This window comes from Streptomyces sp. GbtcB6 (assembly GCF_019091475.1).
Classification (GTDB): Bacteria; Actinomycetota; Actinomycetes; order Streptomycetales; family Streptomycetaceae; genus Streptomyces; species Streptomyces hyaluromycini.
Genome location: NZ_JAGXJL010000011.1, coordinates 1 through 230,686, shown reverse-complemented (window position 1 = coordinate 230,686; position 230,686 = coordinate 1). Strand labels below are relative to the sequence as shown.

General features: G+C 70.8%; 193 protein-coding genes, 5 tRNA genes and 3 pseudogenes (1 of these 201 cut by a window edge). 67 read left to right on the top strand and 134 right to left on the bottom strand.

Translation table 11 applies throughout. The features are described 5' to 3' along the window. Nucleotides 1–2,306, bottom strand: partial view of a leucine--tRNA ligase gene (gene leuS / locus KVT45_RS20805; protein WP_217549563.1) — the 5' portion only. 574 nt of this gene lie to the left of the window's left edge; the window shows 2,306 of its 2,880 coding nt (coding positions 1–2,306); its start codon is at nt 2,304–2,306; its stop codon lies off the left edge, out of view. A 427-nt stretch (nt 2,307–2,733) separates the two neighbouring features. Between leuS and KVT45_RS20800 the strand changes: the two genes are divergently transcribed. Together KVT45_RS20800 and KVT45_RS20795 are read left to right on the top strand one after the other, a co-directional pair. Further along, entirely contained in the window at nt 2,734–3,999 is a 1,266-nt protein-coding gene (locus tag KVT45_RS20800; protein ID WP_217549561.1) for a cytochrome b/b6 domain-containing protein, read from the top strand. Then, nucleotides 3,996–5,609 (top strand): NADH-quinone oxidoreductase subunit NuoF family protein, encoded by a 1,614-nt coding sequence (locus KVT45_RS20795; protein WP_089106800.1) that lies wholly within the window; start codon nt 3,996–3,998, stop codon nt 5,607–5,609. The genes KVT45_RS20800 and KVT45_RS20795 overlap by 4 nt, the downstream gene beginning before the upstream one ends. A gap of 169 nt (nt 5,610–5,778) precedes the next feature. On the opposite strand, the gene KVT45_RS20790 is transcribed toward KVT45_RS20795, so the two are convergent. Further along, nucleotides 5,779–5,851 (bottom strand) — tRNA-Ala (locus tag KVT45_RS20790). 113 nt (nt 5,852–5,964) lie between these two features. Here KVT45_RS20790 and KVT45_RS20785 point away from each other — a divergent pair. Further along, a complete protein-coding gene (locus KVT45_RS20785) occupies nt 5,965–7,176 on the top strand; it encodes a glycosyltransferase 87 family protein (RefSeq protein ID WP_308310831.1) in 1,212 nt (403 codons plus the stop codon). Here KVT45_RS20785 and KVT45_RS20780 read toward each other — a convergent pair. The 3 genes from KVT45_RS20780 to KVT45_RS20770 form a co-directional block, all read right to left on the bottom strand. Next, on the bottom strand, nt 7,155–7,388 hold the full coding sequence (locus KVT45_RS20780) for a hypothetical protein (protein WP_006136074.1): 234 nt from the start codon (nt 7,386–7,388) through the stop codon (nt 7,155–7,157). The two genes, KVT45_RS20785 and KVT45_RS20780, sit on opposite strands and share 22 nt — an antisense overlap. 3 nt (nt 7,389–7,391) lie before the next feature. Next, entirely contained in the window at nt 7,392–7,565 is a 174-nt protein-coding gene (locus tag KVT45_RS20775) for a hypothetical protein (protein ID WP_107436402.1), read from the bottom strand. A gap of 68 nt (nt 7,566–7,633) precedes the next feature. After that, on the bottom strand, nt 7,634–8,980 hold the full coding sequence (locus KVT45_RS20770) for an MFS transporter (protein ID WP_254647115.1): 1,347 nt from the start codon (nt 8,978–8,980) through the stop codon (nt 7,634–7,636). Nucleotides 8,981–9,227: 247 nt separating this feature from the next. Here KVT45_RS20770 and KVT45_RS20765 point away from each other — a divergent pair, with 247 nt between their 5' ends. Further along, nucleotides 9,228–10,139, top strand: coding sequence for a helix-turn-helix transcriptional regulator (locus KVT45_RS20765; protein ID WP_217549557.1), 912 nt, complete (start codon nt 9,228–9,230; stop codon nt 10,137–10,139). 61 nt (nt 10,140–10,200) lie between these two features. On the opposite strand, the gene KVT45_RS20760 is transcribed toward KVT45_RS20765, so the two are convergent. From KVT45_RS20760 to KVT45_RS20730, 7 genes are all read right to left on the bottom strand, one after another. Then, nucleotides 10,201–10,273, bottom strand: a tRNA-Ala gene (locus KVT45_RS20760). Between the two features lie 154 nt (nt 10,274–10,427). Continuing rightward, on the bottom strand, nt 10,428–11,096 hold the full coding sequence (locus KVT45_RS20755) for a histidine phosphatase family protein (RefSeq protein WP_217549555.1): 669 nt from the start codon (nt 11,094–11,096) through the stop codon (nt 10,428–10,430). After that, nucleotides 11,096–11,539: a ribosome silencing factor gene (rsfS, locus tag KVT45_RS20750; protein ID WP_217549553.1), complete on the bottom strand. Its 444-nt coding sequence runs from the start codon at nt 11,537–11,539 to the stop codon at nt 11,096–11,098. Before rsfS ends, KVT45_RS20755 begins: the two co-directional genes overlap by 1 nt. Nucleotides 11,540–11,642: 103 nt before the next feature. Then, nucleotides 11,643–13,364: an LCP family protein gene (locus KVT45_RS20745; protein WP_217549552.1), complete on the bottom strand. Its 1,722-nt coding sequence runs from the start codon at nt 13,362–13,364 to the stop codon at nt 11,643–11,645. Nucleotides 13,365–13,380: 16 nt separating this feature from the next. Then, nucleotides 13,381–14,064 carry a nicotinate-nucleotide adenylyltransferase gene (gene nadD, locus KVT45_RS20740; protein WP_217549550.1) on the bottom strand — a complete coding sequence of 228 codons (684 nt, stop codon included), beginning with the start codon at nt 14,062–14,064 and terminating at the stop codon, nt 13,381–13,383. Nucleotides 14,065–14,157: 93 nt separating this feature from the next. After that, nucleotides 14,158–14,325 (bottom strand): hypothetical protein, encoded by a 168-nt coding sequence (locus KVT45_RS20735; RefSeq protein ID WP_177232770.1) that lies wholly within the window; start codon nt 14,323–14,325, stop codon nt 14,158–14,160. Nucleotides 14,326–14,515: 190 nt separating this feature from the next. Beyond that, nucleotides 14,516–14,677: a hypothetical protein gene (locus KVT45_RS20730; RefSeq protein ID WP_217549548.1), complete on the bottom strand. Its 162-nt coding sequence runs from the start codon at nt 14,675–14,677 to the stop codon at nt 14,516–14,518. Nucleotides 14,678–14,777: 100 nt separating this feature from the next. Between KVT45_RS20730 and KVT45_RS20725 the strand changes: the two genes are divergently transcribed. Beyond that, nucleotides 14,778–15,893 carry a M48 family metallopeptidase gene (locus KVT45_RS20725; RefSeq protein WP_217549546.1) on the top strand — a complete coding sequence of 372 codons (1,116 nt, stop codon included), beginning with the start codon at nt 14,778–14,780 and terminating at the stop codon, nt 15,891–15,893. A 67-nt stretch (nt 15,894–15,960) separates the two neighbouring features. Here KVT45_RS20725 and KVT45_RS20720 read toward each other — a convergent pair whose 3' ends face one another. The 5 genes from KVT45_RS20720 to proB all read right to left on the bottom strand — a co-directional run bounded on the left by KVT45_RS20720 (nt 15,961) and on the right by proB (nt 20,983). Continuing rightward, entirely contained in the window at nt 15,961–17,031 is a 1,071-nt protein-coding gene (locus KVT45_RS20720; protein ID WP_217549545.1) for a hypothetical protein, read from the bottom strand. Nucleotides 17,032–17,131: 100 nt separating this feature from the next. Continuing rightward, a complete protein-coding gene (locus KVT45_RS20715; protein WP_217549543.1) occupies nt 17,132–17,710 on the bottom strand; it encodes a hypothetical protein in 579 nt (192 codons plus the stop codon). A 206-nt stretch (nt 17,711–17,916) separates the two neighbouring features. Beyond that, on the bottom strand, nt 17,917–19,203 hold the full coding sequence (locus tag KVT45_RS20710; RefSeq protein WP_217549541.1) for a glutamate-5-semialdehyde dehydrogenase: 1,287 nt from the start codon (nt 19,201–19,203) through the stop codon (nt 17,917–17,919). Between the two features lie 100 nt (nt 19,204–19,303). Then, a complete protein-coding gene (locus KVT45_RS20705) occupies nt 19,304–19,732 on the bottom strand; it encodes a hypothetical protein (RefSeq protein ID WP_046733220.1) in 429 nt (142 codons plus the stop codon). Nucleotides 19,733–19,855: 123 nt separating this feature from the next. Then, complete coding sequence (gene proB / locus KVT45_RS20700) at nt 19,856–20,983, bottom strand: glutamate 5-kinase (RefSeq protein WP_217549539.1); 1,128 nt, start codon at nt 20,981–20,983, stop codon at nt 19,856–19,858. Between the two features lie 225 nt (nt 20,984–21,208). Here proB and KVT45_RS20695 point away from each other — a divergent pair, with 225 nt between their 5' ends. Then, complete coding sequence (locus tag KVT45_RS20695; RefSeq protein WP_217549537.1) at nt 21,209–22,609, top strand: polysaccharide pyruvyl transferase family protein; 1,401 nt, start codon at nt 21,209–21,211, stop codon at nt 22,607–22,609. Between the two features lie 15 nt (nt 22,610–22,624). On the opposite strand, the gene KVT45_RS20690 is transcribed toward KVT45_RS20695, so the two are convergent. The 11 genes from KVT45_RS20690 to KVT45_RS20640 form a co-directional block, all read right to left on the bottom strand. Next, a complete protein-coding gene (locus KVT45_RS20690; protein WP_254647112.1) occupies nt 22,625–23,785 on the bottom strand; it encodes a glycosyltransferase in 1,161 nt (386 codons plus the stop codon). A 382-nt stretch (nt 23,786–24,167) separates the two neighbouring features. Beyond that, nucleotides 24,168–26,282, bottom strand: coding sequence for a hypothetical protein (locus tag KVT45_RS20685; protein ID WP_308310830.1), 2,115 nt, complete (start codon nt 26,280–26,282; stop codon nt 24,168–24,170). 155 nt (nt 26,283–26,437) lie between these two features. Continuing rightward, nucleotides 26,438–27,937 carry a bifunctional cytidylyltransferase/SDR family oxidoreductase gene (locus KVT45_RS20680; RefSeq protein WP_217549535.1) on the bottom strand — a complete coding sequence of 500 codons (1,500 nt, stop codon included), beginning with the start codon at nt 27,935–27,937 and terminating at the stop codon, nt 26,438–26,440. Nucleotides 27,938–28,226: 289 nt separating this feature from the next. Continuing rightward, nucleotides 28,227–29,456, bottom strand: a complete 1,230-nt coding sequence (locus tag KVT45_RS20675; protein ID WP_217549533.1) for a hypothetical protein — start codon at nt 29,454–29,456, stop codon at nt 28,227–28,229. A gap of 114 nt (nt 29,457–29,570) precedes the next feature. Further along, nucleotides 29,571–31,121 (bottom strand): alkaline phosphatase, encoded by a 1,551-nt coding sequence (locus KVT45_RS20670; RefSeq protein ID WP_217549531.1) that lies wholly within the window; start codon nt 31,119–31,121, stop codon nt 29,571–29,573. Nucleotides 31,122–31,415: 294 nt separating this feature from the next. Continuing rightward, the gene (gene obgE, locus KVT45_RS20665; RefSeq protein WP_217549529.1) at nt 31,416–32,855 is read right to left on the bottom strand and encodes a GTPase ObgE; all 1,440 of its coding nucleotides are present in this window, start codon (nt 32,853–32,855) and stop codon (nt 31,416–31,418) included. A gap of 126 nt (nt 32,856–32,981) precedes the next feature. Beyond that, entirely contained in the window at nt 32,982–33,236 is a 255-nt protein-coding gene (rpmA, locus tag KVT45_RS20660; protein ID WP_010041940.1) for a 50S ribosomal protein L27, read from the bottom strand. Nucleotides 33,237–33,250: 14 nt separating this feature from the next. Continuing rightward, entirely contained in the window at nt 33,251–33,571 is a 321-nt protein-coding gene (gene rplU, locus KVT45_RS20655) for a 50S ribosomal protein L21 (protein ID WP_007381993.1), read from the bottom strand. A 270-nt stretch (nt 33,572–33,841) separates the two neighbouring features. Beyond that, complete coding sequence (locus KVT45_RS20650; RefSeq protein WP_217549528.1) at nt 33,842–37,804, bottom strand: Rne/Rng family ribonuclease; 3,963 nt, start codon at nt 37,802–37,804, stop codon at nt 33,842–33,844. 275 nt (nt 37,805–38,079) lie between these two features. Next, entirely contained in the window at nt 38,080–38,844 is a 765-nt protein-coding gene (locus KVT45_RS20645; RefSeq protein WP_217549526.1) for a TIGR03936 family radical SAM-associated protein, read from the bottom strand. 108 nt (nt 38,845–38,952) lie between these two features. Further along, nucleotides 38,953–39,786 (bottom strand): hypothetical protein, encoded by an 834-nt coding sequence (locus KVT45_RS20640; protein WP_217549524.1) that lies wholly within the window; start codon nt 39,784–39,786, stop codon nt 38,953–38,955. A 171-nt stretch (nt 39,787–39,957) separates the two neighbouring features. On the opposite strand from KVT45_RS20640, the gene KVT45_RS20635 reads away from it, so the two are divergent. Then, nucleotides 39,958–40,311: a DUF805 domain-containing protein gene (locus tag KVT45_RS20635; RefSeq protein WP_217549522.1), complete on the top strand. Its 354-nt coding sequence runs from the start codon at nt 39,958–39,960 to the stop codon at nt 40,309–40,311. 104 nt (nt 40,312–40,415) lie between these two features. Here KVT45_RS20635 and KVT45_RS20630 read toward each other — a convergent pair whose 3' ends face one another. The 9 genes from KVT45_RS20630 to KVT45_RS20590 form a co-directional block, all read right to left on the bottom strand. Next, complete coding sequence (locus tag KVT45_RS20630; RefSeq protein WP_217549520.1) at nt 40,416–40,883, bottom strand: hypothetical protein; 468 nt, start codon at nt 40,881–40,883, stop codon at nt 40,416–40,418. A 157-nt stretch (nt 40,884–41,040) separates the two neighbouring features. Beyond that, nucleotides 41,041–43,770 carry an HAD-IC family P-type ATPase gene (locus tag KVT45_RS20625; RefSeq protein ID WP_217549518.1) on the bottom strand — a complete coding sequence of 910 codons (2,730 nt, stop codon included), beginning with the start codon at nt 43,768–43,770 and terminating at the stop codon, nt 41,041–41,043. Then, nucleotides 43,767–44,768, bottom strand: a complete 1,002-nt coding sequence (locus KVT45_RS20620) for a polyphosphate kinase 2 family protein (protein WP_217549516.1) — start codon at nt 44,766–44,768, stop codon at nt 43,767–43,769. Before KVT45_RS20620 ends, KVT45_RS20625 begins: the two co-directional genes overlap by 4 nt. Nucleotides 44,769–44,897: 129 nt before the next feature. Then, nucleotides 44,898–45,182, bottom strand: a complete 285-nt coding sequence (locus tag KVT45_RS20615) for a DUF6400 family protein (RefSeq protein WP_217549514.1) — start codon at nt 45,180–45,182, stop codon at nt 44,898–44,900. A gap of 86 nt (nt 45,183–45,268) precedes the next feature. Continuing rightward, nucleotides 45,269–45,877: a VOC family protein gene (locus KVT45_RS20610; RefSeq protein ID WP_217549512.1), complete on the bottom strand. Its 609-nt coding sequence runs from the start codon at nt 45,875–45,877 to the stop codon at nt 45,269–45,271. A gap of 54 nt (nt 45,878–45,931) precedes the next feature. Beyond that, nucleotides 45,932–46,681: an SDR family oxidoreductase gene (locus KVT45_RS20605; protein WP_217549510.1), complete on the bottom strand. Its 750-nt coding sequence runs from the start codon at nt 46,679–46,681 to the stop codon at nt 45,932–45,934. Between the two features lie 302 nt (nt 46,682–46,983). Further along, complete coding sequence (locus tag KVT45_RS20600; protein WP_217549508.1) at nt 46,984–48,135, bottom strand: catalase family protein; 1,152 nt, start codon at nt 48,133–48,135, stop codon at nt 46,984–46,986. Between the two features lie 73 nt (nt 48,136–48,208). Continuing rightward, the gene (locus KVT45_RS20595) at nt 48,209–49,561 is read right to left on the bottom strand and encodes a Dyp-type peroxidase (protein WP_217549506.1); all 1,353 of its coding nucleotides are present in this window, start codon (nt 49,559–49,561) and stop codon (nt 48,209–48,211) included. A gap of 165 nt (nt 49,562–49,726) precedes the next feature. Further along, nucleotides 49,727–50,317 (bottom strand): hypothetical protein, encoded by a 591-nt coding sequence (locus KVT45_RS20590; RefSeq protein ID WP_254647066.1) that lies wholly within the window; start codon nt 50,315–50,317, stop codon nt 49,727–49,729. 466 nt (nt 50,318–50,783) lie between these two features. Here KVT45_RS20590 and KVT45_RS20585 point away from each other — a divergent pair, with 466 nt between their 5' ends. The 4 genes from KVT45_RS20585 (at nt 50,784) to KVT45_RS20570 (ending at nt 53,246) form a co-directional block, all read left to right on the top strand. Further along, nucleotides 50,784–51,461, top strand: coding sequence for a GAP family protein (locus tag KVT45_RS20585; protein WP_217549504.1), 678 nt, complete (start codon nt 50,784–50,786; stop codon nt 51,459–51,461). A 150-nt stretch (nt 51,462–51,611) separates the two neighbouring features. Further along, a complete protein-coding gene (locus KVT45_RS20580) occupies nt 51,612–52,103 on the top strand; it encodes a DUF2975 domain-containing protein (RefSeq protein WP_217549502.1) in 492 nt (163 codons plus the stop codon). Beyond that, complete coding sequence (locus KVT45_RS20575) at nt 52,103–52,324, top strand: helix-turn-helix transcriptional regulator (RefSeq protein ID WP_217549500.1); 222 nt, start codon at nt 52,103–52,105, stop codon at nt 52,322–52,324. The genes KVT45_RS20580 and KVT45_RS20575 overlap by 1 nt, the downstream gene beginning before the upstream one ends. A gap of 232 nt (nt 52,325–52,556) precedes the next feature. Next, complete coding sequence (locus tag KVT45_RS20570; RefSeq protein WP_217549498.1) at nt 52,557–53,246, top strand: DUF899 family protein; 690 nt, start codon at nt 52,557–52,559, stop codon at nt 53,244–53,246. Between the two features lie 566 nt (nt 53,247–53,812). On the opposite strand, the gene KVT45_RS20565 is transcribed toward KVT45_RS20570, so the two are convergent. Beyond that, nucleotides 53,813–54,739 carry a zinc-binding dehydrogenase gene (locus KVT45_RS20565; RefSeq protein ID WP_217549496.1) on the bottom strand — a complete coding sequence of 309 codons (927 nt, stop codon included), beginning with the start codon at nt 54,737–54,739 and terminating at the stop codon, nt 53,813–53,815. Between the two features lie 327 nt (nt 54,740–55,066). On the opposite strand from KVT45_RS20565, the gene KVT45_RS20560 reads away from it, so the two are divergent. Next, on the top strand, nt 55,067–55,618 hold the full coding sequence (locus KVT45_RS20560; RefSeq protein WP_217549494.1) for a TetR/AcrR family transcriptional regulator: 552 nt from the start codon (nt 55,067–55,069) through the stop codon (nt 55,616–55,618). A gap of 643 nt (nt 55,619–56,261) precedes the next feature. On the opposite strand, the gene KVT45_RS20555 is transcribed toward KVT45_RS20560, so the two are convergent. Further along, a complete protein-coding gene (locus KVT45_RS20555) occupies nt 56,262–58,796 on the bottom strand; it encodes an NB-ARC domain-containing protein (RefSeq protein ID WP_217549491.1) in 2,535 nt (844 codons plus the stop codon). 314 nt (nt 58,797–59,110) lie between these two features. On the opposite strand from KVT45_RS20555, the gene KVT45_RS20550 reads away from it, so the two are divergent. The 4 genes from KVT45_RS20550 (at nt 59,111) to KVT45_RS58445 (ending at nt 62,738) form a co-directional block, all read left to right on the top strand. Continuing rightward, entirely contained in the window at nt 59,111–59,311 is a 201-nt protein-coding gene (locus tag KVT45_RS20550; protein WP_217549490.1) for a hypothetical protein, read from the top strand. A 209-nt stretch (nt 59,312–59,520) separates the two neighbouring features. Beyond that, entirely contained in the window at nt 59,521–61,140 is a 1,620-nt protein-coding gene (locus KVT45_RS20545; RefSeq protein ID WP_217549489.1) for a recombinase family protein, read from the top strand. A gap of 793 nt (nt 61,141–61,933) precedes the next feature. Beyond that, nucleotides 61,934–62,179: a hypothetical protein gene (locus KVT45_RS20540; RefSeq protein WP_217549488.1), complete on the top strand. Its 246-nt coding sequence runs from the start codon at nt 61,934–61,936 to the stop codon at nt 62,177–62,179. A 1-nt stretch (nt 62,180) separates the two neighbouring features. Then, entirely contained in the window at nt 62,181–62,738 is a 558-nt protein-coding gene (locus KVT45_RS58445) for a VanZ family protein (protein WP_217549487.1), read from the top strand. Nucleotides 62,739–63,866: 1,128 nt separating this feature from the next. Here KVT45_RS58445 and KVT45_RS20530 read toward each other — a convergent pair. From KVT45_RS20530 to KVT45_RS20470, 13 genes and pseudogenes are all read right to left on the bottom strand, one after another. Then, nucleotides 63,867–63,959 (bottom strand): annotated as a pseudogene (locus KVT45_RS20530) (peptide-methionine (S)-S-oxide reductase); the annotation flags it as partial. Nucleotides 63,960–64,239: 280 nt separating this feature from the next. Beyond that, the gene (locus tag KVT45_RS20525) at nt 64,240–66,222 is read right to left on the bottom strand and encodes a TIGR03960 family B12-binding radical SAM protein (RefSeq protein WP_217549485.1); all 1,983 of its coding nucleotides are present in this window, start codon (nt 66,220–66,222) and stop codon (nt 64,240–64,242) included. Between the two features lie 130 nt (nt 66,223–66,352). Further along, a complete protein-coding gene (locus KVT45_RS20520; RefSeq protein WP_217549483.1) occupies nt 66,353–67,858 on the bottom strand; it encodes a CYTH and CHAD domain-containing protein in 1,506 nt (501 codons plus the stop codon). Between the two features lie 162 nt (nt 67,859–68,020). Next, nucleotides 68,021–69,220: a rod shape-determining protein RodA gene (gene rodA / locus KVT45_RS20515; RefSeq protein WP_217549481.1), complete on the bottom strand. Its 1,200-nt coding sequence runs from the start codon at nt 69,218–69,220 to the stop codon at nt 68,021–68,023. After that, nucleotides 69,217–71,472: a penicillin-binding protein 2 gene (mrdA, locus tag KVT45_RS20510; protein ID WP_217549479.1), complete on the bottom strand. Its 2,256-nt coding sequence runs from the start codon at nt 71,470–71,472 to the stop codon at nt 69,217–69,219. The genes rodA and mrdA overlap by 4 nt, the downstream gene beginning before the upstream one ends. 115 nt (nt 71,473–71,587) lie before the next feature. After that, entirely contained in the window at nt 71,588–72,265 is a 678-nt protein-coding gene (gene mreD / locus KVT45_RS20505) for a rod shape-determining protein MreD (protein WP_217549477.1), read from the bottom strand. Between the two features lie 14 nt (nt 72,266–72,279). Then, nucleotides 72,280–73,233 (bottom strand): rod shape-determining protein MreC, encoded by a 954-nt coding sequence (gene mreC, locus KVT45_RS20500; RefSeq protein ID WP_217549475.1) that lies wholly within the window; start codon nt 73,231–73,233, stop codon nt 72,280–72,282. Between the two features lie 198 nt (nt 73,234–73,431). Beyond that, complete coding sequence (locus KVT45_RS20495; protein WP_046734341.1) at nt 73,432–74,451, bottom strand: rod shape-determining protein; 1,020 nt, start codon at nt 74,449–74,451, stop codon at nt 73,432–73,434. Between the two features lie 330 nt (nt 74,452–74,781). Next, nucleotides 74,782–75,195 carry a nucleoside-diphosphate kinase gene (gene ndk, locus KVT45_RS20490; RefSeq protein ID WP_089107506.1) on the bottom strand — a complete coding sequence of 138 codons (414 nt, stop codon included), beginning with the start codon at nt 75,193–75,195 and terminating at the stop codon, nt 74,782–74,784. Between the two features lie 298 nt (nt 75,196–75,493). Continuing rightward, complete coding sequence (locus tag KVT45_RS20485) at nt 75,494–75,850, bottom strand: DUF4233 domain-containing protein (RefSeq protein ID WP_217549473.1); 357 nt, start codon at nt 75,848–75,850, stop codon at nt 75,494–75,496. 2 nt (nt 75,851–75,852) lie between these two features. Beyond that, a complete protein-coding gene (locus KVT45_RS20480) occupies nt 75,853–77,367 on the bottom strand; it encodes a folylpolyglutamate synthase/dihydrofolate synthase family protein (RefSeq protein ID WP_217549471.1) in 1,515 nt (504 codons plus the stop codon). Further along, complete coding sequence (locus KVT45_RS20475) at nt 77,360–79,858, bottom strand: SpoIIE family protein phosphatase (RefSeq protein WP_217549469.1); 2,499 nt, start codon at nt 79,856–79,858, stop codon at nt 77,360–77,362. The genes KVT45_RS20480 and KVT45_RS20475 overlap by 8 nt, the downstream gene beginning before the upstream one ends. Before the next feature lie 141 nt (nt 79,859–79,999). Beyond that, nucleotides 80,000–82,630, bottom strand: coding sequence for a valine--tRNA ligase (locus KVT45_RS20470; RefSeq protein WP_217549467.1), 2,631 nt, complete (start codon nt 82,628–82,630; stop codon nt 80,000–80,002). A gap of 456 nt (nt 82,631–83,086) precedes the next feature. Between KVT45_RS20470 and KVT45_RS20465 the strand changes: the two genes are divergently transcribed. After that, nucleotides 83,087–83,728: a hypothetical protein gene (locus KVT45_RS20465; protein WP_308310829.1), complete on the top strand. Its 642-nt coding sequence runs from the start codon at nt 83,087–83,089 to the stop codon at nt 83,726–83,728. A gap of 68 nt (nt 83,729–83,796) precedes the next feature. Here the strand turns inward: KVT45_RS20465 and clpX are convergent, their stop codons facing one another. The 5 genes from clpX to KVT45_RS20440 all read right to left on the bottom strand — a co-directional run bounded on the left by clpX (nt 83,797) and on the right by KVT45_RS20440 (nt 88,626). Continuing rightward, entirely contained in the window at nt 83,797–85,086 is a 1,290-nt protein-coding gene (clpX, locus tag KVT45_RS20460) for an ATP-dependent Clp protease ATP-binding subunit ClpX (RefSeq protein ID WP_089107500.1), read from the bottom strand. Nucleotides 85,087–85,275: 189 nt separating this feature from the next. Further along, entirely contained in the window at nt 85,276–85,941 is a 666-nt protein-coding gene (locus KVT45_RS20455; protein WP_217549465.1) for an ATP-dependent Clp protease proteolytic subunit, read from the bottom strand. Between the two features lie 67 nt (nt 85,942–86,008). Next, a complete protein-coding gene (locus KVT45_RS20450; protein WP_217549684.1) occupies nt 86,009–86,617 on the bottom strand; it encodes an ATP-dependent Clp protease proteolytic subunit in 609 nt (202 codons plus the stop codon). A 345-nt stretch (nt 86,618–86,962) separates the two neighbouring features. Next, nucleotides 86,963–88,363, bottom strand: coding sequence for a trigger factor (tig, locus tag KVT45_RS20445; RefSeq protein WP_217549463.1), 1,401 nt, complete (start codon nt 88,361–88,363; stop codon nt 86,963–86,965). Between the two features lie 186 nt (nt 88,364–88,549). Beyond that, nucleotides 88,550–88,626, bottom strand: a tRNA-Pro gene (locus KVT45_RS20440). A 163-nt stretch (nt 88,627–88,789) separates the two neighbouring features. On the opposite strand from KVT45_RS20440, the gene KVT45_RS20435 reads away from it, so the two are divergent. Then, nucleotides 88,790–88,860, top strand: a tRNA-Gly gene (locus tag KVT45_RS20435). 251 nt (nt 88,861–89,111) lie between these two features. Here the strand turns inward: KVT45_RS20435 and KVT45_RS20430 are convergent. Then, on the bottom strand, nt 89,112–89,306 hold the full coding sequence (locus tag KVT45_RS20430) for a hypothetical protein (protein ID WP_217549461.1): 195 nt from the start codon (nt 89,304–89,306) through the stop codon (nt 89,112–89,114). 460 nt (nt 89,307–89,766) lie between these two features. On the opposite strand from KVT45_RS20430, the gene KVT45_RS20425 reads away from it, so the two are divergent. Further along, nucleotides 89,767–90,909, top strand: coding sequence for an acyltransferase family protein (locus KVT45_RS20425; protein WP_217549459.1), 1,143 nt, complete (start codon nt 89,767–89,769; stop codon nt 90,907–90,909). 6 nt (nt 90,910–90,915) lie between these two features. On the opposite strand, the gene KVT45_RS20420 is transcribed toward KVT45_RS20425, so the two are convergent. Together KVT45_RS20420 and KVT45_RS20415 are read right to left on the bottom strand one after the other, a co-directional pair. Then, complete coding sequence (locus KVT45_RS20420) at nt 90,916–91,374, bottom strand: HD domain-containing protein (RefSeq protein WP_217549457.1); 459 nt, start codon at nt 91,372–91,374, stop codon at nt 90,916–90,918. A 212-nt stretch (nt 91,375–91,586) separates the two neighbouring features. Continuing rightward, nucleotides 91,587–92,750 carry a PP2C family protein-serine/threonine phosphatase gene (locus tag KVT45_RS20415; protein WP_217549455.1) on the bottom strand — a complete coding sequence of 388 codons (1,164 nt, stop codon included), beginning with the start codon at nt 92,748–92,750 and terminating at the stop codon, nt 91,587–91,589. A 174-nt stretch (nt 92,751–92,924) separates the two neighbouring features. Between KVT45_RS20415 and KVT45_RS20410 the strand changes: the two genes are divergently transcribed. Beyond that, nucleotides 92,925–94,166, top strand: a complete 1,242-nt coding sequence (locus KVT45_RS20410) for a GNAT family N-acetyltransferase (RefSeq protein WP_217549453.1) — start codon at nt 92,925–92,927, stop codon at nt 94,164–94,166. Between the two features lie 7 nt (nt 94,167–94,173). Here KVT45_RS20410 and KVT45_RS20405 read toward each other — a convergent pair whose 3' ends face one another. Together KVT45_RS20405 and KVT45_RS20400 are read right to left on the bottom strand one after the other, a co-directional pair. Next, nucleotides 94,174–94,977: an Fpg/Nei family DNA glycosylase gene (locus tag KVT45_RS20405; RefSeq protein WP_217549451.1), complete on the bottom strand. Its 804-nt coding sequence runs from the start codon at nt 94,975–94,977 to the stop codon at nt 94,174–94,176. Nucleotides 94,978–95,156: 179 nt separating this feature from the next. Continuing rightward, nucleotides 95,157–95,642 carry a ribose-5-phosphate isomerase gene (locus tag KVT45_RS20400; RefSeq protein WP_217549449.1) on the bottom strand — a complete coding sequence of 162 codons (486 nt, stop codon included), beginning with the start codon at nt 95,640–95,642 and terminating at the stop codon, nt 95,157–95,159. A gap of 205 nt (nt 95,643–95,847) precedes the next feature. Here KVT45_RS20400 and KVT45_RS20395 point away from each other — a divergent pair, with 205 nt between their 5' ends. Beyond that, on the top strand, nt 95,848–97,281 hold the full coding sequence (locus KVT45_RS20395; protein WP_217549447.1) for an amino acid permease: 1,434 nt from the start codon (nt 95,848–95,850) through the stop codon (nt 97,279–97,281). Nucleotides 97,282–97,284: 3 nt separating this feature from the next. Here KVT45_RS20395 and KVT45_RS20390 read toward each other — a convergent pair whose 3' ends face one another. Next, nucleotides 97,285–99,009 carry a serine/threonine-protein kinase gene (locus KVT45_RS20390; protein WP_217549445.1) on the bottom strand — a complete coding sequence of 575 codons (1,725 nt, stop codon included), beginning with the start codon at nt 99,007–99,009 and terminating at the stop codon, nt 97,285–97,287. 261 nt (nt 99,010–99,270) lie between these two features. Between KVT45_RS20390 and KVT45_RS20385 the strand changes: the two genes are divergently transcribed. After that, on the top strand, nt 99,271–100,002 hold the full coding sequence (locus tag KVT45_RS20385; protein ID WP_217549443.1) for an LPXTG cell wall anchor domain-containing protein: 732 nt from the start codon (nt 99,271–99,273) through the stop codon (nt 100,000–100,002). Nucleotides 100,003–100,067: 65 nt separating this feature from the next. Here the strand turns inward: KVT45_RS20385 and KVT45_RS20380 are convergent, their stop codons facing one another. Next, nucleotides 100,068–100,652: a biotin transporter BioY gene (locus KVT45_RS20380; protein ID WP_217549441.1), complete on the bottom strand. Its 585-nt coding sequence runs from the start codon at nt 100,650–100,652 to the stop codon at nt 100,068–100,070. Between the two features lie 440 nt (nt 100,653–101,092). On the opposite strand from KVT45_RS20380, the gene KVT45_RS20375 reads away from it, so the two are divergent. The 6 genes from KVT45_RS20375 (at nt 101,093) to KVT45_RS20350 (ending at nt 107,496) form a co-directional block, all read left to right on the top strand. Continuing rightward, entirely contained in the window at nt 101,093–102,325 is a 1,233-nt protein-coding gene (locus tag KVT45_RS20375; protein ID WP_217549439.1) for an ROK family protein, read from the top strand. A 195-nt stretch (nt 102,326–102,520) separates the two neighbouring features. After that, entirely contained in the window at nt 102,521–103,588 is a 1,068-nt protein-coding gene (locus KVT45_RS20370; protein WP_217549438.1) for an ABC transporter substrate-binding protein, read from the top strand. Beyond that, nucleotides 103,585–104,427: an ABC transporter permease gene (locus KVT45_RS20365; protein ID WP_217549436.1), complete on the top strand. Its 843-nt coding sequence runs from the start codon at nt 103,585–103,587 to the stop codon at nt 104,425–104,427. The genes KVT45_RS20370 and KVT45_RS20365 overlap by 4 nt, the downstream gene beginning before the upstream one ends. Beyond that, the gene (locus tag KVT45_RS20360; protein ID WP_217549434.1) at nt 104,403–105,116 is read left to right on the top strand and encodes an ABC transporter ATP-binding protein; all 714 of its coding nucleotides are present in this window, start codon (nt 104,403–104,405) and stop codon (nt 105,114–105,116) included. Before KVT45_RS20365 ends, KVT45_RS20360 begins: the two co-directional genes overlap by 25 nt. Before the next feature lie 125 nt (nt 105,117–105,241). Then, nucleotides 105,242–106,582: an LLM class flavin-dependent oxidoreductase gene (locus KVT45_RS20355; protein WP_217549432.1), complete on the top strand. Its 1,341-nt coding sequence runs from the start codon at nt 105,242–105,244 to the stop codon at nt 106,580–106,582. A gap of 14 nt (nt 106,583–106,596) precedes the next feature. Further along, a complete protein-coding gene (locus KVT45_RS20350) occupies nt 106,597–107,496 on the top strand; it encodes a TauD/TfdA family dioxygenase (protein ID WP_217549430.1) in 900 nt (299 codons plus the stop codon). Nucleotides 107,497–107,536: 40 nt separating this feature from the next. On the opposite strand, the gene KVT45_RS20345 is transcribed toward KVT45_RS20350, so the two are convergent. Together KVT45_RS20345 and KVT45_RS20340 are read right to left on the bottom strand one after the other, a co-directional pair. Further along, nucleotides 107,537–108,760 carry an RNA-guided endonuclease TnpB family protein gene (locus KVT45_RS20345; RefSeq protein WP_217549429.1) on the bottom strand — a complete coding sequence of 408 codons (1,224 nt, stop codon included), beginning with the start codon at nt 108,758–108,760 and terminating at the stop codon, nt 107,537–107,539. 394 nt (nt 108,761–109,154) lie between these two features. Continuing rightward, a complete protein-coding gene (locus KVT45_RS20340; RefSeq protein ID WP_217549427.1) occupies nt 109,155–109,817 on the bottom strand; it encodes a DsbA family protein in 663 nt (220 codons plus the stop codon). 137 nt (nt 109,818–109,954) lie between these two features. Here KVT45_RS20340 and pepN (KVT45_RS20335) point away from each other — a divergent pair, with 137 nt between their 5' ends. Both pepN (KVT45_RS20335) and KVT45_RS20330 read left to right on the top strand, forming a co-directional pair. After that, complete coding sequence (pepN, locus tag KVT45_RS20335) at nt 109,955–112,567, top strand: aminopeptidase N (protein WP_217549425.1); 2,613 nt, start codon at nt 109,955–109,957, stop codon at nt 112,565–112,567. 207 nt (nt 112,568–112,774) lie between these two features. Further along, complete coding sequence (locus KVT45_RS20330; protein ID WP_217549423.1) at nt 112,775–113,812, top strand: hypothetical protein; 1,038 nt, start codon at nt 112,775–112,777, stop codon at nt 113,810–113,812. 178 nt (nt 113,813–113,990) lie between these two features. Here the strand turns inward: KVT45_RS20330 and KVT45_RS20325 are convergent, their stop codons facing one another. Next, nucleotides 113,991–115,427 carry a DMT family transporter gene (locus KVT45_RS20325; protein WP_217549421.1) on the bottom strand — a complete coding sequence of 479 codons (1,437 nt, stop codon included), beginning with the start codon at nt 115,425–115,427 and terminating at the stop codon, nt 113,991–113,993. 139 nt (nt 115,428–115,566) lie between these two features. Here KVT45_RS20325 and KVT45_RS20320 point away from each other — a divergent pair, with 139 nt between their 5' ends. Continuing rightward, nucleotides 115,567–116,109, top strand: a complete 543-nt coding sequence (locus KVT45_RS20320) for a GNAT family N-acetyltransferase (RefSeq protein ID WP_217549419.1) — start codon at nt 115,567–115,569, stop codon at nt 116,107–116,109. A 57-nt stretch (nt 116,110–116,166) separates the two neighbouring features. Here KVT45_RS20320 and KVT45_RS20315 read toward each other — a convergent pair whose 3' ends face one another. From KVT45_RS20315 to KVT45_RS20290, 6 genes are all read right to left on the bottom strand, one after another. Beyond that, a complete protein-coding gene (locus KVT45_RS20315) occupies nt 116,167–117,381 on the bottom strand; it encodes a glycosyltransferase (protein WP_217549682.1) in 1,215 nt (404 codons plus the stop codon). A 310-nt stretch (nt 117,382–117,691) separates the two neighbouring features. Continuing rightward, nucleotides 117,692–118,837 carry an RNA polymerase sigma factor gene (locus tag KVT45_RS20310; protein ID WP_217549680.1) on the bottom strand — a complete coding sequence of 382 codons (1,146 nt, stop codon included), beginning with the start codon at nt 118,835–118,837 and terminating at the stop codon, nt 117,692–117,694. Beyond that, complete coding sequence (locus KVT45_RS20305; protein ID WP_217549417.1) at nt 118,837–119,250, bottom strand: YciI family protein; 414 nt, start codon at nt 119,248–119,250, stop codon at nt 118,837–118,839. The genes KVT45_RS20310 and KVT45_RS20305 overlap by 1 nt, the downstream gene beginning before the upstream one ends. Nucleotides 119,251–119,404: 154 nt before the next feature. Continuing rightward, complete coding sequence (locus KVT45_RS20300) at nt 119,405–120,562, bottom strand: serine hydrolase (protein WP_217549416.1); 1,158 nt, start codon at nt 120,560–120,562, stop codon at nt 119,405–119,407. Between the two features lie 93 nt (nt 120,563–120,655). After that, nucleotides 120,656–122,443 (bottom strand): TIGR03767 family metallophosphoesterase, encoded by a 1,788-nt coding sequence (locus KVT45_RS20295; protein WP_217549414.1) that lies wholly within the window; start codon nt 122,441–122,443, stop codon nt 120,656–120,658. Nucleotides 122,444–122,687: 244 nt separating this feature from the next. Further along, the gene (locus KVT45_RS20290; protein WP_308310828.1) at nt 122,688–123,152 is read right to left on the bottom strand and encodes an NUDIX hydrolase; all 465 of its coding nucleotides are present in this window, start codon (nt 123,150–123,152) and stop codon (nt 122,688–122,690) included. A gap of 252 nt (nt 123,153–123,404) precedes the next feature. On the opposite strand from KVT45_RS20290, the gene KVT45_RS20285 reads away from it, so the two are divergent. Further along, nucleotides 123,405–126,704 carry a S8 family serine peptidase gene (locus KVT45_RS20285; protein ID WP_217549412.1) on the top strand — a complete coding sequence of 1,100 codons (3,300 nt, stop codon included), beginning with the start codon at nt 123,405–123,407 and terminating at the stop codon, nt 126,702–126,704. A 61-nt stretch (nt 126,705–126,765) separates the two neighbouring features. Here the strand turns inward: KVT45_RS20285 and KVT45_RS20280 are convergent, their stop codons facing one another. Next, the gene (locus KVT45_RS20280; RefSeq protein ID WP_217549409.1) at nt 126,766–127,557 is read right to left on the bottom strand and encodes a hypothetical protein; all 792 of its coding nucleotides are present in this window, start codon (nt 127,555–127,557) and stop codon (nt 126,766–126,768) included. Nucleotides 127,558–127,559: 2 nt separating this feature from the next. Beyond that, nucleotides 127,560–128,087: an RNA polymerase sigma factor gene (locus KVT45_RS20275; protein WP_217549676.1), complete on the bottom strand. Its 528-nt coding sequence runs from the start codon at nt 128,085–128,087 to the stop codon at nt 127,560–127,562. A gap of 336 nt (nt 128,088–128,423) precedes the next feature. Here KVT45_RS20275 and KVT45_RS20270 point away from each other — a divergent pair, with 336 nt between their 5' ends. The 3 genes from KVT45_RS20270 to KVT45_RS20260 all read left to right on the top strand — a co-directional run bounded on the left by KVT45_RS20270 (nt 128,424) and on the right by KVT45_RS20260 (nt 132,903). Beyond that, the gene (locus tag KVT45_RS20270; protein ID WP_217549407.1) at nt 128,424–129,440 is read left to right on the top strand and encodes an aspartate-semialdehyde dehydrogenase; all 1,017 of its coding nucleotides are present in this window, start codon (nt 128,424–128,426) and stop codon (nt 129,438–129,440) included. A gap of 229 nt (nt 129,441–129,669) precedes the next feature. Continuing rightward, a complete protein-coding gene (gene pepN / locus KVT45_RS20265) occupies nt 129,670–132,243 on the top strand; it encodes an aminopeptidase N (protein ID WP_217549405.1) in 2,574 nt (857 codons plus the stop codon). A gap of 201 nt (nt 132,244–132,444) precedes the next feature. Further along, complete coding sequence (locus KVT45_RS20260) at nt 132,445–132,903, top strand: DUF5707 domain-containing protein (protein ID WP_217549403.1); 459 nt, start codon at nt 132,445–132,447, stop codon at nt 132,901–132,903. 5 nt (nt 132,904–132,908) lie between these two features. On the opposite strand, the gene KVT45_RS20255 is transcribed toward KVT45_RS20260, so the two are convergent. Then, the gene (locus KVT45_RS20255; RefSeq protein ID WP_217549401.1) at nt 132,909–134,408 is read right to left on the bottom strand and encodes an FAD-dependent monooxygenase; all 1,500 of its coding nucleotides are present in this window, start codon (nt 134,406–134,408) and stop codon (nt 132,909–132,911) included. Between the two features lie 162 nt (nt 134,409–134,570). On the opposite strand from KVT45_RS20255, the gene KVT45_RS20250 reads away from it, so the two are divergent. Beyond that, nucleotides 134,571–135,170, top strand: a complete 600-nt coding sequence (locus KVT45_RS20250) for a TetR family transcriptional regulator (protein WP_217549399.1) — start codon at nt 134,571–134,573, stop codon at nt 135,168–135,170. A gap of 114 nt (nt 135,171–135,284) precedes the next feature. Here the strand turns inward: KVT45_RS20250 and KVT45_RS20245 are convergent, their stop codons facing one another. The 3 genes from KVT45_RS20245 to KVT45_RS20235 all read right to left on the bottom strand — a co-directional run bounded on the left by KVT45_RS20245 (nt 135,285) and on the right by KVT45_RS20235 (nt 137,904). Continuing rightward, nucleotides 135,285–135,548, bottom strand: a complete 264-nt coding sequence (locus KVT45_RS20245) for a hypothetical protein (protein WP_217549397.1) — start codon at nt 135,546–135,548, stop codon at nt 135,285–135,287. 100 nt (nt 135,549–135,648) lie between these two features. Continuing rightward, complete coding sequence (malQ, locus tag KVT45_RS20240; protein WP_217549395.1) at nt 135,649–137,694, bottom strand: 4-alpha-glucanotransferase; 2,046 nt, start codon at nt 137,692–137,694, stop codon at nt 135,649–135,651. After that, complete coding sequence (locus KVT45_RS20235) at nt 137,695–137,904, bottom strand: hypothetical protein (RefSeq protein ID WP_217549393.1); 210 nt, start codon at nt 137,902–137,904, stop codon at nt 137,695–137,697. A 187-nt stretch (nt 137,905–138,091) separates the two neighbouring features. Here KVT45_RS20235 and KVT45_RS20230 point away from each other — a divergent pair, with 187 nt between their 5' ends. Genes KVT45_RS20230 through KVT45_RS20220 form a run of 3 tightly spaced genes read left to right on the top strand, consistent with a single transcriptional unit; the run spans nt 138,092 to nt 140,690 of the window. Next, a complete protein-coding gene (locus KVT45_RS20230) occupies nt 138,092–138,625 on the top strand; it encodes a PadR family transcriptional regulator (protein WP_217549391.1) in 534 nt (177 codons plus the stop codon). Then, complete coding sequence (locus tag KVT45_RS20225; RefSeq protein WP_217549389.1) at nt 138,622–139,320, top strand: ABC transporter ATP-binding protein; 699 nt, start codon at nt 138,622–138,624, stop codon at nt 139,318–139,320. Before KVT45_RS20230 ends, KVT45_RS20225 begins: the two co-directional genes overlap by 4 nt. Beyond that, nucleotides 139,317–140,690, top strand: coding sequence for an ABC transporter permease (locus KVT45_RS20220; RefSeq protein WP_217549387.1), 1,374 nt, complete (start codon nt 139,317–139,319; stop codon nt 140,688–140,690). Before KVT45_RS20225 ends, KVT45_RS20220 begins: the two co-directional genes overlap by 4 nt. Nucleotides 140,691–140,797: 107 nt before the next feature. Here the strand turns inward: KVT45_RS20220 and KVT45_RS20215 are convergent, their stop codons facing one another. After that, entirely contained in the window at nt 140,798–141,334 is a 537-nt protein-coding gene (locus tag KVT45_RS20215) for an HNH endonuclease (RefSeq protein ID WP_217549385.1), read from the bottom strand. 375 nt (nt 141,335–141,709) lie between these two features. On the opposite strand from KVT45_RS20215, the gene KVT45_RS20210 reads away from it, so the two are divergent. Together KVT45_RS20210 and KVT45_RS20205 are read left to right on the top strand one after the other, a co-directional pair. After that, a complete protein-coding gene (locus KVT45_RS20210) occupies nt 141,710–142,813 on the top strand; it encodes a mechanosensitive ion channel family protein (RefSeq protein WP_217549383.1) in 1,104 nt (367 codons plus the stop codon). A gap of 171 nt (nt 142,814–142,984) precedes the next feature. Next, a complete protein-coding gene (locus tag KVT45_RS20205) occupies nt 142,985–143,524 on the top strand; it encodes a Uma2 family endonuclease (RefSeq protein WP_217549381.1) in 540 nt (179 codons plus the stop codon). A 12-nt stretch (nt 143,525–143,536) separates the two neighbouring features. Here KVT45_RS20205 and KVT45_RS20200 read toward each other — a convergent pair whose 3' ends face one another. Continuing rightward, nucleotides 143,537–144,070: a hypothetical protein gene (locus KVT45_RS20200; RefSeq protein WP_217549380.1), complete on the bottom strand. Its 534-nt coding sequence runs from the start codon at nt 144,068–144,070 to the stop codon at nt 143,537–143,539. Nucleotides 144,071–144,320: 250 nt separating this feature from the next. Between KVT45_RS20200 and KVT45_RS20195 the strand changes: the two genes are divergently transcribed. The 14 genes from KVT45_RS20195 to KVT45_RS20130 all read left to right on the top strand — a co-directional run bounded on the left by KVT45_RS20195 (nt 144,321) and on the right by KVT45_RS20130 (nt 163,344). After that, nucleotides 144,321–145,163, top strand: coding sequence for a hypothetical protein (locus KVT45_RS20195; protein ID WP_217549378.1), 843 nt, complete (start codon nt 144,321–144,323; stop codon nt 145,161–145,163). Between the two features lie 253 nt (nt 145,164–145,416). After that, a complete protein-coding gene (locus KVT45_RS20190; protein WP_217549376.1) occupies nt 145,417–146,628 on the top strand; it encodes an ROK family transcriptional regulator in 1,212 nt (403 codons plus the stop codon). Nucleotides 146,629–146,729: 101 nt separating this feature from the next. Beyond that, on the top strand, nt 146,730–148,073 hold the full coding sequence (locus tag KVT45_RS20185) for an ABC transporter substrate-binding protein (protein WP_217549374.1): 1,344 nt from the start codon (nt 146,730–146,732) through the stop codon (nt 148,071–148,073). A 2-nt stretch (nt 148,074–148,075) separates the two neighbouring features. Further along, nucleotides 148,076–149,017, top strand: coding sequence for a carbohydrate ABC transporter permease (locus tag KVT45_RS20180; RefSeq protein WP_089107452.1), 942 nt, complete (start codon nt 148,076–148,078; stop codon nt 149,015–149,017). A gap of 2 nt (nt 149,018–149,019) precedes the next feature. Beyond that, on the top strand, nt 149,020–149,913 hold the full coding sequence (locus tag KVT45_RS20175; RefSeq protein WP_217549372.1) for a carbohydrate ABC transporter permease: 894 nt from the start codon (nt 149,020–149,022) through the stop codon (nt 149,911–149,913). Nucleotides 149,914–149,919: 6 nt separating this feature from the next. After that, nucleotides 149,920–151,188: a 6-phospho-beta-glucosidase gene (locus tag KVT45_RS20170; RefSeq protein ID WP_217549370.1), complete on the top strand. Its 1,269-nt coding sequence runs from the start codon at nt 149,920–149,922 to the stop codon at nt 151,186–151,188. Continuing rightward, nucleotides 151,179–152,150: a BadF/BadG/BcrA/BcrD ATPase family protein gene (locus tag KVT45_RS20165; protein ID WP_217549368.1), complete on the top strand. Its 972-nt coding sequence runs from the start codon at nt 151,179–151,181 to the stop codon at nt 152,148–152,150. The genes KVT45_RS20170 and KVT45_RS20165 overlap by 10 nt, the downstream gene beginning before the upstream one ends. Nucleotides 152,151–152,532: 382 nt before the next feature. Continuing rightward, nucleotides 152,533–153,897: a hypothetical protein gene (locus KVT45_RS20160; protein WP_217549674.1), complete on the top strand. Its 1,365-nt coding sequence runs from the start codon at nt 152,533–152,535 to the stop codon at nt 153,895–153,897. A 14-nt stretch (nt 153,898–153,911) separates the two neighbouring features. After that, on the top strand, nt 153,912–154,952 hold the full coding sequence (locus KVT45_RS20155) for a glutamate ABC transporter substrate-binding protein (RefSeq protein ID WP_217549672.1): 1,041 nt from the start codon (nt 153,912–153,914) through the stop codon (nt 154,950–154,952). Between the two features lie 47 nt (nt 154,953–154,999). Then, the gene (locus KVT45_RS20150) at nt 155,000–156,334 is read left to right on the top strand and encodes a hypothetical protein (RefSeq protein ID WP_217549366.1); all 1,335 of its coding nucleotides are present in this window, start codon (nt 155,000–155,002) and stop codon (nt 156,332–156,334) included. 2 nt (nt 156,335–156,336) lie between these two features. Continuing rightward, entirely contained in the window at nt 156,337–158,844 is a 2,508-nt protein-coding gene (locus tag KVT45_RS20145) for a serine/threonine-protein kinase (protein ID WP_217549364.1), read from the top strand. A 3-nt stretch (nt 158,845–158,847) separates the two neighbouring features. After that, the gene (locus KVT45_RS20140) at nt 158,848–160,197 is read left to right on the top strand and encodes a PP2C family serine/threonine-protein phosphatase (RefSeq protein WP_217549362.1); all 1,350 of its coding nucleotides are present in this window, start codon (nt 158,848–158,850) and stop codon (nt 160,195–160,197) included. Nucleotides 160,198–160,324: 127 nt separating this feature from the next. Further along, on the top strand, nt 160,325–161,665 hold the full coding sequence (locus tag KVT45_RS20135; protein WP_217549360.1) for a VWA domain-containing protein: 1,341 nt from the start codon (nt 160,325–160,327) through the stop codon (nt 161,663–161,665). A gap of 68 nt (nt 161,666–161,733) precedes the next feature. Next, complete coding sequence (locus tag KVT45_RS20130; protein WP_217549358.1) at nt 161,734–163,344, top strand: FHA domain-containing protein; 1,611 nt, start codon at nt 161,734–161,736, stop codon at nt 163,342–163,344. 99 nt (nt 163,345–163,443) lie between these two features. Here the strand turns inward: KVT45_RS20130 and KVT45_RS20125 are convergent, their stop codons facing one another. Continuing rightward, nucleotides 163,444–164,415, bottom strand: coding sequence for a methyltransferase domain-containing protein (locus KVT45_RS20125; protein WP_217549357.1), 972 nt, complete (start codon nt 164,413–164,415; stop codon nt 163,444–163,446). A 79-nt stretch (nt 164,416–164,494) separates the two neighbouring features. Here KVT45_RS20125 and KVT45_RS20120 point away from each other — a divergent pair, with 79 nt between their 5' ends. After that, nucleotides 164,495–164,899, top strand: coding sequence for a globin (locus KVT45_RS20120; protein WP_217549355.1), 405 nt, complete (start codon nt 164,495–164,497; stop codon nt 164,897–164,899). Between the two features lie 70 nt (nt 164,900–164,969). On the opposite strand, the gene KVT45_RS20115 is transcribed toward KVT45_RS20120, so the two are convergent. From KVT45_RS20115 to ettA, 4 genes are all read right to left on the bottom strand, one after another. Beyond that, complete coding sequence (locus tag KVT45_RS20115; RefSeq protein ID WP_217549353.1) at nt 164,970–165,731, bottom strand: hypothetical protein; 762 nt, start codon at nt 165,729–165,731, stop codon at nt 164,970–164,972. Between the two features lie 128 nt (nt 165,732–165,859). Continuing rightward, on the bottom strand, nt 165,860–166,528 hold the full coding sequence (locus KVT45_RS20110; RefSeq protein WP_217549351.1) for a hypothetical protein: 669 nt from the start codon (nt 166,526–166,528) through the stop codon (nt 165,860–165,862). Further along, complete coding sequence (locus KVT45_RS20105; RefSeq protein WP_217549349.1) at nt 166,525–166,938, bottom strand: thioesterase family protein; 414 nt, start codon at nt 166,936–166,938, stop codon at nt 166,525–166,527. The genes KVT45_RS20110 and KVT45_RS20105 overlap by 4 nt, the downstream gene beginning before the upstream one ends. Before the next feature lie 6 nt (nt 166,939–166,944). Then, nucleotides 166,945–168,609 carry an energy-dependent translational throttle protein EttA gene (gene ettA, locus KVT45_RS20100; protein WP_217549347.1) on the bottom strand — a complete coding sequence of 555 codons (1,665 nt, stop codon included), beginning with the start codon at nt 168,607–168,609 and terminating at the stop codon, nt 166,945–166,947. Nucleotides 168,610–169,355: 746 nt separating this feature from the next. Between ettA and KVT45_RS20095 the strand changes: the two genes are divergently transcribed. After that, on the top strand, nt 169,356–169,826 hold the full coding sequence (locus KVT45_RS20095) for a hypothetical protein (protein ID WP_217549346.1): 471 nt from the start codon (nt 169,356–169,358) through the stop codon (nt 169,824–169,826). A gap of 211 nt (nt 169,827–170,037) precedes the next feature. On the opposite strand, the gene KVT45_RS20090 is transcribed toward KVT45_RS20095, so the two are convergent. After that, nucleotides 170,038–170,394: a hypothetical protein gene (locus KVT45_RS20090; RefSeq protein ID WP_217549670.1), complete on the bottom strand. Its 357-nt coding sequence runs from the start codon at nt 170,392–170,394 to the stop codon at nt 170,038–170,040. Between the two features lie 205 nt (nt 170,395–170,599). Here KVT45_RS20090 and KVT45_RS20085 point away from each other — a divergent pair, with 205 nt between their 5' ends. Together KVT45_RS20085 and KVT45_RS20080 are read left to right on the top strand one after the other, a co-directional pair. Continuing rightward, nucleotides 170,600–171,223, top strand: coding sequence for a DUF6000 family protein (locus KVT45_RS20085; RefSeq protein ID WP_217549345.1), 624 nt, complete (start codon nt 170,600–170,602; stop codon nt 171,221–171,223). 376 nt (nt 171,224–171,599) lie between these two features. Further along, entirely contained in the window at nt 171,600–172,304 is a 705-nt protein-coding gene (locus tag KVT45_RS20080; protein WP_217549344.1) for a hypothetical protein, read from the top strand. Between the two features lie 589 nt (nt 172,305–172,893). Here the strand turns inward: KVT45_RS20080 and KVT45_RS20075 are convergent. Further along, complete coding sequence (locus tag KVT45_RS20075) at nt 172,894–173,115, bottom strand: CarD family transcriptional regulator (RefSeq protein ID WP_217549343.1); 222 nt, start codon at nt 173,113–173,115, stop codon at nt 172,894–172,896. A gap of 241 nt (nt 173,116–173,356) precedes the next feature. On the opposite strand from KVT45_RS20075, the gene KVT45_RS20070 reads away from it, so the two are divergent. From KVT45_RS20070 to KVT45_RS20050, 5 genes are all read left to right on the top strand, one after another. After that, on the top strand, nt 173,357–173,776 hold the full coding sequence (locus KVT45_RS20070; RefSeq protein WP_217549342.1) for a hypothetical protein: 420 nt from the start codon (nt 173,357–173,359) through the stop codon (nt 173,774–173,776). Between the two features lie 246 nt (nt 173,777–174,022). Then, nucleotides 174,023–174,754: a ferritin-like domain-containing protein gene (locus KVT45_RS20065; RefSeq protein ID WP_217549340.1), complete on the top strand. Its 732-nt coding sequence runs from the start codon at nt 174,023–174,025 to the stop codon at nt 174,752–174,754. Nucleotides 174,755–174,889: 135 nt separating this feature from the next. Continuing rightward, nucleotides 174,890–175,504 carry a DUF1326 domain-containing protein gene (locus KVT45_RS20060; RefSeq protein WP_217549338.1) on the top strand — a complete coding sequence of 205 codons (615 nt, stop codon included), beginning with the start codon at nt 174,890–174,892 and terminating at the stop codon, nt 175,502–175,504. Beyond that, on the top strand, nt 175,501–176,259 hold the full coding sequence (locus KVT45_RS20055; RefSeq protein WP_217549336.1) for a DUF2182 domain-containing protein: 759 nt from the start codon (nt 175,501–175,503) through the stop codon (nt 176,257–176,259). Before KVT45_RS20060 ends, KVT45_RS20055 begins: the two co-directional genes overlap by 4 nt. Nucleotides 176,260–176,412: 153 nt before the next feature. After that, nucleotides 176,413–177,477, top strand: a complete 1,065-nt coding sequence (locus KVT45_RS20050; RefSeq protein ID WP_217549334.1) for a zinc-dependent alcohol dehydrogenase family protein — start codon at nt 176,413–176,415, stop codon at nt 177,475–177,477. Here the strand turns inward: KVT45_RS20050 and KVT45_RS20045 are convergent. From KVT45_RS20045 to KVT45_RS20025, 5 genes are all read right to left on the bottom strand, one after another. Beyond that, the gene (locus KVT45_RS20045; RefSeq protein ID WP_217549332.1) at nt 177,474–177,815 is read right to left on the bottom strand and encodes a hypothetical protein; all 342 of its coding nucleotides are present in this window, start codon (nt 177,813–177,815) and stop codon (nt 177,474–177,476) included. The genes KVT45_RS20050 and KVT45_RS20045 overlap by 4 nt on opposite strands. Before the next feature lie 40 nt (nt 177,816–177,855). Further along, nucleotides 177,856–179,223 (bottom strand): Cys-Gln thioester bond-forming surface protein, encoded by a 1,368-nt coding sequence (locus tag KVT45_RS20040; RefSeq protein WP_217549669.1) that lies wholly within the window; start codon nt 179,221–179,223, stop codon nt 177,856–177,858. A gap of 428 nt (nt 179,224–179,651) precedes the next feature. After that, entirely contained in the window at nt 179,652–180,119 is a 468-nt protein-coding gene (locus KVT45_RS20035; RefSeq protein ID WP_217549330.1) for a single-stranded DNA-binding protein, read from the bottom strand. A gap of 337 nt (nt 180,120–180,456) precedes the next feature. Then, entirely contained in the window at nt 180,457–182,541 is a 2,085-nt protein-coding gene (locus KVT45_RS20030; protein ID WP_217549328.1) for a YfjP family GTPase, read from the bottom strand. Nucleotides 182,542–182,544: 3 nt separating this feature from the next. Continuing rightward, complete coding sequence (locus KVT45_RS20025) at nt 182,545–184,152, bottom strand: dynamin family protein (RefSeq protein ID WP_217549326.1); 1,608 nt, start codon at nt 184,150–184,152, stop codon at nt 182,545–182,547. 321 nt (nt 184,153–184,473) lie between these two features. Here KVT45_RS20025 and KVT45_RS20020 point away from each other — a divergent pair. After that, nucleotides 184,474–184,549: transfer RNA gene (locus tag KVT45_RS20020), tRNA-Arg, on the top strand. Between the two features lie 197 nt (nt 184,550–184,746). Here the strand turns inward: KVT45_RS20020 and KVT45_RS20015 are convergent. The 6 genes from KVT45_RS20015 to KVT45_RS19990 all read right to left on the bottom strand — a co-directional run bounded on the left by KVT45_RS20015 (nt 184,747) and on the right by KVT45_RS19990 (nt 193,947). Next, complete coding sequence (locus KVT45_RS20015) at nt 184,747–187,533, bottom strand: AAA family ATPase (RefSeq protein ID WP_217549324.1); 2,787 nt, start codon at nt 187,531–187,533, stop codon at nt 184,747–184,749. A 271-nt stretch (nt 187,534–187,804) separates the two neighbouring features. Then, on the bottom strand, nt 187,805–188,155 hold the full coding sequence (locus KVT45_RS20010) for a DoxX family protein (RefSeq protein WP_217549322.1): 351 nt from the start codon (nt 188,153–188,155) through the stop codon (nt 187,805–187,807). Beyond that, entirely contained in the window at nt 188,152–190,137 is a 1,986-nt protein-coding gene (locus tag KVT45_RS20005) for an acetoacetate--CoA ligase (protein ID WP_217549320.1), read from the bottom strand. Before KVT45_RS20005 ends, KVT45_RS20010 begins: the two co-directional genes overlap by 4 nt. Further along, complete coding sequence (locus KVT45_RS20000; protein WP_217549318.1) at nt 190,134–191,729, bottom strand: bifunctional 3-(3-hydroxy-phenyl)propionate/3-hydroxycinnamic acid hydroxylase; 1,596 nt, start codon at nt 191,727–191,729, stop codon at nt 190,134–190,136. The genes KVT45_RS20005 and KVT45_RS20000 overlap by 4 nt, the downstream gene beginning before the upstream one ends. A gap of 131 nt (nt 191,730–191,860) precedes the next feature. Next, nucleotides 191,861–192,796: a fumarylacetoacetate hydrolase family protein gene (locus tag KVT45_RS19995; protein ID WP_217549316.1), complete on the bottom strand. Its 936-nt coding sequence runs from the start codon at nt 192,794–192,796 to the stop codon at nt 191,861–191,863. Between the two features lie 23 nt (nt 192,797–192,819). Continuing rightward, nucleotides 192,820–193,947, bottom strand: a complete 1,128-nt coding sequence (locus KVT45_RS19990) for a VOC family protein (protein WP_217549314.1) — start codon at nt 193,945–193,947, stop codon at nt 192,820–192,822. Between the two features lie 136 nt (nt 193,948–194,083). Here KVT45_RS19990 and KVT45_RS19985 point away from each other — a divergent pair, with 136 nt between their 5' ends. After that, nucleotides 194,084–194,719 (top strand): TetR/AcrR family transcriptional regulator, encoded by a 636-nt coding sequence (locus KVT45_RS19985; protein ID WP_217549312.1) that lies wholly within the window; start codon nt 194,084–194,086, stop codon nt 194,717–194,719. A gap of 72 nt (nt 194,720–194,791) precedes the next feature. Here KVT45_RS19985 and KVT45_RS19980 read toward each other — a convergent pair whose 3' ends face one another. From KVT45_RS19980 to KVT45_RS19835, 29 genes and pseudogenes are all read right to left on the bottom strand, one after another. After that, on the bottom strand, nt 194,792–195,439 hold the full coding sequence (locus tag KVT45_RS19980; RefSeq protein ID WP_217549310.1) for a TetR/AcrR family transcriptional regulator: 648 nt from the start codon (nt 195,437–195,439) through the stop codon (nt 194,792–194,794). A gap of 176 nt (nt 195,440–195,615) precedes the next feature. Further along, nucleotides 195,616–195,924 (bottom strand): acyl carrier protein, encoded by a 309-nt coding sequence (locus tag KVT45_RS56415; RefSeq protein WP_217549308.1) that lies wholly within the window; start codon nt 195,922–195,924, stop codon nt 195,616–195,618. A 4-nt stretch (nt 195,925–195,928) separates the two neighbouring features. After that, a complete protein-coding gene (locus tag KVT45_RS19970; RefSeq protein WP_217549306.1) occupies nt 195,929–196,504 on the bottom strand; it encodes a nuclear transport factor 2 family protein in 576 nt (191 codons plus the stop codon). A 143-nt stretch (nt 196,505–196,647) separates the two neighbouring features. Then, complete coding sequence (locus KVT45_RS19965; RefSeq protein ID WP_217549304.1) at nt 196,648–196,884, bottom strand: acyl-CoA carboxylase epsilon subunit; 237 nt, start codon at nt 196,882–196,884, stop codon at nt 196,648–196,650. Then, entirely contained in the window at nt 196,881–198,392 is a 1,512-nt protein-coding gene (locus KVT45_RS19960) for an acyl-CoA carboxylase subunit beta (protein ID WP_254647079.1), read from the bottom strand. The genes KVT45_RS19965 and KVT45_RS19960 overlap by 4 nt, the downstream gene beginning before the upstream one ends. Before the next feature lie 115 nt (nt 198,393–198,507). Continuing rightward, nucleotides 198,508–199,338, bottom strand: a complete 831-nt coding sequence (locus KVT45_RS19955) for a 4'-phosphopantetheinyl transferase superfamily protein (protein WP_217549300.1) — start codon at nt 199,336–199,338, stop codon at nt 198,508–198,510. An 8-nt stretch (nt 199,339–199,346) separates the two neighbouring features. After that, nucleotides 199,347–199,802, bottom strand: coding sequence for an acyl carrier protein (locus KVT45_RS19950; protein WP_217549298.1), 456 nt, complete (start codon nt 199,800–199,802; stop codon nt 199,347–199,349). Between the two features lie 2 nt (nt 199,803–199,804). Then, complete coding sequence (locus KVT45_RS19945) at nt 199,805–201,604, bottom strand: MFS transporter (protein WP_308310827.1); 1,800 nt, start codon at nt 201,602–201,604, stop codon at nt 199,805–199,807. Between the two features lie 4 nt (nt 201,605–201,608). Beyond that, nucleotides 201,609–203,864: an SDR family oxidoreductase gene (locus KVT45_RS19940; RefSeq protein ID WP_217549296.1), complete on the bottom strand. Its 2,256-nt coding sequence runs from the start codon at nt 203,862–203,864 to the stop codon at nt 201,609–201,611. 3 nt (nt 203,865–203,867) lie between these two features. Continuing rightward, entirely contained in the window at nt 203,868–204,806 is a 939-nt protein-coding gene (locus KVT45_RS19935) for an aromatase/cyclase (RefSeq protein ID WP_217549294.1), read from the bottom strand. A gap of 29 nt (nt 204,807–204,835) precedes the next feature. Beyond that, entirely contained in the window at nt 204,836–205,621 is a 786-nt protein-coding gene (fabG, locus tag KVT45_RS19930) for a 3-oxoacyl-ACP reductase FabG (protein WP_217549292.1), read from the bottom strand. A gap of 84 nt (nt 205,622–205,705) precedes the next feature. Continuing rightward, on the bottom strand, nt 205,706–205,978 hold the full coding sequence (locus tag KVT45_RS19925; RefSeq protein ID WP_217549290.1) for an acyl carrier protein: 273 nt from the start codon (nt 205,976–205,978) through the stop codon (nt 205,706–205,708). Between the two features lie 346 nt (nt 205,979–206,324). Next, nucleotides 206,325–207,533 (bottom strand): ketosynthase chain-length factor, encoded by a 1,209-nt coding sequence (locus KVT45_RS19920; protein ID WP_217549288.1) that lies wholly within the window; start codon nt 207,531–207,533, stop codon nt 206,325–206,327. Then, entirely contained in the window at nt 207,530–208,804 is a 1,275-nt protein-coding gene (locus KVT45_RS19915) for a beta-ketoacyl synthase (RefSeq protein ID WP_217549286.1), read from the bottom strand. The genes KVT45_RS19920 and KVT45_RS19915 overlap by 4 nt, the downstream gene beginning before the upstream one ends. After that, complete coding sequence (locus tag KVT45_RS19910) at nt 208,801–209,130, bottom strand: TcmI family type II polyketide cyclase (protein WP_217549284.1); 330 nt, start codon at nt 209,128–209,130, stop codon at nt 208,801–208,803. The genes KVT45_RS19915 and KVT45_RS19910 overlap by 4 nt, the downstream gene beginning before the upstream one ends. Before the next feature lie 121 nt (nt 209,131–209,251). Next, on the bottom strand, nt 209,252–210,709 hold the full coding sequence (locus KVT45_RS19905) for an FAD-dependent monooxygenase (protein ID WP_217549282.1): 1,458 nt from the start codon (nt 210,707–210,709) through the stop codon (nt 209,252–209,254). 62 nt (nt 210,710–210,771) lie between these two features. Next, entirely contained in the window at nt 210,772–211,731 is a 960-nt protein-coding gene (locus KVT45_RS19900; protein ID WP_217549280.1) for a questin oxidase family protein, read from the bottom strand. 5 nt (nt 211,732–211,736) lie between these two features. Further along, complete coding sequence (locus tag KVT45_RS19895) at nt 211,737–213,530, bottom strand: biotin carboxylase N-terminal domain-containing protein (protein WP_217549278.1); 1,794 nt, start codon at nt 213,528–213,530, stop codon at nt 211,737–211,739. Between the two features lies 1 nt (nt 213,531). After that, the gene (locus tag KVT45_RS19890; RefSeq protein WP_217549276.1) at nt 213,532–214,110 is read right to left on the bottom strand and encodes a flavin reductase family protein; all 579 of its coding nucleotides are present in this window, start codon (nt 214,108–214,110) and stop codon (nt 213,532–213,534) included. 31 nt (nt 214,111–214,141) lie between these two features. Further along, nucleotides 214,142–215,857: an NAD(P)/FAD-dependent oxidoreductase gene (locus KVT45_RS19885; RefSeq protein WP_217549274.1), complete on the bottom strand. Its 1,716-nt coding sequence runs from the start codon at nt 215,855–215,857 to the stop codon at nt 214,142–214,144. Between the two features lie 172 nt (nt 215,858–216,029). Then, nucleotides 216,030–216,950: a MarR family transcriptional regulator gene (locus KVT45_RS19880; RefSeq protein WP_308310826.1), complete on the bottom strand. Its 921-nt coding sequence runs from the start codon at nt 216,948–216,950 to the stop codon at nt 216,030–216,032. Nucleotides 216,951–217,134: 184 nt separating this feature from the next. Continuing rightward, complete coding sequence (locus KVT45_RS19875) at nt 217,135–218,607, bottom strand: MFS transporter (RefSeq protein WP_217549270.1); 1,473 nt, start codon at nt 218,605–218,607, stop codon at nt 217,135–217,137. A 277-nt stretch (nt 218,608–218,884) separates the two neighbouring features. Continuing rightward, nucleotides 218,885–220,189 (bottom strand): cation:proton antiporter, encoded by a 1,305-nt coding sequence (locus KVT45_RS19870; RefSeq protein WP_217549268.1) that lies wholly within the window; start codon nt 220,187–220,189, stop codon nt 218,885–218,887. Between the two features lie 218 nt (nt 220,190–220,407). Further along, nucleotides 220,408–220,998: an NADPH-dependent FMN reductase gene (locus KVT45_RS19865; RefSeq protein ID WP_217549266.1), complete on the bottom strand. Its 591-nt coding sequence runs from the start codon at nt 220,996–220,998 to the stop codon at nt 220,408–220,410. A 134-nt stretch (nt 220,999–221,132) separates the two neighbouring features. After that, a pseudogene (locus KVT45_RS19860) lies at nt 221,133–221,399 on the bottom strand (nitroreductase family deazaflavin-dependent oxidoreductase); the annotation flags it as partial. Between the two features lie 88 nt (nt 221,400–221,487). Next, nucleotides 221,488–222,399, bottom strand: a pseudogene (locus KVT45_RS56410) (ester cyclase); the annotation flags it as partial. Beyond that, a complete protein-coding gene (locus KVT45_RS19845; RefSeq protein WP_254647062.1) occupies nt 222,396–222,767 on the bottom strand; it encodes a dehydrogenase in 372 nt (123 codons plus the stop codon). The pseudogene KVT45_RS56410 and the gene KVT45_RS19845, both read right to left, overlap by 4 nt. A gap of 298 nt (nt 222,768–223,065) precedes the next feature. After that, nucleotides 223,066–223,275, bottom strand: coding sequence for a hypothetical protein (locus KVT45_RS19840; protein WP_217549699.1), 210 nt, complete (start codon nt 223,273–223,275; stop codon nt 223,066–223,068). Further along, nucleotides 223,275–223,904 (bottom strand): OvmZ protein, encoded by a 630-nt coding sequence (locus tag KVT45_RS19835; RefSeq protein WP_217549262.1) that lies wholly within the window; start codon nt 223,902–223,904, stop codon nt 223,275–223,277. The genes KVT45_RS19840 and KVT45_RS19835 overlap by 1 nt, the downstream gene beginning before the upstream one ends. Nucleotides 223,905–224,304: 400 nt before the next feature. Between KVT45_RS19835 and KVT45_RS19830 the strand changes: the two genes are divergently transcribed. Then, the gene (locus tag KVT45_RS19830; RefSeq protein ID WP_217549260.1) at nt 224,305–224,886 is read left to right on the top strand and encodes a TetR/AcrR family transcriptional regulator; all 582 of its coding nucleotides are present in this window, start codon (nt 224,305–224,307) and stop codon (nt 224,884–224,886) included. A gap of 51 nt (nt 224,887–224,937) precedes the next feature. Here the strand turns inward: KVT45_RS19830 and KVT45_RS19825 are convergent, their stop codons facing one another. The 6 genes from KVT45_RS19825 to KVT45_RS19800 all read right to left on the bottom strand — a co-directional run. Continuing rightward, nucleotides 224,938–225,546 (bottom strand): ScbR family autoregulator-binding transcription factor, encoded by a 609-nt coding sequence (locus KVT45_RS19825; protein WP_217549258.1) that lies wholly within the window; start codon nt 225,544–225,546, stop codon nt 224,938–224,940. A gap of 286 nt (nt 225,547–225,832) precedes the next feature. Beyond that, entirely contained in the window at nt 225,833–226,660 is an 828-nt protein-coding gene (locus KVT45_RS19820; protein ID WP_217549256.1) for an SDR family oxidoreductase, read from the bottom strand. A gap of 108 nt (nt 226,661–226,768) precedes the next feature. After that, a complete protein-coding gene (locus KVT45_RS19815) occupies nt 226,769–227,749 on the bottom strand; it encodes an NAD(P)-dependent oxidoreductase (protein ID WP_217549254.1) in 981 nt (326 codons plus the stop codon). Beyond that, nucleotides 227,746–228,708, bottom strand: a complete 963-nt coding sequence (gene rfbB / locus KVT45_RS19810; RefSeq protein WP_217549252.1) for a dTDP-glucose 4,6-dehydratase — start codon at nt 228,706–228,708, stop codon at nt 227,746–227,748. The genes KVT45_RS19815 and rfbB overlap by 4 nt, the downstream gene beginning before the upstream one ends. Continuing rightward, a complete protein-coding gene (locus KVT45_RS19805) occupies nt 228,693–229,763 on the bottom strand; it encodes a glucose-1-phosphate thymidylyltransferase (protein ID WP_217549250.1) in 1,071 nt (356 codons plus the stop codon). The genes rfbB and KVT45_RS19805 overlap by 16 nt, the downstream gene beginning before the upstream one ends. A gap of 97 nt (nt 229,764–229,860) precedes the next feature. Continuing rightward, nucleotides 229,861–230,686 (bottom strand): BBE domain-containing protein (locus KVT45_RS19800; RefSeq protein ID WP_217549248.1); only part of this gene is annotated, 826 nt, incomplete at its 5' end.

Genomic DNA, 230,686 nt, shown 5'->3' with positions numbered 1-230,686 from the left:
CACGGCCGGGAGACGTCCAGCGGGCCCATCGCCATCTCGTACAGACGCAGCGTGTCGGCGCCGTACTCGGCACAGATCTCGTCGGGAGTCACCGCGTTCTTCAGGGACTTGCCCATCTTGCCCAGCAGGCGGGTGACCTTCTCGCCCTGGTAGTAGTACTCGCCGCCCAGCTCCTCGACCTCGGCGGCGGGCACCGGGAAGCCACGCGCGTCGCGGTAGACGTAGGCCTGGATCATGCCCTGGTTGAACAGCTTGTGGAACGGCTCGGCGGACGAGACGTGCCCCAGGTCGTACAGGACCTTCGACCAGAAACGGGCGTACAGCAGGTGCAGCACGGCGTGCTCGGCACCGCCGACGTACAGGTCGACACCGCCGTGCGGCATGCCCTCGCGCGGACCCATCCAGTACTGCTCGATCTGCGGGTCGACCAGCTGCTCGTTGTTGTGGGGGTCCAGGTAGCGCAGCTCGTACCAGCAGGAACCGGCCCAGTTGGGCATGGTGTTGGTCTCGCGGCGGTACTTCTTCGGCCCGTCGCCCAGGTCCAGGGTGACGTTGACCCAGTCCTCGTCGCGCGACAGCGGCGTCTCGGGCTGGGTGTCGGCGTCCTCCGGGTCGAAGGTGCGCGGCGAGTAGTCGTCGACCTCCGGCAGTTCCAGCGGCAGCATCGACTCGGGCAGCCCGTGGGCGACGCCGTCCTCGTCGTAGACGATCGGGAAGGGCTCGCCCCAGTAACGCTGGCGGCTGAACAGCCAGTCGCGCAGCCGGAAGTTGACGGTGCCCTCGCCGATGCCCTTGCGGGCCAGCCACTCGGTGATACGGGCCTTGGCCTCGGCCACCGGCAGACCGTCCAGCTTGATGTCGTCGTTGGAGGAGTTGACGATCTTCGCGTCGTACGAGGCGAAGGCGTCCTCCCACGTCGACGTGTCGGTGCCGCGTCCGTCGGTCGGCTCGACGATGCAGACGATCGGCAGCTCGAAGGCGCGCGCGAACTCGAAGTCGCGCTGGTCGCCGGCCGGTACGGCCATGATCGCGCCGGTGCCGTAGCCCATCAGCACGTAGTCGGCGATGAACACCGGGATCTTGTCGCCGTTGACCGGGTTGGTCGCGTACGCGCCGGTGAACACACCGGTCTTGTCCTTGGCCTCGGCCTGCCGCTCCACGTCGGACTTGGCGCCGGCCTGCGCACGGTACGCGGCGACGGCCTCGGCAGGGGTGGCGTGGCCGCCGGTCCACACGTCGTGGGTGGCCTCGGGCCAGGCCGCCGGGACGAACTGGTCGACCAGCGGGTGCTCGGGAGCCAGCACCATGTAGGTCGCGCCGAACAGGGTGTCGGGTCGCGTGGTGAAGACGGTGATCTTCTCGCCGTCGATCGGGAAGTCGACGCGGGCGCCCTCGCTGCGGCCGATCCAGTTGCGCTGCTGCAGCTTGATGGCCTCGGGCCAGTCCAGCTCGTTCAGATCGTCCAGCAGGCGGTCGGCGTAGGCGGTGATGCGCATGTTCCACTGGCGCAGCTTGGCCTTGAAGACGGGGAAGTTGCCGCGCTCGGAACGGCCGTCGGCGGTGACCTCCTCGTTGGCCAGCACGGTGCCCAGGCCGGGGCACCAGTTGACCGGTGCGTCGGAGGCGTAGGCCAGGCGGAACTCGCCCAGGACGTCGGCGCGCTCGGCGGCGGTCAGCTCGTTCCACGCGCGCGTGTGACCCGGTACGGCACGCTCACCGGACTCGAACTGGGCGATCAGCTCGGAGATCGGGCGGGCCTTCTTCGCCTCGTCGTCGTACCAGGAGTTGAAGATCTGCAGGAAGATCCACTGGGTCCACTTGTAGTAGTCCGGGTCGATCGTGGCGAACGACCGGCGCTTGTCGTGGCCCAGGCCCAGCCGGCGCAGCTGGACCTTCATGTTCTCGATGTTGGCCTCGGTGGACACGCGCGGGTGCGTGCCGGTCTGCACGGCGTACTGCTCGGCGGGCAGGCCGAAGGCATCGAAGCCCAGGGTGTGCAGGACGTTGTGGCCGTTCATCCGCTGGAAGCGGGCGAAGACGTCCGTGGCGATGTAGCCCAGGGGGTGTCCGACGTGCAGGCCCGCACCGGACGGGTACGGGAACATGTCCATGATGAACTTCTTGGGCCTGGCGACCAGCCCGGGGTCGCCGGCCAGGTCGCCCGTGGGGTTCGGTGCTGCGTAGGTGCCGTCGGCGTCCCAGAAGTCCTGCCAGCGTGCCTCGATCTCGGCCGCCAGGGCGGCCATGTAGCGGTGCGGCGCGGCCTCCGCCGACGTGGCGGCGGCAGCGGGGTTCGTCTCGCTCATGATCCTCAAAGCTCCATCGGTCGTCTCTGCCTGCGGCTGCGAACGTTCTAGAAACGAAAAATCCCCTCACACAGGAGGGGACGCCGCGCCGATGCCGACCAACCGTTTCGTCCGGCGGTCGGGACTGATCAGCGCGGCCCGCTAAGCAGAAGGCGTACGGCACGCATGGCGTCAGGGTACCGCAGCCCTTGAGCAAGCTGCGACGCGCTTGCGTATCAATGGTTGACACGTGTGTCTGAGGCGACCATCGGGACGAGAGTTGAACCAGGTTCAAAAATTACTTCGCGTAACGTCCGCTAAAGGACATCACAAGGGCTGCATGACTCTTTGATAACAACGCAATAACTCAAACCTCGTACTGATCGGTATGGCGCCACTTAGGCTGCGGCACCGGGACCGCTTTCCCGAACTGCTCGGAGTTGCCCCCATGAACCCTCGTCGTAGTAACAGCTCGCTTCCCAAGCCAGGCCGTTCGGCCTGGGGGGTGGCGTCCGCTGTCGTCCTGTTGCTCATACCCGTGGTCGTGCTGAGCGGAGGCAGCCAGTTCCAGTCGTTCCTGAACTTCGGCGCGGGCGTACTCTCGCTCGTCTCGCTGAGTTGCTCGGTGATCTGGGGTCTGATCGCACAGGACCGCATCTTCCTCAACACCCGCCAGCGAATCGTCGGCCAGGCGGTGCACCGGACGACCGCGGTCGCCTCGATCGCGTTCCTGCTGGTGCACATCGTCACGAAGATCGCCCTCGATCACACCGTGGTGATCGCCGCGATCATTCCGTTCTCGCTCGGCATCACCGGAAGCGCCGGCCTGATCGGGCTCGGCTCGCTGGCCGGACTGCTGATGATCTTCGTAGGCGTCACCGGCGCCCTGCGCAGCAACTTCGCCGCCCCGGCCGTCGTCGCGGCCCGCTGGCGTGCCATGCACATGCTGGCCTACCCGGCCTGGTGCGCCGCGCTGATCCACGGCCTGTACGCGGGCCGCGCCGCGAAGCCGTTCTTCATGATCTCGTACGACCTGTGCCTGGTCGGCGTGATGGCCGCACTGGCGCTGCGCGCCGCCCCGCGCCCGTTCAAGCGGAGGGTCGCCGACCGCCTCGTCTCCGTCCTGGGCAGTTCGGAGCGACCGGAGCTGGACGACCTGGACGCCAGCCGCGCCCGGGTGGGCGAGTCCGCGCTGCCGGGCTACGAGGCCATGCGCGAGCGCGAGCCGAGGGCGTCGCGCGCCGACACGGCGACCTCGCAGTCGAACCCGCTGTTCCCGTCCGCGGCGGCCGCCGCACCCGGCCCCGATCCGGCTTCCGGCTTCGCCGCCGCCTACCGGGCCACGTCCCCCGGCCAGCCCCAGTCGCCGTTCGCGGCCGGCCAGACCGCGCGCATGGAGCGCGTGGACGGCCCGTCCAGCACCTCGGGCAGCTGGCCGATCCCGTCCCCGCCGCCGGTCGGCGAGGCCCCCAGGTCGACGTACGACCCGCTCCAGGACACCGGATACAACATCCCCGCCTATGGCAATCCGGGCGCCGGTGGCACGGCCGGACGTGATGTGTACGACACGAGTGAGACGAACGCCCGGTACGGGACGTACAACTCGAATGACACGTACAACAGCGGTCCCGCCAACGAACCACCGCCCGGAGCGTCCTTCGACGCCCCGGGTTCGGGCGAACCTTGGAACACGCCTTCCGGAGGCTATAGGTGAACGAGGCCCTGCCCGACGTCCCAGAAGTCCGCGTGGTCGGCCTTCCGCAGCTCACGTCGGGCTTCGACCTTGTCGAAAGACTCGATCTGCCCATGCACCTCAAGGTGCACGGGCCGCTTGAACCCTTGGGCGGGGAGCAGCTCGCGCAGCTCTCCGAACGCATCAACCTGAAGGGCCGCGGCGGCGCGGGCTTCCCCTTCCACAAGAAGCTCCGCTCGGTCGCCGAGGCGGCGATCAAGCGCGGCGTACGACCGGTCGTCGTCGTCAACGGCAGTGAGGACGAACCGGCCTGCCGCAAGGACACGGTCCTGATCAACCGTGCCCCGCACCTGATCCTCGACGGTGCGCTGCTGTGCGCCGAGGCGCTGGGTGCCCGCACGCTCGTGGTGGGGGTCACCCGGGAGTCCACGCAGCGCTCCATGGAGCAGGCGCTCGCCGAGCGCGGTCTGAGCAACGGCCGGCGTTCGGCGCTGAAGGCGTTCGTCCAGCGCAACCCGGTCCGCATGGTCACCGGCGCCGCCGCGTCGCTGATCCGCTCGATCGACGGCGGTCCGGCGATCCCGCCCGGCCGCAAGACCAGTGCCTCGCAGAACGGTGTCGGCGGCGCGCCCACGCTGCTGTCGAACGCGGAGACGTTCGCGCAGCTGGCGATCGCCGCCCGTATCGGCCCGGAGCGTTACGGCAACACCGGCCTGTACGACGAGCCGGGCACCGTCATGCTGACGGTCTCCGGGGCGGTCGCCCGCCCCATGGTGATCGAGGTCCCCACGGGCGTGCCGCTGCGCTACGTCCTGCAGCTGGCCGGCGCCCCGCCGGTGCCGCAGGGTGTGCTGACCGGCGGCTACCACGGCAGGTGGATCGACGCGGCCACGGTCAACGAGGCGATCGTCTCCCGCAACTCGCTCGACGCGGTGGGCGGTGCGCTCGGCGCCGGCGCCATCCTGCCGATCACGCAGGAGACCTGCCCGCTGGGCGAGTCACTGCGGGTCGCCCAGTGGCTGGCGGAGGAGAGCGCGGGACAGTGCGGTCCCTGCTACCTGGGCCTGCCGGCGGCCGCGCGCGGCATGGAGGACATCCTCAACGGCGGCGGACCGGCCGCCCTGGAGGCGCTCAAGCAGGTCGCGAAGAACGTGAAGCGGCGCGGCGCGTGCTCGCACCCGGACGGCTCCGCGATGTTCCTCGAGTCGACGATCAAGGCGTTCACCGACGACCTGGCCGCGCACGTTCTCGGCAACGGCTGCGGACGGCCCGTGGAGGGCGTTCTGCCGCTCTTCGAGGACGGCAAGATGCCTTCGGGCATCCCGGGCGGCGGAGAGCCCGAGGACAACGGTGCCGGCAGCCGCCAGAAGATCTACGTCGACTGGACGCTGTGCCGGGGCCACGGTCTGTGCGCGGACATCCTCCCGGAGGTCTTCGAGCTGGGCGCGGACGGTTTCCCGACCGTCGCGCAGGCGAAGGTGCCCCGGTTCGCGGAGGCCAAGGCGCTGCGCGCGGTGCGCCGCTGCCCGGCGCTCGCCCTGCGCCTGGAGGAGGACACACGTTCGCAGGCACCGGCCAAGAACCTGCCGGTTCTCTCGCAGGGCCGCGGCCGCCGGGCGCTGGGACGCTGATCGCACACTTCACGGCACGCATGTGGGGCGGGTCACCCTGGTCGGGTGGCCCGCCCCACGCGTGCGGAGCGAATCCGCGAACGAAGTTCCCGCGAAAGAGGTTTCCGAGTGTTTTCGGAGCAACGCCAAAGGCGGACCATCCGTTCGGATGATCCGCCTTCGATTTCTGTGGAGCTAAGGAGAATTGAACTCCTGACCTCCTGCATGCCATGCAGGCGCTCTACCAACTGAGCTATAGCCCCTTGTCCCGTTCCGCCCGGTTTCCCCGGCGGCGACGCCAACATTACACGGTCGAAGGGGTGCACCACCAAATCGTTTCCGTTCTGTACGGATACGGACGCTAGTGTCGGCCTTCGTGACCGTGATCGCGTTCTCTGAGACCCGGCGCCGGGTGCCGGTGGCCCTGGGAGCGTGTCTCCTGTCGTTCACGGCGTTCTGGGTGGCCCAGCGGGCCGCGCACGTGTCGATGATCGACCTGATGGTCTACCGGGCGGAGGGGGCGACCGTCCGCGCGGGCGGCGATCTCTACGCTCTGCGTACGACGGCGGCTCATCTTCCGTCCACCTACCCCCCGTTCGCGGCGCTGCTGTTCACCCCGCTGACACTGCTGGACGTCACGGGCATGCGCACGCTGGCGACGGCCGCGAACCTCGTCCTGCTGCTGGTGTTCGTCGGGCTGTCGATGCGGCTCGTCGGGCACGCGCGCGTGGAGCGCGTGCTGTGGGTCGCGGCGGCGGCGGTGTGGTGCGAGCCGGTGTGGACGACCGTGCGCTACGGGCAGGTCAATCTGCTGCTGGCCGTACTGGTGCTGTGGGATCTGTCACGCCGTCCCGCCGAACGCCCGGACCGGTGGGCGGGGGTGGGTGTGGGGCTCGCGGCCGCGGTCAAGCTGACACCCGCCCTGTTCGCGGTGTTCCTGCTCGCCACGGGCCTGGCCGCACGCCTCGCAGGACGGGACGGGGGTCCGTGGCTGCGGCACGCGCGCGGGGCGGCCGCCGCCTTCGCGGGGGCGACCCTGCTGGCGGCGGCCGTCCTGCCGTACGACTCGTGGCGGTTCTGGACCGGGATGGTGTTCCGGACGGGGCGGGTGGGCCGGGCCGAGGAGACCGCGAATCAGGCCCTGCGCGGCGTTCTGGCGCGCTTGCTGCACACTCCCGACCCGGGAGCCCTCTGGGCCGCCACGGCGGCCCTGACGGCCGTCCTGGGGCTCGCGGTGGCGGTGACGGCGGAGTTGCGGGGCCGGCGGGCCTGGGCGGTGGCCGTCTGCGCGGTGACCGCGCTGCTGATCAGCCCGGTGTCCTGGTCGCACCACTGGGTGTGGTGCGTACCGGTGGTGCTGCTGCTGTGGACGCGTGGGCGGCGGACAGCTGCCGCGGCCACGCTGCTGGTCTTCTTCTCGTACGCCCTGTGGTGGGTGCCGCACGGCCACGGGCGGCCCGAACTGCACCAGGGCACTGTCGCCTTGACGCTGTCCGGGCTCTACACGGTCACCGGGGTGCTGTTCCTCGCGATCGCCCGGACATCGTTGCCGAAGCCGGGCCCCGCTCAGGCCGTGACGAACGAATAGAACCGCTTGAGCGTGCAGTGCTCTTCGAGAAGCCGGCCGTAGATCGGCTCGCCCTCCAGCTCACGGTAGGTCTCGATCGGGTCGCCTTTTATGATCAGCGCCCGCGCGCATTCCTCGCACCAGTACTGGTAGTCGGGGTTGATCGGCTCCATGTCGCGGACGATCGGTGTGCCGCTCCCGCACCAGTCGCACTTCCGCCTGTGTGCACCCATCGATCAGCTCCAGCTGTGGCCGCAGGCCGTGCACACGTAGGAGATCCCGCCGTTGTCGCCGAGTACTTGGGCGACATGCACGGAACCGCAGGAAGGGCAGAGCAGCCGGGTGGTCGTGTCCCGTATCAACGCCGCACCGAGGAGGTGGCCGCCCTCCTCAAGGATGCTCGCAGGCATCGCTACTCCTCCCGTCGGGCCGCGCCCCCTTCCGGCCGTTTGATTCTGCCACGGCCGGACCAATACGGTCAGCGACGCCTCAGTACCAGTCCGGACACGGCACCCGCGGCCGCCGTCGCGGCGAGCGCCCATGCGCAGGCTGACAGCGCCTCCGCAGAGGTATACGCCTGCGGGCCCCCAACTGACTCAAGCCGGTTCAAGAACAGTGTGCCGAACGCTGCGACCCCTATGAGCTGACCGAGCTGGGTGACGGTCGCGAGGAGTCCGCTGGCGTCCGCCGCGTCCTCGGGGCGCACGGTTGCGAGCGCGCCGGTGAGCGTGGGGCTGAACGCGAGCGCGAGCCCCGCGCCCAAGCCGGCGTACGCGACATAGAGCTGCGCGCCCCCGTCGCCGCCCCCGTGGAAGGCCAGCCCGACGCCGGTCACGCCCAGCGCGGTGAGCACGAACCCGGCCGGGGTCAGCGCCCGCTGCCAGGCGGCCGGCCACCTGCGCCAGGTGAGGGCGACCGCGCCGAAGACGACGGCGGTCGGCGCGAAGGTGAGACCGGCGCGCAGCGCGCTGTAGCCGAGGCCGCTCTGGACGTGCAGGGTGAGAGTGAAGAGGAATCCGGCGTTGACGGCCATGACGGCGAGGATGCGCAGGACGGCCAGGGCCATGCCGGGGTGGCGGAGCACCCGGAGAGCGATCAGCGGGGCGCCGCCGCGCCGGGCCAGCCTCGACTCGTAGCCGCAGAACAGCGCGAACAGGAGCACGGCGGCGGCCAGGGACAGCCAGGACCACAGCGGCCAGCCCTCCTCCTGGCCGAGCACCAGCGGAACCGTCAGCAGCGACACGGCGGCCCCCAGCAGGACCAGGCCGGGCAGGTCCAGGCCGCGTGCCCGCACGGGACCGGATCCGGCACCGAGCGGCAGGGCGCGCCGGCCGAGGACGAGGAGTACGGCGCCGACGGGCACGTTGACGAGGAACACCGGCCGCCAGCCGGTGCCGAACAGGTCGGCGCTGACCAGGACGCCGCCGATGATCTGGCCTGCGGCGGCGCCGACCGCGAGGACCGCGGAGTAGGCGCCGAGCGCCCGGATGCGGGCCTCGCCGGTGAAGGAGCGCTGGATGATGCTGAGGACCTGCGGGATCATCACCGCCGATCCGGCACCCTGCACCAGCCGGAACACGATCAGCTCGGTGGCCCCCTGGGCCAGGCCGCAGGCGAGCGACGCCGTCGTGAACAGGGCGAGGCCGGCCAGGTGGACCCGGCCGTGGCCGAACCGGTCGCCGAGTCGGGCGCCGGTGATCAGCAGTACCGAGTAGGTGATGGCGTAGCCGGCCACGACCAGTTGCAAGTCGGCGCCGGAGGCGTGGAGTTCGGAACCCATCGTGGGGGCCGCGACGTTCACGATGAAGACGTCCAGCACGGCCATGAACAGGGCCGCGAGGACGACCGCGAGGAGCAGCCGGGGCCGGTTGTCAGTGCCGGGTGCTTCACTTTTCGCAGGGGTCGGAGCCGGTGCGGGACCTGGTCCCGTCCGGGATGTCGTCGTCATGCGTCCGAGCGTGGCGGCGGGGCGGTACGGGTGCCGAGAGCCCGCCGATGCTGGTACTGGCAGCACCTGGCAGGGGACGGCGGCCGCGCCCACGATGGAGGACGTGACGACGGGGGACGTGACGATGGCAACGACAGCACACCGCCGCAGGCCGGAGCTGGCCGCGTTCCTGCGCAGCAGGCGGGCCCGGGTGCAGCCCGCGGACGTCGGGATGCCGCCGGGGCTGCGGCGGCGTACGCCAGGGCTGCGGCGGGAGGAGGTCGCCCAGCTCTCGGGCGTGGGTGTGACCTGGTACACGTGGCTGGAGCAGGGCCGGCCGATCAACGCGTCGGCGCAGGTGCTGGACGCGGTGGCGCGGACGCTGATGCTGGACCTGCCGGAGCGGGAGCATCTGTACCGGCTGGCGGAGGTGCCGTTCGCCCCGATGCCGGAGGGGCTGTCCCGGTCGGTCGGCGCGGAGGTGCAGGGCATCATCGACGCGCTCGACCCGCTGATGGCGGTGGTGTACACCTCGCGCTACGACGTGCTGGCCACCAACGCCGCCTACCGGGACCTGTTCCTGGTGCCGGAGACGGTGCGGATCGGCGTGCCGAACGTGCTGTGGACACTGTTCACGATCTCGGAGGACGCCTGCCCGGTGGTGCACCTGCAGCGTGAACTGCCGGTGATGGTGGCGACCCTGCGTTCCTGCTACGGCAGACATGTCGGCGAGCCGGCCTGGGAGGACTTCATACGGGCGCTGTCCCATGCCAGTCCGTACTTCGCCCGGTTGTGGGAGAGCGGGGCGGTGGCACAGCCGGGGCCGCGGGTGAAGACGTTCCGTCATGAGGCGGTGGGCGAGCTGCGGATGACGTCGCAGTCGCTGTCGATCGACGGGATGCCGGAGGCGCGGATCGTGGTCTACACACCGGAGGACGAACGGGCGCGGGAGCGGGTGGCGTTGCTGCGGGAGCGCAGGCAGCGGCTGTGGCCGGTGACGGAGGAGGAGGCCACTGAGATCGTCCGGGAGTGGAACACGAGAAATCCCGCCCTCTGAAGAGGACGGGATTCTCATCACCGATCTTTGACAACTCGACAGTGCATGGAGTGTCGATCTGTGGAGCTAAGGAGAATTGAACTCCTGACCTCCTGCATGCCATGCAGGCGCTCTACCAACTGAGCTATAGCCCCTTGCGTTCTTCCCGTCTTTCCGCTCGGCGGGGTGAACAAGAAGAACTTTAGCCTGCGACCTGCCGGAAAGTGAAATCCGGGTCTCGGCGCGGGCCGGGTGACCGGAGGATCCTCAGCCGTCGGCCCTCAGGCATCGGCCCTCAGCCGTCGGCTCTCAGTCGTCGTCGCCGAGGACGGGCTCCGGGAGGGTGCCGGCGTTGTGCTCCAGGAGCCGCCAGCCGCGGGCGCCTTCGCCGAGCACGGACCAGCAGCAGTTGGTGAGACCGCCAAGGCTCTCCCAGTGCTGGGACTCCAGGCCGAGGAGGCGGCCGATGGTGGTGCGGATGGTGCCGCCGTGGCTGACCACCACGAGGGTGCCGTCCTCGGGGAGCTTCTCGGCGTGCCGGAGCACGACGGGGGCGGCCCGGTCGGCGACCTCGGTCTCCAGTTCGCCGCCGCCGCGACGGACCGGCTCGCCGCGCTTCCAGGCGGCGTACTCGTCGCCGTGGCGGGCGATGATCTCCTCGTGGGTGAGGCCCTGCCAGACGCCCGCGTACGTCTCCCGCAGTCCCTCGTCGCGGATCACGTCGAGGCCGGTGAGGGCCGCGAGCTGGGCGGCCGTGTCGGCGGCCCGTCGCAGGTCGGAGGAGACGATCGAGTCCGGGCCGAGGGAGGCGAGCAGGCGGGCCGCGCGGCGGGCCTGGCCGACGCCGGTCTCGGTGAGCTCGACGTCGGTGGAGCCCTGGAAGCGGCGCTCCACGTTCCAGGCGGTCTGGCCGTGCCGCCACAGGATGATGCGGCGGCCGCGGCCCCTGCGGTCGGTCACCTCGGCCGTGGCGCTCATCACCACCCCCCGCCCGGCTCGACGGTGTCCTCGGCGGCCTGCAGCTCGGCGTGGGCCGCCGCCTTGCCGCGGGTGGCCTTGGCGTCGGCCGGCAGCTCGATCTCGGGGCAGTCCTTCCACAGCCGCTCCAGGGCGTAGAAGACGCGCTCCTCGCTGTGCTGGACGTGGACGACGATGTCGACGTAGTCGAGCAGGATCCAGCGGGCCTCGCGGTCGCCCTCGCGGCGCACCGGCTTGACGCCGAGTTCCTTCTGGAGGCGCTCCTCGATCTCGTCGACGATCGACTTGACCTGGCGGTCGTTGGGCGCGGAGGCCAGCAGGAAGGCGTCCGTGATCGACAGGACGTCGCTGACGTCGTAGGCGATGACGTCGTGGGCGAGCTTGTCGGCGGCCGCCTGGGCGGCGGCGGTGATGAGCTCGATGGAACGGTCGGTTGCGGTCACTGCGTGGCTTTCCTTCGGCGGGCGTTTGACACCAAGGGTCTCACGGACCGCCGGGCGCACCCCACGTGATTACCGCGTCACGTGGGGTGCGACGGGTCGCCGCTCAGGAGGAGGACGGCTTGTAGTCCTGGCCGAGGACCACCGAGACGTCGGCGCCCGAGCCGACCGTGCCCTTCTGGACCGCGCCGGTGCCCAGGCCGAGGGTCTTGGCGACCTCGGTGGCGTTCTCCTTGTCGGCGGCGTCGGAGTACAGCACCTTGGAGGCGGCCTGGGTACCGGAGGCCGTACCGCCTTCCAGGAAGGTGTAGCCGCCGTTGACGAGGACCACGCGGGCCTTCTCGGTGTCGTCCTTGACGCCGGTGGCGTTCTGGACGGAGACACGGACCGCGGAGCCGGCCGAGGGGCTCTTGGCGGTGCCGCCGAGGATGTCCTTGACGACGCTGGAGCTGGTCTCGGCGCTGAGGGTGCCGTCGCTCTGCACGGGCAGCAGGGCGGTCTTGTAGTCGCCGCCCTTGGCGAGGTCGGCGAGCTTGGCGAGGAAGGTGCCGAGGTCCTTGTCGGTGAGGGACGGGTCGAGGATCTGCGCGAGGGTCTGCACGGTGGTCGTCGCGGCGGAGGAGTCGGAGGACATCTTGCGCAGCACGCCCTGCATGACCTGGCCGAACCGCTCCAGCTGGGCGTTCTGGGCCTCGCCGGAGGCGCGGTAGGTGGCGTAGGCGACGGCGGCCTTGCCGCTGAGGGTCTGGTCCTTGCCCTGATGGACCAGGGGTGCCTCGCCCTTCTTCTTGGCGTCCGGGTCGGGGACGTCGGCGTTGGTGTCGATGTCGATGTTGCCGACGAGTTCGACGAGGTTCTGCAGGTAGGGGGTGTCGAGGCGCCAGGTGCCCTCGATGCTGGTGCCGAGGACGGTGTCGAGCTGGTCGCGGGTGCCCGAGGAGCCGTCGTCGTCGACGGACTTGGCGAGGGTCGTGGTGGTGCCGTCGTCGTCGGTGAGGGCGAGCGAGTTGGGCAGCAGGACGGTGCTGCCCTGCTTCGTGGTGGTGTTGTCGACGAGCAGCACGCTCGAGGTGCCGCCACCGCCGGTGTTGTGGAGGTGGACGACGATCACGTCGCGTTTCTGGGCGGCCGCGGAAGTCGTCGTACCGGCCTTGGTGCCGGAGGAGGACACGCCGGGGAGTTTTCCGGCGTACCAGAGGTAGCCGACGCCGCCGACGGCGACCAGGACGAGGACGACGACCAGGGCGATCATCCGGCTGCGGGCGCGGCGCTTGGCCTCCTCGCGGCGCTCGGTGCGGTTCTCGGTGAAGTTCAGCCAGTCGATGACGTCCTCGGAGTCACCGTCCGGCTGCTCGACGAATGCGAACTGCCCGGTGTGGTAGTCCCGTTCGTCGTCGGCCTGGCGGGGTTCGGCGGGTTCCCGGACCGGTCCTGCCTGCTGCGGGATGTGCGCGGTCTGCTCGGCGACCCGGGGCTGCCGACCGCTGGTGGCCGCCTGCCCGTAGGGGTCGTAGGCGGTCTGGCCGCCGGTGCCGTACGGGTCGTACCCGGGCGTGGGTGGCACGGACGGCTGTTGTCCGGTGTCGTAGACGGACGCCTGCTGCCCGGTGTCGTAGGACGGCCCGGCCTGCTGCCCGCCCCCGGCGTAGGGGTCGTAACCGTAGCCCTGACTCTGCCCTTGCCCCTGGCCCTGGCCCTGGCCCGCGTACGGGTCGTACGTCTGCTGCTGTTGCGCCGGGATCTGGCGGTACACCGGCTGTCCGTACTCGTCGTAGCCGACGAGTTCGTACTGGTCGCTTCCGTAGCCCGCGTCGTATCGGTCGTTCACCGGTGCCCCTCTCGGCTCACTCGCCGCGGTACAGGTCGCGCTTGTCGATGTAGCGCACGACTCCGTCCGGCACCATGTACCAGATGGGGTCGCCCTTGGCGACTCTCGCACGGCAGTCTGTGGAGGAGATGGCGAGCGCGGGAACCTCCACCAGCGAGACGCCGCCCTCGGGGAGACCGCGGTCGGTCAGATGGTGACCGGGCCGGGTGCAGCCGATGAAGTGGGCCAGGGAGAAGAGTTCCTCGGAGTCCCGCCAGGTGAGGATCTGGCCCAGGGCGTCGGCGCCGGTGATGAAGAACAGGTCGGTGTCGGGGTTGAGGGCGCGCAGGTCGCGCAGGGTGTCGACGGTGTAGGTGGGGCCGCCGCGGTCGATGTCGATGCGGCTGACGGAGAACTGCGGGTTCTCCGCGGTCGCGATGACCGTCATCAGATAGCGGTCCTCGGCCGGTGAGACGGCGCGGGCGGTCTTCTGCCACGGCTGCCCGGTGGGCACGAAGACCACCTCGTCGAGGTGGAACTGGGCGGCGACCTCGCTGGCCGCCACGAGGTGACCGTGGTGGATCGGGTCGAACGTTCCGCCCATGACGCCGAGACGGCGTTTGCCGGTGTGCCCGGGGCCCGCCGGCGTGTACCGCGGGGTCGTCACCATGTCGTCGGCCTCGTCGTTCACCGGACCGGTAGGCATGTCCTGCTCTCCCATGCGTGCAGACCCTACCGGCCCGGCCCGTGAGCCCCGTCCGGAGGCCCGGAGGCCCGGAGGACCGGCGGACCGGTGCCGGGCTCGGCGTCCGGCTCAGCGGTCGCGGTTGAAGCGGGTGGTGATCCACAGCAGGAGCAGCAGGATGACGAGGGCGCTGCCGCCGGTGACGGCCGGGTTGAGGCTGTTGTGGTTGCCTCCGTGCTCCTCGCCCTCGGCGGCGAGGGTGACCAACTGGGCAGCGGCGCTGTGAAGATTCATCATCTGCGGCAGGACCTATCGCGTGTGGACGGGATAAAGATGTCGGCTCATCGTAAGCGTGCGGCCCGGTGACGATCACGCCGACTCCTCCGTTGGGCCGACGCCTGAGCGCCGCCCGGCGGACGCCGGGCCCGGCTCCTGCGTTCTCCCGAGTCCTCGTGCGTCACAGCGGAAGGGGAACGATCCCGGCGGCTCAGTCGTCCTTCTGTTTGTACCCGCGCAGCAGGAACCAGGCGGTCAGTGCGCAGCCGACGAACATGACGACGATGACGACCCGGAGCAGGTCGCCCGAGCCCTGGTGCTGGGCGGCGCTCGCGGCCTGGGTGAGCCAGGCGGCCGGGGGGTGGTGCTCCATGAGGACTCCTTCGGCTGTACTGCCCGTCCACGGTATCTCCGCCTAGGCTGGGCCCTGCTTCGGGGGCACACAGTGGGCACTCACGCACCTGGGGGATGACATGTCCGACGACGGCCACGAGCAGAACGGGCACGAGCAGAACGGGCACGAGCGCGTGCCGAGCAGGCAGCGCAGGCGGTTCTCGGGGATCTCCTCACGTGCGTACGAACATCCGGCGGACCGTTCGGCACTGGTGGCGCTGCGCAGGCTGAGCGGCTTCGACACGGTCTTCAAGGCGCTCAGCGGGCTGCTTCCGGAGCGGAGCCTGAGGCTGCTGTTCCTGTCCGACTCGGTCCGGGTGTCCGACCAGCAGTTCGCACACCTGAACGACATGCTGCGGGACGCCTGTTACATCCTGGACCTGGAGAAGGTCCCGCCGATGTACGTGACGCAGGATCCGCAGCCGAACGCGATGTGTATCGGCCTGGACGAGCCGATCATCGTGGTGACCACGGGACTGGTGGATCTCCTCGACGAGGAGGAGATGCGGGCGGTCGTCGGCCACGAGGTGGGGCACGCCCTGTCCGGGCACTCGGTGTACCGCACGATTCTGCTGTTCCTGACGAACCTGGCACTGAAGGTCGCCTGGATCCCGCTGGGCAACCTCGCCATCCTGGCGATCGTGACGGCCCTGCGGGAGTGGTTCCGCAAGTCGGAGCTGTCCGCCGACCGGGCCGGGCTGCTGGTGGGCCAGGATCTGCGGGCCTCGATGCGCGGGCTGATGAAGATTGCGGGCGGTAACCACCTGCACGAGATGAACGTGGACGCGTTCCTCAAGCAGGCCGAGGAGTACGAGGCGGGCGGCGACCTGCGCGACTCCGTGCTGAAGATCCTGAACGTGCTGCCGCGCTCGCACCCCTTCACCACGGTCCGCGCGGCCGAGCTGAAGAAGTGGGCCGAGTCCCGTGACTACCAGCGGATCATGGACGGTCACTACCCGCGGCGCACCGAGGACAAGGACACCTCGGTCGGCGACTCGTTCAAGGAGTCCGCGGCGAGCTACGCCGACGATGTGAAGAGCTCCAAGGACCCGCTGATGAAGCTGGTCACGGACATCGCGGGCGGGGCGGGAGGCCTGGGTGGCCGGGTGAAGCGCGGTTTCGACGGGTTCACGAGCGCATCGCCGCCGAAGGACGCGCCGCCGCGGGACGCTCCCCCGCAGGGCGACGAGGCGTAGCGGACCCGGGACCCGCGCCCGGGCCGGGCTCCGTGCCGGGCGACGTCGGGACGCGCGGTTCGGTCGCTCAGACCTTCGGCTCGGCCGCGGCGGCCAGCGTCCCGCACAGGGCGGTGGCGCTGTCCGTGGCGAACGGGTTCGTGCCCGCCGGGCCGCCGGCCTTGGCCGTCTGGCCGGCCAGGAGGGGGTGCAGGTGGTCGGCGGAGTCCTCGGCGCAGGACAGGGGGCCCGCCTGGACGTAGGAGACGACCAGCTGGGTCTGGTGCAGGCGCAGGTCGTCGCGGTCGAAGCGGAAGGTCAGCTGGCGGCGGACGGTGAACAGGGAGACCTGGGCACCGGCCGGGGCGCCGGTGGGGCGCAGCGCGTAGACGAAGGTGTGGTCGGCGGTGACCTCAAGGGTGGCCGGGTCGGTCTCGGTGGCCTGCAGGTCGCCCTGGACGCGGATCCTCGGGTCGGCGAGTTCGGCGCGGGTGGGGTCGAAGCGGACCAGCCATCCGGTGGGAGCGTGCCGGCCGTCCGCCGTGGGGTGGTCGACGCTCTGGTCGAACTGGTCGAGCTGACCGGGGTCGAGCAGCGCCCGCGCGGGCCGCACCTGGCTGCTGTCGAGTACCTCGGGGTAGAGCGAGGAGCGGACGAGGTAGTCCTTGACCGTGGTCAGGGCGGCGACCACCTGGCTGTCGGAGAAGTGCGCGGTGCTCCGGGCGGCCGGCAGCGGTATCCCCTCGGCGCCGACCTCGTACAGCGCGGCCGGGCTGTGTGCGAACAGGGTCTCGGCGTCGGCGCCGCCGGGCACCTTGCCCTGAGGGGAGAGCGGGATGACGGTCATCCGCAGGGGTTCGACGGGCTGCTGGGCCTCGTCGGTGCCGTAGGGGTGGCGGACGCCCATGTAGATCGCGGTGCCGAAGGCGACGAGGATCAGGACGACGAGGATCAGGGCCTGCCGGGTGAGGCCCCGGCGCAGGGGCGGCCGACGGCGTACGGCGGGCGCATGGTCGGTCATGCGTTCGCGTGCGGAGGACTCCTGGAGGCGGGCAGCGCGAACAAACGATTCGTCGAAGACGACGGATCGGTACTCGTCCTCTCCACCCACGGGGCCGCCCTCGGGTGTCCCCTCAGGTGGGTCTACTGGCCCGCCCATACCTTCAGAGTAGGTCTCGGGAGCCTCAGGTAAACGCGCTGCTACACGACAACTTCTGACAGGTTCTCACCAGGACTGCCACCAGGGCGACCGAGGCCGCTCAGGGGGTGCGGGGGACCGCGGAGGCCGCCGGCTTGGCGGGTTGGGAGTAGTCGGCGGACACGGAGGGCGCCGCCGCGGTGCCCTGTTCCTGGCCGGTGGAGGGGGGCCTGGGCACCTGGTCGCGGCTGCCGCCCGAGGAGGCGCTGCGGTAGACCGCGGCGAAGGCGAGCGCGACCATGCCGATGCCCATGACGAGGGCGAGCACCCAGGCCACGGGACGGTGCCAGCGGACGTGTTTGCCGTACGTCCCGGCGGCGCCGTACCGGTCTTCGAGTACGTCGGTGTCGTCCAGGTCGTCGAGTTCGCCGCTGAGATCGGTGCCGTCCGGGCTGTAGCGGTCGTCGTAGCGCTCGCCTCTGGCGTGGGCGCGGCGGGCCTCGGCCTCGGAGGCCTCGGCTCTGGCCTGGGCGGCGGCTAGGAGGCGTTCGACGGCGGTCGGCTCGTGGACCACGGCCGCCTTCACGAAGGCCTCGTCGAAGACCACGGTGTCGAACTCTTCGTCCGACATTCCGTGGTCATGGTCGTCGTCGGGCTCCCAGCCGTCAGGGAACGGCGTGCCCCCCACGTCCTCCGGCACGGATCCAGAGTAGACCTGGGGGGTCAATTTGGGCAGACGGTATGGAAATTCATAGGTCCGGTGAGACGCCTCTCACGCCGCCCCCGGGGCCCGTACGCCCTTCCGCGCGCCCGTCGGCACGGATAGGCCGTTCCGTGCGCACGCACGCCGTACACCCGTACACCCGTACACCCGTACACACGCACAGGTGTACAGGTGTACGGGTGTCAGCGGCGGATGTGGCCGTCGCCCGTGACGATGTACTTGGTGCTGGTCAGCTCCGGCAGGCCCATGGGGCCGCGGGCGTGCAGCTTCTGGGTGGAGATGCCGATCTCGGCGCCGAAGCCGAACTGGCCGCCGTCGGTGAAGCGGGTGGAGGCGTTCACGGCGACGGTGGTGGAGTCGACCAGCTGGGTGAAGCGGCGGGCGGCCTGCTGGGAGGTGGTGACGATCGCCTCGGTGTGCCCGGAGGTCCACAGCCGGATGTGCTCGACGGCCTTGTCGAGGGAGTCGACGACGGCGGCGGCGATGTCGTACGACAGGTACTCGGTCTCCCAGTCCTCCGGGACCGCCTCGACGACGGTCGCCTTGGAGTCCTTGGCGTAGGCGAGGACGCGTTCGTCGGCGTGCACGGTGACGCCGGCCTCGGCGAGGGCGTCGAGGGCGCGCGGCAGGAACTCGGGGGCGATGTCCTGGTGGACGAGGAGGGTCTCGGCGGCGTTGCAGACGCTGACCCGCTGCGCCTTGGAGTTGATGAGGATGTCGATGGCCATGTCGATGTCGGCGTGGGCGTCGACGTAGACGTGGCAGTTGCCGGTGCCGGTCTCGATGACCGGGACCTTGGACTCCATGACGACGGTCTGGATGAGGGAGGCGCCGCCGCGCGGGATGAGGACGTCGACGAGGCCGCGGGCGCGCATCAGCTCGTGGACGGACTCGCGGCCCTCGCCGGGCACCAGCTGGACGGCGTCGGCGGGCAGCCCGGCACCGCCGACGGCGTCGCGCAGGACGCGGACGAGGGCGGTGTTGGACTCGTAGGCGGAGGCGGAGCCGCGCAGCAGGACCGCGTTGCCGGACTTCAGGCAGAGGGCGGCGGCGTCGACGGTGACGTTCGGGCGGGCCTCGTAGATGATGCCGACGACGCCGAGCGGGACGCGGACCTGGCGCAGGTCGATGCCGTTGGGGAGAGTGGAGCCGCGGACGACCTCGCCGACCGGGTCGGGCAGCTTCGCCACGTCGCGGACGTCGGAGGCGATGGCGCGGACCCGCTCCGGGGTGAGGGTGAGGCGGTCGATGATCGCCTCACTGGTGCCGTTCTCGCGCGCCTTGGCGATGTCCTTGGCGTTGGCCTCGACGATCTCGCTCGTACGGACCTCCAGGGCGTCCGCGACGGCGAGCAGCGCGTCGTCCTTCACAGCACGCGGCAGCGGCGCGAGGTCGGCGGCGGCGGCCTTGGCACGGTAGGCGGCCTGGGTGACCGGGGACATGGCGTCGTACGGCGAGAGCGTGGTCATGAGGGAAGGGTAGTGCGCGCCGGCGGGCCGTCCACGCGTCATCCCACACCGCGAGACGTGGATCAAAACGGGTGAATACCGGCCGGCGTCGGAGGCGGCGTCAGAACGGGTGGATGCCGACCGGTGTCGCGGGCGGCGGGCCGTAACCTTCGGCGATCCGCTGGTGGTAGGTGGCGCGGTCGATGACCTCAAGACCGACGATCTCCCACGCGGGCAGGCCGGCGGTCTGGCGGTGCTCGCCCCACAGGCGCAGGGCGACGGCGGCGGCGTCGTGGAGGTCGCGCGCCTCTTCCCAGTAGCGGATCTCGGCGTGGTCGCAGGCGTAGCGGCTGGTGAGGAGGAAGGGGTGGTCGTGGGCCAGCTGTTCGAGTCCGCGGCGCAGCTCCGGCAGGGGGACCTCGGCACCGCAGACGCTGAGGGTGACGTGCCACAGGCGGGGCAGGTCCTTCGGCTCCTCGTAGGTGTCCCCGGCCGCGACGCTCGTCAGAGCACCGCGGGAGGCCGCAGCCCCAGGGCGCACTCGTCTCACGACGGCCTCCTTCAGCTGTGCTCGTGCGGAACGTGGTCCTGAGACAAAGTTGAGCAGGCCGCAAGGGTTCGTGTGGCGGTTTTACGGAACGTCCCCCACCGGGGTCCGTCGTTACGCCCCGTTTTACGGGTGCAGGATCACCAGGTCGTCCCTGTGTACGACCTCGCGTTCGTACGCCGGGCCCAGCTCGCGTGCCAGCTCCCTGGTCGAACGCCCGATCAGCTGGGGGATCTCCTTGGCGTCGAAGCTGACGAGCCCGCGGGCCACCGCGCGGCCTTCGGTGTCGCGCAGCTCGACCGGATCTCCGGCAGCGAAATCGCCCTCCACGGCGGCGATCCCGGCCGGCAGCAGCGACTTGCGGCCCTCGACGACCGCGCGGACGGCGCCGTCGTCGAGGGTGAGCGAGCCCTGCGGGGTGGAGGCGTGCTGGAGCCACAGGAGGCGGTCTGCGGACCGTTTGCCGGTGGGGTGGAAGTAGGTGCCGGTGTCGCCGCCGGAGAGCGCGTCGGCGGCGTGCACGGCGCTCGTGAGGACCACCGGGATGCCCGCGGCGGCGGCGATCCGGGCGGCCTCCACCTTGGTGACCATTCCGCCGGTGCCGACGCCCGCCTTCCCGGCGCTGCCGATCTCGACGCCCGAGAGGTCCTCGGGTCCCTTCACCTCCGCTATCCGGGAGGTGCCGGGCCTGCTGGGGTCGCCGTCGTAGACGCCGTCGATGTCGGAGAGGAGGACCAGCAGGTCGGCGTGGACGAGGTGGGCGACGAGGGCGGCGAGGCGGTCGTTGTCGCCGAAGCGGATCTCGTCGGTGGCGACGGTGTCGTTCTCGTTGACGACCGGCAGGGCGCCCATCGCGAGCAGCTTGTCGAGGGTGCGGGAGGCGTTGCGGTGGTGGGCGCGGCGGCTCATGTCGTCCGAGGTGAGCAGGACCTGGCCGACGCGGACGGCGTAGCGGGCGAAGGAGGCGGTGTAGCGGGCGACGAGCAGGCCCTGGCCGACGCTGGCGGCGGCCTGCTGGCGGGCCAGGTCCCGGGGGCGGCGGCGCAGGCCGAGCGGGGCGAGTCCGGCGGCGATGGCACCGGAGGAGACGAGGACGATCTCCTTCTCCCCGCCGCTGCGGCTCTTGGCGAGGACGTCGACGAGCGCGTCGACACGGTCGGCGTCCAGGCCGCCGGAGGCGGTGGTCAGCGAGGAGGAGCCCACCTTGACGACGATCCTGCGGGCCTCGCCGACGGCCTGCCTAGCCCTTGCCACGTCTGTCCCCACTTCCTTGCGCGTGGCCAGCAATCTACGCGAAGGGGATGCACGAGGGACGCGTCCGTCCAGCCTCCGGACATCGGGACCGACCGCAACACCCACAGACAGCGAGTGATCGATTGACCACGCCCCGCTTATGGCAAAAAGGTTGCACTGACTGCTTATAGAAATTGAAGCAAACGCAAAGTTAACTTGAAGTTTGTGTCATCTAAAGTTCGCAGCGTGAAGCGCATCCTCCTCAGGTCAGGGAAGAGCCCCTACGACGTCGTCACCGTCGAGGAGGCTCTGCACCGGGACGTCATAGCCACCAATTCCGGCAACCTGATCTTCAGCGATGCCGCGCACAAGATCCTCGAGACGCCGGGCACCGAGGTCGTCTCGAACGGCATGCCCTCCGAGGCCTCCGCCGCCGCACGCATCAACGAGGAGTACGACGCCTTCGTCGTCCCGCTCGCCAACGCCTTCCGGCCCTCCTTCGAGAGCGCGTTGAAGCGGATGACCCGGCTGATCTCCAGGCTGAACATCCCGGTGGTCGTGCTCGGCGTCGGTGCACAGACCGGGGTGAGCTACAACCCGGAACGGCTCAAGCGGATGGAGCCGACCGTGCGGGAGTTCTGCTCGGCGGTGCTGGAGCGCAGTGCGTCGATCGGCGTGCGGGGCGAGTTCACCGAGCAGTACCTGAAGGCCATGGGCTTCAAGGACGTCGAGGTCATCGGCTGCCCCTCGCTGTTCATGTACGGCGAACAGCTCCCGGTGCACAAGAAGGCGCTGGAGTTGACGCCGGCATCGCGGATCGCGATCAACGGCTCGCACAGTGCCGTACGTGCGCAGGGCCTGGACCGGATCATCACGCGCACCCACGAGCGCTATCCGAATCTGCGTTTCGTCGGCCAGAACCTCAGTGACGCACGGCAGTTGCACTGGCGGGACCTGTCCGATCCCAACGCCGCGGTGACCGCGATGCCGACCCACCCGGACCATCCGATGTTCCGCGAGGACAAGGCGCGGGTGTACGTCGACCCGTTCACCTGGATCGACGATCTGCGCTCCTTCGACTTCTCCTTCGGTTCGCGCATCCACGGCAACATCGCGGCGCTGCTGGCCGGCACGCCGGCCACTGTGCTGTGCGGTGACTCGCGGACGCTGGAACTCTGCCGTTACTTCGAGATTCCGCACCGGCGGCTGGACCAGGCGGTGAAGGACCCCGAGTCGGCGGATCCGGCGAAGCTGTACGCGGAGGCCGACTTCGGCGGACTGGTCGGCGGTCACCGGGAGCGTTTCGAGCGGTTCACCGGGTTCCTCGACAGGAACGGGCTGGAGAACACCTTCACGCACGGCGACGGCGGAGCGGCCTTCGAGGAGCGGATGCGGACGCTGCCGTTCCCGGCGGGAATCCGCCCCTGGAACGACGCGGACGTCGCCTCGCTCACCTCGCGGTTCGGCTGGCTGCACAGCCGTATCGAGGAACTGTCGCTGGACAACGCCCGTCTGGAGAAGGAACTGGCGCGTGCCGGGGCACGCGCCGCCAAGACGGTCGCCGCGCCGGCGCCGGCCTCGGTCTACCGGCGGGCCCGGCGGGCCGTGGGCAAGCCGATCCGCCGGGCGCTGGGGTCGGGCGGATAACCGCGCGGGGCCGGGTCAGGCCGCCGCCGCCTTCACGTCCCGGGTCGGCAGCGACCGCCGCAGCTTGCGCAGCGCGCGCCGCAGGACGTTGTTGGCGGCCTCCTCCCGGTAGCCCTTGACGGCGCGGGCCTCTCGGGGTTCGGCGAGATAGATCCAGTCGGGGAGGCCGGCAGCCTTGGAACGGAAGTGCGGGTAGCCGAGGTAGACGCAGGTGCCACGCTTCTCCAGGACCGGGGTGGGCTTCTTCTTGGCCCGTACGAACTCCACGACGTCCGGGAGGAGCTCGGTGCGCCCGACGGCGACCAGGTGCAGCTGGAGTCGCTCGTGGACCTTGAGGCGGCGGGCCACCTCGGGGTTCCAGTGGGCGTCCATCAGCGGCTTGACGAGCTCCAGTTTGTGCTGCCGTACCTCGTCGGTGTCCTTGAGGAACTTGGGGCCGAACTGCGGGAGCAGCGTGACCTTGAACGGCCGGACCATGAGGCCGTCGCGCCGCGGCCCTGCCGGGACCATCTCGGCGATCAGGTTGATCAGGGCGCGCGCGGAGTCGAAGCGGAGGGTGTAGCTGCCGCTCTTGGTGACGTGTTTGCCGTCCTCGCGGCCGACGAGGTAGTAGCAGGGGTAGTCGGCGACCACAGAGACGCCGTCGGCGCGCAGATAGGCCTCCATGGTGAACAGCGCGTCCTCGCCGGTCCACAGGGACTCGTCGAACCGCATGCTGTGCCGTTCCAGCAGGGCGCGGCGGAAGAGTTTCTGGGCGCTGAGCGCGAACTTGATGTTGGAGGAGAAGACGTCGGTGCGGCCGAGGGTCTCGCCCCACATCGACTGCGGTGCTTTGCGGTTGATCCCCTCGACCTTGCCGAGGACGACGTCGGTGCTGTTCTTGTCGGCCATCGCGACCATGCGTTCCAGTGCCTCGGGGCCGAGCCGGTCGTCGGCGTCCAGGAAGAACACGTAGCGGCCGGCGGCCTTGGCGAGGCCGACGTTGCGCGGGCCGCTGGGGCCGCCGGAGTTCTCCTGGCGGATCACGGTCACCGGCATGGCGGCGCGGGCCGCGAACTCCTCCAGGTACTCCCCCGTGCCGTCGGTGGAGCCGTCGTCGACGGCGATGACCTCCATGCGGGCCGGGTCGAGGGTCTGGTGCTCAACGGAGGCCAGACATTCGACCAGGTACGGCATCGCTTCGTACGCCCCGATGATCACGGTCACATCAGGCTGCGCAACGACGGTCACGTTTCCCCCTAGTCAATGGTGCGTTCCCCCTGCGTCACCTCGATCGCAACGTCTTAGATGGCTGATCGACACGACAGGTTGCCTTGGAGTACGCACTCAGTGGCCCAGCTCACATGACGAACGGACAGCCGGGTGGTGTACAGCGGGTTACACCGGACAGTACGGGCACACGGTAAGAGCTGCTCAACACGAACGGCGAAGCATGGGTAAGAAGAAATCCGCGCATTACTAAGCAGAGGTAAGAGAACGCATCGCATCGGCACAACCGGAACGGGCCTGGTCCCGGGGAGATCCCCGGGACCAGGCCCGTTCGCGGTCTTTACGGGTGTCAGCCGGCGGTCGCGCCCTCCGCCTCGCCGGCGGTCGTCCGCGGCTTTCCGCCGGGCAGCGCCTCGGCGAGTTCGGCCGCCTCGGGGTCACCGGCCGCGATCCGGGCCTCCTGGCCCAGGTTGCGGGTCTCGGCCTTGCGGGCGAGCGCGGCCACCGCGTCGTTGAACTGCTCGATTGAGGTCGGCTCGTCCGGCCCGAGCAGGTAGTGCTTGAGCTCGTCCCGGTCCGCGGCCAGCGGATCGGCCGACGGGTCGCGTACGGCGTCCAGGAGGCCGCCGAGTTCCTTGGCGCTGTTGGAGAGGATCACGGCGGCGCGCACGGCGGTGTTCGCCCGCTTGAACTCCTCCACGCCGAGGCCGGCGGAGTCGGTGACGGCGTACGGCTTGCCGCTCGCGATGAAGTCGGAGACCACGCTGGAGATGTCGGAGACCATCGCGTCGGAGACGTTGAAGCAGTCGTAGAGGCGGGGTTCGGCGCCTGTGATGACGGCGTGCCGGTACGACGGCAGGGCCTGCCAGTAGAAGTCGTTCCAGTCGGCGCGCAGCCGGGCGATCTCCTCGTGCTTCTTCAGGTCGACGACATCGTCCCGGCTGGCCTCGGCCTCGTCGCGCTTGTCGTCGCCCGTGCCGGCCAGTTCGGTCAGACGGGTCTCGATGCGGGTCAGTTCGGCCCTCGCCGCCGTCTGGACGGCCGTGTCGGCGGCGAAGCGGGCATCGGTGTCGCGGGAGGCGGCGGCCTTCTCGACGAGGGCGGTGACGCGCCGGTGGGCGGTGCCGGCCTCGGCGCTGACGGTGCCGGTGAAGGGGTGCGGCTTGTACAGGACGCGGACCGGCGGGTCGGCCTTGACCAGCTTCTTCACGATGTTCTCGCCGGCGAGCACGAGCGAGGTGTTGCCGGGGTCGCCGTCCCAGCCCTCCCAGGTGGGCGCGTAGAGCACGGTGGGGATACGGCCGTCGGGGACGCCTTGCCAGCTCTGGATGGGGGCCAGCTGAGGGCGGCCGACCTCGACGATGTCGTCGTCGCGGACGCCGACGTCGGCGATGGCGTAGCGGTCGCGACCCGCGCGGCCCGCGGTCCACACCTCGTCGTACACCTTGCTGAACGGGTTGACGCTGGCCAGCTTGTCGCTGTCGCCGTGGCCGATGAAGACGTGCTTCATCGTGGGGACGCGCAGCAGGTGGATGTTCTTGCCGACGTTGGCCGCGTAGAGGGCGACACGGACCGTGGAGAGGTCCATGTTCATCAGGTGCACGCCGCCGGGCACGCAGATGACGGGGACGGTGGTCGGGGCGAGGCTCTGCAGGATGACCCGCTCGCGCAGCAGGATCAGCGGACGGGACTCCAGCTCTTCCATGGTCTCCAGCCACATGTTGACCTGGTAGGCGGAGTCCTTGGAGCCGGAGAAGTACAGCACGGTCCCGGGCCGGTACTCGGCCAGCCAGTCGTCGACGGCGGCCAGCACGGTGTCGGCGTCGGGCGGGGTCTTGCGGCCGCGCACGTACGGCATCAGCACCAGTACGTACAGGCACCCCAGGGCCAGGGTGATCCCGATGCCGACGAAACCGGCGAGCACGTTGTCCGTCATCGCCGAGATCAGCAGGCCGACGACGGCCGCGAGGTCGAGGTGGAGCATCTTCTCGGCGGAACGGTCGAGCAGGCCGCGCGGCGGGGCGTCCGGGATGCGGATGCGGGACTTCAGGTCGACGTTGCGGGTGGCGACCGGCATCCGGCGGCGGTTGCGGATCAGGGTGACCAGTGCGCCGTGCGGGGCCTGCAGGCCGTAGAAGGCGATGAAGCAGGCGATCGCGCCGTAGAAGACCAGGCCGTTCGAGAGGTCCATGCGGGCCAGCAGCAGGATCAGCAGCAGCTGCCGGATCAGGAAGCGGATCGACAGACCGGCCCGGACTTTGCTCAGGCGGTTGATGAGGTAGCTGCCCTTGCGGTGCAGGTAGTGGTCCGCCAGGTACGTGACGGCGGCCGCGGCCGCGAAGGCGTAGACGCTCGGGACGAGCGCGGCGACCATGAGGACCGGGAAGCCCAGCATCATGAGTGCCGCCGCGGCCAGCTCGGCCGCGCTGCCCACCCGGGCGACGCGAATAGCGGTGGATATCACGGAGAACCTTTTGCTGACAAAAAGGCCTGAATTTGACCTTGCGGACGATCTGGAAGGTTGTCGATCTGGGTTTTTACGGGTTCAGGCCCCTGTGAATGCTCAGCGAACGCGCGCAACCACAGAGGCCTGAATTACAGATGACTAATGGCTGTCGATTATGCCACGCCGTCCTGACGGTCCAGGACACTGGCCAGGGCCTGCTCGAAGCCGGAGGCCTGGCCGGCGGCCGCCGTCGGGTCCTGCTGGCGGACGTCGATGACATGGCCGGTGAGTTCGGACAGCAGCACGTCGAGGGAGGTGCGGGCGACGGCCTCGGAGGAGAGCAGGGAGCCCGACGGCTCCTGGCCGAACGCCTTGGTGCGCATCGGGGTGGCGGTGCGCTCGGGGTTGATGCAGTTGACGCGGACGGCGTCGCCGGCCCACTCGTCGGACAGGGCCTGGGTGAGGTTCACCATGGCGGCCTTGGTCGAGGAGTAGAGGCTGTACTCGGCGCGGCCGCGGGTGTAGCTGCTGGAGGTGTAGAGCAGCAGCTGGCCCTGGGTCTCGGCGAGGTACTTGTAGCTGGAGCGGGCGATCTGCACCGGGGCCAGGTAGTTGACCTTCAGTGCCTCTTCGATGGTGGCGTTGTCGGTCTCGGCGAGCTTGCCGATGCGCAGTACGCCCGCGGTGTTGACGACGTAGTCGATGCGGCCGGTCTCGGCGTACGCCTTGGAGAGCGCGTCGTCGACCTCTTCCGGGTTCTCCACGTGGGTGCCGGTGGTGGAGCGGCCGAGGGCGTAGACGTTGGCACCGTAGGACTCGGCGAGTTCGGCGATGTCCTTGCCGATGCCGTACGAACCGCCGAAGATCACCGCGGTCTTGCCGGTGAGCAGTTCGCGGTAGGCGTCCTCGCTCTTCTGCTCGGGGGCGGCGCTGGAGGCGAGCTGGAAGAGCTTGTCGGCGATGAAGACGTCGACGGGCTGGGTGACCTTCATGTTGTACTCGTCGCCGGCGACGACGTGGATCGGCACGTCCGGCAGGTACTTGAGGACGACGGAGCAGTCGTCGGTGGCCTGGAAGTTGGGGTCGCCGTCGGCGACCGCGTAGGCCCTCTTGATCGTGGACAGCTTGAACGCCTGCGGGGTCTGGCCGCGGCGCAGCCTGGAGCGGTCCGGGATCTCGGTGATGAATTCGCCGTCCCCGCCATGGGTGCGGGTGACGATGATGGTGTCGGCGGACGGGATGGCGACGTCGACGGCCTGGTAGCGCTCCAGCGCGGTCACGCAGTCGTCGATGACGCGCTGTGACAGCAGGGGGCGTACGGCGTCGTGGAAGAGGACGTTGAGGTCCTCGCCCTCGGCCAGGCCCTCGCCGAGGGCCTCGATGGCTCGCTCGGTGGTCTCGTTCCGCGTGTTGCCGCCTTCGATGACCTTCTTGACCTTGGTGAATCCGGCCTTGGCGACGATCTTCTCGACGTCCGCGACGTAACCCGGTGCCATCAGCACGATGATGTCGTCGATCGAGCCCGCCTTCTCGAAGGTGGCCAGGGTGTGCTCGATGACGGCCTTGCCTGCGATCTTCAGCAGCTGCTTGGGGATCGACAGACCCACCCGCTGGCCGGTGCCACCGGCCAGGATCACTGCGGTGGTTCGGGGCTTGGCTATGCGCTGGGACACAGGTGACCTACCTTGGGGCATCAGGGAACCAGGAAATGGTCCCACTTCCGGTAACCGCTGTGCAAGGTGAGCGCCGTCCACTGCATATGTGCCCGCAACCTTTCATTCACCTTGCACCGCTGGTGATGGGCGTCGCCCGCCGGACCACTGGAAGAGTTCCGTGAATTTGCTGTGAGTAACTACACAGCGCATTCCGATTGCTGTGCGTGACAGGACGCACGTCTCAGCAGTGCTACGCCGTGCTACAGGGACGGCTTAGCCGGGCTACGCCGTCCCTCCTTCCCGCATCTCACCGCCGTCGCAGCTTCTTCAGACATCGGTGCCCCAGGACCCGCACGAGTTCCTTGGACGACGTCTGGTGCACGGTGCGGGACTTCGGCTCGGCGGTGTGGCGTACCGGGGCCGAGGCCGCCGCGGCGAGCGCGCCGTAGAGCGCCTGAGCGGCGACCTCCGGGGCGATGCGGGCCTCGGCGGCGGGCGATCCCGGCTGTTTGGGGACAGCGGGCAGGGCGTAGAGCAGGGCGGGGTCGCCGATGACGCGCACGCCCATGGCACCGATGCGTTCCACGATCTCGGCGCCGATGCGGCCGGCGGCCTCGACGGCCCAGTCGGGGGTGGAGATCTTCACGTCGGCGGCGGTGGGGCTGCACGAGTTCTTCATATGCATGACGGCGCCGTTGCGGACGAGCTTGGAATACAGCTCGTCGGGGAGTCCATTGCCGCGGAATTCCACGTTGAGATTTCGCAGCATTTCGGTCTCGGCGAGGGTCAGCGAGCGGTTCGCCGTGTCCGGGACGGGCTGGAGGAGTTTTTCGGGAAGTCCGAGGAGGGCTTCGAAGGTGCGCATCAGGCCGTCGCGGTCCCGGTCGTCGACCACGACGACGGTGATCCGGTCGGCGCCGACCGCGCGGATCCAGCGTTCGACGAGCCGGTCATGCCGGTGCCGGCGCCAGAAGCTGGGGTTGGGCTTCTCGTAGGGGGCCTTGCGGAGCATGTGCTCCAGCCATTCCTCGTAGCCCATACGCAGTCCGTTCTGCACGTACTGCTGCCACTGTGAGGGCATGATCCTGGCGAGCGGACGGAGGGTGACGAGGACGTGGACGCGTTCGCCGCCGAGCTGCTCGACGATGCGGGCGACGGTCTCGTCGTCGGGGGCGTCGGCGAAGAACTCGCTGCTGATCACCGAGGTGCGGGAGCCGGTGGCCTCGACCTGCTTGAGCAGCCGCGCCCAGTGCTTCTCGGTGGGCACGGTGTCGCCCATCATCGCGGGCCGGGCGCAGGCGGCGAGGGCGGCCTCCATCGGGTGCCGGGTGGTCGCCGGGAACTCCACACCGTGTTCGGGCAGCTTGTCCTTCGCGGCGAACAGGGCGCCCTGGATGGCCGTGGTTCCCGTTTTGTGCGGGCCGATGTGCAGCAGGCGGGTGCCGGCGGGCAGGGCGGCAAGGGGACCGGTGGGACTCATGGGGCCTATGGGGGCGTTGTTCACCGGGGCTTCGCCTCTCGTACAGTCCGTCTCCATGGTTAACAGAAGGTAAGACGTTTACCTTAGGTTCACCTGAGAGGAGCCTGGGACACAGATGAGTCCCAGGCTCCCGTTACAAAGACTTGACGTTCGGTGTGCCCGGTTCGTGCATCAGACGACCTGTACGCCTGGTTCGTCCGTCTCGACGCGCAGGGTGGCGAGCGTGCTCGCGGTGGCCTGCGGCCCGACGACGGTGTCGACGACTCGCACGCGCGCGTCGATGCCGTCGCGGCGGATGTCGAAGAGGTGGTAGCCGCGGTGGGCGTCGATGACCTTCCAGTGCGGGTTGTCGGCCTTCAGCGGGTCCCACTGGGCGTGGAAGGCAGCCTGGTCCTGGTCGCCGTTGCTGGAGATGGAGGTGCCAACGAACTCGGCGCCGACGACGTCCGACGACGGGTCAGCGAAGTCCTTCTTCAGGTCGCTGATCATGGTGAGATGGCGGTCGCCACTGAGCACGACGGGGTTGCGAACGGAGGCGAACTCGTCGAGCAGGGCGTTGCGTTCGACCTGGTAGCCGTCCCAGGCGTCGTAGTACCAGAGTTTTCCGTCGCCGGGCAGGATGTCGGTCTCGGCCATCATGATCTGCGAGGCGATCAGGTTCCAGCGGGCCGGCGAGTCGTGCAGTCCGTCGAGCAGCCACTGTTTCTGTTCGGCGCCGAGCATGGTGAGCGAGGGGTCCTCGGCGGCCGCCTGGCTGGTGACCTGGTCGCTGCGGAACTGGCGGGTGTCGAGGACGTTGAGCCGGGCGAGGCGGCCGAACTCCAGGCGGCGGTACATCTGGATGTGCGGCCCGTCAGGGATCGCGGTGGCCCGGACCGGCATGTGCTCGTAATAGGCCTGGAAGGCGGCGGTGAGCCGGGCGACGAACGCGTCGTGGGACTGCTTGCCGGGGTCCTGGGGGACCTCGCCGGCCCAGTCGTTGTCGACCTCGTGGTCGTCGAAGGTGACCACCCAGGGCGCGTTCGCGTGCATGGCGGCAAGGTCGGGGTCGCTGCGGTACTGGGCGTAGCGGTTGCGGTACTGCACCAGGGTGTACGGCTCGCCGGTGCCCTCGTGGCGGCGGGGGCCCGCGGAGGACGGCGTGGACTCGTAGATGTAGTCGCCGACGAAGAGGACGACGTCGGGGTCCTGGGCGAGCATGTCGGCGTACGGGGTGAAGTAGCCGTGCTGCCAGTTCTGGCAGGAGGCCAGGGCCACGCGCAGGGTGCCGCCCCTGGCGTGCGGGTGGGGGGCGGTGCGGGTGCGGCCGGTCGGGGAGATCCGGCCGCCGGCGCGGAAGCGGTACCAGTAGGAGCGGCCGGGGTGCAGTCCTCGTACGTCCACGTGAACGCTGTGCCCGTACTCGGGCCGGGCGTGGGCGGTGCCGCGGCGGACGACCTTGCGGAGGCGCTCGTCCTCGGCGATCTCCCAGTCGACGGGGACGATCTCGTCCGGCATGCCGCCGCCGTTCAGGGGATCGGGGGCGAGCCGCGTCCAGAGCACGATGCCGTCGGGCAGCGGGTCGCCGGAGGCGATACCAAGACCGAACACTCCGTCGGGCAGCGGGGTTTCGGCGGCCCGGGCGGCGGACGGCAGCCAGAGCTGGGCGGATGCGGCGGCTCCGAGGACGGCGGCGCCGGCGGTCAGAAAGCGGCGACGGTCGGGCGATGGTGCTCCGGTCATGCGCGGACTCCCTTGCCACGGTGGCCTCTTGGAAGGTCTGGCCTTCGGAAGCTCCCACGGCCGGACGGTCCGTCCGCCGAACACGGGTATGCGTGCGCATGACAAACGGGTAGACAACAGAAAACCCGTTGCGGCCGGGAACGGGTCCCAGCCACAACGGGTCTGACGGGTCTGACGGGTCTGACGGGTCTGACGGGTCTGACGGGTCTGACGGGTCTGACGGCAGATCAACGACCCCGGAGACCGGGAAAGCCGGCGGCCTTACCGACCCCCGGCCTACCCGCCCTGCCGGTCCTACTCGAACGGGTCGAAGTCGCCGTACTCCCGCAGGGACTCGTCCCGTTCCGCCTCCCGGTCGCGGCGGCGCTGCGCGGCGGGCCGCGGCTCCTCGAAGCGGTGGTCCTCGCCCCGGCGGCCGAGCATCTCGGCGCCGGACATCATGGACGGCTCCCAGTCGAAGACGACGGCGTTGTCCTCGGGGCCGATGGCGACGCCGTCGCCCCCGCGGGCACCCGCCTTCATCAGCTCCTGCTCCACGCCGAGCCGGTTGAGGCGGTCGGCGAGGTAGCCGACGGCCTCGTCGTTGTTGAAGTCGGTCTGGCGGACCCAGCGTTCGGGCTTCTCGCCGCGCACCCGGAAGAGGCCGTCCTCCTCCTGGGTGACGGTGAAGCCGGCGTCGTCCACGGCCTTGGGCCGGATGACGATCCGGGTCGCCTCCTCCTTGGGCTTGGCCGCGCGGGCCTGGCCGACCAGCTCGCCGAGCGCGAACGTCAGCTCGCGCAGGCCCAGGTGGGCGACCGCGGACACCTCGAAGACGCGGTAGCCGCGGGCCTCCAGGTCGGGGCGGACCATCTCGGCGAGGTCCTTGCCGTCGGGGACGTCGATCTTGTTGAGGACGACGATCCGGGGCCGGTCGCCGAGGCCGCCGTACTGCTTGAGCTCCTCCTCGATGACGTCGAGGTCGGAGACGGGGTCGCGCTCGGACTCCAGGGTGGCGGTGTCGAGGACGTGGACGAGGACGCTGCACCGCTCGACATGGCGCAGGAACTCCAGGCCGAGGCCCCGGCCCTGGCTGGCGCCGGGGATGAGTCCGGGCACGTCGGCGATGGTGTAGACGGTGGAACCGGCGGTCACCACACCGAGGTTGGGGACCAGGGTGGTGAACGGGTAGTCGGCGATCTTCGGCTTGGCGGCCGAGAGTACGGAGATCAGCGAGGACTTGCCGGCGCTCGGGTAGCCGACCAGGGCCACGTCCGCGACGGTCTTCAGCTCCAGGACGATGTCCCCGAGGTCCCCGGGCACGCCGAGCAGCGCGAAGCCGGGCGCCTTGCGGCGGGCGCTGGCGAGGGCCGCGTTGCCGAGGCCGCCGCGGCCGCCCTGGGCGGCGACGTAGGAGGTGCCGTGGCCGACGAGGTCGGCGAGGACGTTGCCGGCCTTGTCCAGCACCACCGTGCCGTCGGGCACGGGCAGGATCAGGTCCTGGCCGTCCTTGCCGGCCCGGTTGCCGCCCTCGCCGGGCTTGCCGTTGGTGGCCTTGCGGTGCGGGGAGTGGTGGTAGTCGAGAAGAGTCGTCACGGATTGGTCGACGGTCAGGATGACGTCGCCGCCGCGGCCGCCGTTGCCGCCGTCGGGGCCGCCGAGCGGCTTGAACTTCTCCCGGTGTACGGAGGCGCAGCCGTGGCCTCCGTTACCCGCGGCGATGTGCAGCTCGACGCGGTCCACGAAGGTGGTCATGGTGCAGTGCCTCCAGATACTTACGGGGTATTACCTATGTCAACACGCGAAAGGCGGACCCGCCTTCCCGATCGGGAAGTGAGGTCCGCCTCGCGAAACGTTCGGTCTGGGCCTTGAAAATCAGGCTCAGGCGACCGGGACGATGTTCACGACCTTGCGGCCACGGTGGGTGCCGAACTGCACCGAACCGGCCTGCAGCGCGAACAGCGTGTCGTCGCCGCCACGGCCGACGCCCGCACCCGGGTGGAAGTGGGTGCCACGCTGGCGGACCAGGATCTCGCCCGCGTTGACGACCTGACCGCCGAAGCGCTTCACGCCGAGGCGCTGAGCGTTGGAGTCACGACCGTTACGGGTGGACGATGCGCCCTTCTTGTGTGCCATCTCTCCTCAGTCCCTTACTTCGCAGCCGCGGGGATCTCAGTGACCTTGATCGCCGTGTACTGCTGGCGGTGGCCCTGACGACGGCGGTAGCCGGTCTTGTTCTTGTAGCGAAGGATGTCGATCTTGACGCCCTTGTGGTGGTCCACGACCTCGGCCTGGACCTTGATGCCGGCCAGGACCCACGGGTCGCTGGTCACAGCGTCGCCGTCGACAACGAGCAGGGTCGAGAGCTCGACCGTGTCGCCAACCTTGGCGGTGGAAATCTTGTCAACCTCAACGATGTCGCCGACAGCAACCTTGTGCTGGCGACCACCGCTGCGCACGATGGCGTACACGCGGATCTCACTCTCTCGCTCGGGAACGGCACCCCCGCAGTCCAGCCACCCGGCGAACGCGGGCGGCCTCTCCGGAACACCGTGTGCTCCCGAGGAAAAGGTTTACGGGGATGTGGCGCGTCCTCATATCCATGGACACGCCGACGGTCAAGGTTACGGGGCGGTGGCCGAGGGGGTCAAACCGGGCCCCACGGGATGTGGGGCCGGTCACTCGGGCCGGGTCCCGAAAGGCGCGGGGCCGGTCACGTGGACCGGCCCCTCGCCCGGGCGTCAGCCCTCGTCGGAGGCGGTGGCGACCGTGGTGGTCTTCTTCGCCGTCGACTTGGCGGCGGCCGTCTTGGCGGTCTTGGCCGCCTTCTTGGCCGTCGTCGTCTTCTTCGCCGCGACCGTCTTCTTGGCAGCGGTCTTCTTGGCGGCCGTCTTCTTCGCCGCGGTCTTCTTGGCAGCCGTCTTGCGGGCCGTCTTCTTGGCCGGGGCGGCCTCCTCGACGGTCTCCTCGGCAGCCGGGGCCTCGGCAGCCGACGCCTCCGCCTGCTCGACGGCCTCAGCGGCCGGTACGACCACGACGGCCGCCTCCTCGGACGCGGTCGGCGCGGTGGCCTTGCGCACCGCACGGCGGCGCGGGCGGGCCGGAGCGGCGCTCTCGGCGGGCGCGGCCGCCTCGGGCTCCGCGACCGGTTCCGGTGCCGTCTCCGCCACCGTCACCGTCACCGCGGCCGTCTCCACCGCCGCTTCGGCCGCCGCTTCCGCCGCCGGGGCGGTCTCGGCGACGACCGTCACCACGGTCGCCTCGGCCCCGGCCGGGGAGCCGGCGGGCGCCGACACCTTCCGGGTGGCACGCCGGCGCGTACGGCCCTTGGGCGCGGTCTCCTCGACGGCCGGGGCCGCCTCGGCCACAGCGGCCTCCGGAGCCTCGACCACCGGAGCCTCGACGGCGACGGGCTCGGCGTGCGCCTCGGCGGGCACCTCTGCCGGCTCCGCCTCGGCTTCGGCCTCGGCCTCCCGCCGCGTCGCACGGCGTTCCCTGGGCGCGCCGGCCGGAGCCGAGGCCCGGCGGCTCGCCCGGCGGCGGGTACGGCCGCGGCCGGCCGCGGCCTCCGCCTCGGCGACGCTGCTGTACAGCTCCTCGTCCGGCGCGAAGTCGGGCGCGGGCAGCGCCACGGGCACGGCGGCCTCGGCCGCGACCTCCGCCGCCGTCTCGACCGCGTGGACGGCCTCGGCGTGCTCGACGGCTCCGTCGGCCACGACCTCGTGCGTCTCGTGCACGTCGTGGTCGTGCTCGTGCCCGTCGCCGCCGCGTCCGCGCTTCTTGCGCTTGCCGCCGCCACCGCCGCCGCCGGTGCTGGGCTGCTCCATGTGGACGATGACGCCACGGCCGTTGCAGTGCACGCAGGTCTCGGAGAAGGACTCCAGGAGGCCCTGTCCGACGCGCTTGCGGGTCATCTGGACGAGCCCCAGCGAGGTCACCTCGGCCACCTGGTGCTTCGTACGGTCCCGCCCGAGGCATTCGAGCAGGCGCCGCAGCACCAGGTCCCGGTTGGACTCCAGGACCATGTCGATGAAGTCGATGACGATGATGCCGCCGAGGTCGCGCAGCCGCAGCTGGCGGACGATCTCCTCGGCCGCCTCCAGGTTGTTCCTGGTGACGGTCTCCTCGAGGTTGCCGCCCTGGCCGGTGAACTTGCCGGTGTTGACGTCGACGACGACCATCGCCTCGGTCCGGTCGATGACCAGCGAACCGCCGCTCGGCAGCCAGACCTTGCGGTCCAGCGCCTTGGACAGCTGCTCGTCGATCCGGTACGTGGCGAAGACGTCGACCTCGGAGGTCCACTTCGACAGCCGGCCCGCGAGGTCGGGTGCGACGTGCGCGACGTAGCCGTAGACGGTCTCCCAGGCCTCGTCACCGCTGACGATGACCTTGGAGAAGTCCTCGTTGAAGATGTCGCGGACGACCCGGACGGTCATGTCCGGCTCGCCGTACAGCAGCGTCGGGGCGTTGCCGTTCTTCGACTTCTTCTGGATGTCCTCCCACTGCGCCTGGAGCCGTTCGACGTCGCGGCGCAGCTCGTCCTCGCTCGCGCCCTCGGCGGCGGTGCGCACGATGACGCCCGCGTCCTCGGGGACGATCTTCTTGAGGATGGTCTTCAGCCGGGCCCGCTCGGTGTCGGGCAGCTTGCGGCTGATGCCGGTCATCGAGCCCTCGGGGACGTACACGAGGTAACGGCCGGGGAGGGAGACCTGGCTGGTCAGACGGGCGCCCTTGTGGCCGATCGGGTCCTTGGTGACCTGGACGAGCACGGACTGGCCGGACTTGAGGGCGGCCTCGATGCGGCGCGGGCCGTTGGCCATGCCGAGTGCCTCGAAGTTGACCTCACCGGCGTAGAGCACGGCGTTGCGGCCCTTGCCGATGTCGATGAAGGCGGCCTCCATCGACGGCAGGACGTTCTGGACCTTGCCCAGGTAGACGTTGCCGACGTACGAGGTGGCCTGCTCCTTGTTGACGTAGTGCTCGACGAGCACGCCGTCCTCCAGGACGCCGATCTGCGTGCGGTCGCCGTGCTGGCGGACGACCATCACGCGCTCGACGGCCTCGCGGCGGGCGAGGAACTCGGCCTCGGTGATGATCGGAACGCGTCGGCGGCCCTGCTCGCGGCCCTCGCGGCGGCGCTGCTTCTTGGCCTCCAGGCGGGTCGAGCCCTTGATGGACTGCACCTCGTCGGACGGCTCGGAGGGCTTGCGGGGCTCACGGACCTTGACGACCGTGCGCTCCGGGTCGCCCTCGTCGGGCTCGGCGTCGGCGGAGGTGTCCCCGGCGCGCCGGCGGCGGCGCCGGCGACGGCGGCTGCTGGAGGAGGACAGGCCGGCCTCGTCGTGGGCCTCCTCGTCGTCCTCTTCCTCCTGCTCGGCGGTGTCCTCGGCGTCCTGCTCAGCCTGCTCGGCGGCGAGCTCGTCGGTCCCGTCGTCGGCGCCCTCGCCGTCGAAGGCGTCACCGCGGCGGCGGCGCCGGCCACCACGACGGCGGCGCCGGCGGGAGCCGGACTCCTCGGCCTCGTCCTCGCCGTCGGCGGCGTCCTCGACGGACTCCTCCGGCTCCTCGGTCTCGTCCTCGGCCGCGGCCCCAACGACCGGGGCCTCCTCCACGGCGCCCCGGCGGCGGCGCCGACGGCGCGAACCGGCCTCGGCCTGCTCGGCCGGCTCCGCGGCGAACGCCGTGGAAGCGGAGCCGGCAGAGGCCGCAGAGGCGGCGGAAGCGGTGGCGGCGGAGACCGGGGCAGCCCCGAACTCCTCGGGCTCCTCGGTGCCTGCGGCCACGGCGGCCGCTTCTGCGGCGGCGCGCTCGGGGGTCTGGAACTTCGGCTCGGCGAACACGGGCGCCTGGAAGACGGCGACGGCGGGGCGGGCCGGGCGGCGCTGCGGCTCCTCCTCGGCGGCGGCCGGGGCGGCGGGCTCGGAGAACCCGATGGCGGCCTGGCGCACGACGCGACGCCGGGACCGGCGCGGAGCCTCGGCCTCGACGGACTCGGTGGCCGGGGCCTCAGGGGCCGAGGTCTCGGCGACGGCGGCCTTGGGCTCCTCCTCGACGGCAGCGGCGGCCGTCTCGGCGGCAGCGGCCTCGGGCGCACCGACGGGCGCGGACACCCGGCGGGTCGCACGGCGACGGGCACGCGGAGCGGGCGCGGCCTCCTCAGGAACTTCGACAGCCTCAGGAGCTTCGACAGCCTCGGGCGCCTCGACCACCTCGGCGGCGACGGTCGCGGCCGCGGCCTCTTCGGCCGGCTCGGCGGGCGCGGACACCCGGCGGGTCGCACGGCGACGGGTACGCGGGGCGGGCGCGGCCTCCTCGACGGCCTCGGCCGCCTCAGGGGTCTCCTGCGGCTGTGCCTCCTCGGCCTCGGCCCCCGCCACGGCGGCCGGGGATCCGGCGGGCGCGGAGGCGCGGCGGGTCGCACGGCGCCGCGTACGCGGAGCGGGCGCGGCCTCCTCGACGGCCTCGACGGTCTCGACCGCCTCAGCGGTCTCATCGGCCTCTTCCGTCGCTTCGGCGGCGGAATCGAAGGTCTCGGCGGCCGGTATGGCCGGCGCCGTGGTCTCGGCCGTGGTCTCGTCCACGGCCTCGGTCCCGGCGGGCGGTCCCGCGGGGCGGGACGCGGCACGGCGACGCCTGCGCGGCGGCAGGGTGTCGCTGGGGGTGTTCAGTTCGGAGCCCTCGGTGGGCTCGGTCGGTTCGAGCATGCGGGCGTTTCTCCCGTCAGGCTCCCGGGCGCCGCGCCTGGTCCGGCGTCGATCTGTCGAGCGACCGCCGGTGACGTCCGCGGCTCGCGCGGTGCGCGGTGCCGCCGTGTGGGGCGCGGGCGCCGCACAGGAGCTCTCTGTGTCCTGTCTCGCCGGTTCCGTACGCCTTGTCGCGGACGGCCTGGCGAAAGTCTTCTGGTCAGTGCGCTGCCCGACCCAGGTGGCTCCCGAGTACGAGGGCGGCGCTACGACGTCCGTCCTTCGCGGGACCTTCCTTACGCCGGTGCCGTCGCGGCGGCAGTCGGTTCGGCCTTCGAGAGGGCCTGAGCTGCCTCGCGGTCGGGCGCGAGCGGGTCGGTCACCGTGCCGGTCTCTTCATCGAGCAGCCCCTGCGCCAGCCTGGTCACCGCTGCGGGGACCGGCGGCGCCAGGTCGGCCACGGCGCGGAGACCGGACAGGACGTCGTCGGGTCGTACGGCAGGCGTCACGTGCCGAACAACCAGCCGCAGTATCGCACAGGCCTGGTCGGTCGGCCTATCAGCCGTTTCACTCTGTGTTTCAAGTTGTACGACCGCGGGGCGGGCGTCGAAGGTGCGGACACCGTTCTTGGTCATGCGCTGGACCTCGACGGCCTCGGCGGTGTTGAACGCGGCGACGGCCTGTTCGGCCTGTGCCGGGTCCACGCCGGCCAGCCGCAGCTCCCACACGGAGGCGGTGAGCCGGTCGGCGAGTCCGGACGTGTGTACCTCGACCGCGTCGACGATGTCGAGCCCGGCGGGCAGCGACTCGTCGAGGAGGGCGCGCAGCCGCTCCGGGTCGCGGGGTGCGGTGAGCGCGATCTCCAGGAACTCCGCCTCGCTGCCCGTGCCGGTGGGTGCGGCATTGGCGTACGACACCTTCGGGTGCGGTGTGAACCCCGCCGAGTACGCCATCGGCACCTCGGCGCGGCGCAGCGCACGCTCGAAGGCGCGCTGGAAGTCACGGTGGCTGGTGAACCGGAGGCGGCCGCGCTTGGTGTAACGCAGTCGGATGCGCTGCACCGCGGGTGCGGGCGGCGGGCCTTCGGGCTGTCGCTTGCCCAGTGTCGTCAGTCCTTCGTGATGCTTGTGCGAGGGCCGTACCGCTGTCGGCCGTACGGCTGTGTAGTGCTATCCATCAAGAGTACGTGTGTCGCGGCTCCCGGGTTCCCGGCGGTCCACGGGCGCGGGCCGCCTCGGTTCGCCGAAGAGGGCGCGGCGGAGGTCGGCGCGGGCCTGGCGGACGGCGCGGCCGATCGCGCGTGCGGCCTCGGCCACCGGGTGCAGTACGAGGTCGCGTACGACGTGTCCGACCGGGGTGAGGACAGTCCGGTACACCCACCGCGCGGGCTCCAGGAAGATCCACCGGAAGAGGGTCCCGAGAACCCGTCCGACGGCACGTGCGACGTACCCGGCGGCCCGCCAGGCGTGGCCGAGAGCCTCCCCCACCTCGCGCACGACGATGCCGAGGACCCGGGCGACCGGGGCGAGGATCCAGCGCCACAGGGCGAGGGCGGGCAGCACGAGGAGCACGCGCGCGGTCCAGTACAGGGCGGTGCCGAGCATGTCGAACACCCAGGCCACGGCCTTCGCGGCGGGCGTGAGGAGCCACACGACCGCGTGACCGATCGGAGTGAGCACGCGCGCGTAGAGCCACACGAGGGCGTGCCCGAGCGGGGTGAGCAGGTAGCGGTAGAGCCAGATCAGGGGTACGACGAGGAGCCCGTGGAGAACCCAGCCGATCGCGCGTCCCACCGGGGCGAGGGCGTACCGCCACAGGAACCGTGCGACGGCGGCGCAGGCGTCCCAGAGCAGGCGTACCGGCAGCACCACCAGGAACACGAGGATCCGCACGGGGATTCTGATCGCGACGACCAGGCATCCCTCGGGGTGCTGCGCCTGCGACTGTGGCTGTGGCTGTGGCTGTGCACGTGACGGCTGCTGGGGCTGTTTCTGCATGTCCATGGCCGGAGAGACGTCAGCGCGCGCCGCGCGGATGCGATCGGCCGCCCTTGATCACCGATCGGCGGCGAGACGGTAACGGTTGACCCGCTCACGCCAATCTGGATGGAACCGGCCACGTCGGCTTGATTTGCTGTGCGCACAATCACGCCTTGATCCCCGGGGGGACGAGTAATGAACTGGTACGTGGACGTACTGAAGAAGTACGCGGTGTTCAGCGGACGCGCGCGCCGGAAGGAGTACTGGATGTTCACGTTGATCAACGTGATCATCGCGATCGTGCTCACCGTCGTCGGCAGCGCCATCCACTTCGCCGCCCTCGCCGCGATCTACAACCTCGCGGTCCTCCTGCCCAGCCTCGGTGTCGCGGTCCGCCGCCTGCACGACACCGGCCGCTCGGGCTGGTTGATCCTGGTCGGCATCATCCCGCTGGTCGGCTGGATCTTCGTGCTCGTCTGGCTGGCCTCCGACGGCAAGCCGGAGGAGAACCAGTACGGCGCCAACCCGAAGTACGCGGCCGCCGTCTGACCCGCCGACACCCCGAAGGCCCGCCGGAACCCTCCGGCGGGCCTTCGCATGTGTGCCTGCACTGCTGTGTGCCTGCACTGCTGTGTGCCTGCACTGCTGTGCGGCTATGCGGCGGAGGACGAGTTCCTCCTGTTGCGTTCGGTCTGCAGGTACAGGACCAGGAAGAGGACGCGCAGGAGGTCGTCGGGGAGGGCGTGCAGGCCGGCGGGCAGGACGACGCGGCGGGGCCGGCCGCCCAGCAGGTCGTACTCCACGGAGAGCGGGCCGATCCCGCGCACCCGGCCGCTGAGTTTGGGGTGGTCGATCGGGTACGGCCCGATGCGCCGCGGGATCCCCGACCAGGCGGTGCTGTCGACCTCCCAGGTCCCGAACGTTCTGGGAACCGTGCCCAGGCGGCCGTAGCCGATCTCGACGTCGCCGATCCGGCGCAGCCGGCTGCCGAGCATGTCGTACTCCAGCGGATGCGGCCCGAGCGCGCGGGGCCGGCCGCCCCAGCGGCCGTAGGTGAGCTCGACCTCCCCGATGCTGCGCAGCCGGCCGCCCAGCAGGTCGTACCCCAGTTCCAGTTCCATGTCCGCCAACTCCCCCGTCATACGCCCGCGTTCCGCTGTTCACCGGTGTCCGGTCCCCCTGATTGTGCGGCCGGTCCGAGGCGGCTTCCATGGCGGTCGTGTCACGGTTTCGTCGGCGCCCGGAAGATCCGGTCCGGCAGATCCGGTCCGCGGCGCGTCATGTCCGCGGGACCGGCCTGCCGTTCCAGCGGGCGAGGAACTTGCCGAGTTCCCACAGCGCCAGCAGCGCGAGCGCCGGGAGCAGCGTCCAGGCGAACTGGGCCGGGTTCAGTTCGGTCGTGCCGAGCAGCCTGCGGAAGGCGTCCATCTGGGTGACCAGGACCGCGAGGACGAACTCGATCAGCATGGCCCGGTTCATCTGCTTGCTGTCGAAACTGGCGGTGGTGAGCACGGTGTCGCGTTCGCTGCGGCACTCCAGGGCGGCCACGATCAGGCAGAGCGCGAAGGACGTGAACGCCATCGACTGGCCGATCGCGACACTGCCGTAGCGGGTGGTGCCGAGTTCGATCAGGCAGAGCAGGCCGATGGTGATCACCAGGCCGGACAGCCCGACGGTGAGCATGACGCCCCGGGTGAGCACGTGCGCGCCGCGCGGTCGCGGGCGGCGGGCCATCAGGCCGGGGCTCTGCAGGTCGAAGCCGAGCGCGAAGCCGAAGGCCGCGTTGACGAAGAAATGGATCCACAGCACCTGTGCCGGCGTGAACGGTTCCCCGGCGGCGATGTCGAACAGGGTCGCGCCGAGAAATGTCAGCACGAACACCACGAGCAGGACGAGGACGAAGCGGATGTACTTGGTGAGGTTGTCGTAGATCTTGCGGCCCTGTTCGACGGCGAAGACGATCGTGGCGAAGTTGTCGTCGGCGAGGACCATACGGCTGGCGTTCTTGGCGACCTCGGTGCCGGAGCCCATGGCGATGCCGACGTCGGCCGCCTTGATCGCGGGCGCGTCGTTGACGCCGTCACCGGTCATGGCGACGACGCCGCCTTTCTTCTTCAACGTCTCGGCGAGCAGCACCTTGTGTTCGGGGGCGACCCGGCCGACGACGCCGATGCCGTCGATCCGGGCGAGCCGTTCGCTCTCCGGGAGGGCGGCGAAGTCCGCTCCCAGCATGGCCTCGCCCTCGATGCCGAGCTGCCGGGCGATGGCGGCGCCGGTGACGACGTCGTCGCCGGTCACCATGCGGACCCTGATGTGCGCGGCCTGTGCGTCGGCGACCGCGGCCTTCGACTCTGCACGGGGCGGGTCGACCATGCCGACCAGGCTGGTCATCTGGAGGTCGGTTGCGTAGCCGAGGAGGTCGCTGTCCGGGTCGAACGCCGCCGGGTCGAGGTCGCGGCGCGCCGCGGCCATCACCCTCAGCCCTTCGCCTCCCATCCGTTCGACGTGTTCCTGGGCCCGCTGCCGCAGCCCCTCGTCCCACGGGACGGACGCGCCCTGCCGGAGTGCCGTGGCGGCCCGGTCCATCATGGCCGGCGCCGCGCCCTTCACGAAGCAGCGCACGACGGGGCGGCCGGTCTCGTCGGTGGCCCGGTTGAAGGTGGCCATCAGTTTGTAGGAGGGGTCGAAGGGCAGTACGGCGAGCCGGGGCAACCGTTCCCGGGTGGCGTCGACGTCCAGGCCGGCTTTGTGACCGAGGACCAGGAGGGCGCCCTCGGTAGGGTCGCCGACGACCTTGCCGTCCACCAGCCGGGCGTCGTTGGCGATCAGGTAGGGCAGGATCGCGTCCGCCATGTCCGGGGTGCTGCCCACCGGGTGCCGGATCCTGCCCTCCAGTCCGTAGCCGGTGCCGGAGACGGTGTAGCGGTCGCCGGCGTCGACGACCTCCACGGCCGTCATCTGGTTCATGGTGAGCGTGCCGGTCTTGTCGGAGTTGATCGCCGAGGTGAACCCCAGCGCCTCCACCGACGGCAGGTCCTTCACGATGGCCCGGCGCCGGGACAGGTCGACGGCGCCGATGGACAGGATCGTCTGGGACACGGTGGGCAGGGCCTCCGGGATGGCGGCGATCGCCAGCGAGACGGCGCTGATGAACAGCGCGTCCCACGCCGTACCCCGGCCGCGGCCGAGTACGAACATCAGGATCATCGTCACCCCGGCCGTCGCCGTGATCCACAGGGTGAGCCGGTCCATCTCCCGGGTCAGCGGCGAGGCCTCCCGGCGGGTGCTCGACAGCATGCCCGAGATACGGCCGAGTTCGGTGTCCGCGCCGGTGGCCGTGACCACCGCAGTGCCGCTGCCGTGGGTGACCGGGGTGTTCATGAACGCCATGTTCCGGCGCTCCCCCGGCGGCAGGTCGCCGTCGGCGAGCGTGGCCGCCTCCTTCGCGGCCGGTACGCTCTCCCCGGTCAGCGCCGACTCGTCGATCTGCAGGGCGTTCGCCGTGACGATACGGCCGTCCGCCGGCACCTCGTCGCCCGCCGCGAGCAGCACCACGTCTCCCGGTACGACCTCCTCGGCCGGGATCTTCGACTCGGTGCCGTCCCTGCGCACCCGCGCGGTGGCCTTCATCATCGATTTCAGCGCGTTCATGGCGCTGTCCGCCTTGCCCTCCTGGCGCATCCCGGCGACCGCGTTGACGACGGTCAGGACGAGCAGCAGGATTCCGGTGCTCCACTCCTTGATGACGAGCGAGACGACGGCGGCAGCCACCAGGACCAGTTGCATGTAGCTGCGGTACTGGGCGAGATAGCGGCGCCAGCCCGGCAGCGGCTTCTCCTCCGGCAGCGCGTTCGGGCCGTGTGTCCGCAGCAGCTCCGCGGCGCGGGCGCCGGACAGTCCGGCGGCCGGATCCACCTCGAAGGCGGCGGCCACCTGCTCCGGCGGCCGCGCGTACCACGGCCTGCCGCCGGCCGCCCGGCCCTGCGGGGCGTCTGTCCGCGCGGTCATGAAGACGCCTTCTTGTTTTTCTTGTTCTTGTTTTTCTTGTTGTTCTTCTCGTTGTTTTCCTTCTCCGCCGCCGCGTACGGGTCCAGGGCCGCTCCCGCGGGTGCCTGCGCCTCCAGTTCCTCCCTGACCTCGGCCAGTTCTCGCCGGGTCTGGTCGCTGACCTGCGGGTACTGCGGGTCGATGGCCATCAGGGCGTGTACCAGGACAGCGGCCGCGCACACCCTGGCGAACCACTTGTGGTCGGCGGGAACGACGTACCAGGGCGCCCATGGCGTACTGGTGGCGGACAACATCTGTGAAAACGCCCGCTGATAGTCGTCCCAGTAGGCCCGCTCGCGCACGTCGGCCGACGAGAACTTCCAGTTCCGCTCGGGTACGTCGATGCGTTTGAGGAAACGGGTGCGCTGTTCTTCCTTCGACAGGTTCAGGAAGATTTTCACGATCCTGAAGCCGTTGTCGGTCAGGTAGCGTTCCCAGTCGTTGATCTCGCGGTAGCGCCGCTTCCACACGTCCTCGCCGCGGGCCGCGTCGGGCAGCTTCTGGCGGCGCAGGTTGTCCGGGTGCACCCGGACCACGAGCACTTCCTCGTAGTGGGAGCGATTGAAGATGCCGATCTCACCGCGGCCGGGCAGGTTCCGGGAGTAGCGCCACAGGTAGTCGTGGTCGAGTTCCTCGTTCGAGGGGACCTTGAAGCCGACCACGCGCACGCCCTGCGGGTTGACTCCGCTCATGACGTGGCGGATGGTGCCGTCCTTGCCGCCGGCGTCCAAGGCCTGCAGGCACAGCAGCACTCCGTAGGTGTCCTGGGCGGCCAGCCGCCGCTGGTAGTCGGCCAGTTGCTCGATACCGCTGCGGAGCAGTTCGACGCCGTCCCTCTTCTTGCGGATGCCGGCCCGGAAACCGGGGTCGAAGTCCTCGGCCAGCCGTACCTTGCTGCCGGGCTCGACCCGCAGCGGCTCGATGAACTCCGCGATGCGGTCGGCTCTGTCGTCGCCCATGGCCCACCCGCCCTTCGCACCGGCCGGTCCGCCTGTCACAGCGGCCCGTCCAGGCTCCCGTCGGCCGCCCGGGCCGTCCTCACCCGTCGCGGGTGGTTCACGTCGTACGGCGGGGCCGGGGCACGCGGATCATGCAGTGGCGTCGCCGCCACCATCGCCGCCGCGGTCCGCGTCGTCCCCGCGTCGCGGAAGGACGCCGGCGGCGACGAGGGTGTCGTACAGCCGCTGCTGTTCCGGATCGAGGCCGGAGTACAGCATGTCGAAGGCCTCCTCCTCGCCCCGCACCATCTCGACGGGGTCCCAGCCGTCGCCGAGTGCCGCCATGACGTGCGCCCTGCGGGTCATCTCGTGACCCGTGAGGTCGACGGAGAACTCGACCGGCTCGGTGGGACGGGAGGCATCTTTGTCGGACATATAACCGAATTTAGGTACGCCGTACGGCTCACGACAAGAGCCCGTGGGGCACATCACAGCAGGTCGGGGGCGCGCCTGCGGCCGGCTCACGCGGGCGGTGCGGTCCCGGCCTGCTCGCTCACCAGATACCGCGCGTACCAGTCCGGCCAGTCCGGGTCCTCGCCGCCGGTGCGTGCCTCGTGCTCGCCGTGCGCCGCCGCGGCCCGGCGCAGGGCACTCGCCAGGTCGCCGGCCGAGGAGAACGTGGTGGCCGCGGGGTCGAGCCGCCCCGGGAGCCGGGTGGTGACCTCCTGGAGGAGCCAGCCGTTGCCGTCCGGGTCGCTGAACGACAGGAAGGAGCCGTAGCTGCCGTCGGGGCCGGCCACCCGGGCATCGGCGCCGGCGTGGTGGAAGACCCCGCCGGCGTCGTGGAACACGTCGCTCGGGCGGGCGCCGTGCCGGGCCAGGTCGTCGTGGGCGGCGCCGATGTCGTCGACGATCAGGTGCAGCCCCCGTGCCGAGCCCGGAGCCTGGTCGGTGACCGACGAGCCGAAGATGACCGACGCCGGGGAGCCGGGCGGCGTCACCTGTACGACCCGGAAGTCCCCGTCGCCCGCGACGTCCGCGTCGAGGCGCCAGCCCAGTGTGGTGTAGAAGTCCTTGGCCCGGTCGACGTCGGCCACCGGCACCACGACGACCTCCAGTTTCATGTCCATGACTTGCGCCTCCCGTCTCGTAGGGACGTAGGGGGTACCGGCGAGGGCGGGCGGTCAGTGTGCGAGCAGTTGCTGACCGCCGTCGATGTCGTAGGTGGCGCCGGTGAGGGCGTCGTTGACCATGATGTGCAGGGCGAGAGCGGCGACGTCCGCCGGGCCGACCACCCGGCCGATGGGCAGTGTCTTGCGCAACTCCTCGCGCCGCGCCTCCAGTTGGTCACCGAGGAGGGCGGCGGACAGGGGGGTGTCCACGAACCCGGCCGCGATGAGGTTGACCCGGACCGGGGCGACCTCCAGTGCCAGGTTGGCGGTGAGCGCCGGCAGCGCCGCGGTGACGGCTCCCGCCACGGCCATCCCGGGCGCGGGCCGCCGGCCGCCGGTGCCGCCGATGAACAGCAGCGTTCCCCCGGCCCTGACCTTCTCCCGGCCCGCCCGTGCCACCGCCAGCATCATCGCGACACGTCCGCCGAAGTCCCGGGCGGCACTGGTCAGATCGAGTTCGCTGAGGGGGGTGTACGACGGGCTGCCCGCCGTCACCATCACATGGTCGACCCGCCCGGGCAGCTCCCCGAGGAAGCGCTCCAGGTGTGCGGTGTCCTGGGCGTCGAGCACGGCCGTGGACAGCGGGCGCAGTTCGTCCGCGGCCCGCCGCAGACGTTCGGCGTTCCGTGCCACGAGCACCAGGTCACCGCCGGCGGCCCGTACCTGCCGCGCCGTCTCCAGACCGATGCCGGCGCTGCCGCCCACCACGACGACCGTCTGCCCGGCCAGTTCCCCGTTCGCTCGGCTCGGCTCACCAGCCATGACCACCTCCGCGTCCGCCGGCGCCGCCCGACTCGCCGGCCCTGGCGACCCTTTGCCGGAAGCCCCTACCGTCGCCCCCGTCGTCGCCGCAGTCGCCCACAAGGCCGACGAACCCGTCGGTGGTGAGCACGGCGTGGGCGTTCAGGGGCGCGTTGAGCAGGAAGGCCGTTGTACGGGTCGGTTCCCGACCGGCCGGCGAACGGACCGGATCGCTGCTCCGACGCACAGAGCGGGGATGCGGGGACGGCCGAGGCCGCCCCGAGCTCTCCGCCAGGGTCACCCGACTCCGGAACCTCAGTCTGTCACCCACCCGGCGGCACGGCATCCCGGGCCGGGCCGAGTACGTCGTCGGCGCTGCGGGGCTCGGTGCGCGGCTGTCGGTTGAGTCTGTGGCGGGCGACGGAGGATCGCCGGTAGACCTCCTTGCGGGCCCGCATGATGTTGCCCAGGGGCGCGTGTTCGGCGGTGACCCGCCAGGGGGTGAAGGAGAGCGCGTCCATCTTCTCCAGGTTCTCCGGGCCGGAGATGTCCTGCCGCGGCAGCCTCAGCTTCGCCACGGTGAAGGACGGCGAGAGCTGTTCGGGCCACTCCACGGTGGTGTCCTCCACCGGCATGCGTTGCAGGTCGGTGCAGAGCTGGACCTGGATGTCGAAGACGTAGGGCCGCTCCTGCAACTCGGCCTGCAGCGCCGGTCGGAAGACCTCCTGCGCGGAGGCCGGGTCGACGGTGCGCCGGACGACCGCGGCGGCGGAGGACGGCTCGGGGGTGATGCGCACCTTGGCGATGTAGTCACCGTGCCGGACCGCGCCCATCGTCCAGTAGCTCGACAGCAGCAGGTTCGCCGGAGGGGTCTTCGCCAGCCGCAGGAACGCCAGGAACTCGTCCCACGCCCAGTTCTCCTGGTCCAGCGTTCCCTTTCCGGTCACGAAATCGGCGTAGAAACGATGTGCGCCGGGGCGGCCCTGGGAGAAGTAGGCCGGCGCGTTCAGGAACAGTTCCTGGATGAACAGGTAGTGCTCGACCGTGTTACAGAAGAAGACCGGTCCGTTGATGTTGGCGTAGTCGAACGTGCCCGAGTCCGGTTCGTCGTCCAGCAGGGTCGGGCCGGGGATGTCGAACATCTTCAGCGCCAGTCCGGTGGCGGCACCCAGTCGTGCGTCGGCTCCGGCGTGGGGCGAGCCGTTGGAGAAGCGGATGAGCGCGTCGTGGATGCCGGGCGTCGCGTAGATTCCCTGGGCGTACTCGGGGGGCAGCCCGGCCAGGATCTCCACTTCCCCGCGGACCAGTCCGTAGCCCTTGGCGTGGGCGTCGCGAAGGGCCCGTCCGGTGCCGCCGGCCTCGACCGAGTCGGCGATGTAGCTCTCGGTTTTCTCGATCACCGTCTGCACGTCGCGGTCGAAGTCCGGGGCGTCGTCTTCGACATCAGGCGTGTAGCGGACGAACTGTGCTGCCATGACTTCGACCTCTCCTCGGAGAGCCTGAGCGGACGTCGGGGCGTGAGCGGACCTCAGGGGGCGGGCATCGCCGTCAGCCCTCCAGTTCGGCGAGCCAGCGCAGGGCGCGCAGACCCGGCAGGAAGCAGTACTCGCCGCCGCGGGTCACCACGAAGCTGGGCAGGTTCTGCAGGCGGCGCCGGACCGGCTTCTCCGGGATGGTGACGCTGCCGGTTCCGCCGTGATGCCCGGCCACCGGGTCCTTCTCGCCCGGGTAGCCGATGAAGTTGCCGTCGTTGACCCACTCGGCCTTGATGAACTCGAACTGCCGCTCCAGGTGGGCACCGATGAACACCCCGACCAGGCCCCGCTCGGCGCCGTCGTCCTCCAGCACGCCCTCGGGCAGCGGCGGGCCGTAGGTGGTGCCGCGGCGGATGAGCCGGTGCATCCGCGCGTCGCCGATGATGGTGGAGTCACGGGGGTTGGTACGCCGGATGTGCGCGCCGGCGGGGCACCGGTAGCCGCGGTCGTCGTTCTCCCGGTAGAGGAAGTTGTTGACGCGGTGCGGATCGGCCGCCAGCTCCGGATCGTCGCGCTCCGGCGCCAGCGTCAGCGGCGCCCCGCTCGGCCAGCGCCCGACCATCTTCGCCGCCAGGAGTGCCTCCTCCTCGGCGCCCGAGCTGTTGGCGCGCAGGTACCGGCGCCATGCCGCCACGTTGGTGTGGATCTTGCGGACGGCCACGTAGGTTCCGTTGCGCCCCAGCACGTCGGGGCTGGGCATGGGCGGCAGACCGCCGGTCTCGTCGGGGTAGCCGAGGATGAACTCGCCGGCCTTGATGGGGGCTTCCTGCGGGTTGGAGCCGGGCAGCCCGACGCCCTCGATGTTCGGATGGCTGATGCCGTCGCGGAAGCCGAAGGTGGTGCGCCCGGTCGGCAGCTGGCGGACCTCCTGCTGCCAGATCACCCGGACGCCGGGGGTGTCCTCGTAGGCGACACGGGCCTGCTCCAGCTCCTTGTCCAGCCGCGCCGCGTCGGAGGACAGGGCGCTCAACGCGATGTGGACGTCACCGGTTCCGAACGGCGCCTCCCAGCGGGACGGCGCGCTCTCGCCCACGTCGCCGATCAGCTCCGCCCGGGCGGCCATGCCCTCACGAAACGCCCGCGGAAAGCTGTCCAGCGACTCCTGCGGAACCCCCAGGGCCCTCAGCCCCTGGTAGCTGAACGCCACAGCCACCCAGGCGTCCTGTTCCGGGTCCACGGCGGGCAGACCACCCGAGGTCAGCGGGAGCAGCCGGCGCAGCAGGGCGCGCCCGGCGTGGCGGTCGTCCACATGCAGGAAGACGAACTTTCCCTCGTACGGGACGGGCCTGGGCCGCAGGGCCCCGCTCTGGACGTCGTCGATCTCGACGCGCACGCCCGCGGCGCTGCCGCTGTCCGCTGTGTTCATGATCGCTTGTGCCTCCGCATCGGTCTTCTGCCTGGACGGCCCTGCAGCGGCCGGTGCGCGCCCGCCGACACGGTCCACCGGCGGTGGCGGGTACCGTGGGTCGGCCGGGTCCGGGGTCTGGTCCGGGTTCTGATCCGGGTTCTGGTCCGGGGTCTGGTCCGGGTTCTAGGCCGAGGCCTCCTCCAACAGCTTCTGGAAGGCGGGCGTGGCCAGCAACTCGGCGTTCGCGGGGTCGTCCAGTGCCGCCCGGAACTGCGGGGTGTCCAGCACCTCCTGGAACGCTTCGTCCACGCGGTGGTCCTTGTAGATCTGCTGAACGGTCAGGTCGGGATAGGCGCTGACGAAGACCCCCGCGGGCTCCTGGTGGGCGACGAACCAGTCCTTCACGCCCGGATCGGTGACGCCGGGGAATCCTTCGCTGTGCGAGAAGACCTTGTCGAAGCGGGACCCGACCACCGTCTGGGCGAAGTCGTCGATGTAGTTGTCCCAGGAGCCGTCGAAAACGCTGGCGAACATGAACCGGGTGTCGTTGTCGAAGATGACGTGCCGTGCGTCGTGCAGCGTGCCGATCTGGCGGACCGCCGCATGGACCTTCTCGTCGTCCGCCACGTCGGACAGCATGGCGAGATCCTTGCGCAGCGCGTCCGCGTGCCCCGGCTTGATCTTGGTGAAGACGGTGAACTCGTTGCAGACCCCGTCCGACCTGCCCGGGCGTTCGGGGTGAGCAGATCCGGTTGCGCCTGTCGTCGCAGTCATCGTGACGTCCTCCTGCCACGGTCGGTGCGAGGTTCGCCAAACGCCCGGGCATAGGGCGCCGTCGCCCTCACCTCTTCATCCTGACCACATGCCGGTCGCTCCGCACCCGCGGGATCGCGAGTGCGCGCTCACCAGGAGCGACGAGCAGGCCAAACCCCTCTGCCCCTCAGGCCCTCAGGCCCTCATCAGCTCTCGGGGCTCCGGACAGCTCACGAGGACAGACTCGCCGGAGCGCAGGAACATGGAAGACGAGCCTGTCGGGGCGACGAGACGCTCAGCAGACCGGAACGTCCGGCCGAACCGTGGGCCGGCGCCGGCCGACGAGGACCGCCGTCGCGCCGGACCGCGCACCAACCACAGATCCACGGCTGCGCGTTCAGGCGGCCGGGCTTCCGGGCGGCCGGGTCACCCACTCCCGTAGGTCGCCCGATTCCACAGCCGCTCTGCCCCCCACCTGGAGGCGATCATGGGCAAAGTTCTCGGTGACATCCTGGGGCTTGCGGCCGGTGTCGCGGTCAGCCCGCTCCCGATCATCGCGGTCATCCTCATACTCGCCACGCCTCGGGGACGCCTCAACGGAGTCCTCTTCACGGTCGGCTGGATCCTGGGACTCTCGGTGCTGGGCGCGGTCATGCTGGCGATCGCCTCCCCCGCGAGTGCCTCCGCCCACAATCACCCGGCCACCTGGGTGGGAGCCCTCAAACTCGCCCTGGGCCTGTTCCTCGTCGTCTTCGGCGCCCGGCAATGGCACCGGCGCCCGAAGGATCCCTCGGAGGCCCGGCTGCCGAAGTGGATGAGCGCGATCGACCGCCTCACACCGGTCAAGGTCTTCGCACTCGGACTGGCCCTGGCCGCACTCAACGCCAAGAACGCCCCGCTGACCATCGCCGCGGGCGCCGCGATCGGCTCGGCCGGACTGCCGGTCGGGCAGCAGATCGCATCGCTGGCGATCTTCGTCGTGATCGCCACCCTGGGCCTGCTCGCCCCGCTGGGAGTCTTCCTGCTCGGCGGAGAACGGGCCAAGACCACGCTCGGCAACTGGAAGGACTGGGCGGCCCAGCACAACGTCGCCGTGATGGCGGTCCTGTTCTTCGTCCTCGGTCTGAAGCTGCTCGGAGACGGCATCGGCATCCTGATCTCCTGACAGGCTCACGCACGTCGAGGATCCGTCCCGGCCCGAAACCGCCGCCTACCCCTACCTCAGCCCCAGCCCCAGCCCCAGCCCCAGCCCGACCCTTGTTCAATCTATCGACTTTCGATAGATTCCCATCGCAATTCGATGGAGGGACGGGTCGTGGGAAAGCTGACAGTGCGTGCGCTGCGCGCCGTGCTCGTGGTGGTGCTCGCCGGCACCGTGTTCGTACAGGTGGGGATGGTGTGGGCGCTGGTCAGCGGGAGCGACCCGGAGGACGGGTCGCTCCCGCTGACCCCGCTGCGTGTGATCACGATCCTGGGCATGGTGTCGGCCCAGGTCGCCCTGGTCGCCGTATGGCGGCTGGTGGCGATGGTGCGACGCGGAACCGTGTTCTCCCACGCTGCCTTCCGGTACGTGGACCTCGTGATCGGCGCGATCGTGGCGGCTGCCCTCATGTGGTTCGCGGTCACGGCCGTCAATGCGCCGGGCCAGCGGGACGACCCGGGCGTCACCGTCATCATGGGCGGGGTCGGCGTGGCCATCCTCGGGGTCGCGCTCATCGTGCTCGTGCTGCGGATGCTGCTCGCCCAGGCCGTCGCACGCGATGTCGAGGCGGCGCAGATGCAGGCCGAGTTGGACGAGGTGATCTGATGCCCATCGTCGTCGACATCGACGTGATGCTGGCCAAGCGGAAGATGTCGGTGGGCGAGCTGGCGGACCGGGTAGGGATCACGCCCGCCAACCTGGCGGTACTCAAGAACGGCCGCGCCAAGGCGGTGCGCTTCGCGACCCTCGCCGCGCTCTGCGAGGTGCTCGAGTGCCAGCCGGGCGACCTGCTGCGCTGGGAGGCCGAGGGCACCGCGGGCGGATGACGCACCCCGGGGCGGGCGCGAGAACGCCGGTCGCCGTCATCACCGCGTTCCTTCAGGACCAGCCGGTGCCCCTGCCGAACCACCCGATCCGCGGTGACATCTCGGCCTTCCCCGGAGCTTGATCCGGACGGGCGCCTTCCGCCGCGTTCGCAGGCCGGCCGATTAGTTCCGGAGCCCTGTGCAGTCTGCCTCCGCACAAGCCGATGCTGCGCACGAGATCTGCGAGGGAACCATGACCGGCTACGCGCTACCACCCGTCGTCGACGCCGCAACCTGGGAAGACCGGCTCGGGGCACTGCGGGCCCGGGAGAAGGCGGCGACACGGGAACTCGACGCCATCGCCGCCGAGCGTCGCCGCCTGCCGATGGTGGAGATGCCCGACTGCACACTCGAGGGCGAGGACGGCCCCGTTCGGCTGGCAGACGTCTTCGAGGGCAGGAGGCAGCTGATCGTCTACAACCACATGTGGTTCGCCGGCAAGGAATGGCAGTGCCCGGGCTGCACAGGGTTCACCTCGCAGTACACCCGCCTGGAGTTCCTGGACAACTACGACGCACGATTCGTCGTCGTCACCCAGGGTCCGATCAAAGAGGCGCTCGCCTACAAGCAGCGGGTCGGCAACCGGATGGCGTGGTACTCGACCGCGAACAGCCCGTTCGGGTCCGACGTCGGCGCACCTCCCGGTGGAGGATTCGCAGTCAACGTGTTCCTGCGCGACGGCGACACCGTGTATCGCACCTGGCACACCGACGGCCGGGGCACCGAGCAGCTCAGCCACAGTTTCGCGCTGATCGATCTCCTGCCGTACGGACGGCAGGAGGAATGGCAGGACTCGCCCGAGGGCTGGCCTCAGTCCCCCACCTACAGCCGGTGGGCGACGTCCGAGAACATCGCTGCGCTCTACGGCCCGGGTTCCGGCTGAACTCATCACGGACGACGAGCGGGTGGACCTGACGGCTCTCAGCGGCCATGCAGGTCCGCCGAGAGCCCGTTGCGCCTGAGGACGAGGACACGAGACGGCGACAGGGGCGACCGAAGCGGCCACCCGCCCGCACTCACCCCTGCCAGGCCTCAACCACCTGATCGGGCGCCCGCCTCATCTCAGTGCGCGTGCCCGCCCGTTGCCGACGTGGCGTTCTTGACCGTCAGCGGCAGCAGCTTCTTGCCGATCGGGCCGATTTGCATGGCCGTATCCATCACCGGGCGGGTAGCTGTGCACAGCCGCCCCGGTAAGGCACCGCAACAGCCGATGCCCGTGCCACCGAAGCCGCCCGCCCAGACCATCGGCCTGTTGAGAGCCGTGCGCGCGGGTTCGGGCTTGGGGGTGCGGTGTCAGGCGTCGGCGAGTTGGCAGGTGTCGATGGGGCGCTGGGTGGTCGTGGCGTCCAGGGTGATCGGGGTGCGATGTTCGAAGCGACCCGGCTTGCCCCCGGCAGGAGGGGGTGTGCCGGTCGTCGCGCCGTTTGCTCCGGACCGGCTCAGTAGGGTTCAGCCGACGCTGAGTACGGCCTTGCCCCGCAGGTGGCCTGCTGCCATCTCCTTCAGCAGCGAGTCCGCGTCGGCCCAGTTGTCGCGGCGACCGATCTCGACCTGGAGCTTCCCCTGCGATGCCAGGTCCAGTAGCGCGTTCATGTCCTGGGCGTCACGACTCCCGTCACCGTCGCCGTAGACGAAGTGGCGCAAGGTCAGAGAGGCGCCGCCCTGGACCTGCCGGAAGAAGTCCAGAGTGATGGGGCTGCCGCTGGCCTGACCGAACCAGAGGAACTGGCCGCCGGGGCGCAGCTTGTGGGCTGTCTTAGACCCCAGGTCGCCACCCACGGACTCCAGGACGATGTCGAAGGCGGTGTCCTCGACGGCATCAATGTCGAGAGCGATCTTGGCGCCCAGTGCCGCCATGTGGTCGGTCGGCTGGCCCTGCGCGGCAACGGCGGTGATCTCGGCCCCCTCCGCGACAGCGAGCTGGATGAGGACCTGGCCGACTCCGCCTCCCACGCCGGTGGCGAGAATCCTGCGCCCCTTCACGGGGCCGGCGAGGGCGAGGAGTCGCTGGGCGACCAGCCCGCCCAGGGGGAGCGCGGCCGCGGAGGCGGAGTCCACGTTGTCGGGGATGACCGCGAGGCGGTCCGCCGAGGCGGCGACGTACTCGGCGGCGCCTCCTCCCGCAGGCAGGTGGAGGGCCACCCGGCTGCCCTCTGACGGTCCGCTGCCGTCGGCTGCGGCCTTCGCGACCACCCCGGCCGCGTCGATACCGGGGCGGAACGTGGTCGACGGGTCGCTCAGGTACAAGAAGTCCGCTCGGTTGAGTGCGATGTCGGTCACCCGGATCAGCGCTTCGTGGCGCTGCGGGGTGGGGAGGTCGACTTCCCCCAGCTCGGTGAGGGTCTCCGGGTTGCCGGTCGGGATGAGCGCGCGCATGAAGGCACCTTCCTGAGAAGTGGTAGTACAGCCACCGTTTAACCGTAACCCGCAAAACGGTAGTGGAACAACCGGATCGATGTGCAGTGCGTCTACCGGAGGGGCCGCACCCGCCGCGAACCCCGCGAATCGGAGCGCCGACCGGGCGGCGTGTGCGCTTCGGCGAGGGAGAGGCGGACGCCTGGCGCCGTGCGCCCGCGCCCTGGCGGGCGGGGCCGAACGGCCGCACCTTCCGAAAGAAGCGGTAGTATCGCTACCGATTCCATCGTGCTACCGAGGCGGGGCGACCACTGCCGCCTCGGTGGGTGTCCCGCTCAGGAGCCCGGATTGACCGCCACGTCGCGCGCACCGCGCAAAGATCAAGTTCGCAACCGGCGGCGACTGCTCGATGCGGCCCGCCTGGCCTTCGCCGAGCAGGGACCCGACCTGAGCATCGAGGCCATCGCCCGGACCGCGGGAGTGGGAGCGACCACCTTCTACCGGCACTTCGCGACCAAGGACGACCTTGTCCTCCAGCTGCTGGAGGACTTGGCGCACGGCGCAGGCCAGGTCGCGGAGGAGGCCGCCGCCATCGCCGACGACTGGGAGGCCTTCCGTGCGGTGTTCACCCGCGGGTGCGTGCTCGATGACGCAGGACTGCGGTTGTTCGACGCTCTGTGCAAGACGAGCCCTCAGGCGGCCGAGCGGGCGACGACTCTCACCGCCTCCTTGATCACCCCGGTCGCCGACCGGGCCCGGCGAAGCGGCCAACTGCGCGGGGACGTCACCGCCGAAGACGTGGCGGCGTTCATGCGCATGGCCGACTCGGCCTCAACTCCCCGGCAGCGTGAGAGCGCGCACGAGGTGATGCTGGCCGGCCTGCGCACCCGGGCCGAGTAGCGGCATCCCGTTCCCGGCCTTCGGCGGAGGCCGCCTGCCAAGCCGGGCTGATCGCCGCCCGGCCCCTCGCCGGTGGTCGACCCCGGCCGGCATCTGGGCGGCATTGATTGCGGCCGGGAAGTGCACGCGCGTGGGGTGCACCGCCCATGCCGCCCATGTCACCCAACGGCCTGTGGGCACCTCGGCCGCGAGAACACCTTGCCCCGGCAGCCGAAGGATTTCCCTTCCGAGGCCCAGAGGCCTGCCCGGGGTGCACCTCCATCGCCCCCGGCCGCGTCGCACGTGTCGCCTCGGCGTCGGCAGCTCGGTCACACCAGGGACATCGTCATCTCCCGCAGCTCCGTGGCGACATGCCGCCCAGCAGCACTGCGGCACGATCCTTCGTCGCGAACAAACGACATCTGGCCCGGTTCACACGCACGACCGGCAGCAACGAACAAGCCTCAGCCGCATGGCCGTTCCCAACCCGCGCGGGCAGAACAGCCAGTCGGCCATGGAGGAGTGCTGACATGGTGCTTGTGGTCACGGCATGCTCCTCGCGCGCCTTCAGAAAACCCCCAAGCCGACGAGAGATCCACGTGGTCATCCCGTAGTCACCCCATGCAAGCAAGACCGTCACCATCGGGCTGGTTTGCAGTCACTGTCAGGCACAGTTCTCCAGCATCGCCAGCAAGCCCTCGACGTCGGTGCGTTCGGGTAGGGATTCCTCCATAGTGTGAGGCAGCGCAGCCTCCCAGAGCGACCGGGCGGCCATCAGGTCACCAGCAGCGGCGTGGACGCGTCCCAAGGCCACGCGCAGACGCATAACCGTGAGCCCGTGGCCCGCGGCAACACGGCGGGCCAGCGCGGCGGTACCGAAATCGAGGGCGCGGTCGAGTCGGTTCGCGGCAAGGTACGTCTCGACGATCGCCGTCTCCGCGAGATCCTCCGGCGCGAAGCCAGGAACACCCAGGTCCAGCAGATCATGCAGCGGCTCGATCCAATTGAGCGCGTCGGCCACGCGCCCGGCACGAATCGAGAGGACAGCCGTAGCCGAGAGGGCGTCGTAAAGGTTGTTCGGGGAACCGACCAGTTCGGCCGCGGCCCTGCCTTGGGACAGCAGTTCCTCCGCCGCCTCCAATTCGCCCATGGCCAGTTGTGTCAAGCCTGCCTCGAGCTTGGCCACGGCCTCCGTCTGAGGGGTGCCGTTCTGGTCAGCGAGGCCCAGTGCTTCTTCGGCATGCCGCTGAGAGGCCCCGTAATCGCCCTGTATTCGGAAGATCTCGGCAAGGTTGGCATGATGCACCACGCGGCTCGGAGCGTAGTCCGTGTGGAATGTCAGGGCAGTGGAGGCGTGAACGAGAGCTTCCCTGATCTTGCCAGATCTGGCGCAGACCTCCGCGGAGTCATTCCAGGCGGCCGCGAGTCCCCGGTCGTAGCCGATCCGCTCAAACTGGATCTTCGCCGAGTTGAGTTCCTCCAGCGCCACATTCAGATCCCCCAAGTCCCATGCGGCGAAGCCGAGAGATATGTGGCACATTCCTCGTCCGAGCGGATGGTCGTGGGCTTCGGCTACGCGTAGTCCCGCTTGGCTGGCGGCAAGCGCACCTCCGTCCAATCGGTGGGGATAGAAGTTTCCTCGCAGCGCGTGGGCCAGGTGCCAGGCGAAGGGAGCGGGCCCGTGCTCTGAGGCGTAGACGATCGCCGTGACGAGATTCGTGTGTTCGGTGGTGAGCCAGGCCCGGGCATCATGCGGGCCGGAAAATGCCCGCGGCGAGCCGGTCAGCGGGAACTCGTCGGGGAACAGCACCCAGCAGTTCGGCCTAATGATCCGGTTGGCGGCGTCCAGCGTAAGTAGGTACCACGACAGCAATCGGTGCAATGCGGGCCCGCTCACCTCTTCCGGCTCGGTGCCAGCCAACTGCTTCGCGTACAGGGCCAGTAGGTCGTGGCTACGGAAGCGCCCCGGTTTCGGCTCGGACAGCAGGTGCGCCGCCAGTAACTCGTCAAGCTCCGGCACCGGCGCCGACATCTCGCGGCCGAGCAGGACGGCTGCCGCCTCGCGACTCGGTTCCGGGCCCGGCATCATGCCGAGGAACCGGAACAGGCGTTGTGCCTCTGGCGAGAGGGAGCGGTAGGAGAGCTCGAAGGCTGCCGCGACCGCGCTCTCCGGGTCGCCGACAACCTGCAGCCGAGCCAGCAGATCCGCACTGCCCAACTCGGCGACCATGCCTGCCAGGCTCAGTGCGGGGCGGACCGCCAGATTGGCGGCCGTAATACGGAGAGCGAGTGGCAGATGAGCACAGAGTTCGGCCAGTTCTTCGGCGTCCTCTTGCTCCGTATGCACACGGTCCCGGCCCAGCTGGACCGACAACAGCTCGACGGACTCCGCAGGGGAGAGAATGTCAAGCGAGATCCGAGCCGCGCCGTCGCGGACAACCAGACCTGCTAGGGAGTCACGACTGGTCACCAACGCGTGACATCCTTGGCCGCCGGGCAACAGCGGACGAACGTGTGCCGCGTCCATCGCGTTGTCCAGGACCACCAGCACGCGTCGGTCAGCCAGCACCGACCGATAGAGCCCCATCTGCAGGTGCAAGTCGAGGGGGACCCGGTCTCCCGGCACCCCCAGGGACTGCAGCAGCACCGACAGTGCCTCGGTGGCAGTAAGTGCGGGATCAGTGGCGCGCCCCCGCAGGTCGAGATATAGCTGGCCATCCGGGTAGTGCGCGGCTATCTGGTGCGCCCAGTGCACGGCGAGCGCCGTCTTGCCGACGCCGGCCGTGCCGGTGATCACGGTGGCGGGCGCGTCTCGACGTATTCCGGCAAGTGCGACGAGGACGTCCGCACGACCGGTGAATCCGCTGACGTCCGCTGGTAATTGGCGGGGGGTCACGTCACGTGCGGATGAAAGTGAGCGGCTTGCCACGACTGGCCTGGGAGCGCCAAAGCGGCTGTCACGGCCCCTAGCCGAGCGCCACGCCCGTTCCCACTGTGCTGCCTGTACGGCGTTGGCGCCGCAGGCAAGCACCAGGGACCGGACCAGTTCCAGTGACGGAAGACGCCGGCGCTGCGGGTTCAGGGCATCGGACAGTGTGCTGGTAGCCACGCCTGTCCTGCGGTACAGCACTTCCAGGGACGGATCGCCGGCCCAGAGCTTGACCGCACGCAGAGCGCGCACGAAGTCGGCCACGTCCATGCCCTCTTGCGGCAAGGGGAAGGCGTCCGCCGTCTCCGGACTCGTCAACTGCACCTCCGGATCACCCGGTGTCCTGACTGAACGTGCCCACCAGTGTAGAGACCGTGCAAGTCCTCTTCAGCCCCTCCGAACCCGTCCGGGTCTGTCCGGGTTCTGCCGAGCGGCTGGCCGGTAGGACCCCCGGAACGGTGTGATCGCTGTACGGGGATTCGGCAACTGGAGGCGCAGCCTTCGGAATACGTCGACATCCGCCGCCATCGCCTTCCTTTTGCCGGAAGGCTCTCGACGAGCCCCAAGAAAGGCGAGGAACCCCCATGCGAGTACGCACGCAAGAATCAGCTGTGCTGGTCGGTGCCCTGATGGCGCTCGAGTGGTGGATTCAGCAGGAGCTGAACTCCTGGTACCTGCTCTTCGTCATGCCGACCGTCCTCCTGGAAGACCAGCAGGACGCTTTTGCCATACGTTGCTGCATCGCGGCCGTATTGCTCGCAGCGGCCGGGCAGCACAGCCCGTGAACCGCAGAGCGGGCTGGGGCGAGCCCGGCTCCGGACCTGTCTGAAACAGAGGTGGTCCCTGCGAGCGTCCTCAGACGCTCGCAGGGACCGGACGGTTACTTGTTCACCACGGTCAGAGGCAGCAGCTTCTTGCCGGTCGGGCCGACCTGGATGTGGGTGTCCATCTGCGGCCATTCACCAACGGGCCTACAAGCGCTACCGTGCTGGTCATGGGGAAACGAGCGAGGACGCGCACGGCAACTGACCGTCGCGGCTACTCAGTTGATGCTGAGTGGTCGAAGGCCGACTTAGCACTGTTAGAGGACCTGAAGAAGGCGGAAGCCCTCCTGCCCGACGACGCACCGCGCGCACTGCTGTCGGTCCGGCTGTCGGTACTCACCGACGACACGACCTCACCTGTCCGCCAGGAACTGGACCTCCGGATACTCGCCCGCGAACGCGGCTGCCGAGTCGTCGGCGTCGCCAGCGACCTCAACGTGTCGGCGACGAAGGTCCCACCATGGAAGCGCAAGGAACTCGGCGACTGGCTCAACAACCGGGCCCCGGAGTTCGACGAGCTGCTCTTCTGGAAGCTCGACCGCTTCGTACGACGTCTTTCCGACCTCAGCACCATGATCGACTGGTGCCTGAAGTACGGGAAGAACCTCGTCTCTAAGAACGACTCCATCGACCTGACCACGACGGCCGGGAAGATCATGGTCACGATCGTTGGCGGTATCGCCGAAATCGAGGCAGCCAACACCAGCACCCGGGTGGCGAGCCTCTGGGAGTACACCAAGACCCAGAGCGAGTGGCTGGTAGGGAAGCCCGCGTACGGCTACGAGACCGCCGAGGACGAAAACGGCAAGGTCAAGCTGGTCATCAGCGCGACTGCGCATAGGGCACTGCACTGGAGCCGCCAGGTCGCGATGAGGGAGCGTCCCGCCTCTGCCCGCCGCATGGTCAAGGTCCTGGTCCGTGCCGGCCTGTGCGGAGCAGGCCTCACCGCGTCGACCCACCTACGGCGACTGCGTAACCCTGCGCTCCTGGGCTACCGGGTGGAAGAGGACAAGGACGGAGGCATCCGCCGGTCCAAGCTCGTCATGGGAGCCGAGGGGAAGCCCATCCGCGTGGCTGACGGTGTCTTCACGGAGGACGAGTTCTACAGCCTCCAAGAGGCCTTGAACGGACAGGGCAAGGATCAGCCGAGGCGCAACCCCGATGGTGCGACGAAGTTCCTCGGAGTCGTGATCTGCGCCGACTGCGGCACCAACATGACGGTCCAGAAGAATCGCAACAACGGGAAGCTCTACCAGTACCTGAGGTGCGGCAAGTGCAAGGCCGGCGGCCACGGCGCACCGAACCCCGAGGACATCTACGCCAAGCTCGTCGAGGACGTCTTGAGGGTGCTCGGCGACGAGCCCGTCATGACGCGGGAGTACCGGCAGGGCGCCGAGGCCCGCAAAGAACAGCAGCGCCTCGAACAGTCCATCAGTTACTACATGGCTGGCCTGGAGCCCGAAGGCCGCTTCACGAAGACGCGGTTCACGAAGGAGAGGGCGGAGAAGACGCTGGACGACCTGATCAAGCAGTTGGAGGCCATCGACCCCGAGTCGGTCAATGACCGGTGGGTGGCGGTGCACAACGGCAAGTCGTTCCGAAGTCGTTGGGAGGAGGGGGGCATGGAGGCCATGGCCGCCGATCTACTCCGGGTCGGCGTGAGGTGCAAGATCACGCGGACGAAGATGAAGGACGTACGGGCACCGCACATCCACATGAAGCTAATGATCCCCAAGGACGTGCGGAACCGCCTGATACTCAAGGAAGATGACTTCGCAGAAACCTTCTGACTCGCGCCTGGCATATTGGCGCCCTGAGCACCAGCCGCGTCAGATACTACCGTCAGCAGGCTCACCGCTTGAGGAATTATTGACCGAGCCACACAAGTCCGGGAAATTGTCGCAGAAATGCAGCACCCATTCTGCAAATACAACAACCTCGGACACTGCACTCTCGATGCCGTTAAGGATGTCGCCAAACCTGTTCTTTGGAGCCCAGAACTGACTTAGAACCACGACGGCAGTCCCTGGAGCGGCCGCGAAGGAGAACTGTTCATTCCTGTGCGCGGCTCCAAAAATCTGGGGATCGATTCCATAGGACTGAGTTGGCGACTCCCCGAGCTTTGTCCCATGCTCGTCGAAAAAGAGCAGCTTGACTCCTCCAGTGAAGCCAATCAACTTATTCGTGCAAGTGAGATGCACATTGCACGTGCCCTGCAGACTACGAGGCCGCCGCACGTGACTTCCACGAGCAGGTCATGACCATTAAGAGGGGCGCCGCCAGCCCTGAGCTTCCGTTCTGAGCGACTCAACAGCACGAGGTAACCTCACCCCCCCCGAACAGTCGATTTCAAGACAGAGCATTGACGCGAAACAACTCAACACGCCTGGCATGAACATGTACGGTAAAGCTCGACCAAGATCACGTGGCCAGCGTGACATTCTTTTTGGGGGATCTGCGAGGAAGCGCGCAAGGGCGACCTTACTCTCTACGGCTGTACTTGGCTCCCTGCTTGTTGCGGGGCCGGCGCATGCAAGCGACCAGGCCTGCGGTGAACTTTCCAACGGCCAACTCTGCATTGAAATGGCCAGCACCAAGGGGAATGCTTACTCAAGCTATCGGAAAGATTCTGGGGATTCGGTAAGCGTGATGCTTGGCTACCAGCCGCAAGACGCTGCCAAGGTCTATTCCGGATACTGGGTGACTGTCAGCAAGGGGGAACAGGAAGGATGGAACCACTACGTGGAGTTGTCCAGCCCTAAGTGCATCAGGGCGATCATGAAGACCAAGGACGGCAGCGAGTTCATCAGCAAGTGGCGGTGCCCGTAGCATGACCCTTTGGCGCGTCCTGTTCGTGTCGCCCGCAGTTGCCGCCATGGCAGCTGCGGGTTTTGCCGCGTTCACCGTCCTGGGCGCCAGACGGCTACGCAAGGCTCCAGACTCTACGAATAGGGTACTGAGACTAGCGCTCGGAGCTTGGATGCTTCTGGTGCTAGTGGCAACCCTGTATCCCGAGCAGCCACTCGGATCCTCCCACGAGCCCATCAACTGGCACCCTGGGGAACAATTCTCATCTCCTGGCGTCGATCAGTTCGAGTTGGACCTTCTAACCCGCCAGTACCTCGGGAATGCGGCAATGTTTGTCCCACTGGGCACTCTGGGGTGGCTACTCACAAGACGCTCATTCCTTACATTTATCTGCTGTGCCGGTTTCAGTGCAGCTATCGAGTCAATCCAACAAATTATGGCTGCCGGCAGATCTGCCGATATCGATGATCTCCTTTGCAATTCAGGCGGAGCGTTGGTAGGCCTAACGCTTGCCGCCGTTTCCTGGCTCGGCATTGGATTGTTTGAGAGGGCCAACGTCGACACTGCACGCATTCATTAGAGACCGAGACCAGGTGCTGGCGAGAGGTCGACAAAGCGAGCTTCAGAGCAGAGCTGCATTCGGGGCAAGAGGTCAAGGGCCCGATCCGCCAGCCAGCGGATCGGGCCCTTTTATATATGTTCGCGAGAACGCCGGGGCAACTCGACTCAGATGGCATAACGCAGCGCGGACCGACGCGACCCCTCTTCCGTGTAAACGGCGCCAAGTGCCTTGCCCATAAAAGCTCCCCTAAGGGTTGTCCCGGAATGATCTTTGGCTTTGTAACGCCTCCCGCGTAGTGGGGTTGTTGGGCTTACTGGGGCGCATTGCGAACTCCGGGTGACACGTTCGGGTGACATGAAGTTGGACCGTCTGCCGGGCAGGAAAGCCTTTAGGTAGATCTGAAACACGCCAGAGCGCCCTGATCACCAAACCACGTGGTTACGCGCACATGCCGCCGCTGCCCGCGAACCAACAGAAAGGGCCTGCCATGCGACGCACCCTCAGCACCCTCACCACCGCTGCCCTGCTAACGCTGGCTACCGTCCTCTTCGCCGCGCCCGCCCAAGCCCAAGGCACGAGCCTTTTGGATAGCCTCGTTGAGGTCCCCTCTCTGCAAGGGTTTCCCCTGCTCATCCACCTCGGCGAAACAATCGTCGTCGGCTAACCGAGACGCGGGGCACAGCGACATGCCGGTCCGGCCACAGAGCACATCACCTCTGCGGCCGGGCTCGTCACACCGACCTCAAGGCCGACCGACCTGCCGACTCCCGGCCAGGGAGCGCCAGGCGACCGCTCCCTGACACCAACCTCATGAGATGGCACACTTAGCCGCGCGCGCTCAATCAGTGCACGCCTAGGGGTGACCAACCCGACGCCCGCCGGACCCGCTCTCGCAGGTACCCAACACACGGTCATGACATACAGCCGCTTGTGGTGCATCTACGAAACCATTGACTCCAGCGGTTCAGGCGCCACAACTCAACATGGGGCCAGGACCGGCGGGCACGCCTGCAAGAACTGGACCGTGGACCCCACCCATAGTCTGCGACTTGCAGGCTCGACATCACTGGGCCCTGCCTTGATGAGGAGAGGGCCTTGGCTGTACGCGCTCCATCCTTGACCGCGATCCGCCTTCCACGGGTCGCCCCCGCCGGGACAGGACACGCCGGTGCCGCCCAACCCGCAGTACCCGCCGGGGTTTTTGCTGCCCGAGAGGTACTGCTGGTGGTGACGCTCAGCCCGGCAGATACTGCTCGGCGCCTCCTACTATGGCCCGTTGCCACCCGCAGTGCGGGCAGCCACAGACGGCCACTTCGGGGGCCGCCGCTTCCCTCACGCCCATTCCACCTCGGAGACGATCTGCGAGGCCCGTGAAGGACCTGGCAGCGGTGTCCGGGAGGGAACCGACGGCGCCGCCGGGCGAGAACCTGGAAGGCTCACCGCAGCCAACGCCGCAGCCACCTCCTCCTCGCTCACTCCCGCCAGCGCCTCAACCACCCGATCGAGTGCCTCGCCCACCTCAGTGCGCGTGACCACTCGAAGCCGGCGACGGACCTGCGTTCTTGACCGTAAGAGGCAGCAGCTTCTTACCGGTCGGGCCGATTTGTATGGCCGTATCCATCTGCGGGCACACCCCGCAGTCGAAGCAAGGTGTCCAGCGGCAGTCCTCGACCTCTGTCTCGTCGAGGGCGTCCTGCCAGTCCTCCCAGAGCCAGTCCTTGTCCAGGCCCGAGTCGAGGTGGTCCCAGGGGAGGACCTCCTCGTAGGTGCGCTCGCGGGTGGTGTACCAGTCGACGTCCACGCCGAAGGGGGCCAGGGCCTTGTCGGCGCAGGCCATCCAGCGGTCGTAGGAGAAGTGCTCGCGCCAGCCGTCGAAGCGGCCGCCGTCCTCGTAGACGGCGCGGATGACGGCGCCGATGCGGCGGTCGCCCCGGGAGAGCAGGCCTTCGACGATGCCCGGCTTGCCGTCGTGGTAGCGGAAGCCGATCGAGCGGCCGTACTTCTTGTCGCCGCGGATCTTGTCGCGGAGCTTCTCCAGGCGGGCGTCCGTCTCCTCGGCGGAGAGCTGCGGGGCCCACTGGAAGGGGGTGTGGGGCTTGGGGACGAAGCCGCCGATGGAGACCGTGCAGCGGATGTCGTTGGAGCGGGAGACCTCGCGGCCCTTGGCGATGACCTTCGTCGCCATGTCGGCGATCTGGAGGACGTCGTCGTCGGTCTCGGTGGGCAGGCCGCACATGAAGTACAGCTTCACCTGGCGCCAGCCGTTGCCGTAGGCCGTGGAGACCGTGCGGATGAGGTCGTCCTCGGAGACCATCTTGTTGATGACCTTGCGGATGCGTTCCGAGCCGCCTTCGGGGGCGAAGGTCAGGCCGGAGCGGCGGCCGTTGCGCGTCAGTTCGTTCGCCAGGTCGATGTTGAAGGCGTCGACGCGGGTGGAGGGGAGGGAGAGGCCGATCTTGTCCTCGGTGTAGCGGTCGGCCAGACCCTTGGCGATGTCGCCGATCTCCGAGTGGTCCGCCGAGGAGAGGGAGAGGAGGCCGACCTCCTCGAAGCCCGTGGCCTTCAGACCCTTGTCGACCATCTCGCCGATGCCGGTGATCGAGCGCTCGCGGACCGGGCGGGTGATCATGCCGGCCTGGCAGAAGCGGCAGCCGCGCGTGCAGCCGCGGAAGATCTCGACGGACATGCGCTCGTGGACCGTCTCGGCCAGCGGGACCAGCGGCTGCTTGGGGTACGGCCACTCGTCCAGGTCCATGACCGTGTGCTTGGAGATGCGCCACGGGACACCCGACTTGTTGGGGACCACGCGGGCGATACGGCCGTCGGGGAGGTACTCGACGTCGTAGAACGCGGGGATGTAGACGGAGCCGGTCTTGGCCAGGCGGAAGAGGACCTCCTCGCGGCCGCCGGGGCGGCCCTCCGCCTTCCACTCGCGGATGATCTTCGTCATGTCGAGGACGGCCTGCTCGCCGTCGCCGATGATCGCCGCGTCGATGAAGTCCGCGATCGGCTCGGGGTTGAAGGCCGCGTGGCCGCCGGCCAGCACGATGGGGTCGTCGATGGAACGCTCGCGCGACTCCAGCGGGATCCCGGCCAGGTCCAGGGCCGTGAGCATGTTCGTGTAGCCCAGCTCAGTGGAGAAGGACAGGCCGAACACGTCGAAGGCCTGCACGGGGCGGTGGCTGTCGACCGTGAACTGGGGGACGCCGTGCTCGCGCATCAGCGCCTCCAGGTCCGGCCACACGCTGTACGTGCGCTCGGCGAGGACGCCCTCCTGCTCGTTGAGGACCTCGTAGAGGATCATGACGCCCTGGTTGGGCAGGCCGACCTCGTAGGCGTCCGGGTACATGAGCGCCCAGCGGACGTCGCAGGTCTCCCACGGCTTGACCGTGGAGTTGAGCTCTCCGCCGACGTACTGGATCGGCTTCTGCACATGCGGGAGCAGAGCTTCGAGCTGCGGGAAAACAGACTCGGCGACCTGAGAGGCGGCTTCGGCAGGCATCTCGCGGACCTTTGTGAGGTGGCTGGGGGGCGACTCCCCCGGCCGGCGGCTGGGGTGGCTCACCGACCGGTGACCGGGGAGGGTGACCATCTAGCCTAACCCGGTCGGCGGCCTCCCCCGTACGCCCGGATCACACCGGCGCCTCGGCCCTGATGCTCTCCCAGGCCTCCGGTGCCCCGGCCTCCACCGCCGCCGCCCGCTGTTCCTCGCGGCCGTACAGCAGTCCGTACGTGAACGTGCTCTCCCCCGCCGCGTGGGCCACCGCGGACAGTTCGCGCAGGGTCTCGCGGGCCATGACGCTGTCCTGGTGCTCGCCGAGCATGGTCTGGAGCGACTTCATGGACTTGAGCATGGTCTTCGCCGGCCTGCCGAGCGCGGGGCGGGCCGCCTCGGCCGCGTAGCGGGTGCGCTTGGCCTTCTTGCGGGCCTCGTGCAGGCCGAGGTCGCGGTCGTGGCCGGGGGGCTGTGCCATGGCCGTCTCGATCAGGTCGGTCACCTTGGCGAAGTCCCTCCGCACGGCCTTGGCGAGGACCTCCCCGGGGTCTCCGGCGGCCGCCTTCAGCAGGGGCGGGTCGGCGGCCAGGGCGTCCAGGGTGTCAAGGAGCGCCAGGTAGCGGGCGGAGTCGAGGACGCCGAGGAGGCGGCTGCGGGAGCCGCGTTCGCTCGCCTCGGCCCAGTGGTGCAGGCGGTCGTGGACGGGGCCGTCGACGAGGGCGGGGGGTACGTCGGCGAGGCCTGCCAGCAGGCGTTCGGCCAGGACATCCTGGTCGCGGCCCACGCCCAGCTCACCGGCCAGCCATTTCAGCTCGTCGGCGATCGGGTCGGTGGTCCGGCGGTCCAGGACCTTGCCGAAGGTGCGGAAGGTGCTGCGCAGCCGGCGGGTGGCGATCCGCATGTCGTGCACGCCCTCCTCGGTGTCCAGGCGGACGGCCGGGTCGAGCTCGACGATCGCGTCGCGCTGGGCGTGGACGTAGGCCATGACGTGGTCGCCGGCGGTGTGCGGTTCGCCGGGGCCCGTCTTCGGCGGGCGCGGTTTGCCGCCCTTGGTCTCGGCCAGGGCGCGGGCCAGTTTCGACGCGGACTTCGAGGGGTGTACGCCCGCCTTGCCCAGCCGTTTCTCGACCTTGTCGAGGAAGGCGGGGTCGCCGCCGTCGGCGAGTTCCACCTCGATCTCGGTCCACTGTGCCTTGCCCGCGCCGCCGAAGAGCCGGTCGGCCCGGACGCGGTCCACGCTCACCTCGGCGAGCAGGGCGCCGGCGGCGTCGACGAGGTGCCGGATGTCGCGGGTGGTGCGCAGGCGGATCACCGGGACCAGCCGGCCCTCGCGGACCCGGGAGCGGGCCAGGGCGGCGAGTTCGTCGGGGAGCGTGTCGGAGAGGGGGGCGTGGATCTCGTCCCGGACGCCGGGGGCGACGGGGAGTTTGAGGTGCCAGCCGGCGTCGCTGCCTCCGCTGCGGTGGCGCAGGGTGACTCTGGCCGAGGCCAGGCGCAGGTCGGAGGTGTCGTGGTAGGTCGCGTCGAGTTCGGCGGTGCCCTTGTCCACGACGTTCGCCACCCCGGCGACGCCGGTCAGGTCGGGCAGGCCGCTGTCATCGGATTCGTACTTGCGCTCGATTTCACGCTTCGCATCCGCCATGAACAGAATCTAATGGCCCGAACGTCACAGGGGCCAGCGGTCGAAGCGGGTAAATCGGAGGGAAAAACAAAACAAGCCACAGGTGAACACATAGAGAACGATGTGTTCACCTGTACGCTTTCGCCCCGGTTCCGCCCAGGTTGCGCCCGGGTTCCGCCCCGGCTACGCCGACATCGGGCGCTGCACCCTGATCGACTGGAGCAGTCCCACCGCCACCCACACCGCGAACATCGAGGAGCCGCCGTACGACACGAACGGCAGTGGCAGGCCGGTGACCGGCATGATGCCGAGGGTCATGCCGATGTTCTCGAACGCCTGGAACGCGAACCACGCCACGATCCCCGCCGCGACGATCGTGCCGTACAGCTCGGTCGTCTCGCGGGCGATACGGCAGGCGCGCCACAGGACGACGCCGAGGAGCACGATGATCAGGCCCGCGCCGACGAAGCCCAGCTCCTCCCCCGCGACCGTGAAGACGAAGTCGGTCTGCTGCTCGGGGACGAACTGGCCGGTGGTCTGCGAGCCGTGGAAGAGGCCCGCGCCGGTCAGGCCGCCGGAGCCGATCGCGATGCGGGCCTGGTTGGTGTTGTAGCCGACGCCGGAGGGGTCGAGGCTGGGGTTGGCGAAGGCGGCGAAGCGGGCGATCTGGTACTCGTCCAGGATGTGCAGCTGCCAGATGGCGATGCAGCCGGTCACGCCGGCGGCGAGCAGGCCGAAGATCCAGCGGTTGGAGGCGCCGGAGGCGAGCAGCACGCCGAGAATGATGGTCACCATGACCAGGACCGTGCCGAGGTCGGGCATGAGCAGCACGATCAGGATCGGGATCGCGGCCAGGCCCAGGGACTGCAGGACGGTGCGGTGGTCCGGGTACTTCTTGTCACCGGCGTCCACCCGCGCCGCCAGTATCATCGCCATGCCCAGGATGATCGTGATCTTCACGAACTCGGCGGGTTGCAGTGAGAAGCCGCCGCCGAGGACGATCCAGTTGCGGCTGCCGTTGATGGTGGCGCCCAGCGGGGTGAGCACCGCGAGGATGCCGAGGACCGAGAGGCCGTAGAGGATCGGTACCGCGTTGCGCAGCTGGCGGTGGCCGATCCAGATGGTGCAGATCATCAGGGCGAGCCCGATGCCGGTGTTCATCAGGTGCCGGATCAGGAAGTAGTACTGGTCGCCCTGGTTGATCTCGGTGCGGTTGCGGGTCGCCGAGAAGACCAGCATCGAGCCGAGCAGAGACAGGGCGAGGGCTGCCAGCAGCATCGGCCAGTCCAGCCGACGGGTCAGCGAGTCCCGGGCGAAGACCCGCGTCCAGCCGGCCCTCGCCGGGCCGTATCCGGAGACGGAGAAGCTGTTGACGCCGGTCATGTGAGCATCCTCCGGCTTCCCCTCTTGCGCGGTCGCCTGCGGGTGGTGCGGTTGCCCGTGGACGGGGAGGCCGTGGTGGCGGCCGGGGTCTGCCCGTTGTCGGTGGTCTTGTCGCCCTGCTGGGAGTAGACCTGGAAGTCCTTCGCCGGGTCCTTGGAGATCTTCGGGGAGGCGATGGTGCCGTCCGTGCGGACCTTCGGCAGGCCCTTCTGCGGGGTGTAGAGCAGCGCCTTCGACTTGTCGATGGAGCCGTCCGCGCTGACGCCGTAGAGCGCGCTGTAGATGTTGCGGACCGCCTCGCCGGAGGCACCGGAACCGGTACCGGCCTGGGCGATGGTCATGATGACCGTGTAGTCCTTGGTGTAGGTGGCCAGCCACGACGTGGTCTGCTTGCCGTAGACCTCGGCGGTACCGGTCTTGCCGTGCAGGGCGATCTTGTCCTGCGGCCAGCCGCCGAACTTCCAGGCCGCCGTACCGCGGGTGATGACGCCCGCGAAGGCGTCGTCCATGCCCTTGAGGGTGGCCTGGCTGACCGGGAGCTTGCGCACCGCCTTGGGCTTGATCTCCTGGACGGACTTGCCGTCGGCGCTGACGATCGCCTTGCCGATGGTCGGCTGGTACTCGGTGCCGCCGTTGGCGACGGCGCTGTAGATCATCGCCTCCTGGATCGGCGTGACGAGGGTGTCGCCCTGGCCGATGGAGTAGTTGATCTCGTCGCCCTCGCGCATCTTGTTGCCTTCGAGGCAGTTCTCGTACTCGATCTTCTCGACGTAGGTGCCGTCCTTCTTCCCGGACTTGCACCAGGCGTCCTTGTTGGCCTTCCAGTAGTCGAGCTTCCACTGGCGGTCGGGGACGCGGCCGGTGACCTCGTTGGGCAGGTCGACGCCGGTCTCCTTGCCGAGGCCGAACTGGTGGGCGGTCTTGAAGAACCAGTCCTTGGGCTCGCCCTTCTTCGGGTTGATGCCGCCGTCCTTCTTCCACTGGGCGTCGGCGAGGCCGTAGAAGACGGTGTCGCAGGAGACCTCGAGGGCGCGGCCCAGCGAGATGGGGCCGAAGTTCTCGCCCTCGAAGTTCTTGAAGACCTGGCCGCCCACCGAGTAGGAGCTGGTGCAGGGGTAGCCGCCGTCCCAGGCGTAGCCGGCCTGGACCGCGGCGGCGGTGGAGACCACCTTGAACGTCGAACCAGGGGCCGCCTGACCCTGTATGGCCCTGTTGAGCAGCGGGTAGTCGGAGTTCTTGCCGGTGAGGGCCGTGTAGTCCTTGGCGGAGATGCCGCCGACCCACACGTTCGGGTCGTAGGTCGGGGCGGAGGCCATGGCGACGATCCGGCCGGTCTTGGCCTCCATCACGACGACGGCGCCGGAGTCGGCCTTGTAGTTCTCCTGGGTGATCTTGTCGTACTGCTGGCGGGCGGCCTTCATGGCCTTGTCCAGCTCGTTCTCGGCGACCCGCTGTACGCGCGAGTCGATGCTGGTGACCAGGTTCGAACCGGGCTCGGCGGCGTCGGACTTGGCCTTGCCGATGACGCGGCCGAGGTTGTCGACCTCGTAGCGGGTGACGCCGGCCTTGCCGCGCAGTTCCTTGTCGTACTCGCGCTCCAGGCCGGAGCGGCCGACCATGTCGGAGCGCAGGTAGGGCGAGGAGGTGTCCTTGGCCTGCTCGATCTCGTCGTCGGTGACCGGCGAGAGGTAGCCGAGGACCTGCGCGGTGTTGGACTTGCCGGGGGCCGGGTAGCGGCGCACGGCCTCGGGCTCGGCGGTGATGCCGGGGAAGTCCTCGGAGCGCTCGCGGATCTGCAGGGCCTGCTTGGCGGTGGCCTCGTCGGTGATCGGGATCGGCTGGTACGGCGAGCCGTTCCAGCAGGGCTGGGGGGTCTTGGCGTCGCAGAGGCGGACCTTCTGCATGACCTCCTCGGGCTTCATCCCGAGGACGCCCGCGAGCTTGGTCAGGACCGCCTTGCCGTCGTCCTTCTGCTTGAGCAGGTCGGTGCGGGAGGCGGAGACGACCAGGCGGGTCTCGTTGTCCGCGATGGGGACTCCGCGGGCGTCCAGGATCGAGCCTCGCACGGCGGGCTCGACGACCTGCTGGACGTGGTTGCCGGAGGCCTCCTTCTGGTACTCGGCGCCCTCGCGGATCTGCAGGTACCACAGGCGGCCGCCGAGTGTGCCCAGCAGGGAGAGGACCAGGATCTGGATGACGACGAGACGGATCTGGACCCGTGGGGTCCGACCGGTCTCGGGAATGTTGGTCACTGGGCTGCCTCCCCCTCTCCCTGCACAAAGGCGCGTGCGCGTACGAATGATGAACGATGGACCTGTGAGGCCACGTTCCGCCCCGGTGCACCCGTTCGGGTGAACTCCCCCGCGTTCACAGACGCTTGACCCCCTTGATGCGGCCGACGCGGACGTTGCGGGTGCGGGCCTTGGCCTTGAGGCTGCCGAGGCCGCCGCGCTGGCCGCCGATGCGCATTCCGGTGCCGGAGGAGATCCAGCCGGAGGAGATGTCGCCCGCCTTGCCGCCGGAGTTGGCCTCCGTGAGCGGGTCGCTGTCGGCGCGGCGGGCCAGGGCCATGACGCCGGGGACCACGAACGGGGCGAGCAGCAGGTCGTACAGGGCGGCCGTGATCAGCAGGCTGGTCATGCCGACGTGCCGGGCGGCGGTGTCGCCGACGAGGGCGCCGACACCCGCGTACAGCAGGGTGGAGCCGATGGCGGCGGCGACCACGACGAGCATCGGGCCGGTCGCGGACTTCAGGCGGCCGTTCTCCGGCTTGATGAGGCCGGCGAAGTAGCCGACGACGCACAGCACCAGGGCGTAGCGGCCGGCCGCGTGGTCGGCGGGCGGCGCGAGGTCGGCGAGGAGTCCGGCGCCGAAGCCGACGAGGGCGCCGCCCACATGGCCGTACACCATGGCGAGGCCGAGGACGGTGAGCAGCATGAGGTCGGGGACGGCGCCCGGCAGGTGCAGGCGGGCGAGGACGCTCACCTGGATCACCAGGGCGACGACGACCAGGGCGGAGGAGAGCAGGATCCTGTTGACGCGCATGGGGGATTCAGCTCCTACTGCTGCTGGCCGGTGGTGTCGGTGCCGTTCGCGCTCGCGTCGGCGGACGGGGTGACCGTGACGGTCACCGTCGGGGTCGGGGTCGGCTTGGGCTTGGCCGGGAGCACCTCGTCGCGCGGGTCCTTCTTCGGTGCCTCGACGACCACGCCGACGATGTCGAGCTTGGTGAAGGACACGAACGGCGTGACGTACAGGGTGCGGGTGAGGCCGCCGTTGGACGGGTCGACACTGGAGACCCTGCCGACCGGGACACCGGGCACGAACGGCTTGTCGCCCTGGGAGCCGAAGGTGACGAGCCGGTCGCCCTTCTTCACCTCGGCCTTGCTGTCGAGGAGTTCGACGCGCAGCGGGCGGTCGCCCTGGCCGGAGGCGAAGCCGAGTTCGTCGCTGCCCTCCATGCGGGTGCCGACGGTGAAGTCGGGGTCGTTGGCGAGCAGCACGGTGGAGGCGTCCGGGCCGACGGTCGTCACGCGGCCGACGAGACCGTCGCCGTTGAGGACGGTCATGTCCCGCTTGATGCCGTCGTTGTAGCCGACGTCGATGGTGACGGTCCAGGAGAAGCCCTGCGCCGACCCTATGGCGATGACCTGGGCGCCCTTGATGCCGTACTGGCCCTCGGCGGCGACGTTGAGCATCTTCTCGAGCTGACCCAGGCGGCTGCGGTTGCGGTCGTCGCTGCCGAGCTTCGCCTTGAGGGTCGCGTTCTGCTTCTCCAGCCGGGCCAGCCGGTCGTGCCGTTCGCCGGAGTCACGGACGGCGGAGACGGCGTTTCCGACCGGGTCCACCACCGTCGACATGCCGTTCTCGATCGGGCCGAAGACCGCGGCCGCGGCCTGCCGGGCGCCGTCTACCGGGGAGTTCCTGCCACCTCGGATGTCCACCGTGATCAGCGCGAACGCGATGGCGATCAGCAGCACCAGGAGCAGCCGGCTCTCTTTCGTGTCCCTCACGTGCGGCGGCCGTGCCTTCCTCAATAGGAACTTGCGGGAGCTTGTTCTGAAAGCTTGTGGAGCGTGGGGGGCTTGTCGTGGAGCGTGGGGGGGGTGGGGGTGCGGGGCGGAGCTCGTTTTGTGTGAGCTTATGCCTCCATATCAACGATCCGCCGCACGAGAGGGGGTCATCTCGTACGGCGGAATCGAAGAGTTACGTCATCTGCGCGGCTGGGCGTCCAGGACCTGCTGGAGCGCCTCGAACTCCTCGACGCACTTGCCGGAGCCGAGCGCCACGCTGTCCAGCGGGTCCTCGGCGATGTGGATCGGCATGCCGGTCTCCCGGCGCAGCCGCTCGTCCAGACCGCGCAGCAGGGCTCCGCCGCCGGTCAGAACGATTCCCCTGTCCATGATGTCGCCGGACAGCTCCGGCGGGCACTTGTCGAGCGTGGTCTTGACGGCGTCGACGATGGCGTTGACGGGTTCCTCGATCGCCTTGCGTACCTCGGCGGCCGAGATGACCACGGTCTTGGGCAGACCGGACACCAGGTCCCGGCCGCGGATCTCGGTGTGCTCGTCGGAGTCGAGTTCGTACGCCGAACCGATCGTGATCTTGATCTGTTCGGCCGTCCGCTCACCTAGGAGGAGGCTGTACTCCTTCTTGATGTGCTGGATGATCGCGTTGTCCAGTTCGTCGCCCGCGACGCGGATGGACTGGGCGGTGACGATGCCGCCGAGCGAGATGACCGCGACCTCCGTGGTGCCGCCGCCGATGTCCACCACCATGTTGCCCGTGGCCTCGTGGACCGGCAGGCCGGAGCCGATGGCGGCGGCCATGGGCTCCTCGATGATGTGCACCTGGCGGGCACCGGCCTGCGAGGACGCCTCGATGACGGCACGGCGCTCGACACCCGTGATACCGGAGGGCACACACACGACGACACGCGGACGGGCCAGATACCGCCGCTTGTGGATCTTCAGGATGAAGTAGCGGAGCATCCGCTCGGTGATCTCGAAGTCGGCGATCACGCCGTCCTTCAGCGGGCGTACGGCGACGATGTTGCCGGGCGTGCGCCCGATCATCTTCTTCGCCTCCGCGCCGACCGCCAGAATTCCACCGGTGTTCGTATTGATCGCGACAACGGACGGCTCGTTGAGTACGATCCCGCGACCCCTGACGTACACCAGCGTGTTGGCGGTCCCGAGGTCGACAGCCATGTCACGGCCAATGAACGACATTGAGTTCCCCATCAGGATTCGTCTGGCCTTCCCGGGAGCTTTTGAGGGCATTTCAGGTCGGCGAAGTACGTGCTGTGACGTGAAGGCTTCCATCGTAGACGCGCCTGCACGAACACTGCGCGAGGGTCTTCGCCATTGTCATCACGTGCGGGGCCGCCTCGCTTGTGGAGACGGGCCGACGGGGGCACTCGTTCCCCCGATCGGCACGCATATGCCGAGGGACGGCCGAAATCGTTCGGCCGTCCCAGGTCATGCAGCTCAATGGGCTGACGCCTCGTCAAAAACTTCCACGAAAACTCCGTACGGACCCGTTCACGGGACCCGAAAGGGCTAAGCGCGGCCCGGGAAGAAGATCTTGACCTCGCGCTCGGCGGACTCCTCCGAATCGGACGCGTGGATCAGGTTCTCGCGAACGATCACACCGAAGTCACCGCGGATGGAGCCGGGCGCGGCGGCGATCGGGTCGGTGGGGCCGGCCAGCGCGCGGATGCCCTCGATGACGCGCTCGCCCTCGACGATCAGGGCGACGGACGGGCCGGAGGCCATGAACTCGACCAGCGGCTCGTAGAACGGCTTGCCGACGTGTTCGGCGTAGTGCTGCTCCAGCGTGGCGCGCTCCAGGGTGCGCAGCTCCAGCGCGGTGATCTGCCAGCCGGCCTTGCGCTCGATACGGCTGATGATCTCGCCGGTCAGGCCCCGACGAACGGCGTCGGGCTTGAGCAGGACGAGGGTGCGCTGGGTCACGGGAGGACTCCTTCAGGTACTGGCAGGTGCGGTGGGGAGAGGCTACAGGGCTGGTCTGAGCGTCCGTTACGCAGTGTGCGGGTGGGCTGCTGGTGCCGGACCGCTTTCGGGGGCTGCCGCCCCCGGACCCCCGCTTCGGCCTGAACGGCCTCGTCCTCAAACGCCGGACGGGCTGGAGAGTGGGGGTGCAGACCGGCTGTCGTACTCAAGCGCCGGACGGCTGGAGAGTGGGGGTGCGGACCGGCCCTCGGCCTCAAGGGCCGGACAGGCCGGTGGGGGTGCGGACCGGTGCTCAGGCTCAGGCGCCGGATGGGGTGTCCTGAGTGCCCTGTGCCGCGAAGCGGGCCTTTGCCTCGTCGATCTTCCTGCCGTAGTGCACGGACGCCCACCACAGACCCGCGAAGATCGCGCCCAGGAAGTACATCGTCGGGACGAAGATCCCGGACGCGACCAGGGCGACCTGCAGGGCCCAGCCGAGGGCCACGCCGCCCGGGCGGGTGATCACCCCGCACAGGGCCACGCACAGGACCATCGCGATGCCGCTGACCAGCCACACCGTGGAGGTGGACAGGTCGGCGTCCTTCATGGCGACCAGGGCGGCGAAGCCGATGACGAAGAACTCGCCGATCAGCGTGGAGGAACAGAGCGTACGCATGGTCAGCCCCTCCCGAGGAGCAGTCGGGCCTCGCCCACGGTGATGACGGAGCCGGTGATCAGCACGCCGCCGCCGGCGAACTCGCCCTCCTCCTCGGCCAGTGTGATCGCGGCCTCCAGGGCGTCGGGCAGCCGCGGCTCGACCTGGACGCGGTCCTCGCCGAACACCTCGACGGCGATCGCGGCCAGTTCGTCGGCGTCCATCGCACGGTGGCTGGAGTTCTGGGTGATCACGACCTCGGCGAAGATCGGCTCGAAGGCCTCCAGGAGGCCCCGGACGTTCTTGTCACCGCTGGCCCCGACCACGCCGATCAGCCGGCTGAAGTCGAAGGCCTCGCCGACGGCCTCGGCGGTGGCGCGGGCCCCGGCGGGGTTGTGGGCGGCGTCGAGGACGACGGTGGGAGAGCGCCGTACGACTTCCAGGCGGCCCGGGGAGGAGACCGCCGCGAAGGCCTTGCGGACCGTGTCGATGTCCAGGGACTCGGGGCGCTGCGAGCCGACCCCGAAGAACGCCTCCACCGCGGCGAGCGCGACGGCCGCGTTGTGGGCCTGGTAGGGGCCGTGCAGGGGGAGGTAGACCTCGTCGTACTCGCCGCCGAGGCCGCGCAGGGTGAGCAGCTGGCCGCCGACGGCGACCTGGCGGGCGACGACGCCGAACTCGAGGCCCTCGCGGGCGACGGTGGCGTCGACCTCGACGGCCTTCTTGAGGAGTACCTGCGCCGCGTCGACCGGCTGCTGGGCCAGGATGACCGTCGCGTCCTGCTTGATGATGCCGGACTTCTCGCCGGCGATCTGCGCGGTGGTCTCGCCGAGCCGGTCGGTGTGGTCGAGGTCAATGGGGGTGACGACGGCGACGTCGCCGTCGATGACGTTGGTGGCGTCCCAGCTGCCGCCCATGCCGACCTCGACGACGGCCACGTCGACCGGGGCGTCCGCGAAGGCCGCGTACGCCATGCCGGTGAGCACCTCGAAGAAGGAGAGCCGGTACTCCTGCCGGGAGTCGACCATCTCGACGTAGGGCTTGATGTCCTGGTACGTCTCGATGAACCGCTCGGCGGAGATCGGGGCGCCGTCGAGGCTGATGCGCTCGGTGATCGACTGCACGTGGGGGCTGGTGTAGCGGCCGGTGCGCAGGTCGAAGGCGCCGAGCAGGGCCTCGATCATGCGGGCGGTGGAGGTCTTGCCGTTGGTGCCGGTGATGTGGATCGAGGGGTACGACCGCTGGGGATCGCCCAGCACGTCCATGAGGGCGGTGATCCTGGTGACCGACGGCTCCAGCTTGGTCTCGCCCCAGCGGGTGGCGAGCTCCGCCTCCACCTCGCGCAGGGCCCGGTCGACCTCGGGGTCCTCGGGGCGGCCCGGGACATCGCCCTGCTGCGGGCCGCCCTGGGTACGGAGGGTCCGGCTGCCGGCCTCGATCACCGCGAGATCGGGATCACGGTCCGTCTCGGCCTCGACGATCTCGTCGAAGTTCTCGTCGAAGCTCTCATGGGGGTCGTGCGGAGGCAGATCACTCACGGCACCAGTCTACGGAGCCCGGCGGACGCGTGGGCGCGCCGGTCGCCGGGAGCGCCTGCTCGCACCAGATCGTCTTGCCGGCGGAGGTCTGCCGGGTCCCCCACCGCCGGGTGAGCTGGGCCACCAGCAGCAGGCCCCGGCCGCCCTCGTCGAAGACCCGGGCCCGCCGCAGGTGCGGGGCGGTGCTGCTGCCGTCGGAGACCTCGCAGATCAGCATGGTGGTGTCGCGGATGAGCCGCAGCTGGATCGGGGAGCCGCCGTAGCGGATGGCGTTCGTGACGAGTTCGCTGACCACCAGTTCGGTGGTGAACGACAGCTCGTCCAGCTTCCAGGCGCCGAGCTGGCCGGTGGTCAGGGTCCGGGCCCTGGCGACGTGCTCGGGGTCCGCGGGGACCTCCCAGCTGGCCACCTGGTCGCAGGGCAGGGCGCGGGTGCGGGCGAGCAGCAGGGTGACGTCGTCGGCGGGTTCGCAGGTGCGCAGCGCGGTCACCACCCGGTCACAGGCCGCCTCCAGCGACTCCCCCTCGCCGGACACCGTCAGCGCGCCGCGGAGCCGTTCGAGGCCGTGGCTCAGGTCGAGGTTACGGGAGTGCACCAGGCCGTTGCTGAACAGCGCGAGGGTGGTGCCCGCGGCGAGTTCCAGGTCGGTGGTCTCGAACGGCAGCCCGCCGAGCCCGAGCGGCGGGCCGGCCTGGCCGGGGGCCTGCTCCACCGACCCGTGGGGAGTGATCACGAAGGGCAGCGGATGGCCCGCGCTGGCGAGGGAGCAGTGCCGCGAGATCGGGTCGTAGACGGCGTACAGGCAGGTCGAGCCAACCTCACCGGCCTGTTCCCCGGCGCCGTCGTCGAGGTGCAGGACCAGGTCGTCCAGGTGGGTGAGGAGTTCGTCGGGGGGCAGGTCGACGTCCGCGAGGGTGCGGACCGCCGTGCGCAGCCGGCCCATGGTGGCGGAGGCCTGGATGCCGTGGCCGACGACGTCCCCGACGACCAGGGCCACCCGGGTGCCCGACAGCGGGATCACGTCGAGCCAGTCGCCGCCGACTCCGGCCCGGGTGCCGGTGGGGAGGTAGCGGAAGGCGAAGTCGACGCTCGGGCAGTCGGGCATGACGTGCGGCAGCAGGCTGCGCTGGAGCCCCAGCGCGGTCTCGCGCTCCCGGGTGTAGCGCCGTGCGTTGTCGATGGCGGTCGCGGCCCTCGCCGCGAGTTCCCCCGCGTCGGACAGGTCGTCCTTCTCGAACGGCGGGGAGTCCCGGGTGCGCCAGAAGACGATCACCCCCATCAGGACGCCCTGTGCCGACAACGGTGCGGTGATCAGCGAGCGCATGCCGTAGTCGAGGAGCTGGTCCGTGCGCGGCGCGTCGGGAAACCTCGGGCTCCGGGTGACCCGCAGATCGGCTGTGAGGGCCGCACCGGAGTCGGTGTGCCGGCCGGCCCGGGGCGGCGGGTCCACGGCGATCAGGGCACCGGCCGGATCCAGCGGGGAGTCATCGCGGACGCCGCCCCGGGCCACGCGCCGCAGGACGGTCTCGGCGGCCGTCGGCTCCCCGCCCCGCAGCACGGACTCCTCCAGGTCGACGGTGACGAAGTCGGCGAAGCGGGGGACGGACACCCGCACCAGCTCGTCGGCGGTCCGCCCCACGTCGAGGGTGTTGCCGACGGCGGTACCGGCGTCGTAGAGCAGCCTCAGCCGCCGGTGGCTCTTCTCCAGCGAGCCGGCCATGGTGTTGAACGCCGTCTCCAGCTGGCCGATCTCCCGGCGCCCGGAGCGCGGCACCCGTGCGCCCAGGTCTCCGGCGGCGAGCCGGGTCGCGAAGCGGGCCATCCTGCGCACCGGCCAGACGATCACCCGGGTCACGTAGGCGCCGTAGGCGACGATCAGGAGGACGGCCACGCCGACGCCGGCGGACGCGGCGATCGTCAGCGTGCGCATCCGGCCCTCCAGCGCGTTCTCACGCTGGTCGATCGAGGCGCGCTCGGCGTTGAGATAGCGGGTGAACTGGTCCCGGAGCGCGTCGAGCCGCTGCTTGCCCTCCAGCGTGCGCGCCGTGCTGCTCGCGTCGGGATCGCCGCGCCGGGCCTCGGCCACGAGCGGGACCGAGTAGTCGTCGACGAAGGACTGGCCGGCCCGCTGGATCTGCCCGGCGAGCTGCCGCTGGGCGGGGGACGTGCTGACGTCCACGAGCCGCTGCGCCTGCGCGGGGAACGCGGTCCGGGCGGCCTGCCAGGGCTTGAGGAACGCGTCCTGCCGGGTGATGACGTAGCTGCGCTGGCCGCCCTCCATGTCGAAGACGGTCCCCTGGACCACCCCGATCTGCTCCAGGGCCGGCCGGCCGCTGCGGGCGGAGAGCAGGGAGTGCCGCGCGTCCTGGATCGCCAGCACCAGCACCAGGAAGACGAGGCCGATCAGCACGGCGAGCAGGCCGCCCGCGACAGCCGTCAGGGGGACCAGCCCCCGGTGCGGAGGTGTCCTCGTTCGGCCCCTGCGCTGCATGTGGGCGTTCCCTCCGCCGCCAAGCCAAAACGGAACATTAAGGGCATGTTCCTACTTTTGGATTGTAGGGCGGGACCCCGAACGCAGGCGTCCGGCAGCCCCGCGGGAAGGGGCTGCCGGACGCCTGCGGGAACGCTCCGGTCACGCCTGCGGAAGGCGGTCCAGCTGGGCCTGGATGCGTGCGATGTCCTCGTCGGCCTTGGCGAGCCGGGTGCGGATCTTCTCCACCACGTTGTCCGGGGCCTTCGCCAGGAACGCCTCGTTGCCCAGCTTGCCCGTCGCCTGGGCCTTCTCCTTCTCGGCGGCCGCGAGGTCCTTGGCGAGGCGCTTGCGCTCCGCCGCCACGTCGATGGTGCCGGAGAGGTCGAGGGCGACCGTGGCGCCGGCGACCGGGAGGGTGGCCGTCGCCGCGAAGGCGTCGCCCTCCGGCTGGAGGCGCAGCAGCTGGCGGATGGCCGCCTCGTGCGGGGCGAGGGCCGTGCCGTCCAGGGTGAGGCGGGCCGGGACCCGCTGGCCGGGCTGCAGACCCTGGTCGGCGCGGAAGCGGCGGACCTCGGTGATGACGGACTGGAGGGTCTCGATCTCCCGCTCCGCCGCCTCGTCCCGGAAGCCGCTGTCGGCCGGCCAGTCGGCGATGACGACCGACTCGCCGCCGGTCAGCGTCGTCCACAGGGTGTCCGTGACGAACGGGACGACCGGGTGGAGCAGCTTCAGGGTGACGTCGAGGACCTCGCCCAGGACGCGCTGCGAGACCTCGGCGCCCCGGCCGCCCGCCTGGAACGTCGTCTTGGACAGCTCGACGTACCAGTCGAAGACCTCGTCCCACGCGAAGTGGTAGAGCGAGTCGGAGAGCTTCGCGAACTGGAAGTCGTCGTAGAACGCGTCGACTTCGGCGACCGTCTTGTTGAGGCGGGAGAGGATCCAGCGGTCCGTCGCCGACATCTCGGACGGGGCCGGGAGCGGGCCCTCGACGGTCGCGCCGTTCATCAGCGCGAAGCGGGTCGCGTTCCAGATCTTGTTGGCGAAGTTCCGGGACGCCTGGACCCAGTCCTCGCCGATCGGCACGTCGGTGCCGGGGTTGGCGCCGCGGGCCAGGGTGAAGCGGACGGCGTCGGAGCCGTACTTGTCCATCCAGTCCAGCGGGTCGACGACGTTGCCGAAGGACTTCGACATCTTCTTGCCGCGCTCGTCACGGACCAGACCGGTCAGCGCGATGGTGCGGAAGGGGACCTCGCCGTCCATGGCGTACAGGCCGAACATCATCATCCGGGCGACCCAGAAGAAGATGATGTCGTGGCCGGTCAGGAGGACGTCGGTCGGGTAGAACTTCCGCAGGTCCGCGGTCTGTTCGGGCCAGCCGAGGGTGGAGAACGGCCACAGGCCGGAGGAGAACCAGGTGTCGAGGACGTCGGTGTCCTGCTTCCAGCCCTCCGCCTCGGTGCCGGGCGGCTCCTCGTCGGGGCCGACGCAGACGACCTCGCCCTCGGGGCCGTACCAGACCGGGATCCGGTGGCCCCACCACAGCTGGCGGGAGATGCACCAGTCGTGCATGTTGTCGACCCAGTCGAAGTACCGCTTCGACATGTCCTCGGGGTGGATCTTCACCCGGCCGTCGCGGACCGCGTCACCGGCGGCCTTGGCCAGCGGGCCGACCTTGACCCACCACTGCATGGACAGCCGCGGCTCGATGGTGGTCTTGCAGCGCGAGCAGTGGCCGACGCTGTGGACGTAGGGCCGCTTCTCGGCGACGATCCGGCCCTGCGAGCGCAGCGCCGCGACGATCGCGGAGCGCGCCTCGAAGCGGTCGAGTCCCTCGAAGGGGCCGTGGACCGTGATGACGGCCCGCTCGTCCATGACGGTGATGGACTCCAGGCCGTGGCGCTGGCCGATCGCGAAGTCGTTCGGGTCGTGGGCCGGGGTGACCTTGACGGCACCCGTGCCGAACTCCGGGTCGACGTGCGTGTCCGCGACGACGGGGATGGTGCGGTTTGTCAGCGGCAGCTTGATGCGCTTGCCGACCAGATGCCGGTACCGCTCGTCGTCGGGGTGGACGGCGACGGCGGTGTCGCCGAGCATCGTCTCCGCACGCGTGGTGGCGACGACCAGCGTCTCGTCGCCCTCGCCGTACTTGATGGAGACCAGCTCGCCGTCGTCCTCCTGGTACTCCACCTCGATGTCCGAGATGGCCGTCAGACAGCGCGGGCACCAGTTGATGATGCGCTCGGCGCGGTAGATCAGCTCGTCGTCGTAGAGCTTCTTGAAGATGGTCTGGACGGCCTTGGACAGGCCCTCGTCCATGGTGAAGCGCTCGCGGTCCCAGTCGACGCCGTCGCCGAGGCGGCGCATCTGGCCGAGAATCTTGCCGCCGTACTCTTCCTTCCACTGCCAGACGCGCTCGACGAACTCCTCACGGCCCAGGTCGTGACGGGACTTGCCCTCCTCGGCGAGCTGCTGCTCGACCTTGTTCTGGGTGGCGATGCCGGCGTGGTCCATGCCGGGCAGCCACAGCGACTCGAAGCCCTGCATGCGCTTGCGGCGGGTCAGCGCGTCCATCAGCGTGTGCTGGAAGGCGTGGCCCAGGTGCAGGGAGCCGGTGACGTTGGGCGGCGGGATGACGATGGTGTACGCGGGCTTGTCGCTCTTGGCGTCGGCCGCGAAGTAACCGCGCTCTACCCAGCTCTCGTACAGCGGCCCCTCTACGTCGGCCGGCGCGTACTGGGTCGGCAGTTCGGTGCTGGGCGCTGTGGGCTGCTGCTGAGCGTTCTCGGTCACGGGGCTCAGTTTAGAGGTGTCCCGGCGCTGTCCCGAAACGCGTTTGTTCTGTAACGGTGAGCACCCCCGTGCCATGAGTTCCCTGTGGCTGAGCCAGGATGTCAGGAACACATAAGCATCTGGAGGGGAACCCAGAGATGAGCTACAACCAGCCGGGCCCGTACGGGGGGCCGCCGCCTCAGCAGCCGGGACCGTACGGGCAGCAGCCGGGTCCGTACGGCCAGCCGCCGCAGGCGCCCCAGCCCGGCTACGGCTACCCGCAGCAGGCCTCCGGCGCAGCCGGGACCCTACGGGCAGCAGCCGCCGCAGCCGGGCTACGGCTACCCGCAGCAGGGTGTTCCCCCGCAGCCGAACCCGTACGGCCAGCAGCAGCCCTACGGCCAGCCTCCCTACGGCGTTCCGCAGCCGCCGGCTCCGGGCGGCGGCAGGAAGAAGACGGGTCTGATCATCGGGGCGGTGGCGGTGGTCGCGGCCGTCGCGGTCGGCGCGTACTTCGTGCTCGCCGGGGGTGGCGGCGGGCTCAAGGACGACGGGCCGCACAAGCTGACCGCGCCCGCCTCCGTCCTGTCCGCCAAGTACAAGCGGGTGGGTGACTCCAGCGAGCAGAAGGCGAGTTCGAGCGACGCGGAGGACCTCGCCAAGTCCGGTGTCACCGACGCCACTTCGGTCACCGCGATCTACTCGACCGTCGACCTGGAGTCCCTGGACACCAGCGACCCGACGGACGTGGCGAAGGCGGAGACCGCCGAGAACGTGACCCTCTTCGGGGTGTACGGCTCGGTGAAGGACCCGCAGGCCGCGCTGGACGCCACCTTCGCCAACATGAAGAAGGACGGCACCTCGGACGACAGTGTGCAGTTGGTCGGCGACGCCCAGTCCGTCTCGCCGGCCGGACTGGACGGCGCGGTGATGAAGTGCCAGCAGGCGAAGGGCAAGAACCAGCTCACCGGCAAGGCCCAGACGGCCTACCTGTGCATCTGGGCGGACTACAGCACCATCGGCATGGTGGAACCGACCGCGGCGGTGAAGACGTACAGCCTGGACGAGTCCGCGAAGATCGCGGCCGACGTACGGAGTGAAGTGCGCGTCGCCAGGTAGCCACCGCCGGCACACGCGAAAGCGCCGGGCTCCTCCGAAGAGGGCCCGGCGCTTCGGTGTTGAGGGGGTTACGCCGACTTCTGCTCGCCCGGGCCACGGCCGTTGCGGGCGTCGCGCGGGATCAGGGTCGGGTTGACGTTGGAGTGGACGACGTCGGCCGTGATGACGACGCGGGCCACGTCCTTGCGGGACGGGACCTCGTACATCACCGACATGAGGACCTCTTCCATGATGGCGCGCAGGCCTCGCGCACCGGTCTGGCGGAGGATGGCCTGGTCGGCGATGGCCTCCAGGGCCTCGCGCTCGAAGTCCAGCTCCACGCCGTCGAGTTCGAAGAGGCGCTGGTACTGCTTGACGAGCGCGTTGCGCGGCTCGATGAGGATCTGGAGCAGAGCCTCGCGGTCCAGGTTGTGGACCGAGGTGATGACCGGGAGGCGGCCGATGAACTCCGGGATCATGCCGAACTTGACCAGGTCCTCGGGCATGACGTCCTCGAACTGGTCCTTGGACTGCAGCTCCCGCTTGGAGCGGATCGTCGCGCCGAAGCCGATGCCCTTGGCGCCCGCCCGGGACTCGATGATCTTCTCCAGGCCGGCGAACGCACCGCCCACGATGAACAGCACGTTCGTCGTGTCGATCTGGATGAACTCCTGGTGCGGGTGCTTGCGGCCGCCCTGCGGCGGGACGGAGGCCGTGGTGCCTTCGAGGATCTTGAGAAGGGCCTGCTGCACACCCTCGCCGGAGACGTCTCGCGTGATCGAAGGATTTTCGCTCTTACGGGCTACCTTGTCGATCTCGTCGATGTAGATGATCCCGGTCTCGGCCTTCTTGACGTCGTAGTCGGCGGCCTGGATCAGCTTGAGGAGGATGTTCTCCACGTCCTCGCCCACGTAGCCGGCCTCCGTCAGCGCGGTGGCGTCGGCGATCGCGAACGGGACGTTGAGCATGCGGGCCAGGGTCTGTGCGAGGAGCGTCTTGCCGGAGCCCGTGGGGCCCAGCAGCAGGATGTTGGACTTCGCCAACTCGATGGCGTCGTCGCGGTTCTGGCCGCCGCCGTTCTCCCCTGCCTGGACCCGCTTGTAGTGGTTGTACACCGCGACCGAGAGGGCCTTCTTGGCGGGCTCCTGGCCCACCACGTAGCCCTCAAGGAACTCGTAGATCTCGCGGGGCTTCGGGAGTTCCTCCCAGCGCACCTCGCTCGTCTCGGCGAGTTCCTCCTCGATGATCTCGTTGCAGAGATCGATGCACTCGTCGCAGATGTACACACCGGGCCCTGCGATGAGCTTCTTGACCTGCTTCTGGCTCTTGCCGCAGAACGAGCACTTGAGCAGATCGCCGCCGTCACCGATGCGTGCCACGGTGTGCTTCCCCTTCGCCTGGGAGACGCCTGGACTCTTTCGAATCCAGCGGCTCCTGGTGCTGCCTTATGTCGACGGTACCTTGCCGGGCCCCCCGTACGGGCCCCCCTTGGCACGGTTCACTTTGACGTGCACCTTGCCGAGCACGCGGTCAAACCGGGCCAAGGGCGGCAGAGACTACATCCTCTGTCAGCGGACGTCCGCGTTGTTCATCTTCCGGGTGGAGATGATCTGGTCGACGATGCCGTATTCGAGGGCTTCCTCGGCCGTGAGGATCTTGTCGCGCTCGATGTCCTCGCGGATCTTCTCGATCGGCCGCTTGGTGTGCTTGGCCAGCATGTCCTCCAGCTGCTCGCGCATCCGGGTGAACTCGTTGGCGATGATCTCCAGGTCGGAGAGCTGGCCGCGGCCGGTGGAGCCGGCCGGCTGGTGGATCAGCACGCGCGAGTTCGGCAGCGCCATGCGCTTGCCCGGCGTGCCGGCGGCGAGCAGGATGGCCGCGGCGGAGGCCGCCTGGCCCATGCAGACCGTCTGGATGTCGGGCTTCACGAACTGCATCGTGTCGTAGATCGCCGTGAGGGCGGTCATGTCGCCGCCCGGGCTGTTGATGTAGATCGAGATGTCCCGGTCGGGGTCCATCGACTCCAGGCACAGCAGCTGCGCCATGACGTCGTTGGCGGAGGCGTCGTCGATCTGGACGCCGAGGAAGATCACGCGCTCCTCGAAGAGCTTCGCGTACGGGTCGTACTCGCGGATGCCCTGGGAGGTGCGCTCGACGAAGCGCGGGATGACGTAGCGGGCGTCGGGCCGGGGCCCGTCGTAGCGGGCGTCAGCGGCGCCGGGAATGTTGCTCATGAGGGTGTTCACCGTCCTGGTGGCGTTCGGGGGGCTGGAGTCTCGGCGGAGCGTGGCGTGGCCGGGCTCAGGAGGCGCCGGTACCGCCGCCTCCCGGAACACCGGAGGCATGCGTGATGATCCCGTCGATGAGACCGTACTCCTTGGCCTCTTCCGGGGTGAACCAGCGGTCGCGGTCGCCGTCGCGGACGATCGTCTCGACGGTCTGGCCGGAGTGCAGGGCGGTCAACTCGGACATGGTCTTCTTGGTGCGCAGCAGGTACTGGGCCTGGATCTTGATGTCCGAGACCGTACCGCCCAGGCCCGCGGAGCCCTGGTGCATCATGATGTCGGTGTGCGGCAGGGCGAAGCGCTTGCCGGCGGTACCGCCGGTGAGCAGGAACTGGCCCATCGAGGCCGCCATGCCCATGGCGATGGTGACCACGTCGTTCGGGATGAACTGCATGGTGTCGTAGATCGCCATACCGGCCGTCACCGAGCCGCCGGGGCTGTTGATGTAGAGGAAGATGTCCTTCTTGGGCTCGGCCGCGAGCAGCAGCAGCTGCGCGGTGATCTTGTTGGCGATGTCGTCGTCCACCTGCTGGCCCAGGAAGATGATCCGCTCGCCGAGCAGCCGGTTGTAGACCTGGTCGCCGAGGCCACCACCGAAGGAAGGCTCGCCGGCGGCGGAGGGCATCAGATTCGTCACGTATCCACCTGCTCGTCTTACGACGGCGCCGGGCCGTCTCACGTTTCCGTAGCCGGGGGCTTGGCTGCCCTCGTACTCATGGACCCTAACGCGATGGTCCCTTCGGGGAATCCCGGTAACAGGGCTGTTCGCCGGGGGCGTAGCGGCTACGCCGGTGGGCCGACGGCTACTCGCCATGGTTGTGCGGGTGCGTGGGCGCGTGCGGGCACGTGGTGGTTGCTCGCGCAGTTCCCCGCGCCCCTTTGGGGCGCGCTGCAGCCCTGGGGGACGACAAAGGGGCCCCCGGGACAGTGCCCAGGAGCCCCCTGTACGCCGTTACGGGCGCCGTAGGGCTCAGCCCTCGGTCTTCTCCTCGGCGGGCTCGTCCGTGGCCTCGGCGGCGGCCTCAGGGGCCTCCGTGCCGTCCTCGGTCTCGTCCTCGTCCTCGTCGTCCAGGTCGACGATCTCGCCGTTGGTGTCCTTCACCGTGGCGGCCTCGACCACGACGGCCAGGGCCTTGCCGCGGGCGACCTCGCCGACCAGGAGCGGAACCTGGCCGCCCTCGACGACGGCCTGGGCGAACTGGTCGGGGGACATGCCGGAGGAGGCCGCGCGCCGCATGAGGTGCTCGGTGAGCTCCTCCTGGTTGACGTTCAGCTTCTCGACCTTGACCAGCTCGTCGAGGACGAACTGGGTCTTGATGCCCTTGACCGCGGCTTCCTTGGTCTCGGCCTCGAACTCCTCGGCGGTCTTGCCCTGGATCTCGAGGTACTTCTCCAGGTCGAGGCCCATCTGGCCGAGCTGGTGGTGCTCCAGGTTGTGCTTGCGGGTGTTGATCTCGTCCTCGAGCAGCTTCTCGGGGACCGGCACCTCGACGAGCTCGAGCAGCTTCTCCAGGACGCGCTCCTGGGCCTGGGTGGCCTGGTCGTACGTCTTCATGTTGGCGAGGCGCTTGCGGCTGTCGGCCTTGAGCTCGTCCAGGGTGTCGAACTCGGAGGCGAGCTGCGCGAACTCGTCGTCCAGCTCGGGGAGTTCGCGGGCGGCGACCTGGGTGACCTTGACGGTGACCTCGGCCTCACGGCCGGCCGCGGAGCCGCCCTTGAGCTCGGAGGCGAAGGTGGCCTCGCCACCGGCCTCCAGGCCCTTCACGGCGTCGTCGATGCCGTCGAGGAGCTCGCCGGAGCCGATGGTGTAGGAGACACCGCTCGCGATGCCGTCCTCCAGGACCTCGCCGTCGACCTTGGCCTCCAGGTCGATGGTGACGACGTCGCCGTCCTCGGCCGCGCGCTCCACCGGGGAGGTGGAGGCGAAGCGCTCGCGGAGCTGCTCGACCGACTTCTCGACGTCCTCGTCGCTGACCTCGACGGCGTCGACCTCGACCTCGATGCCCGAGTAGTCCGGGATCTCGAGGGCCGGGCGGACGTCGACCTCGGCGGTGAAGTTCAGCGTCTCGCCGTCCTTCAGCTCGGTGATGTCGACGTCGGGCTGGCCGAGCGGGTTCAGCTCGGCCTCGTTGACCGCTTCGGTGTAGAACTTCGGAAGCGCGTCGTTGACCGCCTCCTCCAGGACCGCACCGCGGCCGAACCGCTGGTCGATGACCCGGGCCGGGATCTTGCCCTTGCGGAAGCCCTTCACCGTGACCTGCTGGTTGATCTTCTTGTACGCCGCGTCGAGGCTGTCCTTGAGCTCCTCGAAGGGCACCTCGACAGTGAGCCGAACCCGAGTCGGGTTCAGGGTCTCCACGGCGCTCTTCACGGTTCGGTCTCCTTGTGGCTGACTTCTTGGGTTCTGCCGGTGCCAGAGGGGCCCGGCGGACTTTCGCCGCCCGGCGGAGTTCGTAAGCCGCCGTGCGGGGGCCGGGACACGCGGGCGCGCAGCTTGCATAGTAACCGCAGCGGCTCATCGCCCCAAAAGGCGATCAAGACGGACGCCGTCAGGTGGTGGTCGGGGTGGCGGGATTTGAACCCACGGCCTTCCGCTCCCAAAGCGGACGCGCTACCAAGCTGCGCCACACCCCGTATCGGTGCGACACGTAGGGTACATGCCCGGGCCGCCTGCGTCGGCCGCTTTGTTCACCCGCACCGGCATGACATCCGCGCAGACCAACACGTTGGCCTACGCGCGGGACGACCCGCTACGATGCCTTCAGTGCCGCGGTCACCGACCTGCGGCGCGTGTTGTGCGGGCGTAGCTCAATGGTAGAGCCCTAGTCTTCCAAACTAGCTACGCGGGTTCGATTCCCGTCGCCCGCTCTCGACGGTTCAGGGCCAGGTCGGAGGATGTTTCCTCCGCCTGGCCCTGTTCGTTTTCGCGGGGTGCGTGGTGAGTGCCGGAGGCCCGCTGCGGAACGGGCGCGGATCCGACCGGATCCGACCCAGGGCGCGCCCGCCGCTCCGCCCGGCCCTCCGCCCGTGAGGTCACCCGATCCGGTGACGTCACGGGCCGTGGCGCCGGGGCGCGGTACTGGGTGTCACCGTCGAGGGTGCGGCGTACGCGGCCGTACTCAGAAGTTGATCGAATTTATGGTCTGGGCCAGCGAGTCGAGGAAGCGCTGGATGGAGGGGGCCATCCCGGTCGACGCGAGGAAGAACCCGAAGAGCACGGCGACGATGGCGGGTCCCGCCTTGATGTTCCCCCCTCTCATCAGCACCACAAGGATGATCGCCAACAGCAACACCACAGACAGTGAAATGGCCACAACTGATCACACCCTCGGTCGGTCCGCTCTCCGGCCCGGGGGTACGGCCCCGCACCCCCGCCAGATCCATCGTGCCACCAACCCGGCCGCACTATGCGGTTCGTGACACAACGTCGACAATGCACCGCGCGCCGACAACCGCCCGCACCGCATTTCGAGGGCCCACCCGCCCCTGGATCCAAGGCAATTGACGGACATCGTTTCGGTGTCCACACAACATGCGCGCAGCCAATTCGAATTATTGACACAGACACGGCAAAGGAAGGCCAGCCGCCGACGTTATGCACTAATTAGCAGGGATTAATGCGGACATCACGGGTGTAAGTGCCGCATGGAACTGCATAGGCACAGCCATCGACTTCGGTATATCGGGAACCCGTCCACAGGACGTCCTCGGCGATTACCGGGATTCCCATCGGTGGTTTTACGAAATCCCACAGGCGACGCTAGGGTGCCTCAGATGTTTGACGCCGCCACGTCCCCCGGCCAGAACCGAACACCGCGTCCCCCGGCCCGGCCGCCGGCGGGCGGAGAGCGCGACGCGTTCTTCGACAACGCCAAGTACCTGGCCATCGCGCTCGTCGCGATGGGTCACTCATGGGAGCCGCTGAAGGGCGACAGCCGCGTCCTGGAGGCGGTGTACTGCGTCGTGTACGCCTTCCACATGCCGGCGTTCATCATCGTCTCCGGCTACTTCTCCCGGAACTTCGACATGCGCCCGGACCGGCTGAAGCGGCTGGTCACCGGGGTCGTCGTGCCCTATGTCCTGTTCGAGACGGCCTACTCGCTCTTCCAGCGCCTCGTCGTCGGCTCCCCCGGCCAGGACATCAGCCTGCTCGACCCCTGGTACCTGACCTGGTTCCTGTGCGCGCTGTTCGTCTGGCGCCTGACCACGCCCCTGTGGAAGGCGGTCCGCCATCCCCTTCCGGTCGCCTTCGGCATCGCGATGCTGGCGTCCGTGTCCCCGAGCATCGGTGACGACCTCGACCTCCAGCGGGTCCTGCAGTTCCTGCCGTACTTCGTGCTCGGCCTGTGCCTGCGGCCCGAGCACTTCCGGCTGGTACGCCGGTGGCCGGTGCGGATCGCCGCGGTGCCGGTGTTCGCGGTCGCGCTGGTGTTCTCCTGGTGGTCGGTGCCGCGGATGAACACCGCGTGGTTCTACCACCGGAACTCCGCGCAGGAGCTGGGTGCGCCGTGGTGGTGCGGGCCGCTGATGGTGCTCGCGATGTTCGGCTGCTCGATGCTGCTGACCGCCGGGTTCTTCTCCTGGGTGCCGGGCCGGCGGACGTGGTTCACGGCGCTGGGCGCGGGCACGCTGTACGGCTACCTCCTGCACGGCTTCGTCGTGAAGTACGGCGTCCACGCGGGCTGGTTCGACCCGAAGTGGCTGCACGGGCCGCTCGGCGAGATCCTCGTCACCGCGCTCGCGGGCGCATGCGTGACGCTGCTGTGCACCCGGCCCGTGCGACGGGTGTTCCGCTTCGCCATGGAGCCGAGGATGGACTGGGCGTTCCGGCGGGACGCGGCGGAACTGGCCCGGGAACGGGAACAGGAGCGGGGGCGCGAGCGGGGGCCGCGGAGCCGGGAGATGGCCAACGCGTGACGACGCCTACGCGGGGAGGCCGAGGAGGGCGCGCATCCGGGCGTACTTCTCGGTCAGCCGTTTCCGGGTGCCCTCGTCCAGTACGGCGAGACGGCCGGGGTCGGCGTTGTGCGCGAGGTCGGCTTCCTTGACGAGCAGGGCGCCGGGGGTGGCGAGGACGCGGTGGGCGTACGACTCGGGGGGCTCGCCGGGGTGCTTGGTGAGGGCGAGCACGATGGCCCTCGTGCGGGGGCTCACCGCGGCGGTCTCCAGCCACTCCTCGGTGAGGGCGTGGTCCTCGACGGAGTCGTGCAGCCAGGCGGCGGCGATCTGGTCCGGGTCGCCGCCGCGGGCACGGACGCCGTGGGCCACGGCGGCGAGGTGCTCGGCATAGGGGCGGCCCGCCTTGTCGGTCTGCGCCGCGTGGGCGGCCCGGGCGAGCTTCTCGACTTCGGGGAGGGTGAGGAGGGGGGTCGGGGTGGTCACGGTGCGAGTATGTCGTGGCCGGGGCGGGGGGTGTCACTTACCGGCGCTTGCAGGGTGCCGCTGCGCCCACCCGTGCCGCCCTGCGGCACGCCTGCCCGCAGCTGAAGCGCCCCTTTAGGGGCGCGGGGAACTGCGCGGCCAGCCCCCACGCACCCGCACCCGCCCACCGGCCCGCAGCCGCACCTGCTCCGCCGCCGCCCACCAAGCCGCGCTCACCTCGCCGCCTCCCGGCAGATCAGCAGGAGTGCCCTGTCGTCGTTGACGTCCTTCGCCACCGCCTCGATCAGGTGCCAGGCCGCGCCGTGGAAGCCGCCGGCCACATAGCGGTCCGCTTCTCCCGTGAGGCGGTCCATGCCTTCCATGATGTCGCGTTCGGACGTCTCCACCAGGCCGTCCGTGAAGATCATCAGGACGTCGCCGGGGCGCAGGGAGCCCTTCACCGGGTCGAACTGCGCGCCGTCGTACACGCCGAGGAGAGGGCCTTCGGCGGCCTTCTCCTCCCAGCGGCCGCTGCCGGCGCTGAGCTGGAGACCGGGCGGGTGGCCCGCGGAGTACAGCTCGTAGTCGCCGGAGTCGAGGTCCAGGACCAGGTGTATGGAGGTCGCGAAGCCCTCGTCCCAGTCCTGGCGGAGGAGGTAGCCGTTGGCGGCGGGGAGGAAGGCATGCGGCGGTAGGGAGCCGAGGAGGCCGCCGAAGGCGCCGGAGAGGAGCAGGGCGCGGGACGCCGCGTCCATGCCCTTGCCGGAGACGTCGGTGAGGACGACCTCCATGGTGCGGCCGTTGTTCGTGCGGGCCGCGACCACGAAGTCGCCGGAGAAGGACTGGCCGCCGGCCGGCCGCAGGGCCATCTCGCGGTGCCAGCCCGGCGGCAGCTTCGGCAGCTTGCTCTGCACCCGGATGCGTTCGCGCAGGTCGAAGAGCATGGTGCCGCCGCGCCGCCAGGGCACGCCGACCCGGCTGCGGAACTGGGCGGTGAGCAGACCGAAGAAACCGCAGGCGGCCACGACGAGGACCACGCCCGGGGTGACCCGGGAGGGGCCCTCCGTGTAGGGGCCGAGCCGTACCGACTCCACGATCAGGGCGGTGGCCGCCGCCGCGTACAGACCGAGCAGGCTCGCCGGGCGCAGCAGCAGGCCGCCCGCGATGATCGGCAGGACCAGCGCGGCCGGGGAGAACCAGACCGAGTTGGCGAGGGTCATGGCCGCGAGGACCGGGACGGTCAGGAGCAGCCCGATCAGCGCGATCCAGTCGGAGCCGTCGCCGCGGAAGTAGTCCACGGCGCTTCTGCGCACGCCGACGCGGGCCCGGTGCCACTGCACTTTCCACCGGGCCGGGAACGTCTCGGCCTTCGCGCGCCGCTCTCGGTCTACTGCCATTAGTTCGGGACCCTATCCATCAGACCAGCTGCTTGGCACGGGAGGTCCCACTTGTCCCCCGTCCGAGGCTCGCCTTCGGGTGCGACTTCACAGTGAACTTCACCGGAAGCCCTCACGTCGCCGTCCGGGAGAAATTCGCTGGCTCGTCCCGCAATGCCCTGGTAGGCATGGCTCATGGCGAGCGAGCGTGCGACCGAGTTGAAGGTGCTGCGTCCCGAGGAGTTCGACGGGTGGTGGGACCACCTGATCCGGGCCTTCGGTGCCGGTCCGGCATCGGCCGAGGAGCGTGCGCTGGACCGGTCCCTGACGGAGTCCGAGCGTGCGCTGGCCGTCTGGGACGGGGACGAACTCGTGGGTACGACCGGGGCGTTCCGGTTCCGGATGACCGTGCCGGGCGGTGCCGTGCTGCCCACCGCGGGGATCACCATGGTGAGCGTGGCCGCGACGCACCGGCGGCGCGGGGTGCTGACGTCGATGATGCGCCGCCAGCTGGACGACGTACGGGAGTGGGGCGAGCCGCTGGCCGCGCTCACCGCCTCCGAACCGGCGATCTACGGCCGCTTCGGGTACGGCGCCGCGACCTTCCAGCTGCAGGCCGAGATCGACACCGGCCGGGTGACGCTGGACGTGCCGGCCGGCACCGGTGACGTACGGCTGCGGTACGCCGACCCGGCCGGGGTGCTCGACGCGTGCGAGGCGGTCTACGCGGAGCTGGTGCCGCTGCGGCCCGGGATGCTGACCCGGCAGCCGGGCTGGGAGCGGGCGGGGCTGCTGGACCCGGAGAGCGTGCGGGACGGGGCGTCGGCGCTGCAGTGCGTGGTCGCCGAGCGGGACGGGAAGGTCACCGGGTTCGCCCGGTTCCGTACGAAGCTGGGCTGGTCGCCGAGCGGGCACGACGGCACGGTGTCGCTGGTGGACCTCGCCGCGCTCGATCCGGCGAGCGACGCGGCGCTGTGGCGGTTCCTGTTCGGCATCGACCTGATGTCGAAGCTGACGGTACGGGGGCGGCCGGCCGACGACGCCTGGCAGTACCTGGTCTCCGACATCCGGCGCTGTCTGACGCGGGTGCGGGACATGGGGTACGTCCGTCTCGTCGACGTCGGTGCGGCGCTCGCGGCGCGCACCTATCAGACGCCGGTGGACGTGGTGCTGGAGGTGGCGGACGCCTTCTGCCCCTGGAACGCGGGCCGTTGGCGGCTGACCGGGGACACCAAGGGGGCGTCCTGCGAGCGTACGACGGACGCGGCCGAGCTGACGCTGTCGGTACGGGAGTTGGGGGCGGCGTACCTCGGTGGCGTGTCCCTGCTGTCGCTGGCGCGGGCCGGGCGGGTGGGCGAACTGCGGCCGGGGGCGCTGGCGGAGACTTCGGTGGCGTTCGGGTCACCGGTGCTGCCGTGGCTGCCGCACGGGTTCTAGCGCGCGCTCAGCGTTTCTGGCAGGTGGGGCACCAGAAGAGGTTGCGGGCGGCGAGGTCGGCGGTGCGGATCCCGGTGCCGCAGAGGTGGCAGGGCAAGGTGGCCCGGCGGTAGACGTACACCTCGCCGCCGTGGTCGTCCACGCGCGGCGGGCGGCCCATCGCCTCCGGGGTGTGCTCGGGCCGGACGGTGTCGATGCGGTTGTTCCGGACGCCCTCGTGCATCAGGTCGACGAGGTCGCTCCAGACGGCGTCCCACTCGGCGGGGGTGATGTCCCTGCCCGCGCGGTACGGGTCGATCCGGTGCCGGAACAGGACCTCGGCGCGGTAGACGTTGCCGACACCGGCGATGACCTTCTGGTCCATCAGCAGGGCGGCGATCGTCGTACGGCTGCGGGAGATCCTGCGGTACGCCGCGTCCGGGTCGGCGTCGTCGCGGAGCGGATCGGGGCCGAGGCGGGCGTGTACGGCGTTCTTCTCGTCGTCGGTGATCAGGGCGCAGGTGGTGGGGCCGCGCAGGTCGACGTAGGCGGTGGGGTCGGCCAGGCGGAGGCGGACGGTGTCGGTGGCCGGGGGCGCGGGGGCGTCGCCGAAGGCGACCTTGCCGAAGAGGCCGAGATGGATGTGGACCCAGTCGCTGTCGCGGAAGCCGAGGAAGAGGTGCTTGCCGTGGGCCTCGGTGCGGGTGAGGTGGGCGCCGTCGATCAACGCGGCGGCGTCGGAGAACTTGCCCTGCGGGCTGGTGACCCGTACGGGTCCGGTGAGCCGACGGTAGTCCAGCGCGAGCCGGTGGATCGTGTGCCCTTCTGGCACTGAGGTGATTCCTTTCCCACCCACCCACCCGACTCGGTCAGTGGAGAGGTGAACGTTGCAGCGCCCCGTAAGGGGCGCGGGGAACTGCGCGACCAGCCCCCCGCGCGCGGCCGAACGCCTGCCGCCCGCCCCCTGCCGCGCCTCTCGGGCGGCCGAGTCCGGCGGGTGGGTGGGCGACGCTACGGCTGGGGGTGGTGCGCCGGGATCGGCGGGAGGTCGCCCGTCGTCTCGTACTCCGTCAGCATGTCGATGCGGCGGATGTGCCGCTCGCCCTCGGAGAACGGCGTGTTCAGGAAGGTCTCGACGAACTTCGTCGCCTCCTCCTGCGTGTGCATGCGCCCGCCCACCGCCACGACGTTCGCGTTGTTGTGCTGCCGGCCGAGCGACGCTGTCTCCTCGCTCCAGGCGAGCGCCGCCCGCACGCCCTTCACCTTGTTCGCGGCGATCTGCTCGCCGTTGCCGGAGCCGCCGATCACGATGCCGAGGGACTCGGGGTCGGCCGCCGTCCGCTCGGCCGCGCGAAGGCAGAAGGGCGGGTAGTCGTCGTCGGCGTCGTAGATGTGGGGGCCGCAGTCGACGGGGTCGTGGCCCGCCGCCTTCAGCCACTCGACGAGGTGGTTCTTGAGTTCGAAGCCCGCATGGTCGGAGCCGAGATACACGCGCATGTGATGAGTGTGACATGGGTGTGAACGCACGGCAGGGGCGGGGCCGATGCCCGGAAATTGTGAGCAACACTACAGAACCTCAGGAAAACCTCAAGTAACGATCTGGATTCAAAGGTTCAGGAATCAGTCCACCTCAGATTCACTGGACCAACTCGTACGCCGCTCGTACGAGAGCCCGCTCACCCGGCGCAAAGGAATTCCCCCCATGACTGGCAACGGTCCCCAAGACGGCCTCCACGCAGGACTCAAGAACCGCCACCTGTCGATGATCGCCATCGGCGGCGTCATCGGCGCCGGCCTCTTCGTCGGCTCCAGTACCGGCATCGCCACCGCAGGCCCCGGCATCCTGCTGTCGTACGCACTCGTCGGCACGCTCGTGGTGCTGGTGATGCGGATGCTCGGCGAGATGTCCGCCGCGAACCCGACCTCCGGATCGTTCTCCGCACACGCGGACCGCGCGCTCGGCCGCTGGGCCGGGTTCTCCATCGGCTGGCTGTACTGGTTCTTCTGGGTGGTGGTCCTGGCGGTCGAGGCCACCGCCGGTGCCACGATCCTGGAAGGCTGGATCCCGGCCGTACCGCAGTGGGGCTGGGCGCTCATCGTGATGGCGGTGCTCACCGCCACCAACCTGGTCTCCGTCGGCTCCTACGGCGAGTTCGAGTTCTGGTTCGCCGGCATCAAGGTCGTCGCGATCGGCGCGTTCATCGTCGTCGGCCTGCTGGCGGTGCTCGGCGTGCTGCCCGGCGCGCACACCGACAAGGCGGGCTTCTCCAACCTCACCGGCCACGGCGGTTTCCTGCCGCACGGCCCCGGCGCCATCCTCACCGGCGTCCTGCTCGTCGTCTTCTCCTTCATGGGCAGCGAGATCGCCACCCTGGCCGCGGGTGAGTCGGAGGACCCGCAGCGCGCGGTCACCAAGTCCACCAACAGCATCATCTGGCGGATCGGCGTCTTCTACCTCGGCTCGATCCTCATCGTGGTCTCGCTGCTGCCGTGGAACGACCCGTCCATCAAGGAGAAGGGCTCGTACGTCGCCGCCCTCGACTCCCTCGGTATCGCGCACGCCGGTCAGATCATGAACGTCATCGTGCTGACGTCCGTGCTGTCCTGTCTCAACTCCGGCCTGTACACGGCCTCCCGGATGGCCTTCTCGCTCGGGCAGCGGGGCGACGCCCCGAAGGCGTTCGCGCGGACCACCGCCCGCGGTGTGCCGCTGGCCGCGATCGTCGCGTCCGTGCTGTTCGGGTTCGTCGCCGTCTTCTTCAACTACAAGTTCCCGGACTCCGTCTTCCTCTTCCTCGTCAACTCCAGTGGCGCGGTGGCCCTGTTCGTCTGGCTCGTCATCTGCTTCTCGCAGCTGCGCATGCGGAAGATCATCCAGGCCGAGGCGCCGGAGAAGCTCGTCGTGAAGATGTGGCTGTACCCGTACCTGACCTGGGCGACGGCCGGTCTGATCGTGTTCGTGCTGGGCTACATGCTGACCGACACGGAGGGCGAGAGCAGCGGTCGTACGACGGTGCTGCTCTCGCTGCTGGTCGCGGCGGCGGTGGTCGTGGTCGCCGTGGTGAAGCAGAAGGTGACCGGCGGCCGTACGGCCCAGTCGGTCGCCGAGCCCGCCGACAAGGTGTCCGTCGGCTGACCTTCACAGCAGGGTGAAGCTCTCCTTCACCTGCTCGTAGGTCCGCACGGCCTGGGCTTCGACCGCCGGCTGGTACCAGGTGTTGATCTGGTACGACTTGCCGTCGGCGTCGAAGCCCAGCAGCCGTGCGTGCCAGGGGGTGCCCCTGAGGGTGAAGGTGTACTCCCAGACCACCGCCGGGTAGCCGCGGAAGGTCGTCTCGGCCAGCCGGATCTTGGTGTAGTCCTGGCCCTGGTGGGCGCTGCGCTCGGAGGCGGTCCAGGTGTCCATGAGGTTGCCGCGGGCCAGCGAGGACTTGGCGACGAGTTCCTGGCTGCCGTCGGGGGAGGTGTAGTGGACCTCGGCGCCCGTCTTCACGTCCCTGCGCCAGCCGGTGGGCGGCGCCCAGGCGAAGCCGCCGGCCTCCTCGTGGGCGCCGGGTGGGAGTGAGCGGGGGCGGGCGGTGCCCTCGACTGTGGGCGCCGATGAAGTGGGCGTCGATGTCGAGGGGGTTGAGGAGTTACCGGTCGCCGATTTGCCTTCGCCGCCGCCTGTTGTGGTGGTGAGGAGGATGGCGAGGGCGGTGGCTACAGCTGCGGTTCCCAGTACGGCGAGGAGAGTTGTGCGTCGGGTGGCTTTACCTCGGTGGGTACGTGCGGGCTCGTCGTGGCTGGTCGCGCAGTTCCCCGCGCCCCTGACGGGGCGCTGCAGTTCGGGGCGTTCACGGGCGGGGCGTTCACTGTCGGGGCGCTCCAGTGTCGGGCCCGTCGAATTGCTCGACGGGGTTTCCGAGCGGACCTCCGCGCGGGGTTCCGAAGGGGTCTCTGTCGATGCGCTGACCGGTGGCGGCGGCTGCGGGCGTTCGTCCTCGGGTGCCGGGAGGTGCACCACGTACGCCGGGGTCGGGCGTTCCGCCGGACGCGGGGCCGGATACCTCTCCGTCGGGGTCTGGGCCGGGTACGCCACCGGGTGCAGTTCCCGCTCGACCTCCTCAAGCCCGGGCCGTACCGTCGGTTCCTTCTCCAGCAGTGCTGCCAGCAGATCGTGCAACGGGCCTGCGGTGGACGGGAGTTCGGGCTCCTCGTAGAGGACCGCGTGCAGGGTCGCCAGGGTGGTGTCGCGGGAGAAGGGGGAGCGGCCGTCGAGGGCCGCGCACAGGGTCGCGCCGAGCGACCAGAGGTCGGACGGCGGACCCTGCGGGCGGCCTGAGATCCGCTCGGGTGCCATGTAGTCGGGGGATCCGACGAGCATGCCGACCATGGTGAGCGCCTTGGCGTCCTGGATCGCCGCGATGCCGAAGTCGGTGAGGACGACCCGGCCGGCGGTGCTCTCGACAAGGACGTTCCCGGGTTTGATGTCGCGGTGCAGCACTCCCCCGGCGTGCACCTGGCGCAGCGCCGCCACCAGGCCGAGCCCGATGCGGGCCGCCGCGCGCGGGCTCAGTGCCCCCTCTTCGGCCATGATCCACTCCAGTGAGCGGCCGTTGACCAGCTCCATGACGATCCACAGGCGTTCGCCCTCGTCGACGACGTCGTAGACCCGTACGACGTTGGGGTGGTCGATCCGGGCGGTGGCCCTGGCCTCGCGCAGGGTGCGTTCGCGGCGGGTGCGGGCGTCCTCGGCGTCGAGGCCGTCGATCCGCATCTCCTTGACGGCGACCTGCCGGTCGAGCGTCTCGTCGGCGGCCCGCCACACCCGCCCCATTCCGCCCTGCCCGATGCTCTCGGCCAGCCGGTAGCGGCCGGTCACCAGCAGCCCGGGAACACCACCCTGCCCCGCGCTCTCCGGATTCCCCGAGTTCCCCGAGTTCCCCGAACTCTCTGGATTCTCTGGAATCTCCGAATTCCCTGAATTCCCCGGCAATTCGCTGCACCCCCTCAACGACCGCCCCTGCTGACACACAATGGTCACACTTACGGCCGTACCAGCATAGTGCGGAGAAATCTTGTGGTACCTCTTCAAGTGGCCGCGAATTCAGGCGCGGTCCAGGGGGTTGCAAGGGGGACGAACATGAGTTCTCGTCGTACGGCCCGGCGGCTGACCGTGGTCACGGGATCGCTGGTCACGGCATCTTTTTCGGCCGTGATGATCCTGCCGTTCACGGCCGTCGCCGATGACCAGGGACCGGGAAGCAGCAAGGGGGGAAAGGCGGTTGACCAGGCAGCGGACGGCGTGAAGCTGACGACCACGCTGCCCGAGAAGATCTCGGTCGACAACAGTTCGCAGAAAACGGCGATCACCGCCACCGTGAAGAACGAAGGGACCAAGGAAAGCGGCGACATCAGGCTTTTGGTGGTCGGTTTCGACGGCCTGAAGGTCACCGGCGTGCAAGGCTGCGACGCCGTCGCGGCAAAGGATCTGCCGGCCGGTTCGAACAGCGCGTTCAGCTGCCCCGTCGGCGCGCTCGGCGCGGGCAAGTCGAAGTCGTACGCCGTGGACGCCACGTTCGACCTCGGCAAGACCGGGAAGATCTGTCTGCCCGTGCAGAGCGCGGACGGGAAGAAGACGTTCTGGCAGCAGGGCCCGGTGCCGTTCGGTACGACGAACCCGTCGCCGAACGCCCCGGCCACCCCGCTGCTCCTCGGCACCGACAACAAGCCGGTGGGGCCGAGCGGCGACCAGCTGCCGAAGACCGGCGCGGGACGTGACGTGCTGCCGCTCGGCGCGGCCGGCGCGGCGCTGATCGCGGCCGGGGCGGCGGGCGTGTGGTGGTCGCAGCGACGGCCGCGGCAGCAGTCGTAGAACCCGGTACGACAGCGGGGCCCGGGGTGCCGATGCACCCCGGGCCCCGCTGCGGTCGGGCCGGGTCAGCGCTTGTCGACGAGCTTCCACGCCGCGGGCAGCGCGCCCATCGCCAGGACCGCCTTCACCGCGTCGCCGATCAGGAACGGGGTGAGGCCGGCGGCGATCGCCGCGGACGCCGACATGCCGGCGGCGTAGGCCAGGTACGGCACGCCGATCGCGTAGATGATCGCCTCGCCGAGCAGCATCGTGCCCGCCATGCGCAGCACGCCGCGGTCGGCGCCGCGCCGGGCCAGGGCGCCGACGACGGCGGAGGCGAGCATCATGCCGAGGATGTAGCCGAAGGAGACGGAGACGCCGGAGGTGCCGCTCGCGAACCACGGCACACCCGCGAGGCCGGCCAGCGCGTACAGGGCGAGGGAGAGCAGGCCGCGGCGGGCGCCGAGGGCGGTGCCGACGAGCAGGGCCGCGAAGGTCTGGCCGGTCACCGGGACCGGGGAGCCGGGCACGGGGACGGCGATCTGGGCGGCGAGACCGGTGAGCGCGGCGCCGCCGGCCACGAGGGCCACGTCGCGCACCCGGGACGCGGGCAGGAGGTCGGCGAGGACGGTGCCGGTGCGGGTCGACGCGGCGGCGGTGGCGGTGCTCATGGGGACTCCGCAGGTGGGGTGGGCGGACGGACAGGGACACCGTGACGCTATCCCGGCCCGTCTGAGCCGGACACGTCAGCGATCGACAAAGGCCGGAAGCGGCACTTGGTGGGCTTCCCACAAAGGATGTGGGTTACACGCGGTACGGGGTGACGCCGATCACTGAGGCCGGGATGTTTCAGTCACGTCAACGGCGTTCAACGGGCCTGTGGAGTTCCACCAATCGAATCCCAGCGGTCTGGTGGGATTCGAGGTTTCTGGCCTACGCTTCCGGACATGGTCGCCCAGTCCCGGAACTTCACGTCGCGTCGCTATGTCGACCTGCGACGCCAGGGGGCTGCCACCTGTCGCCGTACGCCCTGAGGCCGCGCGGCGGGAGACCGGTCCGGCGCGCCTCGACGTCCGAGACGTGTCGGCCCCGTTCCCGAGGACGGTTTCCCATGCCCCGTACCGCGGCACCCCCGCTCACCTCCGCACCCCGTGACCGGCGGCGGACCAGCGCCAGTGTGGTCCTGCGCTCGGTCCTTGAGCACGGGCCGGTCGCCCGCTCCACCATCGCCCGGCTGACCGGGCTGTCCCCGGCCTCCGTCACCGACTACTGCGCCCGGTTCACCGAACTCGGCCTGATCCGGGAGACCGAGGTACCGCAGCGCGTCAAGGGCGTGGGCCGGCCGCATGTCCCGGTCGACCTGGACGAGTCGCGGTTCGTGGTCGGCGGGGTGCACGTGGCCGTGCCGTACACCACGGTCGCGCTGCTCGATCTGCGCGGACGGGTCGTCGCACGGCGGGAGTTGAAGCACCATGGCACCGATCCGCACGGGGTGCTGGCGCGCGCCGCCGCGGGGCTGGCCGCGCTGCTCGGCGAGGTGCCCGGCAGCCGGCCGCTGGGCGTCGGGGTCGCCGTCGGCGGCTGGGTGGACCGGGACTCCGGAACCGTCGTCGAGCACCCGCTCCTCGGCTGGCGCGAGGTGCCGGTGCGGGAACTGCTCGGCGCGCACACCGGGCTGCCGGTCCATGTGGACGGGCACGCGCGGGCGCTGGTCAACGGCGAGCGGCTGTTCGGGCGGGCCCGGGGCAGCCGGAGCGTGCTGCACCTGTTCGTCGGGAACGTGGTCGACGCGGCCTTCGCCACCGGCGACGAGGTGCACCACGGCCCGCGCTCCCAGGCCGGCATGATCACCCATCTCCCGGTGCCGGGCGGCACCGAGCCCTGCGGCTGCGGACGCACCGGCTGCCTCCAGGTGGAGCTCAGCGAACGCACGCTGGTGCGGCGGGCCCGGGCGGCCGGGGTGACGGACGGCGCCAACCCGATGGACGTCCTCGCGGCGGCCGGGGCCGGCGACCCGGCGGCCGTACGGCTGCTGGTGGAGCGGGCGCGGCTGACCGGGCGGGCGGCGGCGCTGCTGCTCGACGTCCTCAACCCGGAGAGCGTGGTCGTCACCGAGGTCGGCGTGCTGTACCGCGAGGACTGTCTGCGCGCGCTGCGGGAGGCGGTCGGGACGGAGCGGGCGGCCGTGGTCGCGCCGACCAGTTTCGGGGCCTCGGTGCTGGCGGTTGCGGGCGGTTCGGTGGTCCTCGACGTGCTGTACCGGGACCCGCTGAGCGCCTCCTCCCCGACGGCTCCGGCGGCAGCTTCGGCAGCGGCTCCGGCCCTGTCACCAGAGCTTATTTAATTCAGAAACTCGGAATATTGACAGCCGTCGCGCACGGCAAGGAACATCCTGGTCATGACCTGTCGCACCCTCTGTTGCTGACGTCTTGACGCGCCCCGGGCGCGCATTTCCCTCTGCGTGAGATCTCTCTTTCCGGCCTTCTGTCGCCGGGAATTCGCCCTGCCTTTCTGCTGCTTTTCTCCCCGGAGCACTCCCATGCCTTCTGCGTCCTCTCCCGGCATCGACCGCCGGCTCTTCCTCACCTCGCTGCTCGGCGCCTCGGCGGCCGTGGCCGGGCTGAGCGGCTGCGCGGGCGGCAGTGCCGCCGCCGACACCGCGGGCGCCTCGACCGCTCCGCTGGCCGACAAGGTCCCGGCGGGCACCAGCCTGAAGATCGCCTCCTATCTGAACACCCAGCAGTTGCAGTTCAAGCTGGCGAAGCTGCCGGCACTGCCGTTCACGGTGTCCAGCTGGGTGAACATCGGGGCCGGTCCCGATGTCATCAACGCGTTCCGCGCCAAGTCCCTGGACCTTGCGAACAATGCGGGTATCCCGCCCATCCAGGCGCAGTACCAGGGGTTCGCCGCGAAGATCGTGGCGATCAACATCACCCGTAAGCCGAACTATCTGTTCGCCACAAAGCCCGGCAGCGACATCCGCACGGTCGCCGATTTCAAGGGCAAAAAGCTCGCCTTCTCGCAGGGGCAGGCCCAGGGTGTCGTGCTGCTGCGGGCGCTCAAGGAGGCCGGGCTCGCCTACGGCGACGTGAAACTGGTCCCGCTGACCAGCAACCAGTTCTTCACCGCCCTGCAGTCCGGCCAGGTGGACGTGGCCCCGCTCGCCAACACCCAGGCGCCGGCGTACATCCAGCAGTACGGCTCGAAGGGCGCGCACACCATCGCCACCGACGTCGTCGACCTGCTCAACCTGCTGTGGGCGCCGCAGGCGGTGCTGAACGACAAGGCCAAGGCGGCCGCGGTCGCCGCGTACATCCCGCAGTGGGCCAAGGGCCTGGTCTGGCAGTGGGAGAACCCGGACACCTGGAACGAGGAGTTCTACGTCAAGACCCAGAACCTGACCCTCGCCCAGGCCCAGGGCATCACCAAGCTCGCCAACAAGCCGCTGTTCCCGCCGAGTTGGGACGAGGCGGTCAAGTGGGAGCAGGAGACCGCGGACCTGCTGGCGGAGGGCGGGTTCGTGAAGAAGACCGACGTCTCCGGGCTCTTCGACCACCGCTTCGAGGGCATAGCCGCCGCGGCCGTACCGGCGGAGTACCGGAAATGACCGCCGTGACCACCGGCACGGTGCCGGTTCCCGTCGCGGAGGAGGCGCACCGGGTCCGGCCGCGCCGCCGGCTCTCCCCCGGCCGCCGGCTGCCCGCCGCCCGGCTGGCCGGCCCGCTCGTCGTCCTCGCCGCCTGGGCGATCGCCTCCGCCGCCGGGCAGCTCGACCCCGGCGCGATCCCGGCGCCCTGGACCGTCCTGGACACCGCCGTCCACCTGTGGACGGCCGGGACGCTGCGCACCGACATCCTGACCTCCGTGGAGCGGGCCGGGTACGGCTTCGCGATCGGCCTGACCGCAGGGGTGCTGCTGGCCCTGGCCGCCGGGCTCAGCCGCACCGGCGAGGCGCTGATCGACGGGACCGTGCAGATCAACCGGGCGATCCCCACCCTCGGCCTGATCCCGCTGTTCATCCTCTGGCTGGGCATCGGCGAGACCTTCAAGATCGCCATCATCGCGATCGTCGTCTACATCCCGATCTACCTGAACACGCATGCCGCGCTGTCCGCCATCGACAGCCGCTACGTCGAACTCGCCGAGGTGCTGGACCTGTCGAGGGTCCGGTTCATCCGGCAGATCGTGATCCCCGGCGCGCTGCCCGGATTCTTCGTGGGGCTCCGGCTCGGCGTCACCGGCTCCTGGCTCGGCCTGGTCGTCCTGGAGCAGATCAACGCCACCAGCGGCCTCGGCTACATGATGTTCCAGGCCCAGAACTACGGGCGCAGCGACATCATCCTCGTCGGTCTGCTGATCTACGGCGTCTTCGGCCTCGTCTCCGACACCGTGGTCCGTCTCATCGAACGGAGGGTGCTGTCGTGGCGCCGCACACTGAGCAGCTGACCCGCCCGGCCGTCCAACTCCGGGGCCTTACCCGGTCGTTCGGGGATCGTACGGTCCTCGAAGGCATCGATCTCGACGTGCCGGCCGGGCAGTTCACCGCCCTGCTCGGGCACAGCGGCTCCGGCAAGAGCACCCTGCTGCGGGCCGTCGCCGGACTCGACCACGGGGTCACCGGCAGCGGGCAGCTCACCGCCCCGGAACGGGTGTCGGTGGTCTTCCAGGACTCCCGGCTGCTGCCCTGGCGCCGGGTGCTGGACAACGTGGTGCTGGGCCTTGACGGCAAGGACGCCCACGAGAAGGGCCGTTCGGCGCTGACCGAGGTCGGCCTCGCGGGCCGCGAACGGGCCTGGCCTGGCGAGCTGTCCGGCGGCGAGGCACAGCGTGCCGCGCTCGCCCGGTCCCTGGTCCGCGAGCCCGAACTGCTCCTCGCCGACGAGCCGTTCGGCGCGCTGGACGCGCTCACCCGGATCAGGATGCACCACCTGCTGCGCGAGCTGTGGAAACGGCACCGCCCGTCCGTCCTGCTCGTCACCCACGACGTCGACGAGGCGATCGTCCTCGCCGACCGGGTGCTCGTCCTGGAGCACGGCCGGATCGGCCTCGACCTGACCATCGACCACGAGCACCCGCGCAGCGGGTATCGAAGCCGGCTGCTGGCGGCGCTGGGTGTCACGGAGGACGTCGCGTGACCCTCGGTTGCGGTGGCCGTCCCGGGGGCTGCCGCCCCCGGACCCCCGCTTCGGCCTGAACGGCCTCGTCCTCAATCGCCGGACGGGCTGAAAGTCGTCGGCGCTGACAAGACAAAGGACCTCGCATGACCCGCGCACTCCACCTCAACGCCTTCCTCATGACCACCGGCCACCACGAAGCCTCCTGGCGTCTCCCGGAGAGCGACCCCTACGCGCACGTCGACCTCGCGCACTACGTGCGGCTGGCCCGGACCGCCGAGCGCGGTACCTTCGACTCGCTCTTCCTCGCCGACGGGCCGCACCTGTGGGGCAGCGTCGCGCAACGCCCCGCCGGGGCCCTGGAACCGCTCACCCTGCTCACCGCGCTGGCCACGGCCACCGAGCACATCGGCCTGATCGCCACCGCCTCCACCTCCTACAACTCCCCCTACAACCTGGCCCGCAGGTTCGCCTCGCTGGACATCATCAGCGGCGGCCGGGCCGGCTGGAACATCGTCACCACGGCGGGGGCGGAGGCGGCCCGCAACTTCGGCATCGACGAGGAGCCCGCGCACGCCGAACGGTACGCGCGTGCCGCCGAGTTCCTCGACGTGGCCCTGAAGCTCTGGGACAGCTGGGAGGACGACGCGATCGTCGCCGACAAGGCGGCCGGTGTCTGGGGCGACGACGCGAAGATCCATCCGCCCCGGCACCGGGGCACGTACTTCGGTGTCGAGGGCGCCCTCAACGTGCCCCGCTCCCCGCAGGGTTACCCGCTGCTCGTGCAGGCGGGCTCCAGCGAGGACGGCAAGGCGTTCGCGGCCAGGTACGCGGAGGCGGTGTTCACCGCGCAGCAGACCATCGAGGAGGCGCGGGAGTTCTACGCCGACCTCAAGGCCCGGACGGTCGCGGCCGGCCGCGACCCCGACCACATCAAGGTGCTGCCCGGCATCGTCCCCGTCATCGGCTCGACCGAGGCCGAGGCGCGGGCGCACGAGCAGCTCCTGGAGGACCACATCGTGCACCGGCACGGCGTGGCCAATCTGGAACGGCTCCTTCATCTCCCCGCCGGAACCCTGGAGCTGGACGCCCGGCTGCCCGCCGAGCTGCCGCCCGAGGACGCCGTCGAGGGCGCCAAGAGCCGCTACACGCTGATCGTCGGGCTCGCCCGCCGTGAGCGGCTCACCGTACGGCAGCTGATCGGGCGGCTCGGCGGCGGCCGCGGGCATCTGACCTTCGCCGGGACCCCGGAGCAGGTCGCCGACGCGATCGAGACCTGGTTCACCCAGGGCGCCGCCGACGGCTTCAACATCATGCCGCCCGTACTGCCCTCCGGCCTGGAGGCCTTCGTCGACCACGTCGTCCCGATCCTGCGCGCCCGCGGCCTGCTGCGCACCGCCTACGGCCCGCGCCGGACCCTGCGGGAGCGCTACGGCCTCCCGCGCCCCGCCAACCAGTACGTCACTCCCGCACTCGCCACCCTCTGAAAGGACGCCCCCGCATGTCCATCGAGATCCGCAAGGTCACCGCGAACATCGGCGCCCAGGTCCTGGGCGTGGACATCTCCAAGCCGCTGGACGCGGAGCAGGTCGCCGCGATCCGCGAGGCCCTGAACGTCCACAAGGCCCTGGTCTTCGACGACGTGAACCTCGACGACGAGGGCCAGGAGGCCTTCGCCCGGCACTTCGGCGACCTCACCACCGCCCACCCGACGGTGCCCGCCGTCGACGGCGCCCCGAACGTGCTGCCCGTCGACAGCGAGCGCGGCCGGGCCAACCACTGGCACACCGACGTGACGTTCGTCCTGAACCCGCCCCAGGCCAGCACCCTGCGCTCCATCACGATCCCGCCGTACGGCGGCGAGACCCTGATCGCCAGTTCGGCCGCCGCCTACCGCGACCTGCCCGAGCCGCTGCGCGCGCTGGCCGACACGCTGTGGGCGGAGCACACCAACGACTACGACTACGCAGTTCCGGACGAGGAGATCGACGAGGAGAAGGCCGCCCAGCGCGCCCAGTTCACGTCGATCAAGTTCCGCACGGTCCACCCGGTCGTCCGGGTGCACCCGCTGACCGGTGAACGCGGGCTGTTCATCGGGGGGTTCGCGCAGCGGATCGCCGGCCTGTCGAAGGACGAGTCGCGCAAGATCCTCGACCTGCTCCAGGCGTACGTCACCCGCCCCGAGAACATCCTGCGCCACCGCTGGTCCCCGAACCAGCTGGTCCTGTTCGACAACCGCATCACCCAGCACTACGCCATCGACAACTACGACGGCCGGCCGCGCCGCCTCAACCGCGTCACCGTCGCCGGTGACGTCCCGGTCGGCATCGAGGGCAAGGAGAGCTACTCGATCGAGGGCGACGCCTCGCACTACACGTCCTTGACACGCTTCTCGGGCTGAAGCCCGAGGATTCTGGCCTTCTCGGCTGGTTGCCGTGCCGCTACGCGGCACGGTTTCCGGTCGGGAATCCGTGGCTTCCTGTTTCTTCGCGCTGTGCCAGAACGGGTTCTGGTCTTACCGGCGCTCGGCAGGCCGATACCGCCAGTCCGGCGGCCGTCTTCACATTGAGTGCGGCGTTGTGGTCCCGGTCGTGGACGGTGCCACAGGCACTACAGGTCCATTCCCGCACGTTGAGGGGTTTGGGTCCGTCCACCACACCGCAGGTGGAGCAGGTCTGGGAGGTCGGCGTGAACCGGCCGATCTTGACCAGGGTGCGGCCGTAACGTTCTGCCCTGTACTCCAGCATGCGGATGAACTGTGCCCAGCCCGCGTCATGGACGGACTTGGCCAGCCTCGTGCGGGCCAGTCCCGCCACCGACAGGTCCTCCACGGCGATCCCTTGGTTCTCGGAGATCAGCCTGGTGGAGAGCTGGTGGTGGAACTCACGGCGTGCGTCGGCAACTCTGGAGTGGGCGCGGGCGACCTTCAGACGGGCCTTGGCCCGGTTCTTCGATCCCTTACGCTTGCGGGACAGCTCCTTGTGGGCCTTCTTCAGTTTCTTCTCCGCGCGCCGTAGAAAGCGCGGGGAGTCGATCTTCGTGCCGTCGGACAGGACGGCGAAGTGGTTCAGGCCGAGGTCGATGCCGACAGTGCGGTTGGTCTGGGCCATGCGGGCCTGGTCGGCGGCAGGGTCGGTGTCGATGACGAAGGACGCGAAATACCTGCCGGCGGCGTCCTTGACGACGGTGACGGAGGTGGGGGCGGAGGGCAGGGTGCGGGACCACTTCACCTTCACCGCGCCGATCTTCGGCAGGCTCAGCCGACCGCTGCCGGTGATGTTCCAGCGGGCGTTGGCGGTGAACCGGATCGACTGCCGGGCATCCTTGCGGGACTTGAACCGTGGTGCTCCCGTCTTCGGCCCCTTGCGTGCGCCCTTGAGGGAAGCGAAGAAGTTGCGGTATGCGCTCTCAGCGTCCCGCAGAGACTGCTGGAGGACCACCGCGGACACCTCACCGAGCCAGGACCGCTCCTTGGACCGCTTCGCCTCGGTGATCAGCTTCCGGGACAGCTGCCCGGCCGTCGGGAACGGCTGCCCGGCCTTACGGGCGTCCTCACGGGCGCGGACCGCGTCGTTGAAGACGACGCGGGCACACCCGAACGCTCTGGCCAGCGCGGTGCGCTGACCGGCATTCGGGTAGAGCCTGAACGCGTACCGGAGCTGCATGCCGAACACGCTAGAGAGCCCGAACATCCATTGCTACCGGGAACATGCGTGCGGGATGTCACCTGGGTCCTGCACTGCCCGGCTCCACCGGGACAACATCGCGACGCTCCGCGTCGCCACCACGAGATTCGCTTCACACCCGGCCCGAAGGCCGGAGCACTGCGAATGAATCCCGGCAGCCGAGTGAACACATCACGTTGACAGGTACGTCCGGATGACGGGCGGCCTCTCCTGCCGAGCGGAGAGGCCGCCCGCACCGTGGGCGCTTTCTGCCCATCTCACCCATGGGACGAGCCTCGCCCATGCCGGATCGCAGCGCCCCGGCCGACGCCGGCCGGCATGGTGGTGATCTTCGTCCCGCGCCCGGCGGGGCCGCCGGGCGCGGCGGGGTGACCTACAGGTTGCTGAAGTCGGGGCCCTTGGTGCGGGACCGCTTGATCTCGTAGAAGCCGGGGACGGAGGCGACCGCGAGGGTGCCGTCCCACAGGCGGGCCGCCTCCTCGCCCTTGGGGGCGGGGGTGACGACGGGGCCGAAGAAAGCGATCTGCTCGCCGTCGGAGCCGGGGACCGCGATAACCGGGGTGCCGACGTCCTGGCCGACCTTGTCGATGCCCTCCTTGTGGGAGGCGCGCAGCTCGGCGTCGAACTCGAAGTCCTCCTGGTCGGCGTAGTCGATCAGCTCGGCCGGCAGGCCGACGTCGGCGAGCGCGCCCGCGATGGCCTCCACGGTCGGGCCCTCGCCGTTGTTGTGGATACGGGTGCCGAGCGCGGTGTACAGCGGGCCGAGGACGTCGGCGCCGTGCTTCTGCCAGGCCGCGGTGACCACGCGGATCGGCTTCCACGCCTTGGTCTCCAGCAGCTCGCGGTACTCCTCGGGCAGCTCGTCGAGCTTGGGCTCGTTGAGGACCGCGAGGCTCATGATGTGCCAGCGGACCTCGATGTCGCGGACCTTCTCCACCTCCAGGACCCACCGGGAGGTCATCCAGGCCCAGGGGCACAGCGGGTCGAACCAGAAATCGACGGGGGTCTTGCCGGAGCTGGTCACGGTCTCGGACATGGTTCTCCTCGGAATACGGGCCTTTTCCAGCGGCAACACCGTCCCCGGCCACCCCATTCCCGGATACCCGCCGTCAGGAGCACGTGGGAGGATCGGTGCTGTTCCGGCGTACCGACAACGATGAGGAAGTGCCGCCCGTGCCCGGTGAGAATCTGTCCCGCGACGAGGCCCGGGAGCGGGCCGCCCTGCTGTCGGTCGACGGGTACGACGTGTCACTGGACGTACGGTCCGCCGTCGGGGAGGCCCAGGACGAGCCGCGCACCTTCCGCTCGGTGACCACGATCCGCTTCCGCTGCAACGAGCCGGGGGCGGCGAGCTTCGCCGACCTGATCGCGCCGAGCGTGACCGCCGTGACCCTGAACGGCAAGGACCTCGACCCCGGCGAGGTCTTCGACGGCACCCGGATCACCCTGGAGGACCTGGCCGCGGAGAACGAGCTGGTGGTGGACGCCCGGTGCGCCTACTCCCGCACCGGCGAGGGCCTGCACCGCTTCGTCGACCCCGAGGACGGCGAGGTCTACCTCTACACGCAGTACGAGCCGGCCGACTCCCGCCGGGTCTTCGCGAACTTCGAGCAGCCGGACCTCAAGGCACCGTTCCGCTTCGAGGTGCGGGCGCCCGAGGAGTGGACGGTGTGGAGCAACGGGACGGGGGAACTCGCCGACGGCGTGTGGCGGTTCGCGGAGACGAAGCCGATCTCGACGTACATCACGTGTGTGGTGGCGGGGCCGTACCACTACGTGACGGACTCCTACTCCCGGACGTTCCCCGACGGCACGACGCTCGACATCCCGCTCGGCGCGCTGTGCCGCAAGGGCCTCGCCCCCTACTTCGACGCGGACGACGTCTTCCTGATCACCAAGCAGGGCCTGGACTTCTTCCACGACCACTTCGACTACCCGTACCCGTTCGGGAAGTACGACCAGGCGTTCGTGCCCGAGTACAACCTGGGCGCGATGGAGAACCCGGGCATGGTGACCTTCCGGGAGGAGTACATCTTCCGGGGCAAGGTGACGCAGGCGTCGTACGAGGCGCGCGCCAACGTGATCCTGCACGAGATGGCGCACATGTGGTTCGGCGACCTGGTCACCATGGTGTGGTGGGACGACCTGTGGCTGAAGGAGTCCTTCGCGGACTTCATGGGCACGTTCGCGAACGTCGGCGCGACCCGTTTCGAGGGCGCCTGGACCACCTTCGCCAACCGCCGCAAGGCCTGGGCGTACCGCGCCGACCAGCTGCCCTCCACGCACCCGATCACGGCCGACATCCGCGACCTCCAGGACGCCAAGCTCAACTTCGACGGCATCACCTACGCCAAGGGCGCCTCGGTCCTCAAGCAGCTGGTGGCGTACGTCGGCCAGGACGCGTTCCTGGAAGGTGCCCGCCGCTACTTCAAGCGCAACGCGTACGGCAACACCCGCCTCGGCGACCTGCTGTCGGTCCTGGAGGAGACCAGCGGCCGGGACATGAGCGCCTGGGCCGGCAAGTGGCTGCAGACGGCCGGGGTGAACTCGCTGACCCCGCAGGTGCTGCTGGACGCGGCCGGCAGGGTGGCCGAGCTGGCGGTGGTGCAGGAGGCCGCTGGCCCCGCTCATCAGTCGGCTCCGCCGACGGGCACCCCGGAGCTGCGTCCGCACCGGGTCGCGATCGGTCTGTACCGGCTGGAGGGCGGCGAGCTGGTCCGGTACGCGCGTGCCGAGGCGGACGTCGACGGCCCGCGCACGGTGGTCGCGGACCTGGCCGGCGCCGACGCCCCGGATCTGGTCCTGGTCAACGACGACGACCTCACCTACTGCAAGATCCGTTTCGACGAGACGTCGCTGGCGACCCTGCGCGGCCACCTCGGCTCGCTCACCGACCCGCTGGCCCGGGCACTGTGCTGGTCGGCGCTGTGGAACCTGACCCGGGACGCGCTGCTGCCCGCCCGGGACTTCGTCGACCTGGTGCTGCGGTTCGCGAGCCGCGAGTCGGACATCGGCGTGCTGCAGATGCTCCAGGCGTGGGCGGAGTCGGCGCTGGTGCACTATGTGGCGCCGCAGGGGCGGGAGGCGGCCGGGCGGCTGCTCGCCGAGGGCGCCCTGCGGGAGCTGCGGCAGGCGGCGCCGGGCGGCGAGCACCAGCTGGCCTGGGCGCGGTTCTTCGCGTCGACGGCGGCGGACGGCTCCGACTTCGGGCTGCTCCAGGAGCTGCTGGCGGGTACGGCGACGATCGACGGCCTGGACGTCGACCAGGAGCTGCGCTGGGCGTTCCTCGAACCCCTCGCCGCACACGGCGTGGCCGACGAGTCGGCCCTGGCGGCCGAACTGGCCCGGGACGACACGGCGTCCGGGAAGCGGCACCAGGTGCGCTGTCTGGCCGCCCGTCCGTCGGCGGCCGTGAAGGCGCAGGCGTGGGCGCAGGTCGTGGAGTCGCAGGCGCTGTCCAACGCGCTGGTGGAGGCGACGATCGCGGGCTTCGCCCAGCCGTCGCAACGGGAGCTGCTGGCGCCGTACGCGGAGAAGTACTTCGAGGTGATCGCACGGATCTGGGAGGACCGCTCGATCCAGATCGGCATGGACGTGGTCCGGGGCCTGTATCCGTCGTACCAGGACCGCCCGGAGACGCTGGAGGCGACGGACGCGTGGCTGGCGGCCCACACCGACGCACCCCCGGCGCTGCGCCGGCTGGTTCTGGAGGCCCGGGACGACCTGGCACGGACGCTGCGCGGACAGGAGTGCGACGCGCGGGCCGCAGGGGCGTCCGCGAGCTGACCTTTGGCCATAGGTCACCCTCCGGGTGACCGTTACGCAATTCAGTCAATCATGGCCGTAACCCCTGGTCCCCACCCGTCCGGACCAGGGGTTTCCGGCCCCTACTCGGCACCCGAACATCCGTCCTTTAGTACCGCCTTGTCCGTATTTATCGACGAACGCGTAACACTGGTTAAAGACCCGGCCGGCCCCGGGAATCCCGAGGCCATGACCCACAACACCCCGCTCTCCCCCCGCCCCCTCCGCCACCTCTCCGACGTCCACCGCCGGGTGCTGACGACGGCCCAGCTCCGCTCGCACGGCGTCGCGGCCACCGAGATCGCCGAGCAGTGCCGGCCGGGCGGCCCCTGGCAGCAACTGCTGCCAGGCGTGGTACTGCTCCACCCCGGCCCGCCGACCAGCGAGGAACGCCTGCACGGGGCCCTCCTCTTCACGGCCCGCGAACCGGCCCCGGGCGTCCCGGCGCAGCCGACCCCGGACACCCCGCACCGCCCGGTCTACGCGGACGCGATGATCACCGGACTGGCGGCGCTGACCCTGCACGGCTTCTCCGCCACCCCGCCGCTGCTCGCCCTGGACCACGTGGACGTCCTGGTCCCGCGGATGCGCCGGCTGCGCTCCACCTCCTACGTCCGCGTGCTCCGCACCCCGGCCCTGCCGGCCCCCGAGACGGTGACGGGCCTCCCGGTCGCCCCGGTCCCGCGTGCCCTCGCGGACGCGGTCGCGGACCTCACCGACGCGGAGGCGGTACGGCGGCTGCTGACCGAGGCGGTGCGCGGCGGCCACTGCGAACCGGCGGCGGTGGTACGGGAGCTGAACCAGGCGAAGCTGCTCGCCCGCCCCCATGTGGTGGACGCCGTCGACTCCCTCGTCGCCGAGGGCCGGGCCATCGCGGAGGACCGCCTCTACCGGATGGTCCACGAGTACGGCCTCCCCGACCCGGTCTGGAACGTGGACCTGAGGCTGCCGGGCGGCCCCCACCTGGGCGGTCTCGACGCCTACTGGCCGGAGCAGGCGGTCGCCGTCGAGCTGGACACCCGTGCACCGCGCCAGGACGAGGACGCCCTGTGGTCCGAATACGCCCGCAAGCGGGAGCACTTGGAGCGGCTCGGCATCACGGTCGTGTACGTCACCCCGAAGAAGCTCCGGAACTCGATGGAGCAGCAGGCGGCGGTGGTCCGTACGGCCCTGATGGCGTCCGCCGACCGCGACCCGGCCGCGTACGTGGTGGTACTGCCTCGCTGAGCAGTGCCCCCGCGGGGGCGCCCCGAAGGGGTGCGGGGAACTGCGCGACCAGCCACGACGGCGCCGCGCCCGAACGACGACGCATCGCGGCAGCACTCAGGCGCGGGGCCCTGGAAAGGGAGGGACCGCCGGTCCGGAGGGGGACCGACGGCCCCTCCTTCCCTGTTCACCGGGCGGGCTACTCACGGCGGGCAGGGGCGGAGCCCTGTGCCGCGAGGTGGGCGTCGACCTCCCGCACGCCGCCGGACCACCGGCGGTGCTCGCGCGGGTCGTTCGGATGGCGCGCGTACATCTGCCGCAGGGCCGGGGCCAGTTCACGCATCGCGGTATGGTCGGGCAGGTCCCGCCACTCGGTGAAGGCGCGCTCCAGGCACAGCCGGGTCCGTGCGGTGTCCCGCCGGGGCGGTTCGGCATGGAAGCGGGCCGCGCTCAGCCACAGGCGGACGGCGAGGCGGCCGTTGCCGGCGAGGTGGGCGACGTGGGCGCGTACCTCGATCCAGTGGGTCGCCTCGGCCGACTTGGCGCCGTGCAACCGGACGGAGTGGTTCTCCGACCGCCGGATGGTGTGCTCCGCGTCGGTGAGCCTGCCCAGCCGGGCGTCGCGCCAGATTCCGTCGTAGACGTCGCCGGCCGGAGCCGGCGCCAGAATCGGGTGTTGCAGCAGGGTGTGGAGACCGGCCCGGCCGTGCCCCGGCAGGTCCGCCGCGGCCGGCGCCCGCCGGGCGTCCCCGATCACCACGACGGCCACCCCGAGCATGATCATGACGAGTCCGGGCCAGGCGCCACCGGTGGGCAGCTGCCCCAGCCAGAGCCGGCCGACCAGCGCCGCCATCGGCGCCTCCAACAGCAGCAGCACGCTGACCGCGGTCGCCGGTGCCCGGCCGAGGGCGAAGTTCAGCGAGAACAGGCCCAGCAGCTGCGGCAGCAGGAGCAGGCCCAGCAGGGCGTACCAGGCATGCGCGGTGAAGGTGACCGGCGGAGTGCCGGTGACCAGGCACAGCAGCAGCATCTCGACGGTGCACACCGAGAAGCACAGCACCGAGTACATCGGCGTGCTGACGTCGGGGCGGGCCTCCTCGCTCAGGGCGGTGTAGGCGGCCAGCGCGACGGCGCCGGCGAGGGCGAGGACGTCCCCGGTCACCGCGTCCGCGCCGGTGCCGATGTCGGCGCCGCTCGCGACCACGGCACCGGCCACCGACACCGCCAGCCCCGTCCACGCGGCCCTGGACAGGCGGCTGCCCCGGGCGGTCGCGATGAGGGCCTGCCACACCGGCTGGGTGGCCACCAGCCCGGTCGCCATCGCCACGCTGGTCAGCTGGGCGCCGGTCATGAAGGTGGCGAAGTGGGCGGCCAGCGCCGTCCCCGCGGCAACGGCGAACAGGACCGCCCGCCGCTGCTCCTTGCGGACCAGGTCGCGCTCCCCGCTGAACACCCGGTGCACCTCACGGCGGCGCGCCAGCAGGAAGGCCGGGCCCAGCGTGAGCAGACCGAGGGCGTTGCGGCCGAAGGCCAGCGCGAACGCGGGGACCGCGGCGTAGGCGGTGAGGGGGGCGGTGGCGGAGAAGGCGAGGACGGTGACCAGGACGGCGGCACCGGAGACGGCGTCCAAGTTCATACGCATGGTGGTGGCTGAACCTCGGGTGGGGCGGTGAGTGGTGTCAGCACACCAGGGCCGCGTCCGCGGATCATTGCCGTACGCACCCCGACTCCGGGTACAGCAGGCTGCACCACGGTCGCCGTCTAGAGTGACCGGGATGAGCGACGACGCCTCCGTGATATTGCGCCCCGCCCGCGAGGACGACCTCCCGCTGCTGGAGCGGTTTCTCTTCGACCCCGAGGCGGCGAGCCACTTCCAGTGGTTCGGCTGGCGGGACCCCGACCGCTTCCGGCGCCGCTTCGCGGAGAACGGTCTGCTCGGGCCGGACGACGGCCAGTTGATCGTCGACGCCTCCGACGGCGCCGCGTCCGGCGGCCCGTTCGGCTTCGTGTCCTGGCACAAGCTGACGACCGGCCCCACGTCGTACTGCTGGAGCGCCGGCATCGCCCTGGCGCCGGAGGCCCGCGGCCGGGGCGTCGGCACCCGTGCCCAACTGCTCCTCGTCCGCTACCTGTTCGCCCATACTCCGGTGCAACGGATCCAGGCCGACACCGACTCGGAGAACATCGCCGAGCAACGCGCCCTGGAGAAGGCCGGCTTCACCCGCGAGGGCGTGATGCGCTCCCTCGTCTTCCGGGACGGCCGCTGGCGGGACGGCGTCCTCTACGGCGTCCTGCGCGACGACCCGCTGCCCGGGTAGCCGACCGCCGCCCCGCCCGCACCGCGGTCGCGGCGGGCGGGGCGAACCGGCTGGGTGCTACTGGCCGCTGACGCCGGGGCGCAGTTCGTCGCGGACGTCGTCGCCGACGACGTGGGCGAGCAGGTCGGCGTACGCGGCGATCATCCGGGTACGGCTGAACCGCTCGCGGCTCGCCGCCAGCGCCGGAGCGAAGAGCTCCCTGTCGGCCACCGCCGCCGACCAGGCGAAGGCGATCGCGTCGGGGTCGAAGGGCGTCACGAACCCGTGTCCCTCGACGATCGACGCGCTGTCGCCGACGTCCGTCGTGACCGGGACGGCGCCGCACATCATGCCCTCGATGAGGCAGAGCGGCGCCGCCTCGCCGGAGGCGGAGGTGAGGGCGACGACATCGGAGCCGGCGTAGACGGTCTCCATGTCGTGCCGTACGCCGAGCAGGTGCACGCGGTCGCCGAGGGCGGCCCGGTCGGCGCCGAAGGCGACCTCGATGTCGGCCCACAGGGCGGGGTTGTCCTCGGTCATCCCGGCCCCGCACATGACGACGTGCCCGCCGCCCTCACGAGCCAGCCACGCCCTGGCCGCCCGCAGGAAGAGCGGCACGTTCTTCATGCCGGCGTACCGGGCGGCGAATACGACGACGGGAGCGTCCGGGGCGGTGGCGGGGATGCCGAGGGACTCGCGGAAGGCGAGCCGCAGGGCCGCGTCCGGCCGGAAGCGGAGCAGGTCGACGCCGTTCGGGATCACGTGCAGCAGCTCGCCGGGGATCCCGGCGGCCTCGTACGCGTCCCGCGTGGACTCGGCGCAGCACACGCAGGCGACCACCGTGCCGTCCGCGATGGCGGCCTTGAGTTCGTCCAGCGCCTGGCCCTGGTTCTCCGGGTCGGACCGGTGCAGGCAGACGACGACGGGGCGGCGGGGCAGCCCGGCCTGGTTGAGCAGCGCGAGCGGCTGCTCCTTCAGTGACAGGATGACGTCCGCACCGGCCATGGCCCGCGCCGTATCGGCCAGCTCGGGCCCGCTGAAAACCGACGCCGCGACGGTGCCGTCGACGAGACCGGCGGTGCGGCCCAGCGACGTGACCTCGACGCCACCTGCCGTAAGCGCGCGGTAACAGGCGTCGTCCTCCATGCGCTGCGTGGTGGATTCTCGGTGGACCTCACCGTGCAGACTCAACACACGATGCCACTGCTGTCCGCCCTCTACCAGGCCGAGCAGCACATCACTGTGCACGATCCGGGCTCCCCCGGAGAAAAAGCCCTCGTAGACCGAGAGCACACGAAGTCCGAGCCGAGCGCCCACACGACCACCTGCCTTGCACCAGATCGAGCCATCCCCGGGAACCGCGGGTTAGCCGATATGAGGCGGTACGGACGTTTCATTCGGATGAACGGAGTGTCTCGTGTCGGAGTCGGCTGCGTTTACAGGACGAGCGCCGGACCCCCGGTCGCCAACATCATTCCGTTTGCCCCGCGGACACCCTTCTGACCTGCGCTTTTACAAGGGCTTCCGCATCCCCCGCGCCCTCCGGACGAGGGCGGCCGACGGCAAAAAAACGGCAAGCGAGGTACCCGGACGCACGACGATGTCACCTGTCGCGGTGGGTGTTGAGGCGTGCGGCCCGGCGGGTCAGGTGGTCGCGTTCGGCGAGATTGGGGGCCTTGCGGGCCGCCTCGGCGTACAGGCGTGCCGCGGTCGTCCGGTCGCCGTCGCGTTCGTGCAGGTAGGCGGCGACCGCGGTGTGCCGGGGCAGGGCGGCGTCCAGCTCGGCGAGTGCGGCGAGGCCGGCGCGGGGGCCGTCCGCCTCGCCGACGGCGACCGCGCGGTTGAGCCGGACGACCGGGCTGTCGGTCAGACGCGCGAGTTCGTCGTACCACTCGACGATCTGCACCCAGTCGGTCTCCGCGGCGGTGGGCGCGTCCGCGTGCAGGGCGGCGATGGCGGCCTGGGCCTGGAACTCGCCGAGGCGGTCGCGGGCGAGGGCCGTCTGGAGGATCCCGACGCCCTCGGCGATCAGGCGGGTGTCCCACCGGCTCCGGTCCTGCTCGGCAAGGGGTACCAGGCTGCCGTCGGGTGCGGTCCTGGCGGCCCGCCGGGCGTGGTGGAGCAGCATGAGGGCGAGCAGCCCGGCCGCCTCGGGGTGGTCGATCGCGGCCGCGAGCTGCCGGGTGAGCCGGACGGCCTCGGCGGCGAGGTCGACATCACCGGAGTAGCCCTCGTTGAAGACCAGGTAGAGGACGCGCAGCACGGTGGCGACATCGCCGGGCCGGTCGAGGCGGACGCCGGAGACCGTGCGCTTGGCGCGGCTGATCCGCTGGGCCATGGTCGCCTCGGGCACCAGGTAGGCCCGGGCGATCTGGCGGGTGGTGAGTCCGCCGACGGCGCGCAGGGTGAGCGCGACCGCGGCGGAGGGGGTGAGGGAGGGGTGGGCGCAGAGGAAGTAGAGCTGGAGGGTGTCGTCCGCCGCGGGGACGGGGCCGGGCGGCGGCTCCTCGTCCACGCGGTCCTCGCGCCGGCGGCGGGCGGTGTCGGCGCGGGTCGCGTCGAGGAACCGCCGCCAGGCCACGGTGACCAGCCAGCCCTTCGGGTCCCGCGGCGGGTCGGACGGCCAGACGCGGACCGCCTCGACCAGCGCCTCCTGCACGGCGTCCTCGGCCGCCGCGAAGTCGGCTCCGCGGCGGACGAGGACGGTGAGCACGCTCGGGGTGAGGCTCCTGAGCAGGACCTCGTCCATCAGTGGCACTGCGGGACGTTGGGCGGCGCGGACAGGAACGGGCGCACCTCCAGCCACTCGTGGATCGGCTTCCCGCCCGCCCCGGGGGCGGCCGAGAGCTCACCGGCCAGCTCCACGGCGCGCTCGTGGCTGTCGACGTCGATCACCATCCAGCCGGCGATGAGGTCCTTGGTCTCGGCGAACGGGCCGTCGGTGACCGGCGGGCGCCCCTCGCCGTCGTAGCGGACCCACATCCCCTCGGGGGCGAGGGCCTGGCCGTCGACGAACTCGCCGGTCTTCTCCAGCCGGGCGGCGAAGTCGTTCATGTACTGCACGTGGGCCGAGATCTCCTCGGGCGTCCACCGGTCCATGGGCACGTCGTTGGCCGGGGCGGGGGCGCCGCGGTAGTGCTTCAGCAGCAGGTACTTGGCCATCGTGGTTCTCCTCGGTGCTGGTGCGGCCATTGTGGTCGCTTTCACCCCGGGGACGGAGCCGGCCACGGGTTCTCGACATCACCGGCCGAGATTTTTTCCGGGGCCCGGTGGCCGGCCGTCGTCCGGACCGGCCACCGGGCCCGGCAACCGGCGCTCAGCCCCCGCAGAACTCCGCCTCGACCACCGCGTCCTTGTCGCCGGTCCAGTCGGCGTTGAAGTTGAGGGCCAGGGCGTGGCGGCCGTCGGCGGTGGTGGCCGCGGTGGAGGAGGAGCCGTGGATGCCACCGTCGTGGCCCCAGACGTGGACGCCGCAGGGGAGGGTGACCTCGATCAGGCCGAGGCCGTACGCGCTGTTGGGGTCGCCGGGGACGGGGGTGGTGGTCTTCATCTCCTTCAGCTGGTGCGCAGGGAGCAGCCTGCCGCGCAGGAGGGCTTCGTAGAAGCGGGTCAGGTCGGCGGAGGTGGAGATCATCTCGCCGGCGGAGGAGGCCATGGAGGGGTTGAGGGTGGTGACGTCGTAGGTGGGGCCCGTCGTCGTGTCGGCGAGTTTCGAGTAGGCGCGGCTGCTCGGGCGCGGCAGGGTGGTGCGGGTGCCGGGGACGGAGGTGCCGGTCAGGTGGAGGGGCCTGATCACCCGGTCGGTGATCTCCTGGGCGTACGAGTGGCCCGTCACCGCCTTGATCACCATGCCGGCGAGCACGTAGTTGGTGTTCGAGTAGGCCCAGCTGGTGCCCGGGGCGAAGGCCGGCTGGTGCTTCGTCGCGATCGCCACCAGCCCGGCGGGGGTCAGTGTGTCGTAGCGGTGCTCGAAGAAGCCGTCCTTCAGGAAGTACCTGCGGCCGAAGTCCTCGTCCGCGGTGTAGTTGAAGAGCCCGCTGGTGTGGTTGAGGAGCTGGCGGACGGTGATGCGGCGGCCGTCGTTGCCGTGGCCGGCCACCACGCCCGGCAGCCACTTGTCCACCGTGTCGTCGAGGGACAGCCGGCCTTCCGCCTCCAGCTGGAGCAGCACCGTGGCCACGAAGGTCTTCGTGATGCTGCCGACCCGGTAGCGGTCGGACACCGACCGCGGGGCGCCGGTGCGGGTGTCGCCCACCCCGGCCGTCGTCGACCAGGTGCCGCGGGCGTCCCGGGCCGTCGCCGTCGCCCCGGGGACGCCGCCCTCGATCGCGGCCTCGATCGCCTTGCGGGTGGCCTGGTGGCCGGCCGCGGCTGCCGTCGGCGCCGGTCCGGCCGGGGCCGCCAGCGCCGGTCCGGCGAGCGCTGCCGACAGGGCCAGTGCGGTGGCCGCCACCAGCGTCGTACGTACGGACATGTCTCTCCCCCAGTGGAGTCGTCGTACTCGGTCGGGGGGAGGGACACCGTCCTGATCGGCGAGGTTGCCCGGCTTGGGCCGGTTGAGTGAGTTTCAGCCCTTCTTCAGCACCAGCTCCGTGTTCCGGTCCGTCGTGCTGCCGCCCAGGACCTTGCTGGAACCGGGGGCGTTGAAGGCCAGTTCGCGGTAGAGGGCGGCGAGGCCGGTCTGGGAGAGGTCGGAGAAGTCCGTGCGGTGCGGGGCGGCCGACTCGATCAGGGTGGTGAAGAGGGAGATCGTGCCGTCCTTGTTGTCCGCCAGCTCGACGACCCTGGCCAGCTGGGGGTGGTCGACGTGCGAGGCGGTGGTGATCTCCCAGAAGGAGTTGCCGTTCGAGGCCTTGTGCGGGGTGATGAGGTTGCGGTGGATGTGGCCGTTGACCCAGGCCAGCACGTTGGCGTGGCGGTTGAGCAGGGTGACCAGCTCGGCGCCCGTGTGGCGGCGGTCGCTCGGGTGGGCCGGGTCGGGACGGGTGTTGGTCATCGTCTGGCTGGTGTGGTGGCTGAAGACGACCGCGTAGGAGTCCTTGTTCTCCTTCAGGGTCTTCTCCAGCCAGGCGAGTTGGGTCGATCCGATCGATCCGTCGTAGTGGCCGCCCGCGTCCGTCGTGTCGAGGCTGATGCCGATGACGTCGTCGGAGATACGGAAGGCGTAGTACTGGGTGCCCGCGGCCACGTTGGCGGTCGAGTAGCCGTGGCCGACCGGGCCGAGGCCCTGGTAGGCCGGGTCCAGGTGGGCCTTGAGGTAGTCGGCGGAGGTGTAGGGGGCGCGCTTCTCGTCGGCGGTGACCGAGCGCATCGACCGGGCGTGGGCCTTCAGGAAGTCGCGGTAGCCGCTGCCCTTGGGGTCCTTGGCGGTGCGGATGGAGTCCTGGAGCTTCTTGGCCTCGGCGTCGGTCACCGTCATCAGCTTCTTGCCGCCGATCGCGGCCGCGGCGAGGTAGGGGTCGGCGTGCGAGCCGAAGCAGCCGAGCGGCAGGGCGTCGTGGTTGCCGACCGTGGAGTACCAGGGCAGGTTGAGGCCGGGGCTCTTGACCTCGCGGATCGCGGCGGCCAGGAAGCCGGCGAGGTGCGGGAAGCCGAGCGCCTTGTCGCCGTCGCGGACGGTGGAGGACGCCTGCCAGTACAGCTTGAGGCCGCTGTTCTGGACGCCCTCGTAGTGCTTGGGGTCACCGGTGTTGGGGGTGATTTTGCCGCCGCTCATCACCTTCATGAACCACTCCAGTTCGGAGTGGGCGTTGTTGTCGGTGTTGTCGCCGGTGGTCATCACGAAGTGCAGCGGCGAGCCGGTGACCGGGGCGCCGCGCAGCGCGTTGACCCGCTCGACGAGCGAGATGGCGCCGGGCACGGTGAGCGCCTCGTGCGGGCGCCAGGCGTGCGGGTCGTGGGCGCGCAGGAACTCAAGACGCAGCGGGTGCTGGACGTCCATCAGGTGCAGGTCGGTGAACTGCACGAACGCGGCGAGGGCAGTGCGGCGGCTCGCGCGGCCGGACTTGGCGGCGGCCAGGTCGGAGCGCACCACGCGCGACCAGCCGGCGCCGTCGCCGAGCCGCCGGTAGCCGGAGCTGGTGCGGGGCGCGGCGACGGAGGCGAGGGTGGTGCCCTTGGTGTAGGGGGCGAGGGGGGCCGCGGCGGCCTGGCGGCCCTCGGCGACCGGCTGCTGCTCCTCGGCCGCGGCGGGGACGGCGGGGGTGGCCTCGCTGTCGGTGGGGCGCAGGGCGAATCCGACGCCTGCGGAGAGTGAGACGGCTCCGGCGGCGGCGAGCACGGTACGGCGGTTGATCTCCAGTGCCTCGCGGCCCTTGTGGGCCGCGGAGGTGGCGACAGAGCGTATGCGCGACATGGCGCGATCTCCCCGAGTACGAACGCGTCGGCAGTGGTCACGGGTGATCGCTTCCGCGAACTTCCCGCTCACTTTGGATCGTTGGCACCGGGGGTGACCTGCGCGTGAACACGGCGGCAACGCGCAGCGCCGATCACCGTACGTGGATCAGGCGAGGTGGGGACCGGTCATTGAGCGGATCACGGGCGTCCGGGGCCCGGCTACTCCGCGTTCATCTGCCGGGGTAGGGGAGGGTCTCCGGCACTTACGACTGCTCTTCTGCAAACCGCCCGGCCGCCGGCTTCTCCCGCCACAGCCGCAGGGCGACATCGATCAGCCGGATGTGCCTCAGGTCCGGTACGGCGTCCAGGTCGTGCCAGGCGGCCATGTCGGTGGAGCCGTCGACCTCGTTGCGCAGTTCACCGCCGACGATCTCGCCGGTGTAGATGATCCGCACGCCGTGGTGGTCGGTGGCGGCGCGCCGCAGGCCCGCGCGGGGGAAGCGGAGGCGGTTGGAGTCGATGCCCAGCAGGCCGGTCACCGCGATGCGGTATCCGGTCTCCTCCATGAGTTCGCGGCGGACCGTGTCGTACGGGTCCTCGCCGTGCTCCATGCCGCCGCCGGGCAGGACCCACTCGGGTGTGCCGTCGTCGGCCGGTGACCGGGCGAGCAGGATCTGACCGTCACGGACGCACACGGCGTAGGCCGCCACCCTGAGCTTCTCGCGCACGTCGGCACGGTAGGGCGTAGAGCGCGCGGTGGCCACCGGGTTTCCGCGACGGGACCGGGAAGCGGCCGCGGGGCGGCCGGGGAGTGAGCGGCGGGCGATCGGGGGGTGACCGGGGGTTTTCCCCATACGTTCATATCAATTCGGTCAACGTTCCCAAAAGTCCGTTCCCTTGGGGAAAGCTGTGCGCCTACGCGCCGGACATGACAACGTCCGGTCGCTCCAGGCTCGTTCCTTTACCTACAAGGGATGCAGATGACCCTCACCCCCCAGCACGACCCGATACCGGGCCACAGACGCCTGGGCCGCATAGCCGTCGCCGTCGGTGTCGTGGCCGCGCTCTCCGCCGCCGGGCCGGTGCCCCTGGCCGCCGCCGCGGCCCCGGCCCCCGCCGCCGCCACCGCCGACCCCGGCGTAAAGTCGGCCCACGACAAGCTCGGTTCGGACGACGCGGAACTGCTCGCCGAGGCCAAGTCCGACGGTGCCAAGAACGTCACGATGATGATCGCGACCGCGCCGGGGCAGACCGAGCAGGTCGCCGAGGAGCTGGACGCGGTCAAGGGCGGCTTGGTGGGCCGTACGTACGACAAGCTCGGCTACGTCCGGGCCACCGTCCCCACCGGCCGGGCGGACTCGGCGATCGCGGCCGCCGCGAAGCTGTCCTCGGTGCACGCGATCGACCTGCGCCAGGAGATCCAGCTCGACGACCCCACGGCGACGGACGGCAACTCCAAGGCCGCCAAATCCACTTACTCGGGGCCGAACAAGAACACCCCCGCCGAGAACCCCTACAACCCCTCCTTCGAGACGGGCGCCGTCGACTTCGTCAAGGAGCACCCGAAGGCGGACGGCCGGGGCATCACCATCGGCATCCTGGACTCCGGCGTGGACCTCGGCCACCCGGCGCTGCAGAAGACCACCACCGGCGAGCGGAAGATCGTCGACTGGGTGACCTCGACCGACCCGGTCAACGACGGCGACGGCACCTGGCGGCGGATGACCGCCCCGGTCTCCGGCCCGGCGTTCTCCATCACCACGGCCAGCGAGGGCACCGAGACGTTCAAGGCACCCGAGGGTTCGTACAAGTTCAACTACATGTACGAGTCCGCCACCACCGGTGGCGACATGAAGGGCGACCTGAACCGCGACGGCGACACGACCGACGCCTGGGGTGTGCTGTACGACGCGGCCTCCGGCACCGTGCGCGTGGACACCAACGACAACCTGGACTTCACCGACGACGTGCCGATGAAGCCGTACAAGGACGGCTACCAGATCGGCTACTTCGGCACGGACGACCCGGCCACGGATGTCGTCGAGCGCATCCCGTTCGTGGTCGAGATCCGCAAGGACGTCGTCTACAACGCGTCCGGCGCGAAGGCCGACTACGTCAACATCGGCGTCATCGAGTCCGAGCACGGCACCCACGTCGCCGGCATCACCGCCGCCAACGGCCTGTTCGGCGGCAAGATGAACGGCGCGGCCCCGGGCGCGAAGATCGTCTCGTCCCGGGCCTGCACCTGGACCGGCGGCTGCACCAACGTCGCCCTCACCGAGGGCATGATCGACCTGGTCGCCAACCGGGGCGTCGACATCGTCAACATGTCGATCGGCGGCCTCCCGGCGCTGAACGACGGCAACAACGCCCGCGCCGAGCTGTACACGCGGCTCATCGACACCTACGGCGTGCAGCTGGTGATCTCGGCGGGGAACTCCGGCCCGGGTGCGAACACCATCGGCGACCCCGGTCTCGCCGACAAGGTGATCTCGGTCGGCGCGGCCATCTCCAGGGAGACCTGGGCCGCCAACTACGGCTCCCAGGTGACCACCAAGTACCAGCTGCTCCCCTTCTCCTCGCGCGGCCCGCGTGAGGACGGCGGCTTCACACCGACCCTGGTCGCACCGGGCGCCGCGATCAACACCACCCAGACCTGGCTGCCGGGCTCCCCGGTCGCCGAGGCGGGCTACTCGCTGCCGGCCGGCTACTCCATGCTCCAGGGCACCTCGATGGCCTCCCCGCAGGCGGCGGGCGCGAGCGCGCTGCTGCTGAGCGCCGCCAAGGAGAAGGGCATCGCCCTCTCCCCCGCCGACCTGCGCACCGCCCTGACCTCGACGGCCCACCACATCAAGGGCGTCCAGGCGTACGAGGAGGGTGCGGGCCGGATCGACATCGTCGACGCGTGGGAGTCCATCCGCGACCACGCCACCGCGCACGACTACACCGTGAAGGCGCCCGTCGACACCGCGATCGACTCCGCGCTGAAGACCCCGGGCTACGGCACCGGGCTCTACGACCGCGAGGGCGGCCTGAAGGCCCGGCAGAAGAAGACCTACGACGTCACGATCGTCCGGACCTCCGGCGCCGACCAGGCGATCCGGCACGAGCTGCACTTCGACAACAACGCCGGGCACACCTTCAAGATCCTCGGGTCCGACGAGGTGAAGCTGCCGCTGAACCAGCCGGTGACGGTCAAGGTGCAGGCGAAGCCGAAGAGTTCGGGCATCAAGTCCGCGATCCTCGAAGTCGACGACCCGAAGACCGAAGGCGTCGACAAGCAGATCCTGACCACGGTCGTGGTGTCGGACCCGGTCGACTACACCTACTCCGCAGCGGGTTCGGTGCAGCGCAACAGCTCCACGTCGTACTTCGTGACCGTGCCGGAGGGCGCCCAGTCCCTCGAGGTCGCGCTGAGCGGGCTCGCCGACAAGAGCCAGACGCGGTTCATCGCCATCCACCCGTACGGCGTCCCGGTCGACAACACCGGTACCCCGTACTGCTACAACAACTACCTGAACGGCAACGGCTGCAAGCCCGACGTGCGTTCGTACGCCGCCCCGCAGGCCGGGGTCTGGGAGATCGAGGTCGAGGCGCGCCGCACCTCGCCGCTGCTCGACAACCCGTACCAGCTGGGCGTCACCGTGCTCGGCGCGGCCTTCGACCCGGAGACCGTGACCGTGCCCGAGGCCAAGGTCGGCACCCCGGTCACCGCCTCCTGGAAGGTGACCAACGAGTTCGCCGCCCTCGACGGCAAGCTGGTCGGCGGCCCGCTCGGCTCCTCGAAGACGACCCGCCCGGCCATCAAGGAGGGCGAGACCCAGACGACGACGGTGACCGTGCCGGAGGGCGCCACCTCGCTGGACGTGGCGATCGGCAATGTGTCGGACGCCTCGGCCGACCTGGACCTGACCGTGTACGACGCGTCCGGCAAGCAGGTCGCACAGTCCGCCGACGGCGACTCGGAGGAGGCGGTCTCCGTCGCCTCGCCGGCCGCCGGGACCTACACGATCGAGGTCGTGGGCTACTCGGTCCCGTCCGGGTCCACCGACTACGACTACCGGGACGTGTTCTTCTCCGCCGCGCTCGGTTCCGTCACGGTCGACGGGTCCACGCCGGTGAAGCTCGGCACGGGTGCCTCGGCCACGGTGACCGGCCAGGTCACGGCGGCCGCGGCGGCCCCCGAGGGACGTGAGTTCTTCGGCCGGGTCCAGCTGGTCAACGCGCGCGGCACGGCCGCGGGCACCGGCAGCGTGAAGATCGAGAAGGTCACGCAGTAGGACGCGCGGGGCACAGCGGTACGAGGGGCGGGCGTCCTGCGGGGCGCCCGCCCCTCCGTTTTCACTTCCGGCAGGTCAGGGTGCGCGACTCGGGCAGGTCCCGGACGATCCAGGCCCGCTCCCGGGCGATCTCCGGCTCCCCGACCGCGTACCGGTCGGGCACCTGCTGCCCGTCCGTGATGCCGACCAGCAGGCGGGCGCCCGTGCGGACCCGGGCGTCGGTGCCGTCCTCGAAGAGGAACTCCACCTCCTCGGCGGTCTTCGCCGGTTTGTAGGCGCGGGTCACGCGCAGGGTGACGCGTTCATCGCCGGAGCCCGCGAGCTGCTGCACCCCGGTGACCGTGCCCTCGACGACCAGCCGGGCGCAGGCGAGGTAGCCGGGGCCGGCGGCCTGCTCCTCGCCGCCCTGGCCGGCCGTGCTCGACGCACTGTCGGCGGCCTTGTCGGAGCTGGCACCGTTCGACATGGCGCTGTCGCCGCCGTTCGCCGCGAGCCAGCCGATGCCGAACACGGCCCCGGCGAACGCGGCCGCGAGGGCACCGGCGAACCCGAGGGCGCGGACGCCCGGGTGCTGCCAGGGGCGGCGGCGCCCGGCCGGACGGGGGCGGGGCCGGGGTACCGCGGGCGGCGGCTCGGCAAGGGTGTCGCCGATGATCCCGAGCTGTTCGCGCAGGAGCGCCAGGTCGGCGGTGGCGGCGCGGTGCTCGGCCATGAAGGCGGGGTCGGCGCGCCGCTCGTCGGAGAGCGACTCGTCCATGAGGACGGCGAACAGGGCGTCGATCTCCGCTTCGCCCTGACCGTCGCGTCCACTCTGGTCGTCGTATCGCTCGTGGTCGTCGTGTTCGGCGGTCATGCTCACACCACCTCGTCCTCGTGCAGGCGGGCGCGCAGGGCCCGTACCGCCGTGTGCAGCCGGCTCTTGACCGTGCCCTCGGGGATGCCCAGTTCCTCGGCTATCCCGCGGACCGGCAGGTCGGCGTAGAAGCGCAGGACGAGGATCTGGCGCTGGGCGTCCGGCAGTTCGTCCAGGCCGCGGGCGACGGCGACGGAGAGCAGCTTGCTGTCCTCTCCGGAGGCGTGGTCGGGCTGGCGGAGGGAGGCGAGCCGCTCGCCGAGGCGTTCCTGGCGGCGCTTGGCGCGGTGCCAGTCCATGGCGAGGTGGGAGGCGACGACCGCCGCCCAGGCCGAGACGTCCCGCGGCGCCTCCTGGCCGTCGGCGGCCCGCTCCAGCAACCGCAGGCGGACCTGCTGTACCCCGTCCAGCAGGTCCGCCTGCGGTACGCCACCCAGCGCGAGCACCGCGCGCACCCGGCGCTCCTGGTCCGCGTCCAGAGGATCACCGTGCTGGTCCCCCTGGGCGCGGCGGGCCTTTCTGCGCAGCACAACCCACCCCCTCACCCCGTTTCTCCTACGACGCCGCAGCCCCCGGAAACGTTCGGCCGGATTCCCGGAAATCTTTTCCGCGGCTTCCGGGAGGCGTCCGGGGAGCTTCCGAGGCGTACGTCACACCGGCGCGCGGCGCAGCACAGCTTGCGGCGTGACGGCCAAGTGGAGGTAATTTCTGCAGCTCAGCGATGGTGCAGGCGGGAGTTCCACGGGCCGGCTGGTCCAGTCGGTGGGCATGTCGGGCAAAGAATTGGACAGGTGGACCCGGGTCGGCCGCATGATGGAAAGGCCAAAGGCCGCAGGCACAGGTCAACGTATGCAGAGGGAGTCGCCGTGAGGGTCGGAATCGTCGGAGCCACCGGTCAGGTCGGCACGGTCATGCGCGGGATCCTCGCGGAACGGAACTTCCCGGTCGACGAGCTGCGCCTGTTCGCCTCGGCGCGCTCGGCCGGGACCGTGCTCGACGGTGTGACGGTGGAGGACGCGGCGACCGCCGACTACACCGGCCTGGACATCGTGCTGTTCTCGGCGGGCGGGGCCACCTCGAAGGCGCTCGCGGAGAAGGTCGCCTCCCAGGGGGCCGTCGTGATCGACAACTCCTCCGCGTGGCGCAAGGACCCCGAGGTCCCGCTGGTCGTCTCCGAGGTGAACCCGCACGCGATCGCCGACCGCCCGAAGGGCATCATCGCCAACCCGAACTGCACCACGATGGCCGCGATGCCGGCCCTGAAGGTGCTGGACGCGGAGGCGGGCCTTCAGGCGCTGGTCGCCACCACCTACCAGGCGGTGTCCGGCTCCGGTCTCGCGGGCGTCGCGGAGCTGCACGGGCAGGTGCAGAAGGTCGCCGCCGACGCGGACAAGCTCACCCACGACGGCGGGGCGGTCGACTTCCCGGAGCCGCAGGTCTACAAGCGGCCCATCGCCTTCAACGTGCTGCCCTTCGCCGGCAACCTCGTCGAGGACGGTCTCAACGAGACCGACGAGGAGCAGAAGCTGCGCAACGAGTCCCGCAAGATCCTGGAGCTCCCCGAGCTGAAGGTCTCCGGCACCTGTGTCCGCGTCCCGGTGTTCTCCGGGCACTCCCTCCAGGTCAACGCCCGGTTCGCCCGCCCGATCTCCCCGGAGCGGGCGACCGAGCTGCTCGCCGACGCGCCCGGCGTCGAGCTGTCCGACATCCCCACCCCGCTGCAGGCGGCCGGCCGGGACCCGTCGTACGTCGGCCGGATCCGCCGCGACGAGACGGTGGAGAACGGCCTCGCGCTCTTCATCTCCAACGACAACCTCCGCAAGGGCGCCGCGCTGAACGCCGTGCAGATCGCGGAGCTGGTGGCGGCGGAGCTGTCGCGGTAGGGCCGAGCGCCCAAAGGGGTGCCGCGACCGGCCGTCGTGCGGGTGCGGGTGCGTGGGGGCTGGTCGCGCCCACGCGGCGGAGCCGCATATCGATACAGCCCCGCGCCCCTTTGGGGCGCGTTGCAGCGGGCGCCCCTGACCAAGCAATCTCGCGGGTTTTCCCTCGTCGCCCTCCCCACCGATGCCGTGGAAGGATGGCGCAACCCACACATAACGAGGAGATGACCGCGTGCCTGGCACAAACCTGACTCGCGAAGAGGCACAGCAGCGGGCGAAGCTGCTCACCGTTGACTCGTACGAGATCGCTCTCGACCTCTCCGGCGCGCAGGAGGGCGGTACCTACCGGTCCGTGACCACGGTGCGCTTCGACGTCGCCGGAACCGGCGCCGAATCCTTCATCGACCTGGTGGCCCCGGCGGTCCACGAGGTCACCCTCAACGGTGACCCGCTGGACCCCGCCGAGGTCTTCGCCGACTCCCGGATCGCGCTGCCCGGCCTGCTGGAGGGCCGCAACGTCCTCCGTGTCGTCGCCGACTGCGCGTACACCAACACGGGTGAGGGTCTGCACCGGTTCGTCGACCCCGTCGACGAGCAGGCGTACCTCTACACCCAGTTCGAGGTGCCGGACGCCCGCCGGGTCTTCGCCTCCTTCGAGCAGCCCGACCTGAAGGCGACCTTCCAGTTCACCGTGAAGGCGCCGACCGGCTGGACGGTCGTCTCGAACTCGCCGACGCCCGAGCCCAAGGACGACACCTGGGTCTTCGAGCCGACGCCCCGCATCTCGTCGTACATCACCGCCCTGATCGTGGGCCCGTACCACTCGGTGCACAGCGTGTACGAGAAGGACGGCCAGTCGGTGCCGCTGGGCATCTACTGCCGTCCCTCGCTCGCCGAGTTCCTCGACTCGGACGCGATCTTCGAGGTGACCCGGCAGGGCTTCGACTGGTTCCAGGAGAAGTTCGACTACGCCTACCCGTTCACCAAGTACGACCAGCTGTTCGTGCCGGAGTTCAACGCGGGCGCGATGGAGAACGCGGGCGCGGTGACCATCCGCGACCAGTACGTCTTCCGGTCCAAGGTGACCGACGCGGCGTACGAGACGCGCAGCGAGACCATCCTGCACGAGCTGGCCCACATGTGGTTCGGCGACCTGGTCACCATGGAGTGGTGGAACGACCTGTGGCTGAACGAGTCGTTCGCCACGTACACCTCCATCGCCTGCCAGGCGTACGCGCCCGGGTCGCGCTGGCCGCACTCGTGGACAACGTTCGCCAACTCCATGAAGACCTGGGCGTACCGGCAGGACCAGCTGCCCTCCACGCACCCGATCATGGCCGAGATCCGCGACCTGGACGACGTGCTCGTCAACTTCGACGGCATCACGTACGCCAAGGGTGCGAGCGTCCTGAAGCAGCTGGTCGCGTACGTCGGCATGGACGAGTTCTTCAAGGGCGTGCAGGCGTACTTCAAGCGGCACGCGTACGGCAACACGCGCCTGTCCGACCTGCTGGGCGCCCTGGAGGAGACCTCCGGCCGTGACCTGAGCACCTGGTCGCAGAAGTGGCTCCAGACGGCCGGCATCAACATCCTGCGCCCGGAGGTCGAGACGGATGCCGACGGTGTCGTCACCTCCTTCGCCATCCGCCAGGAGGCCCCGGCGCTGCCGGCCGGCGCCAAGGGCGAGCCGACGCTGCGCCCGCACCGGATCGCGATCGGCCTGTACGACCTCGACGAGGCGACCGGCAAGCTGGTCCGCACCGACCGGATCGAGCTGGACGTGGACGGCGAGCTGACGGCCGTACCGCAGCTGGCCGGCCGCCTGCGCCCGGCGGTGTTCCTGCTCAACGACGACGACCTGTCGTACGCCAAGGTCCGCCTGGACGAGCAGTCGCTGCAGTTCGTCACCGAGCACCTCGGCGACTTCGAGTCCTCGCTGCCCCGCGCGCTGTGCTGGGCGTCGGCCTGGGACATGACCCGGGACGCCGAGCTGCCCACCCGTGAGTACCTGTCCCTCGTGCTGTCCGGCATCGGCAAGGAGTCGGACATCGGTGTCGTCCAGTCCCTGCACCGCCAGGTGAAGCTGGCCATCGAGCTGTACGCCGACCCGGCCGCCCGTGAGGCCCTGCTCACCCGCTGGACCGACGCCACGCTGGCCCACCTGCGGTCCGCCGCGCCGGCGAGCGACCACCAGCTGGCCTGGGCGCGCGCCTTCGCGGCCACCGCCCGCACCCCGGAGCAGCTGGACCTCCTGGACAGCCTGCTGGAGGGCACCCACACCATCGAGGGCCTGGCCGTCGACACCGAACTGCGCTGGGCGTTCGTGGAGCGGCTGGCGGCGGTCGGCCGTTTCGACGAGGCGGAGATCGCGGGCGAGTACGAGCGGGACAAGACCGCCGCCGGCGAGCGGCACGCGGCCACCGCCCGCGCCGCCCGGCCGACGGAGGAGGCGAAGGCGGAGGCGTGGGCGTCGGTCATCGACTCCGACAAGCTGCCGAACGCCGTACAGGAAGCGGTGATCGGCGGCTTCGTCCAGACCGACCAGCGTGAGCTGCTGGCGCCGTACACCGACAAGTACTTCGAGATCCTGAAGTCGGTGTGGGACTCCCGCTCGCACGAGATCGCCCAGCAGATCGCGATCGGCCTCTACCCGTCCCTCCAGGTCTCCCAGGAGACCCTCGCCAGGACGGACACCTGGCTGGCCGCGGCCCAGCCGAACGCGGCCCTGGCCCGTCTCGTCTCGGAGTCCCGCGCGGGCGTCGAGCGCGCCCTGAAGGCCCAGGCGGCGGACGCGGCCGCCCAGTAGGCGGTACCTCGTCGGGGCGCCCGGTGGGATCTCCACCGGGCGCCCCGCCCTATGCGCGAAGTACCCATCACCCAGGACGAGTTGAGTATCCGTGCTCACGCCCGGGGCGCCCGCCCGTTGCCAGGATCGACGCAACGGCGCGGCAGAGAGCGCCGGGTCCATTCGGCTGAGACAGCCTGAGCCAGTTACGGAGAACTCGCCATGTCCCGTCGTATCGCCCTGTCCGTGGTCGCCGGTGTCGTCGTACTCGGAGGTGCCGGGGCCTTCGCCCTCGCCTACGCCGGCGACCAGGACCCGTCGCCCGCCCTGGCGCACAGCACCGTCCGCTTCACCGCCCCCGACGGCGGCCGGGACGGCTCGCTCTCCTTCACCACCGAGGTCACCGCGCCCTCCGGCGTCAAGAGCCTGAAGGTGCTGGCCTGGCCGGAGAAGTCCGAGTTCGCGAAGAAGCCGCTGACCGCCAAGGACATGGCCGAGGTGGCGTCGGCGACCTGCACGCCGGCCGGCGGCCACACCGTCCGGTGCGTCTACAAGGGCGGGATGACCGCCGCCGACATCGCGTCCTCCCCGCACGGCGCCTGGCACATCGCCGTGCTGGCCACAGCGAAGGACGGCCACACCACCCTCGACACCAAGGCCGCGGACTTCACCCTCGCGTGAACCGGTCACCCGAGGTGGGTGGCCAGCGCCTGCTCGATGTCCGGCGCCTGGGCGTCCTCGCCCGCCCAGGCCACGTATCCGTCCGGGCGCACCAGAACGGTCGTACGGCGACCGCTCCGCCACTGCGCCACGGCCAGCCGGCCGGCGTACCGCGTACCCGCGTCGTACCCGCCCGGGCCCGGGGTGACCAGGACGAACCGGCCGCCGCGCAGCGCCTCGTACAGGCGGCCGCAGTCGGCCGAGGCGCCGGCCAGGGCGAGGTCGGGAACCCTGGTGCCGGTGAGACGGTGAGCGCCCCGCGGCGCGGGGTAGCGGTAGCCGATGCCGGTGATCTGGCCGATGATCCTGCGGCGGACCGGGCCGGCGTGGCCCAGCGCGCGGATGAGTACGCTCCGCGCCGCCAGCAGCGGGCCCCTGGCCATCGCGAGGCGGACCAGAGCGCCGCTGCTGCGCAGGACCGACCTGCCGACCGGGTGGCGTTCGCTCTGGTAGGTGTCGAGCAGACCCGGGTCCGCGTGGCCGTGCAGCACGGCGGCGAGCTTCCAGCCGAGGTTGGCCGCGTCCTGCAGGCCGGTGTTCATGCCCTGGCCGCCGGCCGGGGTGTGCACGTGCGCCGCGTCACCGGCCAGGAAGACCCGGCCGACCCGGTAGCTGGGCACCTGGCGCTCGTCGCTGTGGAAGCGGGACATCCAGCGGGCGTCGTGCATCCCGTAGTCCTTGCCCAGAGCCAGCCGGGTGATCTCCCTGACCTCGTCGAGGCCGACCGGCTCGTGGTCGGGGACGTCGCGGCCGCGGTGCCAGCAGATGACCCGGTAGTAGCCGTCGCCGAAGGGCGCCAGGAACGCGAACGCGTCGCCGACCGCGGCGGCCGTCAGCAGTGTCGCGGGCTTCTCGGCGAGCAGCACGTCGGCGAGGACGACGGACCGGATCGCCGACCTCCCCGGGAACGGCAGCCCGACCGCCTCCCGTACGGCACTGCGCATCCCGTCGGCGCCGACCACGTACGCGGCGCGCAGGTTCTCGCCACCGCTGACGTGCACGGTGACACCGGCCGCGTCCTGGGTCAGGCCGGTCACCTCGGACTCGTTGCGGAAGTCGACGCCCGCCTCGGCCGCCCGGCGCTCCAGCGCCTTCTCGACCTCGTACTGCGGGAGGACGAGGACATGCCGGAAACGGGAGGGCAGGGTGCCGAGGTCGAGGGTGAACCGGCCGAAGAGGCTGAACCGGGAGAGAGGTTCGCCGACGGCTTCGAGTTCGTCGGCGAGGCCCCGCGCGTCGAGCTGCTCCAGGGCGCGGGCGTGCAGGGCGAAGGCGCGGGAGAGGTTGCTGATCTTGTGGGGGCGCTTTTCGAGGAGGGTGACCGGGACGCCGGCGGCGGCGAGGTCACCGGCCAGGAGAAGGCCGGTGGGGCCGGAGCCGACGACGATCACACGGGAGGTTTCGGAGCCGGAGCCGGGGGCGGGGGCCGGGCCGGTGGCTCCCGGGGTGCCAGTCGTGCCGTTCATGGGGGCCTCCTGGATCTGGATGCCTGCACTCGTTTGCCAACATCTGTTGACCAGCACACGTTGACCAACACCTGTTGACCAACGCTTGTTGACCAGACTAGGGCGGGCCGATTTCGCAGTCAACACTTGTTGGCCCACACCTGTTGGCCTACGCTCGTTGGCATGACCGGCACCCCCAGTAGAAGCACGGATTCCACGAACGGCCCGGCGGCGCGCCGCTCCGACGCCAGCCGCTCCGCCATCCTGGCCGCCGCCCGCGAACGCTTCGCCGCCGACGGCTACGAGCGCGCCACCATCCGCGCCATCGCCAAGGACGCCCACATCGACCCCTCGATGGTCATGCGCTACTTCGGCAGCAAGGACGGCCTCTTCGCGGCCGCCGTCACGCTCGATCTGCGGATGACCGACGTGTCGCAGGTGCCGCCCACCGAGGTCGGGCGGGCGCTGGTGGGCCACTTCCTGGACATCTGGGAGGCGAACGAGGAGCTCACCGCGGTGCTGCGGGTCGCCGTCACCAACAAGGCGGGCGCCGAGCGCCTGCAGGGCATCTTCCGGGACCAGGTGGTGCCGGTGGCCCAGCGGGTGTGCCCGGACCCCGAGCAGGTGGCGACGCGGGCGGGGCTGTGCGCCGCGCAGCTGATGGGGCTCGCGCTGACCCGGTACGTGGTGCGGCTGCCGCCGGTCGTGGCGCTGGCCCGCGAGGAGATCGAGGCGTGGCTCGGGCCGACCGTGCAGCGGTATCTGACCGCGCCGAGCCCCTGAGTGACGCGCCCCCTGGGGGATGCGCCCCCGAGGAATGCGCCGAGGGCGCCGGTCAGCTCCCGTACGTGCGGTACGTACGGAAGGCGACCGGCGCCCTCGGTGGAGAAGCGGGTGTCAGGCCTTCGCCTTGGCCTTCGCGCCCGGCTTGGTGACCCGGATCTTGGACTTGTCCAGCACCATCACCAGACCGGCGATGACCGCGAACAGCACGAGCGGGGCCAGGACGTAGAGACCCAGCGTCTGGACGACGCTCAGGCCATTGCCGGGGTCGTCACCGTCGTCACGCGTGAGCGCGAGGGCGGGCGACGACATGAGCAGCATCATCAGCGTCGTACCGGCAGCCAGGGCGCCGGCGCGCAGGGCGTTCTTCTTGTCCACGAACCCAAAGTTAGCGGGCCGACTTGGGCGGCGCGCGCCCGGGGGTACCTGTACCGGCCGCCGCGGGCCGCGGCGGCCGTCCCGGGGGCGGCAGTCCTCCTCACACCGTGGACGGGCGGTCGGTGTGCAGGGTCCGGAACAGCGCGCGTACCCGCTCCGAACCCGTCAGCTCCTCCAGGGTCACCGGGCGGCCCTTCGCGTCGGCGATCGGCAGGCGCCAGTTCGGGTACTGGTCCCAGGTGCCGGGGAGGTTCTGGGGGCGGCGGTCGCCGACGGTGTCCGGGAGCCAGACGCCGATCATGCGGGCCGGGGTGCGGAGCAGGAAGCGGTGGACGGCCCGGATCTCGGCCTCCTCGTCGCCGGTGTCGGCGGCGGCGAGCAGGCCCAGGCGGGTCAGCAGGGCCAGCCACTCCGCGGTGTCGGCCGCCGACTCGGCCCGTTCCTCCGCCAGCGGGCGGGTGAGCAGACCGAGGCGGTCGCGGAGTTCGACGTGTTCGCCGGTGAGGCGGGCCGCGGTGGGCGGCAGGTCGTGGGTGGTGGCGGTGGCGAGGCAGTCGGCGCGCCAGCGTGCCGGGGGCAGGGGGCGGCCGTCGCCGTCCCAGTCCCGTTCGAACCAGAGCACGGACGTGCCGAGCACCCCGCGTCGTTCCAGCGTCTCGCGCACCCCCGGCTCCACGGTGCCCAGGTCCTCCCCGATCACCACCGCTCCGGCCCGGGTCGCCTCCAGGGCCAGCAGGGCGAGCATGGCCTCGGCGTCGTAGCGGACGTACGTGCCCTCGGTGGGCGGGCTGCCCTGCGGCACCCACCACAGCCGGAACAGGCCCATCACGTGGTCGATGCGCAGGGCTCCGGCGTACCGGAAGAGGGCGCGCAGGAGTTCGCGGAACGGGGCGTGGCCGCCGGCGGCGAGGCGGTCGGGGCGCCAGGGCGGCAGGCCCCAGTCCTGGCCGCGGGCGTTGAAGGCGTCGGGCGGGGCGCCGACGGACATCCCGGCGGCGAAGTAGTCCTGCTGTGCCCAGGCGTCGGCGCCCGCGGGGTGCACGCCGACGGCGAGGTCGTGCACGATCCCGACCGGCATGCCGGCCTCGCGGGCGGCGCGCTGGGCGGCGGTGAGCTGGGTGACGGTGAGCCAGGCGAGGCGGGAGTGGAAGCCGACCCGGTCGGCCAGCTCGGCGCGGGCGCGGGCGGTCTCCGGTGAGCGGGGCTCGCGCAGGGCCTTCGGCCAGCGGTGCCAGTCGGAGCCGTGCCGTTCGGCGAGCGCGTACCAGGTGGCGTGGTCCTCCAGGGCCTGCCCCTCCTCGGCGCGGAAGGCGTCGTAGGCGGCCTGCCGGCCGGGGGTGAGCGGTGCGGCGGCCGCCTTCTCCAGCGCCTCCCGCTTCAGCTCCCAGACGGCGTCCCGGTCGATGAGGGCGCCCTGGTCGAGGACGGCGGAGCGCAGGCCTTCGGCACGGTCCGTGACGGCGGGGGCCGCGGTGTACTCGGGGACGGCCTCCGGCCGCAGGTGCACCGGGTCGGGGAAGCGGCGGGAGGAGGGGCGGTAGGGGGACGGGTCGGTCGGGGCTCCGGGCACGGCCGCGTGCAACGGGTTGACCTGCACGAACCCGGCGCCCGCGGTGCGTCCGGCCCAGTCGGCCAGCTCGGCGAGGTCCCCGAGGTCGCCCATGCCCCAGGAGCGGCGGGACAGGAGCGAGTAGAGCTGGACGAGGATGCCGTACGAGCGGGTGGCGGGGGTGGGCAGCCGGTCGGGGGCGACGATCAGGTGGGCGCGGGCGGTGCGGCCGTCCGGGGCGGCGGCGGTCAGCAGGTGCACCCCGAGCGGCAGACCCTCCGCATCGTCCCGGGTCTCTCCGTCCTCCGTCCGCACCTCCAGGCGAGTGCCGGCGGGCAGGCCGAGGTTGATCTCGTCGGCGCCCGCCCAGTGGACGACCGTCGGCGGCAGCAGCCGTTCGGCGAGTTCCCGCTCCCGGTCGGCGAGGGCGGTGCGGACGGCGTCCGGGCCGCTCGCGTCGACACCCAGGGCGCCGAGTGCGGCGGTCACGGCACCGGCGGAGGCGGCGACCGTACGGTCCGGGGCGGGGCTGTAGGAGGTGGCGACGCCGTGCAGCTCCGCGAGCCGGCACAGCCCCGGGTCCAGGGCTTCGTTCATCTACAACCCCGGCTCGCTGGTCAGCGGGGCCGCGTCGGCGAGCGGCGGCTCACTGGTGAGGGGCTCGGCGTCGGGCAGCGGCGGCTCACTGGTCAGCGGGGCCTGCGCGGACGCCCCCTCGGCGCCGGACACGGACAGGTGGGGCTCCTCGTCGGTCTCCACCGCGGGTTTGAACTGGGCCGGGATCGGATGATGCACCGTTGCGGCCACGGCGGCCTCCTCGTCATGACGTCGGGTACGGCGGCGAACGCCGGGTCAGAGGAGCCCTACCCCGTCGTCGCGAGGGCACGCGTGACGACCGGGCCCCGCCCCCGCGAACCGGCCGCGTCCGGGTGTTCGACGGATTTCCGGGGATCACTATTCACTCAGTACATGTATCGAGTGCATACTGGTCCCCATGAGCACCCGGCACATTCTTCTGGGGCTGCTGGAGGCAGGGCCGAGTCATGGCTACGACCTCAAACGGCGCCACGACGAACGCTTTCCGCAGGCCCGTCCGCTGGCCTACGGGCAGGTGTACACGACCCTGCAACGCCTGGTCCGTGACGGTCTCGCCGAGGTCGAAGGGACCGACGCCGACGGGGGGCCGGAGCGGACGCTGTACCGGTCGACGGACGACGGGGCACGTGAACTGGCCCGCTGGGCCGGGGAGATCGCGCCGCCCGTGCCCTTCGTGGCGAACGAGATCTTCGCGAAGGTCGTCGTCTCGATCCTGGCCGGCGGCGATCCGGCCGCCTATCTGCGCACCCAGCGCGCCGCGCACATGGAGCGGATGCGGGAACTCACGGCCGTGAAGACGGCCCCGGGCGCCGATCTGGCGACCGTGCTCTCGGCGGACTACGCCCTCAACCACCTCGATGCCGACCTCCGCTGGATGAACACCACGGCGGCCCGGCTGACCACTCTGACCGCGGAGGTCGACGCAGCATGACCAACAAGGGGGACTCCTCGGTGCCGCTTCTGGCGGGCCGGGACCTCGTCAAGGCGCACGGCAGGACAGAGGCACTGCGCGGCGCCTCCGTCGAGCTGCACGCCGGCGAGATCCTCGCCGTGACCGGGGCCAGCGGCAGTGGCAAGTCCACGCTGCTGCACTGCCTCGCCGGTATCGTCCGACCGGACACCGGCTCGGTGGCCTACGACGGGCTGCGGCTCGACCGGCTGCCGGAGAAGCGGCTGAGCGAACTGCGGCGCTCCGACTTCGGCGTGGTCTTCCAGTTCGGGCAGCTGATCCCGGAACTGACCGCCCTCGACAACGTGGCGCTGCCGCTGATGCTGGCCGGAGCGGCCCGCACCGAGGCCCGGGCACGGGCCGGCGAGTGGCTGGAGCGGTTCGGGGTGCGCGGTCAGGAGGAGCTGCGGCCGGGCGAGATGAGCGGCGGCCAGGCGCAGCGGGCCGCCCTGGCACGGGCGCTGGCGACCGGCCCGAAGGTGGTCTTCGCGGACGAGCCGACGGGGGCGCTGGACTCGCTGGCGAGCGAGCAGGTGATGACGTCGCTGGTGCACACGGCCCGCGAGTCGGGCACAGCCGTGCTGCTGATCACGCACGACGCCCAGGTCGCGGCCTACGCGGACCGCGAGGTGCGGCTGAGCGACGGGACCGTGGCGCCTGTGGGGGTGGCGGCGTGAGGGCCGATCTGCGACTGGCGCTGCTGCTCACGCGGGGGTCGGACCGGCGGGAGTGGTGGCGGGTCCTGCTGACGGCGGTCGGGGCGGCGCTGGCGACCGGCATCGGGCTGGTGATCGCGGTCCTCGTCCCGATGGACGGGCAGTACAGCGTCCCGGTCGGCTCCGGGCTGCTCGACGAGCCCGGGACCCGCAATGGAGTGATCACCGCGCTGATGCTGCTGTTCATCCCGGTGTTCGGGTTCCTCGGGCAGTGCGCGCGGGTCGGCGCGGTGCACCGCGACCGGCGGCTGGCCGCGCTGCGACTGGCGGGTGCCACGCCCGCGCAGGTGCGGCGGATCGCGGCGCTGGAGTCGGGGCTGGCCTGCCTGGCCGGTTCGGCCGTGGCCACGGTGTTCTCCGTGCTGTCCCTGCTGCGCCTGTGGCACCGTCCCGACCCGGCGGCCTGGGCCGGCATCGCCCTGGTGGCCATGCTGGTGCCGGTCCTGGGAGCGGCCGTGAGCGCTCTGGCACTGCGCCGGGTGGTGGCCTCGCCGCTGGGCCGGCTCCGACGGGTGCGGCCGGCCAAGGGGCCGGGACGGGTGTTCCTGGTGGCGACCGGGTTGCTGGCCGTGCTGGCGGTGCTGGTCGCGCTGACCGCGTTCGCCGGCGATCCCTTCTCGTTCCCGCTCGTCGAGTTCGCCCTCGGCCCGCTCACGGTCTTCGCGGTGTGTCTGCTGGTCGGCGCCTCGGCGGTGTGGCTGGCGGGCTGGTCGTCCCGGTGGCTGGGCCGGGTGTTCACCGCCCGTGCGCAGAGCCCGGCGCTGCTGATCGCGGCGGAACGGCTGCGCGACGACCCCTGGGCGGCGGCCCGCACGCACGCGGCCGTCCTGCTGGTGACGGTCGTTGGCACGGGATTCGTGGGGGTGCGGCAGGTGCTGCTCGCGGTTCTGCACGCCATGGACCGAGCAGACCACCTCGGCACGGACCTCACGTACTACACGACGGGTCTGGACCTCACGGCTGCCGCGATCCTCGTCGCCCTGGCGATCGCCCTGTCCGGTCTCGCCGTCGGCACCGCCGAGTCGCTGGCCACCCGGCGCCGGGGCCTGGCCGCGCAGGCCGCCGCCGGAGTGCCTCGGGGTGTGCTGGGCCGGGCGCTGCTCCTGGAGACCGCGCTGCCGCTGGCCCCGGCGGTCCTGGTGGCGGGCACGGGCGGCATGGCGATCGGCGTCTGGTACGCCGCCGTCGCCGCGGGGCGCACCTCGCCGGCCGTGCCGTACCAGGCCCTGCTGGTTCCGCTCGCGGTCTACGGCGCCTGCCTGCTGGCGGCGGCCACCGCGCTCCCGCTGCTGCACCGCTCGGTGCGTCCGGCGGAGCTGCGCTACGCGTGACCGCCGGATGAGTGTCCGGCCCCCGGGGGCACGGGGGACCCCCGGGGGCACGGGGACCCCCGGGGGCCGGAGCACACGCGCGGCCGGGTATGCGAAAGCCCGGATCGTCAGGCGGAAATGCCGTCGATCCGGGCCAGAGCGTCGTCCGCGCCAAACGGCTGCAAGTACGGCAGCCAGCGCGGGTCCCTATGGCCGGTCCCGATGATGCGCCAGGCCAGGCCGGTGGGTGGGGCTGGTTTGTGCCGCAGCCGCCAGCCGATCTCGAAGAGATGGCGGTCGGCCTTGACGTGGTTGCAGCGGCGGCAGGACGCCACCACGTTGTCCCAGACGTGCTGACCCCCGCGACTGCGCGGGATGACGTGGTCGACGCTGGTTGCGACGCCACCGCAGTACATGCACCGGCCCCCGTCGCGCGCGAAGAGCGCCCTGCGGGTGAGAGGAACGGGCCCCCGGTAGGGAACCCGTACGAATCGCTTGAGCCGGACCACGCTGGGTGCGGAGACTGTGACGGTTGCGCTGTGCATATAGGCGCCGGATTCCTCCAAGGCGACTGCCTTGTTCTCCAGGACGAGGACGAGCGCGCGGCGGAGCGGTACGACGCCGAGCGGCTCGTACGACGCGTTGAGGACCAGGACATGCGGCACGGGGGCCTCCTTGGGCGTCGGCGGCGCGTGGCTCGCGCCGGGACGATCTGTGGCCAGTCTCCCCTCCTGCCTGGTGGACGCGCCACCATCTCCCGGTAACGGGCTGGGAGTGTTTTCGACCACATCGCATTCATCCCCCGGTTGCACCCCTTTTCAAGCGGGTCTGTTCCAGCGGGAGTAGCCGCCCTGTTCAAGCGCGAGTAAGGAGCGGGCGTGAGGACGGTCTCTCCTTCTCGTATCGGCCGGGCCCACACACAATGCCCCGTTAGTGTGGTGTTCCTGCCCGTCCGGTGACCTTTCCGTGACCTTGAACGCCGTACATGACCTTGAACGCCGTACCGGAGGGCAGTACCGCACCGCCTGGAGGTACCCGCCGTGTCCTTGCCCGCCGTCCTACTGGCCGCCGGTTCGTCGCCGTCGCCGACCCCATCGGAGTCGCCGACAACGACCGTGCCCACGCTCCAGGACGCCCAGGAGAGCGCCGCGAACACGGCCAGCTGGGTCGAGCAGAACTGGTCGACGTGGCTGGCGATCGGGCTGAAGGTGCTCCTGGTCGTGGTGATCGCGGTGGTGCTCAGAAAGGTCGTGCTGCGGGCGATAACCAAGTTCATCGACCGGATGAACCGGACGGCCGAGTCGGCGGAGGGCACCACCCTCGGCGGGCTGCTGGTCAACGCCGAGCGGCGGCGGCAGCGCTCGCAGGCGATCGGGTCGGTGCTGCGGTCGGTGGCGAGCTTCCTGATCCTCGGCACGGCCGCGCTGATGGTGCTGAGCAGCTTCCAGATCGACCTGGCCCCGCTGCTGGCCTCCGCCGGTGTCGCCGGTGTCGCGATCGGTTTCGGCGCCCGGAACCTGGTCACGGACTTCCTGTCCGGCGTGTTCATGATCCTGGAGGACCAGTACGGCGTCGGCGACTCGATCGACGCGGGGGTGGCCTCCGGCGAGGTCGTCGAGGTCGGCCTGCGGGTGACCAAGCTGCGCGGCGCGGACGGCGAGATCTGGTACGTGCGCAACGGCGAGATCAAGCGCATCGGCAACCTCTCGCAGGGCTGGGCCACGGCCGGCGTCGACGTCACCCTGCGGCCCAGCGAGGACCTGGACCGGGTGCGGGCCACCCTGGACGAGGTCGCCGAGAAGATGTCCAAGGAGGAGCCCTGGAACGAGCTCCTGTGGGGGCCGATCCAGATCCTCGGCCTGGACTCCGTCCTCATCGACTCGATGGTCGTCCGGCTCTCGGCCAAGACCATGCCGGGCAAGGCGCTGACCGTGGAGCGCGAGCTGCGCTGGCGGATCAAGCGGGCCTTCGACGCGGCGGACATCCGGATCGTCGGCGGGGGCCCGGTCGCGACCTCGGAGGCCGAGGCCGCGGACCCGACGGACGGCGTGGCGGCGCCGTCGGCGTTCTCCAACTCGGACTCGCCGCAGGTGGCGGCGACGACGCCGATCGCCGCGCAGCGGTCGTCGGCGGCAGGGAAGTAACGGAACGGTTCAGTACACTCGTTCGAGTGAACAGGTGGGGCATTCCGACGCCGGGAGCGCGGGGTGCCCCACGCTTTCCGTCGTGAACACCGACCGCCGCCCTGCGGAGCCGGACCTCCTCGCCCGCATGGAGCCCGCCCGGCTCCTGGTTGCCTACGAGGCGGCTTCCCCATGCCCGTACGCCCCGAGTTCCTCGAAGGCCGGGCCTGCGTACCGCAGTCACCACCGGATCATGGGCACAACAGTACGGTCATGACCCTGCTCGTCCAGTTCCACTCGGCGGGAGTCCGGCACGCCGGCACCGGCAACGGATACCGGTTCACCGACTGCAGCAGTGAAACCACAGCGCTGCTCATCCCCGACCTGTATGTAAAGCACCGCAAGCCGGCCGGCTCGGACGAGTCTCATTACCTCAGGTACCCGGGCTGGTACCCCGGCGACCTGCTCGCGCTCGTCGGAGAGGTCACCTCGACCAACCACGAGACCGACACCGGTCCCAAGTTCCGCGCCTACGCCGCCGCGGGCATCCCGGTCTACGTCCTCATCGACCGCCACACGAAGTCCGCCCACTGCTACACCGACCCGGTCCTCCCCGGCGACGACCCCACCGAGGCCTACTACAAGACCGACGAGAAGGTGAACCTCGGCGACCCGCTCCCCCTCCCCGCCCCCTACCCCACGCTCGACACGGCCCCCTTCCTCGACGACTGAGCGACCCTCGGCTCAACGCCCTTCGAGCGTGCCCACTATCCGGCAGAGCACGGTGAACGCGGCGCCCCGGAAGAAGCCGCTCTCGAAGTTTCCGGAAGTACGGACCTCTATGCGGGCCTCGCCCGAGGTGTCGTCGTAGGTGACCGAGGCCTCGACGGACACCCGGGAGCGGTAAGGGTGCCAGCGGAAGCGGACCGGGTCGCCGTCGGTGAGGTCCGACACCTGGCGCGCCGCTTCCAGCTCGGCGCGGATGCGGTCGATCGGGATGCCGGTGACGGTGTGGGTCTGGGTGTCGTCCAGCACCTTCTCGGTGGCCTCGACGCCCAGGCCGCGCGCCCGGCGCACCAGCGAACCGGTCCGCCAGCCGGCCCACAGCAGCGAGAGCACGATCCCGACCGGCGGGTACTGGGCCATGGCACGCACGAACGTCGTCCAGGAGAAGCCGTCGTCGACGAAGTCGAGGATGCACAGCGTGAGGACCGGCACCACTAAGGCGCCCAATGCGTTGCGCGACAGTCCTGCGAACAACCGTATTCGAGGGGTCATCTTCAATCGCCGTCCTCCTGGCCGGTGTCGGGATCAAAGAGCAGGAAACTGCGAGAAGGGGCCCTGCGACCTGCGGCGACGGACATCGTGACGCAGCCGTGATCACAAACCGGCCGTCGGCCGGATTCAGATGGTCTTCACAGGCCCCGCGCATTCTCCCCGCACCCGTGATGATCTATGGTCGCCCCACTACGGGCCCTTGTTCTGGAGCGCGACGTCGCCCGGGGGCCCGTCTCGAATGTGGGGATACATGAGAAAGCTCGCCATAGGCACCGCCCTGTCCGGTGCCCTGGCCCTGGCCGGTGTCGCGGCGCCCGCCGCCTCCGCGGCCACTCCGAACCTGGTCTTCTCCGACGTGACCGTGAACAAGGGCAAGGCGATCGTCGTCGGCACCACCAAGACGGTGAGCGTGCCGGTGACGTACACCCTGACCCGGCCCGCCGACCTGGTCATCGACAACAAGAAGACGTTCGCCGCGGTGATGCTCTACCGCGGCACGCTGAAGTCGCTCGACAACGAGCTGGACCCGGAAGTCATGCCCACCTGCACGACGACCGCCACCACGGACACCACGGTCACCGAGAGCTGCTCCGAGAACATCCCGGCCGACCCCGAGTACCTGTACGAGGCCGCGGACGCCACCACGTGGAAGGCCGCGGGCCTGTACGCCCACATCGACGGCACCGCCTCGGACGACTTCCTCAGCTCCGAGTCCGACGTGGCCATCTGGGGCAACCTGACCACCGCGAAGGTGCAGCGCGCGGCCAAGCTGACCGTCAACGCCACCCCCGAGCCGGCGATCCAGGGCAAGACGATCACCGTCAAGGGCAAGCTGACCCGGGCGAACTGGGAGACCGGCAAGTACTCGGGGTACACGGGGCAGAAGGTCGTCCTCCAGTTCCGCACCGAGGGCACCAGCACGTACACGAACGTCAAGGGCATCACCTCCGGCACCGGCGGTGCACTGTCCACCACCGTGAAGGCCTCGAAGAGCGGCTACTACCGCTACGTGTTCGCCGGTACGACGACCACCGCCGCGGCGAAGGCCACAGGCGACTACGTCGAGGTGGACCCACCGGCCCTCCGGCTCTGACAGACCTCCAGGCATGCGAAGGGCCCGTCCGGATCTTCCGGGCGGGCCCTTCGCATGCCCAAGCCCAGGTAACGACTGCATTGCCGCCCCGGCGGGCTATTGACGCTCCCCTTCCGGCGGCTTACGTTTTCCAGCCAACAGGAAACTTTCCTAACAGTGATCAAGGAATGGGCGACTCAGGTGGTCCACCCGGGTGGACCGATCGTCCGCGTCACTGGGAAACTGAGCGGCTGGAAAGGCAGGTGTCGAAACCATGGCAGGAACCGCCGGTACGCCGGGCACCCCGCGCGTGCTGCGCGCCATGAACGACCGCGCCGCACTGGACCTGCTGCTGGAGCACGGCCCGCTGTCCCGCACCCGGATCGGCAAGCTGACCGGCCTCTCCAAGCCGACCGCCTCCCAGCTGCTGGCCCGCCTGGAGGCGGCCGGGCTGGTGCTGGCGACCGGCACCAGCGAGGGCCGGCCGGGCCCCAACGCCCAGCTGTACTCGGTGAACCCGGCCGCCGCCCACGCCGCCGGCCTTGACGTCAACCCGGGCCGGATCCGGGCCGCCGTCGCCGACGTCACCGGCCGTACCGTCGGCGAGTACGAACTGCCGACCCCCGGCCGGCGCTCCGCGCAGTCCGTCGTACGGCAGGTCACCGACGCCCTGGACGGCGCCGTGAAGGCGGCCGGGCTGGCCCGGGACGACGTCCGCCGGGTCGTCATCGGCACGCCCGGCGCCTTCGACCCCAACACCGGCCGGCTGCGGTACGCCTCGCACCTGCCCGGCTGGCACTCCCCCGCACTGCTCGACGAACTCGCCGCCGCGCTGCCGATGCCGGTCGAGTACGAGAACGACGTCAACCTCGCCGCCATCGCCGAACAGCGGCTGGGCGCGGCCCGCGGCCACGGCGACTTCGTGCTGCTGTGGAACCAGGAGGGCCTCGGTGCCGCCCTGGTCCTCGGCGGCCGGCTGCACCGCGGCTGGACCGGCGGCGCCGGCGAGGTCGGCTTCCTGCCGGTGCCGGGCACCCCGCTGGTCCGCCAGGTCACCAAGGCCAACAGCGGTGGTTACCAGGAACTCGCCGGTTCGCAGGCCGTGCCCCGGCTGGCGCGCGAGCTGGGCATCGAGGACCTGCCGGCCGGGCCGTACGACGAGGCGGCCGCCGAACTCGTCGCCCGCGCCGCCGACCACGCCACCGGCCCCTACCACCAGCTGCTCCGGACCTACGCGACCCGGCTGGCCACCGGTCTCGCCTCCCTCGTCTCCGTCCTCGACCCCGAACTCGTCGTCCTCAGCGGCACCGTCCTGACCTCCGGCGGCGAGGTGCTGCGCGCCCTCGTCCAGGCCGAACTGGAGGAGCTGGCGGCCGCCCGGCCGCGGCTCGTCGTCGGCGACGTCCGCGAACACCCCGTGCTGCGCGGCGCGCTTGAGAGCGCGCTCGCGACCACCCGTGACGAGGTCTTCGACACCTCGCGCTGAGCCCCTGCCCGTTCCGCCTCTTCACCCGCTTCACCCGCTGCACCCTCAGCTTCCCGCACAGCCGTTCCCTTCCCACACCGCCCGCCCCGGGAGTCCTCGCCATGCCCATACCCTCCGCTGCCCGAAAGACGGCTTTTGCCCTGACCGCGGCCGCCAGTTCGCTGGCCCTGCTCACCGCCTGTACCGGCCAGTCCTCCTCCGGAGCCGACGACGACGCCTCCGCGAACACCACCATCAACTTCTGGCACGCCTGGAGCGCCCCGAACGAGGTGAAGGCGGTCAACGCGCTGATCGCCGGCTTCGAGAAGGCGCACCCCAACATCCACGTCAACGTCGTCAGCAACATGACCGACGACAAGATCAACCAGGCGCTGCGCAGCGGCGGCGGCAAGGCCCCGGACGTCATCTCCTCGTTCACCACCAACAACGTGGGCAAGTTCTGCTCCTCGGGCGCGCTGGTCGACCTGAACCCGTTCTTCAAGAAGTCCGGCATCGACCCGGCGACGACGTTCCCGAAGGCGATGAACGAGTACACCCAGTACGACGGCAACCGCTGCTCGGTGCCGCTGCTCGGTGACGCGTACGGCCTCTACTACAACAAGACGGCGTTCAAGGCGGCGGGTATCGCGAACCCGCCGAAGACGTGGACCGAATTCAAGGCGGACGCCAAGAAACTGACGATCGCTCAGGGCGACAGCTACAAGCAGCTCGGTTTCATGCCGGACTACCACGGCTGGGAGACCACGACCGAGCACTACCAGGCACAGTTCTCGCCGACGTACTTCACCGCCGACGGAAAGTCGAACGTCGCCAAGGACCCCGCTTTCACCGAGGCGTTCACGCTGCAGAAGGACCTCGTCGACGAACTCGGCGGATTCCAGAAGCTGGAGAAGTACCGGGCGACGCTGGGCGACGAGTGGGGCGACAAGCACCCCTTCCAGACCGGGCAGGTCGCCATGCAGCTCGACGGCGAGTGGCGGCTCGGCATGGCGCTCGCGACCAAGCCGAAGTTCGACATCGGCGTCGCCCCGCTGCCCGTGCCCGACGACCAGGTCGCGCAGTACGGCAAGGGCTACATCACCGGCACCATCGCCGGTATCGCCGCGAACAGCAAGAAGCAGAACGCGGCCTGGGAGTTCGTCAAGTACATCACCACGGACACCGACGCGGTGGTGAACTTCTCCAACGCCATCCACAACGTGCCGTCCACGCTGGCCGCCCTGAAGTCGCCGAAGCTGAAGTACGACCCGCGCTTCAAGACCTTCCTGGACATCGCCGCGAACCCGAACTCCACGACGTCCCCCGCCTCCATCAACGGCGGCGTGTACCTGGCCACGATCCAGAACTTCGGATACGACTACGAGAGCGGCAAGGCCAAGGACCTCAAGTCCGGCCTGGCGGACACGGCCAAGCAGATCGACACGGACATCGCGCAGGCGAAGTAGCGATGAGCACCATCACGTTGGCGTCGAAGCGCCGCAGGTCGGCGCTTCGTACGGTCGCTTTCATGTCGCCCTGGCTGATCGGGTTCGCGGTGTTCTTCGCGTACCCGCTGATCTCCACGGTCTATTTCTCCTTCATGCACTACGACGGCTTCAAACCGCCGACGTGGACCGGCACGAAGAACTGGACGTACGTCTTCGAGCACTACCCCTACTTCTGGCCCGCGCTGCGCAACACCCTGTGGCTGGTGGTCGTGATGGTGTCGCTCCGGGTCGTCTTCGGACTCGGCGTCGGCATGCTGATCACGAAGATCAAGACGGGTACGGGGGTCTTCCGCACCCTCTTCTACCTGCCCTACCTGGCCCCGCCGGTCGCCGCGACCATGGCCTTCGCGTTCCTCCTCAACCCCGGTACCGGGCCGGTCAACTCGATCCTGGAGAAGGTCGGCATCCCGGCCCCGGGCTGGTTCAACGACCCGACCTGGTCCAAGCCAGCCCTGACGCTGCTGGCCCTGTGGGGCGTCGGCGACCTGATGGTCATCTTCATGGCCGCGCTGCTCGACGTGCCGACGGAGCAGTACGAGGCGGCGGAGCTGGACGGCGCCTCCGCGTGGCAGCGCTTCCGGTACGTCACCCTCCCGAACATCTCGCCGATCGTGATGTTCGCGGTCGTCACGGGTGTCATCCAGACGATGCAGTACTACACGCAGCCGCTCATCGCCGGAAAGGTCGCCTCGGGCGTGATCCAGGGCGCGGGGACGCAGTTCGAACCCGGCTATCCCGAGAAGTCGACGCTCACCCTCCCCCAGCTCGTCTACAACCTCGGCTTCCAGCGCTTCGACTACGGCTCCGCGTGTGTCGTCGCCCTCGTCCTCTTCGTCCTGTCCATGGCGTTCACCGCGATCCTGATGCGGCGCCGGGGCGGTCTCATCCAGGCAGGTGACTGACGATGACCCAAGTGCTGGACCGGCCGGCGGAGCTGAAGGCCCCGGTGTCGGAGGCCGAACGCACCGCCCGCCGCAAGGCGTTGCTGAACTGGGTGGCGGTGCACTCCCTCGGCGTCGCCGCCGCCCTGTTCTTCACCCTGCCCTTCGTGTTCGTGTTCCTGACCTCGCTGATGAGCGACAGCCAGGCGCTGAGCCGGGACCTGATCCCGCACACCTGGGAGTGGGGCAACTACAAGAAGGTGTTCGACACGCCGGGCTTCCTGACCTGGTGGAGGAACACCCTGGTCTACGCCGGCCTCGGCACCGTCCTGACCGTCGTGTCCTCGCTCCCGGTGGCGTACGCGCTCGCCAAGTTCCGTTTCCGGGGCCGCAACCTGTCCCTGATGCTGGTGATCTCGATGATGATGCTGCCGCCGCAGGTGGTCATCATCCCGATGTACCTCTTCTGGGCGAAGCAGCTGGACCTCTCCGGCACCCTGTGGCCGCTGATCGTGCCGATGGCGTTCGGCGACGCGTTCTCCATCTTCCTGCTGCGCCAGTTCCTGATGACGATCCCGAACGAGTACCTGGACGCGGCCAAGGTGGACGGCTGCGGGGACCTCAGGACGCTGCTGCGGGTGGTGATCCCGATGGCGAAGCCGGGCATCGCCGCCGTCGCCCTCTTCCAGTTCTTCTACGCCTGGAACGACTACTTCGGCCCCCAGATCTACGCCTCGGAGAACCCGGGCGCCTGGACCCTCTCCTACGGCCTGGAGTCGTTCAAGGGCATGCACCACACCGACTGGAACCTGACCATGGCCGCGACCGTGCTGGTCATGGCCCCCGTGATCCTCGTCTTCTTCTTCGCCCAGAAGGCGTTCGTCGAGGGCGTCACGCTCACCGGAGTGAAGGGTTAACCACGTATGAAACTCACTGTGGTCGGCGGAGGCTCGACCTACACCCCTGAACTCATCGACGGCTTCGCACGCCTGCGGGACACCCTGCCCGTCGAGGAACTCGTCCTGGTGGACCCGGCCGCCGAACGCCTGGAACTGGTGGGCGGACTGGCCCGCCGGATCTTCGCCAAACAGGGCCACGGCGGCCGGATCGTCACCACCTCCGACCTGGACGCGGGCGTCGAGGGCGCCGACGCGGTGCTGCTCCAGCTGCGCGTCGGCGGCCAGGCGGCCAGGCAGCAGGACGAGACCTGGCCGCTGGAGTGCGGCTGCATCGGCCAGGAGACCACCGGCGCCGGCGGCCTGGCCAAGGCCCTGCGCACCGTGCCCGTCGTCCTGGACATCGCCGAACGGGTCCGCCGCACCAACCCGAACGCCTGGATCATCGACTTCACCAACCCGGTGGGGATCGTGACCCGTGCCCTGCTCCAGGCCGGCCACAAGGCGGTCGGGCTGTGCAACGTGGCGATCGGCTTCCAGCGGAAGTTCGCGAACCTGCTGGGCGTCACGCCGTCCGAGATCCACCTGGACCACCTCGGCCTCAACCACCTCACCTGGGAGACGGCGGTCCGCCTCGGCGGCCCCGAGGGCGAGAACGTCCTGCCCAAGCTGCTCGGGGAGCACGGCGACACCATCGCCGCCGACCTCAAGCTGCCCACGGCCCTCCTCGACCGCCTCGGCGGCGTCATCCCCTCCTACTACCTGCGCTACTACTACGCGCACGACGAGGTCGTACGGGAGCTGCGCACCAAGCCGTCCCGGGCCGCCGAAGTCGCCGCGATGGAGGAGCAGTTGCTGGAGATGTACGGCGACCCGGCCCTGGACGAGAAGCCGGAGCTGCTCGCCAGGCGGGGCGGCGCCTACTACTCGGAGGCGGCGGTCGACCTGGCCGCGGCACTGCTCGGCAGCACCGGGAACCCCTACCAGGTGGTGAACACGTACAACGGCGGCACGCTGCCCTTCCTCCCCGACGACGCGGTGATCGAGGTGCAGGCGGCGGTGGGCGCGAACGGCCCGGTGCCGCTGCCCGTCCCGGACGTCGACCCGCTGTTCGCCGGGCTCGTCGCGAACGTGACGGGGTACGAGGACCTGGCCCTGGAGGCGGCGCTGCGCGGCGGCCGGGACCGCGTCTTCCGGGCGCTGCTCGCCCACCCCCTGGTCGGCCAGTACGAGTACGCCGACGCCCTGACCGACCGACTGATCGCGCACAACCGGGAGCACCTCGCGTGGGCCTGACCGCAAGTGTCCTCGCCATCGACGCGGGCAACAGCAAGACCGACGTCGCGGTGGTGGCGGCGGACGGCGAGATCCTCGCCACGGCCCGGGCCGGCGGCTTCCGGCCGCCGGTGGTGGGCGTGGAGCAGGCCGTGGACGAGGTGGCCACGGCGGTCGCCGAGGCGTACGCCGCCGCCGGGGTCACCTCGGCCGCCCACGTCTCCGCGTGCCTGGCCAACGCCGACTTCCCGTTCGAGGAGGAGCAGTTGGCCGCCGCGCTGGCCACGCGCGCGTGGGGGGCGACGGTGGCGGTCCGCAACGACACCTTCGCGATCTTCAGGGCCGGCGTCACCGAGCCGCGCGGGGTCGCTGTGGTGTGCGGCGCCGGCATCAACTGCGTCGGTATGCGCCCCGACGGCCGTACCGCCCGCTTCCCCGCCCTCGGCCGCATCTCCGGTGACTGGGGCGGGGGCTGGGGGCTGGCGGAGGAGGCCCTGTGGCACGCGGCACGCGCGGAGGACGGCCGCGGGGAGCGTACGGCACTGGCCCGCACGCTCCCGGCGTACTTCGGGTACGACAGCATGCTCGCGCTGATCGAGGCCCTGCACCGGGAGGAGGTCGAGCCCGCCCGCCGGCACGAGTTGACGCCGGTGCTGTTCGCGACGGCGGCCGACGGCGACCCGGTGGCCCGGGCGGTGGTGGACCGGCTGGCGCAGGAGGTGGTGGCGATGGCCGTGGTCGCGCTGACCCGCCTGGAGCTGCTGGACGAGGAGACGCCGGTGCTGCTGGGGGGCGGGGTGCTGGCGGGCGGGCATCCGCAACTGGACGACGGGGTGCGCGAGTTGCTGGCCGCGCGGGCGCCGAAGGCGGTACCGAGGGTGGTGACGGCGCGGCCGGTGCTGGGGGCGGCGTTGCTGGGGCTGGATGCGGTGGGGGCGGGGGTGTCTGTGCAGGAGCGAGTGCGAGCGTACTTCGAGGGGTGACCCGGGGTGGGGGCGGGGGGGACGCTTACCGGCGCTGGCAGGGTGCCGCTGCGCCCACCCGTGCCGCCCTGCGGCACGCCTGCCCGCAGCTAGGAAGCTGACGCGACTGCAGCGCCCCGTAAGGGGCGCGGGGAACTGCGCGAGCAACCACCCACGCACCCGCGCCCCGCAACGATGCGACACCACCCCCCAGGAACCGAACCGATTCCCCCGGCGTATTCATGGGCAGGGGTTCCGCTGCGATCCGATCAAGATCGAGTGAAGGCCGGTGCCGAATGTCAGTCCGGGCGGCGATACTGGGCGACGACCGGATGACCATGGGGGAGGTCAAGTGACACACCCGCCGACGAAGAGCGCGGCACCGCCAGGAGCAGGCACCGCCCTGCCCGCACAGCGGACCGGCTCCCCCGCGCCCGAGGCGGCTCCCCCGCGCCGCCGCTCCGCGTTCGCGGAGGGCGTCGAGCAGGTGCGCGCCGCCGCCACCACCGAGCCCGGCCGGCTCCGGATCATCGGCGCCGTCCTGGCCGTGCTGATCGTCGCCTTCGGTGCCGTCACCGCCTGGCAGATGACCGACCGCGCGGCCGCCGCCGACGACGTGCTGCACCGCAGCCAGCCGCTCAGTTCCGGCGCGGCCGACATCTACCGCTCGCTGGCGGACGCCAACACCACGGCCTCCAGCGGCTTCCTGGCGGGCGGCCAGGAGACGGCCGCCTCCCGTACCCGGTACGAGAAGGACGTCCAGACCGCCGCCGCCAAGCTGGTCACCGCGGCCGCCAACTCCGAGCCCGGCTCGCCCTCCGAGGCGGCCGTGGCGAAGCTGAACAAGCTGCTGCCGGAGTACGAGGGACTGGTGGAGCGGGCCCGCGTGTACAACCGGCAGGGTTACCCGGTCGGCGGCGCGTATCTGCGGTACGCGAACGAGAAGATGCAGCAGGAGATGCTCCCGGCCGCGGAGGATCTCTACACGAAGGAGAACGCGCGCCTCGCCTCCGACTACTCGGACGCGACGCCGTACCCGTGGGCGGCGATCGTCCTCGGCCTCCTCGCGCTCGCCGCGCTCGCCTGGGCCCAGCTGCGCCACTACCGCCGGACGAACCGCCTGCTGAACCACGGCCTGGTCGCGGCCTCGACGGCCACCGTCGTGACGCTGCTGTGGCTGGTCGTCGGCCACACCGTCGCCCGCGCCGGCCTGGACGGCTCCTACGACCACGGCGTCCGCTCGCTGAACGTGCTGCACGACGCCCGGATCGCCTCTCTGAAGGCCCGCGGGAACGAGAACCTGAGCCTGGTGGCGCGCGGCGCCGAGACGGTCACGGTCGGCGGGCAGACGTACGACGCGTACTACTACGACTTCGACAAGGACATGACGGCGCTCGGCAAGGGCCTCACCGAGGCCGCGGCGCTGGCGGACGGCACGGCCGGCGGCAAGCCTGTCGTGGCGGCCGAGGGGAACATGAAGGTGTGGAAGGAGCGGCACACCGCCGCCCGCACCGAGGACGAGAACGGCGACTACCAGGCGGCGCTGGACAAGGTGATAGGCACCAAGGGCGCCACCGCCGAGTGCTTCGACAGCGTCGACACCAACCTGAAGACGGCGCTGGCGTACGAGGAGACCGAGTTCAAGGCGCAGGCCACCGACGGCCGGAACGCGATGTCCGGACTGCCGATCGGAGCCGCCATGCTGGGGGTCGCGGCGGCGTCCGGCGCGCTGTTCGGCATCGGGCGCAGGCTTTCGGAGTACCGGTGAGAGGGGGCGTGGCGATGTTCGTGCGGCGGATGAGGGCCTCCCTGCGCGGCTGGGGCGGAGTCGGTGCGATGGCGGTCGGCTGCGCCCTGGCGCTGGCGTTCGTCCTGCTGCTGCCGCTCACCCAGTCCCGTGGTGAGGGCGGCCAGGGCGAGGGGCTCGGCGGTCCGGGGCTGGCGACCGGCAGCCCGGCGAAGGCCGACGACTGCACCGACTCCCAGGCGCAGAACGAGACCTGGTCGCCGTCGGGCGCGGACGGGTCCACCATCGACGCCATCAAGGCCCGCACCGGCGCCAAGCGGAAGCTGATCGTCGGCGTCGACCAGAACAGCTACCGCTGGGGCTACCGCAACCCGAACAACTCCGACGCGGAGCTGGAGGGTTTCGACATCGACCTGGTGCACCGGATCGCCCAGGACATCCTCGGCGACCCGAACGCGGTGCAGTTCAAGGCGATTCCGACCAGTCAGCGGATACCGGCGATCCAGGACGGCCGCGTCGACATGGTGGTGCGCACGATGACCATCAACTGCGACCGGCTGAAGGACGTCGCGTTCTCCGCGCCGTACTTCAAGACCGGGCAGCAGGTCCTCGCCCCCAAGTCGTCCTCGATCACCGGCTACAACGCCACGCTGGCGCACAAGAAGATCTGCACGGCGGCCGGTTCGACGGCGTACACCAAGCTGGACGCCGACAGGAAGTCCGGGAAGCTGGTCGCCTCGGCGGACATCTCCACCACCGTCCCCAACCAACTCGACTGCCTGGTACGGCTGCAGCTCGGCGAGGTCGACGCGGTGGTCACCGACGGCGCGCTGGCCGCCAGCCAGGCCGCCCAGGACCCGACGGTCGAGCTGAAGGGTGCCCCGTTCACCACCGAGTACTACGGCGTGGCGATGAAGAAGGACGCGACCGATCTGGTACGCCGGGTCAACCAGATCCTGGTGGAGTACCGGGCCGACGGCTGGCAGGCGTCGTACGACAAGTGGCTGTCGGCGACACTGGGAGGGGACTCGGCGGCGTCGAAGCCGGCCGCGCCGCAGTACCTGCGCAGCAGCTGACCCGCATCCGCGAGGCCCAGCCACGACGAGCGAGCGAGAGGTGATCGATGGGCGTCACGGACCCCGCCGGGCCGGTGATGGACCGGGACGAGGTGGACCGTGCGCTGGCGCGGCTCGGCGCGGAGCACGAGGCGATCGAGACCTCACTTCTCGCCCTGCAGGACCACGCGGGCCGCAGACTCCTCGAAGGCGCCGAGCTGACCGGGACGACCCGGGAGCGGTGGGCGGCCGCGGACGCGTCGATCACCCTGCTGTGGGCCTACTTCGACGCCTACACGGACGCGCTGCGCTCCGCCCGGGAGATCAGGGCCCGGCGCCGCTGGTCCAGCCGTGAGGACCTGGTGGAGCTGACCGAGCTGCTGCGCGGCGAGTCCGTGACGGTGGCGGGCAGCGCCACGGCGACGGCGAACGCGCCGACCCTGCTGTCGGCGGCCGGCCGGCTCAGCGAGCGGTTCTCGCTGGCGGCCCTGGTCGACCGGATGAACGAGCTGTACGCGACCTCGCTGGACATGGTCGTCACCGCCGACGCGGTGTGGTCGGCGCTGCCCGCGCGGATCGATTTACTCGCCGCGGAGCTGCAGCGCACCCGCAAGCTGGCGCACTCCGTCGGGGTGCGCCCCGGCGAGCACCCGGCGGGCGACGACCTGGAGCGGATCACCCGGACACTGACGAGGCTCCGGGAGGACGTCGTGTCGGACCCGCTGACGTTCTGGGTTCCCACGCAGGGGAGTTCGGCACCGGGCGGCGGCCGTCCCGACACCACGGTGTACGACCGGGAGGCGCGGGCGCTGGAGGAGGTGCGGCGGGAGATCGACGCCGTGCTGACGGTACGGCAGGACGCCGAGGCCCGGCTGATCAAGCTGCGGGACGTGCTGTCCCGCGCGGACCGCACCCTCGCCGAGGCGCGCACCGCGCGCGGTGAGGTGCTGGCCAAGATCGCGGCGACCGAGGTGCCGGTGGTCAGCGGCCCGCCGACCGTGCTGCAGGAGCAGCTGGCGACGGCCGCCGAGTACCGCAGACAGGCCCAGTGGCACCGTCTGTCACCGCTGCTCGAATCGCTGGAGCAGAAGGCGGAGGACGAACTGCTGCGCGCCCGTGAGTCGTTGACGGCGGTCACCGCGCCGCTCGCGGTGCGCGCGGAGCTGCGCGGCCGGCTGGACGCGTACAAGGCGAAGGTGGCCCGGCACGGGCTGGCGGAGGACCCGTTCCTGATCGAGCGGTACGACGCGGCCCGGCGGATGCTGTGGAGTGCGCCCTGCGATCTCAGGGTCGCGGAGCAGGCGGTGCTGCGCTACCAGCAGGCGACGGCCGAGGCGCTGGGGGCGCCGCGGGTGCCGCGGGTGCCGCAGCAGGGTGGGCCAGAGGACCGGAGGGGAGAGTAGTCGTGAGTCAGGCGGGAGAGAGCTGCCAGCGGCCGGGCTGCGAGGGGTCGTACGAGGACGTGGGCGGCGGTGAGCTGTACTGCGACACCTGCGGTCTGGCGCCGGTCGTCTCGGCGAGCGGAATGGTCGGCTCGCCGCCCACCGGGATCACGGCCGGCGGCAAGGGCTCGACGGGCAGCGGGAGTTCGCGCTCCAGCAGCCGCGGCAGTTCGGGTACGACGTCGCAGTCGTCGAAGTCGCGGCGCTCGGTCTCCGGGCGGCTGTCGCGGTCCCTGTCGGGCGATACGACGGGCCGTTCGGTGTCGGTGCGCAGCTCCGGTTCGTCGACGAGTGCGTCCGGGCGCAGCCGGCTGGGCGCCGGCCTGGTCACGGTGCCGCAGGTGCCGAAGCCGGACCCGCGCGAGATGGTCCTGGAGAACCCCGAGGTGCCGGAGCGGAAGCGGTTCTGCTCGCGCTCGGACTGCGGGGCGCCGGTGGGCCGGGCCCGTGGTGACCAGCCGGGGCGGACCGAGGGGTTCTGCACCAAGTGCGGCAACCCGTACTCGTTCGTGCCCAAGCTCAAGGGCGGCGACGTGGTGCACGGCCAGTACGAGGTCGCGGGCTGCATCGCGCACGGCGGCCTGGGCTGGATCTACCTCGCCGTGGACCGGGCCGTCGCCGACCGCTGGGTGGTCCTCAAGGGCCTCCTGGACACCGGCGACCAGGACGCGATGGCCGCCGCGATCTCCGAGCGGCGGTTCCTCGCGGAGATCGAGCACGCCAACATCGTGCGGATCTACAACTTCGTCGAGCACCTCGACCAGCGCACCGGCTCCCTCGACGGCTACATCGTCATGGAGTACGTCGGCGGCAAGTCCCTCAAGGAGATCGCCAACGACCGGCGTACCCCGGAGGGCCGCCGGGACCCGCTCCCGGTGGAACAGGCGTGCGCGTACGGCATCGAGGCCCTTGAGGCCCTCGGCCACCTGCACAGCCGCAACCTCCTGTACTGCGACTTCAAGGTCGACAACGCCATCCAGACCGAGGACCAGCTCAAGCTGATCGACATGGGCGCGGTGCGCAGGATGGACGACGAGGAGTCGGCCATCTACGGCACGGTCGGCTATCAGGCGCCCGAGGTCGCCGAGGTCGGCCCGTCCGTCGCCTCCGACCTGTACACGGTCGGCCGTACCCTCGCCGTCCTCACCTTCGACTTCCAGGGCTACACGACCGTCTTCGTGGACTCGCTGCCCGACCCGGACAACATCGAGGTCTTCCGGCAGTACGAGTCGTTCTACCGGCTGCTGGTCCGGGCCACCGACCCCGACCCGGCCCGCCGGTTCGCCTCCGCGCAGGAGATGGCCGAGCAGCTGACCGGTGTGCTGCGCGAGGTCGTGTCGGTGCAGTCCGGCACGGCGCGGCCCGCGCTGTCGACGCTGTTCGGGCCCGAGGTGAAGGTCACGGACACCGAGCTGTTCCCGAAGCTGGACGGGGACGTGTCCCGGCTGGGAGGGCGGACGGTGGCCTCCAGAACGCTCGCACTGGACCCGTCGGGAGCGGCCCCGGATCCGGCCGACCCCGCCCTGGTCAGGCCGATCGCCACCCCGGCCGCAGCCCTCGCCCTGCCGGTCCCGCTGGTCGACCAGAACGACCCGAACGCCGGCTTCCTGGCGGGCCTGTCGACCTCGCTGGTGGGCGAGGTCAGCCTGCTCAGCGCGCTGGCCGCGGTCCCGACGCAGACGGTGGAGACCGAGCTGCGGCAGATCCGCGCGCGGCTGGAGAACGGCGACTTCGAGGCCGCGCTGGTGAGTCTCGGCCGGCTGGAGGACGAACAACCCGACGACTGGCGGGTGGTCTGGTACCGGGGCGTGGCCGCCCTGGTCACCGGCGACTTCGAGGGCGCGGCGCTGTCCTTCGACGCGATCTACGACGCCTTCCCCGGCGAGAGCGCGCCGAAGCTGGCGCTCGGCCTGTGCGCGGAGGTGCTCGGCCAGCTGGACAACGCGGCCGAGTACTACCGGCTGGTGTGGGCGACCGACCCGGGCTTCGTCAGCTCCGCGTTCGGCCTGGCCCGGGTGCAGCTGGCGGCCGGGGACCGGCGGGGTGCCGTACGGACGCTGGAGTCGGTGCCGGAGGCCTCGATCCACTACACGGCGGCCCGGGTGGCGGCCGTACGGGCGCGGCTGCGGCACCGGACCGCGGCGGCCGACGACACGCCGTTCCTGGACGATCTGACGGCCGCCGCCGGGCAGATCGAGGGACTGGACGCGTACGGTCTGGATCCGGCCCGGCGTGAGCAGTTGTCGGCGGAAGTCCTCGGCTGCGCGCTGGACTGGATACTCTCCGGGGGCCAGGAGTCCCAGCCCGCCGTCGGCGGCCGGGTGCTGCTCGGCAGCGGTCTGGACGAGCGGGGCCTCCGCTTCGGCCTGGAACGCTCGTACCGCACGCTGGCCAGACTGGCGACCGGCGGTGAGGAGAGGATCGACCTGGTGGAACGGGCCAACCGTTACCGCCCCCGGACGTGGGTGTAGTTGATGTCGCAGATGCCCCAGCAGGCCGCACCGGCGAAGTGCCCGAGCTGCGCGGAGCCGCTCGAATCGGGTGACCTGTTCTGCGGTGCGTGCGGGTACGACCTGTCGGCCGTGCCCGCCGCGCCGCCGGACCACCCGACCCTCACCATGGGCGCCGCCGGTGTGGGATCCTCGGGCGTGGACTGGCCCCCGCCCGAGCCGGAGAGCTCCGGAACGCCCGCGGCACCGCATCTGCCGACCGACCTGCCCGGCACCGACTCGGGCGGCAAGCCGCTGCCGGCGGCGCCGCACGGTTCACCGGCGTCGCCGCCCCCGCACGGTTCGCCGGTGTCGCCGGCCTCCGGGGTGCGGTTCGACCGGCCGCCGGAGCCCGACGAGTACCCGCTGCAGGCGCCGGATCCGCGGGTGGCCGCCTCCGCCGCCGAGACCACCGAGCTGCCGAAGGTCTGCGTGGCCTGCCGTGCGGGCCGGGTCGACGACGACGGCTACTGCGAGAACTGCGGGCACGCCCAGCCCCGCGAGCGCGACCACATGGAGCAGGAGGCGGGCCCGGTGGCCGCCGTCAGCGACCGCGGGCTGCGCCACCACCGCAACGAGGACGCGTTCGCCGTCGGCCACACCGCGCTGCCCGACGGCACCCCGGTCTCGCTGGCGGTCGTCTGCGACGGCGTCTCCTCGGCGACCCGTCCCGACGAGGCCTCCATGGCCGCCTCCCGGGCCGCGATCGAGGCGCTGCTGGCCGCGCTGGAGCAGGGCACCCATCCGCAGCAGGCGCTGCACGACGCGATCGTCACCGCCTCCCAGGCCGTCAACGCCCTCGCGGAGGAGCCCCCGTCGGCGCGTGAGCACACCCCGCACCAGAACGCCCCGGCGTGCACGATCGTCGCCTCGATCGTGGCCTCGGGCCTCCTGGTGGTCGGCTGGGTGGGCGACAGCCGCGTCTACTGGGTGCCGGTGGACCGGGGCGCACCGGCGGCCCGGCTCACCGAGGACGACTCCTGGGCGGCGCAGATGGTCGCCGCGGGCCTGATGAGCGAGGCGGAGGCGTACGCCGACGAGCGCGCCCACGCGATCACCGGCTGGCTCGGCGCGGACGCCTACGAGGTGGAGCCGCACACCGCTTCCTTCAAGCCGGACCGGCCCGGTGTGGTGGTGGTGTGCACCGACGGCCTGTGGAACTACGCGGAGACGGCCGAGGAGATGTCCGAGATCGTCCCCGCGGACGCGGCCGTACGACCGCTGCACGCGGCCCGGGTACTGGTCGGCCACGCCCTGGACGGCGGGGGCCACGACAACGTAACAGTGGCACTGCTGCCGTTCCCGGAACCTCCGCAGGGGGCAGGATCCGCCTGAGGCCACCGCAAAACGGCCGCAAACGGGGAAGCGACGTACAGGGAAGCACCGGCGGACCGGAGGGGACCGGTCCGCACACTGTCAGCAGCACCCACCACGCGTGGGGTGGAGGGGGACCAGAGCAGTCATGGCCAATTTCTCGAAGTCGAACGTGCCGCAGTTCTCGGTGGACGTGTACCAGAACGAGTACCTGCCGGAGGGCGGCCGCGAGGTCAACGCGATCGTCACGGTGACGGCGACCGGCGGCGGCACCGTCGGGACCGCGGTCGGGGCCTCGTACACACCCGGGCAGGGGCCCTCCGCCGGGGTGGCGATCATGGTCGACTGCTCGGGTTCGATGGACTACCCGCCCACCAAGATGCGCAACGCCCGGGACGCCACCGCTGCCGCGATCGACACCCTGCGCGACGGCACCCACTTCGCGGTGATCGGCGGCACGCACGTCGCCAAGGAGGTCTACCCGGGCGGCGGCCGGCTCGCGGTGGCCGACCGCACCTCGCGCGAGCAGGCCAAGCAGGCGCTGCGCAGGCTCAGCGCGGGCGGCGGTACGGCGATCGGCACCTGGCTCCGGCTCGCCGACCGTCTCCTCTCCTCCGCGGACATCACCATCCGGCACGGCATCCTGCTCACCGACGGCCGCAACGAGCACGAGTCGCCGGAGGACCTCAGGGCCGCCCTGGACTCCTGCGCCGGACGGTTCACCTGTGACGCGCGCGGTGTCGGCACCGACTGGGAAGTGAAAGAAGTCACAGGCATCGCCTCCGCGCTTCTCGGCACCGCCGACATAGTCGCCGACCCCACGGGCCTGGCCGCCGACTTCACGCAGATGATGGAGACGGCGATGGGCAAGGAGGTCGCGGACGTCGCGCTGCGGCTGTGGACCCCGGTCGGCACGACCATCAAGTTCGTCAAGCAAGTGGCGCCCACGGTCGAGGCGTTGACCGACCGGCGTACCGAGGCGGGGCCGCGTGCCGGGGACTACCCGACCGGCTCCTGGGGCGACGAGTCCCGTGACTACCACGTCTGTGTGGAGGTCCCCACGGCCGGCCTCGGCCGGGAAATGCTCGCCGCACGCGTGTCGTTGGTCGTCCCGCAGCCCGACGGAAGCGTCCAGAACCTGGGCGCGCAGGGCCTGATCAGGGCGGTGTGGACGGACGACATGGTCGCCTCGACCTCCATCAACCCCCAAGTCGCCCACTACACCGGCCAGGCCGAACTGGCACAAGCCATCCAGCAAGGGCTGGATCTCCGCAAAGCGGGCGATATGGACGGGGCAACGGCCAAACTGGGTCGGGCCGTTCAGTTGGCAAGCGCTTCCGGGAACGCGGATACTGCGAAACTGCTTGCGAAGGTGGTGGACGTGGTCGACGCCACGACAGGTACTGTGCGACTGAAGGCGAAGGTCGAGGAGGCCGACGAGATGACTCTCGAGACAAGGTCCACAAAGACTGTTCGTGTAAAGAAGTGACCTGACAGTCCACACGCAGGACCATCCAGACAGGCTCAGGACGAACCTGACAGAGAGGGAAGCCCGCCATGCCGACCTGCCCGAACGGACACCAGTCGGGTTCCGACGACTGGTGCGAGGTGTGCGGTCACCGCATGGCCGGTGCCGTACCTCCGCCGCCGCCCCCGCCGACCGCCGGCGGCTACGGCTTCCCGCCGCCCGCGCCCGGCGCCCCGGCCGGTGGCCCGATGGGCGGTGGCCGCCATCTGTCCGCGGTGCCGAACGCGCACGAGCCGGAGCTGTGCCCGCAGTGCCGTACGCCCCGCGAGGGCGGTGCGCCGTTCTGCGAGGAGTGCCGCTGGAACTTCCTGACCAACACGGCCACCTCGTACACCCCGGCTGCCCCGCGCCCGCCGGCGGGCGGTCCGGCCGCGCCCACCTTCCGGCCGCCGGCCCCGCCGTCGTTCGGCGGCGGCGACTCGTACGAGTACCAGGGCTCGCGCCCCTCGCAGGTGAACCGTCCGGCCGAGCCGATCCCGTCCTTCGGCAGCGAGCCCTCGGGCCCGACGCCGTTCGCGGGCGAGCGCGGCGGCGGCCCGTCGGCGTTCGGCGGCGACCGCGGCCAGCCGCCTGGCCCGCCCGGTCAGCCGGGGTTCGGCGGCGACCGCGGCCAGCCCGGCCCTCCGGCGTTCGGCGGCGGCGACCGCGGCCAGTCCGGTCCCCCGGCATTCGGTGGCGACCGCGGCCAGTCGGGTCCGCCCGCCTTCGGCGGCGGTGACCGCGGCCAGTCCGGTCCCCCGGCGTTCGGCGGCGACCGCGGCCAGCCCTCTCCCCCGCCCTTCGGCGGCGAGCGCGGTCCTGGAGCGCCGCCCCCGCCGTACGGCGGCGCCCCGGGCCAGAACGCCGGCGGTCCGTCGGCGTTCGGTGCCCCTCCCGGTCCCGGCCAGGCCTCCGGCCCCTACACCCGCGATCCCTCCGGCGGCCCCGGTGCCGGGCCCTTCGGTGGCGCGGACCCGTCCCGGCCGCCGGTTCCGCCGCCGCCCGGCGGCCCCGGTGGCGCTCCCGGAGCGTTCCAGCAGTCGGCCCCGCCCGCGCCGCCCGGCTTCCCGCAGGAGACCAGGCCGCCGGCCGGCGGCCCGTCCTTCGGCGGCGGTGACGACGACTGGGTGATCTCCCCGCCGGGACCGGCCGCGGGCCCCGGCGCGCCCGCCCGTCCGGGCGGCTACGGCTACCCGCAGCCCGGCGCCACCCAGGCCCCGCCCGGCCCCGCCTTCCCGCAGGCTCCGCAGGGCCCGGCGACCTGGATCGCGACGATCGGCCCGGACCGCGAGTACTTCATGGCGATGATGCAGCGCTCGGGCCCCGAGGCGGCCGGCCTCAACCTGCCCGCGTACTCCCCGGAGCAGCAGCGCACGCTCACCGGCAACCAGGTCACCATCGGCCGCCGCCGGCACTCCACCGGCGACACCCCCGACATCGACCTGGCGGTGCCGCCGGAGGACCCGGGCGTCTCGCACCAGCACGCGGTCCTGGTCCAGCAGCCCGACGGCAGCTGGGCGGTCGTCGACCAGAACTCGACGAACGGGACCACGGTCAACGGCGGCGAGGAGCCCATCCAGCCGTTCGTCCCGGTGCCGCTGCAGGACGGGGACCGGGTTCACGTGGGCGCCTGGACGACGATCACTGTCAGGCGGGGCTGAGCTGCAGCGCGCCCCTCAGGGGCGCGGGGCTGTATTGATTTGCGGCTCCGCCACGTGGGCGCGACCAGCCCCCACCGGGCCGCAGCCGAAGAACCGTGCTCAGACCGGGAGCGGCCAGACAAACGGCCCCTCCCGGTCGTCGAGCCACACCCACTCCCCGTCTTTCCCGACGCTCACCCCGAACCGCTCCCGCCCGGGCATCCCCTCCCGCATCCACACCTCGTAGGCCTCCCGCGGACTGAGCACCCCCTGGGTCAGCTCCACCAGGAACTGGAACAGCTCGTCCTCCCGAGCCCGTGGCGGCACCTCACCCATATCGCCCGCCCTCGCCCTCGCCACCCCCCGCAACGGCACGAAGTACGCCCCCGACGGCAGAAACCTCCCCTCGGCACACCCACCCCGTACGGTCAGCGCCAGCAACCCCGTGGCCACCGGCGTGAGAATCCGCGCCCCCTCCCCGCACTGGGCGACCCACGCCCGCGGCACGCTCGGCAGCGCACAGGTCGCGATGATCCGGTCGTACGGCGCCCGTTCCGGCACCCCCCGCGCCCCGTCCCCCGTGACCACGGCCGGCCGGTACCCCGCCGCGGCCAGGTGCCGCCGCGCGGACTCGCTGATCTCCGGCTCCACGTCGACGGTGGTGACCAGGTCGTCGTCGCCCAGCCGATGCGCCAGCAGTGCCGCGTTGTACCCGGTGCCGGCGCCGATCTCCAGCACCCGGTCACCGTCGGCCACCCGCAGGGCGACCAGCATCCGCGCCATCAGCGAGGGCTGGCTGCTGGAGGAGAGCAGCACGCCGTCGCGCAGCCGGGTGGCCAGCGGTACGTCCTCGTAGGCGCCGCGCACCCACCGTTCCCGGGCCGCCGGATCCGGGCTCTCGCCCCACCGGCGCTCATAGCCGCGCGCCCCGGCGACGTAGTAGTAGGGCACGAACAGATGCCGGGGCACCTCCGCGAACGCCTCCCGCCACACCGGCTCCGCCGCCCAGACCCCCTCGGCGTCGATCTCCCGCACCAGCGCGGCCCGGGCCGCGGCGGCGAGCCCCTCGGTCCCGCTGTCGTAGGCGGCCATGTCTCCACCCTAGGCGCGTGGGCCCGTACCGGGTCCTAAGCCTTGAGTCCTGGGTCACCCTGTCTGAGACCATGTACGGGTGAGAGAGATTCGGCGCGGCACGCTTCAGGAGAAGACCTTCTACGAGCAGGTCGGCGGGGAGGAGACCTTCCGCCGGCTGGTCCACCGTTTCTACGAGGGCGTCGCCGGGGACCCGGTCCTGCGGCCGATGTACCCGGAGGAGGACCTGGGACCGGCCGAGGAGCGGCTCGTCCTGTTCCTCATGCAGTACTGGGGCGGACCCACGACGTACAGCGACAACCGCGGCCGGCCGCGGCTGCGGATGCGGCACGCGCCGTTCACCGTGGACCGGGCGGCGCACGACGCCTGGCTGCAGCACATGCGGGTGGCCGTGGACGAGCTCGGCCTCTCCGAGGAGCACCGCGAACAGCTCTGGAACTACCTCGCCTACGCGGCCGCCTCGATGGTCAACACACCCGACTGACCGCCGCCCGACCTCGGCGGGCGGCTGTTCAGGGGGCGCGGAACGCTCTGACTCCGCCGGCTTCGAAGTCTTAGACGGCCCGGTTGATCCGCAGGCCGTCGACGGCCCCGATCCACATGAAGTCGCGGCCCTTGCTCACCCCGGCGGTGTAGATGACGGGCTCCGCGCCGCCGTCGTCAAGCCTCGACAGCAGGGTCTGGAAGTCGCAGTTGTCGGCCAGCGCGCAGTGGATCGCGGGACCGGCGCTGCCCGTGAGCCACCACGTGCCGGTCGTGGTGGCGTCCAGGTAGCCGCTCCACCGGTTCGTCACCGGCGAGGCGGGCGGATTCCACACCATCGAGGAGTAGGTGGCGGTGGAGGTGGCGGGGTTGAGGTTCGGATTGATCTCGAACCTGATGTTCGGCATGTTCACGCTGGCGCCGCCGTAGCCGACGTTCTCGCCGGTCCGGAAGACGTGGAAGCCGACCTGATGCAGCTTCAGGACCGGATCGCCGTAGAAGTCGACCTCGTTGCCGAAGTGGACGGCCTCACTGGGCGGGCTGAGGGAGGTGGAGTTGTCCGCCACCTCGATCCCGAGGCTGCCGTGGCCGAAGGGCGGCCGGCCCGACTGGTCCTGCACGCCGAACGAGCCGAACGGGCCGTTCCGCAGGGCGGCGACAGGCGAGCCGATCGTGTTGCGGGTGATGACGCCCCAGTGGTCCGATCGTCCGTGGCCGCCGTCCGGGACGGCCGAGGCCGCTCCCGGTACGGCCGAGGCTGCGACGATCGCGACCAGCGCCGTGAGTGTGACGCCGAGCGCCGATCTCCGGTTCGCTCCGAAGCGAGTTCTCACTGACACCTTTCGTGGTCGGAACACGCCACGGTAGATACTCTCCGTAACGGCGCCACCACGACGCACCAGTTATATGTACCGATTAATCCCCCTGGTGGAACAGATCCACCGAAGGCTCCCGGCGGCTCTCAGCGGACGCTGACGTCCAGTGCCCCGAGTCCCGCCCGCCGTACGGCGATCGACCCGAACGAGGTCCGCAGCCGCAGCCACGCGCCCGCCGAGAGCAGCACGGCCTCGTCGTCCGGCCGCAGGAAGCCCAGCGACTGCGCCGCGTGCACGGCCCGGACCGGCAGCGGAGTGCCGCCGACCGTCCGGGACCAGATGTCCCGCCCGATCCGGTCGAGTTCGGCCCGGGTACGAGCGTCAGGCGCCAGCTCCTCGGTACGGGACCGGAATTCACCGACCGCGGCGGCGACCGTGGCCCGCAGCGCCTGCGGCGCGGGCAGCCCCGGCTCGGCCCGCCAGCCGCCCCGCGGCGGCAGCACCCCGGCCCACGGCGGCCCGGTCACCGCCCCCGGCACGGCGGCCGTGGCGGCCTGTTCGTCGACCGCCTCCAGCAGCTCCCCCGCCGACACGGTCACGTCGAGGGTGACGTCCAGGCCGTCCTCGTACGGCTTGGCGAGCCGCACCGCGCGGATCGCCAGCACCTCGAAGGACGGCGGCCGCCCGAAGACGGCGAGCGCGGTACCGGCCGCCTGCAACCGCACGGCGGCCGAGCGGTCGTAGCGGAGCAGCCGGGAGAGGAAGGCCGCGAGATCCGCCGCCTCCCCGTCGTCAGCCAGGTGGAGCACCGTCATGCGGCGACGGCCTCCTCCTTGTCGTCGTCGCGGTACTCCGAGAGGAAGTCCCGCTCCTCGGCGGTGATCCGGCGCGGCCGGCCCGTCTCGAAGTCGAAGGGCACGACCACCGTCGAGGCCCGTACGTAGACCAGGTCGTCGTCCTTCACCTCGTAGGTGATGGTGAAGGACGCGGCCCTGATCTCGGTGATCCACAGCTCGATGTCGACCGGGTGGTGCCGGTGGACGAGCTGCCGCTTGTAGTCGATCTCGTGGCGCGCCACCACGGACCCCTGTTTGAAATCCTTGTCCGGGCGGAACAGGAAGTCGATCCGGGCCTCTTCCAGGTAGCGGATGAAGACCGCGTTGTTGACATGGCCGTACGCGTCCATGTCGGACCAGCGCAGGGGACAGCGGTAGAGATGGCGCAAGATCGATCAGCCCCGGGTCAGCTTCTTGTAGGTGGCACGGTGCGGACGCGCGGCGTCCGCGCCGAGCCGCTCGATCTTGTTCTTCTCGTACGACTCGAAGTTGCCCTCGAACCAGAACCACTTGGACTCGCCCTCGTAGGCGAGGATGTGGGTGGCGACCCGGTCGAGGAACCACCGGTCGTGGGAGACGACCACGGCCGCGCCGGGGAACTCCAGGAGCGCGTTCTCGAGGCTGCTGAGGGTCTCGACGTCGAGGTCGTTGGTCGGCTCGTCGAGGAGCAGCAGGTTGCCGCCCTGCTTGAGGGTGAGGGCGAGGTTCAGCCGGTTGCGCTCACCGCCGGAGAGGACGCCGGCGGGCTTCTGCTGGTCGGGCCCCTTGAAGCCGAAGGCGGAGACGTAGGCCCGGGACGGCATCTCGACCTGTCCGACGTTGATGTAGTCGAGCTCGTCGGAGACGACCGCCCACAGAGTCTTCTTGGGGTCGATGTTGGCTCGGCTCTGGTCGACGTACGAGATCTTGACGGTCTCGCCGACCTTGATGTCGCCGGAGTCCGGGGTCTCGAGGCCCTGGATCATCTTGAAGAGGGTGGTCTTGCCTGCGCCGTTCGGACCGATGACGCCGACGATGCCGTTACGGGGCAGCGTGAAGCTCAGATCGTCGATGAGGACCTTGTCGCCGAAGCCCTTGGTGAGGTTGGTGACCTCGACGACGATGCTGCCGAGCCGCGGGCCCGGCGGGATCTGGATCTCCTCGAAGTCCAGCTTCCGCATCTTGTCGGCCTCGGCGGCCATCTCCTCGTAGCGGGCGAGACGCGCCTTGGACTTGGCCTGACGCCCCTTGGCGTTGGACCGCACCCACTCCAGCTCTTCCTTGAGCCGCTTCTGCCGCTTGGCGTCCTTCTGCCCCTCGACCTTGAGACGGGTCGTCTTGGTCTCCAGGTACTTGGAGTAGTTGCCCTCGTAGCCGTGGAGGCGGCCGCGGTCGACCTCGCAGATCCAGCCGGCCACGTTGTCCAGGAAGTACCGGTCGTGGGTGACGGCGACGATGGTGCCGTCGTACTTGGCGAGGTGCTGCTCCAGCCAGTTCACCGACTCGGCGTCGAGGTGGTTGGTGGGCTCGTCGAGAAGCAGCAGGTCGGGGGCTTCGAGCAGCAGCTTGCACAGCGCGACCCGGCGCCTCTCACCACCGGAGAGAGTGGTGACGGACCAGTCGCCGGGCGGGCACCCGAGGGCGTCCATGGCCTGCTCCAGCTGGGCGTCGAGGTCCCACGCGTTGGCGTGGTCGAGCTCTTCCTGGAGCTTGCCCATCTCGTCGAGCAGGGCGTCGGAGTAGTCCGTGGCCATCAGCTCGGCGATCTCGTTGAACCGGTCGAGCTTGCCCTTGACCTCGGCGACACCCTCCTGGACGTTCTCCAGGACGGTCTTGTCCTCGTTGAGCGGCGGCTCCTGGAGCAGGATGCCGACGGTGTATCCCGGCGAGAGGAAGGCATCGCCGTTGGACGGCTGGTCAAGCCCCGCCATGATCTTCAGAATGGTCGACTTACCGGCTCCGTTCGGGCCGACCACACCGATCTTCGCGCCGGGCAGGAAGTTCAGCGAAACGTCGTCAAGGATCACCTTGTCGCCGATTGCCTTACGCGTCTTGCGCATGGTGTAGATGTACTCAGCCAAGAGAAACCGTCCGGCAGCTTGAAATCTGGCAGTGGGCAGATACACCCCATCTTGCCTGACGTCCAGCCTCGGGTGTTAACCCGTTTGGTCCGGGGGCTGTGACCTGGGGTTTCACTGGTGGTTGCGGTGGCCTGTCCGTCACTGCCGGTCGCTGTCGAGCGGCCTCGGGCTCGGGGACGGCCCGGGAGTCCGCCGACCCGTGGGACCAGGTGACGGAGCGTGTTCGGTATCGTCGGGATCGTGGCGGTCCCTGGCGAGGATGCCTTGCTCCTCTGGCTGGCGCCTCCCTGGCGGAGGCGGACATCGGGCACGGTGTCGTGGAAGCGGGGAAGTCGGGGACCGACCACACGAACAATCTCGAAAACCGCCGTGCCACAAGCCACCGCGGGTTCAAATCCCACCCCCACCGCGTGACATTTACCGCCCCTGACCAGGCAAGACAGTCGGGGGCCGTTGTCGTGCGCGCTGCCCGCGGGACACACGGCATGGCTGGGTGATCCCGGCGGGGGCGGGGACCTTGGCATCGGTCCGCTTCGGACGCCGAAGTCGACTGGTGCGACGGCCGGGCTGGGAGAGTGGTCTCGAACAGAGGGATCGCGCGATCCAGATCCCCCGCCCTGTAGTAGGCGCTGGCGAGGTTGTTGCCCGGTCTTCCCCGTGGTTCCCCGCAGGATCTGGCACGGTTGGTTCTGGACGGCACGTAACTCTGTGGCCGCAGCGCGGCATCCCGTCTGATGATTGGTGCCATGGATGCAGTCGTTCAGCGGGTACGCACGTCGTGGACGAAAAAGTCGCGCGGCGGCCCGGAAGCAGCTCGCAGAAACGCCACCCCTACGGCCTTCTCGCTGCCTCCAGGCTTGAGTTCTGCCCTTCACGAGGTCGCCATGCAGGAGCCCGATTCGTTCGAGCCCCGTATGCAAGTGCGGGATCTTTCGGCACCCGGGGTGATCCTTCGCGAGGTCAATGGGCTCCTGCGCGTGGACCCACCAGAGGTGAGCATGTTTGCCATGCCACGACGCAACCGGCGCCCGCCTGCCGTTCGCCTGGCTCCCGGACAATGGCTGCAATGGCAGATCAACTACCGATTCGTCGGCAGTTGTAGCGGGGCCTGGTCCTACCGACTGGAGACGTTCAACATCCTTTACGGCTCTGCGGTGCCCGACGTGTTCCTGGGTGAGCCAGCACGCCGGGTGGACGAGCGGCGGGTTCTGCGCTGAATGCCGCAGCATGGAAACTCTCTTTGTCCTCCGAACGGCCCGGAATGGGAGCTGAGCCATGTCCTTGTGACGGTGACCTTCTGATCCGTAGCTCTGTAGAGATCGGTCATTGAAGGTCATACAGGCCGCCGAGAGCCCCATGACGGCCGGTGTCGGGCGCTACCGGTTCCTGGGGTTGGTGTACTTCGCTGCTGTACCGCAACGCGTCGGCTTACAGGTCCACACGTGACTCGTGGTCGCCCCGTCTGAGAACCACGTGCGCCGGCCGGAACGGCAGACCGCGCAGGGTCGGCTCCATGACCTTGAAGAGAGCATCAGCATCCGGCCCGTAGGCGTACAGCACGACTTTGCCTCCTCCGAACTCGTTGCCGTCGACCTCCCCGACGTCGGCTTCCCTTGTCGCTGCCGCCGTCGATCGCTCTGCTTCGTAGACCAGAACTCGCTGATCGGCGTTACCGAAGCCGTCATCGGCAAGCCGGAAGTGCGCGATGACGGCGTGCTCCTCATCCCCGCTGTCAGGGGCAATGGGTGTCTGCATGCCGGACACACTCTCATCGGGCTCTGACATCAGCACCGTCCTGCCTCCTCGACACCGTCGAACCAACACGCCTTCCAACTGTGGTGGCGGGGTGGTGGGCGTCGTTCGGCGGCGTTCTCCTGGGTTCACTCGGGACTCAATGAGACGGAAACCGAGACGGCTGGGCAGGCAGGGCAGATACACCCGACCGGCCAGATCGCCGGCCCGACAGCTTCGTCCGTACGAGGATGCTGCCATGCGCCGCACCCGCGAAGAGGACGAGCCGCTCAAGCTGATCCGCCGCTACGTCACGCCTGATCGGCGGTACCTCGAACTTGGCGGCAGCCTTCTCGGGATGAGCGGGCGCGACCGAGCCAACTTCCTGCGGAAACTGGGCCAGGCGGCCGGAGAGATCAGTCCTCATGAACTGGGCATGCTGCTCGACCGAGGGTGGCGCGAGCGCAAGACGGCGGCCTGGCTCATCGCCGTTGCCGGCAGATCCGAGTTCCGGGAACGTCTCGGCGAACTCCTGCTCGCCAGTGAAGGCCCCTACTCGGGGCAGGCGTACTGTGTCGCTCTGGCCGCCTTCGGCACCTCTGCCGACGCCGAACTCTTGGTCGCTTATCTCGACCGCTACCTGCCTCGCGCTGACCTCTACTACGACCAGACAGCCGCCCTCGGCGCGCTCTTGTTGCTCGACGCCAAACTCGGTGCTGACCACACGGCCCCGTTTCTTGCCCCGGACGGGCTCTGGCAGCAGTGGATCAACGGGCCGCCCAGCAAAGACCGCGATGCGCCCGACAGCTACCGAGAGTTCATCGGCCATCTGTGCGCCTTCGCTGATGAGGCTGCCAAGCACTGTCCGAGCTTGGGAAGCTGAAGCATTTTGGAAGCAGTTGGTGCGCTGACCTGGTCGAACCCTTTGTCCGTAACCTCGTTGGGCCCGTACGCTGCGGAGCGTTGGGTCGGTCTGCTGTCTCTGCACGGAGGGCGCGCGGCCAAGGGGGGTGGCTCAGAAGAGATCCCCGAGCCATGTCGGTCCGGGAGCTCGTGAAGCTTCGACACCACCCCCCTCCCAAGCAGCCGCCCAGAGGTGCCGGACCGGCGCAGATCAGGGCGCACGGTCAGCGAGTCGGCGATACAGGCGCACGCGGGTCAGTACGTCAGGAGCGCTCTTCTGGGTGCGCGCTCTCCAACGGAGCAGGGCCGAGTCTCGCGACCCGAGTGGTGTCCGTCCCTCATGCCATCATCCTCGGGTGCTGAAGATCCCCGGATACGAAGGCGGCCCTCTGGTCGACGGCAGCGCCTACCTGGACGATCCGTTGTTCTGGCCCGTGCACCTTGGCAGCTGTCTGCGTGGCGAGGACGCGCAACGAGCCGCGTTCGGTGCCGACTGGGACGCGGCCATGGAGCTCTATCGAGGCCTCTCCGACGAGCGTGAGTGGCCGGTGTTCAGTGTGCCCCTGTGCTCCGGTCACACCGTCCACGTCGTCTACCGGAACTTCGACGGAGACCGAGGGGTGGACTACCTGATGTACCACCCGGCTTGGTCGGCGGTGGAAACCCTCGCTGTGGACGACGGCCACTTCATGGGCCCCGGCATGGCCTGGCCGGAACTGCTGTCCGCTGCTCGACAGCCGGCACCGGAAGGCGTTGCCGACACCGACGCCCGTCTCTTGTTGCTCTTCCCGACACTCGGCGACGCGCAGCTTCCCGACGACGCGGCGATCGTCCTCACCGACGCTCTCGCCGCCCTCACCTTGATCGAGGAGCCCGCCGAAGTGGCGAGCATGCTCCTTGAGAACCAGGGCCAATGGGCCCCTGCTCACTGGAGTCCGGCAGACGGCATCTGGATCAACGACGGTGGGCACTCGTACCGAAACCCCGGCAATGCCTTCGCTCTGCCCGAGGTCCGTCTTCTGGAGATCAGTAACGCGCTGACCGGCGGGCACGGGCGGTGAGTGCCACGATGTCCGCCCTGTGTCCGGTCAGGGATTCGTCAACGTAGGCGTACAGCTCCTCGGCGTCCTGGGCTGGGCCTCCCCGCCGACTCGTTGTCGGTCTGTCAGCCATGAGCCGGACCGTGCAGCGCAGATCTGACAGCGAGCCGTGCTCGACGCCGTAGTACGTGGCGTGTGCGGTCTCGCTGCCAGATGCACGCTTTCCAACTGTGGTGGCGGGGACGGCTCCGGGGCTCGCCTGAACGACGGTGGACGGGGCTGAAGGAGACGGAAACCGGGATGGCCCGTACTCCTCACCGCGGCACCTCAGGCTGCCCGCGGGCAGCCGTCGAAACCACCGCTAGGCAGCCTTGGGCCGCGCCGCACGCGTGCCCGAGGCGGGCTCCTGTGCATCCTCGGACCAGGAGCTCTCGTCTTCTCCGAAGTCCGGTGCCTGGAAGGGCTTTGTCGTCGGAGGCGGCGATACTGCGGTGGAACTGCGGGGTTGCCCTTCCAGGGCGGAGAACAGCGACGTCGGGTCGATGGGAGGTCTGCCTTTCGTTACAGGCCCCTGATGGGGCCTGGCGTGCCGTGACCGGGCACAGGGGGTCTACAGCTTGGTCATCTTGGTGTACGGGCTCAAGATCCGCATTTGTGCCGAGCCGAAATCCACGAGCGCCGCGATTCCGTCCTCGATGCCGACTACCCGGCCGAGACCGTGCACGTCATGTGTGACCTGGTCGCCTATGGCGAAGTGCTCGGGAGCCCGTGTGACCGGGGCCTTGAAGGGGCTGGTAGGCAGGTGACGCTTCGGTGCCGCAGGCTTTGTCATGGGTCAGTATGCGCCTTTGTGTGTCCTGCTCGCTGTGGCCGTCGGCACAGATCCCGACGGAAACAACCTCATCATGCCACTGACCTGGCTCTTCGGGACCGGTTAAGGTCCGACTTCCTGCTCGGTTGTGGCACGGGCCTCAGCTGACGGCAGTCTGCCACGAGTGTGCCGATCGATCAGGTGCACGTACGTTCGGGGATGTCCACCGGCGATGTCAGTGGTGCCGTACACAATGCGCGCCATGAGTGATCACTACGAAGTCGTCTTCTCGTGCTTCCTGAGCGACGACACCCCGGCCTCCGTGCTGGCGGCGCTGCGCTGGCACATGGGCATGGATGACGAGTGCCCGGACGGCCTGGACCCGGCGGATCATCCATACCCGTCGCTCCTCCCGGGCAGCAGCCGTCTTCCCGGCGGGGACACCGTGTCTCTTCGCCGCACCGTTCAGGAACTCACGGCGTCGGGAGAGCGCTACGAATGGGAGCTGTTCGCCCGTATCCACTGGGTCGACGACGTCGCGCTCCACCTCGACGCCCTTCTGACGCTGATCGCTCCCCACGTCGCGCGTCAGGGCTACGGCGGCCACATACGCGACGAGTACGACACCGACGTGAAGACCTTCGACTTCCACGACGGCACATATGACCGCGTCCAGGTCTGAACAGTGGTTCCGCCGACCCCGACGACGGGAGACACCCCGTCTTGCCTGACGTCCGGCGTTGAGGGACGCCCGCGAGGACGTCGATGTCCTGCACCGGCTCCTCGACACCGCAGGAGTCCCTGCCTGGCTTGCCCCCCCCGCACACGCATCGCGCCGGGGAATCGTCTGTCCGCGGAACGCTTCGGTGCCGGTCTGCGTCGTCCATCTCCGGGGCACGGCGGCCGTGTCCCGGAGAGGGGGGACCGGGTGCACACGGACGGCTTCGCCAAGTGGACAAGGCGGTTCGAGGACGAGCGCGAGCGCAGGCGTGCCCAGGGGGATCCGGACTGGGGGCGGGGCGCGGCGCTGCATCCGGCGATATGGGCCGGCATCCAGCGCTTCCAGGTCGGCGAGGACGGTGACGGCGCCAACCTCGTCGGCAAGGCGGACCAGGCCGGCGACGCCGACTACGGTCGGGCGGTCCGGCTCTTCGTCGCCGAGGAACAGAACCACGCGCGTCTGCTGGCCCGGCTGCTGGCCGCGGGAGGTATGCCGACGTTGGCCGGGCACTGGAGCGACACGGTCTTCGTACGGCTGCGGCGTCTCATGGGCCTGCGCATGGAACTGCTGGTGCTGATGATCGCGGAAGTCGTGGCGCTGCGTTACTACCGGGCTCTGCGCGACGGCACCGACGACGCGCTCACCTCGGAGGTGGCACGACGCATCCTGTCCGACGAGGAGCGCCACGTCCCGTTCCACTGCGAGCGCCTGCACGCCTCGCTGGCGGAGCTGCCCCGTGCGATGCGCCGCCCGGTGATGACCTTGTGGCGGCTTCTTCTGCTCGCGGCCACTCTCGTCGTCGCCGCCGACCACGGAACGGCACTGCGCCGGCTCGGCATCGGGCGCATGCGATTCGTCAGCGATGTCATGACCTCGTCCCGCACGGTGGTCTCCGCGGTGCTGGTGCCCCGCCCGGACGCATGGACGAGCACGGGCTGACGGGACAGCCCCGTGCCCATCTGCGCGACGAGGGTCGTCGGGAATAGCCTGGAGGGGAGTGGCACCGGGACGGAACGGAGCCTCCCGATGCATTCCCTTCACCGAGGGGGACGTGGAAGAGGGAGGCAGGGAGCCATGCCCTGGAATCTGAACGGCACGTATCTGGAGAGCTGCAACTGCGACGTGGTGTGCCCCTGTACCACCTCGGGCCTCACCGCACCGGCCGACCACGAGCGCTGCCAGGTGACCTTCGCGTTCCACGTGGACAGCGGGAACGTGGACGGCGTGGACGTCTCCGACCGCAGCGTCGCCGTCTTCATCGACGCGCCCCGGGTGATGGCCGAAGGCGGCTGGCAGGTGGCGATGTACCTGGACGCTGCGGCCGACGACGGCCAGGCGGAGGCGCTGGGCAAGGTCTTCTCCGGCCAGGCCGGCGGGCCGATGGCGGCGCTCGCTCCGCTCATCGGCGAGGTCCTCGGCGTGGCGCGCGTTCCCATCGACTACCGCGACGACGGCCGCCGCCACACCGCACGGGTGGGCGACGCCATCGACATCGAGATCGAGGACCAGGTCGCCCCGCAGTTCGGTGAGGACGGTCCGGTCATGGGCCTGACCGGCATCTTCCACCCGGCGAACAGCACGCTGACCATTGCCCGGTCCACCCGGGCGACGGGCGACGGCGTGTACGGCCGGTCCTGGGACTTCTCCGGCGGCAACGGACACTCGGCGCCCTTCACGTGGTCCGCGTGACCGGTCGGCCGGTCGCCGTCCGCCGCGGGGCGGGTCCGGCAGGGTTGCTGCTGGTCGCGGCGGCCGCCGCCTGGGTCTGGGTGGTGACACGCTGGGGTGGCATGCAGGCGATGCCGGGCACCATGGGCCTGGGCCTGCCCTCGTTCCTGGCCGTGTGGACGCTGATGATGGCGGCGATGATGCTGCCCGCCACGGCGCCCGTCGGCGCGCTGTACGCACGCACCATCACCGTGCACCGGGCGCCTCGCATGGTCGTTTTCACGGTCGCCTACCTGCTTGTCTGGGCCGCGGCCGGGCTGCCCGCGTACGGGCTGGCCGCCGGCCTGGGCCGCGCGGCGAGCCTCCCGGCCCTGGCGGGGACCGCGGTGGCCGCGGCCGTGTTCGCGGCCAACGGCGTCTACCAGCTCACGCCGCTCAAGGACCGCTGCCTGGCGAGGTGCCGCTCACCGATCGGACTGATGCTGCGCTACGCCTCGTACCCGGGGCCCTCGCGCGATCTGCGTGCCGGAGCCCACCACGGGGCCTTCTGCCTGGGCTGCTGCTGGTCGCTGATGGTGCTGCTGGCGGCGTTCGGTGTGATGAACCTCTGGGCCATGGTGGTCCTGACCGCCGTGATCACCGCCGAGAAGCTTGCTCCGGCCGGCCGCCTGGTGGCCCGCGCCGTGGGAATCGCCTCTATCGCCCTGGCCGGCGCCGTCTTCTGGGTCCCGGCGCTGGCGCCGGGCCTCACCGGTGGCGGCATGGCCGGGATGTGAGGACGGGGCCGCCGGAGGCCGGAGGGTGGTGTGCGGCGCGGCTCCTTTCGACATGACAGCACTCGGGGAGCAGCGCAGGCTGAGAGGAGTGCTCAGAACGTCCGCCGAGTCCGCCGGGTGCCGGGAGACGGAAGGTCACTCATGCCGCGATCCATGCGCGCACTCGTAGCCGTCGAGGCCGGCGAGCCGAACGAGGTGCTGCGGCTGGAGTCCCGGCCTGTTCCCACGGCAGGAGCCGGCCAGGCGTTGATCCGTGTGCAGGCGACTCCGGTTCACGCCAGTGATCTGCACGTGGTGCGTGGTCGCTACGGTTTCTCCCCCGGGTTTCCCGCTGTCGGGGGGTACATGGAATGCGTGGGTCGTATCGAGGCCCTGGGGCCGGATACCGGGGGAGGACTGAGGATCGGCGAGCGTGTGGTGGTCGCCGCCGTCCCGGCCGTACCCGGGCCGCGTGTGGCCGGTACCTGGCAGGAATACCTCGTTGCCGATACACACAGGCTGCTGCCGGTTCCCGGCCGTCTGAGTGATTCCAGCGCCTGTCAACTCGCCGTCAACCCGTTGACCGCGCTGCTCCTGGTGAACCGCGAACTCGATGTACAGCCGGGGGAATGGCTGTTGCAGACGGCGGCGGGTTCCACCGTCGGCCGGCTCGTCATCCAGCTGGCCGGGCATCTGGGTATTCGCACGATCAATGTGGTGCGGCGGCGCGATGCCGTTGCGGAGATCAAGGCGCTTGGCGGCGACGAGGTCATCTGCACCGAGGACGAGGACCTGGTGCGGCGTGTGGCCGAGATCGCGGGACCGGCCGGCGTACGCAAGGCCGTCGACTGTGTCGCGGGGCATCTGGGTGCCCAGGTGTCCCAGGCGCTGGCTCCGGGAGGAGAGGCCGTGGTCTACGGCGCGCTCTCCACCCATCGGCAGACCGACCCGGCGGCGCTGACGATCCCGCTGTCGGCGCGCTCGCTCATCTACGAGACCAAAGTGGTCCGTGGCTTCTGGCTGAACCGCTGGTTCGGTGCTGCCTCACCTGCGGATGTGCTGGACGCGCTGTCCGAGGTGCGCACCCTCGTCACCGGTGGAGTGCTGAGCATCCCCCCGGGCCGGCCGTTCCCGCTCGAACGCTTCGCTGAAGCCGTCTCGTTCGCCGAGGCACCCGCTCATGGCGCCAAACCGCTCTTCGTCTTCGACGGTGGCCGGGACGAAGAGGGGTCTGTCTAGCGCAGGGCTCGGTGGAGAAGGAGGGCGGTCGCTGCCACCGCCGCCACGGTGCCGGCGGTGCGGAAGGTGCGGTCGGAGTGCCAGGAGAGAGTCGACCAGCGGGAGTTGGCCGAGAGGACGGAGCCCGTGCTCAGCCAGGAACCGGCCGAGACGAGGGACAGCGCCGAGCCGATCGAGCCCACCGAGAGGGCGCTGCCGATCGAGCCGACGGAGAGGGCCGAGCCGACCGACCCGATGGAGAGCACGGAGCCCACCGAGCCGATCGACAGCACCGAGTCCTTCGACCACAGGGACAGGACGGAGTCCGGGGACGACGACGCGCCGGGTGAGTTGGTCATGACCTCATAGTGCCCGGCGGGCCGGCCGCTCGTCCTGGACTCAGTCGGTCTGCTGGTTCTCCCGCTGGCGCAGGATGACCAGGACCGCGCCGCCGATCACCACCAGGCCGATGGCCACGCCCGTGATCACGCCGGTCGCGGAGTCGCCGCCGGTCGCCGCGAGGTTGACGTCGGCCGCGGTGCCGCCGACCGAGGCGGGGCTGGGCTCGCTGAGGGTCTGGGTGGTGAGGCCGGCGTCGGTGCCCTGGGTCTTGCAGTCGAGGACACCGGTGAAGCGGCGTTCGAGGCCGTTCGGGCCGGTGATCGTGAAGTCGTAGGGCTGGTCCTCCTGGAGCGGGATGGTCACCGTCCGGGAGGTGTGGGCGGGGATGCTGTACTCGGTGCTCACCAGCTCGAAGGTGAACGGCTTGTCGCCGGTGTTGGCCGCGGTGATGTCCACGCCGCCGCTGGCGCAGTTCTTCTCGGCCGACAGGGCCGGTATCGCGCCCTGGCCCGCCCAGGTCGCGTTCGCGGTCGCGGTGACCGTCGACTCGCTGGAGCCCGCCAGGATCTGCGTCTGGCTGCGGCTGTCGGAGGTGAAGGCCCGGCCGACGGGGACCGTCGTCGACGCCTGGACGGCCAACTCGGCGGAGCCGTCGGCCGCGTCGTCGGGCACCCTGAAGTACAGCTCGCTGCCGTTCTGCGCGGTGGTGACCGGCTTGCCTGCCTTGTCGGTGATCCGTACGCCGCTCAGGGCCGCGTCGGACGGCGGGATCACGGTGACCGTGCGCGCGTTGGTGTGGACCGTCACCGGGCCGAGCAGGACGCCCGGGCGGCCGGAGACGGCCGGCGGCGAGAGGGTCAGCGAGGCCTGCGGCTCGTTCTGGCCGCGGGCGTTCTTCTCCAGGTAGTCGGCGAGCTTCTCGGCCTGCGGGTCGACGGCGTCGACGTCCGCGCCGTCCGAGTAGCGCCAGATCGCCACCTGGGTGCCGGCCGCCGCGTCCTGTTCGCTGAGGCTGCCGACGCCTGCCTCGCGGGCCAGCGCGGCGAGGTCGTTGACCTGCGGGTAGGAGTTCTGCAGGATCCAGCGGATGTTGCCGGCCTTCTTGTTGGCGCCGAGCGAGGTGCCGCTCCACGCCGTCTCGTGGTACTTGGCGTCCCGCTGCGTGGGGTTGTGGAGGTCGACGCAGTACGTCTGGAGGGTGCCGCCGCCGTCCACGGACATCTCGAACAGGCCCGCGGCCACCTGCTCGTCGCCGCTGTCACCGTGGACCACGGCCTCGCCGTAGGTCTTCAGGCCGCTCATGGTCGCCGTCGCCCCGCTCTGGCTCGCGGCGGTCCCGTCGTCGGCGGCGGCCCGGCCGGCGCCGGTCAGCGCGGCGGCGGCCACCAGCCCGGACACCAGTGCCGCGGCGGCGAGGCGGGCCATGCCTCTCGCGGCCACGGCCGGGCCGTAGTGCCTGGCGGACGCACGGGGCGCCGAGGAACCAGAGAACGCAGCGAGCACAGAATTCCCCTTCGAGCAGGACCCGTTGGACGCGGGGGGTGGTCCCACCAGCAGAATCAGCGACCCCAGGGGCCACGCCCGGCATCCTATGGATCAGCCGGACCGGCCTTTCCCGATGAGATGGTCGGATGAGCGATCCGATCCGTAATCGTTATCGCGGGGGCGCCTTCGAGCAGGTCTTGTCGATAAATCAACCCGGCCGTCCTGGCGGACACTTCCGAGCACACCGAGCACACCGAGCGCACCGAGCGCATTCGCCGATGAGCCGTCACGGATCGTCGGCGGGTCGCCAGTTGGCCGGGGTTCGGGCGGTCCACGGCGAACAGGCCGCGGTGCGGGCCGACTTCACGTCACGTCACGGCCACCGGTTCCGCGATGGCGGCCGGGGAGTCCGGCGGGGACTCCGCCGGTGTCTCCCAGTTCGGCTCGGGGCGCGGTGGTGCCGGTGTCGCCGTGTCCGGCTTGCCGGTGCGCCGGAAGGCCGCCGTACCGCGGGCGAGGTCGTGGCCGATCGCCACCGCGTCGATGTCGGCGGAGGCCCACTGCTGGCCCTCCCTGGTCTCGGTGCGCACCTTCAGCCTGCCCTGCACGACGACCGGGTCACCGACCGTCAGCGAGGTCGCCGCGTTGGTGGCGAGCTGCCGGTTGGCCCACACCGTGAAGAAGTTGGTGTGGCCGTCCGTCCAGGCGTTCTTCTCGCGGTCCCAGTAGCGCGAGGTCACCGCCAGCCGGAACCGCGCCGACGGTCCCGCCGCCAGCTCCCGGTACACCGGCTGCGTCGCCACGTTGCCCACCGCGCAGACCAACGTCTCGTTCATCACGAACCCCTCCCTCGCCCGGCCGCCGCGGCCGGGCGGATCCGCGTACGGGTCCGTCCCGTACGGCGGTGTCCACCGCGGCGACCTCATGCATGGGACGCGTGAGATGCGTGGGACGCGTTCACGCTCGTGTTCGTCGAGCGTGTCCGTGTGCGTCCGGTTGCATCCGGGTGCATCCGGGTGCGTCGCGATCGCCGCGGGACCAGACTGCCGCCGTCGGCCCGGGCCCGCCGAGCGCTGTGGACCACTGCAGGCCTGTGGAAAACTCCACCACCCTGACGAGTGACCCACGCCCTCCGGACGGAGCCTCACCCAGACCGAGCCCCACCCGGCCGCGTCACACCGCTCCGGCGTTCGCCTGCGTCACCCTCCCGTACTGCTCCCGCACCTCCTGGTACCGCAGCAGCTCCGCCGCCACCGGGTCCAGCACCCGGGCCCGGCCGCAGCCGGCCGCAGCCTCCCGCAGCCGGCGTTCCGCCTCCAGGCCGTAGCGGCGGGCCGGTCCGCGGGCCGCCATCCGGCAGCCCCACTCGACCAGCGGTCCGCCGACGATCCCGGCGACCATCAGCAGCACCGGAACGCCCAGGTTGGGCGCCATCACCCCGCTGATCTGCCCCACCAGCCACAGCCCGCCGACCACCTGAAGGAGCGTCATGGCGGCCTGGGCGAGCACCGCCACCGGCCACCAGCCCGGCCGCGGTGGCCGCCCCGGCGGCATCCCGGCCCGCGCGGCCAAGTCGTCGAGCGCCTCCGGAAGGCCCTGCGAGCCGCGTACGGCCGCCTCGCGCACCGCCTGCGCCCAGGGCGCGGGCAGCCCGGCCGAGGCCCGCTCGGAGACCGTGCGGACCGCCTGCTCGACGCGCTGCCTCGCGGTGGCCTCCTCCTCCGGCTGGGCCTTCTGGAGGCGTCCGGTGAGCGGCTCGCCGCGCTTCTGGCGCCAGCGCCACAGCCGCAGCCAGGGCGTACCGCAGGCCCGGTTGGCGTTGCGCCGCCAGGCCCGTTCGGCGGCCTCGCCGGCGGCGGTGGCGCCGACCGCGTCCGCGAGCCGCGCGGCGAAATCGTCGCGCGCATCCTCGCTGAGCCCGGCACGCTGCCCGGTGGCGTAGACGGGCCGCAGCCGGGCCGCGGCGGCGTCCACGTCGGCGGCGACACGGCGGACCGCCGCGCCCCGCTCGGACACGAACTGGCCGAGCACCTCGCGCAGTTCTCCGATGCCGTCGCCGGTGAGCGCGGACAGCGCGAGCACGGTCGCGCCCGGGTCGCCGTACTCGCCGAGCGCGATGCCGTCCTCGTCGAGCAGCCGGCGCAGATCGTCCAGGACCTGGTCGGTGGCCTCGCCGGGCAGCCGGTCGGTCTGGTTGAGAACGATGAACATGACCTCGGCGTGGCCGGCCATGGGCCGCAGATAGCGCTCGTGGAGGACCGCGTCGGCGTACTTCTCGGGGTCGACGACCCAGATCACCGCGTCGACCAGTTTCAGGATCCGGTCGACCTGTTCGCGGTGCTGGACGGCGGCCGAGTCGTGGTCGGGCAGGTCGATCAGGACCAGTCCGCGCAGCTGTGCGTCCGCCTCCGGGTTGTGCACGGGGCGGCGGCGCAGCCGGCCCGGGATGCCGAGCCGGTCGATGAGGGCCGCACTGCCGTCGCTCCAGCTGCACGCGATGGGCGCGGCGGTGGTCGGCCGTCGTACCCCGGTCTCCGAGATGGCGACGCCGGCGAGCGCGTTGAACAGCTGGGACTTGCCACTGCCGGTGGCGCCGGCGAGGGCGACGACGGTGTGCTGGCCGGAGAGCCGGCGCCGGGCGGCCGCCTCGTCCAGGACCCGGCCGGCCTCGGCGAGGGCGGTGCTGTCGAGGCGGGTGCGGGAGAGGCCGACGAGTTCGCGCAGGGCGTCGAGGCGGGAGCGCAGCGGGCCGTCGTACGCGAGCGGGGCGGGGGGCGGGGCGCCCGGGCCGCGGGTCTCCAGGACGGGTACGGCGGCCTTGGCGGTCTCGGTGACGCGGCGGGCGATGAGGCCGTCGTCCCAGACGTCCTCGGCGGCGTCGTCCTCGGCGGCCGGGTCGTCGTCGGCCGGCTCCCGCCGCTCCCGCACGCGTGCGTGCGGCACATTCTCGGTCTCGGGAGCGCCCCCGTCGGCTTCGGCCGCCTCGGGGGCCTGCGGGCCTTCGGGACGCTCGGCGGTGTCCGCGGGCTTCTTCCCGGTCGCGCTCCGGTGCGGGGCGCCGTCCGGTACGGAGTCCTGGACACGTTCCCGCGCGGGCTCTCGTACGGCTTCTCGTACGGGCTCCCGTGCGGCGGCCGGTGTCGGGGCCGCCGCGGTCAGGCCGGATTCGAAGTCGCTGGTGTAGTCACCGGTGTAGTCACTGGTGTGATCCATGCGTTCCATGTGATCCGTGTGGTCGTGGTCAGTGACGGCGGTCACCGGTCACCTCTCCTTCTGCAGGACGGACAGGGCGGCGATGAGTTCGGCCTGGGGTTCGGGGTGCACGTCGAGGGCGTCGAGCGGAGCGATGCGGCGTTCGCGTTCGGCGTGCAGGACGCGGTCCACGTGCTCGGTGAGCAGCCGTCCCGCGCGGTCGCGCAGCCGCAGCGCGCCGTGGGCGCCGATGCGCTCGGCGAGCCGCTCCCCCGCCGCCTTGGTGCGGCGTCCGCCGAGCAGCGCGGTGGCCACCAGCGCGGCGACGGCCTCGGGGTCCGGCGCGACGCTGCGGTCGAGCTCGCGCACCTCGTCGTCGGCGTACTCCTCCAGCTCGCGCCGCCAGCGCCGTACGGCGAGGCCGATGCGGTGCTCGGCGCTCTCCAGGGAGGGGTCCCGGTCGGTGAGTCCGGGAGCGGCGGAGGCCGGCTCGCGGCGCCAGGCGTCGTCGACGCGTTCGTCGGCGGCGGTGACGGAGCACAGCAGCAGGGCGGCGAGGCTCTCCACCAGGGCGTCCAGGAGTTCACCGGGAGAGCAGTCGAGGGGGTAGGCACGCCAGCGCTTGAGGGCGTCGCCGGCGAGGACGGCTCCGCTCTGGAGGCGTCCGCGCACGCGCGCGTGCTCGCTGTCGTACGCCGTGTCGACGGCGGAGGTCAGGCGCAGGGCGGCGGCGTACTGGGCGGCGGCGGCGCCGGCCAGTTCGGGCATGCGGGCCTTGAGGGAGTCGAGGAGGCCTTGGGCGGTGCGGCCCAGGGTGTGGGTGCGGGCGCCGGGGTCCTGGGCCTGGTGGAGGAGCCAGGCGCGCAGCGGGGCGACCGCGGTGGCCGGGAGCAGGCCGCCGCCCCAGGCCGACTCGGGCAGTTCGGGCACCGTGAACCGGGGTACGTCGCCGAGTCCGGCCTTGGTGAGGAGGGCGCCGTACTGCCGGGAGACCTCGGAGACGACCTGGTGCGGGACCCGGTCGAGGACGGTCACCAGGGTGGCGCCGTACTCCTTGGCGGTGCGCAGCAGGTGCCAGGGGACGGCGTCGGCGTAGCGGGCGGCCGTGGTCACCATCACCCAGACGTCGGCGGCGCAGATGAGCTCTGCGGCGAGGACGCGGTTGTCGACGACCAGGGAGTCGATGTCGGGGGCGTCGAGCAGGGCGAGGCCGCGCGGGATGCTGTCGGCGGTCTCGACGCGCAGCACGCGCGCGCGGTTCTCGTCGGGGAAAAAGGGGTCGTCGCGGGGTTCCTGGTGGGGTACCCACTCACGGGTGAGGTCGGGCAGCACGCGCATGCCGCTGAACCAGTGATGGTCCTGCGGATGACAGACCAGGACCGGCGTGCGGGTGGTCGGCCGCAGCACGCCCGCCTCGCTGACCCGGCGGCCCACGAGTGAGTTGACGAGGGTCGACTTGCCGGCGCCCGTCGATCCGCCCACGACGGCCAGAAGTGGCGCTTCGGGCTCTCTGAGGCGGGGCACCAGATAGTCGTCGAGCTGTGCGAGCAGTTCGTCGCGGTTGGCACGCGCGCGTGGAGCCCCCGCCAGGGGCAGCGGAAAGCGTGCGGCAGCGACACGGTCGCGCAGGGCGGAGAGTGTGTCGAGCAGCTGAGGCCGTACGTCCAAGGTCACCACATGCGAAGAATGCCCAATTTTAGGGGAATTCTGAAGCATATAGACATGTCTGCGCGCCGACAGGACACAACGGGCGGAAGGGGCGACTGGGACGGAGGCACAGTCCAGGCATAACGAGTGCACAACACCCGGTGCGCCAGGCGCCAAAAGCGATGCACGATTCGTACCTGCCTGCGATTATCAGGACCGCTTCACTGAACCTCCACATTGAGCCACGGAGGCGAAGCAGCAGGGAGAAGGATCGGGGAGTTCTATCCTTGTCCCCGGCAGCGTCACGGACCCGCCCCCACCAGGGCAGTACGTGCGAGGCCAGCACAGCCGGCCCCCGTAGCTCAGTGGATAGAGCAGGCGCCTTCTAAGCGCTTGGCCGCAGGTTCGAGTCCTGCCGGGGGCGCCACCCGTGATTCGCACCTGTCTGGGCATCGCCGCAGGTCAGCGCGGAGGGGAAGACGAAGTTCACGGTCCTCGCCGATGGCTCGAAATATGGGCGGCCCGGCCACGGGTTCGAGCCCTCGGCCGACGGAGACGAGGCACACGAACAGGCCACCGTGGACACCACCGGGGACACTCTCCAGGCCACCGCGGCCCGGCTCGCTAGCGGATCCCGAATGTCTCGTCCGTGCGGTTGCGGTGGGCGTTGACCAGCTGGACGCGGGAGTTGACGTCGAGCTTGGCGAACACCGAACGCAGGTGGGTGCCCACGGTGTTGGGCGAGACGCCGAGTTCGGCGGCCGCCGACCGGTTGGTGTGGCCGGCGCTGATGAGGGCCGCGACCCGGGTCTCGGCGTCGGTGAGGGCGGCCCAGCCGTGGGTCGGGCGGGCGTTCCCGGCCCCGGCGGACCACTCGGGGCGCCGGATGCCCGCCTTGCGGGCCGCGCGGTGCAGGGAGTCCTGTGCCGGGCGGGCGCCCATCCGCTCGTAGATGGCCCAGGCCCGGTCGAAGTGGACGGCGGCCTCCGCGCGCCGGCCCCGGGCCGCGAGCAGCTTCCCGTAGTCGGCGGCCCCGCCGGCCTGGAGTTCGGGGCGGGGGCTGCGGCCTAGCGTGTCGGCGGCCCGTTCCAGCAGGGTGAGGTCCGCACGGGCCAGGCCCTGGGTCTGGTAGGCGATCCCCTCGTAGCTGGCGATGCCCGGATTGCGGGCGGCGCCCTCCTCGGCGAGGGTGAGCGCCTCCTTGGCGAAGCGCTCGTCGCCCGCGGCCGTGCCGATCGCCAGCAGCAACCGCGTCCAGCCGGGCCACCAGGGCCAGCAGGTCCTCGACTCGCGGGCGGTGTACAGGACCGGGGCCAGGATGTCCACGGCGTCCGCGGGCCGCCCCTCGGCCGCGGCGAACCAGCCGCGCATCAGCCGGAGGCTGGGCTTGCGGATGCCGTCGTCGGCCCTGCTCCGGCTCTCCCGGTCCGCGACGAGACGCTTGGCCTGCTCCCATTCGCCGCGCAGCGCGGACACCGAGGCGTGCACCACGACGGCGTCCAACTCGTAGACGTGGCCGCCCAGTTCATGGCTCATGGAGATCAGCGCCCGGGCCCCCGACTCGGCGTCGTCCAGCCTGCTGAGGTTGAAGTCGTGCCACATCTGGGCGGACAGCAGGGAGGGCCGGACCGCCTCGACCTCGTCCCGGGCGTCGGCGAGGGCCGCGGCGATGAGCGCCTCGGACTCCTCGTAGCGGTCGAGGAGTTGCAGTTCGATGATCTCGCCGGCGACGTGGTTCACGCCCTCCAGCTGCCGCAGTTCGCGGAACGCGGTCATGGCGTCGACGTGGTGCCCGGAGTTGCGGCCGACCTCCCCGACCGCCTGGAGCGCCAGCACCATGGCCTCCCGGTCGTCCACCGCCCGCGCCTGCTGGAGCGCGGCCGGTGCCACGGCCCGGGCGGCGGTGGCGTCGTGGCCGGTCAGCGCCAGCGCCCGGGCCGCCTCCAGCCTGGCCCGCAGCGCCGGAGAGATGCCGGGCAGCGCCAGGACCCTGCCGATCCGCTCCACGGAGTCGCCGAGGTTGCCGGTCAGCCACAGCGCGCGGGACATCAGCACCTGGATACGGGCCGTCGCCTCGGGCTCGCTCGTGCGCCGCAGCAGCGTCTCCGCGAGCTGCACCGCGTCGGCCGCCCGCTGCACCCGGCCCAGCACGTCCACGCAGTGCTCGCCCGTCTCGCGCCACGTCCGGCTGCCCGGCCGCAGCAGCCGGAACGCCTCGGTGACCAGCTTCCCGGCGGTCTCGGGCAGTGCCGGTACGGCCTCCTCGGCGGCGTCCCGCAGGATCCGGACGCAGGCCTCGTCGTCCGGGGTGACGCTGAGTCGAGCATGCGGGGCCGCCTCCAGGGGGCTGTGGCCGCCGTCGATCAGGAACGCGGCGCAGCCGCGGTGGAAGCGGCGCCGGGCGCCGTCGGAGAGGGCGCCGTAGACGGTCTCGCGGACCAGGTCGTGGCGGAAGCCGATGCGGTGCCCGAGGGTGCCGAGCAGTCCGGAGGCGAGGGCCGCCTCCACGCCGGTGGCGACCGACGCGTGGTCGTGACGGGGGGCGAGGAGTTCGGCCATCTCGTCCACGGCGAACGTCCGGCCCAGCACCGAGGCCATCCGCACCACGTCGGCGGCGGCCGGGTCGAGGCCGGCCAGCGACCGGCGGACGCCCGCGATGAACTCGTCGGGGACACGGTCGGCGGGCTCACCGCGCGCGGCGGCCCGCAGCAGCCCTTCGAGGAGCTGGACCGCCAGGAAGGGGCTGCCGCCGACGCCGTCGAGCATCCGGCGGACCGGCTCCGAGGGCGGGCGGCCGAGCCGGTCCCGGGCGATCTGCAGGACGTCGTCCCGGCCGAGGGCCGCCAGCGGGACGACGGTGACGGGTGTCGAGGGGGTGGTGCGGGCCGTCAGGTCACGGAAGACCGGGCAGTCGGCGTCCCTGCTGGTGAACACCCACACCAGCGGATGCCCCGCGAGCCAGCCGGGCAGCGCGGACAGCGCCGTACGGCTCAGCTGGTCGGCCCACTGCACGTCGTCCACGGCGATCAGGACGGGGGTGTCCGCCGCGGCGCGCTCCAGGATCTCGCCGATCCGGTCCATGAAGGTGAGGGGCCGCGCCGACAGCCCGTCGAGCTCGGCGATCTCCCCGGCCCCGGCACCGGCAGAGGCCAGCGGCCCCGACCTGAGCGCCATCAGCAGGGGCGCGCCGGGCGTGGTCCGCGCTATCTCGTCCACCGCACTCCGCCCGATCACGAAGCCGAGCGGGGCGGCCTCGCAGGTCAGGGCGTCCAGCAGCGCGCTCTTGCCCATCCCGGGCTCGCCGGTGACGAGTACTGTCCCGCTCTGGCCGGACCGCACCGTACGGCGTAATACGGCGAGCCCCAGCGACAGATGGTCGGAACGCCCCCGCAGCGGTGTGCTACGACCCAAGACCACTCAACTCCCACGCTCGTCGTCCGGTGCCCGAATGCGCTCCCCGGGCCGCGGAAGAGAGGGCGAGCGGTTGCCACGCGATCGGAGCTCTCCAGGTACCCGGACAGCACGCGCCCAGCTTTCTTCCGCGCCCGACGGCATCGCATCCCGTGAACCACGTAGTCCCGCCGGCCACGCGACCACGCACGCACCGCTCCGGAGCCCGCGGAACGGCCGGACCCCTGACCACGCCGCGGGCACCGAGTGGCGTCCGCGGCCGGTCCGTCCGTCACCCGGCTGCGCACAGCCAGGCGTACGCCCCGGCCGCCACGAGCAGCACGGCGGCGGGCAGCGCCCGGGCGGGTGGGTCGCCGCGGCGCAGGTGGACCACCGCCGCCGCGGCCGTCAGCAGCGCCAGCCCGCCCGCGGCGGCCGTCCCGAGCGGGGCCGAGACCGGTCCGAGCAGCAGCCCTGCGGCGCCGGCCACCTCCAGCACCCCGACGACCCGGTAGCGGCCCGTCGTCATGCCGAGGTGCGCCGCCGCCCGGCGCATGAACGGCAGCGCGGCGATCTTCGCCACGCCCAGCGGCAGGAAGACCAGGGCCAGGACGACGGCCAGGACGATCGGGCCGGCGCTCACGCGGACCGGTTCCGGCGTGCGGCGCCCAGCCGGGCGTAGTGGCCGAGAAGGTCCGGTGCGTCCACGGCGGACGGGTCGGCGGCGTCCGTCACCGGGGCGCCCTGGAGCAGGCGTTTGACCGGGACCTCCAGTTTCTTGCCGGTGCGGGTGTGCGGGATGCCCGGCACTTCGAGGATCTCGTCGGGGACGTGCCGGGGTGAGACGCCGGTGCGGACGGCGGCGCGGATCCGGTCGCGGAGGGTGTCGTCCAGGGCCGCCCCGGGCGCGAGGACCACGAACAGGGGCATCCAGTAGCCGCCGTCGGGCTCCTCGACGCCGATGACCAGGGCCTCGGCGATCTCCGGCAGGCGTTCGACGACGTCGTGGATGTCGGCGCTGCCCAGGCGTACGCCGTTCCGGTTGAGCGTGGAGTCGGAGCGGCCGTGGACGATCACCGAGCCGTGTCCGGTGACCGTGATCCAGTCACCGTGCCGCCACACGCCCTCGTACACCGAGAAGTAGGCGTCGCGGTAGCGGGTGCCGTCCGGGTCGTTCCAGAAGTACAGCGGCATCGACGGCATGGGCCGGGTGACGACGAGTTCGCCGACCCTGCCGGTCACCGGGAAGCCCTCGGCGTCGTACGCGGCCAGCGCCACCCCCAGGTGGGGAGCCGACAGCTCCCCGGCCCACACCGGGGTGTTGGGCGCGCTGCCCGCGAAGCCGGAGACCACGTCCGTGCCACCGCTGATGGAGACCAGCAGGACCCGCTCGCCGACGTGGTCGCGGACCCAGGGGTAGGCGGAGGCGGGCAGGGCGGAGCCGGTGCAGCCGACCACGCGGACCGCCGAGAGGTCGTGCACGGACGGGTCGATGCCGAACTTGGCCATGCCCAGCAGGTACTGGGGGCTGGTGCCGAAGACGGTCACCCGGTGCCGGGCGGCCAGCTCCCACAGCGTGTCCGGCTTGGCGAGGGGCGCCGGGCTGCCGTCGTAGGTGCAGGTCGTGGCGCCGGTGAGCAGGGTCGAGACGACCAGGTTCCACATCATCCAGTGGGTGGTGGTGTACCAGAGGAGGCGGTCGCCGGGGCCCAGGCCGGAGTGCAGGCCGAGGGTCTTGAGGTGTTCGAGCAGGACTCCGCCGTGGCCGTGCACGATGCCCTTGGGCAGTCCCGTCGTACCCGAGGAGAAGACGACCCACAGCGGGTGGTCGAACGGGACCGGCACGCAGCTGAGCTCCTCGGTGCGGGTGGCCGCGTCCTCCCAGGGGACGACCAGCGAGGGATACGGCCGGGCGGGCCACGGCAGGCCCGCGTGGTCCACCAGCAGGGTGGCCTTCAACGTCGGCAGGGCGGCGGCGAGTTCGAGGACGGCGTCGCGCCGGTCGTGCGTCGCGCCGTTGAAGAGGTAGCCGTCGGCGGCGATCAGCACGACGGGTTCGAGCTGGCCGAACCGGGCGGCGGCGGCCCGCGGCGCGTAGTCCTGCCCGCACACCGACCACACGGCGCCGAGGCTGGCGGCGGCGAGGAACGCGACGATCGCGTGCGGGGTGTTGGGGAGGTAGCCGACGACCCGGTCGCCCGGTGCCACCCCGAGGTCGCGCAGGGTGGCGGCGACGGAGGCGACCTGGGCGCGCAGCCGGTCCCCGGTCACCTCGTACCCGGAGCCGGTCTCGTCGAGGGCGATGACCGCGGGCCGGTCGGCCGGGAGGTCGCGCAGCGCGTGGTGGGCGTAGTTGAGGGTGGCCCCGGTGAACCAGCGGGCGCCCGGCATCCGTTCCCCGTCGAGCACCCGTTCGTACGGGGTGGCCGCGTCGATGCCGAAGTACTCCCACACCGCGGCCCAGAAGCCCTCCAGGTCGGTGACCGACCAGTGGTGCAGGGCGGCGTAGTCGGTGCCGTCCCGCCCGGCGCGGCGGGCGAAGTCCACGATGCGACTGTCCGCGACGGCCTGCGGGTCGGGGGTGGTGAAAGGGGTGGGGCTGGGGTACGGGTCCGGACCGGTCATGGCGTGGTGGTGCTCCTCGGCAGGCTGTTCTCGACGGGGTGGGGGCTGCGCGCGGTGTGCAGCAGGGACGCCCAGGCGGCGGTGTCGGTGAAGGTGCGCCCGCCGGCCGGGACGACGTCCAGGACGACGCGGTCCGGCCGCAGCAGGACGGCGTCCGCCCGGCCGGCGCGCAGCCAGGCGGCGAGCGTGCCGTCGTCGTGGAGGGTGGTCACCGGGACGGCGCGGACGCCGAGTCCGTGGGCGAGCGCGGTCAGCGAGGGTGCGGGACCGGCGGCGGTCAGGACGGTGAAGTCGTCGCCGAGCACCTCGTCGAGGCGGGCGTGGCGGCTGTGGCGGCCGTCGGCGCGTACCCAGGGCTGCGGGCAGTGCGTGCCGGCGAGGCCGCGGCGGGGGCCGCGCCGGACGAGGGGGCCGGGGGTCAGGGCGGGGCTGAGGTCGCGGCCGGCCGCCGCGGTCAGGCCGGGGACGCGGCAGGCGGCGGTCAGCAGCCTGCGGCGCAGCGGGGCGGCGGCGTCCTGGCCGCCGGTCATGGCCCAGCCCATCGCCACCGCGAGCCGGATCACGTGCCGGGCGTGCGGTCTGCGCTCGCTCTCGTAGGTGTCCAGCAACCGCTCGTCGCCGCCCTCCCGGAGCACCCGGGCGAGCTTCCAGCTGAGGTTGTGCGCGTCCCGGAGCCCCGCGCACAGTCCCTGCCCGATGAACGGCGGGGTGAGGTGGGCGGCGTCGCCGAGGAGGAAGACCCGGCCGCCGCGCCACCGGTCGGCGACCCGCGCCCGGAACGTGTACGGCGTCTCGCGGACGACCTCGAACTCCCCGTCGTACGACAGCGGCAGCCACGGCGCGACCAGCTCGCGCAGCGGCCGGCGCTCCCCCTCGCGCAGCCGGAACTCCCAGCGGTAGCGGTCCTCGGCGACGCGCATGAAGGTCGCCGGCCGGTCCGGGTCGCAGACCTGGTCGACCCCGCCCCAGGAGCGGACGGCGGCCGGTGTGCGGACGTCGACGACGGTCCAGCTCTCCTCGAACCGCAGGTCCTCCCAGACGCCGCCGATCGCCCGCCGGGTGAGGCTGTTGGCGCCGTCGCAGCCGAGCACCGCCTCGGCCCGCAGCTCGTGCTCGCCGGTGTCGTCGCGGTAGGCGACCCGCACGGGGCCGGTGGTGCCCGGGCCGACCGCGGTGACCGCGGTGACCTCCGTGCCGCCGCGCAGCTCGCACTCCGGGCGGCGGGCCAGTTCGGCGCGGAGCAGCCGCTCCAGCCGGGGCTGCTCGAACATGCTGGTCTGCGGGTAGCCGTGCGGGCCGTGCCCGGCGCGGCGGAACTCGGCCATCACCCGGTGCCGGGCGTCGAGGAGGCGCAGCCCGTTGCCCGGGCGGGCGATCGCGGCGAACTCCTCCCCGACGCCCGCGGCCTGGAGGATCCGGCGCACCTCGTCGTCGACGACGAGGGCGCGCGGGAGCGGGTAGACGTCCCGGTGGCGTTCCAGGACGACACTGCGGACTCCGCGCCGGGCGAGCAGAAGGGCGGCGGTCACGCCCACCGGCCCGGCGCCGATGATCACTACGGGTATGTCTGCCAAGAACGGCTCGACGGTCATGTGCGGCTCTTTCAGGGGGTCTTGAGCGGGACAGCGCCCCGTAAGGGGCGCGGGGAACTGCGCGACCAGCCACGACGGCGCCGCAGCCGACACACGGCACCAGGCACCCGGCGGCACGCCCAGCGGAGCGCCTACGCGTCGGTGACGGCCGTGCGCTGCTCGCCCAGGTCGATCCGGCCGTCCGGGGTCGAGATCGTCGCCGTGACCACGTCCCCGGTGCGCAGGTAGCGCGGGTTCTTCGCCTGGCTCCTGAAGAACACCTTCCACTTCACGGCCGGCGGCAGCAGCGCGCCGAGTTTCTCGACCGGCTTCGGCGGCGCCTTGAGGGCGGTGCCGCCCGGGGTGCCGGTCAGCAGCAGGTCGCCCGGGTCCAGGGCCTGGAAGCGGGCGAGCAGGCTCAGCGCCCGCGCCGGGCGGACGATCATGTCGGTGAGGGTGCGGTCCTGACGCAGCTCCCCGTTGACGCGCAGGGTCAGCCGCAGGTCGAGGAGATGGGCGAAGTCCTCGGGCTCCAGGAGGGCGAGGTAGGGCCCGGTGGGCGTGAAGGTGGGGTAGGACTTGCTCTCGTAGAACTGCGTCCTGGTGAGCTGCACGTCCCGGGCGCTGACGTCGTTGGTGACGACGAGTCCGGCGACGTACGACGGCAGGTCCCGCTCCCCGACCACGGTGCCGACGGGCAGCGGGGCGCCCATGACCACGCCGAGTTCGACCTCGTAGTCGAGGAGGGCGACGTGCGCGGGCCGGACGACGGCCGCGCCGGGGCCGCTGACCGAACCGGACGCCTTGCGGAAGAAGGCGGGCGGGATGTCCCCGGTGAAGCCCGAGTCGTGGGCGTGGCTGCGGTAGTTGACCATCTGGGCGACCACCCGGCAGGGGGTGGTGACCGGCGAGAGCGCGGTCAGGTCGGCGACGGGGGTGCCCGTCTCGCCGGAACGGGCCGCCTCCCGTACGGCGGCGCGGTCGGCGATCAGTTCGGCGGTGGTGGCGGCCTTGGTGGGGACGGGGACGGCGCGGTCGCCGCGGACGGCCCACCAGCCGTCGGCGGTGCGCAGGACGTTGGTGCTCATGAGGTGGCTCTCTGTGAAGGGGCTCAGGAATTCGCGGCCTTGAGCAGGCCGAGCAGGCGGGCCGGGTCCATCTCGTTGTCGCCGCGCAGCGCCTGGACGACCTCGCGCACCCGTCGCGGGGACGGACTCGCGCCGAGGAAGTCGCGGGTGGCGGGCGGACCCCACTGGGCGAGGCAGCTCGTGGACATCGGGGCCCAGCCGGGTTCGACGTCGTCGGAGAACAGGTCGCCGTCGGCGAAGTGCTCCAGCATGAAGCGGTCCGGGTCGCGCCAGTAGTCGAAGAGCTGGCTGCCCTGGATGTGCCGGCCGATGCCCCAGCTGCGCTTGTAGCCGCGCTCCTTGAGGTACTCGCCGCCGGCCGCGATCGAGTCCAGGTCGGTCACCTGGTAGGCGGAGTGGACATACCCGGTGCCGGGACCCAGGTGCATGGCGAGGGTGTGGTGGTCGGCCGGTGTGCCGCCCAGGTCGCAGCGGACGAACGCCATGGCCGGGCCGCGGTGGCGCTGTCCGTCCAGGAACAGGAAGTCGGACACGATCATGCCGAGGGTGTCCAGGTACCAGTCCAGGGCCCGGCCGAACACCCGGGTCTCCAGCACCACATGGCCGAGCCGCTGGATACGGGACGGCTCGCGGGGCGGGCGCTGGGCGGCGTTCCTGCGGCGGTGGTCGGTGCCGGAGTTGAGGAGCAGCGGCCGCTGCTCGGGGAGCGCCGGCAGCCGCTCGCCGCAGTGCACGACCCGCACCGGGAAGCCGGACGGGTCCAGCAGGTCGACCGCCCTGCCGCCGCCGGGCACGTCCGCGTCCCGTACGGCCGTCCCCGTCGCCCCGGCCAGCCGGTCCAGGTCGGCCCGCTCGGCCGCCCGGAAGGCCGGGCCGATGAAGCGGCTGGTGCGGCCCTTGCGGATCACCATGCACGGTGACCCGGCGAAGGTGCCGCGCAGCCACAGCTCGCCGTCGGTGCGGGCGGCGATGCCGAACCCGAAGTCACGGGCGAAGACCTCGGCCCGGTCCAGGTCGGGCTTCTCGAATTCGAGCCAGGCCAGGTCCGCCACCTTGATCACGGGGTTCCGGGACCGGCCCGGATGCTCGCCGCGCAGGGCACCCTGCTCGCTGTGGAGGTCCTGATGGGCCGTCCTGACGGTTTCAGACATGGTGTCCTCCGAGCAACATCGCCGCAATGAGGAAATCATCAATCATGAGATTTCCATCGTCAAGACGTCGTCCGGAGTTAACTGATGAACCCATCAGTACTGTGACCGTCATCGGCGCCGCGGCTAGACTCGGCGCATGTCTACGTCAGCCCCGCCCGGCAACCGGTTCGAGCGACGCCGCGCCGAGACCCGTCAGGCGCTCGTGCGCGCGGCCCGGCGGATCCTCGCCGAGACCGGCGACACCAGCGCCAGCATCCAGGCGATCGCCGAACAGGCCGACGTCGGCTTCGGCTCCTTCTACAACCACTTCGAGTCCAAGCCGGCGCTGTTCGAGGCGGCCGTGGTGGACGCCCTGGAGGAGTTCGGCCGGGCCTTCGACGAGCGGTTGACCGGGATCGACGACCCGGCGGAGCTGGTCGCGGCGGGTTTCCGGCTCAGCGCCCGGATGGCGGACTCGCACCCGGAGCTGATGCAGGTCCTGCGCCGCCGCGGCCTCGGCCACGTCCACAGCGAGAACGGCCTGACCAGGCGGGCGCTGCGGGACGTCCAGGTGGGCATGGCCTCCGGCCGCTTCACCGCCGTCGACCCGACCGTGGCCCTGTGCGCCCTCGGCGGCAGCCTGCTGTCCCTGGTGGAGCTGAGGTTCGCCCGCCCCGAGGTGGACGGCGACGAGGCCGCGGCGAACCTCGCCGAGATGGCCCTGCGCATGCTGGGCGTACCGCCGGACGACGCCCACGAGGTGGCCCGGCGCCCCCTGCCCGACATCGGCTGACGGCTCCGCCGGCGCCCCCGGCGACCGCGCCGTGCGCCGCCGGGAGAGGGGAAGGCCCGGGGGCCGCCCGGTTCAGGTCCCGGCGGGGTTCTCCGGCGCGACCTCGGCGGCGACCTCGTCGACCACGGTGTGCGCCTGCTTCTCCGGGACCCCGGCCGCGATGAGCGTGGCGACGGCCGTGCGGGTGCCGTCGTCCTCGAACGCTCCGGTGTTGACCTCTTCCAGCAGGGCGATCGACATGCCCTCCAGGGCGGCACTGAGCACCGCGGGCGGCAGATGGGGATGGAAGACGCCGTCCCGCTGCCCGCGCTCCACGATGGCCGTGGCCCGGACCCGGGCCGGTGCGAGGACCTCGGCGACCCGCTCCGCGCCCAGGTCCCGGTGGGCGAGGGCCAGCAGCATCCGGTAGCGGTCGCCCACCGGCCACAGCGACAGGGAGAAGCGCGCGAGGGCCCGGTCGGCCGGCTCCGCCGGCTCCGCCTCCCGCGCGAGGGCGGCCTGGAGCGCCTCGGCGGCCTCCTCGGCCAGGGCTTCCAGCAGCGCGGCCCGCCCCGGGAAGTGCCCGAAGAGCGTGCGCCGTACGACACCGGAGGCGCGGGCCAGCTCCTCCAGGGTGATGTCAGGGTTCCGGCCGAGTTGCTGGCGGGCGGTGGCCAGGATCCGCGCCCGGTTGGACCGTGCGTTGCTACGCTGCGGCACTCGGCCGACGGGCTGGGACACGGACGACCTCGATGAAGACCGGACGAACGGCGGGCGCCCTCATTCTGACACGAGCGCCCCGGTGCGGACCTTGAGCAAGGGTCGGCCACTCTCCTTGACAACGTTGTCGCATGACTGGTGCGCCGGAAGCCACCGGTGGCCGTGCTCGTCGTCCCACCGGTGGCGTCGTGCCGGGCTCAGGTCCGGTCGACCAGTTCGCTCAGGGTCGCGGCCAGTTCGCCCACCGACTGTTCACGCAGCAGGTGGTGGGCGGGTATCGGGATGTTCAGGGCCGCCTCCAGGGTGCGCTGGAGGGTCAGCGCCGTGAGGGAGTCGATGCCCTGGGTGTACAGGGGGCGGTTGCGGGCGATGCGGTGGGCCGGAGGGATGTCCAGGTGCTGGGCCAGGGTGCGGCAGAGGAACGCCTCGAACGCGCGCCGGCGGTCGTCGCCGGCGGTCTCGCGCAGGGCGCCCAGGTTCAGCGCGGTGGTCTGTGTGCCTGACACGGTCTCATCGTCCTTTCGTCTGGCGTGGTCGTGGCTGGGAACTGCGCAGTTCGTCGGGGGCGGGGCCGGGGCGCGGGCCGGCCCCGTCGGACCACATCAGCCGGAACCGCCAGCGGTGCAGCCGCCAGCCGTCCGGGGTGCGGACCGCCTCCCCCTCGCTGTAGCCGCCGATGTCGAAGCGGCCGTCCGGGTCCGGGCCGTCCTCGTGGTGCACATGGGACGCGATGAGGTGGACGCGGATCCGGGCGGTGTCCCCCACCACCCGGATGCCGTAGTTGGCGGCCAGGTGGTGGGTGCGGGCGAAGCGGGACTTGCGGTCGTGGTGGAAGGCGGCGGCCCGGTCGCGCCCTTCGACGGTGCCGACCGGGAACTCCAGGCGGCAGTCCGGGGTGAAGACCGCGGCCGGCCAGGCGGGGTCGAAGCCGTGGTCGTCCTGGGTGTCGAGCAGGGTGATGTAGCGGTCGATCAGCTCGGCGACCGCCGCACGGTCGGCGAGGGCACCGAACTCGGCGCGCAGGGCGTCGAGTTCGGAGCGCAGGGCGGAGACCGTGTCGGCGCGGTCGAGGGACGGGAAGGCCATGGGGTCCGTGACTCCGATTCGGTCGGGGATTCGGTCGGGGATTCAGCCGGAGCTTCGGGCGGAGCTTCGGGCGGAGCTTCGGACGGAGCTTCGGACGGAGCTTCGGGCGGGGATACAGCCGGAACTTCGGGCGAGGCGGCCGGTCACAGCGCCCGGCCGCCGGTGACGCGCCAGCCGCGGGGGTCGCGGTGCGTCGCGAGGCGTTCCGGGCGGCGCCAGCCGACCACCGGGCGGGGCGCCGGCGGGCAGGGGTCCACCGCGGCCAGGGCGGCCGCGCGGGCGAGCAGGACGGTGGTGAGGGCGGCGAGCTCGGCGGGGCTCGCCTGCCCCTTCACGAGCCTGATGACCAGGGCGCCGTCCGCGTCCTCCGGCGCGCTCACTGCGGCGGGTTGCCGTGCTTGCGGAACGGCAGGTCGGCCTGCTTGCTGCGCAGCATCGCCAGGGCGCGGATCAGGGTGGCGCGGGTCTCCCGCGGGTCGATGACGTCGTCGATCAGACCGCGCTCGGCCGCGTAGTAGGGGTGCATCAGCTCCGCCTGGTACTCCTTGATCTTCTGCGCGCGGGTGGACTCGGGGTCGTCCGCGGCCGCGATCTCCCGGCGGAAGATGACGTTCGCCGCGCCCTCGGCGCCCATCACGGCGATCTCGTTGGACGGCCAGGCGAGCGCCAGGTCGGTGCCGATGGACCGGGAGTCCATGACGATGTACGCGCCGCCGTACGCCTTGCGCAGCACGAGGGAGATCCGCGGCACGGTGGCGTTGCAGTAGGCGTAGAGCAGCTTGGCGCCGCGCCGGATGATGCCGTTGTGCTCCTGGTCCACGCCCGGCAGGAAGCCCGGTACGTCGATCAGGGTGACCAGCGGGATGTTGAAGGCGTCGCAGAACTGCACGAAGCGCGCCGCCTTCTCGCTGGCGTCGATGTCCAGGACCCCGGCGAACGACGCCGGCTGGCTGGCGACGAGGCCGACGACCTCGCCGTCCAGCCGGGACAGCGCGCACACCACGTTGGTGGCCCAGCCCGGCTGGATCTCGAAGTAGTCGCCGTCGTCGACGATCTCCTCGATGACGGTCCGGATGTCGTAGACCCGCCCGGGGTCGTCGGGGACCAGCTCCACCACCCGGTCGCTGCGGCGGTCGGCCGGGTCCGTGGTCGCCGAACGGGGCGGCAGGTCACGGTTGTTGGACGGCAGCAGCGACAGCAGGTGCCGTACGTCCTCCATGCAGCTGCGGACGTCGTCGTAGGCGAAGTGGGCCACGCCGGAGGCGCCGGCGTGGACGTCGGCGCCGCCGAGGTCGTTCTGGGTGATCTCCTCGCCGGTCACCGCCTTCACCACGTCCGGTCCCGTGATGAACATCTGGGCGATGTCCCGGACCATGAAGACGAAGTCGGTCAGGGCGGGCGAGTAGGCGGCGCCGCCGGCGCACGGCCCGAGCATCACGCTGATCTGCGGGATCACCCCGGAGGCGCGGGTGTTGCGCTGGAAGATCCCGCCGTAGCCGGCGAGCGCCGAGACGCCTTCCTGGATCCGGGCACCGGCCCCGTCGTTGAGCGACACCAGGGGTGCGCCCGCCGCCATGGCCATGTCCATGATCTTGTGGATCTTCTGGGCGTGGGCCTCGCCGAGGGCACCGCCGAAGATGCGGAAGTCGTGCGCGTAGACGAAGACGGTACGGCCGTGGACCGTGCCCCAGCCGGTGATCACCCCGTCGGTGTACGGCCGCTTCTTCTCCAGGCCGAAGCCGGTGGCGCGGTGCCGGCGGAGCATCTCGACCTCGTTGAACGACCCCTCGTCGAGCAGGAGTTCGATGCGTTCGTACGCGGTGAGCTTGCCCTTGGCGTGCTGGCGCTCAGTTGCAAGGGGGTCGCCGTGCCGGGCGGCCTCCTTCATCAGGCCGAGTTCCTCGATGCGCTCGGCGGCGGTCCACTGGCCGCGGTGCTCACGGTCGTGCAGGCTCGGGCGGTCGGCCTCACGACCGGCTTTCTGTTCGAGTGACATTGGCGGGTCACGCTCCCCAGTCGGATACTCGGGTGGTCACGCCCACGGGCACGCCCACCGTCCCGTCGGCGTCCAGGTCGACCGTCGCGCCCACGTACAGCGCGGCCGGCGGCACCCAGCGCACGGTGACCTGTTCGGGCGCCCCGCCGCGCACCGCGACGGCGGCGTTGTGCCGGGGCCCGGACGGCAGGTCGAGCAGCGTCCAGCCGGCCGGCCTGCGCCGCGGTTCGGCGCCCAGGTAGTCGTGGCCGGGGTCGCGGGAGAGCCCGGTGCCGAGCGCCTTGAGATAGGCCTCCTTGCGGGTCCACAGCCGCCCGAAGGCCGCGCGCCGTTCCCCGGCGTCGCCGAGCGCCGCCAGCTCCGTCTGCTCCCCCGGGTGCAGCGCCGGGGCGCAGACCTCGACGGTCTCGGCCCGCGGCAGCCGCTCCACGTCGGCGCCGACGACCGCACGGGAGACGGCGACCACTGCCATGCCGTGGCTGTGCGCGAGCGAGAAGTGCAGCGGCGGATCGGGGTGGGCGACCGCCGGCCGGCCGTGCGGCTCGGCGCAGCCCGGGCAGGGCTCCCGCACGAACGGCACGTCCTGCGGAGGCAGCCCCAGATAGGCGCCGAGCAGCCGGCGCAGGGCGACATGGGCGGAGGCGTACGTCACCCCGTCCGCGGGCCGGACGAAGGACGCGGTCCGCCGGCGCTCCGCCTCGCTCAGCTCGGACAGGTCGAGCAGTTCGGCCGCGGTCTCCAGGGCCGCCCGGCGCACCAGCCAGACGTCCAGCTGTCCGGCCGCGGGCAGTCTCGGCCCGGCGGCGAGGGTGGCCGTGCCGAACTCCAGGACCGGCATCTCCCTGATCACCTCGGGCTCGGCACGTCGTGCGCGACCAGGTGGTACTCGCCCCGGCCGGCGTGCTTGTGCGGGCTGTCCTCCGGGCCGAGCTGCCCGGCGAGGCAGTCGACCAGCTCGGCGGCGCTGTTGGCGCGCAGCAGCCGGTTGAGGTTGACGTCGACGCGCAGCGCGGCCTCCATCCTGCGCTGGAGTTCCAGGCCGTTGATGGACCCGATACCGAGGCTGTTCATCGGGCGGCCCACGGTGTCGATGCTCTCCGGCGCCACCCGCAGCACCCGGGCGAGTTCGCCGCGGACGTACGCGTCGATCAGCCGGGTGCGCTCGGCGAGGCCGACGGAGGCGAGGTGCGCGAGGCTGGGCGGCACCACCTCGGTGATCCGGTCGCGCTCGAACTCGTAGTCCAGATCGTCGAGTTCGTCGTCCAGGTCGTCGAAGACCCAGGTCTGCGTTGTCTGGTCCATGGTCATTCCCCGTGGTGGAGTGAGGAGGGAGGGGTGCGGATCAGGCCGGTGAGGCCGACGAACAGGCCCAGGAGGCCGAGGGCGGCGACCAGGGTCAGCGCCGGCCGGCAGGCGGCGGCCGCGGCGGCCGGACCGGCGCCGGGCGCCGGCGCGTGGGCGGCGAGCAGGGCGGCGACGAGCGCGACCGCGAGGACCGCGGCGAGCTGTACGGCCGTCTGGTACAGGCCGCTGCCGGTGAGCCGGTCGGCGGGGGTCAGGCGGGACATCGCCTGCATGTTCAGCGCGGCGAAGGAGAGCACGAAGGCGGCGCCGACGAGGAGGAGCGTCGGCAGCATCCGGCCCGGGTAGTCCAGCGGCCAGGGGTGCGGGCGGAGTTGGAGCAGGCCGCCCGCGAAGGCGCAGGCGGCGCCGGCAACGATGAGGCGGGGGGCGCCGAACTTGGCGACCAGGCGGCCGGAGGCCAGCGCGGTGAGCGCCGGGGGTGCGGCGGCCGGGAGCAGGGCGAGCGCCGTGTGGAGGGGGGACCAGCCGGCGAGGGTCTGGGTCTGGTACGTCAGGACGAACAGGAGGCCCAGGTAGGAGCCGTTGAGACAGGCGGCACCGGCGGCGGAGCGGAGCAGGGCGGGGTTGCTGCGCAGCGGGCCGATGTTCAGGAGGGGGGCGGCCGAGCGGCGCTCGATCTGCCAGAAGGCCAGCAGGAGGAGGGCGGCCGCGGTGAGAGGGGCGATGGCTGCCGGGTCGGTCCAGTTGTGGGTGGGGAGTTGGGTGATGCCTTGGACGAGGGTGAGGAGGGCTCCTAGAAAGGTGAGGGCGGCGGGGATGCCGAAGTGCCGGGTCGTCGTTCGGCTGCGCCGCCGTGGGGGCTGGTCGCGCAGTTCCCCGCGCCCCTTTGGGGCGCTCTCCGCGCCCCCTGCTGGAATGCTCGGGCCCTTTTGGGCGCTCCCCGCGCCCCCTGCTGGAATGCTCGGGCCCTTTGGGACGCTCTCCGCGCCCCGTGCCGGAACGCTCGGGCCCTTTTGGGCGCTCCCCGTGCCCCCTGCTGGAATGCTCGGGCCCTTTGGGACGCTCTCCGCGCCCCGTGCCGGAACGCTCGGGCCCTTTGGGGTGCTCCCTGCGCCCCCTGCTGGAATGCTCGGGCCCTTTGGGACGCTCTCCTCGCCCCGTGCCGGAACGCTCGGGGCCTTTGGGGCGTCCAGCGCCTCGCCCGGTATCAGGCGCAGGCCGCACGCGAACAGCAGTAGCACCACCGGGGCCGGGAAGGCGAAGGCCCAGCGCCAGGAGGTTTCTGTCAGCCAGCCGGACAGGAGCAGGCCTGCGGTGAAGCCGCCTGCGCCGAAGAGGGTGTAGACGGAGACTGCCCGGGAGCGGGGGCGGCCCTCCGGGAAGGTGGTGGTGATGATGGCCAGGCCGGTGGGGGCGGTGAGGGCCGCGCAGAAGCCCTTGAGCAGGCGGGTGGTGAGGAGCAGCCACGGGTCCTGGGCGAGGGCGCTGAGTGCGGACGCGGCGGCGAAGGCGAGAAGGGCCGCGAGGTAGACGCGGCGGCGGCCCAGGAGGGTGACCACGCGGGCGCCGAACAGGAGCAGGCCGCCGAAGCCGGCGGCGAAGCCGGTCATCGCCCACTGGGTGACGGTCGGCGGCTGTCCCAGGTCCGTGCCGATGGCGGGCAGCGCCACCACCGCCACGGACACCTCCAGCGCGTCGATGAGCATGTTGCCGGCGAGGACGAGCAGCAGCCCCCACAGCCGGGGGCCGAACCGCTCGTCCGGGCCGGCGGCGACCGGTGACGGAAGGGTCCTGGTCACCGCGTCACCCCAGGAGCGTGCCGCCGCTCGCGTCGACGAAGGAACCGGTGACCCAGCGGGCGTCGTCGGAGACGAGGAAGGCGACGACGTCGGCGACGTCCTGCGGTTCGCCGACGCGGTTGAAGGCGGACAGCGCGGACATGGCCTCGACGGCCTCGGGGATGTCGAACAGCGGGTTGCCGTTGCGGGTGATGCCCGGCGCGACGCTGTTCACGGTGATCCCGCGGGAGCCCAGCAACTTGGCGTAGTGGAGGGCCAGTTGTTCTACGGCGCCCTTGCTCATGGCGTAGGCGATCTCGTCCGGGTTGGCGAACCGGGTCAGGCCGGAGGAGATGTTCACGATCCGGCCGCCGTCGGGCATGTTGGCGAGCGCCCGCTGGATGACGAAGAACGGTGCCCTGGCGTTGACGGCGAAGATCCGGTCGAACTGCTCGGGGGTGGTGTCCTCGGCCTTGACCCCGCCCATCACCCCCGCGTTGTTGACCAGGATGTTCAGCTCGGTCTCGCCGGTGCGCTCCTTGAGTCCCGCCTCCAGCGCGAGGAACAGCTCGTGGACGTCACCGGGCGTGCCCAGTTCGGCCCCGACGGCGAACGCCCGCCCGCCGTCCTTCTCGATCCCGGCGACCACCTCGGCGGCGGCCTCCTCGCTGCTGCCGTAGTGCACGGCGACCAGCGCGCCGTCGGCGGCCAGCCGTTCGGCGGTGGCCCGGCCCATGCCCCGGCTGGCGCCGGTGACGAGCGCGGTCTTTCCGGTCAGGTTGCCCATCTTCCTTCTCCTGACAGTTGGTTGTGGTGTGCGAGGGGTGGGCCGGTCGGACGCGAACCAGCGGCCGAGGGCCTCGTGCAGGCCGTCCGCCGAGGCGCCGGCCCAGGCGACGTAGCCGTCCGGCCGTACGAGCACGGCGGCGAGGCCGTCGAGGGGCCCTGCGGGACGGGTGACGACTGTGTCCACCGACGCCGACCGGTCCGCCGCCGCCCCGGCCAGCGCCGGGTCCGTCACGAGCAGCAGCCCGCGGGCGGAGCCGAGCAGTTCGGCCGTGGTCGCCCCCGAGTCGAGCCGCGTCTCCGGCAGCCGTGAGCCGACCAGCGCCTCCCGGTCGTCCCCGTACCGCACGTCGAGGCCGCTGATCGTGCCGGCGAGGTGCGCCCGGACCTTCTCGTACGACGTGAGTTCGCCGATCACCGAGCGCAGCGGCTCCACCTCGGGCCCGCCGAGCAGCAGCCCGGCCTGGGCGCGGATGGCGGACAGGACGCGGCGTCCGACGGCGTGCCGTTCGTCGTGGTAGGTGTCGAGGAGCCCCGCCGGGGCCCGGCCGAGGACGGTGGCCGCGAGCTTCCAGCCGAGGTTCACGGCGTCCTGGAGGCCGAGGTTGAGGGCCTGGCCGCCGATCGGCATCTGCTGGTGGGCCGCGTCGCCGGCGAGCAGCACCCGGCCCGCGCGGTAGTGCTCGGCCTGCCGGGAGGCGTCGCCGAAGGAGTTCACCCACAGCGGGGTGCCGTGGCCGATGTCCTCGCCGGTGACGTCCCGCCAGGCGGCCACGATGTCGGCGAAGCGGGCCTGTGCGGTGCGCGGCGGGGTACCGAACCGGTGGACCATCACCCGGGTGACGCCGTCCCCGCGCCGGGCGGCGATGGCGAGCCCGTTCGGCAGCCGCTGGAAGCGCCGGTCCGGGATGTCGATGCCGTCGACGTCGGCGCGGATCAGCTCCCGTCCGGCGGCGTCGCCGGAGAAGGGGATGCCGGCGAGCCGTCGTACGGCGGAGTGCTCGCCGTCGCAGCCGACGACGTACCGCGCCGTGAACTCCCGGCGGTGGCCCTGGTGTTCGGTCACGACGGTCACATGGTCCGGGTGCTGTGTGAGGGCGAAGACCTCGTGTCCGCGCAGCACGCGGGCCCCGAGGCGCTCCGCCCAGGCGCCGAGGAGTTCCTCGGTGCGGGTCTGCGGGACCTTCCACTGCCCGGGGTGGCTGCTGTCCAGGGTGAGGTCGAGCGGGAGACCGCCGAAGTGGCCGCGGGGCTCGTTCGGCGGCGGCCCGGGGTCGGCGAAGCCGCCGGGCCCGTCCAGCAGCCCGCGCTGGAGCAGCAGTTCCATCGTCCGTGCGTGCAGGGTGGACGCCCGGGACTCCGTCGTCGGGGCGTCCAGCCGTTCCAGGACGGTCACGTCGGCGCCGCCGAGGCGCAGTTCCCCGGCGAGCATCAGCCCGACGGGTCCGGCGCCGACCACCAGGACGTGCGTGTCGACCGCGTCGGCACCGGCCATGGGTCAGCGCCTCGCTTCGGCGTACGCCTTGGCGTGGTCCAGGGTGGCGCGGCTGTTGGTGCTGAGCGCGCCCTGCACGTACGCGCGGGCCTCGGCGACCCCGGCCTCGGGTCCGAGGATCCTCTCGATGTTCTCGGGGCGCAGCACGACGGTGTGCTGCGAGGAGGCGAAGGTGCCCTCGTCGGTCTCGCGGAAGGTCCAGTAGCCGGTGTGCAGGTTCATCAGGGCCGGCAGGGTGGTCTGCTTGTAGGCGATCTTCCGGCCGTCCAGGCAGACCCGGTACGACTTGGTGGTGTGCGTCGAGCCGTCCTTGGCGCGGGTGTCCATCTCCAGGGTCTGCAGGCCCGGGGTGTCCTCGGTGAGGCGGACGGTCGCCACGTGCGGGAGCCGCTCGGACCAGCGGTCGGCCTCGTTGACGAAGTCGTAGAGGTCCTTGGCGGAACCGTCGACCCGGACGGTGTCCTCGAAGGAGAACGTCAGCTCCTCGGACGCGGTGGCGAGTTCGATGTTCGTCTTCAGCGCGGCCAGCTCGGAGCGGGAGTTGCGGTCGACGGCCTCGTCGATCCAGGCCAGCCCCGCCGGGTCGTCGTCGACGGCGGTGTAGTCGTGCAGCAGCCGCACGCGCGAGGTCTCCTCGCCGGCCGCCTCGATGATCCAGGTGCCGCCCATGCTCGCGACGGGCGGGGTGGAGACGGTCTGCCGGAAGGTGATCCGCAGGGCCTCGGGGTCCAGCACGCGGCGCGAGGTCCAGTTCTTGGCCTCGCCGTTGGCGGTGGCCCAGATCCCGATCAGCTCCTCGTCGCCGGAGCGCTCCAGGTGGTCGACGTAGATGGTCGGCGGGAAGATCCGCGGCCAGTTGGCCACGTCGGCGATCAGCCGGTAGACCTCGGCGGCCGGCGCCGAGATCGTGATCCCGTGCTCGACTTCCTTCGGCTCGGACATCGGTGAACTCCTAGAGGGGTGCCGGGGTTTCAGAAATTGCCGAGGCCGCCGCAGACGTTGAGGGCCTGCGCGGTGATGGAGGCGGCGGTGTCGGAGGCGAGGTAGCCGACCAGGCCGGCGACCTCTTCGGGGGTGGAGTAGCGGCCGAGCGGGATCTTCGCCGTGAACTTGTCGAGGATGGCGTCCTCGCTGGTGTCGTAGGCGGCGGCGTAACCGGCGCGCACGCGCTGCGCCATGGGCGTCTCGACGTACCCCGGGCAGACGGCGTTGACGGTGATGCCGGTGGGGGCCAGCTCGTTGCCGAGGGCCTTCGTGAACCCGACGACCCCGTGCTTGGACGCGGAGTACGGCGCCCCGAGCACGACGCCCTGCTTCCCGGCCGTGGACGCGATGTTGATGATCCGCCCCCGGCTCTTCTGCCGCATGCCGCCGGTGGTGAGGGCGGCGCGGGTCAGGCGGAAGACGCTGTTGAGGTTGGTCTCGACGACGTCGTACCAGAGCTCGTCGTCGATGTCGGCGGTCACGCCGCCGCCGGACCGCCCGGCGTTGTTGACGAGCACGTCGACGGTGCCGTACCGCTCGACGGCGGCCCGCACGAAGTTCTCGATGGACAGCGCGGACCGCACGTCGAGGGTCGCCCCGTCGACGTCGAGCCCCTCTTCACGCAGTTCCTTGACGGTCCGCTCGACGTTCCCGGCGTCGCGGGAGCCGATGAAGACGCGGTGGCCCTGCCGGGCCAGCAGCCGCGCCGTGGCGAGACCGATTCCGCTGGTGGCCCCGGAGACCAGGGCGACCCTCTGCTGCTGTTCGGACATGTCTGCCGATCCCTTCAGGGCATGGGGAGGCCGCCGGCGCCCGGTCAGGACGGGCGCCGGCGACCGGAGGGGGTGGAGAGGAGGTCAGGCAGCGGCGGCGACGTCACCGAGCTGCGTGTTGACGACGGCGAGCAGCTCACGGGGCGTCTTGGCCTCGGTGACCACGGTGTCGTCGAGCGTGATGCCGTACTCCCGCTCGATGCGCCCGCAGGTCTCCAGGATGGCGAGCGACTCGTAGCTGAGCTCCTCGAAGTCGGTGTCGAGGATGTCCCCGTCGAGATCGACGCTCTCATCGGCACCGGCGGCCTCCAGCAGGATCCGCTTGAGGTCGTCGAGGGTGAAGGACTGGGTGGCCACGGTGATCTTCCTTTCAGGACTGCGAATGGGAACGCCCGCCCTGCCGGCCCCAGGCGTGGGAGAGATGGCGGGACCGGGAGGACGGGCGGGTCTTTGGGAGGGGCTGAGGTCAGCGGGGGCTGGGGTGGGGGGTAGGGACGCTCACCGGCGCTTGCCGGGTGCCTCCCCCAGCCTTCGGCCGGGGGGACCCCCAGCGCCCACCCGTGCCGCCCCAGCGGCACGACTGCCCGCGGCTATATGAGCCACGGCGGGCGAAGCGCCCCTTCAGGGGCGCGGGGAACTGCGCGATCAGCCACGAACCGCCCGCGGCCGCGTCACCGCACAGGCCCCTACGGTCGTGGGCGCACTACGCCCGTACGACCATCGCCGAGTTGAACCCGGCATAACCGCGGGCCAGCACCAACGCCGTCCGCACCTCGGTGGCCCGCGGCTCCCCCACCACCAGGTCGAGGTCGTAGCCCGTCTCCGGCGAGACGTTCACCGTCGCCGGCACCACCCCGTCCCGGACGGCCAGCAGCGCCGTCGCCACGTCCAGCGGCGCGGCCCCCGAGTACAGCCGCCCGGTCATCGTCTTCGGCGCGGTCACCGGCACCCCGTGCGGCCCGAACACCTCGCTGAGCGCATCCGCCTCCACCCGGTCCAGCTCCGGCACGGCCGCCGCGTCGGCGAACACGACGTCCACGTCGGCCGCGTCGGCGCCCGCGTCGGCGAGGGCCAGTTCGATCGCCTTGCGCAGCCCCGGCGGCCGCCCGCTACCCGGCGCCGGGTCGAACGTCGCGCCGTACCCCGCGATCTCCCCGTACACCCGGGCACCCCGCCGTACGGCCGTCTCCTCGGCCTCCAGGATCAGGATCGCCCCGCCCTCGCCGGCCACGTGCCCGGCCGCGGCGGAGTCGAACGGCAGGTACGACCGGTCCGGCTCCTCCGACGTGGACAGCCGGTCGCTGGCGAGCTGCGCCACCCACCCCCACGGGCAGATGGACGCGTCGATCGCCCCGGAGACGATGAGCTGCGTGCCCTTCCGGATCTGCCGCCGCGCGTGGGCGAGGGCCTCAAGGCCGCCCGCCTGGTCCGAGACGACCACCCCGCTCGGCCCCTTCATGCCGTTGCGGATGGAGATCTGGCCGCTGTTGACGGCGTAGAACCAGGCGAACGACTGGTATGCCGAGACGAACTGACTGCCCTGGCTCCACAGCTTCTGCAGTTCCCCCTGCCCGAACTCGAAGCCGCCGGAGGAACTGGCGGTGACGACGCCCATGTCGTAGGCGGGCAGGTCGGCCGGGCTGACGTCGGCGTCGGCCAGCGCCCAGTCCGTCGCGACGAGCGCCAGCCGGGTCATGTGGTCGGTCTGGGCGAGCAGCCGGCTCGGCAGATGCTCCCCGGCGCTGAACCCGGGTACCTCACCGGCCAGTTTCGCCGGGTACCCGGACGGGTCGAACCGCGTGATGCGGCCGATCCCGCTCTTCCCGGCGCGGGCGGCGGCCCAGTAGTCCGCCGTACCCAGGCCGTTGGGCGCGGCGATGCCGAGCCCGGTCACCACGGTCCGTGCACTCATGCGGCCGCGCTCCTGTCCGGTCGGGCGAGCACCATCGCGCTCTGGAAGCCGCCGAACCCGCTGCCCACGGTGAGCACCGCGTCGGTGCGGTGCTCACGGGCGGTGAGCGGGACGTAGTCCAGGTCGCACTCGGGGTCGGGGGTGTGCAGGTTGGCCGTCGGGGGCACGACGTTGTGCTCCATGGCGAGGACGGACGCGGCGATCTCGATGGAGCCGATCGCGCCGAGCGAGTGCCCGACCATCGACTTGATCGAGGAGACCGGGGTCCGGTAGGCGTGGTCGCCGAGGCTCTTCTTGAACGCGGCGGTCTCGTGCCGGTCGTTCTGCTTGGTGCCGGAGCCGTGCGCGTTGATGTAGTCGATCGCCCCGGGGTTGAGCCGTGCCTCGTCGAGGGCGACCGTGATGGCCTCGGCCATCTCCGCGCCGTCGGGCCGCAGCCCGGTCATGTGGAAGGCGTTGCAGCGGGAGGCGTACCCGGCGATCTCGGCGTAGATGTGTGCCCCGCGTGCCCGCGCCGCCTCCAGTTCCTCCAGGACGAAGACGGCCGACCCCTCCCCCAGCACGAATCCGTTGCGGGTGCCGTCGAAGGGGCGGGAGGCGTGCTCGGGGTCGTCGTTGCGCGGGGTGGTGGCCTTGATGGCGTCGAAGCAGGCCAGGGTGATCGGGGAGATCGGGGCGTCGGTGGCGCCGGCGATCATCGCGCAGGCCGAGCCCTCCCGGATCAGCTCGACGGCATGGCCCACGGAGTCCAGCCCCGACGTGCACCCGGTGGACACGACCGTGGCCGCACCCTCCGCCCCCACCGACCAGGCGACCTCGGCGGCGAACGAGCTGGGCACCAGGTAGTTGTAGAGGTGCGGGACGGCGTAGGTGTGGTCGACGAGGTCGAGCCGGCCGCCGTCGCTGACCACCCGGTACTCCTGGTCGAGCCCCATGGTCGCGCCGACCGCGCTGCCGATGGTGACCCCGACCCGGTAGGGGTCGGCGCCGGACAGGTCGAGCCCGCTGTCGGCGAGGGCCTCCCGCGCGCTGACGACGGCCAGTTGCGCCGCCCGGTCCATCCGCCGGATCTCCTGCGGGCTCAGCCCGTGCTCCTCCGGGTCGAAGTCGATCTCGGCGGCGACCCGGGACCGGAAGGAGGACGGGTCGAAGAAGGTGATGCCACGGGTCGCGGTGCGGCCCTCACTGAGCAGGTTCCAGAAGTTCTTGGTGCCGACACCGCCGGGGGCGATGACGCCGACCCCGGTGATGACCACTCGCCTGGCGTTCACGCCCGGCCCTCCCAGTCGTAGAAGCGGGTGGCGACCGCGTCGGCGGGAGACCGCCAGGTGGCGGGGTCGTACGCCTGGATGAACGGCTTGAGGTCCTCGCTGATCCGCACGAACCGCGGGTCGGTCTTGGCCGACTCGATCAGCTCACCGCCGTTGTCGGTGTCGAAGTGCTGGAGGTGGAAGTACAGCCCGCGATAGGCGAACAGCTCACGCCGCCGGGTGCCCATGAGATGCGGCATCTCGGTCTCGTCGAACTCCTTGAACAACCGCGCGACTTCCTGACTGTGAGCCGGCTCCATACGAGCGACGATCAGGGTGCTGTGCATGGGTTCACTCCTCAAAGGGGTCCAGCAAAAGCGCCCCTTCAGGGGCGCGGGGAACTGCGCGACCAGCCACGACGGCGCGGCAGTCGCACGTCGACACAACGCGGCACTCTCAGCGGCGCCCTCAACGCCCCGGCCCGAACCACCTCTCAAGGGCCATCGGCAGATCCGCATGACTACCCGGCGCCGCCCAGGCCACATAACCGTCGGGCCGCACCAGCACAGCCGTGGTACCTGCGAGCGAGCCGTCGGCCGCCACCGCCGTCACCACGTCCACCCGGTCCCGCCAGGCCCAGGCGCGTTCCCGCAGCCTCGCGTTGTCGGCGAGGTCGAGCAGCACACCCCGCCCGGCGCGCAGCGCCTCCGTGCTGGAGGCCACCCTCTTGTGCCCGGCGAGCGGCACGTTCGGCAACCGTCGGCCGAGCAGCGCGTGAGCGCCCCCGTCGAGGTCGTAGTGGATCTCCAGCCCGGAGACCATGGCCGCCAGGTGCCTGCTGACCTCGGGATACCGGATCAGTTCGTTGAGTACGTCGCGCAGCGGCTGCACCTCGGGCCCGGACAGGAACAGCAGCCCCTGCGCCCGGGTGTTCATCATCAGCCGCTGCCCGACCGGGTGCCGTTCGTCGTGGTACGTGTCGAGCAGCGCCTCCGGCGCCCGCCCCCGCACCACGGCACCCAGCTTCCAGCCGAGGTTCACGGCGTCCTGGATGCTGGTGTTCATGCCCTGCCCGCCGGCCGGCAGATGGATGTGCGCGGAGTCGCCGGCGAGGAGGATCCGCCCCCGCCGGTACTCGGTGACGAGCCTCGTCCCGTCGCCGAACGACGACACCCACACCGCCTCGGCGTGCGAGATGTCGTCGCCGGTCAGCCGCTGCCAGGCCGCCGCGGCCTCCGCCCAGGTCGGCGGCTTCTCGCGGCGCTGCGGCGGGGTGCCGCGCTCGCAGATGATCAGCCGGGTGATGCCGCCGGGCAGCGGCCCGACCATCACCATGCCGCCGGGCAGGGTCTCGCCGATCATCCGGGGCTCCAGCTCGATGCCCTTCACGTCGGCGAGGTACATCTCCAGCGTGGACGGCGTCCCCGGGAAGTCGAACCCGGCGGCCTTGCGGATGGTGGACCGGCCGCCGTCGCACCCCACGAGGTACTCGGCGCGCAGCTGCCGCACCCCCTCGGGGCCGCGTACCTCGACCTCGACGCAGTCCTCCTTCTCCTTGACGGACAGCACCTCGTGCCGGCGCCGGATGTCCGCGCCTAGCCGGCCGGCCCACTCCTCCAGGACGGTCTCGGTGACCGACTGCGGGATCGTTTTGGCGGCCTGGTGGGCGCCGTCCAGGACTCCGAAGTCGACCGGCAGGCCGCCGAAGTGGCCCACGTTGCTGACCTCGATGTCCCCGAAGCGGGGCAGCAGTCCGCGCTGGTCGAAGACCTCCATGGTGCGGGCGGTGAAGCCGAGGCCGCGCGACTCTCCGGTGCGCGCGGGCAGCTTCTCCAGGACGATGACGTCGGCGCCCGCGAGCCGTAGCTCGCCCGCGAGCATCATGCCGGCCGGCCCGGCGCCCACGACGATGACTTGTGCGTCCATGACACTCCTCGGGAACGGTTCCGTACGGTCCTGTCTGGGAGACCGTCGGCGAAGACGAACTGTCAGCGGTACAGGCGCCCGATCGCCCGGTTGGCCGCGTGCGCGGCCGCCGCGTGCCGCGGGTCGGGCGCCAGGGCCTGGTGCCGTACGGCCACTTCGGCGAGCTTGATGGCGTGCTCGTCGCCGATCTGGACGGCCTCGGCGAACAGGCCGGCCGGGTCGGGGGCCTCCGGCAGCGGGGCCGCGGGCCGGGGCACGGCGTGGAACCAGTCGAGCATCGTGCGGCTGACGGCCCGCGCGACGCGGTACGACGGCCACCGCTGGTCCTCCGGCAGGTGCTCCGCCACCAGCCGTACGGCGGCGGGTCCGGTGACCGAGTGGATCAGCGGGATCGGGTGCGGGAGGGAGAGCGTGGCGTAGATCCCGGAGAACTCGGCGACGAGGCCGTCGAGCGCCCGTACGGCATCGCCACCGCCGCCCGGCCCCTCCGCCCCCGCGACCCCGTCCTCCTCGACGACGACCCCGCCCTCCGAGTACCGGGCGGCCCAGTACCCCAGCCCCTGTGCCAGCTCGGCCAGTTGGGGGCGGTTGTCGGGCCCGGCCGTCACCACCGCACGGACCGCGTGCGCGGTGCGGATCACCCCGTGCGTGAGCACCCCGGACATGCCGGGCAGCAGCCGGGGCCACCAGCGGGCCAGGACGTCGGTCCACTCGTCCCCGGCCAGCTCGCGCTCGAACAGGGTGGTCCAGTCGGCGACCCGGCCGAACTCGCCGAGCGCCTGCCGCCAGTCGGCCTCGTCGGCCGGGTCGAGGGTGAACCGCCGCTCGGGCACGTCGTGGAAGGTGTGGCTGCGCAGATGGCCCTCCACCCAGCCGGGCACCTCGTCGGCGTATCCCATGTGGGCCAGGGCCTCGGCGGCCATCGGGGCGTGGTTGACGAAGCTGCGCCCGTGCTCGTACCCCACGGAACGCAGCCGCTCCAGCGCGCCGTTCACGGCGTCGGTGTAGGTGAGTGCTGCCAAAGCGATCAGTCCTCGATCAGTCCTGGATCAGTCTTGATGTCGCAGATCGCGGCGCCGGCGGCGAGGGCCTGCCCCACCTCGGCGGCGATCCCGGTCACGGTGCCGGAGCGGTGCGCGGTGAGCGGCTGCTCCATCTTCATGGCTTCGAGTACGACGACCAGGTCGCCCTTCTCGACCGTCTGCCCCTCGGCGACGGCGACCTTGACGACGGTGCCCTGCATGGGAGAGCTGAGGGTGTCCCCCGAGGCGGCCGGAGCCGCGCCGCCCCCGGTACGGCGACGGGTCCGGGGGGCAGCGGCGCCGACAAGACCCGGCATCCGGTCCGGGACCCGCCCCAGCACCGCCGGCAGCGAGACCTCCAGCCGGTGCCCGCCGACCTCGACGACGACCGTCTCGCGACCGGCCGCCGCCGTCTCGGAATCATCGGCCGGAGCCGCCGTGAAGGCCTCGATCTCGTTGACGAACTCGGTCTCGATCCACCGGGTGTGGACGGTGAACGGCCCCTCGGCCGGGGCGAACGCCGGATCCCGTACCACCGCCCGGTGGAACGGGATCGCCGTGGCCATCCCCTCGACGCGGAACTCGTCGAGCGCCCGCGCGGCCCGCTGCAGGGCCTCCGCGCGGGTGCGGCCGGTGACGATCAGCTTGGCGAGGAGCGAGTCCCAGGCCGGGCCGATCACGCTGCCCGACTCCACGCCGGCGTCCAGCCGTACCCCCGGACCCGACGGCGGCTCGAAGACCGTCACCGTGCCCGGCGCGGGCAGGAAGCCCCGGCCCGGGTCCTCGCCGTTGATCCGGAACTCGAACGAGTGGCCCCGCAGCTCGGGGTCGCCGTAGCCGAGTTCCTCGCCGTCGGCGATCCGGAACATCTCCCGGACCAGGTCGATGCCGGCGACCTCCTCGGTCACCGGATGCTCCACCTGGAGGCGGGTGTTGACCTCCAGGAAGGAGACCGTGCCGTCCTGCCCGACGAGGAACTCGCAGGTCCCCGCGCCGACATAGCCGGCCTCCCGCAGGATGGCCTTCGACGCCCGGTACAGCTCGGCCGTCTGCTCCGGTGTCAGGAACGGTGCCGGAGCCTCCTCCACCAGCTTCTGGTGCCGGCGCTGCAACGAGCAGTCACGGGTCGATACGACCACCACGTTGCCGTACCGGTCCGCGAGGCACTGCGTCTCGACGTGCCGCGGCCGGTCCAGGTAGCGCTCCACGAAGCACTCGCCGCGTCCGAAGGCGGCCACCGCCTCCCGCACCGCCGACTCATAGAGCTCCGGCACCTCCTCCAGGGTCCGGGCGACCTTCAGCCCGCGCCCGCCGCCGCCGAAGGCCGCCTTGATGGCGATCGGCAGGCCGTGCTGCTCGGCGAACGCCACGACCTCGTCCGCGCCGCCCACCGGGTCCGGGGTGCCGGCCACCAGCGGGGCGCCGGCGCGCTGGGCGATGTGCCGGGCCGCCACCTTGTCGCCGAGGTCGCGGATGGCGGACGGCGGCGGGCCGATCCAGGTCAGGCCCGCGTCCAGGACCGCCTGCGCGAACTCGGCGTTCTCGGAGAGGAACCCGTAGCCGGGGTGGACGGCGTCCGCTCCGGTCTCCCGGGCGGCCCGCAGGACCTTCCCGATGTCCAGGTAGCTGGTGGCCGGGGTGTCACCGCCAAGGGCGAAGGCCGCGTCGGCGACCCGGACGTGCAGGGCGTCCCGGTCCGGGTCCGCGTAGACGGCGACGCTCGCGATCCCGGCGTCCCGGCAGGCCCGGGCCACGCGTACGGCTATCTCGCCACGGTTGGCGATGAGCACCCTGCGCATGTCAGGACGCCTGCCGGCTGTGCTGGAAGCGGTCCGCGCCGGTCTCCAGCGGGCCCAGGGAGCCGTCGAAGAAGATCAGCGGCTCCAGGCCGTGTTCGGGGACGCCCAGCTCCACCACCTCGCCGATGACGATGTCGTGGTCGCCGGCGCTGTACACGTCGACCGTGGTGCAGGTCAGATGGGCGAGGGCCTCGCTGAGCACGGGCAGCCCGTCGTCGGTGAAGTGGTGCGGGACGCCCTCGAAGGCCGTGGTGGTGGCGGTGGCCCGGCGCCCGGCGAAGTGCCGGGCCAGCGGCTGCTGCCGGCCGGACAGGAAGTTCACGGTGAACCCGCCGCTCCGCTCCAGGAGCGTGTGCAGCCGGGACTGCTGGTGCAGACAGAACAGCACCAGCGGGGGTTCCAGCGAGACCGAGGTGAACGAGTTGACGGTGGTGCCGTCCGCGTCGCCGTCGGGGCCGGTGGTGATGACCGTGACGCCGGTCGTGAACAGGCCGCACACGCGGCGCAGATCCAGCGGTTCGACGGGCCGCGTCTGGGGTGTCTCCTGGGCACGGGTCAGCGATCGCGCTGCTGCGGACATGCGCATCCCTTTCTGGCTTGTCTGGCAGTGGTCAGAGGAGCTTGCGGACCTTCGCGCCGGCCTTGAGGATGCCGAGCAGGAACTCGCGGCCGACGCTGTTCATCTCGGCGGGGGCCTCGACGGAGGCCCAGTACAGGAAGCGGGCCATGGTCAGCGTGGACGGGTAGATGAACCGCCGCTCCTCGTCCTTCCAGCCGAAGACCGGGTTGACGACCGGGGACTCCTTGAGCAGCCCGAAGACGATGTCGGCGGCCTCGTCGCCGGTGAGCGCGCCGGCCTCGTACTTCTCACAGGCCTCGGCGGTGCCCTCCAGGATCCGCTTGAAGGAGTCGCTCTGCGGCCACCACAGGCCGGGGTGGGCCACCTTCTCCAGCTCGTCGAAGTGGCGCTCGTCGTGGTCCTTGAAGTGCTTGAGGCGGGCCCGGGTCAGCCGCATGGTGCCGGGGGTGATGAAGGAGCCCCAGACCCGGAAGACCGCGTTCCAGAGCCGGAAGTGGGAGAACGCGATGAAGGAGCTGTTGACCAGGTCGTCGTTGTACTGGAGCAGGCCCTGCTCGACGCGCTCGACGTACTCGAAGCGCTCCGCGGAGAAGTCGCCGTCCTTCAGGGCGGGGATCAGCCGGGAGGTGAGGGCGTCGACGACCTCCATGGTGTTGGACAGGCCGCGGGAGAACAGCGGGTCGAGGAAGCCGGCCGCGTGCGACATCAGGCACCAGCGGTCGCCGATGGTCTGCTTCGAGCTGTACTGCAGCCGGTCGGTGGAGATCCACTCGCGGACCCGGGTGGCGCCGTCGAACTGCCGCTTCACCGCCGGGTACTTGTCGAGGAAGGACTGGAACTCCTGCTCCGGGGTGAGGTCCTTGGGCTTCGGGTAGGTGCGCTCGTCCATCGTCAGGCCGACGCTGCACAGCGGGTTGCGGGACTTCGGGTGGTTGTCGAAGGGGATGATCCAGAACCAGCCGCGTTCGATGAGGTGGTGCATGGTGCCGGTGTGCCAGTCGGCCGGCGGGCGCAGGTCCTGGGGGTGGCCGCTGACGTCGTCGAACCGCTTGATGCCGACGTAGTGCGTGAACATCGAGCGGGAGTGGTGCTTGAAGCGGGCGGTGGGCTTGTCGCGCAGGTCGAACTTGTCGGCGAGCGGGGAGCGGAACCCGGAGGCGTCCACCAGGTACTTGGCCCGGTACAGCTCGGGCTCGGCGCCCGGGGCGGCGCTGCGGCCGAGGACGGTGACGCCGTCGTCGTCGAACTCGACCTCGTTCGCACGCCAGTTCTGCCGGGGGGTGCAGCCGTATTTGATGGCCACGTGGAACATGAAGGAGTCGCTGTCCTGCCGGAACATGTGACTGTTCTGGTGGAATATCTTCGGCAGTGCGAGCTGGGTGGCCTCGCGCGGGTCGGGCTCTTTTCCGACCTCGTGCTTCATGAAGCCGAAGTGCGCCTTCGTGCCGAAGGTCGGGCCGATGTCACGGGTGGAGGCCTCGACGCTGGCCAGGCTTTTCAGTTCGGGAATGTCATGGCGCTCGGAGAGGATGTGGATCCATTCCACGAGCTGCGGGGTCATGGACTCGCCGATGGCGAAGCGCGGGTGCGCGGCCGCGTCGACCAGCAGCACCTTGGCGCCGTGCTTGGCGAGGACGGCGCCGGTGACGGAGCCGGCGAGGCCCGAGCCGAGGATGATGACGTCGAAGGTCATGTCCTCGGGTATGCGCGCCGGTTCGGGCGAGCCGTCGGTCTTTTTTCCGACCATGACTGTCTCCTTCGTCTAGGGGCGGTGCGCAACGGAAAACCGCATGGAAAAAGGCCCCTCACCGACCCTTTCCAACAATGATCGAAAATCGATCGGAAAGGGTCCGGCAAAGAGCCTGAAAATGGGCGCGGAGAAATCGCCGAACTAAGCGTGACAGCCTTTCACCAGAGGGTCAATCCCTCGCGGGGACAGACGACTTGGCGTCTTCGGAAAATGCCGGTCCGGAATGGGACGGGGCCAGGAGTCTGAGCAGCAGGTCGCGCAGCTCCGCCTCTCCGCCGGGACCCAGCATGTCGGAGACGTCCGCCGCGAGGCCCGCGACCGCCCGGGCGACGACGGCGAGCTTCTCGCGGCCCGGGTCGGTCACTTCGAGGGCGTAGCGGCGCCGGTCGTGCGGGTCACGGCCGCGGCGCACGAGGCCGGGCTTCACCAGTTCGTCGACCAGCTGGGAGGCGGCGGGTCCGGTGATGGCGAGCAGCTCGGCGAGCCGTTGCTGGGCCATGGGCCCGAACGTGTCGAGGACGGACAGCGGCCCGTAGTGGCGCACCCTGAGGCCGGTGCCGGCCAGCTTGTCGTCGCCGTGCCTGCGCAGCCGGTGGTGGGCCTGCGCCACCAGGTATTCGGTGCCCTGCACCAGAGGCTGCGCCGACTCGGGCAGCAACCGGCCGAGCAGCTCGTCGAGCCGCGCGGTCTCCTCGTCCGTCAGTACGGCGGTGAGCCGGGCGTCCCGCTCGGCGACCGCCCGCCGCCTGGCCTCGACGGCCTCGCGTCCCTTGGCGGTCAGGGACAGCACGTACTGGCGCCGGTTGTCGGGGTTGCGGGTGCGCTGCGCCTCGCCACGGGCCTCCAGGCGGTCGATGACCTGCACCATGACGGTGCGGTTGATGCCGAGCCGCTCGGCGAGGTCGAGCTGGGACTCCCAGTCGCGGCCGGTGAGCGCGTCCAGGACCAGGAAGTCGCGGGAGTCGCTGTCGCCGCCGTCCTCGGTGGACGAGAACTGCGCGTACACCCGGCGCAGGAGGTACCCGATGAAGCCCGTGAGCGGTTCCGGCAGGAGGCCGGGGACCTCCGCGGACTCCTCGGTCCGGGTCACCGGACCTCGCTCTTCGTCGCCTGAACGCCGCAAGACAGCACCTCCTGCCCGAGTATATGCACCGGTCTGGGGGCCCGGACCGGACCGGCGGCGCCGCCCGGGAGCGGCCCGGCGCCGCCGCGGCGGATCCTGCCGCGGGGGCGGGGCGCGGCCCGTGCCGCCGCGCCCCGCCCGCCGGGGCCGGTTACGGGGCGACGGGCGGCTGCTCGCCGGCCTGCTGCGGCTGGGCGGACCGGCCCGGCAGGGCGACCAGGGCGACGATCAGGGCCAGCAGGTAGAAGCCGCCGCCGAGCAGGAACCCGTACGTGTAGCCGGTGGTCAGGGCCTGTGCCGTGTTGCCCGGCAGCTCGTGCTCGGTGATGGCGGTGGCCGCGGCCGCGAGGGTGGCCAGCCCGATCGCGCCGCCGATCTGCTGGGCGGTGTTGACCAGGCCGGAGGCGGCGCCGGTGGCTTCCGGGGCGACCCCGCGGACGCTGAGGATGGTGCCGCCCACGAAGACCATGCCGAGGCCCATACCGACGATCAGCTGGGCGGGCAGCAGGGCGGCCCAGGGGTTCTGGCCGGGCTCGATGAAGCTGAGCCAGACCATGCCCGCGATACCGATGAGCAGACCGAGGGAGATCACGTTGCGTTCGGGCATCCTGGCGAGCAGCTGCGGGCCGAGACCGCCGGCCGCGATGCCCATGCCCAGCGCGGAGGGCAGGTAGGCGACGCCGGTGACCATCGGGGCGTAGCCCTTGACGCCCTGCATGTAGAGGGTGAGGAAGTAGAAGGTACCGAGCATTCCGGCGCCGACCAGGAACATGATCAGGTTGGCGCCGACCCGGCCCCTGTCGGCCAGCACCCCGCTCGGGATCATCGGCACGCTGCTGCTGCGCTGGATGGCGACGAAGGCGGCGATCAGGACGAGCGCGACGGCCAGGCCGATCAGGGTGACGGAGTCGCCGAAGCCCTTCTCGCCGGCCCGGTTGATGGCGTAGACGAGCGAGCCGAAGCCGAGGGTGGCGGTGAGCGCGCCGGGCGCGTCGATCTTGCCGCCCTCGCGCTCGCCGTCGACGAGGAGGCCGGTGCCGAGCAGGACGGCCAGGGCGATCGGGACGTTCACGAACATCACCCAGCGCCAGCTCAGGTACTCGGTGAGCGCACCGCCGAGCAGCAGGCCCGCGACCGAGCCGAGACCGCCCATCGCACCGTAGACGCCGAGCGCCTTGTTGCGGGCGGGGCCGGCCGGGAAGGTGGTGGCCAGCAGGGACAGGGCGGCCGGGCCGGCGATGGCGGCGCCCGCGCCCTGGATCACGCGGGCCGTGATCAGCAGTTCCCCGCTCTGGGCCAGACCGCCGAGCAGGGACGCGGCGGTGAACAGGACCAGGCCGGTGCGGAAGACCCGGCGGCGGCCGAAGAGGTCACCGGCGCGCCCGCCGGCCAGCAGCAGCCCGCCGAAGGCGAGGGCGTAGGCGGTGACGACCCAGCCGAGGCCGGACTCGCTCAGCCCCAGGGCGCGCTGCATGCTCGGCAGGGCGACGGCGACGATCGTGTTGTCGAGGACGAGCATGAGCTGGGCTGTGGCGATGACCAGCAGCGCGAGTCCTAACCTGCCGTCCCGCTGCGGCGGAGCCGCGGCCTCGGGGACGGCCTGAGTGCGGTCTTGCAGGGACATGGGATGTCTCCGTGTCTCAGGGGTCGGGGGGTGTACGGGCCGTTCGTCGAGCAGCAGCGGCGGGCCCGCGGGCCGAGCGGCCGGGGGAGCCGGTCCCGGCGTCCCGGACGCCCGGGTGTCGGGGGTTCCGGCCTCACCATGGCCTCGGTTCCGTAAAGCGAGAGTATCGTCAACTCACTTATCTATCAAGTATCCAACCAGCAATCTCCGAACCATCAGGGCCGGAACTATATGGCGGGAGCGGACCGGCGTCCTCTCCCCCGGCCGCTCCCGCAGGTCAGCGGCTGCTCACGGGCTGGAGGGCGGACTCGTCCTGGCCGATTCCGGAGGTGTCCTCCGCCGGCCCCTCGTCGATCCCCTTGCGGAGCCGGGTCAGCACGGGGGTGGTCATGGCGGTGGTGAGCAGGGCCATCAGCACGAGGATGGTGAACAGCTCGGGGCCGATGACTCCGAGCCCGAGCCCGATGTTGAGCACGATCAGCTCGGTCAGACCGCGGCAGTTCATCAGCGCGCCCAGCGACATGGAGTCCCGCCAGTCCCGGCCGGAGACCCGGGCCGCGATGGTGCCGCCGCCGAACTTGCCGGCCACCGCCACGGCCAGCACCGCACCCGCCCACAGCCACTGGCTCGCGCTGCCGCCGAGCAGCCCCACATCGGTCTTCAGCCCCGTGCTGACGAAGAACAGCGGCAGCAGCACCGGTACGGCGAACGCGCGTGTCCGGGCCGCGGTCACCTCGATCCGGCGGCTGCCACGCGGGGTGACCACGCCGAACAGGAACGCGCCGAACAGCGCGTGCACGCCGATCCGGTCGGTGGCGTACGCGGCCAGGCACAGCCCGCTGAACAGCACGACCAGCACCACCCCGTCGGGGTAGCGGCGTTCGGCGCGTGCGGCCCACCTGGTCAGCAGCGGTCGTACGACGAGGAACATGACGGCGACGAAGACGAGGGCGTACCCCGCCGTGTCGAGGGCCTCCATCGGCGAGTGGCTCTTCGTCACCGCGACGACGGCGGCGAGCAGGCACCAGGCGCTGACGTCGTCCACGGCCGCGCTGGCCATGGCGAGCGCGCCGACCCTGGTCCGGTACAGGCCGCGGTCGGTCAGGATCCGGGCCAGCACCGGGAACGCGGTGATGCTCATCGACACCGCGATGAACAGCACGAACGGCAGCTTCCCGATGCCGGCCGGGGCGAAGCCGTCGTACATCCCGAGCGCCAGTAGCACACCCAGCACCAGCGGCAGCGCGATACCGGCCTGCGAGACGGCGACGGCCGTTCTGCTGTTCCCGCGCAGGGACTTGAGATCGAGTTCGAGCCCGACGAGGAACATGAACACGAGCAGGCCGATGTTGCCCAGCACACCGATGTAGGGCAGGGCCGACTGCGGGAACAGCCAGGCCTGGGCGCCGGGCCAGACCCAGCCGAGCAGGGACGGGCCGAGCAGGATGCCGACGAGGATCTCGCCGACGACAGCCGGCTGCCCGAGCCGTTTGAGCAACTGGGCACCGGCCCTGCAGGCGAGCACCACGAGGGGCACGGCGACGAGAAGGGGGGTGAGGGGGTCGGGGGCGGCAGCTGCCATCACACTCTCCTGTGAAAAGGGGATCAGGTGACGCGCCCCGTCAGGGGCGCGGGGAACTGCGCGACGAGCCACGACGGCGCCGCGGTCGGCTGCGGACCGTGCGCGGCGACCCGCTTCGCACAAAGTGCCGGGACCTGTTGCCGGCCGTCCGCAGCCCGGGGGTGGCTGATCGCGCAGTTCCCCGCGCCCCTGACGGGGCGCTGTTCCGGGCGGCGTCTTCAAGTGCCGTAGGGACGCGCTGCCTTGGCCTCGCGCAGTGCGGTCGCCCACCATGTGAGCTGGTCGAGCATCAGCTTGGCCGCCGCTTCGGCCCCCGCAGGCTCCGCCGGAAAGGTGCCGTCGGCGTCGTAGTGCTCCAGCACCCGCGGGAACGTGACGATGTCCTTCATCCCGACGCAGTGGAACTCCGCGAAGATCTGCCGCAGATGCTCGATCGCGCGGACCCCGCCGGCCGTGCCCAGGCCGTAGCCGACGAAGCCGACCGGCTTGGCCTCCCACTCGGTCTGGAAACTGTCGATGAGGGTCTTCAGGGGGCCGGGGACACTTCGGTTGTACTCCGGTACGACGACGACGTACGCCTCCGCCCCGGCCACCCGGGGCCGCAGCGCGGCCGCCCCGGGATCGTCGGCGTCGAGGCTCGCCGGCAGCGGGTGCTCGGCCACGTCGACGACGTCCAGGACGAGGTCGTCGCGGCGCGCGGCGACCCGCGCGAACCAGCCGGCGACGTCCGGGGCGAGCCGTCCGTCGCGGGCGGAGCCGACCAGCAGCCCCACCCGCACCGGGCGGGTGACCGTGCCGGCTGCGGTCATGTCCGACCCGCCGGTGCCTGCGCCTCGGCCGGGGTCAGCGCGAGGAACTCCGTGGCCTCGACCCGGGAGAGGATCCGCCGGGTGAGGGCGGGCATCCTCGTCGTACCGTCGTCACTGAAGACCACCGGGTCGGTGACCCGGATACGGCGGCCGCGCGTGGTGATCTCGCAACCGCCCGCCGCCAGTACGTTCCTGACCCAGTCGGAGCCGGGGCCGTACGGCAGGGTGATGACGATGTCCGCGCCGCGCCTGAACAGCTTGACCGGCGTGGCGAACTCGCGCCCGGACTTGCGGCCGCGGTGGTGGACCTTTCCGAACCCGGGCAGCCGGCTGAACAGCGGCCCGACGAAATGGTTGGCGAACCGCCGGTTGAAGCGAGCGACTTTCCTGTCGATCGGCATGTCTCAAGTCCCTTGCAGCATCGGGTCCTTCGGTTGCGTCGGGCGGGCCGGCCGGCTTGCCGCCGGACCTGAGGAAGCGCTCCAGCGAGAAGTTGTCGACGATGCCCCAGCGCTCGGCGATCCGGTCGCCCTCGAAGCGGAACCAGATGATCGCCTGGTGCTGCACCTGCAGCCCGGTCGGCTGGATGCCGATGAACGGACCGGTGTGCTTGCCGTGCATGACCCATCGGATGGCGGCCTTGTCGCCCATCGAGATGAAGTCGAGGATCTCGTACTTGATGTCGCTGAACGCGGACTGCTGGATCTTGATGGTGTGCTTGAACGCCTCCGGGCCGCGCATCGAGTCGTCGTGGCTGCCGTGGTTGCGGAAGTCGGCGGTCAGGTAGCGGTCGGCGGCCGTCAGGTCGCCCAGGTCCAGGCCCTCGTGGAAGACCTTCTCGATGACTTCCCGCTGCTGGTCCGCGGTGAGCGTGGTGGGCATGGCTGCGTTCTCCTCTGCTGAAGTGGGCGTGTTTCCTCGGGTGTCGAGGGTCTTCCGGTCGACCTGGGTCACTCCCCTGGGCACGGCCCCGGTGGTCCACACGATCCGCAGCCGCAGCCGGTCGAAGCGCCAGCCGTCGGGGGTGCGCCGCGCGGTGCCGGTGAACCGGCCGCCGAGCTGGAAGTACCGGGTGGGGTCCGGCGGCAGCGGCGAGCCGTGGTGCACATGGGACGCGATCAGGCTCCAGCTGAGCCGCGCCGTGTCGCCGTCGATGTCGACCTGGCTCTCCGAACCGTGGTGGTGGGTGCGGCCCCAGCGCGCCATGATCTCGGTGGTGAAGCCGGCCACCCCGGCGAGGCCCTGGTGGCTGCCCACCGGGAACGTCATCTCGATGTCCTCGGTGAACAGGGAGCGCGCCCAGGTCTCGTCGAACCCGCCCTCGTCGAGGCCGGCCAGATAGCGGCCGGCGAGGTCCCGCAGGCGCAACAGGTCGGTGAGCCGGTCGACTTCGGCCGTCATGACACCCGGCGCGCTTCGGTCCGGGCGTCCGTCGCGTAGATCACGACGTCGTCGGGACCGTGCACGACGGCCTTGCCCTCACCGGTGAGCGCGCCGCCGTCGTGCCGCGCGGCGATGTCGATCTGTATGTAGGCGGCCCGGTGGCCGTTGGGGCTGATCTGGGTGACGTCGAGGTTGAAGTCCTCGCGCAGCGTGAACTCCAGGGAGTCGTCGCCGGTGACGGTCCACGAGCCGGTGCCGGTGCTCTTGCGCGTGGTCACCGCGAGCGATCCGTCCGGGGCGAAGGCGACGGTGTACTCGTCCACCTCGCCGTCGTGCGTGACCGTACCCGTCCATTGACCGACGGGTGTCCAGGTGGAAACAGGCATCGACCACACTTCCTCAAGTAGGAGCGGGATGGAAACAGAAAATCCGCGCCCCGGTCGGGACGCGGATCTCGGAAAGGGTCCTGCGGGCCGGAAAGGCAGCCCGGGAATCGCGCCGCCGGCCGCAGGGCATGGGGCGCCGGGGAAAGTGTGACACCCTCACCCGGTGGCGTCAACATAAGATGAAATAGGGTGAGTTGACGCCATTGAATCCGAAGAAGCCCCTGCGGCCGGGGGGATGGGCCGCAGGGGCTGCTTCGGACCGGGTCCCCGTACGGACCCGGTCTCCTTCGGTGGTGGTCTACTCGGCCGCGTTCTGCCGGGCGAGCGCGAACAACTCGTCGAGGTCGTACTCGGCCCGCTGCGGGCCGCCGTGCCGGGTGATCTTGCCGCGGCTGGCCCACTTGCGGATGGTCGCCGGGGTGACCCCCATCGCCAGGGCGGCCAGTTCGGTCGTCACCCGGCGCGGCCGCGCCGCCCCGCCCGCCGCCCTCCTCGGCTCGGTCCGCATCACGCCGCCTCCCGGTTCCGGCCCGCGACCAGCAGCCACTGGCGTGGCGGTACGGCATGACCGCCGTCGCAGGAGACGTGGCTGGGCACCCGGTCGCCGTCGTCCGCCGGCAGCACCCCGAACAGGGTTCCGGCGCACTCGGGCCTGGTGCACGGGCCGAGTTCGAGCCTGCGGGCCGGGCCCGGGCCGAGCAGCCCGTGGAACTCGCCCAGGAGTTCGGCGACCTCCTCGTCGAAGTCCGCCCCCGCCGGGTGCCCCGCGAGCCAGGGCAGCTGCCGACGCAGGAAGCGCACCAGCGCGGCCACCCCGCGTTCGGCGGAGCCGGGCCGGACGCCGGCGCGCTCGTCCACGACCAGCCGCGCCCACAGCGCCATCACCTCGACCGCCCGGGCGCGCAGTGTCAGGGCCCGTTCGTCGAGAACGATGCCGACGGTGGCGCGGCTGCCGCTGACCCGCTCGCGCAGCACCGGCCCGCCGGGCACCAGTTCCTGTTCGCTCTCCCGGTACAGGTCGACCAGGGCGCGCAGTCCGCCGTCGATCCGGTCGACGCAGCGGGCGCAGATCCGACCGCAGAGCCGTCCGCAGTCGCGGCTGCGATGGCCGTCCGAGAGCCTCTGGAGCTTTTCCATGTGGATCCCCCGAATCCTTGGTCCTTCCGGAGCTGCATCCAGTCTCACGGGGGGCCGTCGGCCGCTTCAACGGACGGCGGTTCAGGGTTCCCACAATCCTCCGCAGCCACGTCAGCGGAGTGTCAACTCTGTGTCAATCGGCCCGGAAACGATCACTAAAACAAACAGACTTGTCTAATTAGAGAGGGCTCAACTCCCCCGGCCAGCCCCGCATGCTTCCAGACAACCACCCCTGCTTTCTGGACGTTTGGATCCAGTGGAGATCCAGAACAGAAAGCACTCCACGGAGGGTCTCTCGCGAAACAGGCGTGGTTGTATGATTCTTACCATCATCGACGGGGACGCCTGCGGGAGATACGCGAACCCGGCACCCCGTGGCAGAGAAGGCAGGTGCGACCGAATGCAGGCACGATCCGAGCAAACGCGTCAGGCTCTCGTCCGTGCCACCGCCGAACTCATAGCGGACGGCCGGCTGTCCGACGCGGGACTGGTCAACATCTGCCGCCGGGCCGGAGTCAGCCGGGGCGCGCTGTACCACCACTTCTCGTCCATCACCGCGCTGACGGCCGCCGTCTACGAAGAGGCCCGGCAGCAGGTCGAGGCGCTGGCCGAAGAGGCGTTCCGGTTGCCCGCGGCGGACGCGCCGAGGCACTTCCTGGAGGCGCTCGGCGAGGCCATGCGTACCGAGAAGGTGGTCCGCGCGGGCATGCAGCTGGCCGCGGACGGCTCGGCCGGGCCGCCCCTGCTGCGGGACGATCTGCTGACCGCCGTCCACAAGCGGGTCGCGGAGGCGCAGAAGTCGGCGGGGGAGTCGGCGGAGGACCTCGCCGACCTGGCCGTGGTGGTCACCGCGGGCCTCGAGACACTGGGCCATACGGACCCGAGCTGGTGGAACGGCGAGATCGCCCAGCGCCTGTGGCGGCTGCTGCGCCCGCTGTTCGACCGCGACCGGCCCAACCGGGGCGGCGAGCGGCGGACCTGAGGTCCGGCGCACGCCGTCTCCGCCCAGGGCGCACGTGACGGCCGGTGGTGCTCAATCCACGGGAGGCGTGACGCGCAGCCGGCCGACAAGGCCCGGCGTGGCGAGGCCCGGCAACAGGAACCTCCAGAAGGAACTGGTCCGTTCGGGCAGGTCGGCGCGGTCGCTGTAGGCCTGGGACATGATCTGCAGGCCGGTGAAGGAGCCGACGATGAGCGAGGTGACCTCGCGCACATCCACCCCGGGCAGGATCTCGTCCCGCTTCTCGGCCTCCTGCAACAGCGTCAGAATGGTGTCCATGGACTGCTCGTAGGTGGTCTGCGGCGGGCACTCGAACGAGGTCTGCTCTATGGTCAGCCGCACGCTCGCACGCAGCACCGCGTCGTACTGGAGGCGCCGGGCGAACTCCAGCGTCAGATCGATCACCGACTGCAGCCGGACCGGCCGGTCGGGTACTTCCAGGGCCTCGGCGTGCGCCTGCACCAGGGCCAGCGCGATGGCCTCCTTGGACGGGAAATGGTGATAAAGCGAGCCCCGGGTGAGTCCGGTGCGGGCCAGGATCTCGTTGGTGCTGGCGGCGTCGTAGCCGCGCTCGTCGAAGACCTGGGCCGCCGCCTCCAGGATCGACCGCCGTGATCGCTTGCCGCGTTCTTGCTGAGCCATGCCAGATCCTTACGCTCTCCCACTGAATTCAACAGACTTGTCTGTATCGTAAGCCTCAGGCTCGGCATACGGTCAGTACCGCGGCGGGAGTTGTCAGAAAGCGGTTCCGGGGGCACGGCAACCGGAACCGGGTATGCCCGGGGCAACACGGCGAGGAGAGAGTCCGCCGCCGCCCAGGACGCCCGGACCGGACGAGGCCCGAGGCCTCGTACCGGAATCCGTCCGCACGGCTAAGCCGAAGAGGGCCTCTCGGGATGCGTGGAGGGTCGTCGGGCAGGATGGCGGTTCAGCGCCGGAAGTCGGCGATACGGTGCTGGACCCAGGACGCGTAGGTGTGGGCCGGGCGGCCGATGACGGGCTCGGCGGTGGAGACGGGCTCCCCCTTGCCCTCGGCCGCCTCCTTGAGCTGGTCGAGCAGGAAGTCGGCGGCGGGCGGCGGCATGTGCTCGGCCAGGTGCGCGTGCGCCTCGGACCGCGGGATCTCCTCGAACCCGACCGTCACGCCGTGCGCCTCGGCGATGGTGCGGACACGCTCCACCTGGTTCAGCGCCTGCGGCCCGGTGAAGGAGACGTGGCCGAGGAGTCCGGCGGACGTCAGGGCGGCGGCCGCGACCGCGGCGACGTCGCGCTCGTCCACGGGAGCCATGCGGGCCTTGGCGTAGGGGCCGCGGACGACTCCCACCGCACTGATCTGGTCCGCCCAGGCGAGGTCGTTCGCCATGAAGAGGGAGGGGCGGACGAAGGTCGCGTCGATCCCCGACGCGCTCACCTCCGCCTCGTTGCGCAGGTGCGCCTCGCCGATCCATCCCGGGGTGGCGAAGGTGGCCGCCGAGGAGGAGAGCAGGACGAGCCTTTCGAGCCCGCTTCGGCGTGCGTGGCCGAGGAAGCTCTCGAGCTCCCCGAAGAGCGGGAAGAGGAAGGCCCGTCGCACCCCGTCGAGCGCGGCGGCCAGCGTCTCGGGCCTGGTGAAGTCCCCTTCGACCACCTCGACCTCGGCCGGCAGGCCGCTGCCCGCCGGATTCCGGGTGAGTGCGCGCACCTGCTCACCCGCGGCGAGGAGTTCGCGAACGATGTTGCGGCCGACGTTACCGGTGGAGCCAGTGACCAGGATCATGAGAGTCGTCCTTCGGTGTGCCCGAGCACGGGCGTGAGAGTGATGGACCGTCAAGTGACGTCGCCGGCCGGACCGGCGCCCTGCCGGGAGGGGGCCGGGCCGGGGCCGTCAGGGTGCGGGGGTGGCCTCCCACATGTCCCGCAACGACTGCCGGACAGAGGTCTTCGGCACCCAGCCGAGGAGGCGCTCGGCGAGCCGGACGTCGGCCTGTGTCCAGTCGCCTCCGTGCGAACTCACCGCTCCGCCGGTGAGCTCCAGCACGTCGGGCCCGCGCCCGGCCTCGGCGACGAGCAGCGCGAGTATCCGGCGCATGCCGAGCGCCTCGCCCCGCCCGATGTTGACGGCGCGGCCGGTGAGCGGGGACTCCGCGACCCGGACGACCGCGTCGGCCAGGTCCCGTACGTCCACGAAGTCCCGCTCGGCCGCGCTCACCTTGAGCCGCAGCCGGTCGCCGGGGGGAAGCGCGCGCAGCCCGCGCACCACCGAGCCGAGGAAGCTGCCGGCCGCCACCCCCGGGCCGAACACGTTCACCGCGCGCAGCACGACACCCGGCACGCGGCCCTCCCGGGTCGCCCGCAGCACGGCGTTCGAGCCGGCCAGCTTGGACCGTCCGTACGGGGTCTGCGGGTCCGGCTCGTACGCCTCGTCGACCGCCGTGCCGTACGGCACCGGACCGTACTCGTGGACGGAACCGATCTGCACGAACCGCGGCGGCTCGGGCATCAGCGCGGCCGCCTCCAGCAGACGCTCGACGAGTTCGACATGCGCTCGCTGGTTCTGCTCGGCCGATGAGACCCAGCCTCCGGTGGCGTTCACCACGAACCGGGCACCGACCGCCGACAGGATCCCGGCGATCCGGGCACTCGAGGCCGCCGAGAGATCCAGTTCGGCGCAGGCGCGCCCGGCGGCCGTCGGCGGACGCCTTCGGGCGACCGCGAGGACCCGGTAGCCCGACGTCTCGAAGGCCGAGACCACCTGCCGGCCGATGGAGCCGGTGGCCCCCAGGACCGCGACGACCGGTCCCGGCTCACCGAAGAGGTCACCGGCCGGTACCGAGGTCCCCGGCTCGCCGGACCGGCGCCGGGTCACTGTCCCGTCTCCCGCCACCACGCGGTGTTCTCCGCGTACCAGCGGACGGTGCCGGCCAGCCCCTCCTCGAACGGGACCCGGGGCGCATAGCCGAGTGCCCGCAGTTTCGCGTCGGTGAGGGAGTACCGCCGGTCGTGGCCGAGGCGGTCCGGCACCCTCTCCACCCGGTCCCAGTCCGCCCCGCAGGCGTCCAGGAGCCGGTCCGTCAGCTCGATGTTGGTCAGCTCACGGGTGCCCGCGATGTGGTAGACCTCGCCGGCCTCGCCCCGCTCGGCGGCGACCTGGATGCCCCGGCAGTGGTCGGTGACATGAATCCAGTCCCGCACGTTCCCGCCGTCGCCGTAGAGCGGCACCGTACGCCCGGTGAGCAGCCGGGTCACGAAGAGCGGGATGACCTTCTCCGGGTACTGGCACGGCCCGTAGTTGTTGCCGCACCGGGTGACGACCACGGGCAGCCCGTGGGTGACGTGGTAGGAGCGCGCGAGCAGATCGCCGCCGGCCTTCGAGGCGGCGTACGGCGAGTTCGGCTGCAGCGGCGCGCTCTCGTCCCAGGAACCGGACTCGATCGAGCCGTACACCTCGTCGGTGGAGACGTGGACGACCCGCCCGACCTTGGCCTCCAGGCAGGCGTCGAAGAGCCTCTGCAGACCGAGCACGTTGGTGCGCAGGAAGTCGGCGGCTCCGGCGATCGAGCGGTCCACGTGGGACTCGGCCGCGAAGTTCACGACCACGTCGTGTCCCGGCACCACCCGGTCCAGCAGAGCGGGATCGCCGATGTCGCCGTGGACGAAGGTGAACCGCCCCTCCACCGGGGCCAGGTTCGCGAGGTTGCCCGCGTAGGTGAGCAGGTCGAGCACGGTCACCTGGGCGCCCTGCCAGGCCGGGTAGGCACCGGCGAGCAGTTCTCGTACGTAGGCCGACCCTATGAAGCCGGCGCCACCGGTCACGAGTACGCGCATATCTGCACCTTGCTGTGATCGCCGAGGACCAGACGGTGTGCCCGGGGCATCCGGGGCGCCGGGGTCACCTCCACCTCGTGGCCGATGAGGGACGCCTCGATGCGCCGCACACCGCGGATCGCGGCCCCCCTGAGGACGACGGAGTACTCCACCTCGCTGTCGATGATCTGGCAGTCCTCCGCGACCGAGGTGAACGGCCCCAGGTAGGAGTCCTCCACCACGGAGCCGGGCCCGACGATGGCCGGGCCCACGATGCGCGAGTTGCGCACGACCGCGCCCGCCGCCACCGTCACCCGGCCGATCAGCTCCGAGTCGCTCACCACACCCGTGCGTTCGGGCTCCATGCCCTCCAGGACGAGCCGGTTGACCTCCAGCATGTCGTCGACGTTGCCGGTGTCCTTCCAGTAGCCCTCGGTGATCGTCGCCGCCACCGGGTGGCCGGCGTCGATCAGCCCCGTGATGGCCTGGCTGATCTCCAGCTCGCCCCGGGCCGAGGGGGTCTGCTTCGCCACGATCGGGTGCACCGCCGCGGTGAACAGGAAGACCCCGACCAGCGCCAGATCGCTCTTGGGCTGCTCGGGCTTCTCCTCCAGCCCGATCAGCCTGCCCTCGGTGTCCAGTTCCGCCACACCGAACGCACGCGGGTCGGCGACCTTCGTCAGCAGGATCTGCGCGGCGGGGCGCTCCTCGCGGAACCGCTCCACCAGGTCCGAGATGCCGCCGATCAGGAAGTTGTCACCGAGGTACATGACGAAGTCGTCGTCGCCCAGGTACTCACGGGCGATCAGCACCGCGTGCGCCAGGCCCAGCGGGGCCGCCTGCGGCAGGTAGGTGACGTTCAGGCCGAACGCCGATCCGTCCCCGACGGCACGTCGGATCTCCGGCTCGGTTTCGCCCACCACGATGCCGACGTCGGTGATGCCGGCCTCGGCGATCGCCTCCAGACCGTAGAAGAGCACCGGCTTGTTCGCGACCGGCACCAGCTGTTTCGCGGAGGTGTGCGTGATCGGCCGTAGCCGGGTTCCCGCCCCTCCGGACAGGACCAAAGCCTTCACTGCGTCTCTCCTTCCGTCGTCCCGGCTGACGCCCAGCCGAGTGACACCGCCGGGCGGATCGCCGGGACCGGCTCCGCGTGGCGGTGCGCCGCGCTGTTCAGGAGGGGGTCCGCTCACCGGCGGCGAGCGGCGGGATGTAGTGGCTGACGCGGAACAGCCGGTCGGGGTCGTAACGCGCCTTCAGCTCGGACAGCCGCCGGTGGTCGGCCTCGCTGTAGGCCCGTCGGACCCGCTCGGGGGCCGAGTCGTGGTCGAACAGGAATCCGGGGAGCAGGGCGCCGGTGTCCCACGGCCGGAGCCGTTCCAGGATCTCGTCGGGGGCCCGGTGCGCCGCGTCGGCCAGGTCGGGCGGGGCCGGCATCCGCATCCACAGGTGGGAGGCCGCGCCCTGGGTGCCGGCCGCGTGCGGGCGGCGGGGCGGCCGGTCCAGTGCCCCGCCCAGGTGGCGCAGTTCGATACCGGGGTAGGGGCCGCCGGGGTTCGACGGGTCGATGAACGAGACCAGCGCCGTCACGGCGTCGTCGTCCAGTTCGCGCAGCAGCGCGCTGCGCAGATGCACCCTGACCGGGTCCTTGGGGTCGTGGTAGATCCCGGTGATCTCCGGATACGGCAGCGTGCGGCAGGTGTCCAGCTCCGGGCCCAGCTCGCGCAACGGCCGCACCAGCCGTGCGGCCCGCTCCTCGTCCGCGGTGCAGACCACCCGGAACTGCACGAACGAACGGCCGCGGAACTCGTCCGGCAGCTGGGGCGCGTCGGGGAAGCGCAGCAGCGTCACCGAGGACGACATCTCGTCCGGCTGGTCCTTGATCCAGGCCAGGTAGGAGCCGAGCAGGTGGGCGGCGTGCCGGGGGTCCTCGCCGGGATAGTAGAGCTCACCGCCGTAGACGGAGCGCAGCGGCAGCAGCTCGATCTCGGCCTCGACC

Excerpts from the sequence above, each read along its gene's own strand:
- KVT45_RS20800 (WP_217549561.1), top strand. The coding sequence starts at position 2,734 with ATGAACCCTCGTCGTAGTAACAGCTCGCTTCCCAAGCCAGGCCGTTCG.
- KVT45_RS20780 (WP_006136074.1), bottom strand. The coding sequence starts at position 7,388 with ATGGGTGCACACAGGCGGAAGTGCGACTGGTGCGGGAGCGGCACACCG.
- KVT45_RS20775 (WP_107436402.1), bottom strand. The coding sequence starts at position 7,565 with ATGCCTGCGAGCATCCTTGAGGAGGGCGGCCACCTCCTCGGTGCGGCG.
- KVT45_RS20770 (WP_254647115.1), bottom strand. The coding sequence starts at position 8,980 with ATGGCCGTGCTGGACGTCTTCATCGTGAACGTCGCGGCCCCCACGATG.
- KVT45_RS20765 (WP_217549557.1), top strand. The coding sequence starts at position 9,228 with ATGGCAACGACAGCACACCGCCGCAGGCCGGAGCTGGCCGCGTTCCTG.
- KVT45_RS20755 (WP_217549555.1), bottom strand. The coding sequence starts at position 11,096 with ATGAGCGCCACGGCCGAGGTGACCGACCGCAGGGGCCGCGGCCGCCGC.
- nadD (WP_217549550.1), bottom strand. The coding sequence starts at position 14,064 with ATGGGAGAGCAGGACATGCCTACCGGTCCGGTGAACGACGAGGCCGAC.
- KVT45_RS20735 (WP_177232770.1), bottom strand. The coding sequence starts at position 14,325 with ATGATGAATCTTCACAGCGCCGCTGCCCAGTTGGTCACCCTCGCCGCC.
- KVT45_RS20730 (WP_217549548.1), bottom strand. The coding sequence starts at position 14,677 with ATGGAGCACCACCCCCCGGCCGCCTGGCTCACCCAGGCCGCGAGCGCC.
- KVT45_RS20725 (WP_217549546.1), top strand. The coding sequence starts at position 14,778 with ATGTCCGACGACGGCCACGAGCAGAACGGGCACGAGCAGAACGGGCAC.
- KVT45_RS20720 (WP_217549545.1), bottom strand. The coding sequence starts at position 17,031 with ATGGGCGGGCCAGTAGACCCACCTGAGGGGACACCCGAGGGCGGCCCC.
- KVT45_RS20710 (WP_217549541.1), bottom strand. The coding sequence starts at position 19,203 with ATGACCACGCTCTCGCCGTACGACGCCATGTCCCCGGTCACCCAGGCC.
- KVT45_RS20690 (WP_254647112.1), bottom strand. The coding sequence starts at position 23,785 with ATGCCGTACCTGGTCGAATGTCTGGCCTCCGTTGAGCACCAGACCCTC.
- KVT45_RS20675 (WP_217549533.1), bottom strand. The coding sequence starts at position 29,456 with ATGGAGACGGACTGTACGAGAGGCGAAGCCCCGGTGAACAACGCCCCC.
- KVT45_RS20670 (WP_217549531.1), bottom strand. The coding sequence starts at position 31,121 with ATGACCGGAGCACCATCGCCCGACCGTCGCCGCTTTCTGACCGCCGGC.
- obgE (WP_217549529.1), bottom strand. The coding sequence starts at position 32,855 with ATGACCACCTTCGTGGACCGCGTCGAGCTGCACATCGCCGCGGGTAAC.
- rpmA (WP_010041940.1), bottom strand. The coding sequence starts at position 33,236 with ATGGCACACAAGAAGGGCGCATCGTCCACCCGTAACGGTCGTGACTCC.
- KVT45_RS20650 (WP_217549528.1), bottom strand. The coding sequence starts at position 37,804 with ATGCTCGAACCGACCGAGCCCACCGAGGGCTCCGAACTGAACACCCCC.
- KVT45_RS20640 (WP_217549524.1), bottom strand. The coding sequence starts at position 39,786 with ATGGACATGCAGAAACAGCCCCAGCAGCCGTCACGTGCACAGCCACAG.
- KVT45_RS20635 (WP_217549522.1), top strand. The coding sequence starts at position 39,958 with ATGAACTGGTACGTGGACGTACTGAAGAAGTACGCGGTGTTCAGCGGA.
- KVT45_RS20630 (WP_217549520.1), bottom strand. The coding sequence starts at position 40,883 with ATGGAACTGGAACTGGGGTACGACCTGCTGGGCGGCCGGCTGCGCAGC.
- KVT45_RS20625 (WP_217549518.1), bottom strand. The coding sequence starts at position 43,770 with ATGACCGCGCGGACAGACGCCCCGCAGGGCCGGGCGGCCGGCGGCAGG.
- KVT45_RS20620 (WP_217549516.1), bottom strand. The coding sequence starts at position 44,768 with ATGGGCGACGACAGAGCCGACCGCATCGCGGAGTTCATCGAGCCGCTG.
- KVT45_RS20615 (WP_217549514.1), bottom strand. The coding sequence starts at position 45,182 with ATGTCCGACAAAGATGCCTCCCGTCCCACCGAGCCGGTCGAGTTCTCC.
- KVT45_RS20610 (WP_217549512.1), bottom strand. The coding sequence starts at position 45,877 with ATGGACATGAAACTGGAGGTCGTCGTGGTGCCGGTGGCCGACGTCGAC.
- KVT45_RS20605 (WP_217549510.1), bottom strand. The coding sequence starts at position 46,681 with ATGGCTGGTGAGCCGAGCCGAGCGAACGGGGAACTGGCCGGGCAGACG.
- KVT45_RS20600 (WP_217549508.1), bottom strand. The coding sequence starts at position 48,135 with ATGGCAGCACAGTTCGTCCGCTACACGCCTGATGTCGAAGACGACGCC.
- KVT45_RS20595 (WP_217549506.1), bottom strand. The coding sequence starts at position 49,561 with ATGAACACAGCGGACAGCGGCAGCGCCGCGGGCGTGCGCGTCGAGATC.
- KVT45_RS20590 (WP_254647066.1), bottom strand. The coding sequence starts at position 50,317 with ATGACTGCGACGACAGGCGCAACCGGATCTGCTCACCCCGAACGCCCG.
- KVT45_RS20585 (WP_217549504.1), top strand. The coding sequence starts at position 50,784 with ATGGGCAAAGTTCTCGGTGACATCCTGGGGCTTGCGGCCGGTGTCGCG.
- KVT45_RS20575 (WP_217549500.1), top strand. The coding sequence starts at position 52,103 with ATGCCCATCGTCGTCGACATCGACGTGATGCTGGCCAAGCGGAAGATG.
- KVT45_RS20570 (WP_217549498.1), top strand. The coding sequence starts at position 52,557 with ATGACCGGCTACGCGCTACCACCCGTCGTCGACGCCGCAACCTGGGAA.
- KVT45_RS20565 (WP_217549496.1), bottom strand. The coding sequence starts at position 54,739 with ATGCGCGCGCTCATCCCGACCGGCAACCCGGAGACCCTCACCGAGCTG.
- KVT45_RS20555 (WP_217549491.1), bottom strand. The coding sequence starts at position 58,796 with ATGGACGTGGCCGACTTCGTGCGCGCTCTGCGTGCGGTCAAGCTCTGG.
- KVT45_RS20550 (WP_217549490.1), top strand. The coding sequence starts at position 59,111 with ATGCGAGTACGCACGCAAGAATCAGCTGTGCTGGTCGGTGCCCTGATG.
- KVT45_RS20545 (WP_217549489.1), top strand. The coding sequence starts at position 59,521 with ATGGGGAAACGAGCGAGGACGCGCACGGCAACTGACCGTCGCGGCTAC.
- KVT45_RS20540 (WP_217549488.1), top strand. The coding sequence starts at position 61,934 with ATGGCCAGCACCAAGGGGAATGCTTACTCAAGCTATCGGAAAGATTCT.
- KVT45_RS58445 (WP_217549487.1), top strand. The coding sequence starts at position 62,181 with ATGACCCTTTGGCGCGTCCTGTTCGTGTCGCCCGCAGTTGCCGCCATG.
- KVT45_RS20525 (WP_217549485.1), bottom strand. The coding sequence starts at position 66,222 with ATGCCTGCCGAAGCCGCCTCTCAGGTCGCCGAGTCTGTTTTCCCGCAG.
- KVT45_RS20520 (WP_217549483.1), bottom strand. The coding sequence starts at position 67,858 with ATGGCGGATGCGAAGCGTGAAATCGAGCGCAAGTACGAATCCGATGAC.
- rodA (WP_217549481.1), bottom strand. The coding sequence starts at position 69,220 with ATGACCGGCGTCAACAGCTTCTCCGTCTCCGGATACGGCCCGGCGAGG.
- mreD (WP_217549477.1), bottom strand. The coding sequence starts at position 72,265 with ATGCGCGTCAACAGGATCCTGCTCTCCTCCGCCCTGGTCGTCGTCGCC.
- KVT45_RS20495 (WP_046734341.1), bottom strand. The coding sequence starts at position 74,451 with ATGTCGTTCATTGGCCGTGACATGGCTGTCGACCTCGGGACCGCCAAC.
- KVT45_RS20485 (WP_217549473.1), bottom strand. The coding sequence starts at position 75,850 with ATGCGTACGCTCTGTTCCTCCACGCTGATCGGCGAGTTCTTCGTCATC.
- KVT45_RS20475 (WP_217549469.1), bottom strand. The coding sequence starts at position 79,858 with ATGCAGCGCAGGGGCCGAACGAGGACACCTCCGCACCGGGGGCTGGTC.
- KVT45_RS20455 (WP_217549465.1), bottom strand. The coding sequence starts at position 85,941 with ATGAGCAACATTCCCGGCGCCGCTGACGCCCGCTACGACGGGCCCCGG.
- KVT45_RS20450 (WP_217549684.1), bottom strand. The coding sequence starts at position 86,617 with ATGCCCTCCGCCGCCGGCGAGCCTTCCTTCGGTGGTGGCCTCGGCGAC.
- KVT45_RS20425 (WP_217549459.1), top strand. The coding sequence starts at position 89,767 with ATGTTTGACGCCGCCACGTCCCCCGGCCAGAACCGAACACCGCGTCCC.
- KVT45_RS20415 (WP_217549455.1), bottom strand. The coding sequence starts at position 92,750 with ATGGCAGTAGACCGAGAGCGGCGCGCGAAGGCCGAGACGTTCCCGGCC.
- KVT45_RS20410 (WP_217549453.1), top strand. The coding sequence starts at position 92,925 with ATGGCGAGCGAGCGTGCGACCGAGTTGAAGGTGCTGCGTCCCGAGGAG.
- KVT45_RS20400 (WP_217549449.1), bottom strand. The coding sequence starts at position 95,642 with ATGCGCGTGTATCTCGGCTCCGACCATGCGGGCTTCGAACTCAAGAAC.
- KVT45_RS20395 (WP_217549447.1), top strand. The coding sequence starts at position 95,848 with ATGACTGGCAACGGTCCCCAAGACGGCCTCCACGCAGGACTCAAGAAC.
- KVT45_RS20385 (WP_217549443.1), top strand. The coding sequence starts at position 99,271 with ATGAGTTCTCGTCGTACGGCCCGGCGGCTGACCGTGGTCACGGGATCG.
- KVT45_RS20380 (WP_217549441.1), bottom strand. The coding sequence starts at position 100,652 with ATGAGCACCGCCACCGCCGCCGCGTCGACCCGCACCGGCACCGTCCTC.
- KVT45_RS20375 (WP_217549439.1), top strand. The coding sequence starts at position 101,093 with ATGCCCCGTACCGCGGCACCCCCGCTCACCTCCGCACCCCGTGACCGG.
- KVT45_RS20370 (WP_217549438.1), top strand. The coding sequence starts at position 102,521 with ATGCCTTCTGCGTCCTCTCCCGGCATCGACCGCCGGCTCTTCCTCACC.
- KVT45_RS20365 (WP_217549436.1), top strand. The coding sequence starts at position 103,585 with ATGACCGCCGTGACCACCGGCACGGTGCCGGTTCCCGTCGCGGAGGAG.
- KVT45_RS20355 (WP_217549432.1), top strand. The coding sequence starts at position 105,242 with ATGACCCGCGCACTCCACCTCAACGCCTTCCTCATGACCACCGGCCAC.
- KVT45_RS20350 (WP_217549430.1), top strand. The coding sequence starts at position 106,597 with ATGTCCATCGAGATCCGCAAGGTCACCGCGAACATCGGCGCCCAGGTC.
- KVT45_RS20345 (WP_217549429.1), bottom strand. The coding sequence starts at position 108,760 with ATGCAGCTCCGGTACGCGTTCAGGCTCTACCCGAATGCCGGTCAGCGC.
- KVT45_RS20340 (WP_217549427.1), bottom strand. The coding sequence starts at position 109,817 with ATGTCCGAGACCGTGACCAGCTCCGGCAAGACCCCCGTCGATTTCTGG.
- KVT45_RS20330 (WP_217549423.1), top strand. The coding sequence starts at position 112,775 with ATGACCCACAACACCCCGCTCTCCCCCCGCCCCCTCCGCCACCTCTCC.
- KVT45_RS20325 (WP_217549421.1), bottom strand. The coding sequence starts at position 115,427 with ATGAACTTGGACGCCGTCTCCGGTGCCGCCGTCCTGGTCACCGTCCTC.
- KVT45_RS20320 (WP_217549419.1), top strand. The coding sequence starts at position 115,567 with ATGAGCGACGACGCCTCCGTGATATTGCGCCCCGCCCGCGAGGACGAC.
- KVT45_RS20310 (WP_217549680.1), bottom strand. The coding sequence starts at position 118,837 with ATGGACGAGGTCCTGCTCAGGAGCCTCACCCCGAGCGTGCTCACCGTC.
- KVT45_RS20305 (WP_217549417.1), bottom strand. The coding sequence starts at position 119,250 with ATGGCCAAGTACCTGCTGCTGAAGCACTACCGCGGCGCCCCCGCCCCG.
- KVT45_RS20300 (WP_217549416.1), bottom strand. The coding sequence starts at position 120,562 with ATGTCCGTACGTACGACGCTGGTGGCGGCCACCGCACTGGCCCTGTCG.
- KVT45_RS20295 (WP_217549414.1), bottom strand. The coding sequence starts at position 122,443 with ATGTCGCGCATACGCTCTGTCGCCACCTCCGCGGCCCACAAGGGCCGC.
- KVT45_RS20285 (WP_217549412.1), top strand. The coding sequence starts at position 123,405 with ATGACCCTCACCCCCCAGCACGACCCGATACCGGGCCACAGACGCCTG.
- KVT45_RS20280 (WP_217549409.1), bottom strand. The coding sequence starts at position 127,557 with ATGACCGCCGAACACGACGACCACGAGCGATACGACGACCAGAGTGGA.
- KVT45_RS20260 (WP_217549403.1), top strand. The coding sequence starts at position 132,445 with ATGTCCCGTCGTATCGCCCTGTCCGTGGTCGCCGGTGTCGTCGTACTC.
- KVT45_RS20255 (WP_217549401.1), bottom strand. The coding sequence starts at position 134,408 with ATGAACGGCACGACTGGCACCCCGGGAGCCACCGGCCCGGCCCCCGCC.
- KVT45_RS20250 (WP_217549399.1), top strand. The coding sequence starts at position 134,571 with ATGACCGGCACCCCCAGTAGAAGCACGGATTCCACGAACGGCCCGGCG.
- malQ (WP_217549395.1), bottom strand. The coding sequence starts at position 137,694 with ATGAACGAAGCCCTGGACCCGGGGCTGTGCCGGCTCGCGGAGCTGCAC.
- KVT45_RS20230 (WP_217549391.1), top strand. The coding sequence starts at position 138,092 with ATGAGCACCCGGCACATTCTTCTGGGGCTGCTGGAGGCAGGGCCGAGT.
- KVT45_RS20225 (WP_217549389.1), top strand. The coding sequence starts at position 138,622 with ATGACCAACAAGGGGGACTCCTCGGTGCCGCTTCTGGCGGGCCGGGAC.
- KVT45_RS20205 (WP_217549381.1), top strand. The coding sequence starts at position 142,985 with ATGCCCGTACGCCCCGAGTTCCTCGAAGGCCGGGCCTGCGTACCGCAG.
- KVT45_RS20200 (WP_217549380.1), bottom strand. The coding sequence starts at position 144,070 with ATGACCCCTCGAATACGGTTGTTCGCAGGACTGTCGCGCAACGCATTG.
- KVT45_RS20195 (WP_217549378.1), top strand. The coding sequence starts at position 144,321 with ATGAGAAAGCTCGCCATAGGCACCGCCCTGTCCGGTGCCCTGGCCCTG.
- KVT45_RS20190 (WP_217549376.1), top strand. The coding sequence starts at position 145,417 with ATGGCAGGAACCGCCGGTACGCCGGGCACCCCGCGCGTGCTGCGCGCC.
- KVT45_RS20185 (WP_217549374.1), top strand. The coding sequence starts at position 146,730 with ATGCCCATACCCTCCGCTGCCCGAAAGACGGCTTTTGCCCTGACCGCG.
- KVT45_RS20180 (WP_089107452.1), top strand. The coding sequence starts at position 148,076 with ATGAGCACCATCACGTTGGCGTCGAAGCGCCGCAGGTCGGCGCTTCGT.
- KVT45_RS20175 (WP_217549372.1), top strand. The coding sequence starts at position 149,020 with ATGACCCAAGTGCTGGACCGGCCGGCGGAGCTGAAGGCCCCGGTGTCG.
- KVT45_RS20170 (WP_217549370.1), top strand. The coding sequence starts at position 149,920 with ATGAAACTCACTGTGGTCGGCGGAGGCTCGACCTACACCCCTGAACTC.
- KVT45_RS20155 (WP_217549672.1), top strand. The coding sequence starts at position 153,912 with ATGTTCGTGCGGCGGATGAGGGCCTCCCTGCGCGGCTGGGGCGGAGTC.
- KVT45_RS20150 (WP_217549366.1), top strand. The coding sequence starts at position 155,000 with ATGGGCGTCACGGACCCCGCCGGGCCGGTGATGGACCGGGACGAGGTG.
- KVT45_RS20140 (WP_217549362.1), top strand. The coding sequence starts at position 158,848 with ATGTCGCAGATGCCCCAGCAGGCCGCACCGGCGAAGTGCCCGAGCTGC.
- KVT45_RS20135 (WP_217549360.1), top strand. The coding sequence starts at position 160,325 with ATGGCCAATTTCTCGAAGTCGAACGTGCCGCAGTTCTCGGTGGACGTG.
- KVT45_RS20130 (WP_217549358.1), top strand. The coding sequence starts at position 161,734 with ATGCCGACCTGCCCGAACGGACACCAGTCGGGTTCCGACGACTGGTGC.
- KVT45_RS20125 (WP_217549357.1), bottom strand. The coding sequence starts at position 164,415 with ATGGCCGCCTACGACAGCGGGACCGAGGGGCTCGCCGCCGCGGCCCGG.
- KVT45_RS20110 (WP_217549351.1), bottom strand. The coding sequence starts at position 166,528 with ATGACGGTGCTCCACCTGGCTGACGACGGGGAGGCGGCGGATCTCGCG.
- KVT45_RS20095 (WP_217549346.1), top strand. The coding sequence starts at position 169,356 with ATGGATGCAGTCGTTCAGCGGGTACGCACGTCGTGGACGAAAAAGTCG.
- KVT45_RS20090 (WP_217549670.1), bottom strand. The coding sequence starts at position 170,394 with ATGTCAGAGCCCGATGAGAGTGTGTCCGGCATGCAGACACCCATTGCC.
- KVT45_RS20085 (WP_217549345.1), top strand. The coding sequence starts at position 170,600 with ATGCGCCGCACCCGCGAAGAGGACGAGCCGCTCAAGCTGATCCGCCGC.
- KVT45_RS20075 (WP_217549343.1), bottom strand. The coding sequence starts at position 173,115 with ATGACAAAGCCTGCGGCACCGAAGCGTCACCTGCCTACCAGCCCCTTC.
- KVT45_RS20070 (WP_217549342.1), top strand. The coding sequence starts at position 173,357 with ATGAGTGATCACTACGAAGTCGTCTTCTCGTGCTTCCTGAGCGACGAC.
- KVT45_RS20060 (WP_217549338.1), top strand. The coding sequence starts at position 174,890 with ATGCCCTGGAATCTGAACGGCACGTATCTGGAGAGCTGCAACTGCGAC.
- KVT45_RS20050 (WP_217549334.1), top strand. The coding sequence starts at position 176,413 with ATGCGCGCACTCGTAGCCGTCGAGGCCGGCGAGCCGAACGAGGTGCTG.
- KVT45_RS20045 (WP_217549332.1), bottom strand. The coding sequence starts at position 177,815 with ATGACCAACTCACCCGGCGCGTCGTCGTCCCCGGACTCCGTCCTGTCC.
- KVT45_RS20040 (WP_217549669.1), bottom strand. The coding sequence starts at position 179,223 with ATGGCCCGCCTCGCCGCCGCGGCACTGGTGTCCGGGCTGGTGGCCGCC.
- KVT45_RS20035 (WP_217549330.1), bottom strand. The coding sequence starts at position 180,119 with ATGAACGAGACGTTGGTCTGCGCGGTGGGCAACGTGGCGACGCAGCCG.
- KVT45_RS20005 (WP_217549320.1), bottom strand. The coding sequence starts at position 190,137 with ATGACCGGTCCGGACCCGTACCCCAGCCCCACCCCTTTCACCACCCCC.
- KVT45_RS20000 (WP_217549318.1), bottom strand. The coding sequence starts at position 191,729 with ATGACCGTCGAGCCGTTCTTGGCAGACATACCCGTAGTGATCATCGGC.
- KVT45_RS19995 (WP_217549316.1), bottom strand. The coding sequence starts at position 192,796 with ATGAGCACCAACGTCCTGCGCACCGCCGACGGCTGGTGGGCCGTCCGC.
- KVT45_RS19990 (WP_217549314.1), bottom strand. The coding sequence starts at position 193,947 with ATGTCTGAAACCGTCAGGACGGCCCATCAGGACCTCCACAGCGAGCAG.
- KVT45_RS19985 (WP_217549312.1), top strand. The coding sequence starts at position 194,084 with ATGTCTACGTCAGCCCCGCCCGGCAACCGGTTCGAGCGACGCCGCGCC.
- KVT45_RS19970 (WP_217549306.1), bottom strand. The coding sequence starts at position 196,504 with ATGGCCTTCCCGTCCCTCGACCGCGCCGACACGGTCTCCGCCCTGCGC.
- KVT45_RS19960 (WP_254647079.1), bottom strand. The coding sequence starts at position 198,392 with ATGAAGGAGGCCGCCCGGCACGGCGACCCCCTTGCAACTGAGCGCCAG.
- KVT45_RS19955 (WP_217549300.1), bottom strand. The coding sequence starts at position 199,338 with ATGCCGGTCCTGGAGTTCGGCACGGCCACCCTCGCCGCCGGGCCGAGA.
- KVT45_RS19950 (WP_217549298.1), bottom strand. The coding sequence starts at position 199,802 with ATGGACCAGACAACGCAGACCTGGGTCTTCGACGACCTGGACGACGAA.
- KVT45_RS19940 (WP_217549296.1), bottom strand. The coding sequence starts at position 203,864 with ATGGCCGGTGCCGACGCGGTCGACACGCACGTCCTGGTGGTCGGCGCC.
- KVT45_RS19935 (WP_217549294.1), bottom strand. The coding sequence starts at position 204,806 with ATGTCCGAGCCGAAGGAAGTCGAGCACGGGATCACGATCTCGGCGCCG.
- fabG (WP_217549292.1), bottom strand. The coding sequence starts at position 205,621 with ATGTCCGAACAGCAGCAGAGGGTCGCCCTGGTCTCCGGGGCCACCAGC.
- KVT45_RS19920 (WP_217549288.1), bottom strand. The coding sequence starts at position 207,533 with ATGAGTGCACGGACCGTGGTGACCGGGCTCGGCATCGCCGCGCCCAAC.
- KVT45_RS19910 (WP_217549284.1), bottom strand. The coding sequence starts at position 209,130 with ATGCACAGCACCCTGATCGTCGCTCGTATGGAGCCGGCTCACAGTCAG.
- KVT45_RS19905 (WP_217549282.1), bottom strand. The coding sequence starts at position 210,709 with ATGGACGCACAAGTCATCGTCGTGGGCGCCGGGCCGGCCGGCATGATG.
- KVT45_RS19895 (WP_217549278.1), bottom strand. The coding sequence starts at position 213,530 with ATGCGCAGGGTGCTCATCGCCAACCGTGGCGAGATAGCCGTACGCGTG.
- KVT45_RS19890 (WP_217549276.1), bottom strand. The coding sequence starts at position 214,110 with ATGTCCGCAGCAGCGCGATCGCTGACCCGTGCCCAGGAGACACCCCAG.
- KVT45_RS19885 (WP_217549274.1), bottom strand. The coding sequence starts at position 215,857 with ATGGTCGGAAAAAAGACCGACGGCTCGCCCGAACCGGCGCGCATACCC.
- KVT45_RS19875 (WP_217549270.1), bottom strand. The coding sequence starts at position 218,607 with ATGTCCCTGCAAGACCGCACTCAGGCCGTCCCCGAGGCCGCGGCTCCG.
- KVT45_RS19870 (WP_217549268.1), bottom strand. The coding sequence starts at position 220,189 with ATGGCAGCTGCCGCCCCCGACCCCCTCACCCCCCTTCTCGTCGCCGTG.
- KVT45_RS19865 (WP_217549266.1), bottom strand. The coding sequence starts at position 220,998 with ATGACCGCAGCCGGCACGGTCACCCGCCCGGTGCGGGTGGGGCTGCTG.
- KVT45_RS19845 (WP_254647062.1), bottom strand. The coding sequence starts at position 222,767 with ATGCCTGTTTCCACCTGGACACCCGTCGGTCAATGGACGGGTACGGTC.
- KVT45_RS19840 (WP_217549699.1), bottom strand. The coding sequence starts at position 223,275 with ATGCGGACCGAGCCGAGGAGGGCGGCGGGCGGGGCGGCGCGGCCGCGC.
- KVT45_RS19835 (WP_217549262.1), bottom strand. The coding sequence starts at position 223,904 with ATGGAAAAGCTCCAGAGGCTCTCGGACGGCCATCGCAGCCGCGACTGC.
- KVT45_RS19830 (WP_217549260.1), top strand. The coding sequence starts at position 224,305 with ATGCAGGCACGATCCGAGCAAACGCGTCAGGCTCTCGTCCGTGCCACC.
- KVT45_RS19825 (WP_217549258.1), bottom strand. The coding sequence starts at position 225,546 with ATGGCTCAGCAAGAACGCGGCAAGCGATCACGGCGGTCGATCCTGGAG.
- KVT45_RS19820 (WP_217549256.1), bottom strand. The coding sequence starts at position 226,660 with ATGATCCTGGTCACTGGCTCCACCGGTAACGTCGGCCGCAACATCGTT.
- rfbB (WP_217549252.1), bottom strand. The coding sequence starts at position 228,708 with ATGCGCGTACTCGTGACCGGTGGCGCCGGCTTCATAGGGTCGGCCTAC.